This is a genomic window from Nitrospirales bacterium (genome assembly GCA_031315865.1).
Taxonomy (GTDB): domain Bacteria; phylum Nitrospirota; class Nitrospiria; order Nitrospirales; family UBA8639; genus JAGQKC01.
On sequence record JALDRJ010000002.1, the window covers coordinates 403,701 to 634,386 of the forward strand.

General features: G+C 49.9%; 228 protein-coding genes, 9 tRNA genes, 1 other RNA gene and 2 pseudogenes (2 of these 240 only partly in view). 81 read left to right on the forward strand and 159 right to left on the reverse strand.

The genetic code is table 11. The features are described from left to right. The 9 genes from MRJ96_01825 to MRJ96_01865 form a co-directional block, all read right to left on the reverse strand. Window positions 1-1,051: the 5' portion of a Na(+)-translocating NADH-quinone reductase subunit A gene (locus tag MRJ96_01825; protein MDR4500182.1), read on the reverse strand. It extends 296 nt beyond the left edge of the window; 1,051 of the gene's 1,347 nt are visible here — the first part of the coding sequence; its start codon is at window positions 1,049-1,051; the stop codon falls past the left edge of the window. A 219-nt stretch (window positions 1,052-1,270) separates the two neighbouring features. Next, window positions 1,271-2,518 (reverse strand): bifunctional phosphopantothenoylcysteine decarboxylase/phosphopantothenate--cysteine ligase CoaBC, encoded by a 1,248-nt coding sequence (gene coaBC / locus MRJ96_01830; protein MDR4500183.1) that lies wholly within the window; start codon window positions 2,516-2,518, stop codon window positions 1,271-1,273. Between the two features lie 11 nt (window positions 2,519-2,529). Next, on the reverse strand, window positions 2,530-2,910 hold the full coding sequence (gene rpoZ, locus MRJ96_01835; protein ID MDR4500184.1) for a DNA-directed RNA polymerase subunit omega: 381 nt from the start codon (window positions 2,908-2,910) through the stop codon (window positions 2,530-2,532). A gap of 27 nt (window positions 2,911-2,937) precedes the next feature. Beyond that, window positions 2,938-3,573 (reverse strand): guanylate kinase, encoded by a 636-nt coding sequence (gene gmk, locus MRJ96_01840; protein ID MDR4500185.1) that lies wholly within the window; start codon window positions 3,571-3,573, stop codon window positions 2,938-2,940. Window positions 3,574-3,616: 43 nt separating this feature from the next. After that, window positions 3,617-4,492, reverse strand: a complete 876-nt coding sequence (locus MRJ96_01845; GenBank protein MDR4500186.1) for a YicC family protein — start codon at window positions 4,490-4,492, stop codon at window positions 3,617-3,619. Next, window positions 4,489-5,199: an endonuclease III gene (gene nth / locus MRJ96_01850; protein MDR4500187.1), complete on the reverse strand. Its 711-nt coding sequence runs from the start codon at window positions 5,197-5,199 to the stop codon at window positions 4,489-4,491. Before nth ends, MRJ96_01845 begins: the two co-directional genes overlap by 4 nt. After that, complete coding sequence (hflX, locus tag MRJ96_01855; protein ID MDR4500188.1) at window positions 5,196-6,893, reverse strand: GTPase HflX; 1,698 nt, start codon at window positions 6,891-6,893, stop codon at window positions 5,196-5,198. Before hflX ends, nth begins: the two co-directional genes overlap by 4 nt. A 26-nt stretch (window positions 6,894-6,919) precedes the next feature. Then, on the reverse strand, window positions 6,920-7,996 hold the full coding sequence (tsaD, locus tag MRJ96_01860; GenBank protein MDR4500189.1) for a tRNA (adenosine(37)-N6)-threonylcarbamoyltransferase complex transferase subunit TsaD: 1,077 nt from the start codon (window positions 7,994-7,996) through the stop codon (window positions 6,920-6,922). A 152-nt stretch (window positions 7,997-8,148) separates the two neighbouring features. After that, complete coding sequence (locus tag MRJ96_01865; GenBank protein MDR4500190.1) at window positions 8,149-10,578, reverse strand: ATP-dependent Clp protease ATP-binding subunit; 2,430 nt, start codon at window positions 10,576-10,578, stop codon at window positions 8,149-8,151. A gap of 418 nt (window positions 10,579-10,996) precedes the next feature. On the opposite strand from MRJ96_01865, the gene MRJ96_01870 reads away from it, so the two are divergent. Further along, window positions 10,997-11,851 carry an NAD(+)/NADH kinase gene (locus tag MRJ96_01870; protein MDR4500191.1) on the forward strand — a complete coding sequence of 285 codons (855 nt, stop codon included), beginning with the start codon at window positions 10,997-10,999 and terminating at the stop codon, window positions 11,849-11,851. A 12-nt stretch (window positions 11,852-11,863) separates the two neighbouring features. Here MRJ96_01870 and MRJ96_01875 read toward each other — a convergent pair whose 3' ends face one another. Further along, window positions 11,864-12,232, reverse strand: coding sequence for a hypothetical protein (locus tag MRJ96_01875; GenBank protein ID MDR4500192.1), 369 nt, complete (start codon window positions 12,230-12,232; stop codon window positions 11,864-11,866). 159 nt (window positions 12,233-12,391) lie between these two features. Between MRJ96_01875 and MRJ96_01880 the strand changes: the two genes are divergently transcribed. Continuing rightward, window positions 12,392-12,745, forward strand: a complete 354-nt coding sequence (locus MRJ96_01880; protein ID MDR4500193.1) for an arsenate reductase — start codon at window positions 12,392-12,394, stop codon at window positions 12,743-12,745. Here the strand turns inward: MRJ96_01880 and MRJ96_01885 are convergent, their stop codons facing one another. Beyond that, on the reverse strand, window positions 12,746-13,405 hold the full coding sequence (locus MRJ96_01885; GenBank protein MDR4500194.1) for a J domain-containing protein: 660 nt from the start codon (window positions 13,403-13,405) through the stop codon (window positions 12,746-12,748). It abuts the gene before it with no gap. A 165-nt stretch (window positions 13,406-13,570) separates the two neighbouring features. On the opposite strand from MRJ96_01885, the gene MRJ96_01890 reads away from it, so the two are divergent. The 3 genes from MRJ96_01890 to MRJ96_01900 all read left to right on the forward strand — a co-directional run bounded on the left by MRJ96_01890 (window position 13,571) and on the right by MRJ96_01900 (window position 18,161). Continuing rightward, a complete protein-coding gene (locus tag MRJ96_01890; GenBank protein ID MDR4500195.1) occupies window positions 13,571-14,068 on the forward strand; it encodes a c-type cytochrome in 498 nt (165 codons plus the stop codon). 29 nt (window positions 14,069-14,097) lie between these two features. After that, window positions 14,098-17,799: a DUF255 domain-containing protein gene (locus tag MRJ96_01895; GenBank protein MDR4500196.1), complete on the forward strand. Its 3,702-nt coding sequence runs from the start codon at window positions 14,098-14,100 to the stop codon at window positions 17,797-17,799. Between the two features lie 71 nt (window positions 17,800-17,870). Beyond that, entirely contained in the window at window positions 17,871-18,161 is a 291-nt protein-coding gene (locus tag MRJ96_01900) for a hypothetical protein (protein MDR4500197.1), read from the forward strand. An 11-nt stretch (window positions 18,162-18,172) separates the two neighbouring features. Here MRJ96_01900 and MRJ96_01905 read toward each other — a convergent pair whose 3' ends face one another. The 13 genes from MRJ96_01905 to MRJ96_01965 all read right to left on the reverse strand — a co-directional run bounded on the left by MRJ96_01905 (window position 18,173) and on the right by MRJ96_01965 (window position 34,326). Beyond that, window positions 18,173-20,743: a DNA internalization-related competence protein ComEC/Rec2 gene (locus MRJ96_01905; protein ID MDR4500198.1), complete on the reverse strand. Its 2,571-nt coding sequence runs from the start codon at window positions 20,741-20,743 to the stop codon at window positions 18,173-18,175. A gap of 19 nt (window positions 20,744-20,762) precedes the next feature. Further along, window positions 20,763-22,112, reverse strand: a complete 1,350-nt coding sequence (gene glmM / locus MRJ96_01910) for a phosphoglucosamine mutase (protein MDR4500199.1) — start codon at window positions 22,110-22,112, stop codon at window positions 20,763-20,765. Next, on the reverse strand, window positions 22,109-22,927 hold the full coding sequence (gene folP / locus MRJ96_01915; GenBank protein MDR4500200.1) for a dihydropteroate synthase: 819 nt from the start codon (window positions 22,925-22,927) through the stop codon (window positions 22,109-22,111). Before folP ends, glmM begins: the two co-directional genes overlap by 4 nt. Window positions 22,928-23,141: 214 nt before the next feature. Next, window positions 23,142-24,956, reverse strand: coding sequence for an ATP-dependent zinc metalloprotease FtsH (gene ftsH, locus MRJ96_01920; GenBank protein ID MDR4500201.1), 1,815 nt, complete (start codon window positions 24,954-24,956; stop codon window positions 23,142-23,144). A gap of 110 nt (window positions 24,957-25,066) precedes the next feature. Next, window positions 25,067-25,609, reverse strand: coding sequence for a hypoxanthine phosphoribosyltransferase (gene hpt, locus MRJ96_01925; GenBank protein MDR4500202.1), 543 nt, complete (start codon window positions 25,607-25,609; stop codon window positions 25,067-25,069). After that, window positions 25,606-27,033, reverse strand: a complete 1,428-nt coding sequence (tilS, locus tag MRJ96_01930) for a tRNA lysidine(34) synthetase TilS (GenBank protein ID MDR4500203.1) — start codon at window positions 27,031-27,033, stop codon at window positions 25,606-25,608. Before tilS ends, hpt begins: the two co-directional genes overlap by 4 nt. A gap of 18 nt (window positions 27,034-27,051) precedes the next feature. Continuing rightward, the gene (locus MRJ96_01935) at window positions 27,052-28,032 is read right to left on the reverse strand and encodes a bifunctional riboflavin kinase/FAD synthetase (protein ID MDR4500204.1); all 981 of its coding nucleotides are present in this window, start codon (window positions 28,030-28,032) and stop codon (window positions 27,052-27,054) included. Next, on the reverse strand, window positions 28,029-29,012 hold the full coding sequence (hemB, locus tag MRJ96_01940) for a porphobilinogen synthase (protein MDR4500205.1): 984 nt from the start codon (window positions 29,010-29,012) through the stop codon (window positions 28,029-28,031). The genes MRJ96_01935 and hemB overlap by 4 nt, the downstream gene beginning before the upstream one ends. Before the next feature lie 96 nt (window positions 29,013-29,108). After that, window positions 29,109-29,501: a CBS domain-containing protein gene (locus tag MRJ96_01945; protein MDR4500206.1), complete on the reverse strand. Its 393-nt coding sequence runs from the start codon at window positions 29,499-29,501 to the stop codon at window positions 29,109-29,111. A 91-nt stretch (window positions 29,502-29,592) separates the two neighbouring features. Continuing rightward, entirely contained in the window at window positions 29,593-31,161 is a 1,569-nt protein-coding gene (cobA, locus tag MRJ96_01950) for a uroporphyrinogen-III C-methyltransferase (protein MDR4500207.1), read from the reverse strand. Then, window positions 31,158-32,105 carry a hydroxymethylbilane synthase gene (hemC, locus tag MRJ96_01955; protein MDR4500208.1) on the reverse strand — a complete coding sequence of 316 codons (948 nt, stop codon included), beginning with the start codon at window positions 32,103-32,105 and terminating at the stop codon, window positions 31,158-31,160. Before hemC ends, cobA begins: the two co-directional genes overlap by 4 nt. Window positions 32,106-32,158: 53 nt before the next feature. After that, the gene (hemA, locus tag MRJ96_01960) at window positions 32,159-33,520 is read right to left on the reverse strand and encodes a glutamyl-tRNA reductase (protein ID MDR4500209.1); all 1,362 of its coding nucleotides are present in this window, start codon (window positions 33,518-33,520) and stop codon (window positions 32,159-32,161) included. Then, complete coding sequence (locus MRJ96_01965) at window positions 33,520-34,326, reverse strand: cytochrome c biogenesis protein (protein ID MDR4500210.1); 807 nt, start codon at window positions 34,324-34,326, stop codon at window positions 33,520-33,522. Before MRJ96_01965 ends, hemA begins: the two co-directional genes overlap by 1 nt. Before the next feature lie 286 nt (window positions 34,327-34,612). Between MRJ96_01965 and rsmI the strand changes: the two genes are divergently transcribed. Continuing rightward, complete coding sequence (rsmI, locus tag MRJ96_01970; protein MDR4500211.1) at window positions 34,613-35,311, forward strand: 16S rRNA (cytidine(1402)-2'-O)-methyltransferase; 699 nt, start codon at window positions 34,613-34,615, stop codon at window positions 35,309-35,311. A gap of 6 nt (window positions 35,312-35,317) precedes the next feature. Here the strand turns inward: rsmI and MRJ96_01975 are convergent, their stop codons facing one another. The 4 genes from MRJ96_01975 to recG all read right to left on the reverse strand — a co-directional run bounded on the left by MRJ96_01975 (window position 35,318) and on the right by recG (window position 39,464). Then, window positions 35,318-35,566 carry a sulfurtransferase TusA family protein gene (locus MRJ96_01975; protein ID MDR4500212.1) on the reverse strand — a complete coding sequence of 83 codons (249 nt, stop codon included), beginning with the start codon at window positions 35,564-35,566 and terminating at the stop codon, window positions 35,318-35,320. A gap of 88 nt (window positions 35,567-35,654) precedes the next feature. After that, on the reverse strand, window positions 35,655-36,407 hold the full coding sequence (locus tag MRJ96_01980) for a hypothetical protein (protein ID MDR4500213.1): 753 nt from the start codon (window positions 36,405-36,407) through the stop codon (window positions 35,655-35,657). 222 nt (window positions 36,408-36,629) lie between these two features. Beyond that, window positions 36,630-36,716: transfer RNA gene (locus MRJ96_01985), tRNA-Leu, on the reverse strand. A 123-nt stretch (window positions 36,717-36,839) separates the two neighbouring features. Further along, complete coding sequence (gene recG, locus MRJ96_01990; protein MDR4500214.1) at window positions 36,840-39,464, reverse strand: ATP-dependent DNA helicase RecG; 2,625 nt, start codon at window positions 39,462-39,464, stop codon at window positions 36,840-36,842. Between the two features lie 134 nt (window positions 39,465-39,598). On the opposite strand from recG, the gene rpmB reads away from it, so the two are divergent. From rpmB to MRJ96_02025, 7 genes are all read left to right on the forward strand, one after another. After that, window positions 39,599-39,790, forward strand: coding sequence for a 50S ribosomal protein L28 (rpmB, locus tag MRJ96_01995; GenBank protein ID MDR4500215.1), 192 nt, complete (start codon window positions 39,599-39,601; stop codon window positions 39,788-39,790). A 532-nt stretch (window positions 39,791-40,322) separates the two neighbouring features. Then, on the forward strand, window positions 40,323-41,000 hold the full coding sequence (locus MRJ96_02000; protein MDR4500216.1) for a PEP-CTERM sorting domain-containing protein: 678 nt from the start codon (window positions 40,323-40,325) through the stop codon (window positions 40,998-41,000). Between the two features lie 197 nt (window positions 41,001-41,197). Beyond that, window positions 41,198-42,766 carry an apolipoprotein N-acyltransferase gene (gene lnt / locus MRJ96_02005; protein MDR4500217.1) on the forward strand — a complete coding sequence of 523 codons (1,569 nt, stop codon included), beginning with the start codon at window positions 41,198-41,200 and terminating at the stop codon, window positions 42,764-42,766. A gap of 43 nt (window positions 42,767-42,809) precedes the next feature. Beyond that, window positions 42,810-43,917 (forward strand): peptide chain release factor 2 gene (gene prfB / locus MRJ96_02010; protein MDR4500218.1). Its coding sequence is split into 2 segments (ribosomal slippage): window positions 42,810-42,869 and window positions 42,871-43,917, totalling 1,107 coding nucleotides; the frame shifts between segments, so codons are not numbered across the junction. Window positions 43,918-44,069: 152 nt separating this feature from the next. Beyond that, entirely contained in the window at window positions 44,070-45,557 is a 1,488-nt protein-coding gene (gene lysS, locus MRJ96_02015) for a lysine--tRNA ligase (GenBank protein ID MDR4500219.1), read from the forward strand. Window positions 45,558-45,559: 2 nt separating this feature from the next. Further along, a complete protein-coding gene (locus tag MRJ96_02020) occupies window positions 45,560-46,828 on the forward strand; it encodes a lipoprotein-releasing ABC transporter permease subunit (protein MDR4500220.1) in 1,269 nt (422 codons plus the stop codon). Further along, the gene (locus MRJ96_02025) at window positions 46,821-47,546 is read left to right on the forward strand and encodes an ABC transporter ATP-binding protein (GenBank protein ID MDR4500221.1); all 726 of its coding nucleotides are present in this window, start codon (window positions 46,821-46,823) and stop codon (window positions 47,544-47,546) included. Before MRJ96_02020 ends, MRJ96_02025 begins: the two co-directional genes overlap by 8 nt. Window positions 47,547-47,555: 9 nt before the next feature. On the opposite strand, the gene MRJ96_02030 is transcribed toward MRJ96_02025, so the two are convergent. The 7 genes from MRJ96_02030 to MRJ96_02060 all read right to left on the reverse strand — a co-directional run bounded on the left by MRJ96_02030 (window position 47,556) and on the right by MRJ96_02060 (window position 53,113). Further along, window positions 47,556-48,287: a helix-hairpin-helix domain-containing protein gene (locus MRJ96_02030; protein MDR4500222.1), complete on the reverse strand. Its 732-nt coding sequence runs from the start codon at window positions 48,285-48,287 to the stop codon at window positions 47,556-47,558. Window positions 48,288-48,529: 242 nt separating this feature from the next. Further along, on the reverse strand, window positions 48,530-49,318 hold the full coding sequence (locus tag MRJ96_02035) for an acyltransferase (GenBank protein ID MDR4500223.1): 789 nt from the start codon (window positions 49,316-49,318) through the stop codon (window positions 48,530-48,532). A gap of 16 nt (window positions 49,319-49,334) precedes the next feature. Continuing rightward, window positions 49,335-49,484, reverse strand: a complete 150-nt coding sequence (locus MRJ96_02040) for a hypothetical protein (GenBank protein MDR4500224.1) — start codon at window positions 49,482-49,484, stop codon at window positions 49,335-49,337. Between the two features lie 80 nt (window positions 49,485-49,564). After that, window positions 49,565-49,921 carry a metal-binding protein SmbP gene (locus MRJ96_02045; protein MDR4500225.1) on the reverse strand — a complete coding sequence of 119 codons (357 nt, stop codon included), beginning with the start codon at window positions 49,919-49,921 and terminating at the stop codon, window positions 49,565-49,567. Window positions 49,922-50,002: 81 nt separating this feature from the next. Next, window positions 50,003-50,872, reverse strand: coding sequence for a sulfurtransferase (locus MRJ96_02050; GenBank protein ID MDR4500226.1), 870 nt, complete (start codon window positions 50,870-50,872; stop codon window positions 50,003-50,005). Between the two features lie 10 nt (window positions 50,873-50,882). After that, complete coding sequence (locus MRJ96_02055; protein ID MDR4500227.1) at window positions 50,883-52,175, reverse strand: cytochrome c family protein; 1,293 nt, start codon at window positions 52,173-52,175, stop codon at window positions 50,883-50,885. Then, entirely contained in the window at window positions 52,172-53,113 is a 942-nt protein-coding gene (locus MRJ96_02060; protein ID MDR4500228.1) for a histone deacetylase, read from the reverse strand. The genes MRJ96_02055 and MRJ96_02060 overlap by 4 nt, the downstream gene beginning before the upstream one ends. A gap of 342 nt (window positions 53,114-53,455) precedes the next feature. On the opposite strand from MRJ96_02060, the gene MRJ96_02065 reads away from it, so the two are divergent. Further along, on the forward strand, window positions 53,456-53,770 hold the full coding sequence (locus MRJ96_02065; protein ID MDR4500229.1) for a tetratricopeptide repeat protein: 315 nt from the start codon (window positions 53,456-53,458) through the stop codon (window positions 53,768-53,770). Between the two features lie 24 nt (window positions 53,771-53,794). On the opposite strand, the gene MRJ96_02070 is transcribed toward MRJ96_02065, so the two are convergent. From MRJ96_02070 to MRJ96_02085, 4 genes are all read right to left on the reverse strand, one after another. After that, window positions 53,795-54,646 carry a hypothetical protein gene (locus tag MRJ96_02070; GenBank protein MDR4500230.1) on the reverse strand — a complete coding sequence of 284 codons (852 nt, stop codon included), beginning with the start codon at window positions 54,644-54,646 and terminating at the stop codon, window positions 53,795-53,797. Window positions 54,647-54,739: 93 nt separating this feature from the next. After that, window positions 54,740-55,420, reverse strand: a complete 681-nt coding sequence (locus MRJ96_02075; protein ID MDR4500231.1) for a hypothetical protein — start codon at window positions 55,418-55,420, stop codon at window positions 54,740-54,742. Between the two features lie 17 nt (window positions 55,421-55,437). Continuing rightward, window positions 55,438-56,091 (reverse strand): flavodoxin family protein, encoded by a 654-nt coding sequence (locus MRJ96_02080; protein MDR4500232.1) that lies wholly within the window; start codon window positions 56,089-56,091, stop codon window positions 55,438-55,440. A 116-nt stretch (window positions 56,092-56,207) separates the two neighbouring features. Then, entirely contained in the window at window positions 56,208-56,393 is a 186-nt protein-coding gene (locus tag MRJ96_02085) for a hypothetical protein (GenBank protein ID MDR4500233.1), read from the reverse strand. 266 nt (window positions 56,394-56,659) lie between these two features. Between MRJ96_02085 and MRJ96_02090 the strand changes: the two genes are divergently transcribed. Next, window positions 56,660-57,607 carry a hypothetical protein gene (locus tag MRJ96_02090; GenBank protein ID MDR4500234.1) on the forward strand — a complete coding sequence of 316 codons (948 nt, stop codon included), beginning with the start codon at window positions 56,660-56,662 and terminating at the stop codon, window positions 57,605-57,607. Window positions 57,608-58,035: 428 nt separating this feature from the next. Here MRJ96_02090 and xerD read toward each other — a convergent pair whose 3' ends face one another. Beyond that, window positions 58,036-58,926: a site-specific tyrosine recombinase XerD gene (gene xerD / locus MRJ96_02095; GenBank protein MDR4500235.1), complete on the reverse strand. Its 891-nt coding sequence runs from the start codon at window positions 58,924-58,926 to the stop codon at window positions 58,036-58,038. A gap of 217 nt (window positions 58,927-59,143) precedes the next feature. On the opposite strand from xerD, the gene MRJ96_02100 reads away from it, so the two are divergent. The 7 genes from MRJ96_02100 (at window position 59,144) to secG (ending at window position 66,484) form a co-directional block, all read left to right on the forward strand. After that, window positions 59,144-61,075 carry a penicillin-binding protein activator gene (locus tag MRJ96_02100; protein ID MDR4500236.1) on the forward strand — a complete coding sequence of 644 codons (1,932 nt, stop codon included), beginning with the start codon at window positions 59,144-59,146 and terminating at the stop codon, window positions 61,073-61,075. 2 nt (window positions 61,076-61,077) lie between these two features. Beyond that, window positions 61,078-61,788: a site-2 protease family protein gene (locus MRJ96_02105; GenBank protein MDR4500237.1), complete on the forward strand. Its 711-nt coding sequence runs from the start codon at window positions 61,078-61,080 to the stop codon at window positions 61,786-61,788. A gap of 21 nt (window positions 61,789-61,809) precedes the next feature. Continuing rightward, window positions 61,810-62,790 (forward strand): tryptophan--tRNA ligase, encoded by a 981-nt coding sequence (gene trpS / locus MRJ96_02110; GenBank protein ID MDR4500238.1) that lies wholly within the window; start codon window positions 61,810-61,812, stop codon window positions 62,788-62,790. A 153-nt stretch (window positions 62,791-62,943) separates the two neighbouring features. Beyond that, window positions 62,944-63,948, forward strand: coding sequence for a type I glyceraldehyde-3-phosphate dehydrogenase (gap, locus tag MRJ96_02115; GenBank protein MDR4500239.1), 1,005 nt, complete (start codon window positions 62,944-62,946; stop codon window positions 63,946-63,948). Between the two features lie 76 nt (window positions 63,949-64,024). Continuing rightward, complete coding sequence (locus MRJ96_02120) at window positions 64,025-65,215, forward strand: phosphoglycerate kinase (GenBank protein ID MDR4500240.1); 1,191 nt, start codon at window positions 64,025-64,027, stop codon at window positions 65,213-65,215. A gap of 69 nt (window positions 65,216-65,284) precedes the next feature. Next, entirely contained in the window at window positions 65,285-66,046 is a 762-nt protein-coding gene (tpiA, locus tag MRJ96_02125; GenBank protein MDR4500241.1) for a triose-phosphate isomerase, read from the forward strand. Window positions 66,047-66,079: 33 nt separating this feature from the next. Beyond that, window positions 66,080-66,484: a preprotein translocase subunit SecG gene (gene secG, locus MRJ96_02130; GenBank protein ID MDR4500242.1), complete on the forward strand. Its 405-nt coding sequence runs from the start codon at window positions 66,080-66,082 to the stop codon at window positions 66,482-66,484. Between the two features lie 62 nt (window positions 66,485-66,546). On the opposite strand, the gene MRJ96_02135 is transcribed toward secG, so the two are convergent. Next, window positions 66,547-67,464 carry a branched-chain amino acid transaminase gene (locus MRJ96_02135; protein ID MDR4500243.1) on the reverse strand — a complete coding sequence of 306 codons (918 nt, stop codon included), beginning with the start codon at window positions 67,462-67,464 and terminating at the stop codon, window positions 66,547-66,549. A gap of 164 nt (window positions 67,465-67,628) precedes the next feature. On the opposite strand from MRJ96_02135, the gene rplU reads away from it, so the two are divergent. From rplU to bioB, 7 genes are all read left to right on the forward strand, one after another. Next, on the forward strand, window positions 67,629-67,943 hold the full coding sequence (gene rplU, locus MRJ96_02140; protein ID MDR4500244.1) for a 50S ribosomal protein L21: 315 nt from the start codon (window positions 67,629-67,631) through the stop codon (window positions 67,941-67,943). A gap of 31 nt (window positions 67,944-67,974) precedes the next feature. Next, complete coding sequence (gene rpmA / locus MRJ96_02145) at window positions 67,975-68,229, forward strand: 50S ribosomal protein L27 (protein MDR4500245.1); 255 nt, start codon at window positions 67,975-67,977, stop codon at window positions 68,227-68,229. 88 nt (window positions 68,230-68,317) lie between these two features. Next, the gene (gene obgE, locus MRJ96_02150) at window positions 68,318-69,340 is read left to right on the forward strand and encodes a GTPase ObgE (GenBank protein ID MDR4500246.1); all 1,023 of its coding nucleotides are present in this window, start codon (window positions 68,318-68,320) and stop codon (window positions 69,338-69,340) included. Next, a complete protein-coding gene (proB, locus tag MRJ96_02155; GenBank protein ID MDR4500247.1) occupies window positions 69,322-70,443 on the forward strand; it encodes a glutamate 5-kinase in 1,122 nt (373 codons plus the stop codon). The genes obgE and proB overlap by 19 nt, the downstream gene beginning before the upstream one ends. 83 nt (window positions 70,444-70,526) lie before the next feature. Further along, window positions 70,527-71,222, forward strand: a complete 696-nt coding sequence (gene nadD, locus MRJ96_02160) for a nicotinate-nucleotide adenylyltransferase (GenBank protein MDR4500248.1) — start codon at window positions 70,527-70,529, stop codon at window positions 71,220-71,222. A gap of 3 nt (window positions 71,223-71,225) precedes the next feature. Next, window positions 71,226-71,672, forward strand: a complete 447-nt coding sequence (gene rsfS, locus MRJ96_02165; GenBank protein ID MDR4500249.1) for a ribosome silencing factor — start codon at window positions 71,226-71,228, stop codon at window positions 71,670-71,672. A 59-nt stretch (window positions 71,673-71,731) separates the two neighbouring features. Further along, the gene (bioB, locus tag MRJ96_02170; GenBank protein MDR4500250.1) at window positions 71,732-72,742 is read left to right on the forward strand and encodes a biotin synthase BioB; all 1,011 of its coding nucleotides are present in this window, start codon (window positions 71,732-71,734) and stop codon (window positions 72,740-72,742) included. A gap of 134 nt (window positions 72,743-72,876) precedes the next feature. On the opposite strand, the gene MRJ96_02175 is transcribed toward bioB, so the two are convergent. Beyond that, window positions 72,877-74,160 carry a porin gene (locus MRJ96_02175; protein MDR4500251.1) on the reverse strand — a complete coding sequence of 428 codons (1,284 nt, stop codon included), beginning with the start codon at window positions 74,158-74,160 and terminating at the stop codon, window positions 72,877-72,879. A 230-nt stretch (window positions 74,161-74,390) separates the two neighbouring features. Continuing rightward, window positions 74,391-76,970, reverse strand: a complete 2,580-nt coding sequence (locus MRJ96_02180; GenBank protein MDR4500252.1) for an FtsX-like permease family protein — start codon at window positions 76,968-76,970, stop codon at window positions 74,391-74,393. Window positions 76,971-77,034: 64 nt separating this feature from the next. Between MRJ96_02180 and MRJ96_02185 the strand changes: the two genes are divergently transcribed. Further along, window positions 77,035-77,319 carry a LuxR C-terminal-related transcriptional regulator gene (locus tag MRJ96_02185; protein ID MDR4500253.1) on the forward strand — a complete coding sequence of 95 codons (285 nt, stop codon included), beginning with the start codon at window positions 77,035-77,037 and terminating at the stop codon, window positions 77,317-77,319. A 26-nt stretch (window positions 77,320-77,345) separates the two neighbouring features. Here MRJ96_02185 and MRJ96_02190 read toward each other — a convergent pair whose 3' ends face one another. Together MRJ96_02190 and MRJ96_02195 are read right to left on the reverse strand one after the other, a co-directional pair. Further along, window positions 77,346-78,272, reverse strand: a complete 927-nt coding sequence (locus MRJ96_02190; protein MDR4500254.1) for a dihydroorotate oxidase — start codon at window positions 78,270-78,272, stop codon at window positions 77,346-77,348. Between the two features lie 4 nt (window positions 78,273-78,276). Continuing rightward, window positions 78,277-78,963, reverse strand: coding sequence for an ABC transporter ATP-binding protein (locus tag MRJ96_02195; GenBank protein MDR4500255.1), 687 nt, complete (start codon window positions 78,961-78,963; stop codon window positions 78,277-78,279). 385 nt (window positions 78,964-79,348) lie between these two features. Here MRJ96_02195 and MRJ96_02200 point away from each other — a divergent pair, with 385 nt between their 5' ends. The 3 genes from MRJ96_02200 (at window position 79,349) to MRJ96_02210 (ending at window position 81,136) form a co-directional block, all read left to right on the forward strand. Further along, complete coding sequence (locus tag MRJ96_02200; protein ID MDR4500256.1) at window positions 79,349-79,855, forward strand: ComF family protein; 507 nt, start codon at window positions 79,349-79,351, stop codon at window positions 79,853-79,855. 156 nt (window positions 79,856-80,011) lie between these two features. After that, entirely contained in the window at window positions 80,012-80,452 is a 441-nt protein-coding gene (locus MRJ96_02205; GenBank protein MDR4500257.1) for a hypothetical protein, read from the forward strand. 210 nt (window positions 80,453-80,662) lie between these two features. Continuing rightward, window positions 80,663-81,136 carry a RusA family crossover junction endodeoxyribonuclease gene (locus tag MRJ96_02210; GenBank protein ID MDR4500258.1) on the forward strand — a complete coding sequence of 158 codons (474 nt, stop codon included), beginning with the start codon at window positions 80,663-80,665 and terminating at the stop codon, window positions 81,134-81,136. A 93-nt stretch (window positions 81,137-81,229) separates the two neighbouring features. On the opposite strand, the gene MRJ96_02215 is transcribed toward MRJ96_02210, so the two are convergent. Both MRJ96_02215 and MRJ96_02220 read right to left on the reverse strand, forming a co-directional pair. Continuing rightward, window positions 81,230-81,664, reverse strand: a complete 435-nt coding sequence (locus MRJ96_02215) for a PilZ domain-containing protein (protein MDR4500259.1) — start codon at window positions 81,662-81,664, stop codon at window positions 81,230-81,232. Next, the gene (locus MRJ96_02220; protein ID MDR4500260.1) at window positions 81,665-82,015 is read right to left on the reverse strand and encodes an STAS domain-containing protein; all 351 of its coding nucleotides are present in this window, start codon (window positions 82,013-82,015) and stop codon (window positions 81,665-81,667) included. Between the two features lie 425 nt (window positions 82,016-82,440). On the opposite strand from MRJ96_02220, the gene MRJ96_02225 reads away from it, so the two are divergent. Further along, a complete protein-coding gene (locus tag MRJ96_02225; protein ID MDR4500261.1) occupies window positions 82,441-83,514 on the forward strand; it encodes a HEAT repeat domain-containing protein in 1,074 nt (357 codons plus the stop codon). A gap of 61 nt (window positions 83,515-83,575) precedes the next feature. Beyond that, complete coding sequence (locus MRJ96_02230; protein ID MDR4500262.1) at window positions 83,576-85,285, forward strand: tetratricopeptide repeat protein; 1,710 nt, start codon at window positions 83,576-83,578, stop codon at window positions 85,283-85,285. A gap of 63 nt (window positions 85,286-85,348) precedes the next feature. Here the strand turns inward: MRJ96_02230 and MRJ96_02235 are convergent, their stop codons facing one another. After that, a complete protein-coding gene (locus tag MRJ96_02235) occupies window positions 85,349-85,819 on the reverse strand; it encodes a hypothetical protein (protein ID MDR4500263.1) in 471 nt (156 codons plus the stop codon). A gap of 259 nt (window positions 85,820-86,078) precedes the next feature. Between MRJ96_02235 and MRJ96_02240 the strand changes: the two genes are divergently transcribed. Beyond that, a complete protein-coding gene (locus MRJ96_02240; GenBank protein MDR4500264.1) occupies window positions 86,079-86,360 on the forward strand; it encodes a hypothetical protein in 282 nt (93 codons plus the stop codon). A gap of 143 nt (window positions 86,361-86,503) precedes the next feature. Here MRJ96_02240 and MRJ96_02245 read toward each other — a convergent pair. Then, window positions 86,504-86,579: transfer RNA gene (locus MRJ96_02245), tRNA-Arg, on the reverse strand. A gap of 612 nt (window positions 86,580-87,191) precedes the next feature. Between MRJ96_02245 and MRJ96_02250 the strand changes: the two genes are divergently transcribed. Together MRJ96_02250 and MRJ96_02255 are read left to right on the forward strand one after the other, a co-directional pair. Further along, entirely contained in the window at window positions 87,192-88,004 is an 813-nt protein-coding gene (locus MRJ96_02250; GenBank protein MDR4500265.1) for a hypothetical protein, read from the forward strand. 311 nt (window positions 88,005-88,315) lie between these two features. Beyond that, window positions 88,316-88,615: a hypothetical protein gene (locus MRJ96_02255; GenBank protein MDR4500266.1), complete on the forward strand. Its 300-nt coding sequence runs from the start codon at window positions 88,316-88,318 to the stop codon at window positions 88,613-88,615. Window positions 88,616-88,626: 11 nt separating this feature from the next. On the opposite strand, the gene MRJ96_02260 is transcribed toward MRJ96_02255, so the two are convergent. The 4 genes from MRJ96_02260 to mtaB all read right to left on the reverse strand — a co-directional run bounded on the left by MRJ96_02260 (window position 88,627) and on the right by mtaB (window position 94,969). Further along, window positions 88,627-90,780: an SUMF1/EgtB/PvdO family nonheme iron enzyme gene (locus MRJ96_02260; protein MDR4500267.1), complete on the reverse strand. Its 2,154-nt coding sequence runs from the start codon at window positions 90,778-90,780 to the stop codon at window positions 88,627-88,629. Between the two features lie 171 nt (window positions 90,781-90,951). Beyond that, a complete protein-coding gene (locus MRJ96_02265) occupies window positions 90,952-91,881 on the reverse strand; it encodes an HDOD domain-containing protein (protein ID MDR4500268.1) in 930 nt (309 codons plus the stop codon). A gap of 304 nt (window positions 91,882-92,185) precedes the next feature. Then, window positions 92,186-93,568, reverse strand: a complete 1,383-nt coding sequence (miaB, locus tag MRJ96_02270; protein MDR4500269.1) for a tRNA (N6-isopentenyl adenosine(37)-C2)-methylthiotransferase MiaB — start codon at window positions 93,566-93,568, stop codon at window positions 92,186-92,188. 18 nt (window positions 93,569-93,586) lie between these two features. Next, on the reverse strand, window positions 93,587-94,969 hold the full coding sequence (gene mtaB, locus MRJ96_02275; protein ID MDR4500270.1) for a tRNA (N(6)-L-threonylcarbamoyladenosine(37)-C(2))-methylthiotransferase MtaB: 1,383 nt from the start codon (window positions 94,967-94,969) through the stop codon (window positions 93,587-93,589). Window positions 94,970-95,085: 116 nt separating this feature from the next. On the opposite strand from mtaB, the gene MRJ96_02280 reads away from it, so the two are divergent. Both MRJ96_02280 and MRJ96_02285 read left to right on the forward strand, forming a co-directional pair. Further along, window positions 95,086-95,493 (forward strand): hypothetical protein, encoded by a 408-nt coding sequence (locus MRJ96_02280; GenBank protein ID MDR4500271.1) that lies wholly within the window; start codon window positions 95,086-95,088, stop codon window positions 95,491-95,493. Between the two features lie 253 nt (window positions 95,494-95,746). Continuing rightward, entirely contained in the window at window positions 95,747-97,141 is a 1,395-nt protein-coding gene (locus tag MRJ96_02285; protein ID MDR4500272.1) for a TrkH family potassium uptake protein, read from the forward strand. A 17-nt stretch (window positions 97,142-97,158) separates the two neighbouring features. On the opposite strand, the gene MRJ96_02290 is transcribed toward MRJ96_02285, so the two are convergent. Next, window positions 97,159-97,449, reverse strand: a complete 291-nt coding sequence (locus tag MRJ96_02290) for a hypothetical protein (GenBank protein MDR4500273.1) — start codon at window positions 97,447-97,449, stop codon at window positions 97,159-97,161. A gap of 665 nt (window positions 97,450-98,114) precedes the next feature. Between MRJ96_02290 and MRJ96_02295 the strand changes: the two genes are divergently transcribed. Together MRJ96_02295 and MRJ96_02300 are read left to right on the forward strand one after the other, a co-directional pair. Next, window positions 98,115-101,666: a vitamin B12-dependent ribonucleotide reductase gene (locus MRJ96_02295; GenBank protein MDR4500274.1), complete on the forward strand. Its 3,552-nt coding sequence runs from the start codon at window positions 98,115-98,117 to the stop codon at window positions 101,664-101,666. A gap of 612 nt (window positions 101,667-102,278) precedes the next feature. Further along, window positions 102,279-102,587, forward strand: a complete 309-nt coding sequence (locus MRJ96_02300) for a cupin domain-containing protein (protein MDR4500275.1) — start codon at window positions 102,279-102,281, stop codon at window positions 102,585-102,587. A 21-nt stretch (window positions 102,588-102,608) separates the two neighbouring features. Here the strand turns inward: MRJ96_02300 and MRJ96_02305 are convergent, their stop codons facing one another. The 20 genes from MRJ96_02305 to rho all read right to left on the reverse strand — a co-directional run bounded on the left by MRJ96_02305 (window position 102,609) and on the right by rho (window position 119,475). Beyond that, window positions 102,609-103,505, reverse strand: coding sequence for a formylglycine-generating enzyme family protein (locus tag MRJ96_02305; protein ID MDR4500276.1), 897 nt, complete (start codon window positions 103,503-103,505; stop codon window positions 102,609-102,611). Between the two features lie 178 nt (window positions 103,506-103,683). After that, window positions 103,684-103,761: transfer RNA gene (locus MRJ96_02310), tRNA-Glu, on the reverse strand. Between the two features lie 232 nt (window positions 103,762-103,993). Continuing rightward, window positions 103,994-104,436, reverse strand: an RNA gene (gene rnpB / locus MRJ96_02315) — RNase P RNA component class A. 156 nt (window positions 104,437-104,592) lie between these two features. Further along, window positions 104,593-105,345 carry a C4-type zinc ribbon domain-containing protein gene (locus MRJ96_02320; protein ID MDR4500277.1) on the reverse strand — a complete coding sequence of 251 codons (753 nt, stop codon included), beginning with the start codon at window positions 105,343-105,345 and terminating at the stop codon, window positions 104,593-104,595. A 104-nt stretch (window positions 105,346-105,449) separates the two neighbouring features. Next, window positions 105,450-105,526, reverse strand: a tRNA-Ile gene (locus MRJ96_02325). A 165-nt stretch (window positions 105,527-105,691) separates the two neighbouring features. Continuing rightward, window positions 105,692-107,533: a DNA primase gene (gene dnaG, locus MRJ96_02330; GenBank protein MDR4500278.1), complete on the reverse strand. Its 1,842-nt coding sequence runs from the start codon at window positions 107,531-107,533 to the stop codon at window positions 105,692-105,694. A gap of 114 nt (window positions 107,534-107,647) precedes the next feature. After that, a complete protein-coding gene (locus MRJ96_02335) occupies window positions 107,648-107,992 on the reverse strand; it encodes a histidine triad nucleotide-binding protein (GenBank protein ID MDR4500279.1) in 345 nt (114 codons plus the stop codon). Then, the gene (gene hisIE / locus MRJ96_02340) at window positions 107,989-108,678 is read right to left on the reverse strand and encodes a bifunctional phosphoribosyl-AMP cyclohydrolase/phosphoribosyl-ATP diphosphatase HisIE (GenBank protein ID MDR4500280.1); all 690 of its coding nucleotides are present in this window, start codon (window positions 108,676-108,678) and stop codon (window positions 107,989-107,991) included. The genes MRJ96_02335 and hisIE overlap by 4 nt, the downstream gene beginning before the upstream one ends. After that, window positions 108,675-109,481, reverse strand: coding sequence for an imidazole glycerol phosphate synthase subunit HisF (gene hisF / locus MRJ96_02345; GenBank protein ID MDR4500281.1), 807 nt, complete (start codon window positions 109,479-109,481; stop codon window positions 108,675-108,677). The genes hisIE and hisF overlap by 4 nt, the downstream gene beginning before the upstream one ends. After that, the gene (hisA, locus tag MRJ96_02350) at window positions 109,475-110,221 is read right to left on the reverse strand and encodes a 1-(5-phosphoribosyl)-5-[(5-phosphoribosylamino)methylideneamino]imidazole-4-carboxamide isomerase (GenBank protein ID MDR4500282.1); all 747 of its coding nucleotides are present in this window, start codon (window positions 110,219-110,221) and stop codon (window positions 109,475-109,477) included. Before hisA ends, hisF begins: the two co-directional genes overlap by 7 nt. Window positions 110,222-110,246: 25 nt before the next feature. Further along, window positions 110,247-111,032: a hypothetical protein gene (locus MRJ96_02355; protein MDR4500283.1), complete on the reverse strand. Its 786-nt coding sequence runs from the start codon at window positions 111,030-111,032 to the stop codon at window positions 110,247-110,249. Next, window positions 111,032-111,643, reverse strand: a complete 612-nt coding sequence (gene hisH, locus MRJ96_02360) for an imidazole glycerol phosphate synthase subunit HisH (GenBank protein MDR4500284.1) — start codon at window positions 111,641-111,643, stop codon at window positions 111,032-111,034. Before hisH ends, MRJ96_02355 begins: the two co-directional genes overlap by 1 nt. A gap of 60 nt (window positions 111,644-111,703) precedes the next feature. Continuing rightward, window positions 111,704-112,306, reverse strand: a complete 603-nt coding sequence (gene hisB, locus MRJ96_02365) for an imidazoleglycerol-phosphate dehydratase HisB (GenBank protein MDR4500285.1) — start codon at window positions 112,304-112,306, stop codon at window positions 111,704-111,706. Beyond that, the gene (gene hisD / locus MRJ96_02370) at window positions 112,306-113,586 is read right to left on the reverse strand and encodes a histidinol dehydrogenase (protein ID MDR4500286.1); all 1,281 of its coding nucleotides are present in this window, start codon (window positions 113,584-113,586) and stop codon (window positions 112,306-112,308) included. The genes hisB and hisD overlap by 1 nt, the downstream gene beginning before the upstream one ends. A gap of 52 nt (window positions 113,587-113,638) precedes the next feature. Further along, entirely contained in the window at window positions 113,639-114,352 is a 714-nt protein-coding gene (gene hisG / locus MRJ96_02375) for an ATP phosphoribosyltransferase (protein MDR4500287.1), read from the reverse strand. After that, window positions 114,349-115,608: a UDP-N-acetylglucosamine 1-carboxyvinyltransferase gene (murA, locus tag MRJ96_02380; GenBank protein ID MDR4500288.1), complete on the reverse strand. Its 1,260-nt coding sequence runs from the start codon at window positions 115,606-115,608 to the stop codon at window positions 114,349-114,351. The genes hisG and murA overlap by 4 nt, the downstream gene beginning before the upstream one ends. Before the next feature lie 5 nt (window positions 115,609-115,613). Then, window positions 115,614-116,504, reverse strand: a complete 891-nt coding sequence (gene prmC, locus MRJ96_02385) for a peptide chain release factor N(5)-glutamine methyltransferase (protein ID MDR4500289.1) — start codon at window positions 116,502-116,504, stop codon at window positions 115,614-115,616. A 66-nt stretch (window positions 116,505-116,570) separates the two neighbouring features. Beyond that, on the reverse strand, window positions 116,571-117,650 hold the full coding sequence (gene prfA / locus MRJ96_02390) for a peptide chain release factor 1 (GenBank protein MDR4500290.1): 1,080 nt from the start codon (window positions 117,648-117,650) through the stop codon (window positions 116,571-116,573). A 70-nt stretch (window positions 117,651-117,720) separates the two neighbouring features. Further along, window positions 117,721-117,948, reverse strand: a complete 228-nt coding sequence (gene rpmE, locus MRJ96_02395) for a 50S ribosomal protein L31 (protein MDR4500291.1) — start codon at window positions 117,946-117,948, stop codon at window positions 117,721-117,723. Window positions 117,949-118,224: 276 nt separating this feature from the next. Beyond that, complete coding sequence (gene rho, locus MRJ96_02400) at window positions 118,225-119,475, reverse strand: transcription termination factor Rho (GenBank protein MDR4500292.1); 1,251 nt, start codon at window positions 119,473-119,475, stop codon at window positions 118,225-118,227. 583 nt (window positions 119,476-120,058) lie between these two features. Here rho and MRJ96_02405 point away from each other — a divergent pair. Next, window positions 120,059-120,478, forward strand: a complete 420-nt coding sequence (locus tag MRJ96_02405; GenBank protein ID MDR4500293.1) for a DUF2203 domain-containing protein — start codon at window positions 120,059-120,061, stop codon at window positions 120,476-120,478. A 102-nt stretch (window positions 120,479-120,580) separates the two neighbouring features. Next, window positions 120,581-120,868, forward strand: coding sequence for a YciI family protein (locus MRJ96_02410; protein ID MDR4500294.1), 288 nt, complete (start codon window positions 120,581-120,583; stop codon window positions 120,866-120,868). A gap of 57 nt (window positions 120,869-120,925) precedes the next feature. Here the strand turns inward: MRJ96_02410 and MRJ96_02415 are convergent, their stop codons facing one another. Continuing rightward, complete coding sequence (locus MRJ96_02415; GenBank protein MDR4500295.1) at window positions 120,926-121,393, reverse strand: EVE domain-containing protein; 468 nt, start codon at window positions 121,391-121,393, stop codon at window positions 120,926-120,928. Between the two features lie 141 nt (window positions 121,394-121,534). Between MRJ96_02415 and MRJ96_02420 the strand changes: the two genes are divergently transcribed. The 3 genes from MRJ96_02420 to MRJ96_02430 all read left to right on the forward strand — a co-directional run bounded on the left by MRJ96_02420 (window position 121,535) and on the right by MRJ96_02430 (window position 124,662). Beyond that, a complete protein-coding gene (locus MRJ96_02420) occupies window positions 121,535-121,960 on the forward strand; it encodes a hypothetical protein (GenBank protein ID MDR4500296.1) in 426 nt (141 codons plus the stop codon). A gap of 85 nt (window positions 121,961-122,045) precedes the next feature. Next, window positions 122,046-123,995 carry a carbon starvation protein A gene (locus MRJ96_02425; protein ID MDR4500297.1) on the forward strand — a complete coding sequence of 650 codons (1,950 nt, stop codon included), beginning with the start codon at window positions 122,046-122,048 and terminating at the stop codon, window positions 123,993-123,995. A gap of 169 nt (window positions 123,996-124,164) precedes the next feature. Then, window positions 124,165-124,662 carry a YajQ family cyclic di-GMP-binding protein gene (locus MRJ96_02430; GenBank protein MDR4500298.1) on the forward strand — a complete coding sequence of 166 codons (498 nt, stop codon included), beginning with the start codon at window positions 124,165-124,167 and terminating at the stop codon, window positions 124,660-124,662. A gap of 222 nt (window positions 124,663-124,884) precedes the next feature. Here MRJ96_02430 and MRJ96_02435 read toward each other — a convergent pair whose 3' ends face one another. Beyond that, window positions 124,885-125,514: a hypothetical protein gene (locus MRJ96_02435; GenBank protein ID MDR4500299.1), complete on the reverse strand. Its 630-nt coding sequence runs from the start codon at window positions 125,512-125,514 to the stop codon at window positions 124,885-124,887. A 68-nt stretch (window positions 125,515-125,582) separates the two neighbouring features. Continuing rightward, window positions 125,583-126,347 carry a hypothetical protein gene (locus MRJ96_02440; protein ID MDR4500300.1) on the reverse strand — a complete coding sequence of 255 codons (765 nt, stop codon included), beginning with the start codon at window positions 126,345-126,347 and terminating at the stop codon, window positions 125,583-125,585. 144 nt (window positions 126,348-126,491) lie between these two features. Between MRJ96_02440 and MRJ96_02445 the strand changes: the two genes are divergently transcribed. The 7 genes from MRJ96_02445 to MRJ96_02475 all read left to right on the forward strand — a co-directional run bounded on the left by MRJ96_02445 (window position 126,492) and on the right by MRJ96_02475 (window position 133,063). Further along, window positions 126,492-128,336, forward strand: a complete 1,845-nt coding sequence (locus MRJ96_02445; GenBank protein ID MDR4500301.1) for a hypothetical protein — start codon at window positions 126,492-126,494, stop codon at window positions 128,334-128,336. A gap of 449 nt (window positions 128,337-128,785) precedes the next feature. Further along, window positions 128,786-129,667 (forward strand): hypothetical protein, encoded by an 882-nt coding sequence (locus MRJ96_02450; GenBank protein MDR4500302.1) that lies wholly within the window; start codon window positions 128,786-128,788, stop codon window positions 129,665-129,667. 99 nt (window positions 129,668-129,766) lie between these two features. Then, window positions 129,767-130,717, forward strand: a complete 951-nt coding sequence (locus tag MRJ96_02455; GenBank protein MDR4500303.1) for a hypothetical protein — start codon at window positions 129,767-129,769, stop codon at window positions 130,715-130,717. A gap of 26 nt (window positions 130,718-130,743) precedes the next feature. Beyond that, window positions 130,744-131,136, forward strand: coding sequence for a hypothetical protein (locus MRJ96_02460; protein ID MDR4500304.1), 393 nt, complete (start codon window positions 130,744-130,746; stop codon window positions 131,134-131,136). A gap of 6 nt (window positions 131,137-131,142) precedes the next feature. Then, window positions 131,143-131,595 (forward strand): curli production assembly/transport protein CsgE, encoded by a 453-nt coding sequence (locus MRJ96_02465; protein MDR4500305.1) that lies wholly within the window; start codon window positions 131,143-131,145, stop codon window positions 131,593-131,595. A gap of 73 nt (window positions 131,596-131,668) precedes the next feature. Continuing rightward, window positions 131,669-132,091, forward strand: a complete 423-nt coding sequence (locus MRJ96_02470; protein ID MDR4500306.1) for a curli assembly protein CsgF — start codon at window positions 131,669-131,671, stop codon at window positions 132,089-132,091. A 21-nt stretch (window positions 132,092-132,112) separates the two neighbouring features. Then, window positions 132,113-133,063, forward strand: a complete 951-nt coding sequence (locus tag MRJ96_02475) for a hypothetical protein (GenBank protein ID MDR4500307.1) — start codon at window positions 132,113-132,115, stop codon at window positions 133,061-133,063. A gap of 312 nt (window positions 133,064-133,375) precedes the next feature. Here the strand turns inward: MRJ96_02475 and MRJ96_02480 are convergent, their stop codons facing one another. The 4 genes and pseudogenes from MRJ96_02480 to MRJ96_02495 all read right to left on the reverse strand — a co-directional run bounded on the left by MRJ96_02480 (window position 133,376) and on the right by MRJ96_02495 (window position 137,607). Then, window positions 133,376-134,863: an alginate export family protein gene (locus tag MRJ96_02480; GenBank protein MDR4500308.1), complete on the reverse strand. Its 1,488-nt coding sequence runs from the start codon at window positions 134,861-134,863 to the stop codon at window positions 133,376-133,378. Window positions 134,864-135,510: 647 nt separating this feature from the next. Then, a pseudogene (tatA, locus tag MRJ96_02485) lies at window positions 135,511-135,645 on the reverse strand (twin-arginine translocase TatA/TatE family subunit). A gap of 89 nt (window positions 135,646-135,734) precedes the next feature. After that, on the reverse strand, window positions 135,735-136,043 hold the full coding sequence (gene tatA / locus MRJ96_02490) for a twin-arginine translocase TatA/TatE family subunit (GenBank protein ID MDR4500309.1): 309 nt from the start codon (window positions 136,041-136,043) through the stop codon (window positions 135,735-135,737). A gap of 115 nt (window positions 136,044-136,158) precedes the next feature. Beyond that, a complete protein-coding gene (locus tag MRJ96_02495; protein ID MDR4500310.1) occupies window positions 136,159-137,607 on the reverse strand; it encodes a class I SAM-dependent methyltransferase in 1,449 nt (482 codons plus the stop codon). 181 nt (window positions 137,608-137,788) lie between these two features. Here MRJ96_02495 and MRJ96_02500 point away from each other — a divergent pair, with 181 nt between their 5' ends. Together MRJ96_02500 and MRJ96_02505 are read left to right on the forward strand one after the other, a co-directional pair. Then, window positions 137,789-138,484 carry a hypothetical protein gene (locus tag MRJ96_02500; protein MDR4500311.1) on the forward strand — a complete coding sequence of 232 codons (696 nt, stop codon included), beginning with the start codon at window positions 137,789-137,791 and terminating at the stop codon, window positions 138,482-138,484. Between the two features lie 270 nt (window positions 138,485-138,754). Continuing rightward, on the forward strand, window positions 138,755-139,015 hold the full coding sequence (locus tag MRJ96_02505; GenBank protein MDR4500312.1) for a DUF4321 domain-containing protein: 261 nt from the start codon (window positions 138,755-138,757) through the stop codon (window positions 139,013-139,015). 91 nt (window positions 139,016-139,106) lie between these two features. Here MRJ96_02505 and uvrB read toward each other — a convergent pair whose 3' ends face one another. Further along, entirely contained in the window at window positions 139,107-141,113 is a 2,007-nt protein-coding gene (gene uvrB, locus MRJ96_02510) for an excinuclease ABC subunit UvrB (protein MDR4500313.1), read from the reverse strand. Between the two features lie 830 nt (window positions 141,114-141,943). After that, window positions 141,944-143,614: a formate--tetrahydrofolate ligase gene (locus MRJ96_02515; GenBank protein MDR4500314.1), complete on the reverse strand. Its 1,671-nt coding sequence runs from the start codon at window positions 143,612-143,614 to the stop codon at window positions 141,944-141,946. Between the two features lie 339 nt (window positions 143,615-143,953). Here MRJ96_02515 and MRJ96_02520 point away from each other — a divergent pair, with 339 nt between their 5' ends. Continuing rightward, window positions 143,954-145,300 carry an endonuclease/exonuclease/phosphatase family protein gene (locus MRJ96_02520; GenBank protein MDR4500315.1) on the forward strand — a complete coding sequence of 449 codons (1,347 nt, stop codon included), beginning with the start codon at window positions 143,954-143,956 and terminating at the stop codon, window positions 145,298-145,300. Window positions 145,301-145,339: 39 nt separating this feature from the next. Here MRJ96_02520 and MRJ96_02525 read toward each other — a convergent pair whose 3' ends face one another. Continuing rightward, window positions 145,340-146,290, reverse strand: a complete 951-nt coding sequence (locus MRJ96_02525; protein ID MDR4500316.1) for a cation diffusion facilitator family transporter — start codon at window positions 146,288-146,290, stop codon at window positions 145,340-145,342. A 149-nt stretch (window positions 146,291-146,439) separates the two neighbouring features. On the opposite strand from MRJ96_02525, the gene MRJ96_02530 reads away from it, so the two are divergent. Together MRJ96_02530 and MRJ96_02535 are read left to right on the forward strand one after the other, a co-directional pair. After that, a complete protein-coding gene (locus MRJ96_02530) occupies window positions 146,440-147,000 on the forward strand; it encodes a DNA-3-methyladenine glycosylase I (GenBank protein MDR4500317.1) in 561 nt (186 codons plus the stop codon). Window positions 147,001-147,216: 216 nt separating this feature from the next. Further along, window positions 147,217-147,465 (forward strand): hypothetical protein, encoded by a 249-nt coding sequence (locus MRJ96_02535; protein MDR4500318.1) that lies wholly within the window; start codon window positions 147,217-147,219, stop codon window positions 147,463-147,465. Between the two features lie 240 nt (window positions 147,466-147,705). Here the strand turns inward: MRJ96_02535 and MRJ96_02540 are convergent, their stop codons facing one another. Next, window positions 147,706-148,242 (reverse strand): metal-dependent hydrolase, encoded by a 537-nt coding sequence (locus tag MRJ96_02540; protein MDR4500319.1) that lies wholly within the window; start codon window positions 148,240-148,242, stop codon window positions 147,706-147,708. Between the two features lie 9 nt (window positions 148,243-148,251). After that, window positions 148,252-148,974 (reverse strand): HAD-IA family hydrolase, encoded by a 723-nt coding sequence (locus tag MRJ96_02545; GenBank protein ID MDR4500320.1) that lies wholly within the window; start codon window positions 148,972-148,974, stop codon window positions 148,252-148,254. A 216-nt stretch (window positions 148,975-149,190) separates the two neighbouring features. Between MRJ96_02545 and MRJ96_02550 the strand changes: the two genes are divergently transcribed. After that, a complete protein-coding gene (locus MRJ96_02550) occupies window positions 149,191-151,029 on the forward strand; it encodes a CocE/NonD family hydrolase (protein ID MDR4500321.1) in 1,839 nt (612 codons plus the stop codon). 241 nt (window positions 151,030-151,270) lie between these two features. On the opposite strand, the gene MRJ96_02555 is transcribed toward MRJ96_02550, so the two are convergent. Together MRJ96_02555 and MRJ96_02560 are read right to left on the reverse strand one after the other, a co-directional pair. Next, entirely contained in the window at window positions 151,271-151,954 is a 684-nt protein-coding gene (locus tag MRJ96_02555) for a hypothetical protein (protein MDR4500322.1), read from the reverse strand. Between the two features lie 2 nt (window positions 151,955-151,956). After that, window positions 151,957-152,616, reverse strand: a complete 660-nt coding sequence (locus tag MRJ96_02560; GenBank protein MDR4500323.1) for a class I SAM-dependent methyltransferase — start codon at window positions 152,614-152,616, stop codon at window positions 151,957-151,959. A gap of 160 nt (window positions 152,617-152,776) precedes the next feature. Here MRJ96_02560 and MRJ96_02565 point away from each other — a divergent pair, with 160 nt between their 5' ends. Then, window positions 152,777-154,306: a carboxypeptidase M32 gene (locus tag MRJ96_02565; GenBank protein MDR4500324.1), complete on the forward strand. Its 1,530-nt coding sequence runs from the start codon at window positions 152,777-152,779 to the stop codon at window positions 154,304-154,306. Between the two features lie 270 nt (window positions 154,307-154,576). Continuing rightward, window positions 154,577-154,882: a helix-hairpin-helix domain-containing protein gene (locus MRJ96_02570; GenBank protein ID MDR4500325.1), complete on the forward strand. Its 306-nt coding sequence runs from the start codon at window positions 154,577-154,579 to the stop codon at window positions 154,880-154,882. Window positions 154,883-154,955: 73 nt separating this feature from the next. Here MRJ96_02570 and MRJ96_02575 read toward each other — a convergent pair whose 3' ends face one another. After that, complete coding sequence (locus MRJ96_02575) at window positions 154,956-155,516, reverse strand: hypothetical protein (GenBank protein ID MDR4500326.1); 561 nt, start codon at window positions 155,514-155,516, stop codon at window positions 154,956-154,958. 211 nt (window positions 155,517-155,727) lie between these two features. On the opposite strand from MRJ96_02575, the gene MRJ96_02580 reads away from it, so the two are divergent. The 5 genes from MRJ96_02580 to MRJ96_02600 all read left to right on the forward strand — a co-directional run bounded on the left by MRJ96_02580 (window position 155,728) and on the right by MRJ96_02600 (window position 160,808). Beyond that, a complete protein-coding gene (locus MRJ96_02580; GenBank protein ID MDR4500327.1) occupies window positions 155,728-156,231 on the forward strand; it encodes a transcriptional repressor in 504 nt (167 codons plus the stop codon). A gap of 80 nt (window positions 156,232-156,311) precedes the next feature. After that, window positions 156,312-157,292, forward strand: a complete 981-nt coding sequence (locus MRJ96_02585) for an extracellular solute-binding protein (GenBank protein MDR4500328.1) — start codon at window positions 156,312-156,314, stop codon at window positions 157,290-157,292. A gap of 10 nt (window positions 157,293-157,302) precedes the next feature. Next, window positions 157,303-158,892, forward strand: coding sequence for an iron ABC transporter permease (locus tag MRJ96_02590; GenBank protein MDR4500329.1), 1,590 nt, complete (start codon window positions 157,303-157,305; stop codon window positions 158,890-158,892). Between the two features lie 111 nt (window positions 158,893-159,003). After that, window positions 159,004-160,092 (forward strand): ABC transporter ATP-binding protein, encoded by a 1,089-nt coding sequence (locus MRJ96_02595; protein MDR4500330.1) that lies wholly within the window; start codon window positions 159,004-159,006, stop codon window positions 160,090-160,092. Between the two features lie 14 nt (window positions 160,093-160,106). Continuing rightward, the gene (locus MRJ96_02600; GenBank protein ID MDR4500331.1) at window positions 160,107-160,808 is read left to right on the forward strand and encodes a Spy/CpxP family protein refolding chaperone; all 702 of its coding nucleotides are present in this window, start codon (window positions 160,107-160,109) and stop codon (window positions 160,806-160,808) included. Window positions 160,809-160,900: 92 nt separating this feature from the next. Here the strand turns inward: MRJ96_02600 and MRJ96_02605 are convergent, their stop codons facing one another. Then, window positions 160,901-161,923 (reverse strand): FAD:protein FMN transferase, encoded by a 1,023-nt coding sequence (locus tag MRJ96_02605; protein MDR4500332.1) that lies wholly within the window; start codon window positions 161,921-161,923, stop codon window positions 160,901-160,903. An 88-nt stretch (window positions 161,924-162,011) separates the two neighbouring features. Then, the gene (locus MRJ96_02610) at window positions 162,012-162,632 is read right to left on the reverse strand and encodes a hypothetical protein (protein MDR4500333.1); all 621 of its coding nucleotides are present in this window, start codon (window positions 162,630-162,632) and stop codon (window positions 162,012-162,014) included. A 553-nt stretch (window positions 162,633-163,185) separates the two neighbouring features. On the opposite strand from MRJ96_02610, the gene MRJ96_02615 reads away from it, so the two are divergent. From MRJ96_02615 to MRJ96_02660, 10 genes are all read left to right on the forward strand, one after another. Next, window positions 163,186-164,625, forward strand: a complete 1,440-nt coding sequence (locus MRJ96_02615; GenBank protein ID MDR4500334.1) for an OprO/OprP family phosphate-selective porin — start codon at window positions 163,186-163,188, stop codon at window positions 164,623-164,625. 293 nt (window positions 164,626-164,918) lie between these two features. Then, complete coding sequence (locus MRJ96_02620) at window positions 164,919-165,296, forward strand: hypothetical protein (GenBank protein MDR4500335.1); 378 nt, start codon at window positions 164,919-164,921, stop codon at window positions 165,294-165,296. Next, complete coding sequence (locus tag MRJ96_02625; GenBank protein ID MDR4500336.1) at window positions 165,293-165,979, forward strand: FMN-binding protein; 687 nt, start codon at window positions 165,293-165,295, stop codon at window positions 165,977-165,979. The genes MRJ96_02620 and MRJ96_02625 overlap by 4 nt, the downstream gene beginning before the upstream one ends. Before the next feature lie 17 nt (window positions 165,980-165,996). Continuing rightward, window positions 165,997-166,524, forward strand: a complete 528-nt coding sequence (locus tag MRJ96_02630) for a hypothetical protein (protein ID MDR4500337.1) — start codon at window positions 165,997-165,999, stop codon at window positions 166,522-166,524. Window positions 166,525-166,844: 320 nt separating this feature from the next. Then, a complete protein-coding gene (locus MRJ96_02635) occupies window positions 166,845-168,626 on the forward strand; it encodes a hypothetical protein (protein ID MDR4500338.1) in 1,782 nt (593 codons plus the stop codon). Window positions 168,627-168,778: 152 nt separating this feature from the next. Beyond that, window positions 168,779-169,372, forward strand: a complete 594-nt coding sequence (locus MRJ96_02640; protein MDR4500339.1) for an AraC family transcriptional regulator — start codon at window positions 168,779-168,781, stop codon at window positions 169,370-169,372. A 361-nt stretch (window positions 169,373-169,733) separates the two neighbouring features. Continuing rightward, window positions 169,734-170,045, forward strand: coding sequence for a hypothetical protein (locus MRJ96_02645; protein ID MDR4500340.1), 312 nt, complete (start codon window positions 169,734-169,736; stop codon window positions 170,043-170,045). A 241-nt stretch (window positions 170,046-170,286) separates the two neighbouring features. Then, window positions 170,287-170,706, forward strand: a complete 420-nt coding sequence (locus MRJ96_02650; protein ID MDR4500341.1) for a hypothetical protein — start codon at window positions 170,287-170,289, stop codon at window positions 170,704-170,706. Continuing rightward, window positions 170,703-171,824 carry a hypothetical protein gene (locus tag MRJ96_02655; GenBank protein ID MDR4500342.1) on the forward strand — a complete coding sequence of 374 codons (1,122 nt, stop codon included), beginning with the start codon at window positions 170,703-170,705 and terminating at the stop codon, window positions 171,822-171,824. The genes MRJ96_02650 and MRJ96_02655 overlap by 4 nt, the downstream gene beginning before the upstream one ends. 78 nt (window positions 171,825-171,902) lie before the next feature. Next, a complete protein-coding gene (locus MRJ96_02660; protein ID MDR4500343.1) occupies window positions 171,903-172,064 on the forward strand; it encodes a hypothetical protein in 162 nt (53 codons plus the stop codon). 76 nt (window positions 172,065-172,140) lie between these two features. Here MRJ96_02660 and bfr (MRJ96_02665) read toward each other — a convergent pair whose 3' ends face one another. Together bfr (MRJ96_02665) and bfr (MRJ96_02670) are read right to left on the reverse strand one after the other, a co-directional pair. Beyond that, window positions 172,141-172,617: a bacterioferritin gene (gene bfr / locus MRJ96_02665; protein MDR4500344.1), complete on the reverse strand. Its 477-nt coding sequence runs from the start codon at window positions 172,615-172,617 to the stop codon at window positions 172,141-172,143. 15 nt (window positions 172,618-172,632) lie between these two features. Beyond that, window positions 172,633-173,109, reverse strand: a complete 477-nt coding sequence (gene bfr / locus MRJ96_02670; GenBank protein MDR4500345.1) for a bacterioferritin — start codon at window positions 173,107-173,109, stop codon at window positions 172,633-172,635. A 593-nt stretch (window positions 173,110-173,702) separates the two neighbouring features. Here bfr (MRJ96_02670) and MRJ96_02675 point away from each other — a divergent pair. Then, entirely contained in the window at window positions 173,703-174,197 is a 495-nt protein-coding gene (locus tag MRJ96_02675) for a hypothetical protein (protein MDR4500346.1), read from the forward strand. A 49-nt stretch (window positions 174,198-174,246) separates the two neighbouring features. Here MRJ96_02675 and glnD read toward each other — a convergent pair whose 3' ends face one another. From glnD to MRJ96_02990, 63 genes and pseudogenes are all read right to left on the reverse strand, one after another. Then, window positions 174,247-176,952: a [protein-PII] uridylyltransferase gene (gene glnD / locus MRJ96_02680; GenBank protein ID MDR4500347.1), complete on the reverse strand. Its 2,706-nt coding sequence runs from the start codon at window positions 176,950-176,952 to the stop codon at window positions 174,247-174,249. 33 nt (window positions 176,953-176,985) lie between these two features. Further along, window positions 176,986-178,773, reverse strand: a complete 1,788-nt coding sequence (locus tag MRJ96_02685) for an NAD+ synthase (protein MDR4500348.1) — start codon at window positions 178,771-178,773, stop codon at window positions 176,986-176,988. A 179-nt stretch (window positions 178,774-178,952) separates the two neighbouring features. Then, window positions 178,953-180,209 (reverse strand): GAF domain-containing protein, encoded by a 1,257-nt coding sequence (locus MRJ96_02690; protein MDR4500349.1) that lies wholly within the window; start codon window positions 180,207-180,209, stop codon window positions 178,953-178,955. Between the two features lie 18 nt (window positions 180,210-180,227). Then, window positions 180,228-181,346 carry a 3-dehydroquinate synthase gene (gene aroB, locus MRJ96_02695; GenBank protein ID MDR4500350.1) on the reverse strand — a complete coding sequence of 373 codons (1,119 nt, stop codon included), beginning with the start codon at window positions 181,344-181,346 and terminating at the stop codon, window positions 180,228-180,230. A 123-nt stretch (window positions 181,347-181,469) separates the two neighbouring features. Then, window positions 181,470-182,630, reverse strand: a complete 1,161-nt coding sequence (gene aroC, locus MRJ96_02700; protein ID MDR4500351.1) for a chorismate synthase — start codon at window positions 182,628-182,630, stop codon at window positions 181,470-181,472. Window positions 182,631-182,674: 44 nt separating this feature from the next. After that, entirely contained in the window at window positions 182,675-182,995 is a 321-nt protein-coding gene (locus MRJ96_02705) for an AMIN domain-containing protein (GenBank protein MDR4500352.1), read from the reverse strand. 100 nt (window positions 182,996-183,095) lie between these two features. Then, complete coding sequence (locus MRJ96_02710) at window positions 183,096-183,524, reverse strand: hypothetical protein (GenBank protein MDR4500353.1); 429 nt, start codon at window positions 183,522-183,524, stop codon at window positions 183,096-183,098. 139 nt (window positions 183,525-183,663) lie between these two features. Next, window positions 183,664-184,251 carry a hypothetical protein gene (locus MRJ96_02715; GenBank protein ID MDR4500354.1) on the reverse strand — a complete coding sequence of 196 codons (588 nt, stop codon included), beginning with the start codon at window positions 184,249-184,251 and terminating at the stop codon, window positions 183,664-183,666. After that, window positions 184,248-184,802 (reverse strand): PilN domain-containing protein, encoded by a 555-nt coding sequence (locus MRJ96_02720; GenBank protein ID MDR4500355.1) that lies wholly within the window; start codon window positions 184,800-184,802, stop codon window positions 184,248-184,250. Before MRJ96_02720 ends, MRJ96_02715 begins: the two co-directional genes overlap by 4 nt. Beyond that, window positions 184,795-185,940 (reverse strand): type IV pilus assembly protein PilM, encoded by a 1,146-nt coding sequence (pilM, locus tag MRJ96_02725; protein ID MDR4500356.1) that lies wholly within the window; start codon window positions 185,938-185,940, stop codon window positions 184,795-184,797. Before pilM ends, MRJ96_02720 begins: the two co-directional genes overlap by 8 nt. Before the next feature lie 296 nt (window positions 185,941-186,236). Next, window positions 186,237-187,163: an RNase adapter RapZ gene (rapZ, locus tag MRJ96_02730; protein ID MDR4500357.1), complete on the reverse strand. Its 927-nt coding sequence runs from the start codon at window positions 187,161-187,163 to the stop codon at window positions 186,237-186,239. A 39-nt stretch (window positions 187,164-187,202) separates the two neighbouring features. Next, window positions 187,203-188,717, reverse strand: coding sequence for an RNA polymerase factor sigma-54 (gene rpoN / locus MRJ96_02735; protein MDR4500358.1), 1,515 nt, complete (start codon window positions 188,715-188,717; stop codon window positions 187,203-187,205). 35 nt (window positions 188,718-188,752) lie between these two features. Beyond that, window positions 188,753-189,499, reverse strand: a complete 747-nt coding sequence (gene lptB / locus MRJ96_02740) for an LPS export ABC transporter ATP-binding protein (GenBank protein ID MDR4500359.1) — start codon at window positions 189,497-189,499, stop codon at window positions 188,753-188,755. Window positions 189,500-189,528: 29 nt separating this feature from the next. Further along, complete coding sequence (locus MRJ96_02745; GenBank protein ID MDR4500360.1) at window positions 189,529-190,110, reverse strand: hypothetical protein; 582 nt, start codon at window positions 190,108-190,110, stop codon at window positions 189,529-189,531. A 131-nt stretch (window positions 190,111-190,241) separates the two neighbouring features. After that, complete coding sequence (lptC, locus tag MRJ96_02750) at window positions 190,242-190,814, reverse strand: LPS export ABC transporter periplasmic protein LptC (protein ID MDR4500361.1); 573 nt, start codon at window positions 190,812-190,814, stop codon at window positions 190,242-190,244. Between the two features lie 426 nt (window positions 190,815-191,240). Continuing rightward, the gene (rplQ, locus tag MRJ96_02755; GenBank protein MDR4500362.1) at window positions 191,241-191,651 is read right to left on the reverse strand and encodes a 50S ribosomal protein L17; all 411 of its coding nucleotides are present in this window, start codon (window positions 191,649-191,651) and stop codon (window positions 191,241-191,243) included. A 46-nt stretch (window positions 191,652-191,697) separates the two neighbouring features. Then, on the reverse strand, window positions 191,698-192,681 hold the full coding sequence (locus tag MRJ96_02760; GenBank protein ID MDR4500363.1) for a DNA-directed RNA polymerase subunit alpha: 984 nt from the start codon (window positions 192,679-192,681) through the stop codon (window positions 191,698-191,700). An 86-nt stretch (window positions 192,682-192,767) separates the two neighbouring features. After that, window positions 192,768-193,397 (reverse strand): 30S ribosomal protein S4, encoded by a 630-nt coding sequence (gene rpsD / locus MRJ96_02765; protein ID MDR4500364.1) that lies wholly within the window; start codon window positions 193,395-193,397, stop codon window positions 192,768-192,770. 77 nt (window positions 193,398-193,474) lie between these two features. Continuing rightward, on the reverse strand, window positions 193,475-193,858 hold the full coding sequence (gene rpsK, locus MRJ96_02770; GenBank protein ID MDR4500365.1) for a 30S ribosomal protein S11: 384 nt from the start codon (window positions 193,856-193,858) through the stop codon (window positions 193,475-193,477). Between the two features lie 53 nt (window positions 193,859-193,911). Further along, window positions 193,912-194,283: a 30S ribosomal protein S13 gene (rpsM, locus tag MRJ96_02775; GenBank protein MDR4500366.1), complete on the reverse strand. Its 372-nt coding sequence runs from the start codon at window positions 194,281-194,283 to the stop codon at window positions 193,912-193,914. A gap of 108 nt (window positions 194,284-194,391) precedes the next feature. Then, window positions 194,392-194,505: a 50S ribosomal protein L36 gene (gene rpmJ, locus MRJ96_02780; protein ID MDR4500367.1), complete on the reverse strand. Its 114-nt coding sequence runs from the start codon at window positions 194,503-194,505 to the stop codon at window positions 194,392-194,394. An 11-nt stretch (window positions 194,506-194,516) separates the two neighbouring features. Beyond that, window positions 194,517-194,735 carry a translation initiation factor IF-1 gene (infA, locus tag MRJ96_02785; GenBank protein ID MDR4500368.1) on the reverse strand — a complete coding sequence of 73 codons (219 nt, stop codon included), beginning with the start codon at window positions 194,733-194,735 and terminating at the stop codon, window positions 194,517-194,519. Window positions 194,736-194,861: 126 nt separating this feature from the next. Continuing rightward, window positions 194,862-195,581, reverse strand: coding sequence for a type I methionyl aminopeptidase (gene map, locus MRJ96_02790; protein MDR4500369.1), 720 nt, complete (start codon window positions 195,579-195,581; stop codon window positions 194,862-194,864). 37 nt (window positions 195,582-195,618) lie between these two features. Then, window positions 195,619-196,266, reverse strand: a complete 648-nt coding sequence (locus tag MRJ96_02795) for an adenylate kinase (GenBank protein ID MDR4500370.1) — start codon at window positions 196,264-196,266, stop codon at window positions 195,619-195,621. Between the two features lie 6 nt (window positions 196,267-196,272). Next, window positions 196,273-197,586 (reverse strand): preprotein translocase subunit SecY, encoded by a 1,314-nt coding sequence (gene secY, locus MRJ96_02800; protein MDR4500371.1) that lies wholly within the window; start codon window positions 197,584-197,586, stop codon window positions 196,273-196,275. Then, window positions 197,579-198,028, reverse strand: a complete 450-nt coding sequence (rplO, locus tag MRJ96_02805) for a 50S ribosomal protein L15 (GenBank protein ID MDR4500372.1) — start codon at window positions 198,026-198,028, stop codon at window positions 197,579-197,581. Before rplO ends, secY begins: the two co-directional genes overlap by 8 nt. Window positions 198,029-198,233: 205 nt before the next feature. Beyond that, window positions 198,234-198,746 (reverse strand): 30S ribosomal protein S5, encoded by a 513-nt coding sequence (gene rpsE, locus MRJ96_02810; GenBank protein MDR4500373.1) that lies wholly within the window; start codon window positions 198,744-198,746, stop codon window positions 198,234-198,236. Window positions 198,747-198,774: 28 nt separating this feature from the next. Further along, entirely contained in the window at window positions 198,775-199,143 is a 369-nt protein-coding gene (gene rplR / locus MRJ96_02815; GenBank protein MDR4500374.1) for a 50S ribosomal protein L18, read from the reverse strand. A 5-nt stretch (window positions 199,144-199,148) separates the two neighbouring features. Beyond that, complete coding sequence (gene rplF, locus MRJ96_02820) at window positions 199,149-199,688, reverse strand: 50S ribosomal protein L6 (GenBank protein MDR4500375.1); 540 nt, start codon at window positions 199,686-199,688, stop codon at window positions 199,149-199,151. A gap of 67 nt (window positions 199,689-199,755) precedes the next feature. Next, window positions 199,756-200,160: a 30S ribosomal protein S8 gene (gene rpsH, locus MRJ96_02825; protein MDR4500376.1), complete on the reverse strand. Its 405-nt coding sequence runs from the start codon at window positions 200,158-200,160 to the stop codon at window positions 199,756-199,758. 72 nt (window positions 200,161-200,232) lie between these two features. Further along, the gene (locus MRJ96_02830; GenBank protein ID MDR4500377.1) at window positions 200,233-200,418 is read right to left on the reverse strand and encodes a type Z 30S ribosomal protein S14; all 186 of its coding nucleotides are present in this window, start codon (window positions 200,416-200,418) and stop codon (window positions 200,233-200,235) included. A 24-nt stretch (window positions 200,419-200,442) separates the two neighbouring features. After that, on the reverse strand, window positions 200,443-200,940 hold the full coding sequence (gene rplE / locus MRJ96_02835; protein MDR4500378.1) for a 50S ribosomal protein L5: 498 nt from the start codon (window positions 200,938-200,940) through the stop codon (window positions 200,443-200,445). A 107-nt stretch (window positions 200,941-201,047) separates the two neighbouring features. Further along, on the reverse strand, window positions 201,048-201,389 hold the full coding sequence (gene rplX / locus MRJ96_02840) for a 50S ribosomal protein L24 (GenBank protein MDR4500379.1): 342 nt from the start codon (window positions 201,387-201,389) through the stop codon (window positions 201,048-201,050). A 19-nt stretch (window positions 201,390-201,408) separates the two neighbouring features. Further along, window positions 201,409-201,777, reverse strand: coding sequence for a 50S ribosomal protein L14 (gene rplN / locus MRJ96_02845; GenBank protein ID MDR4500380.1), 369 nt, complete (start codon window positions 201,775-201,777; stop codon window positions 201,409-201,411). Window positions 201,778-201,810: 33 nt separating this feature from the next. Further along, window positions 201,811-202,080 (reverse strand): 30S ribosomal protein S17, encoded by a 270-nt coding sequence (gene rpsQ, locus MRJ96_02850; protein ID MDR4500381.1) that lies wholly within the window; start codon window positions 202,078-202,080, stop codon window positions 201,811-201,813. Between the two features lie 29 nt (window positions 202,081-202,109). Continuing rightward, window positions 202,110-202,316 (reverse strand): 50S ribosomal protein L29, encoded by a 207-nt coding sequence (gene rpmC, locus MRJ96_02855; GenBank protein MDR4500382.1) that lies wholly within the window; start codon window positions 202,314-202,316, stop codon window positions 202,110-202,112. 22 nt (window positions 202,317-202,338) lie between these two features. Further along, window positions 202,339-202,758, reverse strand: a complete 420-nt coding sequence (rplP, locus tag MRJ96_02860; protein MDR4500383.1) for a 50S ribosomal protein L16 — start codon at window positions 202,756-202,758, stop codon at window positions 202,339-202,341. Between the two features lie 51 nt (window positions 202,759-202,809). Then, window positions 202,810-203,475, reverse strand: coding sequence for a 30S ribosomal protein S3 (rpsC, locus tag MRJ96_02865; protein MDR4500384.1), 666 nt, complete (start codon window positions 203,473-203,475; stop codon window positions 202,810-202,812). Window positions 203,476-203,527: 52 nt separating this feature from the next. Then, window positions 203,528-203,866: a 50S ribosomal protein L22 gene (rplV, locus tag MRJ96_02870; GenBank protein ID MDR4500385.1), complete on the reverse strand. Its 339-nt coding sequence runs from the start codon at window positions 203,864-203,866 to the stop codon at window positions 203,528-203,530. Window positions 203,867-203,925: 59 nt separating this feature from the next. Beyond that, window positions 203,926-204,213, reverse strand: a complete 288-nt coding sequence (gene rpsS, locus MRJ96_02875; GenBank protein MDR4500386.1) for a 30S ribosomal protein S19 — start codon at window positions 204,211-204,213, stop codon at window positions 203,926-203,928. An 8-nt stretch (window positions 204,214-204,221) separates the two neighbouring features. Further along, window positions 204,222-205,064, reverse strand: a complete 843-nt coding sequence (gene rplB, locus MRJ96_02880) for a 50S ribosomal protein L2 (GenBank protein ID MDR4500387.1) — start codon at window positions 205,062-205,064, stop codon at window positions 204,222-204,224. Between the two features lie 47 nt (window positions 205,065-205,111). Further along, window positions 205,112-205,405, reverse strand: coding sequence for a 50S ribosomal protein L23 (locus MRJ96_02885; protein ID MDR4500388.1), 294 nt, complete (start codon window positions 205,403-205,405; stop codon window positions 205,112-205,114). Further along, a complete protein-coding gene (gene rplD / locus MRJ96_02890; protein ID MDR4500389.1) occupies window positions 205,402-206,025 on the reverse strand; it encodes a 50S ribosomal protein L4 in 624 nt (207 codons plus the stop codon). Before rplD ends, MRJ96_02885 begins: the two co-directional genes overlap by 4 nt. Before the next feature lie 7 nt (window positions 206,026-206,032). After that, window positions 206,033-206,647 (reverse strand): 50S ribosomal protein L3, encoded by a 615-nt coding sequence (gene rplC / locus MRJ96_02895; GenBank protein MDR4500390.1) that lies wholly within the window; start codon window positions 206,645-206,647, stop codon window positions 206,033-206,035. Window positions 206,648-206,724: 77 nt separating this feature from the next. Further along, window positions 206,725-207,036: a 30S ribosomal protein S10 gene (gene rpsJ, locus MRJ96_02900; GenBank protein ID MDR4500391.1), complete on the reverse strand. Its 312-nt coding sequence runs from the start codon at window positions 207,034-207,036 to the stop codon at window positions 206,725-206,727. Window positions 207,037-207,065: 29 nt separating this feature from the next. Beyond that, window positions 207,066-208,271, reverse strand: coding sequence for an elongation factor Tu (tuf, locus tag MRJ96_02905; protein ID MDR4500392.1), 1,206 nt, complete (start codon window positions 208,269-208,271; stop codon window positions 207,066-207,068). Between the two features lie 91 nt (window positions 208,272-208,362). Beyond that, window positions 208,363-210,444: an elongation factor G gene (fusA, locus tag MRJ96_02910; GenBank protein ID MDR4500393.1), complete on the reverse strand. Its 2,082-nt coding sequence runs from the start codon at window positions 210,442-210,444 to the stop codon at window positions 208,363-208,365. A gap of 112 nt (window positions 210,445-210,556) precedes the next feature. After that, window positions 210,557-211,027, reverse strand: a complete 471-nt coding sequence (gene rpsG, locus MRJ96_02915; GenBank protein MDR4500394.1) for a 30S ribosomal protein S7 — start codon at window positions 211,025-211,027, stop codon at window positions 210,557-210,559. Between the two features lie 60 nt (window positions 211,028-211,087). After that, window positions 211,088-211,459 carry a 30S ribosomal protein S12 gene (gene rpsL, locus MRJ96_02920; GenBank protein ID MDR4500395.1) on the reverse strand — a complete coding sequence of 124 codons (372 nt, stop codon included), beginning with the start codon at window positions 211,457-211,459 and terminating at the stop codon, window positions 211,088-211,090. A gap of 127 nt (window positions 211,460-211,586) precedes the next feature. Further along, window positions 211,587-215,741 carry a DNA-directed RNA polymerase subunit beta' gene (gene rpoC / locus MRJ96_02925; GenBank protein MDR4500396.1) on the reverse strand — a complete coding sequence of 1,385 codons (4,155 nt, stop codon included), beginning with the start codon at window positions 215,739-215,741 and terminating at the stop codon, window positions 211,587-211,589. Window positions 215,742-215,791: 50 nt separating this feature from the next. Beyond that, entirely contained in the window at window positions 215,792-219,757 is a 3,966-nt protein-coding gene (rpoB, locus tag MRJ96_02930; GenBank protein ID MDR4500397.1) for a DNA-directed RNA polymerase subunit beta, read from the reverse strand. Between the two features lie 58 nt (window positions 219,758-219,815). After that, window positions 219,816-220,217: a 50S ribosomal protein L7/L12 gene (rplL, locus tag MRJ96_02935; GenBank protein MDR4500398.1), complete on the reverse strand. Its 402-nt coding sequence runs from the start codon at window positions 220,215-220,217 to the stop codon at window positions 219,816-219,818. An 81-nt stretch (window positions 220,218-220,298) separates the two neighbouring features. Further along, window positions 220,299-220,721 (reverse strand): annotated as a pseudogene (rplJ, locus tag MRJ96_02940) (50S ribosomal protein L10). A gap of 74 nt (window positions 220,722-220,795) precedes the next feature. Continuing rightward, window positions 220,796-221,488 carry a 50S ribosomal protein L1 gene (gene rplA, locus MRJ96_02945; GenBank protein ID MDR4500399.1) on the reverse strand — a complete coding sequence of 231 codons (693 nt, stop codon included), beginning with the start codon at window positions 221,486-221,488 and terminating at the stop codon, window positions 220,796-220,798. 51 nt (window positions 221,489-221,539) lie between these two features. Continuing rightward, window positions 221,540-221,965, reverse strand: a complete 426-nt coding sequence (gene rplK, locus MRJ96_02950) for a 50S ribosomal protein L11 (GenBank protein ID MDR4500400.1) — start codon at window positions 221,963-221,965, stop codon at window positions 221,540-221,542. A 52-nt stretch (window positions 221,966-222,017) separates the two neighbouring features. Next, a complete protein-coding gene (gene nusG / locus MRJ96_02955; protein MDR4500401.1) occupies window positions 222,018-222,554 on the reverse strand; it encodes a transcription termination/antitermination protein NusG in 537 nt (178 codons plus the stop codon). 16 nt (window positions 222,555-222,570) lie between these two features. Then, window positions 222,571-222,765: a preprotein translocase subunit SecE gene (gene secE / locus MRJ96_02960; protein ID MDR4500402.1), complete on the reverse strand. Its 195-nt coding sequence runs from the start codon at window positions 222,763-222,765 to the stop codon at window positions 222,571-222,573. Window positions 222,766-222,798: 33 nt separating this feature from the next. Continuing rightward, a tRNA-Trp gene (locus MRJ96_02965) sits at window positions 222,799-222,874 on the reverse strand. 74 nt (window positions 222,875-222,948) lie between these two features. Further along, the gene (gene rpmG / locus MRJ96_02970) at window positions 222,949-223,098 is read right to left on the reverse strand and encodes a 50S ribosomal protein L33 (GenBank protein MDR4500403.1); all 150 of its coding nucleotides are present in this window, start codon (window positions 223,096-223,098) and stop codon (window positions 222,949-222,951) included. Window positions 223,099-223,137: 39 nt separating this feature from the next. Further along, a complete protein-coding gene (tuf, locus tag MRJ96_02975) occupies window positions 223,138-224,343 on the reverse strand; it encodes an elongation factor Tu (protein ID MDR4500404.1) in 1,206 nt (401 codons plus the stop codon). Between the two features lie 100 nt (window positions 224,344-224,443). Then, window positions 224,444-224,519 (reverse strand) — tRNA-Thr (locus tag MRJ96_02980). Between the two features lie 84 nt (window positions 224,520-224,603). Continuing rightward, a tRNA-Gly gene (locus tag MRJ96_02985) sits at window positions 224,604-224,678 on the reverse strand. Window positions 224,679-224,744: 66 nt separating this feature from the next. Then, window positions 224,745-224,829 (reverse strand) — tRNA-Tyr (locus tag MRJ96_02990). 463 nt (window positions 224,830-225,292) lie between these two features. Between MRJ96_02990 and MRJ96_02995 the strand changes: the two genes are divergently transcribed. Beyond that, window positions 225,293-225,808: a DUF192 domain-containing protein gene (locus MRJ96_02995; protein MDR4500405.1), complete on the forward strand. Its 516-nt coding sequence runs from the start codon at window positions 225,293-225,295 to the stop codon at window positions 225,806-225,808. A gap of 18 nt (window positions 225,809-225,826) precedes the next feature. Here the strand turns inward: MRJ96_02995 and MRJ96_03000 are convergent, their stop codons facing one another. The 3 genes from MRJ96_03000 to MRJ96_03010 form a co-directional block, all read right to left on the reverse strand. Then, window positions 225,827-227,998 (reverse strand): bifunctional (p)ppGpp synthetase/guanosine-3',5'-bis(diphosphate) 3'-pyrophosphohydrolase, encoded by a 2,172-nt coding sequence (locus MRJ96_03000; GenBank protein MDR4500406.1) that lies wholly within the window; start codon window positions 227,996-227,998, stop codon window positions 225,827-225,829. Next, complete coding sequence (gene recJ / locus MRJ96_03005; GenBank protein MDR4500407.1) at window positions 227,992-229,713, reverse strand: single-stranded-DNA-specific exonuclease RecJ; 1,722 nt, start codon at window positions 229,711-229,713, stop codon at window positions 227,992-227,994. The genes MRJ96_03000 and recJ overlap by 7 nt, the downstream gene beginning before the upstream one ends. A 204-nt stretch (window positions 229,714-229,917) precedes the next feature. Continuing rightward, window positions 229,918-230,121 (reverse strand): ubiquitin-like protein Pup, encoded by a 204-nt coding sequence (locus MRJ96_03010; protein MDR4500408.1) that lies wholly within the window; start codon window positions 230,119-230,121, stop codon window positions 229,918-229,920. 155 nt (window positions 230,122-230,276) lie between these two features. On the opposite strand from MRJ96_03010, the gene MRJ96_03015 reads away from it, so the two are divergent. Then, window positions 230,277-230,351 (forward strand) — tRNA-Val (locus tag MRJ96_03015). Window positions 230,352-230,552: 201 nt separating this feature from the next. Beyond that, window positions 230,553-230,686 carry the start of a tetratricopeptide repeat protein gene (locus tag MRJ96_03020; protein ID MDR4500409.1) on the forward strand. Its footprint extends 808 nt past the window's final position, so the window shows 134 of its 942 coding nt (coding positions 1-134); the start codon lies at window positions 230,553-230,555; the stop codon falls past the right edge of the window.

A 230,686-nucleotide genomic window follows, 5' to 3' on the forward strand; every position in this document is an offset into this window, starting at 1 on the left:
TCAAGGCTGAAAATTTTTCAGAGCCGGGCGAGAGCCAGCCCAGAAATGTCCGGTCGCCGCCTTCTGGAATGACCGTAATTTGGGTATGATAGCGACCCAAGAACGTGGCCCATCCGATCGCCCAATGCCCTGAGAGCAACGGGCCTGAAATAACGCGGCAACGAACGGGATCGAGTTGTCCTTCGACAAGGTCCTCTGTTCTGGCTCCCAGTCGAGTCCGAAGCAGCCGTGGCTCTGAAACAACAGGGCCTGCGAGGGAGATGATCCGTTCCGTCCAAAGACGGCCAGTCAGGAAGAGTTTTCCGATGGCGATCACATCTTGGTACTGAATGTGCCACACCGTTTTCTTCGGTCCCACCGGATCAAGAAAATGTATGTGCGTGCCCACCAGCCCCGCTGGATGAGGACCAGCAAATTCTGCCACTGTGATGTGTTGATCTGATATTGTGGGAATATCATCCCCAAGCGTTTTACAAAGAAATACGTTCCCCTTCGTGAGATGCGTGATGAGCGTCAAGCCCTGAATGAAGTCATCTTTGAACTCCCTGACGACGCATGAGGGCTTGGGAGCCAAGGGATTCGAATCCGTGGCCGTCACGAATATCGAATGCGGAATCGACTCAATGGGCGGCACCTTGCTATAGGGCCTCGTTCGAAACGCCGTCCACAGCCCGGACACCACAAGATTCGCCCTGACTTGTTCCCGTGTGATATGTCTGAGCTCGTCATGACGGAATGAGTCGAATGTTTCTTCATCATGTCCTTCGAGTTGAATCACCACAGACTGCAGAACACGTTTGGCACCTCGATTAATGGCAGAAACCATACCGCTTCCCGGCGAGGTATAGACCACTCCAGGGTTGGTCTTATCTGAAAACAACGGCTGTCCGAGTTTGACCCGACTGCCCACTTCCACGTGCATGCTCGGCTTGATACCGACATAGTCCTGCCCCAACAGGGCCACTGAACTCACGGGGCGTCCCTCGTCAATCGACTGATCCGGCTCGCCAGCGATAGGAATTTTCAGCCCTTTTTTAATGGAGAAATGCATACACAGGGGTATCAGTACCGTATAAGCTGTCTATTCAAGATATGCCTCTTCTGTCTTATTCGGTCATCCTGGGTACATTCTTTAGAGAATATTCGTGATTAGAGGAAAATGGCGTTGATTGATGAACACGGCTAGGCAGGAGACCGCCGTAGACCTCACGGAAGGGAGATCGTCTCAGTAACTTTCGATTACGAGAATACTACGAACGTGAATTGACGATTAGGAATGAGGGATTGATGCGATAGGCCTGGAAGGAGTGGAGGACGTGGCAAGCAGTGGTTGCAGTTCATATAATATTCGTTCCGCTACCAGGCGTTTGGACATTCGTGAAAGAGGCATGTGAGTTCCCTGACGTGTCAGAAGACAGACCTCATTCGTTTCGTTGTTAAAAGCCGATTCGGGGCCGCCAACTTGATTGACGACGACCATATCCAAATGTTTCTTACGTAATTTCTCAGCGCCGTTTTCCAGAAGGTTGTCGGTCTCCGCGGCAAACCCCACGAGAATTTGATGGGTCCGCTGAGCCGAAAGAGCAGAAAGAATATCGGTTGTTGGTTCAAGCTCCAACGGCTCTCCTTGCCACGTGTGTTTTTTAAATTTTGCTTCACTGGCGTATTTAGGCCGAAAATCTCCCACAGCCGCCGCCATAATCAAAATATCGCATGAGGTAAATCGTGCGAGGAGGGCCCGGTACATTTCTTCTGCGGTGTTCACAGGGACCAGCTCAATTCCCTTCGGCGCTTCTTGACTCGTCGGCCCACTGACAAGCATGACTTCTGCGCCTTGGGCGCGGGCAGCGCGAGCTAAGGCATAGCCCATCTTCCCTGAGGATCCATTCGAGATAAACCGCACGGCATCGAGAGGTTCTCGCGTCGGTCCCGCAGATATCAGGAGACGGCGTCCAAACAGATTCTTCGATCCCTGCAATGCCTGCACGACAGCGCTGATGATCGTTTCTTCATCAGGAAGTCTTCCCCGTCCGACCTTGCCCGAAGCCAAATCTCCTATTTCAGGATCCAAGACGACTACGCCGCGACTTCTCAGCGTTTGCACATGTCCTTGGGTTGCCGGATGGTCCCACATCTCTCCATCCATCGCTGGGGCCATGACGATAGAACGCTGAGTGGTGAGCAACAGGGTGCTCAGCAGATCATCAGCCAATCCAAGTGCAGCCTTTGCGATCGTATTCGCCGTGCAGGGAGCGAGCACGATGATATCGGCCGACTCCGGTAATGTGAGGTGTTGCATTTCTTGATGATTGGCGAAAAGGTCCGTGCTGACGGGATGCTTAGATAAGGCTTCGAAGGTCAGTGGAGCAACAAACCGAGTAGCGGACTCGGTCATCACGACAGAGACATCGGCTCCTTGGCTCAAGAAGGTTCTCAGTAAACTCACAGCCTTATAGGCTGCGATGCTTCCTGAAACTCCCAAGAGAAGACGTATCCCTTGTAGACGGGATGGACTCATGTTCAGAATCTCTAGGACTCTTCCTCGGCTTCTGGCTCAGCCTCTGGCTCAGGGGACTTCGGACTATCGTCAATATACACGCTGAGTTCTTTTTGGATCTCTTGAGCATTTTCATCCGTTTGAGCAAGGAGAGCGGGGTCAAACTCACGTTCACCGGTCCCCTTGACCTGTCTAATGGCTTCTCGTGCATCCTGCCCCATCAAGAAACTCACATCTCCACGCAAGACTTCTTCCAATGCAGCGGATGTCTCCTTAATAAACTTGTGAGACCCTTGAGTCTGAGCACCGCGCATAATTTGTTTCGCCCGTTGTGCAGCGATCAACACAATGCGAAACCGAGAGTCAAACTGTGTTTGATGATGTTCGGGAAGCAGCGATAACGCATCAATCATGGCATTTCCTTTCTTGACTTCATGAAGTTAGGACACACGCTGTTGCTCGTGCCTTTTAAAAACATGATCATAAACCCACGCTTCATTCAGACGTTTAGTGCGGACACGTTCAGCTAAAATAATTGACTCAAATTCTTTGATAGACTGGTCAAGACTTTCGTTCTTGATCGTATAGTCATAGTGAACATGCTGTTCCATCTCTGACCGAGCCTTTTGAAATCTTTGCTCAACGACCTCTGGGGGATCTGTCCCCCTGGCCTCTAACCTGACCTTGAGCACTTCAAGAGACGGGGGCATTAGAAAGACAGATACGCAATCACTCGCCTTTTGCATGACATTCTTCGCGCCTTGGACATCGATATCCAAGATAATATCAATGCCCCGCTCTTGGGCTTTCAGAAGTTCTTGACGCGGCGTTCCATACAGATTTCCATAGACTTCAGCCCATTCAAGGAAGGCGTCCTGAGTAATCAGCTGACGAAACTCCGGTTCATTCACGAACCAATACTCCCGTCCATTCGTCTCGCCGGCACGAATCGGACGAGTGGTATAGGAGACGGAAAGCTGCACACTCGGCATGGAGCGGATGATTCGCTCACAAAGCGTCGACTTTCCTACACCAGAAGACCCTGAAAGAATAAACAATATTCCTTCACGCGACACGAGGCACCACTTTGTATAGGACAACCTTCACGATTCTTACCGTTTATTCCACATTCTGAATCTGTTCACGAATTTTTTCAAGCTCGCTTTTGACGTCAACCACATGCAGCGCGATATCGGCATCATTCGCCTTCGAACCGATCGTATTGATTTCCCGTCCCATCTCCTGAAGAAGGAAATCGAGTCGCCGTCCTATCGCGCCTTTGGATTTACTGGATTTTTGAAATTGTGTGATATGGCTCTCCAGCCTCGTTAATTCTTCCGTAATGTCACATCGATCGGCATAGCTGGCCAACTCTTGAGTGAGGCGATCTGGAAAAACCGGCGCGTCGTTGAGGAGCTTGACCACTCGAGCCTGCATGCGATCAAAATGTTCTTGAACGCTATCAGGCGCCCGTTTCGCGATGGCCTTTAAGGCAACTCGTATCTTCTGAAGGCGCTTCATCGTATCATCGTACAAAACTTGCCCTTCTTGCAATCGCATCTTGTCCAACTCAGCGAGGGCTTCTTTCGTCAGACGGACAAGTGCCGGCCTTGCGTCTTTTTCTTGTATCGGCTGGTCGATCACCGTGAACACATCACGCATTCCCGCGATCAGCCCGATATCGATAGAACCTTTGATCCCAAGATCACGTTGAAGTTCCGTTAACTGGGAGTAGTACGTCCGCGCGGCTGATCGATCGAGCACGAGTGATTTTTCCCGTTGATTCTTTATATTGATCGAAACTGCGAGCTCTATCCGTCCTCGCTCGCAACGTCGATGTACGATTTGCTTGAGGTCTTCTTCCAGACCTGTCAAACCACGAGGAATCCTCGGGACAACCTCGCAAAACCGGTGGTTGACGGATCGAAGCTCAACACTCAATACCATACCTTTCCATTCCGTTTCCTTCTTGCCAAACCCCGTCATGCTTTTCATACGTCAGACAACTTTCCACTCCAATGGCACAGTTCATAGATTGGGCAGATACCGCACTTTGGTAGTCTGGCTTGGCATACATACCGCCCATGCAAGAGTAATCGCTGAGCTCCAACGGTCCACTGCGATGGAGGCAAAAGCTTTTGAAGATCATATTCTATCATCGTTGGATCATGATGTTGGGTCAAATTCAGACGATTAGATACACGTTTCACATGCGTATCCACGACAATGGCCGGTTTTTTAAAATAACTTCCGAGCAGCACGTTGGCCGTTTTTCTACCGACACCAGGCAAGCTGGTCAGTTCTTCCATGGAATCAGGCACGACGCCATCATAACGAGTCGCCACCGCCTCGCCACAAGCCATAATATTCTTGGCCTTGCTTTTATAGAACCCCGTTGAACGAATCAGTGCCTCCAATTCCTGAGGGTCAGCCTGAGCAAACGCCTCGGCAGAGCGAAAGCGGGAAAAAAGCGCAGGCGTCACCCGATTGACTCGCTCATCAGTGCATTGCGCCGAAAGGATAGTGGCAATCAGCAGCTCTAACGGGTTAGACGACGAAAGCTCTACCTCAGGGATGGGAATCGCTTCTTCTAAAGCTTTCAGAATTTGCTGCGCCCGAACTTTCAATGACCTTGTACGTGAACGACTCCCGGCTTTCTCCTGGTAAGATGGCCGGCGACCAAGGGATCGAGACGCCGTCATGAGGCCGACACGATAGGTAAATTCGCCGCTTGAGATAGACACATTGGATGAAACATCTTCCGTACTTTACCCTCCTGCTCAAGGCGATTCAACATATAGGAGAGTGCTTCTCGCACCAACCCAAGTGTCTGTCCTTGTGTCGCCGAAATCCCGATTGCTCGATAGCGATGACACAATCGCTCAACATGATCGATTGATAGCGTATCGCATTTATTCAGTACCATAAGACGAGGAATATGCTCAAATTTCAATTGCCGTAAAATATTCTCGACCGCCTGTATCTGACCATCAAGATCCTGCGTCGCCGCATCAACCACATGGAGTAAGATATCTGCATATTCTAATTCTTGAAGTGTCGTCTGAAAGGCAGTGACAAGATCTTCCGGGAGTTCTCGTATAAATCCCACGGTATCCATCATGATGACTTCCCCACGATCTGGGATATACAAGCGACGACTCACCGGATCGAGCGTTTCGAATACGCGATCTCTTGCAGCCTTCCTGCTCCCGGTTAATGCATTTAACAACGTCGTTTTCCCAACGTTGGTATACCCAATTACCGAAACCACGGGAATGTTCTGACGGTTCCGCATGCTCCTCTGTTGCTGACGACTGCGTGACACTATTTCTAATTCTTTTTCAAGACGTCTAATTCGATCACGTGCGCGTCGACGATCCGTCTCCAATTTCGTTTCACCAGGTCCACGGGCACCTATGCCGCCAGCTAAGCGAGAAAACGCGGTACTGGATTGGGCAAGACGAGGAAGTCGGTATCGAAGCTGAGCTAACTCCACTTGCACTTTACCGATTCGGGAATGTGCGCGTTGGGCGAAAATATCGAGAATGACTTGTGTCCGGTCCAGGACTCGCAATTCAGTCACTTGAGAGATGCCATGTACTTGAGCCGGTGTCAAATCGCGATCGAAAATGAGCCAGTCCGCTCCAGTTTGTAGGGCTTGAATAATCACTTCCTTCAACTTTCCAATGCCCAGAACATACTTGGGATGGAGCATCTGTGGCCGTTGTATCACGACATCGACGACCTGAATATGACTGGCCCTGACAAGTTCTCTCAGTTCATCGAGACGTTCTTGGCGACATGACGCTCGTTCAGTCGATACACTCACTAATATTGCGCGTGAGATGCTTTGCCCCTGTCGCAATCCGATATGAGCTTGGGTACACGCACTCTCCAAGGATTGAATAAAGTCTTGACAATCGAGTTCAAACCGTGGCCAAGGACAGGGATCCCACGTTTGATAGGACCTGCCCTTGATCATCTGCGGAAGAAGATGCGCCAAGTAAATATTCTTGAGATCGCCTCCCTGACCGATACCAAGGGCAACCATTAAATCTAAACGCAATAACGCCAAATCGGTTAAATCATCCCGGGAAAGCGGCTGATCGTTCAGGTGGGTGTGAACAAGTCGAACGCCACGCAATAATCGAAGCCCCGAACGGCTACGAGCCATACTCGGGATCATCAGCTCATGATCATTCCCGATGATGACTGATTGAATATGCCCTCTTCGATCGATCAACAAACCAATTTGCCGGCGCATTTCAAAGGAAAGTTCCGCACAAACTTTGGCTAGTTCATTCGTTACCACTTGATGACTAGGGACTTTCCGACGATAAAGGCGTTCCAGGCGGCTGATTTGGTTCGCCTTTAATCCATGCAGATTTCCAAACACAACAGGAATGATCAGGTCTCCACTGTTCAGGATTCTCTAGAATTCGCGCTGTCGTGGATTTGAAGGACTGAAGAAAAACTCATCTCCATTGATGGCTTCACATCTGTATCAAGATCCCATGAGGCGAACTGCCCGACTCGATACTGTTCCCAGCCAGCAGCGGCAATCATGACCGCATTATCTGTACACAAAGACAGACCTGGTAGCGCGAGAGGAATGCCAGCCTGTTGAGCTCGCTCGCTGAGGCACGCCCGGAGCCGACTATTAGCCGCTACTCCGCCAACCACTGCCAGGCCTCTTGCACGATACTTCCTCACGGCTCGAAAGGCCTTTTCAACTAGTACATCTACGATCGCTTCCTGATAGCTAGCGGCCAGATCTTCGAGAGATGGCATTTCCGATCGAGATAGTCGTTGATCGCGTAAGTAATACAATAAAGCGGTTTTCAGCCCACTAAAACTAAAATCAAAGCTCCCGCGATTCATGTACGGTCGCGGAAATTTAACTGCATCTATCTGCCCAGCTCGAGCAAGACGATCTATGATTGGTCCACCTGGATAGTCGAGTCCCAACATTTTCGCCCCTTTATCAAAAGCTTCTCCAGCGGCATCATCAATGGTTTGACCGATTAATTGGTAGTGACCAGGCCCCTCTGTAAAAAACATGTGCGTATGCCCTCCTGAAACCACCAGCATGACTGACGATTTCGGGAAGCGTGGATGTTCAATCCAGATTGACGCCAAATGTCCTTTTAGGTGATTGACGCCCAGCAGCGGCACTTGTAAGGCATATGATAATGCCTTGCCGAAATTTACACCAACGAGAAGAGCGCCAGCTAGTCCTGGCCCGTACGTCACAGCAATACCTTGAATTTCAGGAAAAGTCATGTTTGCCTCGGTCATGGCCTGTTGAACAGTAGACTCAATGGTTTCGACATGACGACGTGAGGCAAGCTCGGGTACCACACCACCATATGCCTTATGCACATCAACTTGGGAATCTAAGACATTCGAGAGAATTTTCCCCTGTTCCGTGACTACAGCTGCAGCTGTTTCATCACAGGATGTCTCTATTCCAAGAAGAGGGCCGTATTGACTCATCATAGAGAATGCTCACTTAGAAGCAAGGCTCTCTTCATAATATCGAATACACATGAACACATCAGGTTAAAAACAATCCCCGTAAACACAACGACCCTCAGGATCAATGATCCTGAGGGTCGTGTATGTTATCGACTCTCTTCAGATTCGTATTTTTATACACCGGCCATGGCTTCTTCTTCAACAAAAGCTGGCTCTTGCTCATTCAAAACCACTTTGATTTTCCGAGCATCCTTGAAGCGACCTTTGATCAATTCTTCGGAAAGCGGATCCCCCAAGCGCTTTTGGATGGTTCGCCTCATCGGCCTTGCTCCATATTGAGGATCATACCCCTCCTTAATGAGCCACTGTTTGACTTCTTCGCTTACCTCGAGCTCTATTCCTCGTTCAGCCAATCGGGTATTGAGTTCATTGATTAGAATATCAACGATGGTCACAAGGTGTGTTTTATTGAGTTGATGGAAGACCACAAAATCATCGATACGATTTAAGAACTCAGGGCTGAAATTTCTCTTGAGCTCACTCATGACTTCACCTTGAAGCCTGTTGGTTTGAGCCTCTTCTTCCTCTTTTTGGAAACCAAGAGATACGCCCTTTTGAATTAGCTTTGTCCCCAAGTTCGAAGTCATAACTAATATGGTATTCTTAAAGTCGACTTTTCTACCAAGACTATCGGTCAACACCCCATCGTCTAGCACTTGAAGTAGCACATTAAAGATATCAGGGTGAGCCTTTTCGATTTCATCAAATAACACGACGGAATAGGGCCTACGCCGAACCTTTTCCGTGAGCTGACCCCCTTCTTCATATCCCACATAACCTGGAGGCGCCCCAAACAACCGAGAACTGGTAAACTTTTCTTGATATTCGGACATATCGATACGAACGAGCGAATCTTCTGTGTTGAAGAGAAATTCCGCAAGCGCTCGAGCAAGCTCTGTTTTTCCGACTCCAGTAGGTCCTAAGAAAATAAACGAGCCAATAGGCTTTTTGGCTTCTTTCAGACCGGCTCGCGAACGGCGAATGGCCCGGGATATTGCCGAAATAGCCTCCTCCTGACCGACAATCCGCTTGTGGAGAAATTCTTCCATATGTAACAGTTTCTCCGACTCTTCCTCTTCCAGCTTGAACAACGGAATCCCGGTAATCTTGGAGACTACAAATCCGACATCATCTCCAGTGATGATTGGTTTATTCTGCTCTTGATTCTTTTTCCAATCCCGCTTTGCATCTTCAAGCAATTTCCTCAGCCGTTCTTCTTCTTCCCGAAACTTCACGGCATCTTCAAAATTTTGTACGCCGATGGCCACTTCTTTTTCACGAGCCACTCGCTTCAGTTCCTGCTCTAGAGACTTAAGCTCAGGAGGCAAGGCATAGGATTGAAGCTTAGCCCGTGAACCTGTTTCATCGATAAGATCAATAGCTTTGTCTGGCAAAAACCTATCCGTAATGTAGCGATCTGTCAGCTTCACGGCTTCTGTCACGGCTTCATCAGTAATTTCAACACCATGATGTTCTTCGTACCGGTCACGAAGACCTTGAATGATCCGAATAGTTTCCTCGACAGAAGGCGGCTGAACATAAATGGGTTGGAACCGCCTCTTTAACGCTCCATCCTTTTCAATATGTTTCCGATATTCATCTAATGTTGTGGCACCAATGCACTGAATTTCCCCACGCGAGAGCGCTGGCTTGAGCATGTTGGCTGCATCAATCGACCCTTCCGCTGCTCCGGCACCCACCAATGTATGTAACTCATCGATGAATAGAATGATATTGCCAGCTTGGGCAATCTCCTTCATCACCACCTTGAGACGTTCTTCAAATTGCCCCCGGTATTTGGTCCCAGCGACGAGTGAACCCAAGTCTAAGGCGATCACACGACGGTTCAATAAATTATCGGGAACATCCATCGAAACGATTCGTTGAGCCAAACCTTCGACAATAGCGGTTTTCCCGACGCCGGATTCTCCAATCAATGCCGGATTGTTCTTGGTGCGACGACTCAAAATCTGGAGTACCCGTTCTATTTCATCTTGCCGGCCGATAACAGGATCCAGTGAAGCTTCTTGTGCTAATTGCGTTAGGTCTCGGCCGAACTCGTCAAGCGCAGGTGTACTGCTTTTCTTATCACGTTCGCGCGATCCTGACTTGCGCAAGAAGGTGACCGTGAGCTGACGAGCCGTGAGAAGGTTTGCGCCAAGGCTACGAAGGACCTTTCCACCAATTCCTTCCTCTTCCCGAAGAAGCCCTAAAAGAAGGTGTTCACTCCCAATATGATTGTGCCCAAGAAGTCGAGCCTCCTCGACACCGTATTCTATAACTTTCTTAACACGCGGACTAAATGGAATTTCCCCAAATGTAACGGTTGTACCACCACCTGGAAGATTTCGCTCAATCTCTAAACGAATCTGCTCCGGCGAGAGCCCCATCTTCTTAATGATCATCAAGGCAATGCCATCAGACTCACGAAGTATCGCCAAGACTAAATGTTCCGTACCCAAATAATCATTCTGATGCCTCTCCGCCTCTTCCCTGGCAAGAATGATAATCTTTCGACCTCGATCCGTGAATCTTTCGAACATTGTTCCTCCCTTCTCTTACGTCACCAAAAAACTTTGACGCATTGGAAGAGCCCAGTTAACTCACGACACAATATCGCAGAACCACTTATTAAAATCAGTCTATCCACGGAATAGCAAAACTGTCAAGATGAAAGTACCGAGCTATCAATGCTTCAGCAGGTACATTCAAAAAAGCTCTTGACAAAAGACATTTCTTAGCATCTTGCCTGCAATATTGATTCATAAGGTTTTCCCGGTTTTGACATCACCGTGGAGCAGTCCTTCACTATGGGAAATAACTCTTTGGCTTCGGAAATCGTCGTGTTTGCATAATATAGTCACTTAACTTTTTGTGCTTGCCTTCTTTGAATACAATTACTACCATCGCGCCACAAGCCCTGACCTCTTCTCTCCTCATGAAATGGAGGCAAGAACACGTGTGATCAAGATTGGTATTCTTACAAAACCTCAATCGGAAAATATTCAACCAGTCTTAACGAGCCTTGTTGACTGGCTTACCGACAGAGGGAAAATCGTCATCCTTGATACGCCCACCATAGAAGAACTTCGAAAAAATACGAGAACGGACCGCCGAGATCAAATTGCCCAACAAGCCGACCTTCTCATCGTACTCGGGGGAGACGGAACCATGCTGCATGGTGCGCGATTGGTTGAAACCCGGTCAGTGCCCATCCTGGGCGTCAACATGGGAGGGCTGGGGTTCTTAACGGAAACGACCGTGGATCACATGCATGATTCGCTTACCCGGATCTTCGACGGTGATTATCTGATCGAACAACGTCTAATGTTGCGGGCCAACCTCGAACGTGACAAATATATTATCGGAGAGGGGACCGCGTTAAATGATGTCGTCATAAACAAGGGGCACTTAGCACGAATGATTGATACGAAAGTCAGCATTAACGACTCATTCGTCACCAATCTCCGGGGAGATGGACTGATTATTTCAACTCCAACGGGGTCAACGGGCTATTCACTCTCAGCCAATGGACCGATTCTTGATCCATCGCTCAATGTCTTTACGCTCAACCCTATTTGTCCGCATACACTCTCCCATCGGCCCTTTATCGCCCCTAGCCATGTGTCTATCTCCGTCACGCTGACCAGCCATGAAGAGGCCATGGCGACACTTGATGGGCAAGTGGGGTTCACCATGTTGGAGCATGACACCGTGCGTATCTGGGCCTCCAACCATCAAGCGCACCTGATTCGTTTCCCTGGTCGTAGTTACTATGAAGTTTTGCGGAACAAATTGAAATGGGGAGATGGATAGAAAGAATAGGAGTCAGAGCGAACAATCAGGACAGGTCGTTGGCTCTTCATCTGCCCAAAATTCTTGTGCCGTGAGCGGAAATGTCTGATCACATTGATCGCAATATCGAATTTCAAAGTACGCTTCACCATTTTCGTGAATTTCGCACGGCAGCAGGAGATCCATCGGATCGAAGCCAACCGTCTTCCCATTGGGAAACTTGACGACGGCCAACCTGACGTTAAATGCCTCAAAGACACCTTCTTGCCCTTTAAACTGTTCATCATGACCCAGTACATACACGGGCTGGCCTTTACGTTTGACACGCAAGTCTTTTAAGGTACGTTGGCTCTCCGTCGTACAACCATATTCATTTTGCGGGACTTCACTTACCGTCGTCATGTGTTCACCACTACCCGGTTCATTATTTTGAAATCAGAATAAAAAATGACTCGAATGTCATTGATTTTGCTTGTAGCACGAGTTCCGAAATATGGTCAAGATCATATTCGGGGGGCAAGACACAGGAATTAAATGGCAGAACAAATTGAAGGAGAAACGATGGAAAAACTTATCATCTATCAGAAGCCCACATGTTCAACCTGTCGCCAAGTCGTCAAACTGGCCGAAGCCAGCGGCCAACCCTACGAGGCCATTAATTACTACGAAACACCGTTGACCAAAACACGGCTGACAGAGTTACTGAAAAAAGGCGGGCTCACAGCGAAGGCTCTCTTGAGGACGAAGGAGGATATCTACAAATCCAAGAAAGACCAGATCTCGGCCATGGGAGAAGATGACATCATAGGACTCATGATCGAACATCCAGACCTCATGCAACGGCCATTGGTCGAAAGGGGAAAGAAAGTCATTTTAGCGAGACCTCCAGAAACCCTGCATGAAATCTTGTCCTAATCATTGGCCTCCTGAAGCCGAAGGCTCGGGAGGAAAAGCGGCGTAATCGTCTTTTAAAAACTGATAGGCTTCGATAATCCGACGGAGTTCAGGCTCTGAACTTCGATCCCCTTTACGAACGTCAGGGTGAATTTTCTTAATCTGTTGCCGAAAGGCACGGGTGATCACAGACATCGGACTGCCAAATTCGACACCTAACGCCGAATAGGCCTCTCCAGCCGAATTGATTTCCCCCTTTGAGCCTATCGGATCGCCTCCCCCACCTCCAGCGGCCTTGAAGAAATTAAAGAGATTGATCTTCTTTCGACGTCGACGGGGACGCTGCCGTATTTCACTGTCAAATTCATCAAACCGATCCTCGATAAACTCCAGGCGAGATTCCAACCGTTCGGCCGCATGCAGTTCCCGAATATGCTCAATATCGCCTTCAATGAGATGTAACATCCGATCGACTTCAGCGAGCCCTTCCTCCAATCGAAGAAAGGCGTCAATCCGTTCTTGAAACATCGTATCGATGGCAAAATCCAAGCTTTCTTCGGTCTTCACACGAAGCTCCGCAATCCGACGCCTCATGCCGGCCACAAACTTCTGGCGATTTCTTTCATTCAAAGCCATAATTAAAGAGTTGACGGATTCGCTATGAACCCGTACCGGAAGCATCCTATCACATTTGTTCATGAGCATTCTGCGAAGCATGCTGACGAGCCCGCCTATGTCACATCTTCAATTGCCCACCGTCTAGTGTCATGTTATCCTTCCCGGTCATTATGGCTGGGCAACCATGTCAGGAATTGCCGTTATTTTTTCATCACGTGAGGAGGTAACATGAAGACCGTCATGCTGTTTCTAGGGCTTTCAATGATGGCGACATTGTTCACTGCCGGCTTTGCATTGGCCGTCAACCCCACAGGCTATGGGCAAGCGGGAGGTGAGTTTGACATTCGCGTGAAGCGAGTCCCGCAAAGAGAACTGGCGGCCGCGAAAAAAATGAAGCCCCCATTCACGGCCACGCCCGAAATCTTAGCCGAAGGCAAAAAAATATTCCTGGGAACCGGTGGCTGCATAAGTTGCCATGGACCCGAAGGAAAAGGTGACGGTGGAGCCGCCAGCAACCTGCCCATTCAACCTAGAAATTTCACGAACAAGAAATTCAAAAAGTATCGAACACTCGGTGAACTCATGTGGGTGCTCAAAAATGGAAGCATGGGACAATCCGGGAAAGTTCCCGGAACAGGCATGCTTCCCGTCGTCCAGCCCAAAGGCTTTATTTCCGAAACCGATGGCTGGAAAGTGTTATTATACGAGCGAAGTTTAGGAGAATAGCCCCTTTCATCGACAATCGTCACGATATCATGAATACCTCACCTCCCGAACACAGACCGAATCAACTCATCCATGAGACCAGTCCGTATTTGCTCCAACATGCCTATAATCCCGTCGACTGGCACCCCTGGAATTCTCATGCGTTGAACCGGTCCAAAAAAGAGAATAAACCTATCCTTCTCTCAATCGGATATTCGGCCTGTCATTGGTGTCACGTGATGGAGCACGAGTCGTTTGAAAACGAAAACATCGCATCATTGATGAACGCCCATTTCATCAACATTAAAGTCGACCGCGAGGAACGTCCTGATCTTGACGAAATTTACATGCAAGCCACAGTCACGATGAATCAGGGCCATGGAGGGTGGCCCATGACCGTGTTCCTCACCCCGGATCAAGAACCTATTTTTGCCGGCACCTATTTTCCTCCGACTGATAAATGGGGGCGACCAGGTTTTGCCACGGTACTGAAAAACATTGCCGCGGCATGGGAGCAGGATCGAGAAAGTATCATCAAACAAGCGACTCGATTCACCGATCAACTCCGGGCATCCATCAGTGTCCTGTCTCCCATGACCGTCGGACAGACAGAAATCGAAACGGCTGTCGAACAATACGCGACCGACTTTGACCCGCAAGACGGGGGATTTGGGAAAGCCCCAAAATTTCCAGCCGCGACCGGGCTGTCTTTTCTGCTTCGCCAATACCACAAGACGAACAGCGAACAGACGCTCCACATCATTCAGAAAACAATGGACTCGATGGCGGCCGGAGGAATTTACGACCATATTGGAGGAGGCTTCGCACGGTACTCAACCGACGATCGGTGGCTCGTCCCGCATTTCGAAAAAATGCTCTATGACAATGCGCTCCTGGCCCGTACCTATGTCGAGGCCTATCAAGTCACTCGCGAGGAACGCTACCGACGCATCGCCACTGAAACCCTCGACTACATCCTGCGGGAAATGACCTCCCCGGAAGGCGGGTTCTACTCCGCAACAGATGCCGACTCTGAAGGGGTTGAGGGAAAATTCTTTGTCTGGACTCCACAACAAATTCGCGCCGTCATCTCCAATCAAGAAGACGCTCAGCGGTTCTGCGCGTATTACGACATCACCGACGGAGGAAACTGGGAAGGAAAAAGCATTCCGAATACACCCAAGACATTAGAGCAAGTCGCAACAGCCTTGAGCTGTTCCCCTGATGACTTATGGGCCACGATTGAACGGGCGCGTCCACTCGTCTATCAAGCTCGGCTTGAGCGTGTTCCACCTGGATTGGACGATAAGGTCATTACGGCGTGGAATGGCATGATGATTGGGGCTATGGCAGAGGCCGCCAGAGTACTCGACAATCAACGATATCTTGATGCAGCCAGACGGGCAGCCGACTTCTTGTTGACGACATTGTCTCAGCCAGGCAATCGCCTCCTGCGAACCTATCGTGACGGAAAAGCCCATCTCAACGCCTGTTTGGAAGACTATGCGTATCTCGCTGAAGCCATGATCGATCTCTATGAAGCGGGAGCTCCTGAACGATACCTCCATGAAGCCGTTGGCCTGGCTGAGCGCATGGTGAAAGATTTCTCGGACCCCGATCAGGGAGGATTTTTTACCACCGCTATCGACCACGAATCACTCATCCTCCGCAGCCGCGAAGGTCCCGATGGAGCAACACCAAGCGGCAACGCCGTCGCCGCAGCCGCGTTGGCCCGGTTGTCTTTCCATTTTAACCGTGAAGACTTTCGTGAATCGGCGACACACGCCATCCGGGCGTATGGACATCAGATCGCGCAAATTCCCCGCGGCTACGCTAAAAGCTTGATGGTCGTGGACTTTCTTCTGAATGCGCCGGTTGAAATAGCACTCGTGGGACAGCCAGGCGAAGCCAACTACGATCATCTACGAGCCGAAGTCGATCACCGTTTTATCCCGAATCGCATCATGGCCCATCAGAGCGACGAGGATGCAGAAGCGACCCACCCGCTACTCGAAGGAAAAACCCGCGTTGATGGCAAGGCGGCTTTGTACATTTGCCAAAACTTTGCCTGTCAGGCTCCGATCACCGAACCGCAGGAGGTCGCCTCTAGCCTCCAGGAACAAACATTGAAACCCGGCAGAGAACGTCACGAAACCGAATCCCTACAGGTGCTCAAGTCGCGTGGCATACCCGGACAAGCCACACCGGGCGGAACGGCCGTCTACGTCGCGAAAGTCTTAGCCGGCCCCACAGAAAGAAAGCCAAGCGGCCAAGGGTACACAACTTTGGGTTCGACAGGCCTGACGACCTCTCGACTGGGGTTTGGGGGATACCGGATCGATATCAGCTCCGAGGAACACCGTGAAGCATTAGTCAAAGCCATACGAGAAGGCTGTAACCTTATCGATACATCGACAAATTATGCCGATGGAGGGAGCGAACGACTGATAGGCCGTGCCCTCGGGGATTTAGTGAAAACTAACGAACTGACACGTGAAGAAATCATCGTCGTCTCAAAAATCGGCTATATCCAAGGGCAAAACCTGAAACGTGCCGAAGCGCGAGAAAAGGCTGGCAACCCGTTTCCTGAGATGGTGAAGTATGGAGAAGGTATCTGGCACTGTCTTCATCCTGAATTCCTCGAAGAACAACTCACGCTCTCGCTTGATCGCCTAGGGCTAACTACGCTTGATGTCTGCCTGCTCCACAACCCGGAGTACTTTCTCTCTGATGCCAAAAACCGAAAATTGACGGTCGACTCAGCGGCCCTTGAGGAACTGCGTGCGATCTTTTACCATCGGTTACAGCAAGCGTTTCTATACTTTGAGAAACAAGTCGCGGCAGGCCGTCTCCAGTATTATGGGGTATCGTCCAACACCTGCACAGCCAAGCCAGACGATCCGGAAGCGACTTCGGTGTCACGTATGCTTGATGCGGCACAGGCGGCTGCCGAGGAACTCGGCCAGACGCTGCATCATTTTCGAGTCCTGCAACTCCCCATGAATCTCTTTGAGTCCGGCGCGTTGGTGGCACCCAATACGGGGACGGAAGAGATGCAGACCGTCTTAGAACTGGCTCAGCGAGAGAACATCGCCGTTCTGGTGAATCGCCCGCTCAACGCGATTCCGACGAAACATGGGGGAATGATTCGGCTCGCCGACCCTCGAGCCGAACGGCCGGCAACCACGTTCGAATCACAACTTCCTAAGGTCCGTGCGCTAGAAGAAGAGTACGTCAAGAACATCGCCCCGCTCGTTCCGCATTCAGACAAAGGCATCGCGGCGAATGAATACTTCAAATGGGCCGAGGAACTGTCTCGCCTCAGACCGGCCCTTCAGAACCTCGAACATTGGGACCAAATCGAACAGCAGATGATCGCTCCGCATGCCAATCAGATTTTTCAAGTCCTTACGCGGCATTTAAGAGAAGACAAGGAAGCGCTCTGGGATAACTGGCGCAAACGCTATGTCCCGGAATTTCTGGAACTGTTACGGGTCATGAGAATGGAAGCCGCACAAAAAAGCGCTAAAAAGATTCAGGAAATACGAGACGTCATCGACCCTCTGCTCCCAGCATCGCATCGCGGAGAACCCTTTTCCCGAAAAGCCCTCTGGACATTGGCCAGCACCCCTGGCGTGACGACTGTCCTCAACGGCATGCGGACACAGGAATATGTGGAGGATTCTATGACGATCATGCAGTGGGAACCGCTTGCCGATTCCCGAAAAATCTTTCAAGCCCTGTCAAACTAGAAACACCAATTTCCTACAGATTCCCCAAAAAGAAGTCGCCCCTTTCTACTGCTGGATATTTTTCTCTTTTCATGAGCAAAGCATTGAAACTGAATAACGACGAGCTCGAGATCCTGCGAGACTTTGAACGTGGGGAACTTGAAAGCATCAAGAATTTCAGAGACGAAAAACGAAAATTAGAAGCGTCTGCCCGGCGTACGTTGCAGAAGGACAAGCGGATCAATATCCGGCTTTCCTCTAGCGATTTAGCACGTCTTCAAAGGAAAGCTGCGAAGGAAGGTATTCCGTACCAAACCCTCATTTCTAGTACACTCCATAAGTTTGTGACGGGCAAACTGAAAAGTGTGGGGGAATCCGCGTAAGAGCATTTCCTTTAGAATTCTCCGATCCATTTAGTCCATGCCCGTTCCACGTTTTCCCATTCATTCATAAGAATGTTTTCATTGAGCTGAATTGGCTGCAATGTTGTGTTTCGAGCCGTATGAATCGCCATGGCCGAGGAATCGAGATCGACGGTCATCCACACGGCCCCATCGCGGTCCGTTCGATACAACAGAATACCTCGATCTTCATAGGCCGCAATAACCGAGGGATACGGATGTCCGTAACGGTTATGTTGGCCAACTGACACCACGGCGACATCAGCCTCGAGGTTTTCAATCCACCCCTTATGGAACGAACTTTTGGCGCCATGGTGCGGGACCTTCACGACCTGAGCGGTTCGTCTCTCCGGCAATTGATTGAGACGACGCAGAGCGTCTTTCTCGATATCGGCCGTGAACAAAAAAGAATGTAGGCCACACTGCAAAAGGGTCACGAGAGATCGATTGTTGAGCGCCGAACCACTTTCCATCGCACGAGAAGTTTCGGATGGGGTCATGGTGCGCAACATCGGGTTGGTTACACTCAGAACACATGAATCGGACCTGAGAATAATCTGTCCATCCTCTGCATGAGACTCTTGCATATTGATCTCACGCAAGCTTTGCTCAAGGCGTCGATAAAACTGGCGTTCTCGTGCCGCCCCATTACTCCAATACCGTCCGACCTCGAATGTTTCAAGCACCCACGGCATCCCGCCGACATGATCCCATTGCGGATGTGTGGCAATCACATGATCGAGACGGCGTATGCCCCGATCCCACAAATAGGGTCCGATCACCGCCTGCCCCATATCAAGACGCCGATACCGTGGTCCGGCATCAATGAGGATCGTTTGACCGTCAGGCAATTCGATCACGGTCGCATCACCCTGCCCCACGTCTAAAAACGTCACGCGCAGTGTATTTTCTTCCTGACCATATCTTGGTGACCACGCCCACCACCCGATCATCAAGACGACTCCGAAGACACAGCCCCAACGCAACCCTTGCCTGTCTCGCCACAGTAATGCGCAGAGGAGAAGACCATAAAAAACCACGATCGCGAATACACTCGGAGAAGCGACATGCCATTCAGCTCCCGGCAGATAGGATAAGCCCGTCACGATCTCCACTAACGTATCTGATACGACTTGATTGATCGAAGCGAACGGCAACGTGTCTGAATCGAAAAGCAGCACCCATACCGCTGAAAAAAGACCAAGCGGAATCACGAGAACACCAACGAACGGAACGACGATCAGGTTGGCCACGACTCCCAACCAGCCCATTTGATTAAAATGGTACGCCACGATGGGAATTGTCGCGATGGTAACGGCCAACGTGACCACTGAGACTTGCTTGATCCATTGCCAGGTCGAATTAAAAAAGCCTTGACGTTCATTGGGCCATGGATCGGGTTCCAAAGCATCTTCCGACTCTTCAGGACTTCTTCTTAAGACTAACGCAATCGCTAAAACAGCCCCGTAAGAAAGCTGAAATGATATGTCATAGATCGCTTGCGGATTTTGCGCAACGATAAACAATGCCGCAATGCCGAGCGCGGTCAACAGATGCTTGTCCCGTCCCAACCAAACGGCAACAAGAAACAAGGTAATCATGATCCAAGAACGAACGGTCGCCACCTCTCCCCCAGCTAGCAAGGTATAAAAGGTCACACAGGGAAACGTGACGAGAACCGCTAACCGCGTGGCAGTCACACGGAGCGACAACCATTCAAGCCATGCTTGAGGAAGACGCAGCACGATCCCTTTGACAGCAAAAAACACGAGAAACGCGATCAGGCCAAGATGAGAACCGGAGATAGAAATAATATGAACAGTTCCGGTATCCATGAAGACTTTTCGTGTGCTCGGAGCCAGATAACTTTGTTCACCGATGATCATACCCAAAAACAGACCTAAGGCGGGATCGGACAACGTAGCTTCGGCCGCTCGATGAATATAAGCGCGCCATTGATCAACCCCAGCCAACAAATTTCTTGTTTCATTCCTAACATCTGATGAACCCACGGCAACTTGGCCCGGACCTGAGACCGTTGCGACAGCATGAATGCCTTTTCGTTTCAAGTATCTCCCGTAGTCAAATCCGCCTGGGTTCCTCGTTCCATACGGTTCCCGCAATCGAGTCGTCACCTCGATTGGATCGCCTTGATAAATTTCCCGATCGGCATTGTGCCACGTTAATCGAAGAATCCCAGAAGCAGCATGTCGCCGTGTTCCTTGCTGAACATCAGCCACATCTATAGTCATGATCAATCGATCCGGAGCGCGCTTGACAGGCTCGATGACGACCCCGCGCAGTTGGAGAGGTTGGCTATCCATCCAGGGTGATAGCGTATGATGTTCCAGCAACGCCACAATAACCACCCACCAGGCCATTCCCACGAGAAAACTCGTCAAGAGCACCATGACCCTGGCGCGGGTTATCGAAGTACAACGCTGAAGCCAGAAAAGGCCAAGACTAGACGAGACGAGCAGCAGGACGATCGAACAGGGGAAAAACCAAAAATAGGAACCAACGACAAGACCAACGAGAAACGCGAGGATTGGAGGAAGGATCACAAACCGGTGAACATGACGCTCATGTAATACAGGACTTGACGACGCCGATTAGTTCTTCTGCGACTTCTTGAATCATCGAGTCACTTTCCCCTTCAACCATGACACGGACAAGCGGTTCCGTGCCGGAATATCGAACAAGGATCCGCCCCTTGCCATTCAACCGTTTTTGATTAACCGCAATCGCTTCTTGCAGCATGGGTAAAGACTCCAACGCGGGTTTGTGAGGAACTTCGACACCCAATAAAACTTGCGGCACCGCCTTCATACATTGCGTGAGTTCCGACAGCGGTTTTCCGGATCTTTTCATGAGTTTGAGCATTTGCAGCCCTGAAATCAATCCATCCCCACTTGAATGATAATCCAGAAAAATCATATGCCCGGACTGTTCCCCGCCAAGATTGAATTCATCCTTTAACATCCGTTCGAGGATATAACGATCACCAACGGGCGTTCGTTCCAAGGTAATGCCGGCTTGGCTCATGGCAAATTCAAACCCCAAATTACTCATGACGGTTCCCACAACCGTATTGTTTTTTAATCTCCCGCGTTCTTTGAGGTCTAAGGCAAAAGCGGCAAGGGCGTGATCGCCATCGATGACATTCCCGCCTTCACAAACGAACACACATCGATCAGCATCGCCATCGAGAGCAATCCCGACATCCGCTCGATGATGACGAACGGCTTCTTGAAGCTTCTTAGGAGCCACCGCTCCACACTCATGATTGATATTCATCCCATCAGGTTGATCGCCAATGACCCACACTTTTGCGCCAAGTTCTCGCACCACCTTGGGAAATACATGATAAGCGGCACCATTGGCGCAATCCAAAACGACCCGAAGCCCCTGAAAATCTAACTGTCGAGGCAAAGATCGCTTCACAAACTCGATGTAACGTCCTTCGGCATCATCAATACGGAACGCTTTCCCTATCTCTCCGGCCGTTGGACGAATATGTTCGATCTCATTCGTAAGGATCAACTCTTCAATGCGCAATTCCATTTCATCGGGCAATTTAAGCGCTTCGTTAGAAAAAAACTTAATGCCATTGTCTTGATACGGATTGTGGGACGCGGAAATCATGACACCGGCATCCGCTCTGAGGCTTCTCGTCAAAAACGCGATGGCCGGCGTGGGCAGAGGACCAACCAATTGCACATCGACACCCATCGAACAAATCCCCGAGAGTAAGGCCGATTCAAGCATATAACCCGAAAGCCGTGTATCTTTCCCGATCACGATTTGATGACGTCCTCGTCGTCTTTTAAAGACATGCGCCACGGCTCGCCCGAGCTTCATCGCCGTTTCACTCGTCATGGGTTCAAGGTTGGCCGTTCCTCGAACACCATCCGTGCCAAATAATTTTTTCATAAGAACTCCCCATCTGATGTCTTGGCACAGGCGATCGCAGAATCTCTCAGTGCCATCGCCATCTTGCAAACATCGCGCATCATGCCCACATCATGCACCCGAAGAATATTCGCTCCTTGAAAAACACCAATCGCCACAGCTGCAGCCGTACCGGCCATACGCTGCGAAACAGGCCTATCAGTGATCTTACCAATAAATGACTTATTTGACACCCCCAGTACGATGGGTCTGCCTAAGTCCGACAATTGATGGCACTGATGCAGCAACGCCAAATTGTGTTCTCGAGTTTTTCCGAACCCAACACCGGGATCCAACAGAATAGAATCCCTGGCGACGCCTTCCTGAATCGCGAAATGCAATCGCTCCGCCAGAAAATCCTTGACATCCCGGACGACATTTTCGTAGACCGGTACATCTTGCATGGTTTCTGGAACACCCTGCATGTGCATCAAAATCAGACCGGCGCAAGCGTCAGACACGACAGATGCCATTCGTGAATCATAACGGAGCGCGCTCACATCATTCACGATGACAGCTCCCAAGTCTAACGCCATTTGAGCCACGGACGCCTTGCGTGTATCGATTGAAATCGGCACCGTGCTTCGATGGCCAATGGCTTCTAATACCGGTTTGACTCTGTGCAGTTCTTCTTGGTCATCCACGGGGCGAGCCCCTGGTCTCGTTGACTCTCCTCCTATATCGATGAAATCAGCGCCTTCTTCGATCATACAAGACACCCGATCTACCGCTTTCTGAGGATCAAGGTAATTCCCTCCATCCGAAAAAGAATCGGGCGTCACGTTTAAAATACCCATGAGTAAGACTCTTGATCCGAGATCAATCGAATATTCACAAGCTCGAAAAATATTCTGCCCTGGTTTTAACATTTTCTACAAGAAAGCCCTTACAAAAAATTGGGCCAATATTCCGTGCATTATCTGGGGAAGAGGGTATTGATCTGGCATCCGAACCGGATGCCCAGAATAGCGAGTGGAAAGGCTTATATTTTGAGGCGTGGCTCAGGATGAATTAGACAGCAGCTGGTTGTACGGCAGATGTTTGTTGAACGATTTCTTCAACTTCCATCGCATCAAGGACTTCCTTTTCTAATAGAGCTTCAGCAAGCGCCCTCAGCGTATGAATATTTTCCGTCAACATTCGTTTCGTTCGCTCGTAGGATTCAATGATCAGACGCTTCACTTCACGATCAATCTCCAGGGCAACTTGATCACTAAAGTCCCGCCTCGTGGAGATTTCACGACCGAGGAAAATTTCCTCATCTTTTTTCCCGAACGTCAAAGGCCCCAGCGTATCACTCATCCCCCATTCACAAACCATTTTCCGAGCTAATTCCGTCGCGCGCTCAATATCATTGCCAGCGCCAGTCGTGACGTTCTTAAAAATCAATTCTTCAGCGACACGGCCGCCGAACAAAATCGCAAGGGTGTTGTATAAAAACTCTTTGGAATAACTGTGACGATCGTCTATTGGCAGCTGCATGGTCATACCCAAAGCACGCCCGCGTGGAATGATCGTGACTTTATGGACAGGGTCTGTACCTGGCAGCAACTTGGCCATTAACGCATGGCCTGCTTCATGATAGGCAGTGGTCCGCTTCTCTTCATCGCTCAGCACCATGCTCTTTCGCTCAGCGCCCATCATGACCTTATCTTTTGCATTCTCAAAATCTATGAGTTCGACAGACTTTTTATCAAGCCGGGCCGCCCATAGAGCCGCTTCATTAACCAGATTTTCAAGGTCCGCTCCGGAAAATCCTGGAGTTCCCCGCGCGATTTGCTCAAGATCGACATCTTCGTTCACGGGAACTTTTTTCGTATGGACTTTGAGAATTTCAACGCGGCCACGGACATCAGGGCGATTCACGATCACCTGCCGGTCAAAACGACCGGGACGAAGCAGGGCAGGATCAAGGACATCAGGCCTGTTGGTGGCCGCAATCAGGATCACGCCCTCGGTTGTATCGAACCCATCCATTTCGACCAGGAGCTGATTCAGCGTTTGCTCGCGTTCATCATGTCCTCCACCTAATCCAGCGCCTCGCAATCTTCCCACTGCATCGATTTCGTCGATGAAAATGATACAGGGCGCATGCTTTTTCCCCTGCTCGAACAGATCCCTGACCCTCGAGGCCCCGACTCCGACGAACATTTCCACGAAATCAGACCCACTAATGCTGAAGAACGGGACGCCTGCTTCTCCTGCTATGGCCTTGGCCAAGAGCGTCTTCCCGGTTCCGGGAGGACCGACAACCAGCACCCCCTTGGGAATTCTGCCTCCCAATTTTTGAAATTTCTGAGGGTCTTTCAAAAACTCAATGATTTCAACGACATCTTCCTTTGCTTCATCTACTCCTGCCACATCAGCAAATGTGACTTTCTTTTTGTCCTCGGTTAATAGGCGAGCTCGACTTTTCCCAAAGGACAACGCTCGATTCCCTCCGATTTGCATTTGACGCATTAAGAAGAACCAAAGCCCTAAAAAGAGGATAAATGGCCCCCACGTGACGAGAAACGTAATGTACCAAGGGTTTTCATCAGGTGGTTTGGCTTCTATCTGAACCGATCGCTCTCGAAGCACTTTCACCAAATCCGGGTATTCGACCGAGTAAGTCTTAACCCTGGTCCCATCTTTGAGAATGGCGCTAATATTATTATGTTTAATCACGACTTTTTCGATTTCATTGCGATCCAAATGCGCCATAAAGTCGCTAAATATAATATTTTCTTCAGGTGGATTTGTTGGTACGGTGAAGAGGTTAAAGAGCAAAATCATAAACAAACACACGACAACCCAAAACATCAAATTCTTGACCCGAGAGTTCATGCAATGGCCTCCTAGCCCTACCGCAAACCTTTATTGTACTCTTTTGATAAAAGAGTAGAGCTTATAGATTTTATCATGTGAATAAAGAAACTGACAATAAGGAGCGAGATTTAAACACCACTGGCATTCTTAGGGTCAAGCACGGCTAAATACGGAAGATTACGGTACTGTTGCTGATGATCCAGGCCATATCCAACAATATAATGATCAGCGACCTCAAAACCGATATACCGCACCGATACCTCAACCTGTCGCCGGCTTGTCTTACTGAGCAATGTGCAAACCTCAAGACTCCTGGGTTTGTGTTTGGCAAGTCGTTTTCGTAAAAACTGGACTGTGAATCCCGAATCCACGATATCCTCCACGAGCACCACATCACGATCTGCTATCTCTTCGGTTAGTTCCGTAAGAATTTTGACCTTCCCTGATGCTTCCTGTTGCTTTCTTCGGCTTTGGACGATAAGAAAATCCACTGTGAGCGGCAACCGTATCGCTCGAACCAAGTCGGCATAGAAAGCAAAGGCTCCCTTTAATACACCGATCAACACAAGATCTTTGTGTTCATAATCCCTGGAGATTTCTCTTCCGAGATCTTGGATTCGAGTTCGCATCGACTCTTGTGTGATGAGTGGCTTTCCGAATAACTGACTCATACGAACGAAGGCTCCTGGCTCAAGTTGGCGACAAGGACATTTCTAGTGTCCTCCGTGATTCGAAAACGATGATCCATTCTATATCCGCCAACCCAGACAATTCCCTCAGGAGCCACCAAGAGAGGGATCTGCGAACGTTGAGAACGCGGAACTTTGTTATCCGAAAAAAAGTCTTGAAGCTTTTTACTCTTACCTCCCATTCCCAGGGGGAAAAAGCGGTCTCCCGGTCTCCAGCTTCTCAGGGTTAATGAAGGAGTGAATGTGTCCATATCGCACTGCGCCTGCTTGGACGCCGGCTCTTGAAAAACGGTGAGGTTCCTGCCAGCCTTCGCTGAAATCTCTAGGGCTTGTCCGGTCAGCGGCCAAACTGTCTTAGACGGAATATTGATGTCCTGGATGAATGGCTCATTCTCATTCTCATTCCGGGGCTGGCGGTCCTGCTGGTCAACCAGAATATGAATCTGATCATACTCTCGCATCAACACCATCCCAGAGACCAGCATCTCTGAGCCAGATCGTCCTTCCTCTATAAATTTCAGGATCGTTTCAACAGTTTCAAATCCTGGAAGCATCCAGGATCCCCCGACAAGCAGAAGTAGACGACGAATGACCCGTCGCCTTAATGCCAAGGGTAGTTCAAGGAAACCCGCCTGATTCATGCTGGTACCTTTCGAGCGTTGATTACGCTGAATCTTACCCAAGGCCTCGGTGACAAGTTGTTCAAGGAAACTGTCTTCTTCTTGCACGATTTCGACTTGGCGAGTGAGTGTCCGGACAATATTCGCATTATGACTACGAAGCAGCGGCAACACGTTCCGACGGATACGATTCCGCACGTATACAGACTTGGTATTGCTTGAATCCATTCGATAAGACAATCCTCGATTCCCTAGATAGGACATAAGCTCACTACGGGTCGTCTGTAACAGGGGCCGGATGATATTTGGTTCCCGAATGGTGGGAATTCCCCTCAACCCGCGGGTTCCTGTTCCCCGAACCATCCACATCACCACGGTTTCCGCTTGATCATCTGCCGTATGTCCAGTGGCAATCCTCTGAGCACCAATCTCCTGGGCGATTGAAGATAAGGCCCTATACCGTCTATCCCGGGCAGCCGCTTGGAGACTCGACTTGCCAGAACAATACTCCGTGTTGACCGGCAACGTTTTTACCACACACTCTACCTGAAGTTCACGGCATAGCCTCAACACAAAATCTGCATCTTCGTCTGATTCCCGACCTCGTAAGCCGTGATTGACATGGACCACAGACAATGTGAAGGCCCAGGTTGCTCTGAGCTGATCAAGCACTGCGAGCAAGGCAACGGAATCAGGGCCACCGGAGACCGACACGACAACCTTGTCCCCACGCCGGAGCATCTGCTTACGGGAAATAAACTCTTCAATCTGTTCAATGAGGGGCATGGATGAAGAAATTCGTGATTAACAAATGGGGAAAGGGATTGACTGCAAGGAAGAAGACTGTGATAAGCGGTGATCCCAGCCTTGCAATAATCGACGGGCCTGGGCCCCATCGCGCTCCATCTGCTGCAGGAGACGTTCGACGTCGGAAAATTGTTGGTCTCCTCGAATAAATTCAATAAAGTTCACCTGCACGTGCTGACCATATAAGGATCGTGTTTGATCAAAGAGATGCACTTCAAGCATCCGTTCTCCACCTGAAAAAGTTGGACGGCTCCCGATGTACGCAATAGAAGGCCACCACTCACCTGCCACGTACGCCATCGTCGCATAAATTCCGTCAGCGGGCACGACGCGTTGTTGAGCCATTCGTAAGTTCGCCGTGGGCCATCCTAATTTGCCTCCTCGCTGCTCGCCATGAATCACCGGTCCAGCGAGCGAATAGGGCCGCCCAAGACATTGAGCGGCCATCTTCACATGACCTGCTTGAAGCAGCTTGCGAATCCGTGTCGAACTCACGATTTCTCCCTCGATTTGAACTGGGGGAACCGAATGAACTTGAAAATTGGCTTCACTTCCTAATCGTTCCAAATCGTGGATGTCTCCACTTCGTTTTGTCCCGAACACAAAGTTTTGTCCGACCAATACCTCACGAATCCCCAACCCATCGCGTAAGATGGTCTTGACAAATTCTTCGGGAGTCAGACTGGCCAACTGCCTGGTAAATTCTAAGATCACGAGTTCCTTGATGCCAAGTCTTTCAAAAAAATCGAATTTTTCTGCATTGAGCGTCAAATACTGGAGTGAAACGCCCGGACACAACACCGAGGCCGGGTGTGGATCGAACGTCAGCACCATCGACGTACCGTTGTGCTGCCTGGCCATAGTGACAACACGTGACAGTAAAGCCTGATGACCAACATGTTGCCCGTCAAAGTTTCCGATCGTGAGGACAGGATGACTCGCATGGGATGACGTCGGGAGGGTTCGAATGACCTTCATGACAGCCTGTGTTGAAGCAGTCTGGCGGCATCTTTGGCAAAGTATGTCAGGATCATGTCGGCTCCGGCTCGTTTGATGGACAAGAGTGACTCGAGCATGACCTTTTCTTCATCAATCCAGCCTAACTGGGCGGCCGCCTTAATCATGCTGTACTCTCCACTGACTTGATACGCCGCGACAGGAACGGTCACGGCGTCACGAACACTTCGAACGATATCCAAAAACCATGCCGCAGGTTTCACCATCACAATATCGGCTCCCTCATCCACGTCCAGTTCCACTTCACGAATCGCCTCTCGCGCGTTTGCCGCATCCATTTGGTACGACCGCCGATCACCAAAGGCCGGAGTCGAATCGGCGGCATCTCGAAACGGGGCATAGAGATTTGAGGCATACTTCGCCGAGTAGGCCATGATCGGAAGATCCTGGAAGCCTAGCTGATCCAGTTCGTCACGAATTGCACCGACTCTTCCATCCATCATATCGGAAGGAGCGACAACGTCAACGCCAGCCTCCGCATGAGACCTGGCCATCAGACGAAGGCAACTCAACGTTTCGTCGTTCAGGACTTGACCATCCCGTACGATCCCACAATGTCCATGGGAGGTATACTCATCTATGCAGACATCAGTCATCACCAACAAATCGGGCACATTAGCTTTCAAAGACCGAACAGCCTGTTGAACCACTCCCTCCTTTTCATAGGCGCTCGTCCCTTGATCATCTTTCCGTTCAGGAATCCCAAAGAGAATGACGGCTGGAATCCCAAGTTCTTTAGCCTCACGAGCTTCTTGTACCAACAAATCAACGGACCAGCGATACTGACCTGGCATCGAGACGATCGGATCGCGTCGATCTTTTCCAAAGGTCACAAATAAAGGATACACGAAGTCCTTGGGAGACAGGTCCGTCTCTCGCACCATTTCTCGCAATACGTGATGTTGCCGTAGCCGTCGAAGCCGTTGCCGAGGAAAACCCATCGTCACACCTACTCATCCACCTGCATACACAAACTTCGCGTTCTTAACGAAAAACCAATACCTCAAATCTCTTAGGAATCAGATGATACAGACAGGCTATTTTCTTGGAAGATTCGTTAAAAAGACAACCAAATCTCGAACCGAGATCATCCCGACCAGTTCGCCATTTTTCGTCACGCCCAAATGTCGAATATGCTTTTCAGCCATCAAATCATTGGCATCAAGCAGGGTTTTGTCTCCATCAATCATGAGAAGCGGAGCAGACATGACTTTTTCAACCTCGGTATTTTCAGGATCTAGCCCCGCCGCCACGATTCGTCGTACGAGATCAGTGTCGGTCAATATCCCAATGATATTATCCTCTCTGGTCACGAATACGCTACCGATTTCGTTCTCCCGCATCAGTTCCGCAGCTTGACGGACGTTCACATCTCGATCGACTGTCACAAATTTTTCAATCGGCACCATGAATGATTTAACTGGAACCATAGATCAACCCTCCGTCCTAAAAACTCGTCGACTGTCATCAGTAAAAAGAAAAAACAATCACACTATGCAGACCTTACCGCCTGAACGCAACTTACACCGAACATATATCATGCACCTGATTCGTTTGTTGAGCATGTTCGACGATGGCCTCGGCTAACGCAGGAATCGTATTGGACTTTGCGACAACTCCGACGGATAAGCCGCACTCACGGGCCGTTTCTGCAGTGATCGGCCCGATACACGCGATCGTCGCGCCTTCCACGAGACGGATTAACGTTTCTTGGTTTTCGAATAGTCCGCAAAAATTTCGCACCGTCGAAGAACTCGCGAAAGTCAGGTAATGAATGCTCCTTGAGGCCAAGCGATTCTTCAACGTCTCTAGCTGAACAGTGGGTAGAACCGCACGATACGTCGTGACGAGATCGACGGAGGCTCCCATTTCTCTTAAGCGTCGCGGAAGGATCTCACGGGCCACTTCTGCTCGTGGGATTAAGATCCGCTGACCGACGACTCCGGCCTTTTCCATCGAATCAATCACTCCTTCAGCCTGATATTCGTCAGGAACGACATCAGCGAGAATCCCGTAGCGAGCGGCTTCTTCAGCCGTTCGAGGCCCGATACAACACAAGCGGAGCCCAGCCAGACTGCGGATATCCCGCCCATGATGTTTCAGACGCTCCATAAACGCTCGAACGCCATTGACGCTCGTCAATATGAGCCATTGATACGTGGACAGGTTCGCTATGGCGTGATCGACAGGGCTCCAACTTTCAGGTGGCACGATCTCCAACGTCGGACATTCTACGGCTTCCGCACCAAAGGCCTCGAGGAGCCGGGAAAATTGAGGCGCTTGATGCTTCGGCCTCGTGACCAAAAGACGTTTTCCAAAAAGTGGACGCCGCTCAAACCAATTCAATCGATCTCGCAACTCAACGACCCGGCCAATGACGATGGTCGTTGGGGGTTGCACATTCACCGTGTTCGATTTTTCAACGATGTCGGCAAGTGTTCCCGTCAGGGACTGTTGGCTGAGGTACGTTCCCCAACGAATCAATGCTACAGGCGTCTGAGGATCTTTTCCTTCCGCCAAGAGCTTCTCGACAATCGTGGGAAGATTCTTCACACCCATTAAAAACACCAGTGTCCCATCAACCGTCGCTAATCGTGGCCATTCAATGACACTTTCTGGTTTAGAAGGATCCTCATGCCCCGTCACAAACGTGACGGTTGACGCCAAGGTGCGATGCGTCACGGGAATACCCGCATAGGCGGGAACCGCGACTGCGGACGTGATGCCTGGAACAACTTCATATGGAATTCCCGCATCGGCCACCACTTCGGCTTCTTCTCCTCCTCGTCCAAAAACGAAGGGATCCCCACCTTTCAGGCGAACGACGCATTTCCCTTCCCCCGCTTTCGTCACCAGGAGTTGATTAATCTCATCCTGACTTCTATAGGCCCCTCTTCCCCGTCGTCCCACATAAATCCGCTCAGCTTCGATTTGCGCATACTCCAACAGGACCGGATTCGCTAGGTAGTCAAACAACACGACATCCGCCTGTTCCAAGCACGCTTTCCCTTTAAGCGTGAGCAACGCCGGGTCGCCAGGACCAGCCCCGACAATATACACTTTCCCCATTCGTTTTGGCGTTGATGTCATGCTGTTCCGTAAATCTCTTGAAGCACCGGCCTACCACCCGAATCCAACAAACGTTCAGCCAGTTCCGCCCCAAGTGTCTCTGCTTCATCGAGAGCTCCTCGAATCGTCTCACGAAAGTATCGCTTGCCATCCGTGCTCGCGATTAACCCCTCCAACAAGATCTGTCCCTCATGAATGACCGCATGACCGGCGATTGGGACTTGGCAACCACCTTCCAACCGAGTAAGGAAGGCACGCTCGGCGTTGACAGTAACCCTTGTTGCATGGTCTTCCATCTGACGGATCATATCTTTAAGAAAGTGGTCATCTGAACGGCCCTCAAGCCCCAATGCTCCCTGGCCAATGGCTGGAAGGCTGACCTCCGTCGAAAGATATTCAGAAATTTCCTGACTCCACCCCAATCGTCGAAGGCCCGCAGCCGCCAGCACAATCGCATCATACTGACCCTGTTTGAGTTTTGTCAGTCGTGTATCGAGGTTGCCACGGAGCATGTGGATTGCCAGGTCTTCCCGACGATGCAGAAGTTGAGCTTGCCGCCTCAAACTGCTCGTCCCAACGGTAGCGCCTTTCGGCAAGGTTTCTAACGACAGACCATCACGACCGATCCACGCATCCCGCGGATCTTCCCGTTTGGGCACACAAACGATTTCCAACCCATCGGGTAAGATCGAAGGGACATCTTTCATGCTATGAACCGCCAAGTCAATCTCCCCATTGATCAGCGCTTCTTCGATTTCCTTCACGAACAAACCCTTTCCACCAATCTTGGCTAAGGGCACATCAAGGATTTTATCTCCGCTGGTTTGAATGCGTTGAAGTTTGATGGATATGTCGGGAGCGATCTGTTGGAGTTGTTCCTTGACCCACTCTGCCTGCCACAACGCTAATCGACTCCCTCGAGTTCCGATGACGAAGGATGACCGAGACTTATTTGTACTCTTCACGACAATTCCTGACGAACGACAACAACGACTCCATCACATTCCTTGACTCATGATTACTCATGAGTGTCCAACGAATCATTACTTTGGCAGGTTTTGGGCTCACGATTTACAGAATGATCCACCCCTGTCGAGCTGTGAGGGACATCGGCTTCTGTTAAATCGAAAAACCGACGCGCCGCCTCGATGAACGCAAAGCCGTTTTTTGATTGGGCTTCAGATTTCAGAGTGACGAGCGAACCATGCAACAATTTATTCACGATAGCTGAGGCTAACCCCTCGATGGCATGTTGATCTTTCTGCGTTATATGATCTAATCGACTCAGGACTTTTTCTACTTCGGCACGCTTGATCTCGTCTGCGCGTTTTCTCAGCGCCACGATCGTCGGCGTTGCCTCAAGACCTCGCAACCATGACAACATGACATCGACTTCTTCCTTGACTAATCCTTCGGCTTTATCTGCTTCTTTTCGCCGCTCCTCTTGATTTTGCCCGACATGGGCCTTGAGATCATCGATATCGAAGACAAATGCGTTGTCGATATCTTTACCAGCTGGATCAATGTTTCGTGGAACCGAAATATCGATTAAAAACATAGGACGATTCATCCGCTGACGGACCGCCCACTGGATATCTTCTGATGAAATGACATAATAGGGCGCTCCGGTCGCGCAGATCACAATATCGGCTTTCGGTAAAGCTGTGCGAAACTCCTCAAAGGCAACGACGGTCCCATTAAATTGGCCAGCAAGGTTCATCGCCCGATGAGCGTTTCGGGTCGTAACCATAATATGCTTCACGCCAGAATTGACGAGGTGACGCGCGGCCAACTTCCCCATCTCTCCTGCCCCAATGAGCAACACGGTTTGATCCTTTAAACTGGAGAAGATTTTCTTAGCCAGTTCAACACCAGCGTAGCTGACAGAAACAGCATACTCCGCAATCTTGGTTTGATTGCGAACGCCTTTTCCGACCGAAATAGCCTTTTTTACGAACTTGTTGAGGATGACGCCACTCGTTCGATGAGCCAGTGTCAGTTCGAACGCATCTTTAACCTGTCCGAGAATTTGAGGTTCCCCAATGACCATCGAGTCAAGACTTGAAGCGACTCGAAAGAGGTGCCTAATGGTCAACTCATCAGCGTGACGGTAGAGACACGGAAACAGTTCTTCCGACGATAGCGAAAAATGCGTGGAAACCAAAAAGTCTTGAACGTCTGCAAAACCCGCCTCTCTATCCTTAACCACCGCATAGACTTCCACACGGTTACAAGTCGACAAAAACATGCCTTCTTTAATGTTGGGATAGGCCAGCAACCTGGACAACGCTTCGCCCATCCGACTTTCAGGAATGGCTAACCGTTCACGAAGTTCCACTGGAGCCGTTTTATGACTCAGACCGACAACGATAATATTCATCACGTCCCCAACGGCCCCTGGTTCTTTAACACGACGCCAACGAATGTCAGGATTACACCAGCAAAGCCGACGATGGTAAGGTAAGCCGCCTTTTTGGCGCGCCAGCCAACCGTGACTCGGCCAAGCAGGACTGCAAAATAAAAAATCCACGTTATCAGTGCCCAGACTTGCTCAGGATTCCAGCTCATGTAGGAACCCAAAGAGAGATGCGCGGACAGTGAACCGGTCAAAATGCCAAGAGTCAAAAGAGGGAAACCGAATAAAATCGAGCGCTGATTTAAAGCATCTAAGAAATCAAGAGGAGGAAGCTTGATATACACAGCATTAAACTGCTTGGATTTGAGCATACGATCTTGCATGATATACATGATGCCGGCAACGAACGCCACAGCAAACCCCACCGTCCCCAACATACTCAACGTCACGTGTACCCATACTGTTTCAAATACAGGATGAAACCCCGGAGAACCGGCAGGCGCAATACTCGCCGAAACCAACGAAAGAAACGATAACGGTAAGATAAACGCCCCGAGTACATGCAATCCCCGCTTCAGGACAACTCCCAAAAAAACAAGGACTAACGTCCAGGCAAAAAAGGACATGGCCTCTTGGAAGGTCATAAGAGGAAGGTGGCCAAGGCCTACTGTTTTGACTAAGAGGGCCAGAGTATGTGATAGAAACCCAAGGCCGGCTAAAGCCAACGCTCCTTTGGACAAAAATTCTGAGCGCCGTAATAAATAGATAAGAAACACGACGGTGCCGACAAAGTACAAAACCATCGTGACTCCGATAAGAGACTCAGCCATAATGCCTTCGTTGACAGAGAAATGCTGTGGGCCTTTTGACCCGATTTTTGAGTATAGACTTGAGCCAAAGGGAGGTCAAGGAAAAGAGAAGAGGTAAGAATGGAGGCGATAGGCGCGATCACATGGTCTCTCTAAGCACCTCAACACCACTGTGTACCTTCGCTATTCTAGACGGACAGATGACAGGCCATTGTTATGAACAAATACAGGACAAACAAACAGGCTCTGCATCAATTCGGGTCATAACCTACTCCTTAACAAAACCTCTTCCTTTCTCTTCTTAATCATGACTGGAACACTCTTTATCGTCAGCACACCGATCGGAAATCTAGAAGACATCACGTTCCGGGCCGTGCGAACATTGAATGAGGTTGGAATCATCGCCGCTGAAGACACGAGAAGAACTCAAAAACTCTGCACGCATTACAATATTCATACACCATTAACCAGTTATCATGATTTTAATAAGGAAGATAAAACCCCTATCCTCATCGCGCGCCTCGAGCAAGGAGAGAATATCGCGATCGTTTCGGACGCAGGAACGCCGTTAGTTTCAGATCCTGGGTACTTTCTCGTGCGTGCGACCATCAAGCAAGAAATACCCGTCGTCCCAATTCCAGGGGCTTCATCTATACTTGCAGCCTTAACAGCGTCGGGACTGCCACCTGACGCATTTGTCTTTCAAGGATTTTTGCCAAGAAAGTCTGGTCAAAGAACACAATTTCTTACCCGCTTAGCGAATGAACCACGAACCATCATCCTTTTTGAAACCCCGTACCGCATTCGTTTGACCTTGGAAGCGATTCAGGAAATCTTCGGGTCTAGACAGATCGTGATTGCACGAGAATTAACCAAACTCAATGAATCATTCATCCGAGGAACTGCTGAAGCATTACTCAAGAACGGGCTTCCCTCTCGAGTCAAAGGAGAGATCACCGTATTAATCGAGGGTTTTCGAGAAAAGCATCGTGTAGGGCGTGAATAAAGTCTTTTATGTTGCGTCGTCCTTCTTTTTAATCAATACTCGAATGGCTTGCTCGCAAGCTTCTTGTTTAAGCACTGAATGTCCTTCATTGATAACACTCTGGGGAACATTCTTGATGGGATCGCCATTATCCAATAATACCGCCAAGACAGCCCCAGGTGACATTGATTCAAGCTTCAACTTCGTTTTAACAAAATTGTACGGGCAAATTACACCTCGTAAATCAAGTTCCTCTTCAGGTTTTATCTGATCCACATCATATATTCCATAAAAATAATAAAAGGGCGTACTGGATTATCCAGCACGCCCTTTTTATACTGAAACCCTCAAGTATCTGCTTATTTTATTGAACGGTACCCTTGTTAAAATTCTTACGATCAGAACCATAGTCAGTAGCAATGGTATTGCTGGTCGGACCATTGACTGTTTCTGGCTGAGGGGCACATTGCCAGCAAGGTGCAGCACCGGTCATTTTCCCGACTGAGGTTGAGACTCCGGTATTAATAGCCCCCATTTGAATCCCACCCTCTGGAACGCCAGTATAGCTCCCACCAGTTGCGGGTAGCGCTGCTGAATTCACTGGATCTGGTCGTTGTCCTAACCCACCACCGAAATTAGGATTGTCTTGACCTCCAAGCAATTGACTTCCTTCAAGAACATACACTTCTCTAACCATTTTTCTGCCCGTGCTGAACTTGTGATTCGCATCGGTTTCTTGAATGGCTGAAATGGCGACAATATCACCTTTGCCGACCATTTTAATGCTCTCCATATTGGTGCCATTGTCGAAATACAAGGTCTGAAGGTTGAGAGAACCCCGTAATTGCCGTTCGTCATTTGAACTTCCACCCATGTCGAGGAAGAGCTTACCTCCAGCGTAGTCTACGCCTACGATTTCTCCTTGAACCGTTTCTGGCGCGGACAAATACCGCAACATGTCATCCTCGTCCATAACACGAGATCTCGTCCCAGAACCTTGAGATTCACCGACGCCATTACCAAAACCCGAATGCTGTGGCACACGCTCTTGTGCCACTGCCACGCTCACCGAGCCTGCAAGAATGATTGCTGCTCCAAAGTACCCTAACTTCCGCATGTGGCTCCTCCTTGGAAGTGTAAGTGAATAATCGGTAAAAATAATGGATTGCAACGAACTTGGTCTCTTTTTTCCGTTTTCAAGGGAACCAACTATAGTCAACTGCCAAAGCCCTGTCAAGTGTCTCGAAGTTGAGAAGTCAGACTATTTTTACGATAATCGTAGATTTCTTGAGTATAACATACGTTAAGAAGAAGCGTGGAATGAGCGACGTGCCTTTTTTGGTGCCCGGAGGGAGGGTCGAACTCCCACTCTCTTGCGAGAACTGGATTTTGAGTCCAGCGCGTCTGCCAGTTCCGCCATCCGGGCAGAGTTTACACGCCGTTGTAGCATGAACACTTCACCAGGTCAAACCTGGACTTCATCTAAAAAACGTCGATAATTCAGAAATTTGCGAAGGATCAAGAAGTTTTCGAGATTGATAAAACTTTCTCAGCCGACCGAACTGAGGTCCAATGTTTTTCCCCATTTTCGAAGCATGGCTCTTTTTAATTCCTGAAGCTCCGGCGCACGCAGATAGGGATCGTTAGCCAGTATGTGACTGACCATTTCCTTGGCCACACTCAATAACCGATAGTCACGATGGAGTTGGGCGACACGAAAGTCCATGATGCCCCATTGTTGCTCACCAAGTACATTCCCTGGGCCTCGAATCTTTAAATCTTCTTCAGCCAGCGTAAACCCATCTTGGCATCGTGCGAATATTTTGAGGCGCCGGCTTTCTTGAGCCATCTGAGGTTCGGCTGCAAGAGGCATGTCCACTGACATCGTAGTATCGGATGAGTGAGGTGGAAACGGCAGCCGGGACTCCGCCGAATTCGTTTTTTCTCGATATGCGGGCTTGATATTCGATTGTACCAGAATACACAGAGCTTGATCCTGGCCCCTCCCGACGCGACCGCGCAACTGATGCAATTGCGCCAGCCCAAAACGTTCTGCATGCTCAATCACGATCACTGTGGCATTCGAGACATCCACGCCAACCTCTATCACCGTGGTTGTCACAAGGATGTCGATCTTCCCGTTTTTAAAGTCCGACATGGTCGTCTGCTTGTCTTTGGATTTCATGCGACCATGAAGCAAGCCAATCGTGTACTCTGGAAAGTGATCTTCCTTGAGTACGCGGGCAGCTTCGACAGCGGCTTGGAGATCGACTTTCTCCGATGGTTCAACCAGTGGATACACCACATAGACCTGTCGCCCGGCCTCAACTTCCTGCCTGAGACGTGTATAGGCACGCTCCCGATCCTGCGCTTGAAAGACCAGGGTCTGTACCGGCTTTCGGCCAGGAGGAAGCGTGTCAATCAGGGAAACATCCAAATCACCATACACCGTCATGGCTAATGTCCTCGGAATAGGTGTGGCCGTCATGACCAAGACATCCGGATGATGCAGACTTTTTTCCCGCAGGACCGCGCGTTGAATGACGCCAAACTTATGCTGTTCATCAACCACGACAAGGCCGAGATTCTGAAACACCACCTCTTTTTGCAACAAAGCATGTGTGCCAACGGCTACATGCGCTTTTCCCAGCTCTAGCTGCTTCAATACCTTGGCACGCTCTTGAGCCGGCTGCCCGCCTTTCACGAGTACCGCTGTCAGGCCAAGTGCACGGAAATACGGCTGTACGGTCAGAAAATGTTGCTCACTAAGGACTTCCGTCGGAGCCATTAACACGGCTTGATAGCCGGAGCCACAAGCCAAAATCATGGCATGAAGCGCCACCATGGTTTTCCCTGATCCGACGTCCCCTTGTAAAAGTCGATTCATGGATGTCGGTCCCACCATATCAGCTTGAATTTCTTGAATGACTCGCTGCTGGGACTCCGTGAGTTTGAAAGGCATGAGATCTTGAAAGCGTTCCATCAAAACATCATGAGTAGTAAACCTGATCGCCTTCGTCCCCTGCTTGACCTCACGCCGACGGACTGCGAGAGCCAATTGAAGCAGCAGTAATTCCTCGAACGCCATGCGCTGATGCGCACGACTGATGCCTTGATTGAGAGATTCCACGCTGTCCGTCTTTTCCGGGAAATGTAAGGCTTTGACTGCAGATTGAAGAGTCATCAGGCCCAAATCACTTCGAAGCCTTTCGGGGAGAATTTCTTGAATAGACTCCGCATAGCGTTCATGGAGACCGTGAAAAATTCGTCGAAACTGACGGGACGTCATTCCCTTAGTTTCATGATAGACAGGGACAAGCCGACGCAACCCCTCACTCCCATTTCCTTCCCTGATGAGCTCATATTGCGGTGCCCGCATGTGAACAGGCTCCAAGCGGCTATGCCCCGCACAGACTTCTCCACGTAGCATGACAGCAACGCCGGGCACAAAGATTTGCTCTAAGAAGGGCTGATTAAAAAACACCGCATCAAGATGTCCGGTCCCATCGTCGAGAGACACCGACACGATCACCATGCCCTTTCTTGAAGATCGTCTGGACCGGCAAGCCGTCACACATCCCACAATTATGGCCGTTCTATCGGGAATCAGCCGCTCAATCGGTATTATCTCCGTCCAATCCTCGTAGCGCCATGGAAGAAACCACAAGGCGTCTTCGACCGTGATAATACCGAGCCGCTTCAATACTTCCGCACGATTCGGTCCTATCCCCTTACCGAAACGAACTGGGATGTTCCAGAGGCCGTTCAGATCTACCTTATCGGGAATGTCTGAACCCCTCTCCGGTGCAACCATTACAGTATCTTGGATGCGTTCGCGTGATTGTTGGGTCATTATTCGAGCTTGATCCTGTAACCGTTTTAAAATTTTTTGAGCCTGTGTGAGGCGAGCCTCTCTCTCTCGATGGGCTCGAATCTCTTCAAAATCCAAGAAGACTTGCCTTAACGTGATGAGGTCCGCCTCAAGCTTTGGCGAGAACGTCCGTTGTCCTAATAGCTCAAAGATTTGGTCTGCGATGTTACGGCTGATTGGTCCAGGGGGCAGGGAAGAATGCACGTGCACTGAGAAACTGCCTTGAAGTGGTTGCAACAGTATCATACGTGACCGTTGCCAATGTTTATACACATCTGAAAGGACTGCAGATTCTTGCCTCACGTGCACATTTCCTGGAAAATGAATAAGTGGGCTCAAGAAATACCAGATCCGAAGGGACTTGTCTTCAGTGAACAGCCTATGGTAACAAGGGGTGTTATGGCCTACAACTTTTAGAGGAGAGAGGAGCGTATCCCATGGCCTTTGCATGTGAAATTTGTGGTAAGAATAGGCAGGTTGGAAATAATGTCAGTCACGCAAACAATCGGACCAAACGCGTATTTCGGCCGAATCTGCAAACTGTCAAGGCTCTCTTGAATGGTGCGGCTCGTCGAATCCGGGTCTGTACTCGCTGTCTGAGATCAGGCCTTGTTCAAAAAGCTGTATAACGGGCGGTTTCACCACCTCAATCCCTACCCTTTCATCATCAACATCTTGTATTTAACAGCGATATACCAGCCACTTTTCTAAGACAACATAACAGTCTTTCTTTAATTCATGATCAGATTTGTATTCCTGGTCATTCCAACTCACCACGTTGTCTGCCGCTAATCCGCTAACCGATGAAATGTTCTGTTCGTTCACTCACTTGACCTCAGCTAGGTTCCAGCAGACACGATCATCACTCACACGCTCACCCCACTGAGACTGATGAGAGCTGCCGCCGGCCAACAGACATGGATCGTCCAATGCGTGGCTGATCCCGGGTATGGTTGTCATCTCATGCCTCTGCGGATTAGTAGCCACCTTGTAGCATACGACCAACTTATCATGTTATTTCTTTTGTACTCATAACCGACACAGCATACATCTTCATCATGATTCTTTTTTCATCGCTCTGCATCATATATTCAACGTACATTCTTTTTATATCCAAAACGTCTTTATATTCTTTCTACCTCATCAAAAAGGCCTGTCATCATGAGCATCATCATTTTCCGTATGTTGTCACTCCTCGTTGTATGTTTAGTCGTAGTCTCACCGACATGGGCAACCTTGTTGGACTTTGAAAGTGGTTGCGGGACAAGGCCGGCTCCTACAGGGTGCATCGCGATTGTCTCGTCTCCGGGGTTTTCTGCGGATGTTCAGTTCGCACCATCATCGCAGGGAACGAACATTGTCTCGCAACTCGGCGCTCCCGCCCCTCCCTTCAGCCCACCGCGATCTGCACAATGGGATCCGACGCAACCACTTCCTGACGATCCGTTTCGGGCAGACTTTCTTATACCAAACGTCCATACCGTTTCCGTCGTGCTCGGTGACAACGGGATTGACTTTGATCAATTGTTTTTAAAAGCATTTAATCGTGGCGGAACACTCCTCGACCATGACACTCAAGCATTGCCGGCAAATGTTCGAGGAGGATTTATGTTATCGGTCACCGCCCAAGACATCTCCCACGTTGAATTTGGCCGCGTCATCGAACAGCCCGGTGACGGAAACAGTGTTCTTTTTGATAATTTCTTGTTTACCACAAAACCTCCCCCTGCAAATGCCCCATTGCCTGAACCCTCGACTCTTCTGCTAATCGGGACAGGCATGCTTGGCTTATTCATCTGGAAAGGCAGAAAGCTTAGCCCTGCTAGGAAGAACGACTAAAAATCAGCTTTTCGATAATGGGATGTGGAGGGGAAGTTTTACTCTTAGATTTCCGAGCGTTGTCTTTCGGGCCACGCTAAGATCTGTCGTGAGTTCCCTGGTTGAGAGCATAGGTTTTCATCCAGAATCTTCTCTTTCTCGATAGGCTCTACTTGCAACTCCAGATAGATTCAACTATACCGTAGCCGGGTATTCACGTGAATCTTCCTGCCACGCCACGTCTGCTCGCCGTATTCCTTACTGGAATATTGTACCCACTGTGCTTCCCCAATTTAAATTTCGGGTGGCTCGCGTGGTTCCTGCTCATTCCCCTGCATTTGGCCATCGAAGGCCTCTCCCCCAGACAAGCCTTTTGGTGGGGTTGGTTCGCTGGAACACTCGGATTTACCGGAACGGTCAGTTGGGTAATCACGGCCATGCATTCATACGGTCAGGTCCCACTCATCATCTCCATCTTTTTACTGGTCCTCCTTGCGAGTTACCTTGGTCTCTATATTGGAGTGTATACATGGGGCATCACCTGGTTTGGACGGACGGACGGCCTAGGACTCTACCTGTTCGCTCCATCCCTTTGGGTCTCACTCGAACTACTCAGGACCTACCTGTTCAGTGGATTCCCATGGGCACTCCTGGGCTATTCGCAGCACCAGTGGCTTTCCGTCATTCAGGTTGTCGATATAACCGGCGTGTACGGTATCTCATTCCTTCTTGTGCTGACGAATGTGACACTTGCACGCCTCGTGAGCTGGGTTCTGCAGAGCAAACGTCTCACACCGGCACCATGGGCCGCCGTCAGCATGTTGAGTGCCATCTTGACCATTACTCTCATGTATGGATTTTGGCAACTTCAAAAGATGGATGACTTACAGGCCTCTGGCGGCACCATCACAGTTGGTGTCATTCAAGGCAACATTGATCAGGCTAGAAAATGGGACGAATCGTACCGTCAAGAAACCGTCAACCGCTATAACATGCTCAGTCGACAGGCGGCAAAGAACACCGACTTGCTTATCTGGCCTGAATCAGCGACGCCCTTTTTTTTCGAACGGGAGCCCGACTACCAGTACCAGGTCGCACAGATTGTTCATGACACTCACACCCCCCTGCTCTTTGGTAGCCCCACGCTTCGACGGCATGCGGATGGCCGTCCTTACTTGTTCAATAGCGCTTACCTTTTGAATGCTCAGGGAACGATCGCCGGTCGGTATGATAAACGCCACTTGGTTCCGTTCGGAGAGTATATTCCACTCAAGTCCATCCTCTTCTTCCTCGAAAAAATGGTCGTCGGAATTGGAGACTTTGAAGTCGGCACGGGAGACTTGACCTTAACGTTACCCGCGCGGGATGGCCGGCCCGCAATACATTTTGGCGTGGCTATTTGCTTTGAAGTGATCTTTCCCGATCTGGTCAGACACATGGCCAAGGAAGGTGCTGATTTCCTCGTGACAATCACGAATGATGCATGGTTTGGCGACTCCGTGGCCCCGTATCAACATTTTGGAATGGTCGTATTCCGAGCCGTGGAAAATCGGTTAGCTTTCGCCAGATCTGCCAACACAGGCATCTCAGGATTCATCGCGCCCACTGGCCGCGTTCTTGCCACTACATCGATTTTTACCCAGGACGCGCTGACTGAACAGATTCCCCTGCGAACCACGACTTCATTTTATTCGCAATTTGGAGATGTGTTCGCCTGGGCTTGTGTTATAATGACGGCGGCAGTTGGCTGGACAAGACGTCGCCAGACCCGCCCCGGCACAAATTAAAGTTAAACCGATAACAAACTGTACCCCAGAAAAGGAGCACGACATGCTTGAGGATATCCGAACCCGTATGAACGCCATCGCCAGCCATATCACCGATCTACGGAGGTCTCTTTGACCTCCCTCGCCTAAAAACAGAACTCGACGAGCTCGAACAGGAAACAGCTCAACCTGATTTCTGGAAAGACGCCGATAAGGCTGCCAAGGTCGGCCGTCGCCAAGCGATGATTGAGCGCGACATTCAACGAGTCACGGATTTTGATCGGCAATATAGCGATTTAGAAGCTCTCATCGAGCTTACGGGAGAAGAAGAAGACGCTGAACTCCAAGAAGAACTCTCGAAAGGGTTGAAACAGACCGAGGAAGCTCTCGAAGCCTGGCAACTTGAGCGACTGCTTTCCGGCCCACACGATAATCGACCGGCCATCTTGAGCCTTTTCCCAGGAGCTGGGGGAACTGAATCTCAAGACTGGTGCCAGATGCTCATGCGTATGTACGTGCGCTGGGCAGAAGATAGAAGGTTTAAGGTCGAAACCATCGACCTGCAACCCGGTGATGAGGCAGGGATCAAGAGTGTCACGCTGGGTATTTCCGGTCCTCACGCATATGGCTATTTAAAAGCCGAGGCAGGCGTTCATCGATTAGTCAGAATTTCGCCGTTTGACGCGAACAAACGACGCCACACCTCGTTCGTCGCCGTGGGGGTATACCCGGAACTCGATGACGATGTAGAAATCACGATTGACGACAAAGACCTCAAAATCGATACATTTCGAGCCGGTGGAGCCGGAGGACAGAATGTCAATAAGGTCGAAACCGCCATTCGTATGACCCATATCCCCACAGGCATTGTTGTCCAATGTCAAAACGAGCGATCGCAATTACAAAATCGGATGGGGGCCATGCGAGTCTTGAAAGGCAAATTATTCGAACTGGAACAACAGAAAAAAGAAGCCGAGTTTCAGAATATCGTGGGTGAAAAAAAAGACATTGCCTGGGGAAGTCAAATTCGATCCTATGTCTTTCAACCCTATCAGATGGTCAAAGATCATCGTACGAACCATGAATCCGGCAATGTTCAAGCCGTGATGGATGGCGCCTTAGATCCGTTTATTGAGGCCTATCTTCGAAAGGCCATCACGCAAGAATCGTGAATCTGATCTCCCGAAAAAAGTACTGAGAGATGACGAGGCTTGCGTGACGAACGCCACACAATCCCCTGCAAGCGATCGGGCAAATGTGAACAGAGACAGGCATTTTCTTGATAAGACACGAACGACTGATTGAATGATTGACGAGAGAAAACATGGATGAGTTAAACGATCAACAACGCCAAAGGCTGGAAAAACTCGACTCCTTAAAAAGTCTAGGCGTCGCTCCCTATGGGACGCGGTACCAAGTGACTCACACGGTGTCGGACATCCTCACAAAGTATCAGACACAGCTAAAAGAAGAGTTGGAAGCTCATCATATTGATTGCCAAATCGCGGGTCGCATCGTCGCGCTTCGCCGTTTTGGCAAGGCGGCCTTTGTCACCGTGCAGGATGGTGGAGAACGGCTTCAATCCTACTTCAAACAGGACATTGTCGGACAGGATGCCTATGCTCTCTCGAAGGAATTCGACCTTGGGGATTGGATTGGCGTGTCGGGGAGATTATTTCGGACCAAAACTGACGAGCTCACCGTCGAAGTCCATACCTTTACGTTTCTCGCCAAGGGACTCCGCCCGCTCCCGGAGAAATGGCATGGACTCACCGACATCGAAACTCGCTACCGGCAGCGCTACGTCGACCTCATCGCCAATCCTGACGTGCATCGGACCTTTCGAGCGCGCAGCCAGATCATTTCCTACATTCGCGCCTTCCTGACAGATCGCGGATTTCTGGAAGTTGAAACTCCCATGATGCAACCCATTCCTGGCGGAGCGGCAGCCCGTCCGTTTGTGACGCATCATAATACGCTCAATATCGATTTATACTTACGCATCGCGCCGGAGCTCTACTTAAAACGCCTGATCGTCGGTGGATTGCGCCGGGTCTTCGAAATTAACCGAAATTTCCGGAATGAAGGGATTTCAACGATCCACAACCCGGAATTTACGATGCTGGAGTTTTATCAAGCATATGCGGATTATCACGATCTCATGACTCTCACGGAAGAGCTGTTTGTGGGTCTGGCCAATACCATCTGCAAGACCACAAACATTGAGTACCAGGAGCACACGATCAATCTCACTCCACCGTGGCGTCGGCTGCCTTACCTTGAGGCCATCGTCGAAGTGAATAAGGCAGATCCCGCGATTTTGAGTGACCTAGGAAAGGCGGTCGAACTGGCAAAATCTCTCCAGATACATGTTGAACCCGACAAAGGACTCATGACCATTCTCACGACCCTGTTTGAGGAAACGGTCGAACCCACGCTGACGCAACCGACGTTTGTCACCGATTTTCCACTTCAGATTTCGCCCCTCGCAAAGCGAAAGACCGAAAACCCCGAGTTGACCGATCGCTTCGAATTATTCATCGGCGGCAGAGAATTGGCCAATGGGTTTTCCGAATTGAATGATCCGATCGATCAACGACAACGGTTTGAAGCCCAGGTGGCACAACGTGATGCCGGCGACGAGGAGGCCCATCACCTGGACGAAGACTTTTTACGCGCACTGGAGTATGGCATGCCACCCACGGCTGGCGAAGGTATCGGCATTGACCGACTTGTGATGCTGCTCACCAATCAGGCCTCGATTCGGGATGTCATTTTGTTTCCACAACTACGCCCGGAAACGTCTCAGTGAGTATGCCATATGAAATATTCGTCGGACTGCGATACTTGCGAGCCAAACGACGGCAACGGACGATTTCGCTCAACACCTTCATTTCTATCGCCGGCATTACGCTTGGTGTCGCGGCACTCATCGGCACATTAGGCATCATGACCGGGTTTAAAGAAGACCTGCAATCCAAGATTCTTGGAACGACCGCGCATATCATCGTCCAGGAGCGAGGCATGCCAAACATGAGCCATTACGAAGGCCTGCTCAAAAAAATTGAACAGATCCCACATGTTCTTGCCGCCGCGCCGTTCATCTACAAACAGGTGCTCTTGTCATCAAAGACCGGAGTCCAGGGCATCATCCTGCGCGGAATACATCCAGAAAAGGAAACTCAAGTCACAGAGTTATCCGCCAACCTCAAGTATGGAGCATTCTCAGACCTTGAAAACCCGCCAGCATCCGATTCGCCTCACACCGACTCATCGTCCAAGTCCTCCCAACAGGCTAAACCAGGAATTTTTCTCGGCAAAGAATTAGCCGCACGACTTGGACTCTTCCTTGGCGATCCGGTGAACGTAGTCTCTCCGGTCGGTCCGATTAATGCGCTCTCCATGACGCCAAAAATCCGGCCGTTTGTGGTCGCAGGAATATTTGAATCCGGCATGTACGAATACGATTCATCCCTGGCCTATATTTCGCTCAAACAAGCGCAATCCTTTTTTAACCTGAATGACACAGTGACGGGAATACAGGTTAAAGTCGATGACGTGTTTCAGGCCCAGTCCATCGCCCGAGACATTGAAGTCACTCTCGGCCCCTCCATCACCGCTCGTGATTGGATGCACCTCAATCGAAACCTGTTTTCCGCGCTCAAACTCGAAAAAACGATGATGTTTCTTTTACTCGTGCTGATCACACTCGTCGCCTCCTTCAATATCGTGGGAACATTGACGATGATCGTGAACGAAAAACAACGGGAGATCGCCATTCTCAAGGCCATGGGATCCACGCCAACATCCATCATGTTGATATTCATGCTCAATGGTCTCGTGATCGGCCTAACGGGAACATCGATCGGGATACCGCTCGGCTACACATTCCTCTGGCTAATCCAAAATTATTGGACCTTTGACGCCTCCGTGTATTACATTTCGCGCATCCCGGTCCATATCATCGGCCTAGATGTCGCACTTGTGGCGATTTCCGCCATCCTGATCAGTTTTGCCGCAACCCTCTATCCTTCTTGGCAAGCCGCGAAACTCAATCCCGTGAACGCCCTTCGCTATGAGTGACCCTATCGTCCCCCAAGCCCCGCTCAGGACTCCCTTGGTCGAAATCCTCAACCTTCATAAGTCCTACAAACTCGGGACACAGCAGATCGACATTCTGAAAGGCATTTCATTGACAGTCCATCGCCAAGAGATGATCTCCATCGTTGGGGCATCCGGGGCGGGCAAAAGCACCCTGCTTCACATCGTGGGGACTTTAGACCAACCGACCCAAGGCACGATCAGGTATGACAACCAACAACTCACCAGTATGTCAGAATCAGCCTTGGCAGATTTTCGAAACCGGCGGCTCGGGTTCGTGTTCCAGTTTCACCATTTGCTCCCTGAATTTACCGCCTTGGAGAACACATACCTGCCGGCACTGATTCAGCGACAGCCCAAAGAGAAGGCCCGTGAAGACGCAAAAGCCCTCTTAAGCGAAGTCGGGCTCGCTCATCGGATGAATCACAAACCAGGCGAACTGTCCGGGGGAGAACAACAGCGGGTGGCCGTGGCGCGGGCACTCATTCGGCACCCGGATCTTGTGCTGGCTGATGAACCAACGGGAAATTTAGATAGTCATACCGGGGAAACGTTGTTTGAAATTCTGCGAAATTTAAACCAACGACTCGGGACAGCATTCGTGATCGTCACCCATAACGAAAAACTATCGGCACAATCCGATAGACTGGTTCACTTGGAGGATGGGGTGATTACCGAAGACCGGATGTTACACGTGTAAGCATACGGGTCAGCGAGCTGCGGTAATACGATCTTTGATCGCATCAAAGGTGGCCTTAGGAACGACCTGCTTCGCTACAAGCTCTCCGCGCAAACGATAGGGACGGTTGGCCACGACCTCATGCGCCACCTCTTTCGAGAGTCCCAAGTGCAAAATCAGATCGGTAGCCGTCGCGTGATTAATATTAATCAATTGTATTTGCTTCTTCGGCGCCGAGGCCATGTGATCCTTGGGAGGCACCGGCGTTTTCATGTCTAGCATGGAGGTTGATTCAATCGGCTCTTTTTTCGGAGATGGCAAGGCCACTTTCGCCATCTTCTTTTCTCTGTTTGCTTTGAGCTCCTTTTGATAGCGGACCACGGTCTCTTTCAGCGCGGCATTCTGACTTTTGAGCTTTTTATATTCGTTGACGAGTCTGGCATTCATGACCTGCAGTTCCTTCTGCTGGCTCTCAAGCTCTTTTTTCTTGTTCTGGAGGAGCGCCTGTTCCCCCTTTTGTCCTTCTGTGAGCCGCTGGACTTCGGCTGTCGACAATTCCAAGTCCGTTGACAATTCCTCCTTCTCCCCCTTCAGGGATTTCATCTGTTGTTCCAGCGCATCGCGATGCATCCGCATCTTTTCGAGCTCGGCTTTAGCTGATTCCATATCCGAAACCGCAGCCTCATATTTGGTCTTCGAGACCATACATCCCGGTAACACCAGAACGAGGACGATGGCGCTCAATTTCATCCACATGCCCATGAACTGCCTCCCTTTCTTAGCAAGAAATGCCAGAACAATTTACGATTGAGAATCTCCAACAACCTCATTTCAAACAATCCCTGTCCTCATGACAGAAGTCCTCTACCCTACATACCGAACTTACCAGTTAGGATAGCCGGAACATGGCTATTTGGCAAAACCAGAGCTCACGACATCCCTTTTATTCCAGGAATTGCAGAGAGAGAATTTCTCCAGAGAAAAGACCAAAGGCGACTGATCAATCAGACATAAAAATGTGGTCGTCGGTCTCGTAAGAGGTCATTATAGGGGTTTAAGGCTTTGTCCCGAGCTTCGACAGGATCGACATCCAACACCAAAAGCTCCTCTGTGTCTCGTGGAGAGCGATGAAGGATCTTCCCTTTTGGAGACACGATCTCGCTACTGCCAATAAATCGCAAGGACGGTTTTCCTCCCCGCGCTTCTTCCCCGATACGATTGGCCGTAATGCTAAACACGCCGTTTTCCAAGCTGCGCGTGACCATGGCATCCGGACAATGTGGAAGGACCAGATTTGAAGGGTGACACAGGATATCCGCGCCTTTAAGCGCTAACGATCTTGCGACTTCGGGATAAAACCAATCAAAACAAATGAGCAACCCGATACGAGCCTGACCGATATCCCATACCTCAAAAGCCAAGTCGCCCGGCGAGAAAAACAAGGTTTCTTCGAAGAAAAGGTGAACTTTTCGATAGACACCGAGAAACCCCGTGGGTCCCACCAACACAGCAGAGTTAAAAAACTTTCCTGCTTGCTCCTCTGGTAAACCGGCCACGATATGACAATTTCGCTTCTTGGCCAATTCTGATAATCGGCGTGTCGTGACTCCGTTGGGGACGGATTCGGCCAGATGAGCCACTTCTTCTCCAGAGCAGAATTGATACCCTGACATCGCTAATTCCGGCAACACCAGCAAATCACACTCAACCGATTCCAAGCGAGCCGTGACAGCATCGAGATTGTCGTTGACCTGCCCAAATTGAGGGCAATATTGATAGTACCCGATTTTCATCAATGACATCTTATTGTTATTGCGACTCTCCCGTTATCAAGTCCCCGAGGACTTTCTCTGCCACTTCGGCGACGAAGCAATTCGTATTCTTTTTCGCCAACACGAGACTCACCGGCAATATCGCTCCACTGAGTGGGAAAGCCCCTGGGACTCTTCTGTATCTCATATCATATACACTTTCGTAAAAAAATCGGGTAGGGGGTCATACGCCCCCTACCCGATTATTCGCGTTCCCGAGCTCTCTAATCAATGAACCTCTTTCATATGCATCACCGCGCTGTTGGCATGCTTGGTTCCGACTTCTGCATGACCTTCCTTACCGTGAGCGATCGCTTCTTTCAACTCATTCACGCCTTCATCAAGATGTGGATTCTTGACATCTTTTTGAGCAGCCATCGCATGAGATAAGGCTTCTTCCGCATGAGACACCAAGGCATCAGCATGCCCCATACCCCCATGTTTGGCAGCACCTTGTGCATGGGCAATCGCCTCGGCAACATGAGGATTCCCACCCGCCATCGCCAATGAAGAAAACGCCGTTAAGGAAAGGATCGCGAACAAACCCGCGATCATCATGCCTTTAGTCACAATAGTTCTACTCATCTGCAACCTCCTTGATGGTGAGTAAGTATATGATAAATTCTGTCTCAACTCATTCTATAGTCGCATGCCGGTCCCATAAGATCAAGACGGTTTAACTCCTTCCGGATTGTTGACTTTGTGTAACAACTTCACGTCTTTTTCGGCCGGGGCGGCAAAATCGCGGCTCCATTCCCACCAGGACCCCGGGTAACATTTGACCTGTTCAAAGTCGATCAAGCGTAGGATGAAATACAACCAGGCTGCGCGGACCCCGCCCAGGCAATAGGTAATCGTCTCTTTCTGACGATCAATACCACGATCTTCAAAAATCTTTCTGATGGCATCCAGGTCTCTGACTGTGGCATTGGCGTTGAGAAATCCGCTCCAAGGAATGTTGAGTGCTGATGGAATATGTCCAGCTCTCGGTAACCCATCAACCTCTTTCCCTGCATATTCTTCCACACTTCGTGCGTCGAGAATTTGAGTCTCAGGATGAGGGCGTTTTACCAATTTCTTGAGTTGATCCTTCGAAATAATGAGCTCTGGATTCACCGTAGCCTTGAAGTCACCAGGAGGAAGTTTGACCCGGTCATGGGCATACGGCCGTTGCTCGGCAACCCATTTGACCCACCCCCCGTCGAGCACACGAACGCTCTGATGCCCCAAATAGTGAAGCATCCAGTACATACGTCCCTCGTCTCCCCAATTGTCAAACGGGTTCGAGTAGATCACCACATCGCTATCCTGATGAATCCCTAAAGATTGGAGCCGCTGTTCAATGAATGAGACATCCGGGTTCAGCAAGCCTTTCGCGACAGCTTGCGGATCACTGTATTCATGCCACGTGCTGTGAACCGCTCCAGGAATATGGGATGAATACGCGGCAGCGCCGCGTACATCAATAATCACTAAACCTTCACGGCCAAGATTTTGAGACAATGTTTCCGTGTCAATTAAAAAATCCTCAAGCATATGATCTCCTTTAACCTACCGGGCCTGTTTGCATTGGTTTGGCACAGCCTACTCTCGGGTCTGGGGACTCGGCGTCTAACGCAGCGGCCAATGTCTCATTCAATGGATACTCCCGTTCATAGACCGTAAATACATAGGGGTCATCCTCAGTCAATCCATACCGTTCACGCAACATTTCATGTTGACCATCGGTCAAAATATGATAACGAATCCTCATCTGCACCTTCCAATCGGTGGCCTCTTCCGGCAGATGGTAGCTGAACCGATAGTCACGGCTGGCCAGGGGTAAGAGGCGATTATCATACACTTCCCAAATCACCGGTTGCCAGAGTATCCATCGGCCCATGGTTTCGACCTGCTCGGTGATCACCTTTCCCTGACCATCGCGAACGTAGAATTCCACTGAAAAATGCCGATCCGGATCCCCAGTCGGAATTTTATGACCAGCCCCGGCATTAATGAGTGTCAACGAAAAATCCACCCGTTCGCCTAAGACCGGTTGCGGTGGATCGGCCGCGACCTGAACAGCGATCGCCCGCTTGATCATGTCAGCATCATGTCCTCCCCGCCACAAGTGGCGTCGCCCATGGCGAATAGGCCCGCCTTTGGCCACGGGTCTCGTGACTTCCGGCATGTGACAGCTCTGACAGATTAAGCCTTTTTCTTTCATGAAGAACTCGCCCTCATATTCAGCATAGGTGCCGCAGGGCCCGCCGTTATAAAATTGAAAAGGCCCTGACACCACGCTATGACATCGATGGCAGATTTCGGTGCTACGAAACGCCGGGTCAAACTTCGTGGGATGTGGCGCGGCAGAATCACCGAATGGCCCATGGATCACGCCATCACGAACATGACACACCGCACAGGTTACACCCTCACGCTCAAACGCCTTGTCATACCGATAATTGGGAATTTGGATAGCACGTTCGACCCGATTATCGGGAATATCTTGAATTAACATGGGCTGTTGATTTTCAAGAGGCGCATGGCAATTCAAACAGACAAACACATGCTGATCTTTTTTCCAATAGGCTTGAAAAAACGGATCGTCAAAGGCATGAGCATGGATACTGGTCTTCCACTCTTCATAGATTTCTTGATGACACGTCCCACAATCCTTCGCCTTTAAACTACTCAATCCCACAGGAATTTTCTGAAACGGAATCGCTCGCGCATAGTCCTCCCGAAGCCCGAATATGACCGTCGGCCGAAACTCCGTATAAAAGACGTAGACTCCCACCGCCAGCAAGAGCGTGATAAAAATATACAGAGGGCCACGAGCCAATCGTTGTCGCTTCACCGCTCCCCCTCTATCATGGTCGCCAAATGCCGCTCAACCGACGCAGACAACCCCTCCAGATGATATCCCCCTTCTAAACAGGAAATGACTCGACCGGACGCATGACGCAAAGCAATATCAAGCACGATTTGCGTGAGTGCGCCATACCCGTCTTCGGTCAAACACATACTGGCTAACGGATCATGTCGATGCGCATCGAATCCTGCTGAAATGAGCACACAATCCGGCCTAAATCGATCTGCGGCAGGCACTAACACGTCTTGAAAAACCTGGCGATACTCTTCATCTCCCTGCCCGCCTGACATCGGGACGTTAATCGTCAACCCGTTTCCTTTCCCTTGACCGGTTTCAGTCGACCGTCCTGTGCCAGGATAATGAGGAAACTGGTGAGTACTGAAAAACAAGACCGTTGGATCATCATAGAACGAATGTTGCGTCCCATTTCCATGATGAACGTCCCAATCAACGATTAAAATACGTTCCAAGCCATATTGCCCCTGCAAATACTTGGCGACGATCGCGACATTATTAAACAGACAGAATCCCATCGCACGATCGGCTTCGGCGTGATGTCCCGGCGGACGTACCGCACAGAATGCCTGATCGACTTCTTGAGCCATGATGGCGTCCGCTGCGGCTAACGCCCCTCCCGCCGCAAGGTAGGCCGCCAAAAGAGAACCTGGACAAAGCGTGGTGTCTGCATCCAAAGATGCATACCCGGCTTTTGGCGATTTGGCTTCGAGTTTTTCTACGTAGGAGTGAACGTGGATTTTTTCAATCCAGTTTCTGTCTGCTGGCTTTGGAGAAATTGGGACGAGCCGGTCCCATATTCCCGTCGAAGCCAAGCGTGCACGAATGGCTCGTAGCCGTCCAGGCGATTCCGGATGCCCAGGACCCATTTCATGTTCCAAATAGGCAGGATCAGAGACTATCCCCACACGTCCCAAGAGTTATCTCCCAGAAATCACAATCTCAGAAATGATACCCATGCCGGGTCAGCACAGGCCGAAAGAAATCCTCCGATAGACACATCGCCACCCTACCACCAGGCCTCTGGCTGATTCAATGCGCTTTCCATTGCACGACGTATCGCCCATACTTGCTGACCGCACGACGGTCACCCTGCTCTCATGAGGATTCTCGCAGGCGTTAGACAACGAGAAGCGCCTCATGATAGCCTGATTCACGACTGATTTTGACAGCGATGAGTAATGATAAAAGAGTGAGAGCTCTCGAACCTCTGTTCACACTCTCATCATGCATGAAGTTTCTCTTGCCTTATGGCCAACCCCAAAATAGAACAATTTAAAAAAGTTTTAGAGCTCGACCCGCATGATGAAACCCTGTGGTTTGGCCTAGGAAAGGCCTACATGGGCGATGAAAACTGGGAAGAAGCCATTCCTGCGCTCGAACGGTGCATAGAGGTCAAACCCGCGTACTCAGCCGCATACCTCGCTCTTGCCCAGGCCTTGAAAAACAACGAAAATATTCAACGCTGTCTTGAGGTTTGCACGAAGGGGGTGACCGTTGCGACTGAAAACGGTGACCTCATGGTCATCAAAAACCTCGAAGAACTCAAGGCCTCTCTGCTTTAGCTCCTTGAATCTTCATGCGCTGGCCTACAACGCCGCTCTTAGCGCATGTACCTCTTGTTCCTCTAGACCATAGGCCGCTGAAGGATTCATCACCAACAGTCGGATTCGAGGAAAGGCTGACCCTCCTTTCGATCGGGTCACCCAATAGGCATTGTGTAATCGGATGTTGGAACGGGCCGGCATCGGAGTGAGATTCCAACAGGTCAAGAGAACAGCCGTGAGTTGGGGAAACTCGTGTAGAGCCGTGCTGAGCAGCCCGGCCAACCGGTGAAGATCAACCTGGTCTGGTTCACGGGCTTCTTCTTCCTGCCGCTCAATCGTCGGGATGGTGATCGCCAGGAGGATGGGAGCGCAATACCGATTCAGCTGTCTGGCTTTTTCAGCCATTCGAGCCATGAGACGTCGAGCAAGCGCATCCTGGTGGGCGTCCCCTTCTTTCAACCGTTGGGGACCGTTATGGCCCAAAGCCATGTCTCCTTCTGGCCGAACTTGATTTCGAAGAATCGCGGTCGCTTCCACGAATAAGCGATGTTCGCCCAGATAACACTCCAGGTCGGCAGTCCGGATTGCTGTTTCCTCTAAAAAGGCCACCGTGAAGCCAGCCAGCAGCATGAACGAGGCCACCTCAGTTTCAACTTGCGCAGGCTCCGAGACACCTAGTTGCCGCCGTTCATACTGTTCGCGTAATCCTACCAACCGCACATGGCTGCCAGGGTCGGAACATTGGTCATACAGTTGTTGCCATTGCGCGTGAAAAATATCACGTTGCCGAATGTCCCGTTTCGCCCGGACGTGCGTGGCTTGCCAATTTCTATGAGCATGATCGCGCTTGGCCTCATCTGAGGTGCGGCCCTTTCCTCGGAAACGCTTTTTCATCGCCAGAAGACCTAGGCATACACAGACTGACCAACATGCTTACGGCTCACCAAGCAGCGTAACACATCTCAGGAACATCGACGAGCGTAGCATTTAATCGTCAGAACGCTGTAACTCTTCTAGAGTGACATGCTTCGGCAGGAGGACAGGAAACACAATCCCGATGGGATCTCCGCGCAGAATTGTCGTCGGCTTTTCGAGTTGAAGGAGAAAGTTGGTCACGAATGCGTCATAGTCGGGGAGGAAATCATACAAATTGGGCGTACGCTTGTATTCTTGCGACTTAATCCCCTCCCAAATCGAATAGGTTCGCTTCGGAAGATGGTAAAAATGATTGGGAATATCCTTCATCATCATGCCAAGTTGCTTCGGATAGTAAAAGCGAATTCCGCAGCAGAGTTTGGGGTACCCGCTATTCAGGATGGAATCGACATACATGCCGGAAAAGGACTTATAGCCAAGCAACCGCTCTTCCGCCAAAATCTCCGGAGATTGCCATTCAAACCCCGTCGCCGACCGTCGAATGCGACAGTCAGCCGGGCTGCGGATGACCCAACCGTACTGTCCCACCGTTCGCACCGGCCCACAGTCATCAGGGATGACTGTGTACCCACTGGCCGCAAGTTCTCGTTGTTCTGGCAGGGACATGTTGGTCATCAAGGGACGGTGCGGATGAAAGTCTAATTTCAGACGTTCCGGGGCAAACGCGGTCGAGTATTCGCGTTCCCAGTAAATAGTCCATTTGTGTTCAGCGAGATCCTGTTGGTCACTCACAAATCACGGCGCCTCAGTCATTCCAGTACGTTGTTAACATTTTGACCCCGCTTCACCATCTTCGCCACTTCGGCAACGCGTTGGCCGAGAGCCTTGGCGCTGGCGAATTCCTCTTCGTCAATCCCAGGACTCGCTCCCTCGGTTGAGGCTGAAGCGCCGAAGGCGCCTCCTTCACTGACTACGATCATCTTATTACCCAACATCGCGGCCAAAATCGTCAGCATGGTCACTTCTTTGCCGCTCGAGACTTGCCCTCCTGTCGCGAAGGCCGCCCCAACCTTATTCTTCATCTTGAACTCTGGGAATACTCCAAACTTGAATTGCCAGTCGTCAAAGAATGATTTGATAGCGCCAGCCATATTGGACCAATACACCGGAGATCCGACAATCACCGCATCACTGCTAAATAATAAATCTGCCGTCACGTCCCCTACACGTTTCATGATCACGACGGACCCGGGGACTGCCTGAGCGCCCTCCACCACTCCTCTCGCCATGTTTTCCGTGTTCCCGGTCAACGAATGGTAGGCGACGAGAATCTTGACTATGTCTCGATCGCTTTGTGGAGATCCGACTTGCGCGTGGCCTACCGTAACCCACACGGTACCCAAAAGGCTTATGCATAGGCAGGCACGAATGAGCAAAGCCTTATTGCAGAAACGGGTAGTCATATCTGGTGAATCACGGTTGAACCTCAGCCGGGGGCAATGCCAAACAATGAAGAATCAAACCCGGAAAGATGTAGAAATTGTGATGATAGAATCTGCACTGATTTTTGCGGCAACATTCAGCGACGTTCAATTTCTTCATCCATATGCTCTTCGACTGAAACATGCGTTAACGTGCCTCGATAGTCACATTTATGGCACCGCACCCGCCACTCTTCAAGCCACTTCTCTTGAACGAAGGTCTGATGGCACTTCGGACATGTAAACACACCTTTTACGTAGTGAACCTGCTTTCTGTATTTCATATACCAATGCTCCTCCTCGCATAAAAAGTTTGAAAGAAAGGTAAAGCCTGCCACAAGCCTTTTTCTGATTGCAACTCAAGGCCGTTTGCTTGAAAGAGCTGAATCGGCTGTCTACAGCCAGACCCGTAGTCGGATTGGGAACAAAGGGGGGCAGGGTTAAAACGAGATAGGGAAATTTCTTGATTGAGGCATTCATAAAGGCATACCATACTGCCTGATCACCTTGCTCGCTTTTTCTCCTTCTCACAAACTCACAAAGGACAATCATGAAAATCCACATACGTGTTTTACTCGTGGCCTTGCTTATTCTTGTCTCCGGATCCGGGTGCAGTGTATTTTTTGAAAAACCACCTCCACCTCTCGAGGCCCCAATCCCGACATTTTCAGACCTGTGCCAACGACCGACCACGATATTTTGTCAAGACTTCGATCAGCTTCCCCCAGAAGATAGCCAAGGCGCGGAAGGCATATTTCACAATGCAGGCAGTTGCGAAAAAGTCAAACATAACCCCAGCCAAGCATGTCCTGAAATTAACGAGGGAACCTTGAAATTTACCGTCCCGTCTAAAAGTGGCGGCGGAGCATCCGGCCAATACTTTATCCGTTTTGCTGACTTCAATGATGGGAAATCTATCGGGCCTGGCGAAGAAGTGTTTATTCAGTGGAAGCAGCGATTTTCAGCAAGTTTTTTGGATACCCGGTATAAGGGCGGAAGCGGATGGAAACACGGCATGGTCGGAGCAGCCGATGAAGGCTCATGCTCCAGCAATGAAATTGTCCTGCAAAACACACTGCAACGAGGATTTCCGCAAATGTATCACGCATGCGGGAAATTTTATTTATTCGAACAGGGATCGGACCGCTTCGGTAAAGACTATCAACCGGGAGGCCCCGGAGGAATGTGCTCCTATTCTCGAGGCCTCATGTCTTCCGGCTGCACGCAATACTATCCGGACGAATGGCTGACCTATCAAATCGGCATTACCCATGGCCTGCCAGGCGAACCAAGCCGCATTCGTTTATGGGTTTCACGAGAAGGCCACCAGAGTAAATTGGCTATCGACTATCAGAAAGGCCTGCGCAATAACAAAGGGTATGGCAAAATGTGGCTCTTGCCCTATCACACCAACAAGAACAAAAATCAAGAACACCCCACTGGATATATTTGGTACGATCAACTCATCATCAGCCGCACCCAGTTGCCGGACCGATAAGCTCAAGAACTAAGCACGAAAGAATGTTCTTAAAGTAATGAAATGACTCCTTTTGACAATCCACATCCCCAAGCAGACTTTGCATTCTTTGAGATACGGTCTACTTTGACCGATGCATAGGCCATACATCATATCCATGTATCAAAGTTAGCAAGTCGTACACACCACCCTGGCCCCTGAAGAGAAACTCGTTTCAGAACTCCTGAGAGTCGTCGAGCCCCAAACAAGGCTATTCACTTGGCTATGACGGATCTGATTCGCCACAAAAAGCATGAAAGATTTGGATAAGTAGGAAGTTAAGTATTTCCTATCTCAAAATCAATAAAAAGAAGGGCTTAAGCGAAGCCGAAAGGTAATGCAAATGGAAGAGCCACCATGCCCTTTCAACTCATCGCAAATATTATTTTCGAATATAACTTTTGGGGCCATCAATGGCTTCTACGTTGTTTCCGCGGAAAGAGCTCTGAATGAATACGTTTAAGTCGGGCTTGTTCGACATGCGTATAGATTTGTGTGGTGGTGATGCTGGCATGGCCGAGCATGATCTGGACGGAGCGCAGGTCAGCTCCATGCTCTAACAGATGCGTGGCAAAGGAATGCCGGAGCATGTGGGGTGAAATCGACTTTGCAATGCCGGCTCGAAAAGCCCGCTCCCGTAACATTTTCCAAAATCCCTGTCTCGTAAACGGTTGACCAAGCCGGGTCAGAAACAAGGCCTGCGACACACGTGCTTTGAGGATCTTGGGCCTGGCTTGGTTGATATAATCGGCAAGCAACGAATTGGCATGGTCCCCAAGCGGGACGACACGTTGTTTATCTCGTTTCCCTGTAGCTAGCACATACCCCACCTCTCTATTCACATGAGACACTTCAAGATGAATTAATTCTGATACGCGCAACCCGGTAGCATACAGCACCTCCACCATCGTCGCATCTCGAAGATCTTCCGGATTTCGTCGTAGGGGTAGTTCTAGAAGGCTCGTCACTTCAACTTCACTCAAGACTTTGGGAAGGCGCGACCATCGCTTAGGCGCCCCGGCAAGCGGAGCCAACATGCCAGGATTTTTCTGGTTCGACCCGAGAAACCGGTACAGACCTCGAATGGCAGCTAAGCAACGAGCGACGGACGAAGCGGCAAGCTGTTGCTCCCTGAGTTCGTGGAGAAACTCTTGAAGCAGTTCTTTTGACACATCGACAAAGTTACCCACCTGTTTCGCTTCGAGAAAATTTCGCAGTTTTAACAAGTCCCGCCGGTACGCCATCAATGTATTCGCAGCCAATCCGCCTTCTATTCTCAATGAAGTCAGGTATTCCTCCATCACGATGTCTTTGTCATTTACCATGATTATCTGGGAGTGAGGTTCTCTATTCCCACCCTCATGTTAGCGCTAATCACGTTCATTTGGTACACTGATGAATGAACGGCTGTTGAAAAAATGCTCACTCTCATGCACCAAAAACTCCTGTAATTCTGACATGACTATTCGTTAAAAGGTAGAATTCAGAGAACACATCCACACATCGTCTCGCCTTTTCATGTACCTCATTTTTTTTCTCCTGGTCAGTGTCTGGTTCCTAGGTGGCCACTGGCAGGCATGGCCTGCTCACGCCGAACCTGATGAATCTCCTTCCCCTCTCCTTGTAGAACAACAACAGGACTCGGGGAACCAAGCACTCCTCGATAAAGCGAAGACCAGTTTTGAAATCCAGGAGTTTGATGAGGCCCTCGCCACCCTTGAATCCCTGATCGAGCGGGAACCATCCGCGCCTCTTCTGGAGGAGGCCTACTTCCTCCAGGCCGCCATTTTACGGACGACTAACCAAGAGCGTGGGGCCGCCTCCATCATGGAACAATTGCTCGATGAATTCCCGATGTCACCCTTGGCCAATGAAACACGCCTCCTGCTGGGACAGCTCTACCTAAACCTCGAAAAACCCGAACGTGCCATCAAGGTCCTACAACAAGTGTTCGACTTTTCTACCGACCCGGCGTTACGGCAAGAAGCCTTGGAACAAATTCGAGAGGCCTATGTCTCGCATGAACAATTCGTCGAGGCGATTCAAACCACGATGGATGAGATCGCCCTGGTAGATTTGGGGCAGCAGGCTGAACTCAAGACCATTATCCAGGACCTGATCCTGCAAAAGATGGATCAAACTTCGTTACAGGACCTGATCGAGGCCTATCCCAACCGCTATCCAGGAGACCTGGCCACGATCCGATTGATTGAACTCCATACCGCTCACGGAGATGAAGTGTTGGCTGAACGCGACATTCGGACCTTCCTTCAACATTTTCCCACGCACCCTTATGCACAAACGGCCATGGCTTTGCTTCAATCGTTCATGCATAAGATTAAGATCAATGCCCATGTCATTGCCGCCTTCCTGCCGTTTTCTGGGCCGATAAAATCTTTTGGAACCGACTCGCTCAACGGCATTCGGCTTGCTCTAGAGGATGGCAAAGAACAATTCGGCCTATCTTCCATCGGCCTAGTCGTCAAAGATACGGCCTCAACGACGGGATCATTGCGTTATGAACTGGCGCAAGTCCTGAATGACTTCACGCCAATCGCCGCCATCGGCCCTCTGCTCTCCCGTGAAATCCAAAGCGTGTCTCACCTTGCCGACGATTATGAAATTCCGATTTTAACGCCATCCGCGACGCTGCTCGACGTTCGCCGCTTTGGCTCATACTGGTTCAGCACAGCCTTGACCGCGACATTACAAGTTCGACAACTCGTGGATTACGCCATGACCCAACTTGGGTACACTCGATTTTGCATCATCGCGCCACAAACGGCTTACGGTCGTGAAATGAGTCAACTCTTTACGCAAGCGGTCGAATACTTCGGAGGGAAACTGATCGCGGTCGAATCCTATTCTGAGCAAGAAACAGACATCGCAGAGCAGATCGTTCGGTTAAAAGATACCGATCTTGCCAATGATGGAGAGATGACCGAAGAAAAAATTTCTCAGAAGAAAATACGTAAAATCTATACGCCGGGGTTTGATGCCGTCTTCGTCCCGGGAAAACCCATCAACCTCGCGTTGATTGCCTCTCAACTCGCCTTCTATGACATTAATGTTCCACTGTTAGGAGCCAACAGTTGGCACGATCCAGACATTTTTCGCTGGGCCCGGCATGGCATTGAAACCGGTGTATTTACAGACGGGTTTTTCCTCAATAGTCCCGATCCCTCAATCCAAGCCTTCACGCAACGATACAGAGCCCGCTTTGGGACTGACCCTTCACTATTCTCAGTTCAAGCCTACGATGCCACGTGGCTTATTCTTGATGCGATACGTAAAGGCGCGGTCTCGGGAAAAGATGTCCGAGAGCAATTTCTTCGACGGCACGACCTTCCAATCCTCAATAGTTTCGCCTCATTTGGTTCAACTGGCGTCCTCAATCGAAAAATTTATATACTGCAAGTGCGAAAAGGACAATTCGTCCAGATTAATTAACGATGGATGCACTCGCTCCAATAATTAACGCCATTTCTTATGGCGTCTTACCGCTTATCTTTGCCATGGTGCTTCATGAATATGCCCATGGCTGGGTTGCCAACCACTACGGTGATCCAACCGCCCGTCTCGCCGGACGATTAACCATGAACCCGCTGGCCCACATCGACCGCGTGGGAACCATCATCGTTCCCCTTCTGTGTTTTATCATGCAGACAGGATTCTTATTCGGATGGGCCAAACCGGTCCCGATCAACATGCGGCAGTTACGGAATCCTCGACGGGACATGGCTTTGGTCGCTGCCGCAGGCCCTGCGATGAACCTGGCCTTGGCGATCCTCAGCACGCTCGTGTTAAGCGTGATTGTCTCTGCGGATTCGTTCCATACCGCGACAGGCGGCATGGGAGGAGAGAAGGATCTCGTTGACATGATCCTGGTTCCCCTTACGGCCATGTGTGTCGTTTCCATCTCGATTAACATCGTGTTGATGGTCTTTAACTTAATCCCAGTTCCGCCTCTTGATGGAGGACGCATTCTTACCAGTCTCCTGCCTCCGGCATCCGCATTGACGTTGAGTCGCGTGGAGCCGTATGGCATGTTTGTGATCCTTGGCATTCTCATGATAGAACCACAGGTTGGTGTTATTTCAACAATCATCGGGTCTGTTCGCCATTTTCTGCTGGCCACAGTCCTTCCCGAGCAAATTTTCTAACGAAGACGAAAGAGACGAGCTGTGGCGAATCGAGTCTTAAGCGGCATGCAACCCAGCGGGCGCCTTCACTTGGGCAATCTGTTAGGCGCTCTCGATAATTGGAAACAGCTTCAAGATGATCACGAGTGTTATTTTTTCGTCGCCGATTGGCATGCGCTTTCGACGAATTACGCCGATACGAGTCGAATCAAGGAATTCTCGCAAGGCCTGCTGATCGATTGGCTCGCAGCAGGCATTGACCCGAACCGCTCGACGGTTTTCGTCCAATCCTCGGTTCCCGAACATGCGATTCTCCATCTTCTCCTCTCAATGATTATCCCGGTGCCCTGGCTGGAGCGCAATCCGACCTACAAGGAGAAACAAGAAGAAATCAAGGAAAAAGACCTCTCCACGTACGGGTTTCTAGGGTATCCGGTCCTCCAGGCTGCGGACATTCTCTTGTACAAACCCGACATTGTTCCAGTGGGAAAGGATCAACTGCCGCACCTTGAACTCACACGAGAAGTGGCAAGACGATTTAACAACCTGTACCGGCCGGTCTTTCCAGAGCCCAAAGAATATTTAACGCAATTTCCAAAAGTCACCGGTACAGATGGCCGAAAAATGAGTAAGAGTTATCATAATACGATCAATTTATCTGACTCCGAGCAAGAGGTGCGAAAGAAACTCAAAACAATGGTCACCGACCCCGCCAGAGTTCGCCGGACCGACAAAGGCAATCCCGAAGTCTGCCCGGTCTATGACTTTCACAAAATCCTTTCTACCCAAGAAGTCCAGAAGCAGGTCGATCAAGACTGCCGGACCGCGGCCATCGGCTGCATCGACTGCAAAAAACTCGTCGCGGATGCGATGGTGAGTCGCCTGGCCCCTTCATGGGAAACTCAAGCCGCCTTATCAACCAAACCCGACTATCTTCAGGACATCATTCTTGACGGCCAACGCAAAGCGTCTCAAGTAGCGAAAACGACGATGCAGGATGTTCAGGAAGCCATGAAAATATAAATATAACAGCCTAGTAAATACAATCTAAATCCATAGGAAGAATCTCAAAATTCCCTCAGCATACTTCTTGACTTAGGTTAACGCTGTCAGTACCATCCAATCACATTGCGACTTATTAATGATGCAATAAAAACGTAAGGATATCAATCGATTATGTCAATTCGCGTTGCAATAAACGGGTTTGGCCGGATCGGTCGGAATTTTTTTCGGGCCAGTCAGGACCACCCCGACATTCAAATCGTGGCCATCAATGACCTGACAGATTCCACCACGCTTGCGCATCTCCTGAAATACGATTCAGTTCATGGACGTTTTCATGGTCAAGTGGAAGCTCAACCTGAACGTCTCATCGTCAATAACCAGTCGATTGAAATATTCGCAAAACGCGACCCGAAAGAACTCCCCTGGAATCAACACAACATTGACGTTGTGGTCGAATCAACCGGGCGGTTTACCGACCGTGAAAAAGCCAGCGCACATCTCTCGGCCGGAGCCAAGCGCGTGGTTATCTCCGCTCCGGCGAAGGATGCGGACTTGACGATCGTTCTCGGGGTCAATGAATCTCAGTACAACCCCAATGAGCACAGCGTTATTTCGAATGCCTCCTGCACGACGAACTGTCTGGCTCCGGTTTCGAAAGTGCTCTTAGAAAACTTTGGCATTCGCCATGGCTTCATGACCACGATTCATTCGTATACGAATGATCAACAGCTTTTGGATCTCCCCCATAAAGACTTGCGACGAGCCCGTGCCGCCGGCCTCTCGATGATTCCCACATCGACCGGAGCGGCAAAAGCCCTTCATCTCGTGCTGCCTGAATTAAAAGGCAAGATGGATGGGGTCGCGATTCGCGTCCCGACACCTAATGTTTCGCTGATTGACTTGTCGGTGGAAGTCGAACGGGATTGTGACGTCTCGGCTGTCAACCAAGCCTTTGAACGCATGGCTCAGGGTCCGCTTCAGAATATCTTGGATTTTTCAGCGTCTCCGATCGTTTCAACCGACCTCAATGGAAGCCCGTATTCCGCCACGCTCGACTCCCCCCTGACGACCGTCATGGATAAACGGATGGTAAAAGTCTTTGCCTGGTACGATAACGAGTGGGGATATTCTTGTCGTTTGCGGGACCTTGTAAAGTTTTTAGCCCAGCAGTCCTGACCGGGAACCGCTCTCTTGGGTTCTGCCTTGCGCATCGATGGTCTCTTTCGCATGAGATAAAGGAGGTCTCATGAATCTGACGAAACAAACGATCGACGACATCGAACTTGGCAACAAACGCGTCATTATCCGTGTTGACTTCAACGTTCCTCTGGACGACGCCTGCCAGATCACTGACGACTCCCGGATACGCGCCGCCCTTCCGACGATCAATCATATCGTGGATGAAGGCGCCAGCGTGATCCTATGCTCCCATTTAGGACGCCCGCAAGGCACACCAAATCCCAAGTTTAGCCTGGCCCCCGTCGCCAAACGTCTTCAACGCCTTCTCGATAAACCTGTCGTCTTTGCCCACGATTGCATAGGACCGGAAGTGGAATCTTTAGTAAGCCAGATGAAGCCCGGAGACGTGTTACTCCTCGAAAACCTTCGTTTTCATGAAGAAGAAGAGCAGAACGATGACAAATTTGCGGCCCAATTGGCTTCACTCGGAGAAGTGTACGTAAACGAAGCATTTGGGACCGCCCATCGCTCTCATGCCTCAACCGTGGGAATCACGAAATTCATGAAAGTGGCCGCCGCCGGCTACCTCATGAAACGGGAAGTTGAAGCGCTTGAAGGTGTCGTAGAAAACCCGATACGCCCCTTCGTCGCCATCCTGGGCGGCGCCAAAGTGTCAGGAAAAATTGGCGTCATAGAAAATCTCGGTAAGCGCGTCGACAAGGTCATCATCGGGGGAGGTATGGCATTCACGTTTATCAAAGCAATGGGCCATGAAATCGGGAATTCCTTAGTCGAGAAGGACATGTTAGATTTCGCCAAAGGCATTCAGGAGCATGCCTTGAGTCGCGGAGTGAAGTTTTACTTGCCTGTCGATTGCGTCGTTGCGGCCAGTCAAGACGTGGGAGCTGAGACCAAAATCGTTCCTATCCAGGAAATCCCGGAAGGCTGGTATGGCATGGATATTGGCCCCGCCTCGGTAAAACTGTTCAGCGAAGCGGTAGAAAACGCGAAGACCATATTATGGAACGGTCCAATGGGAGTCTTTGAGCGCGATGCGTTTTCACGAGGCACCTTGTCGATGGCCCATGCCGTCGCCAATGCCTATGCCAAAACTGTCGTCGGTGGCGGCGATACTGCCCTGGCCGTCCATCGAGCTGGGGAATCCGACAGTATGGCGTTTATCTCAACCGGAGGTGGCGCGGCCCTTCAGCTCCTCGAAGGCAAGCACATGCCCGGGCTAGCGGCTTTGCCGAACCGTGTATAAGACGATCTAGATAGACTCCATGATGTTCCCACCTTTGTCATTCTGAGCCTGAATTTTCACGTGCACCCTATGCTCATCGTCGGCAATTGGAAAATGCACAAGACGGCCTCGGAAGGCATGCGTTTGACTCAAGACTTCCTGAAGCTGTACCGCCATTCGTCCAACAGTGAAGTCGTATTGGCTCCACCGTTTACGGCCCTTCATGCCGTCCATGAGATCGTTCGATCAACGCCGGTCAAACTTGCCGCACAGAACGTCTACTACCAACAGGAAGGCGCGTACACGGGCGAGATCTCCCCTCCGATGCTGAAGGACCTCGGTTGTCACTATGTGATCCTCGGACACTCCGAACGTCGTCAATATTTTGCCGAAACGAACGATCTTATCAATCAGAAAGTGCGTGCCGCCTTGGCTCATGGCTTGTCACCCATCCTGTGTGTTGGAGAATCATTGGAAGAACGAGAAACGGGGAAAACCCACTCGTTGATCCAACAACAACTGCTCGAAGGATTACAGGACGTCACGGCCGATGAAATGCAACAGGTCACGATTGCCTATGAACCCGTGTGGGCGATCGGAACCGGAAAAGCCGCGACGGTGGAACAAGCCACGGAGGTTCATACGGCAATCAGTCACAGTATTGAAGAAAAATGGGGAATGGACCGAAACACGAATCGTGTCATCTATGGCGGAAGCGTTAAACCTGACAATGCAGAGCAACTTTTTGCATCACCGAAAATTCATGGGGCACTGGTAGGAGGCGCTTGTCTGGATCCTGAATCATTTGCTAAAATCGTTTCCTTCGCCCAACGCATAGCCAATTTCAATTAACAATTAACGTCGAAACGTTAAAGGGACCTCCTGATGTATACGCTGACCGTCATCATTCATCTCATCGTGTGCTTCCTGATGATTGCCGCAATCTTACTTCAAGCCGGCAAGGGTGCTGAGATCGGTGCGGCGTTTGGCGGATCGAGTCAGACGGTGTTTGGAAGTCGTGGCCCAGGTACATTCCTCAGCAAGGTTACGGTAGGAGCCGCGATTATCTTCATGTTGACGTCACTGAGTTTAGCCATGCTCTCCAAGAAAGAAAGTGCAGCTTCCGCCATCATTGATTTTTCGACTCCAGCTCAAACAGATTCGACTCCAAAGAAAACCGAGACGCCGGCAACCGCACCTGCTGAAAGCCCCGCTGAGCCAACCCAGTCCTCATCGGAATCCACGGAGACCTCGCCAGAGCCAGCCCCCGCATCAGCCGGAAAAGAATAACACATGTACAGATTGTGTGGCGGATTATCTCGCAAGACAGCCTGACGGCCGTCAAGAGCGATTTAGACCACTGGTGTCAACCAGTGAGAATAGGCAGGATCTTTTCCTTCGACAATATCAAAAAACGACCGTTGCAAGGCTGACGTAATGGGACCGCGCCGTCCCTCACCGATGGCCCGGTCATCAAGTTCACGGACAGGTGTTACCTCTGCGGCTGTGCCTGTCAGAAAGATTTCGTCCGCTACATACATCGCATCTCGCGTGAACCGTTCCTCCAGGACAGGAATATTTTTGGCTTTGGCCAGTTCTAGGATGAAATTTCTCGTAATGCCTTCAAGAATGGAAGTAAGCGGAGTCGTCTTGAGAATACCCTTATTCACAATAAAGACATTTTCGCCAGTGCCTTCGGCCACGTACCCATCAGGATCAAGAAGAATACATTCTGCGTATCCAGACTTTTTGGCCTCCCATTTGGCCAATATGGAATTGACGTAGTAGCCTGAGATCTTGGCCCGGGTCATCGATACATTCACATGGTGACGGGTAAACGAGGAAATTTTAGCCCTGATTCCGTTCGACAATGCGTCTTCACCGAGATACGTTCCCCAGGGCCAAGCCGCAATGGCGAGTTGAATGGGATTGTTCCCAGGATAGAGTCCCATTTCCCCGTAGCCGATGTAGAGAATTGGCCTGATGTAACATGATTTAAGCTCATTGACCCGGACCGTCTCGACAATCGCCTCACTGACTTCCTTTTTTGAGAAAGGCACGGGCATCATCGTGATGTGAGCGGACTCGAAAAGGCGGTCGACATGCTCCTTAAGTCGAAAAATTGCCGACCCATGTTCACCTTGATAACAACGAATGCCTTCGAATGCCGATAAGCCATAATGAAGCGAGTGGGTGAGAATGTGGACAGACGCGTCATTCCAATCGACAAATTCACCATCCATCCATATTTTCTGGCTCGGGACAAGCATCAACACACTCCAAACAGGTGATGTACATCTAGACTAAACAGCTATATAACAGCGGGTTAGGAGACTGTCAACGAATGTATCGGCAGGCATTGCATTCGGCTAAAATCTTGACACCTTTTCGAATACCATGGTAGAAGCGAAGACAATAAAAGGGGAGAATATGTATGTATGCTATTGTTGAAACAGGTGGAAAGCAATATCGCGCAGAACCAGGGGGCATTCTTCAGGTAGAATCGCTGGAGGGTGACGTTGGGACTGTGGTCGAGCTCTCAGATGTTCGTTGCATCCATGGTCAAGATGGGCCGGTGTGGGGTCGTCCAAAAATTGAGAGCGCTTCGGTCAAAGCAGAAATTCTTCGTCAAGGCCGCACCAGAACTATTCGAGTGTTCAAGAAAAAACGCCGGAAGAATTACCGCCGGACAAAAGGGCATCGGCAAGGATTCACTCAAATTCGCATCGCTGAAATTATCACAGCCTAATACGCATTCAACTGTAACGGAGAGTTAACACATGGCACATAAAAAAGGTGGAGGTTCCTCGCGAAACGGACGCGACAGTAACCCGCAATATCTTGGAGTAAAAGCATATGCAGGCGAGGCCGTCAGTGCCGGCAGCATTATTGTCCGGCAGCGAGGGACAAAGTTTTATCCGGGCCTCAATGTTGGCCTCGGAAAGGATTACACCCTGTTTGCAAAAGTCGACGGTACCGTCAAATTTGAAGGCAGTAAGGCCCGACGGAAGGTGAGCATCTATCCACTCGCCTAACTCTGGCTAGCATTTTCCTCCTTCCTGGTATTCCTCTTGTCCCTTCGTTGATTTCGGCCTATCATTCCACAGCACAAGAGACCGCCGCATGTTCATCGATCAAGCTCGTATCTTAGTGAAGGCTGGCTCAGGCGGCCACGGCGCATGTAGCTTTCGCCGGGAGAAGTATGTGCCGCGCGGCGGTCCTGATGGCGGCGATGGCGGCGATGGCGGAAATGTCCTCCTCAAAGCTTCAACTCGCGTGGCGACGTTACTGGACTTTCGGTATCAGCGGCATTACGAAGCCCCTTCAGGATTACCTGGTCAAGGCTCAAATAAGTTTGGCAGCACGGGCGAAGACATTATCATTCCCGTTCCGGTCGGCACGATCGTGAAAGATGGTCACACTGAAGAGATCTTGGCGGATTTAGTCGAAGATCAACAAACCATCGTGATTGCCCATGGAGGAAAAGGGGGACGGGGCAATTCACATTTTGCGACCTCCACTAATCGTGCTCCACGTCAATTTGAAACCGGAACGCCCGGAGAGGAGAGGGCTCTCATCCTCGAGCTGAAACTCCTGGCCGACGTCGGACTCGTCGGATTTCCGAATGCCGGTAAATCGACGTTCATTTCTTCTATTTCTTCTGCCCATCCTGAAATCGCCAGCTATCCATTCACAACGCTCCGCCCACATCTTGGCGTCGTTAGAGTGACGGAAGATCACAGCTTCGTGGTCGCGGATATCCCTGGCCTTATTGAAGGGGCACATGAAGGAAAAGGACTTGGCTTTCAATTTCTTCGTCATATTCAACGAACAGCCTTCTTACTGTTCCTCATCGATATTTCCGAATGGTCAGCCGACAGCCCCGTCACGACACTCGAAACTCTCAGGAAAGAACTCGAGGCCTATGATGCCGATCTCGCCAAACGCCCATTTGCCGTCGTGGCAACAAAAATCGACAGCCAGGGGACGGGAGAACTTCGAGAGCAGCTTTCCACCCACTGTAAAGCCCGAAACATCGCTTTCTTTCCGATTTCCGCCGTGACACAAGAAGGGCTTCAGCCACTTCTGTCCTTTTTAGACAAACATGTGTCACAGATGAGAAACCCATGCGAGACCAACTCTTAGCAAAGGCCAAGCGCCTGGTCATCAAGATCGGAAGCAGTCTGGTCGCTTCACGTGATGGAGGTCTCCGCACTTCACACATCATGTCAATCACCAAAGTCCTGGCCAAGCTACAAGCCGATAACCGGCAAATCGTCATCGTGTCTTCCGGGGCGATTGTGGCGGGTATTCAGCATCTCCAGCTCAAGAACTATCCCCGTTCTATCCCGATGAAGCAAGCCGCGGCAGCCGTAGGGCAAAGCCGACTCATTCGGGCCTATGAAAAATCTTTCGAAAAAACAGGAGACAAAGTCGCTCAAATTCTTCTCACGCACGAGGATCTGGCTGACCGAAAGCGATTTCTGAACGCGCGTCATACGCTAACATCACTCCTGCGCCATCGTGTCATCCCTATCATCAATGAAAATGATTCGGTGTCGGTAGATGAAATCCGATTCGGCGACAATGACAACTTGGCCGGCCAGGTCGCCCATGTAGTGGACGCCGATCTACTCGTCATCTTCTCAGACGTGGATGGTCTCTTTACGGCAGACCCCCGTCAAGACTCCTCGGCCACCTTAATTCCAACAGTGACCAAATTCACGAAATCCTTAGAACAATCAGCGGGAAAATCTCGAAGCGAGGAGAGCCGGGGCGGGATGATCACCAAAATTCAAGCGGCGAAACATGTGGCGAGATTTGGCGTTTCAACACTTTTGCTGAATGGTGAGACGCCGGAAATACTCCACGAGGTATTACAAGGCGCTCCTGGCGGAACATTGTTCTTCCCTCACCAAAGCCCATTGACCAGCCGCAAGCAGTGGATTGCCTACACACTGCGCCCCAAAGGCCAACTGCTATTGGATCAAGGAGCCGTTGATGCCTTGCGCCAGCATGGGAAAAGTCTTCTTCCATCAGGAATACTCGAGGTGAAGGGACAATTCAACGCAGGCGATGCCATTCTCTGTCTCGATAAACAGGGGGAAGAATTTGCGAAGGGACTCGTCAACTACTCCGCCCAAAATCTTCAACAAATCAAAGGGCATAATACGCAGGATATTCAAAAATTGTTTGGTTCACGAGAATACGAAGAAGTCATCCACCGGGACAATCTGGTCATCCTGTAATACAAGAGTTTCTAACTGACAGTTCACGAGTTCACAGTCAAGAGTCCATACGTGACGTTCAAGACTTTACGCGAGAAACATTCTTGCCCTCTCGTCTAACCTTGCCCATGCATATTGGGGTGCTTGGTGGGACGTTTAACCCGATTCATCGTTGCCACCTTCACGTCGCCAAGTTCGTTCGACGAACTTGCAAGCTCAGCCACATCCTCTTCATTCCAACCGGAGATCCCCCTCATAAGGCCGCTAATTCATTGGCTCCTTCATCTCACCGACTCAAAATGGTTCAATTAGCCCTCAAGACTCAGCCACACTGTAAAGTCTCAGATATTGAAATTCAGCACCAGGGAGTGTCTTACACGGTGGAAACCATCTCCACGTTGCAAGATGAGTATCCCGATACCACACAATGGTCATTCATCATCGGGCTTGATGCATTTTTAGAGTTCCATACCTGGAAAGCAGCCCCCCGGCTTTTAACACTCTGTCATTTTATCGTCTGTTCAAGGCCGGGAGCAGAATTTTCGGCCCTCAGGTCGGTCGATGGCCTGCCGCCTCTGCCGGCTCAACGACTGCAAGATATCGACCAGGGACGTACCAGCCGTGTCGATATTCCTCTGCCGTCCTCCACGAAGCAGCTCACCCTGCTCTCCATGCCTCCATGTGACGTGTCTGCTTCGTTAATTCGCACACGGCTGCGAGAGGGCCGTCCGGTCTCACATTGGTTGCCGCCCTCTATCGAATCTTATATAATTCAACATGGATTGTATCAGGATCATTAACTCGTGAATTCAGTCATTTCACCAGTTCAACAGCAAGCACTCTCCATTGGCCAAGCGGCCTTAAGCAAAAAAGCTTTGGATCTCGTGATTCTCGATGTCAGGGAGTTGACGTCCATCGCCGATTTTTTTATCGTGGCTTCCGGAGAGTCTGAACGCCAGGTGAAGGCGATCGCCAACCATATCGTAAAAGACATATCCTCTGAATATCACGAGACGCCACAAATCGAAGGTGCCGGGACGTCTACATGGATTTTGCTCGACTATGGCAACATCATCGTCCATGTATTCAAGACTGAAATTCGCGAGTTTTATAGCCTCGAAAAAATGTGGGCGGACGCGCCGCGCGTGCCGTTACCTGAACTTGAACAAGAACGCTTGATAGGCCCACGACCTGGTCTTCGCTATCAACCCAACCACCATTCAACACCTCTCGCCACTCGGGTCCGGTAGCCATACAGCGAGAGTGAGACAAACGCCAATTTTCATCCACCGGGAAAAAGGAATATCTGATGACGGATTTGATGGAGCTTACTGACCGCGTCTTAACCGAGCAGGCTCCCAGCCGGAGAGAATGCCTGGATGTCCTCAGTACACCAGACGATGAATTGCTCGAACTGATTCAGGCCGCCTATCGTATTCGAAAAAGACATTTTGGCCAGACTGTCCGGCTCCAAATGTTGTTAAACGCAAAAAGCGGGGCATGCCAAGAAGATTGTCACTATTGCTCTCAGTCCTCGATCTCTACCGCCAACATCGATCGATACGCCCTCGTTTCTTCTCAAGACATGCTGCAAGGCGCACGACGTGCGGCAGACGCCAAGGCTCAACGCTTTTGCGTGGTAATCAGCGGACGCGCTCCACTTGACCGGGAAATTTCGCACATCTCAACAGCCGTCAGACAGATTAAAGAAGAAGTCCCCATTCAAGTTTGCTGCTCGTTGGGGCTCCTGAATGAACAGCAAGCGAAGGAATTAAAGGCTGCAGGAGTCGATCGCATCAATCACAATCTCAACACGAGCGAGGCGTATCACTCGTCGATCTGTACGACTCATACCTTTGCCGATCGAATTAACACATTGAAACATGCGCGAGCGGCCGGCCTCGAACTGTGTTCCGGCGGGATTATCGGCATGGGCGAGTCTGATGAAGACCTTGTCGACCTGGCCTTTGCGCTCGTAGACCTCGATCCTGATTCGATTCCATTAAATATGCTACACCCTGTCCCAGGAACACCCTTTGAAGGGAGACACCAACTCACTCCCCGCCGCTGTCTTAAGATTATGTGCATGTTTCGAATGGTTCATCCGCGGAGAGAAATTCGCGCGGCAGGAGGACGCGAGTGGAATCTTCGATCGTTACAACCGCTGGCCCTTTACGTCGCCGATTCACTCTTCGTGGACGGCTATTTGACCACGCCTGGCCAACCTGCTTCGGAAGTCCAACAAATGATCGAAGACCTTGGGTTTACGGTTGAAGTGAACTATCAACCCCACGTGACCACGACCCACTTCACGGTCTAAGGCCTTCTCAATCTCACGTTGAGAAATTCCCTTAGCTCATGCCGTAGATTGTCATGTGCGTTCCGCGGCACGCAAACTTTTCCTGCCCCTAGCCCCTGAACGGTCTTTATCTCTTCAGACCGCTGGACAGTCAATTAAAATTGTATCAGGCCATTGATCGCCAATAGCGTTTGGTTTTTCTCTTGGCCATCGTCAAAAGGACGTTGATTACCAGTGAACCAATCATGGCGCACTTCCGGGCGTAGAAGGACATTGGGATGCGGAGCATAGTTCACGCCGAAAGAAAGGGAATAAAAGTTTCCTTTGAACGACCCGACATTGACGTTACCGCGAAAAGGAGATCCTGAAACACGCGTCCCGTCATCATCACGAAGCCATTCGAAACGAACGCCCCCTTTGACGCGTTCCGTCACCTGATAGAACAGATACTGATCAATCCCATACCATTGGGCCGTGCGCCCGGAAGCCTGTCCATTCTTCTGGAACGCGTAATGATGATGAAGCACGTACTCTATCGGGCGGACGGGACGAAGCTTAAAGATCACGCTATATCGAGTCCGGTTACCCACCGATCTCGGATTCGCGCTGGGTTCGCTTCCAGTCGTAAGCGCCGCCCCAAGGCTCCACAGATCAGACACTGGAGTATAGTCCACTCCAAACAGCCCTCCGGGACGGTTTTTTCGGTTTCGCTTCAACGTATCCCACCCATTGTGCACGCCGGCCTTAAAACTCCATTCAGAACTCGGGCGCCAATCCATCAGACCGCCCCAATGCGTAAAGGGGCCGGCGAATTGATATGAATACGATTTGGAATAAAAGAAATTCGACAATGCCGGAACGCCTTCATAGCCGATAATCGTGTAAAAATGGCCTAATTTGAGCGAGACATCGCGAAAACCCACCTCAGCGTACATTTGGGGCAAAACCACGCCATATTGCCCTTGGTTCCAGCCCGGCGTGCCATTCTCATCTCGCTCAAATCCTTTGCTCTCAGCCAGGTAATAGTCATAACCCCAGAGAAAATCGACACGTCCTCCCAGGCTCCACTCTCCCGACACCCGCCGTAACGGACTTTCAAGGATAAAATACAGCTGATTCAGTTGGGCAATATCCCGATCGATGGCGTTGTATGGGCCATTAAACGCGCTGCTCGGCGAGTCAGTATTATAGGTGTATCCTCCGTCAATCCACCCTCGAATCCGAAACAACGAGTCCTGAGGCCAGACATGGACCACCCCATTTGCGTCCGGCTGAAACCATTCTTGACCGTTCAACCATCGCTCTCCGGAGTCAACGGAGTCTGCCGAAGAGCTTTGCTCACCCGAAAACACCTCTTCCGCGAATGACAACTGCGCCGTCATCATACTGACACAACAGATGAAACCCATCACATACTTGAACGCAGGACGAATCACCATAAGACTTTCCTCCCTTACGAATTATGAACAATGACTGAAAGACAGAACGAAGAAGTCATGGGAAGCTTCGCTCGAGGGGGAAAGTCAAAGCAATTGAAACTTTTTCAGTACTGTTGAAAATTCTGCACTTGAAAGAGTGCGTTACGATTTTTGCGGAAAAAGAGAGGGTAAAACTGAGTATAAAATACCCAAACACCTATGGCAATTTTGCGAAGCAAATCTAACAGGGACTATTCATAGCGTAGCCCTTCGGCGATGCGTTGACTCGCAGCCCACCGAGCGGGAAGGTACCCCGCCAACAAGCCTGCCACGGCGGCAACAACAACAGCCTCAAGGATTGTCATGGAGGGTATCTGTAACTGAATCGTCCAGCCGAATGATTGTTTATTAATCACCTTGACGAGCAACACGGATAGAGCCAGTCCGCCAAGCACGCCGAGTATCGTGCCCAGTGAAGCCAGGTACCCCGACTCCCAAAACACGATTTGTTGAATTTGTCGGCCGCTGGCCCCTAACGACCGTAAGGTCGCAAATTCGCGTTGCCGTTCCAGAATGGCCGTGATCAACGTATTCACGATCCCAAGGACTGCGACACAGAGCGCAATCAACTCCAGCACGTACGTGACCCGAAAGGTCCGGTCAAAAATTTCTAGGATTTCGGCTCTCAGTTCTCCGTTACTGATCGTGGTGATTGTGTCTCCTCCAAGCTTTTCCAAGATATCTGCACGGACCGATTCAAGCCTGACTCCGGGGCTCAGGTACACAGCGAACACACTCGCTTTCCGGTCAGTCCAGTATTCCTGGTATACCTGTTGGTCCATGACGATTTTACCGCCATCGGTCGCGTAGTCGTAAAATATTCCCAGGAGAGGAAATGTTTTCAAGCCGTGAGGAGTCGCGATCGTCAGGGTGCTCCCAGGTTGAACGTTCAAACGTTCAGCCAGCACTTCCGAAACGATGACACCTCGCTGTTCAAGCATGTGTCGTAAAATATGTTTCGAATCACCCATCGTGAATAGATAGTCGCTCTGGGTGGCATGCAGTTGAATATCGCGAGACACGAGAACAACCTGCATACCTTCGGCGACAGCTTGCCTCTCACGATAGGGATCAACGGCCATGACCCCTGGAAGAGCCCGAACGACCTCGAACGCCTCAAAAGGCAGGCCTGAAATCTCTTTGTCTTGATCATTTCCCTCCCACCAGACAGTCGGAGCCACGATGAGGTCAGCCATCATCGTCTGATCAATCCACAGTTCCACAGTGTGCCGAAAACTCTGAATCATCGCTCCCACTCCGACCATAATCGCCAATCCAATCACCAGCGCGGAGAGCGTCACGCTACTTCGACCGGGATTTCGCAATAGTTGTCCGACCGCTAACGAACTGGCAATATCCCAATCTGTGGCAGCTCCATCATGGCTGAATAGCCGTAAACTGCGGATGAACAAAGGGCCCAACAGGATGCATCCCAGCAACACCAAAAACACCGCGGCATACCCGAAGAACGGAATGCCATGAATGGGGTCAAGCGTACCGAGAAAACCTGCCGCCACAAACAGCCCGCCGGCGACCCAAACCCAATGCCCGCTTTTTTGACTGATAGCTTCTTCGTAATCTCCTGGAGCGAGCGCTCGCGTTGGAACCGTTCCACTGGCCTCCAAAGACGGCTTCAATGCTCCCATCAGTGCTACACCAATCCCCAATCCCACCCCCTCGAACACCATCTCCCAAGATATCAAGAGCTGACCCACCGAAGCCGCTCCGTATAATTCCGTCGCGCTTTGACTGACGAGAGTGGTCAAAGATTGGGCCATGAGAAACCCCAACCCGCACCCGAGCAAGCCACCCAGGAAACCGACCGTTAGCGCTTCAGAAAGAAAGACGAGACACACTTGAGCACGAGACATGCCGATGGCGCGTAAGATCCCGATTTCCTGCCGGTGCAGAACGACCGAAAACGCAATGGCGTTATACACCAGAAAAAGCCCCACCAGCAGGCCAATCGTACTCAACATCGTCAAGTTGAATTGAAAGACCCTTACCATCGCATCGACTTGACGAGTCCGCTGACTCGTGCGGCTCACGGATATCGTTCCAGGAAGCATCGACTTCAAATTTTCGAGAACCTCTGAAACAGCAAATCGCTTCTCCAACACCAGATTAATGTGATCAATTCGTCCCAGATAGCCAAATAGAGCTTGGGCCGCGGCAATATCCATGATGGCCATCTTATCCAGCCGCCTCAGATTCGGGCTGGAGGCCGACACGACCCCTTGAATGCGAACATTGAAGACTTGTTCTCCGAAATGCATCCGTAACGTGTCCCCCTCCCCCAACTTAAGCCTTTCCGCCAATTGATGCCCGAGGAAGACCGCGTCGTTGTCCAATAGGAAGTCAAAACCTCCCTGTTTTTCCAGAGATGCCCCCATATTCAGACCATCTCTATTCGAGAGCTCCAGGAGATCCAATCCAAGCACGGGAAAGAATTGCTCTTGTTGAGGACCGGGCAAACTGGCTTGAATCGTTACAATGGGATGCGCCTCACGAATCGCTGGATGTTCGCGAATCGTGAGCAAGATCTGCTCGTTCATCCCATCCGCGCCTCCAGAAACTTGAAGAGACGCCTCACCAACAACGGTCTCGACCGAGGTCTCAAAAGATCGAAACACTTCGGTATTCGCCAGCCGGATGGACAGCCAGGCTGAAACGCCAATCGCCACCCCGAGAATGGTCAAACTGGTGCGGAGAGGGCGTTGCCGGAGATGCTCGTAGACGAGCAAGAATAACCCTTTAAACACTGCGTACATAGCGTGTTGTCTCAGGATATCAGCTTATGGTAAATTATCTAGACAAAGATGCGTGAGTTCATAGGTGAAAATTGACCAAAACGATGTTCCCGGGTGGGATTTAGGTGTGAATGATTCGATCAACCACAATGATGCGCAATCATTAACCAGTAGACAAAAAGAAATCCTTCGACTCGTGGCGCAGGGCTATACAAATCGAGAAATCGGCGAGCGTCTCGACATCAGCGTCCGCACGGTAGAAGTCCATCGCTTCAACCTCATGCGCCGTCTTCGCGTACGAAACGTCGCCCAACTCTTGAGGCAGGCGCTCGCACTTCGACTAATCCCCAAAAACACAGTCGCCAAATAGTCGGAATCTCCTTAAAAATTCGGTTCCTACAACTCCTTGAGCTTTCCCCGGCAATCGGCGACCGTCTGATATCCTTTTTGCTCGAAACATTCCGCCAACTCCCGTTCGAGACGTTCAAAAACTCCACATTGCTCCTCCACCAGGACGGTTCCGATTTGCACAGCCGAAGCTCCACATAAGAGGTGCTCGAAAATATCCCGTCCGGTTTCGATTCCACCGGTTCCGATAATTTGCACCTTATTCCCCAAGAGTTTCCAAAAGGCTCGAACATTGGCCAATGCCACAGGCTTGATGATTCGCCCCCCGAGCCCCCCGAATCCGCCCTTGGGTTTTATCACGACGGATTCCGTGTCAGGGTCCACGACCAGCCCATTGCCGACAGAATTAATGAGCGTGACAAAGGAGACGCCAACACGACTCAGAACCTCCGCCATGGCCTGCTGATGAACAGGATCGAAATACGGCGGCAATTTCACCCCGATTGGCGGAATCGCAAGATCACGAACTTTCAGTAACAATTCTTCAGAGGCTTGAAAGTCGTATCCGATCTGGGGCTTACCAGGGATATTGGGGCAAGACAAGTTAATTTCCATCAAATCCGGCCGAGCCTCGTTTATGGCTTGCACGGCTTCCAGAAAGTCCCCAGGCTGGAGCCCGGCGATACTCGCCACGATCGGTTTCTCATACCGTCGAAGTTCGGGAATCAGTTTCGCATAGACAGGATACCCCAGATTTGGTAACCCCATGGAATTAATGGAACCACCATCAAATGACACATAGCGAGGCTCCTGGTTTCCGCGACGTTCCAACGGCGTCATCGACTTGGTGACGATAGCCCCTGAACGGGATTGTCCCAACTTCTGAAGCTCTTCTTGAGTGACACAAAGCGCCCCCGAGGCATTCATCACACATCTCGGAAGCCGCACACCCGCAATAGTCGTCGAAAGGTCCATGAGGTTACGTCAGACGTCCGTCACACAATGTGAGTTCAGAGTCTGCCACCGCTGCGGCAACTTGAGAATGTGTGACCATGATCACGGTTTGACCGAATTCTTGAGAGCAGCGTTTTAGAAGCGAGACGATTTCCATGCCATTTTGTGAGTCTAAGTTTCCCGTCGGTTCATCAGCCAGGATAAGTTGCGGTTGATGAATAAAAGCCCGGGCAATAGCTACCCGCTGTTGTTCTCCGCCTGAAAGTTCTCCGGAACGATGTAGAGCACGGCTCCTCAGCCCTACGATTTCTAGCATATTTTCAACAGATTCGCGAATCACCCGTAAAGGTTTGTCCTGCAACCGAAGGGGGAGCGCGATATTGTCTTCCGCGGTGAGGCCCGGGATGAGATGAAAGGCCTGAAAAACTATTCCAATCCATTTTCTCCTCGCCATCGTCCATTCACGATCGCCAAAGTTCCGCGTCGAACGGCCATGCAACAGAAGATGACCAGACGTTGGGTGATCCAACCCCGCGATCAAGTTCAAAAACGTGCTCTTACCACTTCCACTCGGTCCAGTGATCGCAAAAAATTGACCATCTGGAATATCGACACAGATATCAGACAAGGCCGTGATCGTCGAAGTTCCCCGTACGTAGTCCTTCCCCACATGTTGAAAACTGACCATTCGCGTGGCTTCCTTTCCGCTCACATCGCCATCTTCCTCGGGTTTCTTGGGAACGTCCGATGGCTCGCGGTATCATGCTTCATATATCATAGGTTTGACTTTCCCTCCAACGATTCAGGATCTACGAGTGATGCCTGGCCAAACCACAGACGTGAAACGCTCGGTACTGCAACGTCTCACACGACACTCACCCAAAGCTCTGGCCCGAACATGCTCACATGCCCTACTACCGGTAGAATGCGCAAGTTGTGGAAAATCCCTCTGGGGCGATATGACTCCGTTTTTGTGCGATCAGTGCTGGGGTTCAATCACATGTCTCTCTGGGCCCCATTGCCCGCGTTGCTATCGCCCATTTCACTCACGCATCAGTTTACGATACAGCCCCCATCACCGTTGCGCCGCATGTCGAATGCACCCGCCAGCATTTTCTGGAGCATGGACATTATATCCCTATGAATCCTCCCTCAAGAAAGCGATCGGCCTGCTGAAATACCGGGGGAAGGTCTCTCTGGCAAAACCGATGGCTCACCTGCTCGCCACCGGCCTTCCTTCTCTGCCAACAATTGACCTCGTCATGGCTGTGCCTTTGCACTCGGCTCGTCTTCGTGAACGAGAATACAACCAATCACTACTTCTTGCCTATAATTTAAGCAAAATCATTCAACTTCCTCTTGACCATACAACCTTGATCCGCACAAGACAGAGCACACCCCAAACCCTTCTTTCACGCAAAGAACGCTTGAAAAATCTTCGCCGAACGTTTGCGGTTAAAACCTCACGGGACATCACCGGGAAATCTATTTTATTGGTTGATGATGTGTACACGACAGGCACGACCGTCAATGAATGCGCCAAGGCACTTCGAAAAGCCGGGTCGGGAGATGTCTATGTCGTGACACTGGCCAGAATGTTGTAATTGAATTGCCGATGGAAATTTTCAGCATTGCCCAACTTTTGTGCAATTGACCAATTTCACCATCCCAGACAACTTGACAATTTCGATTCTTGAGGTATGCTACGATCGAGGTTTTAATGAGCAATAAACGTTCATGGGATACGTAGGGTAAAGAGCATGTTTGCCGGCCAATACACCTGCAAGTTGGATGAGAAGGGACGCTTTCTGGTCCCGAGTCCAATTCGTGAGCAGCTAGAAGCTCAAGGACAGGGCGTGGTCTTTTTGAAGGGACAGGATCTTCCTCTTTCAGCCTATTCACCCGATGAATGGCAAAAGGTCTTAGAACGTGCGCGAGAAGCTTGCGATGAGGACCAGAGCCGTCTGTTCATGCATTATCTTGTGTCCGAGGCGACCCCATCGGACCTGGATAAAACCGGGCGAATCCTCATCCCCGGAAAACTTCGAAAAACCATTCCTCTCGAAGATGACCTGGAAATCGTCATCGTCGGAATGTACCACCGACTTGAGATTTGGAATCCTTCAGATTGGCGACGCTTTGTCATGAAGAATGAAGAAAAGTTCGAAGAAATCCACAGCAAACTATTGAGCCTTCTGTGATGGGCTGAATTCTTCGTCACTGATAATCGCTCAGGATTCTCGACCGATTCATTTCCGTTTATCCTCGTGGCCCGTCTAATTCGAATAAAAAACTTTCTGAATCTATCAGGCCAGCCTATCCCTTCTCTCAACAGGGCTTCTCGTCCTCGATCGTCTCACCTAATTGGCTGTTCACGTCTCGAAGTACACCACGAAAACTTTCCATCCAGAGTGTCTGCACAAGAGCTCTTTCTGACGTTACCCATTCCTCCGAGTATCAATCATCAATATGCCACCGTGAACGGAAGACGCATTCTATCATCCAAAGGCCGTCACTATAAGACCACCGTCGCTCAACTCATCATGTCCACGCTCACATCGTCTTCGCTCCGCTCGGTTCTCCTGGAAAACCTACATACCCATACCCTGACATTATCCGTCTGGTTTTACTTTACCTCTGCATTAAGGCGAGACATCGATGGAGGACTCAAAATTGCTCAGGATGCCATTTGTAACGCCATGGAAATCAATGATAACCGCATCACCACACTCCATCTGTATAAAGCCATCGACAAAGACTCTCCTCGAATGGAATGCGCCCTTTCAATCGTACAATCTTCTCCTCTTTCTCGCCAAAAGAGAAAAACCGCTCAACGTCAATCCAGTCAGCCTTCCCATTTTCCCTTCCATCGGACACGCCAATAATAAATCCCTCAGCCTGCATAGAGGCCAAGACCATTACAGTTCTTCACGAATCGATTTTTCCAGGAGGAGGGTTGAGCAGGTAAAAGGAGGGTATTATTGGGCTTTCTGCCGAAGCCAGCCTCGCTCGACGGCTCGTAAAATTCGAGAGATGATCTGGGCAGTAGAGTGAGTACTACGGTGCATAAACTCAGGGAAATAGATTCCGACACGATTTCCGCGTTGGTGCCGCACGACTCCAGGAACCCAGACGATATCCTCATGACAACAAAGTTTAACCGACACTTTGTCATCCACGATCACCGAAGGAACACTGCCTTTCGGAAATTCCAGTAGAACACCCTGTTGACTAAGGTTCAAGGCCTTGCTTGGCCAAACCTTGTTTTTCGAACAACGTAATTCCGATTCAAGATTTAAACCGTGAACCACACGGGCCCGAAATCCGTCTCGTCGATCCTTGCCCTGGAACACGGCTTCGCTTTTCGTGTTCCCTCCCTTGATCGTCTTTGGCTTAACCTGAGTCGTTTCCATTCAAGCAGATACCCTGTGTAGCGAGGACAGTGCGTCTTCTTCTGTACGGAAGACCGGAATCCATTCTGAAATTTCCGTCAAATCCAGGATATCGTGGACAAATCCTTGCTGTGTTACGATACAGAGTTTCCCGCCGATTCGTTGAATCCGGCGTTGTGTCAGCACTAACCATCCCAAGGCAGCGCTATCGATGAATGACACTTCGGTCATATTCAGGATGATATAGCGAAGACCGTCATTAACAGCCACGTCGATTCTCCATTTAAAATCCTGACGAGCGTTTTGATCAAAACACCCGACAAACTTTTCGACGATGACCTGATCATTGACCCTGTTTTCAGAAATAACCATGTAGACCTCAGCCGTCTATAGATTCATAGTTCCTTGCCCTTAGTGTCTGTGTCGGTGAATCTAGATTACGACTTGAGATCCACCTCCCTACCGGGATGCTGTATCCATCTACTAATCCGCTGAGCCATTCGATGACAGCCATACCCTGATTCAGCCACGCATCCGACGATCCGTGTCTGCTGGAACCTGGCTGAGGTCATATAAGTGAACGAACAAACCTGGCATTGGTTAACGGATGAGTGGTTCATGAAGTCACAGTTTTCACTTAGGTATTTTCACCTCTTCCATGACTCCAAACGTTGCGCTCGTGGGAAGGGAGTTGGTATAGAAAATTCATGTGTCACACATGGCATCGAACGCACTATCCAACCCTGGCAAGACCATCCCACCTCATCAATGTGTCGTAAAAGCAAGGAGTAAGTAATATGTGGTTAAGAAGCCTCTTCATTTCACTGGTACTTTTTACCCTCACCATTCAAGCTGGCTTTCCCAGAGATCGCACCCTATCGCCTGAGGAACGAGATCAGTTGAAACAGGCCAAAACCGTGCTCATAAAGACTGTGGCGCTGACCGAATTAGGCAATGCCAATACCGATAAGATTCAACAGGTCGTGAGTCAACGCTTGAGGGCCTTGGGATTCATCACACATCAAAACTCCAAGACCCAACACGATGTCCTCGTGAAAGTGAAATGTGAAGAGCGAAAGACTCGAAGAGGGCCTTCGACTTACGGAGGGGATGCCGATTCACTTCATGCGCCGTTACGAAACTGGACAGGCCCAGCCTGTCTCATCACCTATGGGTTGCATGGACATGACATCGCTTGGCAAACAGAAGTTCGAACGACCTTCGACGATGCGCGACGATCGGCTCAAAAAGCTCGCGTCAAGAATTCCGGCGACTATGCTTTATCAGAACTCGCAAAACTCCTGGAACATGATGATTTCCCCTATCTTCTCGTCACAGAATGGGGACAAACGCAACGACTCAGCCGAATGATACAGCACGAAACCACGCCTCAAGCACTCAAGCTCAAGCTCATTTCTTTACTTGGAGAAATTCCGGACCCGGAAACCTTGCCAATCCTTGAACAAGCACTCCAGAACCCTCATCTCGCCACATCTGCGGCCATCGCCATGGGACGGCAAGGCGAACAAGCCACCAAGACCTTGCTCAAGGTCCTCCAAACCACCACAAACTCACAACTGAAAATCGCTGCGGTCCAAGGGCTTGGGGAAATCGCCACCCATAATTCCCAGACTCCAGTTTTCTCTCCGTTTTTATCGACCCTTGAAGAACCGACGACTGAACTACCCGTTCAAACAGAAATCGTACTTGCCCTGGGAAAGCTGGCAGATAATCGTGCCATCGAACCCTTGTCAGCCCTGAATCAAAAGGTTTGGACCGATCCGTCTCGAGACCCAGAAATGCAAAAACTCCGTGAAGCCCTCTCCTGGAGCTTGTGGCAACTCAATCCCAGTGCCCACACTGGAGAATAGACTCCCATCATTGCTACGATTGAGCCGATTATCCGAATGACCACTTTTTCTTCAAACGCTCATGAACCGAACCGCACGGCGACGCCAAGAGAAACTCCGAACACAGATTGGATCGGGAAGTCTTCCGCCCAAGCTTCATTCCGTGTTCGTTCAGGCTGTCGCTCAACATAAAGCCCTGCAATTTGCCGAAGCCGACTCGTTGTACCGTCAGGTGCTGGGCCAATGTCCCTCCCACCCGGACTCTCTGCATCTGCTCGGATTAACCCACTTTCAGCGGGGAAACTTACAGCAGGCTGCAGAATTCATCACCAGCGCCATTGCCTCGGATCAGTCAAATCCCCTCTACCATTTCAACCTGGGGCTCGTCCACGAACGAAGCGGCCAACTCTCTATGGCAGCCTCTGCTTACCAACGGGCCATCCACCTCAACCCTTCGTACATCGAAGCGCAAAGTAACCTGGGAAATGTTTTTCGCTTACAAGGCAGACTGGATGATGCCGTGCGATCATTCCAAGAAGTGTTGCGACTAAACCCTCAATCAGCGGAAGCGCAGAATAATCTGGGCGTAACCCTGAAAGAGCAAGGCAAAACGGCTGAAGCCATCACCGCCTACCGGGCGGCCATCGAGATCAATCCGTCGCATGCCGAAGCCTGGAATAACTTGGGGGTCGCGCTCAAAGGAGATGGGCATGTTTCGGAGGCGAAGTCGGCGTTTCAGGAAGCCGTCAAGGCAAAGCCGAATTACGCGAACGCGCATTATCATCTTGGCTTGACGCTGTTATGGCAACAGCGAACTCAAGATGCTTTGGCTTGTTTTCACCGCTCTGCGGAACTCACGCACAACCATGGAAACCCCATACAGCGAAATGTCACGACACCATCACGTATTAAGCATGACCTTGAACAACTTCGCTATCTCCATCGACAAGGCATTTCCGTTGAGGTCCCACAGCCGTATCTTGAAACGTTAGAACGGCTCAGTCCCGTTCCGATTTCCCAAGCTTCAGGGGCGAGGATTGTCACGCTCTCACAGGATGATCAAAGACACCTTGCGCCGTCGTTCAGCCGAATTCTGCATCACGGCATAGCTCACGGCTTGTCGGGTGGGACCCTAAACCCCGATCTTGATGTCACATCCATCGAAGCCCGGTATCATGAGAAAAAGCCTGAAATCACCTACCTCGACCACCTTCTGAACGAGGAAGCATTGAACAGGCTCCGCCGGTTTTGCCTTGAGGCCACTGTTTGGAAAAAAGACTATCACAATGGCTATCTCGGAGCCTTTTTAGCCGAGGGGTTCGCAAGTCCTCTATTGTTACAGATTGCCGAAGAGCTGCGGCTTAGGTTGCCAAACATCTTTCAGGACCACCAGCTCGCTCAGGCCTGGGCCTTTAAATATGACAGTACCCTGCAAGGCCTCAACCTTCATGCGGATGCGGCAGCCGTAAATGTCAATTTTTGGATCACCCCAAATGAGGCCAATCTTGACGAAACAAGCGGGGGCCTCGTCGTGTGGGATCAGGAAGCCCCAGATGACTGGGATTTCAAGACTTATAACAGCGATCAGAACAAGGAAAAGATCCGCGAATTTCTACACCGCACTCACGCGCAACCTGTCACAGTGCCTCACCGACAAAATCGCGCACTCATCTTCAACTCAAACCTCTTCCATGAAACCGACACCTTGTCGTTCAGAGATGACTATGAAAGCCGGCGCATCAACGTCACGTTACTCTACGGCTACCGCCAACAGGCGCATAGGACTCATTGATCTTGCAATATTTCAGGCTTCATGAAGGCCAAAAAATACATAAAAAGGATTTATTAAGAGAGGTTATTGGGAGAGGTACTGAATGGACATGATTTGGGCATCAACATATAATTCAAGACTGGCGCCTTCTTCTAGGTGATCAAACCCTTCATTAATTTTTCCACCTATGGCCGTAAGATAAAAAGTTTTGCCCCAGTTACTGACCTGGCTGGGAATCGTCACGGACTGCATGACACTCATTAGCGTATCATCTTTCCCATCCTCGCCCATCCTCGATCCGCCAGAATCACTATCAAAGAATGTAAAGAGGATATTCACCTTCACGTCCACGCTCGCGTCATTGTCCCACTGCGTCCATACCTCGAACGTGCGTAAATAATTATTATGAAACGGACCCATTTCGTGAAGGGCCAGAGAAATGGGAAACGCCTGTCGGTTGAGAAACGTCGGACCAGCCCAGAGTTGTGTCGTGGAAGCAAGAAGAACCACCAGGCATGCACTGCACACCAACGAAGCATACACTCGAAACGACATCGGACGACCTCGTGATACTACCCTAATATCAGTCGTTTGTCGGCCATTCTAAGCGAGAAAATTAAAGGAACGGAAGAACGGCACAGAACCCATCACTATTCGCTTGAATGATCAAAAAATAGCGAAAAGATCTAAGATACGTTTGACACAGATGAAAAGTTAAGAGGCTCTTGGGAATGGGCAAGAAATGAGTGAGGGCCTGAAGCGGATACGTCTGCACGTCTTTTGTACAGGAAAGCGAATGAGGATTTGAATCAGCATGGAAGCGGGGAGTACAATAAAAATACCCTACTCAGGAGCACTCCTCCTCCAAGGGTGCAACTTTCGAAGAGTCGGGTCTTCGGAGTTGCGGTTGCTCGGCGATCCACTCACCCTACGATTCATCGCTGAGCAACCAGGCTTTATCTCAATCGGGCAGGGTCAGTTACGAGAGAGAGTCTATCGCCGTTCTTTCGTCTATCGAGCCCTGCCCTTCTCACTCTTCGTGAGTCCTTCCACTCCATCTTGCCAATATCGAAACGTTGCTCGCGGCACAGACTGAATGTTCCCTGGGAAGGGCAAGCAATCTTGGAGGACCAGAGCAAACTCAAATAACTTTCAGCTGATGCAATGCAACTACCCACGCACAATAGCGAATCTCAGACGTATGGAATTTATTTGAAACGGCTCTAGTGGCTGAAGAAGTGGCGTGCCCGGAGGGAGTCGAACCCCCAACCTCCTGATCCGTAGTCAGGTGCTCTATCCATTGAGCTACGGGCACTAGATGTGATGTATCAATTTTTTCTTGAAATGTTTGAGGCAGGACCTTATGAGATCGACAAAGAATTCTCTCTACGGCCCGTGAGTATACCTGTTTTCGACCCTGAATGTCTTTATATTTCAGCACCGTTTGGCAGAATTACACAGAACTGATTCGGATGCATCTATGCCCTCCAACATACCTAGGCAAACACAACTAAATTAAAACTTAAAACTTTGTTATTGATGTTTCAGACAGCAGGCAGTATAATTTATTTTCATTAAATTCGAATCCGTTTATAGGTTTTATTTCTATGCTGTTATTAAGACTCAAATCCGAAGAGGAGACAACATAGAGAAGGGAATATAGAGAAGGAATTAATGAGAGAATACAACGTGGCGAGGCTCATAAGATTAAATTTATAATGCCCTCATCGTTTCTAACGACTTACTCGCTGCACCACACAATCCGTTAATTCAGTTGACCCGTCAGTCAGCACATCCCCTCCTCTCACAAGCAATTTCCATTTGATTTTTCTTGTTATTCATTTTTTCAAGAAAATGAAATTTTTCTGTTTTTAGCACCCACAGGCAGTACATTTAATTCATCACATGGTTCGGAAGGAGGAAGTATATGAAACACATCGCAGCAACCGTAGCAGTGATACTCGCCATGACGAGTCCTGTTTTGGCTGCACCGTTTGAGCTTAATTTCATGCCAGGGTCTGCATTAGAATTTATTCAAAATGGCCCAGCCACAGATCCTGATGGACATGGCAACAAGGACGTCGATCGGCTAATAGTAAATGTCGGCCCAGGTGCCCCAAGCACCACAACGGCCACAACCTCAGCTTGGTCGGCGAAAGACGATTCCTCATCGGCCAAGTGGTCAGCCTCCCAGCTATATGGTTGGAACGGTGGCCTTGGCATTTGCAATCAAGGTGAAGGACTAATTATCCCAAGCCCTTATAATGACTCGTGCAGTAGCAGCAGTTCAAATGTTGAACATCCAGGCGATAATAGTGGTCGTAAAGATTTTTACTTGATTGAATTTTCTAAGCCAGTCGTAATCACTTCAGCGATGCTAACTGTCTGGGATCCAACTAATTATTACGATTATGATCTTTCCTACTGGCAAGGGACTGGTCCCGCACCTGATTTCGCATCAAACACAGGTTATGGGTTCTTAGGCACAGAGCAAACTTTTTTTCAGAACGCAAAAAACAGTTCGGGTTCTCTTCACACAGCCAACCTATCCGGAATCCCAGGCGGAGGCGGGGCGGACTGGCTTCTCATTGGTACCAAATATGACCATAGTAATGACGCTATTAAACTCAAGAAACTGTCATTTGCCACAGTCCCGGTTCCACCCGTTGCCATTCTCTTTGGCACTGGGTTAGCAGGCCTCATCGGTCTCGCGCGACGCAAAGGCCTACTCAACAAATAATCGCCGACGCGACAATATTCGTTTCTCACATAAAAGGCAGAAGGTGAATAAATCACCTTCTGCCTTTTCCTTTTCCACCAATGGAGTCAAGTCTAAAGTTTAATAGTTTTAGCTGTTTTGACAGTTTCAAAATTTTTATTGAAATCAGATCTATGTATAAAAAATTCTCGTTTTGACTCGAATTTTTCAGGCTTCACCCAAAGGCCCAAGAGTCACCTAGGCCTTTTGGGGAATAGTGAATGGATTCCCGTCTCATGTGTACTGAAAGCTCATCCATTCATCTTGCTCATTCATCCCTCAGGGAGGTCTCCATGACTATCACAGAACATATTCACCAAGACCGGTTAGAGGTGCGATTCAAAGGAATTCTCGATCATACGGTGGGACCGGCCTGTGAACGCGCCATTCGGCATGCCCATGCACTGGGCCACAAACGGCTTCAACTCAACCTCGCGGATGTCACGGCTGTAGAGAAGGTCAGCTTAGGCACGCTCTGCTTTGCGCTTCATACTGTCCGACAACTTGGAATCGAAGGCACCGTCTTGAACGCTCCAGATGACATCAAAACCATTCTGTCTGAACTGGACAGTACCGCGATTGGCCGGTGTTAAATATCTGGCCGTTACTTTACGCTTTTCGCACATCGAAACCCTGTTTGATCATCGGAATTTTCGGGAGGTTGTGAAGCACGGGTTTTGATCGAGTGATAGGTATACCAAGATCCACCCCGTTTAACTTTTTCAGTCCCTGTTGCCGGACCTTGAGGATTCTGGGAAGGACTTGCATGATAATAGCGAAGTTCATACCAATCCGCCGTCCATTCCCACACGTTGCCGGTCATATCATGGAGTCCCCAGGGATTGGGGTCATAGGAGCCAACCAGCGCCGTGCGCTCATACCCGTCATCATAGCCAGGGAAACTCGGTTCAACTTGAAAAACAGTGTTTGCGTATGCATCAGCCATGTTGCCTACCCGGCGCGTGCCTGGAGCGTCACTCCCCCACCAATGTTCTGACTCTGTTCCCGCGCGCGCAGCATATTCCCACTCCGCTTCCGTGGGAAGCCGCTTTCCTGTCCATCGGCAATAAGCCTCAGCATCATACCAGGACACTTGGACGACCGGATGTAAGTCCAACCTCACGTCCGACTGACTGTTTGAACCCGAAGGTCGCTTCCATGTAGCCTTTGGAACTTCTTCTATCTCCCATGTCGTGCCGGAAAAAAAGCCCGTTGATTTGACCAGCGCCGAGGCGGTGCCTTTCTGACCGACGGTGCTCTGATAATTTTCTCCATCGACAAACTTTTGAAAATCCCGGTTCGTCACTTCATGCCGATCCAAATAATAGGCCGGCAGGGTGACTCGATGCCGTGGAGCATAATCGGCATTGCGGACTGGCAGACAAAACTCGACTTTAAAAATGGAGTCCCACTCACACACCTCTTCCGGCGCAGAGCCCATCCAGAATTCGCCTTGTTCGATGAGCACCATGCCCTCCGGCGCTTTTCCAATCACAGTGGTTATATCAGCGGGCAAGGCAGGTCGCTGTGGACGCACACGAACTTCCCGCACTGGTGCAGACGGATCGTTCTGGACCTGATCAAGGTGCACGTCAGCCTCCCTTAACCCTTCGAAAGCCTGCAAAGCATCTGGCCGATGAGGATTTTCATCGGGGAAATCTTGCAAAAACTTCGAGAGTGCTGAACGACGTTCATGCTCTGGGATCACGGTCTGCCTAACATAGGCTTCGACGGACTGCCAGGCCTGCTCCAGATTGGCAAAATACTCCGATCGCTTCTCGAGATTTCGATACGTCTCGAGGTTAACCGGAGCTATCGCATCAGCTTGCTGCGCACGACCCAAATCACCAACCGCATGTGCCAATGGCAAACGATTATCATACCGCCCCTCGATCGACGGATGTTGGCTGCTCTTCGTACTGGCCTTGACCAGCCGATACGTGTGATCGAAGAGTTCTCGTAATTCGACGATCCCATTGCGGTTTGTATCGGCCGATCCTTCCAGTCCGGTCAATAAGGCACAGGTAAACGCCCCATGTCCACCACAGAATTGCCGGCCCTCTTGGGAAAACTCTGCGGCGGTCGAAGATGACATTACAGCCACACCATCCTGAGCTTGTCCCATGGCCTCGAGCAAGCGATTAATATCGGCAGCTCCAGCCGACCGTCTGGTCAACATCGTCTGTGAAGCGGCAAAGGCTCCAGTATGACAGGCGTCGAGCAACAACACGATTTTCCTCGCCTTGCTGCGCTCTATTTGTCGAATCAAATCATGTCGGCTAATCCCTTGCGCCTCCGGCAGGTTCGGATCAGCCTCATGCGTGAGAAAATAGAGGTCTTGCCCACTCGAGTCCAAAAGCCCATGCATTGCCAAAAAGAGTACGACCAAATCTTCCGGTTCCGCACGGCGTAACACTTCCCTTACCGTCTGCAAAAAACCCCCACGCGTCACTTGTTCATTTACCAAGACCTGAAAGTGATCCGATGGAATGTGACTCGTAAAATGCCTAACGTAGAACTGGTGCAAGGCAGTGGCATCATCGTCGGCATATTCAAGCGTCAAACCAGCATGCCGGTAGATCGAGACTCCCACAAACACGCCCCACACTGAACCAATCTCTTCGCCAGTGCTCGGTGAGGCCAGAATGCCTCGCTCATCGGCATAGAGCGGTGTTGTCCCGAGCACGATCGCGCAAAAGAACGCAAGGCAGATGCCACAATCAGACTTGCCGCTCCATCGTTGAAAAGAGACTTCCATTGGACAACGCCCTTAAAAACGACCGAGAATTTTCCGGAAACCCGGAAGAGATGGTGCGTGCGTATTGTGACGCACTCATGAAACATCGTCAATCATCTCAAAAGTTGGAAACCCTAAGATTGACTCTATGTCGCGCGACTGGGGAGACAGCAAGAAAAGGAGCGAGAAAATCTAAGAGGGAACGGCATTCAAGAACGAGTGTTCAGCCATGTCGACGACATGCCGAATGTCTTCATCATTCCCGAGATTCATCTGAAAAAATGACGCGTATTCAGGAATAGCTTCGGCGATGTTCGAGAGGATCGTCACGAGATCCTGCGGAGTCAGGGCAAAATACTGTTGACCGAGAATCAGCAACTCATGAAGTCGCTGCTCATCCGTGGGATCACACCACAAGTCGGCTAACCGGCCAGAGATCATCACACATACGACAATCATTTGATGTTCGTCGGACGCTTCAGCCAACACGACATCATGGCTCCCACGAACAGCAACACGCATCACATCTGGCAATTCCCACATTTCGGCAAGCCAACTTCCGACTTCGCTATGATCGCTGCCGAAACGTTCCCGTTCATATTGTTGAAGCAATTGGTGATTGGAGCCCGCATGGCTGTAAATTTCCCCGTACTCGCCGCCAAACACTTCACTGAGGACCAACATACCCAAATCCTGCAACAGCGCAGCGAGGAATATTTCTTCGTAGTGGGGCACTTGCGCCCACCTGCCGAGGATCCGCGCGGCCACACTGGACAAAATGGAACGATGCCAATATCGAGTCTGGTCGAATGACACGCCCTGCTTCTTCTTTAGATCGCGATACAAGGAAAAACAAAAGGCCAACGTGGCAATGGAGTTCATGCCTAATAATGTCACGGCTTGCGTCACAGTCGTGACTTTATGTCGCGCCCCGCCGTAAAAGCTCGAATTGGCGACATTCAGGAGCTTCGCGACAAAAGATGGATCTTTACTGACCGTATCTGCCATTTTTTGACAGTCGACCGATTCGTCTCGACACATCTGCAGGACTTGTAGCGGAAGACTGGGAATGGCCGGCAATGTCTTGCAATTCTTGATGCGCTGCAGCAGTTGCTGATCCATAGGGAAGTTTCTCTGTAACTACTTTTGCAGAGAGGAGGCTGAGTCACCCTCCTGTTGACTCACAATTGGTACTCCTATTCATCGGTCATTGTGAATCCAACTTGAGCTATGTTTTTCCATTTCATCGTCCTTGTTTTTCATTGTTTTGATTCCCGTAGACTCCCCGGACCTCGTTCTCATTCGAGGACACTCTTACCTCACCTCGACGCTTCGCGGACCATGCCAGTCCACGGCATGCGTGTGATCTGGAGCTCCTCTTGTGTATGAACGTTTAAAGGGTTAGAAAATGTGTGAAAACGAAAAACTAAAGAGGGGCATCGATGGGGCGCCCGAATAACGTGGAGGCCGAGGCATCTTTCACTATGATCGAGAGAAGTTCTCCCGGCCCACAGATATGAAGCGATTTATCCCACACAACCGTGGTGTTGTGTTCCGTATGCCCCACCCATTGTGAAGAGGATTTTTTCGCATCGCCTTCAATCAATACTTCAACCGTCCGTCCGATCCACTCGCGGTTTTTCCGAAGAGAAAACTGTTTTTGGAAGTCTATCAGTTCCGCAACCCGCTCGATCTTGACTGATTCAGGGATATCATCGGAAAATTTTCTGGCCGCAATCGTATTTTTTCGTTCAGAATATTTAAAGACATACGATGAGAGATATCCGACCTCCTCCATGAGACGATAAGTGTCTCGAAATTCTGTGTCCGTTTCCCCGCTGAACCCACAGATGATATCGGTCGTAATGGGAATGTCTCCCCGTCGACGAATCTCTTCGACGAGATGAAGGTATTCCGCCCGAGTGTAACACCGGCCCATCGCTTCCAACACACGGTCATTCCCTGATTGAACCGGCAGATGAATATGACTACAGACCTTTGGATGCTGTGCCACGGCATCTAGCAAGGCGGGAGGAAAGTCTTTCGGATGCGGAGACATAAACCTCACTCGTTCTATACCTGAAAGATCAGCGATGGCGACAACCAACCGGGCAAAGTCCCAATCCTCAAATCGATAAGAATTGACGTTTTGCCCGAGGAGCGTGATCTGTTTGTACCCCTTTTCGACAAGGTGTTGCGCTTCATGCAGAATGCCCCGTGGGTCGCGCGAACGCTCCCGCCCTCGAGTGTACGGCACGACGCAAAACGTACAAAAATTGTCACACCCGCGCATCACCGCGATCCAGGCATTTACCCCTTCGGTACGCTCAGGGATGATGCGCTCATAGGTTTCATACTCCGAGAGATCGACGGAAAGTCCCTGCGTTTGAGTCTCGATGGCCTTGGTCAACAACTGAGGCAATTGGCGATAGCCATCAGGGCCAACCAGCACATCGATAAAGGGCTGTGTTTCCAGCAATTCTTGCTTGAGATTTTGCGCCATACATCCCAGGACTCCGATCACCAGGCCTCGTTCCTTCTTCAGATTCTTGAGGTTCCCTAGATGACCGTATACGCGGTTGTGTGCGTTTTCACGAATTGCACAGGTGTTCAATAAGACGACATCCGCATGGTCGCAATGATCGGTGAAGGCAAAACCCTGTCGTTTGAGGAGCGACCGCACCAACTCCGTATCATACTCGTTCATTTGGCAGCCGAACGTCTCGATATACACATGACGCGTATCCTGAGAAGACTCTGGCGCCGGAACGTCGGTCTCGAACGGATGAATGAGTTCTTGATGGATCATGGCAAGACTGCGCGCGAATCAACTAGGCAAGAGCGACAAAGGAGAGACAGAAATCCGTTCAGCGGTCGAATCATTCGACGGGTCATCGGTCAATTGACCAAGAGCTAAGCCGTCAATCAGCCCGGAAATCCTAACCGGTCGGATCGTATTCGCGAGATCTTCCTCCGAACGCACGCCAACCTTCACATAGTGGTCGGTCAGGCCGGTCCAAAGGCCTGAAGCCTTTTGCGTTTCAAATAACACGGAGACATCCTGAAACATCATACGCCGGTAAAATTGAAGACGCTTCTCTCGTGAGACCGCCGCGAGCGCCTGACTTCGTCGCCTGATGATCGCCGGTGAGACCGGGTTGGAGTGTTTGGCTGCGGCTGTACCAGGCCGACTTGAAAAACTGAACACATGCAAATAGGCAAAAGGAAGGTCGTTGATCAACGATTGCGTGTTGGCAAATTCCTGCTTACCCTCACCCGGAAATCCAACCATGATGTCCGTGCCGACGCAAAGATCAGGGATCACGCGAACGGCTTTTTCGATGAATAGGGAATACTCACGAGCAGAATACCGGCGATTCATCGCCTTCAGGATTCGGTCATCACCACTTTGCAGCGGGATATGCAGGTATCGACATAGCTTCTCCGAACTCCCCATATACTCCAACAATCCATCCGGCACCGTCGTGGGTTCTATCGAGGAAATACGAATACGGTCAATTTCAGGAAGGTCTTCAAGTCGCTGGATCAAGCGAAGCAAATCGGCATCGGCATCCCGATATTGGCCGATATTCACACCGGTCAAAACTAGCTCGCGATGGCCACGTTGAGCCAAGATTTCCGCCTCTCGAATCGCATCGTCAATATAACGGCTTCGTTCGCGACCCCTGGCAAAGGGAATCAGGCAGAACGAGCACATAAATTGACACCCGTCTTGAATCTTGAGATTGGCCCGAGTCGTGACATACTCCCCAGAGCCTTCCAAAGAAAAATTCTCATAATCAATTTTTTTGGTGTGCAATAATTCGGCCTTGGCATTTTTTTCATGCGTCGGAAGTGACGCCACATATTCGGGCAACTGCATCTTGTACTGTGTCCCCAACACCAGATCGATTCCGTCAATCGCTTGGAGTTGTTTTGCACTGGTTTGCGCGTAACACCCCGTCACCGCCACAAAAGCTCGAGGAGACGTCCTCAACATCCGCCGAACGACTCGCCGACAATCGGCTTCTGCTTCGTCCGTAACCGAACACGTGTTCACGACGAGCACATCCGCTGGCTCTCCAAACTCCACCTGGGTAAAGCCAAAGCGGCCAAAGCGATCGGCTAGAAGCGCCGTTTCCGCCTGATTGAGCCGACACCCGACCGTATAGAACGCGATGCGTCGCGACGAAGAATCATTGGCTTGCATGACTGCGATTATAGTCTAGGCATTTCCCCACAACAAGAAGTTTGAACGGTACATTTGTCGCGTGATAAGATAAAGATTGACGTGCCATCTGACCCTTTCCCACTAGGAGGAACTCGATGAATGCTTTTGTCTCCATCGTCCTCACCCTCGTTTTTTGGCTCTCCCTTTTCTCCACAGCAGGCGCCGTGAAAGAACAGACGCTTCCCGTGGAGCCTGACGAAGAAAGCCGACTGGAGGAGATCTATGATCACGAATCCCGCATGGTGATGTTTCTCTATTCGCTGAAAGGAAACGGCGAAGTGGATTACGTGACAGGGAGAAAAGTCCAGCATCATCAACGGAGTGAATTCGGCAATCCCGTGTATTACTTGGAGTCTTTTCCCCTCTTTTATTGGTGGAATCACAACATGTGGAATGACCCTGAACAGGATGGGGTAAACGGCAATGAACGCTTGTACGCCGAGAATACTGAATTTGACGCCAGTCGCTATAAGCCGTGTCTGTTCAATGGTCAAGCCTGTTGATGAGTCTCATGCCTGTCCGTTCCTTGCGTTAGTCCATTGAGTGGAGTATCGTCGGACGTTAAGCCTGTCACGGATTCTTCTTTTCTTCTTAATGTCTTGACTCCTTCACGTATGAGGGCTGTATTCTGTCACTCTCGTCTCGTCTCCCCGTGTGTCGCCATTTTTCCTTCCGGTGATAGATGGACACCACTTTTCCAGTTCGCTTCATCGTGGTCATTACACGAAACAGGAACCAAGGCCTAACGGAATCACCATGACCGCCATCGAACGAAGCGTACAGCTAGGGCGCTCACTCCTCGGACGTTTCACCGCTTACAGTCTCCTCCCAGGCCAAACCGTCGCACTCGCCGCCATGGCCTTGATTCTGGTCGGCACTCTGTTACTGCTGCTTCCTTTTGCCACGAGCCCCGGCGTAGAGCTGGGATTCATTGACGCCATGTTTACCGCAACCTCCGCCGTCTGTGTGACAGGCTTAATCGTCATGGATACCCCTCATGATTTTTCGACATTCGGCCAGCTCGTCATTCTCCTCCTTATCCAAATTGGCGGCTTAGGGTATGCGTTGATGGCGACCCTTATTCTCTTGATCCTAGGCCACCGGATTGGTTTGCGGGATCGGATGATGCTGACGGAAACACTAAGTACGATCAATATGGAGGGGTCCATACGATACGTCAAGATGGTCGCAGTCATTACGTTTGGCCTTGAAGGTCTTGGCACCCTGTTCCTCGCGGCCCACTTTGCGCAGGATATGAATTGGGGGTCTGCACTGTACTCGGGACTCTTTCATGCGGTTTCCGCCTTTAATAATGCTGGGTTTACGCTCTATTCCAACAGCCTTGGAGACTTCGAAACCCATGTTTCTTTTAATTTGGTCATCACAACACTCGTGATTCTAGGAAGTGTTGGGTTTCTCGTCTTCGAGGATATCATTGATAATCTCAAAGGACGACGGGTTCGTATTCTCACGCATACCAAACTTGTCTTGATCACGACTGGGATTTTGCTTGTCAGCGGCACGCTTGGGATTCTCATCTTAGAATGGTCCAACGCCCCCACCTTTCAATCCCTCAATGGGGGAGAGCGGGTGATGACCGCTTATTTCCACACGGTTTCACGAACTGCCGGATTTAGCACGCTGGAACTGAGTGAGATGCGAGATGCCACCCTATACTTCCTCCTGCTCTTAATGGCTATTGGGGGTTCGCCGAGCAGCATGGCCGGGGGGATCAAAACGACGACGATTGCGATCGTCTGCCTGACGATCTGGACCGTCTTACGGCGAAAAAACGATGTCGAGGTGTTTCACCGGCGTATTCCTCGCGATTTAACGATTCGAGCACTCTGCCTCACGATCATCGCCTTTGCGATGATTACCACGATCACCCTTATTTTGGACTCCACCGAGAAACAACGGTTTTTGCCGTTGATGTTTGAAGTGACCTCGGCCTTAGGCATCGTCGGCCTGTCGCTCGGAGATGGAGCCAACCACAGCCTCTCGGCCTCGCTGACCGATTTCGGGAAAGTCATGATCATGATCTCGATGCTTCTGGGACGGTTTGGGCCACTGATGATCGGGCTCTTTGCCGTCAAAACCGCCGTGCAAACTCGCTATCGCTTCCCAGAATCTCGCATCGTCATCGGATAACGAGGATGGTTCGGCCGTTACTTGATCCTTCTTTGCAGAAACAAAATGAACGCCACCAATGTCGGCAGCGGCGCGATGAGAAACGGAACATACCATCCCCATACATTTTTCCCGCGCACCCGCGTCTGGTCAAACATCCAGACCATGAGCCAGACCATAACTAATACATAATTGAGGATGATCCATTGTGTCGTTCGCGTCAACAGTTGACTGCTCTCGCCTCCACTGGCGGTTAACCAAAAGACGAGCTCCAACACACAAAATGCAACCACCAACCCAATGACGAGACGCTTACTCCAAACAAACATGTTCGATCCCTTCTGTTAGTGCTGAGGGTGTTTATTAGCTATGGGAGTAAATATATTTCAACAAGCCACTCATTCGGATCATAGAAGAAGAGCAGACTGGCAGATTTCTTCTTTTTTCACAAATTTTTCGTTCCATATTTTTTCAAGGCCTCATGGGCCCCTGTGCATGAATCATGGATTTACGTATTTTCTCCATGTTGATAGACAATACAAGGGCACTTGAAACTCGCTATAAAAAAAGACTTTTCCGGTACTCACAACATATTCAGAGTTATCCCCATATCAAAAATCAGAAAACACAATATTTAGTGTTGACATTTCACTCGAACCGCTATAAATTGGGTTTCTTGAAGATATTACTCGATGATATTTAATAATTCTCTGATGGTCATACGATCTATTCCTAACACGGTGCTCCAGGGTTCTTCTAGATCGATTCATACCAGCTGCCTGTCACGATCATCCTGCTTTTATACAGAGTCTTAACATCCAGCTCAAAAACAGTCTTAGTGGTTGGAAATATCTCTGAGCCTCTGTATCACAGCACCCTCTCTGTTTTCGAGTTATGAGGACCAAAGAGAATAACGAATGGCTCCGCTTCTTCTTACATGTTCAGCTAAAGGCTGGTCAGTTCACACCCACGTGAATTGGAAAGGAGATGTCTCGTGAAAATTGCTCGCCGCTTCACTCGCGCTGGGGAAAGCCCCTACCAGACTATCCCGTTTTCCACACGCTCCTCAGAAATTCGTAACCCTGATGGCTCCGTTGTCTTTCAACAAAATGACATTCAGGCCCCTGGTCATTGGTCGCAACTGGCCGTCGATATACTCGCTCAAAAATATTTTAGAAAAGCGGGCGTCCCTCAGTACGATCAGGAGACTGGCCAGCCCCTCACGGATGAATCAGGACAACCCAGGCTAGGGGGTGAACGTGATGCGCGACAGGTCTTTCATCGTCTGGCAGGCTGTTGGACGCATTGGGGGGAAACGCACCAGTACTTCGATACAGCCGAAGACGCGAAGACCTTTTACGATGAACTGTGCTTCATGCTGGCCCAACAAATGGCCGCACCCAATTCACCTCAATGGTTCAACACCGGCCTCCATTTCGCGTACGGCCTCTCTGGTCCCGCGCAAGGACATTATTATGTTGACCCCAAAACGCAACGGGTCAAACAAGCCAAGGACGCCTACGAACGCCCGCAGGTCCATGCCTGCTTCATCCAATCCATCTCCGATGATTTGGTCAACGACGGCGGAATCATGGATCTGTGGGTTCGGGAAGCACGCCTCTTTAAGTATGGATCGGGCACGGGCACCAATTTTTCACGATTACGCGGGGATGGGGAACCCCTTTCAGGAGGTGGCCGATCCTCTGGATTGATGTCGTTCCTGAAAATTGGCGACCGAGCGGCTGGGGCGATCAAATCAGGCGGCACGACTCGTCGGGCGGCCAAAATGGTCTGCCTCGACCTGGATCACCCGGATATCGAGGAATTTATCGATTGGAAGGTCATTGAGGAACAAAAAGTCGCCGCCATGGTCACCGGCTCAAAAGTCTGTGCTCAACGACTGAACGCCGTGCTTTCAGCTTGTCACCTGACCAAATCCGACGGGTCTTCCCTGGTTGAAACCGACGTCCACATGAACCCGGCATTGAAAGATGCGGTGCAATCCGCGCGCGAAGCGACAGTGCCTGAAGCCTATATCCAACGCATGTTCTCCTATGCCAAGGAAGGCTATACCCATTTCCTGTTCCATGAATACGACACGAATTGGGACAGCAAAGCCTACCAAACCGTATCCGGACAAAACTCGAACAACAGCATTCGGGTTCCAAACGGGTTTTTTGAAGCCATGACCGAAGACGGCGATTGGACGCTCACCCGACGGACTGACGGCTCAGCGAGTAAAACCATCAAAGCACGCGATCTCTGGAATCGTATCGCCTGGGCTGCATGGACTTGCGCGGATCCTGGCATTCAATACGACACGACCATTAACGAATGGCATACATGCCCGCAGGATGGTCGAATCAATGCCTCGAACCCCTGTAGCGAATACATGTTTTTAGATGACACCGCCTGCAACCTGGCCTCGCTCAACCTTGGGAAGTTTGTGTCGGCAACCGGAGAATTTGATTTGGACGGCTATCGTCATGCCGTAAGAATTTGGACGATCGTCCTCGAGATCAGCGTCTTGATGGCCGGTTTTCCGAGTCGGGCGATCGCCGAAAAGAGCTTTGTCTATCGCACCCTTGGGTTAGGGTACGCCAACCTCGGCTCCATCTTGATGAAGTTGGGGATCCCCTATGACTCACCAAAGGCCTTGGCTATTTGTGGGGCTCTCACAGCGATCATGACCGGCGAGTCTTACGCCACCTCTAGTGAGATGGCCGCTGAACTCGGGCCATTTAAAGCCTATCCCCGCAATCGGGAGTCGATGCTCAGAGTCATCAGAAATCACCGGCGAGCCGCCTACAATGTGCCCAAGGATGATTATGAAGAACTCTCGATTCATCCCCATGGCATCAACACCGAATATTGCCCGACTGACTTGCTCCAAGCGGCTCGCGACGCATGGGATCGCGCCCTCGTGCTCGGAGAAAAGCATGGATTTCGCAATGCCCAGGCTACCGTCATCGCGCCGACAGGAACGATTGGGCTGGTCATGGACTGTGACACGACGGGCATTGAGCCTGACTTTGCCATCGTCAAATTTAAAAAGCTCGCCGGCGGTGGATATTTTAAGATCATCAACCAGAGCCTTCCCCCGGCATTAAGCACTCTCGGATATGGCCAATCGGAGATTCAAGACATTATCAGCTATGTCTCTGGAGCTCGAACACTCGAGGGCTCCCCCTTTATCAATCATGAAAGTCTGCAGGCCAAAGGATTCGATCGCCCAGCGCTAGATCGTATCGAAGCAGCGCTTGACGGAGCGTTCGACATTCAGTTTGCTTTCAATAAATGGACCCTTGGCGAAGAATTTTGTCGAGAGACGCTCGGACTCACCGAGACGCAACTTGGGGACTCGCAATTCAATCTCCTAAAAACTCTCGGGTTTACGCAAGAAGAAATCTTGGCGGCCACGGACTATTGTTGTGGCACGATGACGGTTGAAGGCGCCCCACACCTGAAAGAGGAACATCTTGCGATCTTTGATTGTGCCAATCGTTGTGGACGAATCGGACGACGATATATTGCCACACAAGCTCATATTCGCATGATGGCCAGTTCACAACCGTTTATCAGCGGCGCCATCAGCAAAACAATCAACATGCCTGCCGACTCTTCGGTCGAAAGCGTCAAAGACGCCTACTTTACGGGGTGGCAATCCATGCTGAAAGCCGTCGCGCTCTACCGCGACGGGTCCAAGCTCAGCCAGCCACTGAGTTCCTCGATTGATGCCGGAGAATCGATCGGACACAAGAGTCAAGTCATGACCGCAGCTCAACAAGCGGCGTCAAAAGTTCTGGTGCGGTACCTGGCCAAACGACGGCCGCTCCCCACCCGACGAGGAGGGTACACGCAAAAGGCCGTCGTCGGCGGCCATAAAATCTACCTCAGAACGGGTGAGTACAAAGATGGGACACTTGGTGAAATTTTCTTAGACATGCACAAGGAAGGTGCCGCGTTTCGGAGTCTCATGAATTGCTTCGCCATCGCCATTTCCCTGGGCTTGCAACATGGGGTCCCACTCGAGGAATTCGTGGAAGCGTTCCTGTTCACACGCTTCGAACCCAACGGCCCCGTCAAACTCAATGATCACATCAAAATGTCAACCTCGATCATTGATTATATCTTCCGAGAATTAGCCATCACCTACTTGGGCCGCCATGATCTCGAACAAGTGGCCCCAGAAGACTTACGGGCCGACTCCATGCGGCATGACCCGGACGACGATGATGAGGACGATGATGAAGAACAGGAATTTGCCGATCCCAAAACGTTAGCCTCGACATCAATCAATCCAGGACTATTCCCTGCTAGACGTCAACAACGAAATGGTAATAGCCGGAATGGAGAAGGAAATGGTGGAAGGCTCGCGCACAAGGTCGAAGTGAGGCGGGCAACCATGACCTACACGGAAGTCCAAGTGGCTCGACTGAAAGGCTATGAAGGTGACCCTTGCCAAGAATGCAAGCAGTTCAAGATGGTACGAAACGGCATGTGCCTGAAGTGTGATAACTGTGGTGCCACTAGCGGATGTTCATGATTCGGAAAGCCAGAACAGACATGAGGTATTGACGATATCAGTGTCATGGTGCTTTCTGCTGTCTTGACTCGCAGCGTAGACTTAGCAAAGTGTTCGATTCGATTTCTCGATAGACCAACATTCCATTGTTCAGGCCATAGCTGACCGAAAGTAGACCAGCCAAAATTTCTCATCAGGCCTTTGATCAAACCCAAGGCCTGATGATGATACCTCTTGATACAACGGAATTTCCCAGTATCGCCTAGGTAAAAACAACCACAAACTGCATCCAAAGATCGTTCTCCTCAAAAAAATATTTTTCCCTATCCCCAGCCGTTTTCGTCAAAAACTCCAACAAACAAACGGCCGTCTCATGCTCACCCCCATAGTTGTCCCCTTTATTTCACATGTTTTCCACAAATTGATGGCATTGACATGTCTTGAACAACCCAATATAAGTAGTTCTTTCTTCAAATCCTTACTGGCGACGGAGTAAGTCTTCATGTTCGAACTCAATGATCCGAGAAACAATGAAGCGTCTTTCTTGTCTCACCGTACGTTATCAAAGCCACACCATAAAGACCCCCTGTCGGTGAACTCGCCCTTCATCATCACACCGCAGTGGTGCGACCCGTGAAAGCCACTCGCGTTATTGAACGTTCAGAAGTCGCGAAAGATTGGCACGCTCGAGGATATTCGTGCGGCCTGTGGATCGATCATGCGGGTCGCACATGGAAAGGGACCACGCATGACACTGAAGAGTTATTCATGATGCTTTCCGGACGGCTCGAATTCGAGATGCAAGGAAGTCGTTTTGAGCCGGAAGTCGGTCAGGAAGTGTTGATTCCTGCCGGTGTGCAACACACCATTCGGAACATCGGAGGAAAAACGGCTCGCTGGTTTTATGGGCAGAAACTCCACAATCAACTACCCAAGCACTAGGCAACCTTTCTAGGGAATTCTTCACTTTTCAGGCTTCGACTCTGTACCTTTCGCATCTTTGGCGCATCGAAATCCAATCGTCAGATCACTAAACGTTGGTTCAGCCTTCGCACGGGTAGTCACACGAATCTGTCGTGGCTCATCTTCCCATGAACCTCCACGTAAGACCTTTCGATCTCCAGTTTCTGGTCCTTTGGGATTTTTCTCAGGGCTATCCTCATAGTAATACCGGTCATACCAGTCTGCGACCCATTCAGCCGCATTTCCAGACATATGGTACAAGCCATAAGGGCTCTTTCCTCCGGTCTTCAGCCCATGCCGAATACTCATTCCGACGACGCCGCTTGTGACGGGAGCCAGCGTGATCGGATAGCTCACCCACCCCGTAATACCATGATTGTATCGAGCGATATCAACAAACGGCTGCATATGTCCCCAGGGATATCGCCGGCCATCCGTCCCACGCGCGGCTTTCTCCCACTCAGCTTCCGTCGGCAATCGTTTGTCCACCCATTGACAATACAGATTCGCAGACTCCCATGTGACACCGACGGCAGGACGATCCGCCGCCTCACCAAACGCCATGCCATCATCCCAAAGAGGCGGAGGCTCAATCTTAAGATTCTCGTCCAAAAACTTTTGAAACTCCGACATTGTCACTTCATAGCGATCGATATAATAGGCATCCAGAAACACCTCATGCTCCGGTCGTTCATTCCGTTGACCGTCGTGATCTCCCATGAGAAATTTGCCTTCTGGAATCAGGATCATTGAACCGATGGGCGGAGAACCTTCTGATTGACCGCCTTTGTCACCCACATCCCAAACGTCATCACTCATGGCAGGGCCAATCAACGGATAGCCAAAACTTACGAGTCCCACGACACAATAGATTGTGAAACGACAAACTGGATTCATAAGACTTCCTCTATAAGATGATGAATATGATAGGGGTTTGAATCATGAAGATTATCGCATCGTTTTTCCACACATGAGAACTCTATAGCCGCTTCAAATCATTTCCGCTTTTCAAGAAACCTTCTTAACTTCAGGATAACACAAAGCCGCTGAAGCAGACCTTCAGCGGCTTGGATCTTGGCGTCCCCAACGGGATTTGAACCCGTGTTACCAGCGTGAAAGGCTGGTGTCCTAGGCCAGGCTAGACGATGGGGACTTGGAAAATTGATATTGAGAATGTTGAGTTCTTTACGGTAACGGCAAAACTGTTTCGGCCTCTACGAAAAGTCCCCCGTGTTCTACCAGAAAATCCTGGCTATTTTTCGTCAGAAAGTTTTTTGTCTTTTATAAAAGTGACACAATTTCATATTGTAACAATGAGGGAAATACTGGTCAAATCGTGATGGTCCATCTCGTATTTTCTTGAATCAAAAACCAAACATTAATGGCATGAGAGTGGGCCTGTAAGCCGGATTCTGTTCCGATCGACGCATAGCCAATCGGTGGTGATCATTTCTCTAGGACTTAGATTACTCTAAGCCTCTAGCAACCTACCCGGGAACAAAGATCGGGCCAATCTTTCTCAATCCTTCATCTTCGAAATCCTAATCCAGGTCCGAGAATGAAAGATGGAATCGTTCCCCTATTTGGTCTTGCTCCAAGTGACGCTTGCCTTGCCACCTATGTCACCATAGGCGCGGTAGGCTCTTACCCTGCCATTTCACCCTTACCTGTCATAAGGTCATGAAAGTCACGACCTTATCCATCGGCGGTTTGTTTTCTGTGGCGCCGGTGTCGGATCACTCCGCCTGGGTATTACCCAGCACCTTGCCCTCTGGAGTCCGGACTTTCCTCTGACTCGCATGCGGTCAGCGATCACCCGTCCCACTCTCTCAGCCACGCTTATCATAGGTGCCGGATAGCACGAATGCAAGAAATGTATATCCAATACGTATCGTTGATAAAATCAGAAGAGCACAGGCAATTGAAGAACGAATCTGTCAGGATCGTTCAGCTGGGCAGGCTTTCTCAATCGTAATGTGCCAATTTACACGCTCGGCGCAACAGGCGGTTGCGTTTCGACTGTCGCGTCGGCCGAGGGCTCCCAATACAAAATGCGATGGCAATATGAACAGTTCAAGAGTTCATCTGCTCGTTTCACTTCAGCGACTAACTGAGGAGGCAACTGTAATCGACAGCCGGAACAGGTTCCATCTTTCACTTTGGCGATCGCAAATCCCTTGCGAAGAGTCTTCAACTTCATGTATCGCGACAAAAGACCTCGGTCCACCTGCTCAGTCAATGACTTGTGCTCGCGCTCCAGCGTTGACAATTCTTGATCTAACGAAGTCAGTGTCGAGTCTAGCGTTTGTTTGGCCTGCCCGAATGCTTGCTCAACTTCTCTGGCCTGTGTTTCTACTTCTTTTTGTTCATTATCATTCTGCTCAGCTTGCTCAAGTACTCCAAGCAGAATCTCTTCAAGGGAATCTTTTTTCTTTCTCGCTAATTCAATTTCGAATAAATGAGCCTGATATTCTTTGTTGGTCTTGAGGTCATTAAGGCGTCCACGAAGCTTTTGAAGATGTTCTTCTTGTAGGGATAATTCATGCTCGCCATCCCGGCGTTGCTTGCTTAACACTTCACCAGTCTCTTTAAGGCTTTTGAGCCGTTGATGGACTTCGAGTAAGGGACGTTCAGCGGCCTTAATGCGATCGGGATGTTTCTTCTTTTGGTCAAGGATTTCAAAAATTCGTAAATCGTATTGTTGAAGTTCGATAAGAAATTGTAGCTGAGAATTCAAGGGGACCTCTACCTCTATCTAATAGATAAAACTGTCAATAAACATGGGCGTGGGTGTGTATTCACAATATCCCTGAAAGTCTTTGTTTCCCTAAAATTATAACATGGTGGGCCCACTAGGACTTGAACCTAGGACCAACTGATTATGAGTCAGCCGCTCTAACCACCTGAGCTATGGGCCCTGTAGGGAAAATTGTTAGCCCTTCACTTTAAACGACAGACATGGACCTCAGCAACTTTTTTCTTATTTTCAGACTTTCATGTAAGCAAATATCTGTAATTTCAAAACCTGAGTACTTGCGAGCAAATTCCTTTTTCTGTTTGGCGATCACGTTGATCGCAACCCGCTAGCGGGTAGCGATCAACGTGGCTTTCTGGCCACGCAGTTCATTGATTTCAATGACCAACCGTTGAATATCTTCTGATTTTTGTTCTTGCTCCGCAATCCGCAATTCCGCGATGCGTTCATTCAAGGCATGCTGAATATATTTCCGTTCTAATGTCACGACGCACTCTTGGAAGTACACAGTCGGATCGTCAAAATGCATATCAGCTAACATTAGATGTGTGATGATGGATCCACATTCGGAATCTTGCAGCGCTTCTGCCTGCAAGGACTCGACGTCGAGATGACCATCGGCATCAACGTGAGCCAACACGCATTGCACGATGCGTCTATATTGAGGAACGGTAAACATCTCTGCTTTGACTTGCTTGAGCTGTTCCGTATTCAGGCTGTCCTGCAGAGCTAGGATGAGAACATCGCGTTCTTCAGGACTCCCTTTTGGCAAGAGAAGCTGACTCGAAGACCTTACATCGCGTTGAGGCTGTCGTTCGGAGGAGCGATTCGGCTTGGACTGCAACATGGGATACCGCGCGAGCAATGTCTCCTCACGTATACCCAGACGTTCGGAAACCAGTTGAATGCGCTCTTCTCGCTCGATCGGATTGTTCGTTTTCTGTAAGAGTCGAAGGATGTCATCGACACATTGCACACGCTCCTCGATCGACGCGGACTCCTGCCCTTTCAGAGAATGATGAATGGCAAAATCGAGCAACGAACAGGCATGTGTTTCAAGGTCTTGAAACGCCTCAACCCCCTGAGTCCGGATATACGTATCCGGATCATCTCCCTGAGGCAGGACGATCACCTTCACAGTCAGCCCCGTGTTCATGAATAGGTCTAGCGTTCGAAGCGCCGCTCGAATACCGGCTGCATCGCCGTCGAAAAATAAGAGCACGCTTTTGACTAGACGCCGTATGGCCTGAATATGATCCGAGGTGACGGCTGTCCCTAGCGGAGCGGCCACATGCTGGATCCCCGCTTGGTAGAGCGCCAAGACATCAAAATACCCCTCGACCAATATAAGACGGCCTATCCGACTTGCCGCTTCGCGAGTTTTGTCAAATCCAAACAACGTTCGACTTTTTGAAAACCAGGGAGTCTCGGGCGAATTGAGATATTTTGGCATCTGCTCATCGTTGACAGTCCGTCCGCCAAAGGCGATCACGTGCCCCCGCGTGTCAGTGATGGGAAACATGATACGGTCCCGAAATCGATCGTACCCTTGAGGACGGGCTGTAGTCGGTCGAGATCCCTGATCTTTTTTGATAATGAGACCTGACTGAAACAACTCCTCATGCTTGATACCCGCTTTCTCGAGGTGAAACAAAAGTCCATTCCAGGATGACGGCGCGTAACCGACCCCGAACTTCTCGATGATCTCATGAGACATGCCTCGGCTTTCGAGGTACTGTCGGGCATGCTGTCCAACCTCAACATTCCTCAAGTTCTGTTGAAACCATTCCGCGGCAATGGCATGGATGTGATGGTAACGTTCCCTCCCTGAACTGGCCTTGTCGACGCTTCGGTCCCTTGCATGAGATTCCAGACGCACTCCGGCCAGCTTGGCCATTTCCTCAACGGATTCGGTAAATCCCAACCCTTCACGCTTCATCAAAAACGTGAAGACATCTCCGCCAACGCCGCACCCAAAGCAGTGGAACATCTGACGACCGGGGCTCACGGAAAACGATGGGCTTTTTTCAGAATGGAATGGGCATAAGCCCTTGAAGTTTTGACCTGTTTTGGTCAGGGTGACGTAGCGGGAGATCACATCGACGATATCAGCGTGATCACGGATTTGCTGGAGCGTTTCTGGAGGAATGCCCTTCCTTGAACCTGACAAGTCGTTCCTCTCAGTTTCAGGAAAATCCTCTTAGCCAACGAAAAGCTTGAACGTCAACTTGCACACTCTCATGTTGACAACGACGCACAGTAAGCTGGATATGGACAAAGCTGTTTAACCTGGAGGCCACTGAAACCTTCGTCCCCCCAAGACATGAACGTGAAGATGAAAGACCGTCTGCCCGGCTTCTCGCCCGATATTGGTCACGACTCGGTATCCGTTCGTCTCCAGTCCCTTGTCCTTGGCGACACGTACACATGCCAACATTAACTTCCCCAGCAGGGCTTGATCCGTTTCTTCCGCGTCTGACAATGCCACCAGATGCTTCTTGGGAATCACAAGCGCATGAACCGGAGCTTGGGGGTTGAGATCCTCAAACGCGAGACAATCATCGTCTTCGTACAACTTGGCCGATGAGATACTTCCGTCGACGATCTTACAGAAAATACAGTCGTTCATGATGAATTTCCCCGTTCAGTCCGCAACCCTGATTTGCCAAACCGTTTCCCCAGTTCTTGAAAAACATCGCCCGGCGGTACGTCAACATGCCCCAACGCCACGATGGTATGAAACCAGAGGTCAGCGACTTCGTATATGATTTCCGAGCGGTCTTGATTCTTGACTGCCAACGCAACCTCACCGGACTCCTCAATCACTTTCTTAAGAATCCGGTCTGTGCCTCCTTGCAACAACCTAGATACATAGGAACCCTCTTGAGGGTTTAGCTTGCGTTCGGCGACCATCTGATAGAGCCGTTCCAGTATTCCTCCCCACGCCTGGTTGACCGGTTCGTGTATGGCCTCATCCTGCTCGTCAAGACTGACCTCTGCGAAAAAACAGGTCCGGTTTCCCGTATGACACGTCGGACCAATGGGCTCGGCTACCACAAGCACCGTATCACGATCACAATCGATAAAGAGATTTTTGACGAGTAGTTCATGCCCTGAAGTCTCGCCTTTTTTCCAAAGCGTTTGACGGGATCGGCTCCAAAAATGCACTCGCTTGGTTTCCCGGGTCGCCTGCAAGGCTTCCTGGTTCATAAACCCAACCATCAAGACTGTCCCGTCAAGCCAATCCTGGACAACAACCGGCAACAAGCCATTCTCAGAAAACCGTACATGCTGAACCAACGAGGTATGATTCATCGCCAAACTGTGGAATTCTCCTCTACCATTCGTACTGACACGCCCTGTTGGAGCAAATAGGTTTTAGCTTGAGCGATCGAATACGTCTTATAGTGAAAAATTGAAGCGGCCAGTACCGCATCGGCATGTCCAACCGCCAATGCCTCGTACAGATGGTGAAGCGACCCTGCACCTCCTGACGCAATAACCGGCACCGACACCGCCTGAGAGACGGCCGCCGTAAGCGGTAGGTCATAGCCGTCTTTCTGCCCATCTTGGTCCATGCTCGTGAGGAGAATTTCTCCGGCTCCGAATTCCGTCATCTGTTTGGCCCAAGACACCACGTCAAGACCGGTAGGACGACGGCCTCCATGCGTAAAGACTTCCCAACCTGCCCCATTCGAGGACGGGTCATTTCCCGTTTTCTGTTTGGCGTCAATAGCCACGACGATACATTGTGAACCAAAACGTTTGGCGCCCGCTTTGACAAAGTCCGGATCCTTGACCGCGGCCGTATTGATGCTCACTTTGTCCGCTCCCGATTCCAGGAGACGACGAATATCCTCAAGAGTCCGTATGCCTCCGCCAACGGTGAGAGGCATAAACACATGATCAGCCGTGCGGGCGACTACATCCAGTATCGTATCCCGTTGTTCATGAGAAGCCGTGATATCTAAAAAGCAGAGTTCATCAGCACCTGCTTTATCGTACTCTTTTGCCACCTCAACCGGATCTCCGGCATCACGAAGATCGACGAACGACACGCCTTTCACTACTCGCCCATCCTTCACGTCTAGACAGGGAATAATCCGTTTGGCTAGCACGAGGCCTCTTGACTGCTTGGTCCAGAGGCGGCTGAAAGAGCTGAGGCGAACTGAATCGCCCCTTCATAGAGAGCCTTGCCAATAATTACGCCGGAAACTTCTGGGTAAATGTTTCGAATCGCGGCGATATCGGAAATTTTCGTGACTCCGCCTGACGCAATGAGGGGCAGTTTCGTGAGCGTTGTCATGTGTTTGAGTGCCGGAATATTCGGGCCATCCAACATGCCATCGCGGGAAATATCCGTGAACACGATTCCCGCGAGTGGGTAGTCTGAAAATATTGGGAGAATATCTTCTGGTGTTTTTCCCGACTCGTTCATCCATCCATGTGAAGCAATTTCCCCGTTCTTCACATCGATGCCGACCACGATTTTATGGGGAAACTCCTCGCAACTGTCAGCAACCAATTGCGGCTGCTCCAAAGCGACCGTGCCGAGCACGACCCGCGCCACCCCCATCGACATGTATTCCCGTATCGTCTCAATCGAACGAATCCCGCCTCCCACTTGGACCGGAATCGAGAGATTCTTCACGATAGACGCCACATGTTCGAAGTTCTGAGGCCGTCCTTGGACGGCACCATCTAAATCAACGACATGCAGCCATTCAGCGCCAAGAGACTGCCAATGCTTTGCCATCGCAGGAGGATCATCGGAATACCGGGTTTCTTTTCCCATATCCCCCTGTCGTAACCGGACGCATCGTCCTTGCTTGAGATCAATCGCAGGATAAATCGTCATGGGATTGCTATTCGCCTCACTACCATTACCTCTCGTTTGACGACCCGTCACCGCCCACAGGAAATTGTTTCATCATTTTCTGTATGCCATACTTCGCCAGTTCTTTCGCCGTGACAAATGCCCCTCCCCGCTCGACAAAACCCATAAAATCTTCATTCATCGGTCGTTGTTCCTCGTAGTACTCTCCGGTCCAATAAATCCTCTTTGCCGCCACATCAACCAAGTGAACCTCTATGCCCACGGCGGCTGGCGTTGCTCCAAGTTTGCTCCCCACACGTTCTCGATACGTCCGAATCAGACCGATGAGGACTGCGTCGACGTCAAGCTGTATGCCAACGCGGCCAACCCGTTCGTTCCAAGATAAGGCTTCCTCGACTGCAGTCAGTATGATGAACGCGTTTTCGACTTCCTGCGCCGAAACGAGTTGAAGGCCTGGACGATGCTCCAGAGCTTCATACACCATCCTGGTAACCTGCTGTGCGGCGATCGCCGGGATCTTCATCCGTTCGCCATAAGCCAGACGGCCCCCCTCTGATTGAGAGGTGGGAAGTTGAAACTGGGAACGAATCTCCGGGGAGACGATATTTTGTTGAGAGAAGGCCGGGACACGTTGTTGCGGCGTAGACAGGATTTGAAACGGGAGAATGGCAATTCGGTGAATCGTGCTTGGTTGAAATTCCGGAGAAGACACCACCGTTACCTTTGGGGGCACACAGGCCGCGAGCATCATGAGAAAACTCACGGACACGACGGCGCGTCCTAGATCGAAGCGTCCCCGTGCACGAGCCACATATGACCGATGGATTGGCATCAATTCCAATTTCCAAAGTTTTGAAACAGTTGTAACCCGACTTTTTGACTTTTTTCCGGATGAAACTGTGACGCAAACACATTGTCCCTCCACACGCTCGATACGAATGGCACCCCATACGTGGTCGTCGTGCAAATCATCGACTCATCTTCAGGCACGACAAAATACGAATGGACAAAATAGACATAACTATCGAACGAAATATCGTGCAAAAGCGGCGATGCTTGCTGAACAGTCACGGTGTTCCAACCCATATGAGGAATTTTCAAGCCCTTTTCAAAGTCAGGAAATCGTTTGACGGTTCCTGGGAAAATCCCTAGCCCTACATGCTTCCCAAACTCCTCACTTTCCGTAAACAGTAACTGTAACCCCAGACAAATTCCCAAAAACGGCTTCCCGCTAGCGATCGATCGACGAATTGGCTCGATCAGCTCGTACCGCCGGAGGTTCTCCATACAATCTCCGAATGCTCCGACTCCGGGTAGGACCACATGACTGGCATCAGCTATCTTCGAGACGTCTCGTGTCACGCAAGCCTGATGTCCTACAGTTTCAAAGGCTTTGGCGACACTGCGAAGATTTCCCATCCCATAGTCGACAATCGCGATCATACGGAATCATCCTCCAACAGATCTTTCGACATGTAAAACGTATCTCCTCGTTATGTGAGACTACAGAGAACCTTTCGTCGACAAGACCCCGATCACTCGTTCATCGCGACTGACCGCCTGCGCCAACGCCTTCGCCAAGGCTTTAAAAATCGCCTCCATTTTGTGATGCGGGTTTCTCCCGTACATGAGATTGATATGAAGATTGAGCCCCCCCTGACTCACGAACGCTTGAAAAAAATCTTCAAACAACCCCAAATCGAGGCTTTTGACCATATGCGACGGAAGATCCACGTTGTACACCAAATATGGCCGCCCGCTTAGGTCAACCGTCACCTGAGCCAGCGTCTCGTCCAGCGGGACACTCGCCCACCCAAATCGCACGATCCCGGCTTTGTCCCCGAGCGCTTGGCGCAATAAACCTCCCAACACGATTCCGATGTCTTCAATCGTATGGTGATCATCAATATCCGTATCACCTTTTGCCTCCACGGTGAGGTCAAAAAAGCCATGCTTCGCTAAGAGCGTGAGCATATGATCTAAAAAGGGAATCGTGGTGTGAACCTCACTCCGGCCCGTTCCATCCAACGTCCATGACGCCTTGATGGACGTTTCGGAAGTCGTTCGCTCATCTGATGCTCTCCTCGGTTCATGGGACTTTTTCATCACAAGCGACTCTCCATGGATTGACCATGTGCATCAAGCCCTTCCATCGTGGCCAGACACACGACCTGCTTGCTGACGGCAGCAAGCTCTTCTTGCGAATACTGAATCAGGTTGCTTTTTTTCACGTAATCATCGAGCGACAAACTCGAAAAAAACCGGGCGCTCCCGCCTGTCGGTAACACATGATTGGGCCCCGCCACGTAGTCCGCGACGGCCGGTGGCGTATACCGTCCGAGAAAAACCGCGCCGGCATGTCGAATGGACTGGAGATAGTCCCCCGCGCGATTCAGGTTCACGGATAAATGCTCCGGAGCGATTTGATTCGAGAGCTCAAACGCTTTCTTTAAACTGGGAACCACGAATGCCATCGCATAATTTCCGATAGATTTCTTGACGATATCCTGACGAGACAATGTTTTCAATCGTCGCGCCACCTTCTCAACGACTTTTTTCGCCAAAGCCTTCGATGTCGTGACCAGATAGACCCGAGCCTCCTCATCGTGCTCCGCTTCACACAAGAGATCGGCGGCCACATGGTCAGGATTGCTCGCGCTATCGGCGATCACCAACAATTCACTCGGACCCGCGACCATATCAATATCCACTTGACCATAGACAAGTCGCTTTGCTGTGGCGACATAGAGATTACCCGGTCCGACGATTTTATCCACCGGCCGAATCGTCTTCGTACCAAACGCCATGGCGCCGATCGCTTGTACGCCACCCACCCGGTAGATCTCATTCACTCCAGAAATATCCGCGGCCACGAGCAAGTAGGGATGAATCTCACCGGTTCCCGTGGGCGTGCACATCACGATACGCGGCACCCCAGCCACATGAGCGGGGATCGCATTCATCATGACCGAGGAGGGATAGAGAGCCTTTCCACCAGGAACATAGAGGCCTACGGCGTCGAGAGGGGCGATCAACTGTCCCAGCTGGACGCCTCCATGACTATAGGTCCACGAGGATTGCTGTTGCCTCTTATGAAACCGGCGGATTCTTTCCGCCGCAAACTGCAGAGACTCTTTTTCCGGCTTTCCGATCTGTGAATAGGCCGCTTGGATTTCTTGGTCGGTCACCCTGAATTGCTTGGGGTGAAGCCTGAGCCGATCAAACCGGCTCACGTAACGGACCACTGCCGCATCACCGCTTCGTTTCACGGCTTGCAGGATGCTATGCACCGATTTCTCGACCTGTCGATTCTGTTGATCCGACCGGTTGATCACGGACTGAACCATCCGCGAAAAATGTCGATCTTGCTGTGAATAGATCTTCATGTCTAGGGTGCCTAGCCTGAGAGGCTTTGCTAAGACGTTTGTCCTCAAAATTTTATGAACGTTTCACGTACCGCCCTGAAGCATTCGCCCGCGTCTGTTCGCTGCCGCATGCCGCTTCGGCTCGCGAATCGTCACGGACGGCTTTCTTCAGACGTTCTATCAGATCTGTAATGATCGCATGTTTTATCTTCAAACTGGCGCGATTCACGATCACACGGGCCGAGGACCAGGCAATCACTTCCCTTTCGACCAGGTTATGGGCTTTGAGCGTTCGCCCCGTCGAGACCAGATCGACGATTCGTTCAGTAAGACCAACCAACGGCGCCAGTTCTATGGAGCCGTAGAGTTTGATGATTTCGACGGGAATGCCAAGCTGATTGAAATGCTTTTCCGTGATGTTCGGGTATTTCGTCGCCACTCGTAACTTTGCGGATAACCGATTTGATGACATTTTGCCCTTTGGTTCGGCCACCACAAGTTTACACGTCCCCATCTGAAGATCCAATGGTTCGTAGACATCTGGCTTTTGTTCAAGTAAGACGTCTTTTCCGACGATGCCAACATCCGCGGCGCCGTATTCCACGTACGTCGGCACATCTGTCGGACGCACGATCAATAACGTGTGGCCATCTTCCGGACAGTCCCAGACTAATCGACGATCATCAATGCGACGATCATGTCCTTTATACCCGGCGCGACGAAACACGTCTAACGTCGGAGTCAGCAACGTACCCTTGGAAAGCGCAATGGTAATGGACTCACTCATAAGGCACCAGGAACACGCTGAATCTCCGCCCCAATCCCTTGAAGTTTTTCTTCCAATCGTTCATATCCCCGATCCAAATGATACACACGCGAGACATTGGTGTTCCCTTCAGCCGCCAAACCTGCCAGAATTAACCCTGCACTGGCTCGAAGGTCCGAGGCCATGACCGGCGCCCCGGTCAATGAGGCACTTCCTTGTATTACGGCATGATGCCCATCCACTTCTATCTTGGCCCCCATTCTATGCAATTCCGGCACGTGAAGAAACCGTCCTTCAAACACGGTTTCCGACACGACGCTCGTCCCATCCGCCAAACACATCAAGGCCATCACTTGAGCCTGCAAATCGGTAGGAAAGCCAGGATAGACTAAGGTTTTAATCTCCAAAGGACTTAACCGTCTAGGCGCTTTCAGCCAGACTCCATACTTTTCTTCACGAATTTCGCAACCGGCTTCTTGGAGCTTGCTCAACACCGCACTAAGATGCCCAGGAAAGCATTGGTCGACGTATACCTCGCCTTGGGTCACCGCCCCGGCCATTAAATAGGTTCCTGCCTCGACTCGATCGGGAACGACGGTATATTCAGCACCATGAATGCTTGTGACTCCCTCCACCGTAATGGTGTCTGTACCAGCTCCAAATATTTTGGCCCCGCGTTTGACCAGAAATTCAGCTAAATCTACGATCTCTGGCTCTTTGGCGGCATTATGAATAACGGTCGTTCCAGTCGCGAGACAGGCGGCCATAAGAAGGTTTTCGGTCCCCGTGACCGTCGGAAAATCTAGTTCAATCCTGCCTCCCTTAAGCTTTGACGCCTTGGCGCGGATATAGCCATGCTCGACATGAACCTCAGCCCCTAACGTGATCAATCCCTTAAGATGAAGATTGACAGGCCGTGTGCCAATCGCACAACCGCCTGGGAGCGACACGGTCGCTTCGCCGAACCTGGCCAGCAAAGGCCCCAAGACCAGCACAGAAGCCCGCATGGTCTTGACCAGATCATAAGGGGCTTCAGTGGCGTGAATTGACTTGGCGTCGAGTGTCGCGCAGGCCCCCTCGGATTTCCCGGTAACCCCGAGAAGAGAAAGCAGTTTGACCATCGTCGCCACATCTCTGACCTGGGGCAGATTCGCGACGACGCATTCCCCACTTCCTAAGATCGTCGATGCAAGAATCGGGAGGGCGGCATTCTTGGCGCCACCGATCGTGACTCGTCCCTTTAAACTCCGCTTTCCTGAGATAACGACTTGATCCAAAGATGTTACGACAGAGTCGTTCCTGTTCGCTCCAGACAGACAACACGTTGAATGTCGAGTGAATCATGTAGCACGTGATGAATGCGGTACCCGCACAGCACTGCCTCTTCGCATAGCCGCGATGCCTGTCCCTGCCCCACTTCAACCATCACATATCCGGAAGGCGAAACGATGTGGTGAGCCTCTCGAAGCAGACGACGGTACAAAGTCAGTCCGTCTGCCCCGCCATCTAAGGCCAGTTTGGGCTCAAAATCTCGAACTTCAGGGGCAAGCGTGAAAAATTCAGCTTCCCCGATGTAGGGAAGGTTGGCCACAACCGCCGTCACTTTACCTGCTAAACGAGGTGATAACAAGGGGGCCAAAAGATCACCGACGCAGAAGGCTATTCGATGGTGCACGTCATGGCGCCTGGCATTTCTGACGGCGAGACGAATAGCCTTTGGACAACGATCGAGCGCCACGATCCTGGCCTGAGGAAGCTCCACTCCCATCGCCACAGCCAGACAGCCAGACCCCGTCCCCACATCCACAAGCAACGGACTCACATGCTCCTGCATTCGAGAGACAACCGACTGCACGAGCAGCTCCGTATCATAGCGAGGAATGAGCACATCGTGGGTCACGAAAAAATCAAGCCCCCAAAACTCTTGGCTACCCAACACATATTGGAGAGGCTCCCCCAATGCCCGCCGCTCGACAGACTCCCAGGCACACCGCCACGCCTCAGGGCTGACCTCCTGTTCAGGGGCCGTTTGAATCATTAAGCGGGTCAGGCCAATGGTTTCTTCAAGAATCCAGGCCGTCTCATGACGGGCATTGGTGATGGCACTCGCTTCAAGTTTGGCTACGGCTTGTTGGTACAACTGGGAACGGGACAGCATGACTACCCTTTCCATCACGAGCACGTCGTAATTCGAGAGAAGACCGAATGATTCCGGGGAAAAAGCGTTTAGAATTCTGAGCTATTGAATGCTTAAGGCTTCAATGAGTTCATCAAGCTCGCCTTCGAGCACTCGCTCAAGTTTGTGGAGAGAGAGTCCAATCCGATGATCAGTCACTCGATTTTGAGGAAAGTTGTAAGTCCGTATTTTTTCACTTCGATCGCCAGTTCCCACTTGGGAACGCCGATGTTCCGCGATGGACATTTCTTGTTTCTCTCGTTCCGCCTCGACAATTCTCGTGCGTAACGTCCGCATGGCCTTATTGCGATTCTTAAGTTGTGAACGTTCATCCTGACATGTCACCACCACACCCGTCGGCAGATGGGTGATACGAATCGCCGAGTAGGTCGTATTGACACTTTGTCCACCAGCGCCAGATGAGCAGTACGTATCGATGCGAAGATCTTTGGGATCGATATGGACATCGACCTCTTCAACTTCCGGCATGACCGCAACCGTCGCCGTCGAGGTATGGATGCGGCCGCTGGCTTCCGTTTCAGGAACTCGTTGCACACGATGCACCCCACTTTCGTGCTTAAAAAACCCATAAGCACCTTTGCCTTCGATGAGGAGCGAGGCATCTTTATACCCACCGATGCCGGTCTCGTGGGCTTCGACTAACTCTGCATGCAATCCTTTTTCTTCAGCGAACCGTGTGTACATTCGAAGAAGTTCCCCTGCCCATAATGCCGCTTCGCTTCCTCCGGCTCCCGCTCGAATTTCGATGAACGTGTTACGATCGGCTCCGGCATCTCGGGGGCGCAATAACTCTTGCGCTTGCATCTCGAGCTCATCACGGCGGCGGTGAAGCATCTGCAGTTCCTCTTGAGCGAGCTCTCGCAGTTCACGATCGAGGCTCGTCTCTTCGAGCATATGCTGCGTATTCGTGATTTCGTCGAGAAGGACTTGATAGGCTTGATAGAGACGGGCGGGCTCTTCGATTTCAGCCCGTTCTTTATTGAGTGAGACAAGGAGTGGCGGTTGAGCGAGAATGGACGGGTCGGCAAATTGATGATTTAAAGTGTCATATCGATTGGCAACAGCCTCCCATTTGGTCAAGAAAGCCCGATCAGCGTTGTCGACTTTTTCTTGTTCTGCCATTGCAGGGTAACGTCATACACTCCGAACTACTCAGGGCTCTAACCGAGTCTTCACATGGCATTCCGACCAGTCACGCCTTTTTAGCTTTAGTGACCTTGGGAGTTTTCGCATACTTTTTCTTAAAGCGCTCCACACGACCCTCCGCATCAACAATTTTCTGGGTCCCCGTGAAGAAAGGATGACAGCTTGAGCAAATATCGACTTTTAAATCTCCGACAGTTGTCCTGGTCTCAAACTTCATACCGCAAGCGCAACTGACCGTAGCCATTTCATACGTGGGATGAATATTTTTTTTCATGGGATCCTCCGCTTCGTTTTGGGGTACGGCTATTTCCGTCTTTTTATCCAGCTTCAATCAATGAGCATTAGTCTAATAAATTATCATGGATCAGTGACAATTGGCGAGACCACGACACGAGAATTTCCAGTCCTGCATGACTCTTCTCGCCCTCGCCAACCGTGGGGATCTACTCCTACATATCAATGTGAGTCAAAGTATTCTAGTACGCAAGAAACGTGGCTTTGATCCAATCTTGAAGGAAAACCAGAGGGTGCAGGATCCCCAGTCGCTGTCTCATCGATTCATCGACTGCAGAAACTCTTGATTATTCTTCGTTCCACCAATCTTGTCCATGAGAAATTCCATGGCCTCCATAGTTCCAAGAGGACTAAGCACTTTCCGCAGAATCCACATTTTATTGAGGCGATCTCGGTCAACCAGCAACTCTTCTTTTCGAGTCCCCGATTGATTAATGTCGATAGCTGGGAACAACCGTTTATCTGCCAGGCGACGGTCGAGATGGACTTCCATGTTGCCCGTCCCCTTGAATTCTTCAAAAATGACGTCATCCATCCGGCTACCTGTATCCACCAACGATGTAGCTAAAATCGTCAAACTCCCGCCATGTTCGATATTTCGCGCAGCGCCAAAAAACCGTTTAGGTCTTTGGAGGGCATTGGAATCCAGACCACCGGATAAGACCTTGCCGCTTGGTGGCGCGATCGTGTTGTAGGCCCGTGCGAGGCGTGTGATACTATCCAGCAGAATCACCACATCCCGTTTATGTTCGACGAGTCGTTTGGCTTTTTCCATGACAATCTCGGCAACTTGGGCATGACGCTGTGCCGGCTCATCAAACGTCGAACTGATCACTTCCGCAGACTTGACTTGTCGCTGCCAATCCGTCACTTCTTCGGGACGTTCATCTATCAACAACACAATTAACGTAATCTCGGAATGGTTACTGAGAATTGCCCTGGCCATGGCTTGCAAGAGCATCGTCTTTCCGGTCCTCGGAGCGGCCACGATGAGACCGCGCTGTCCTTTGCCGATTGGAGTCGTGAGCTCCATGACTCGTGTGCAATATTCTTCCGGATCAAATTCCAGGTTAATACGTTCCTCCGGGTAGAGCGGGGTTAAATTATCAAAGAGAATTTTATCCCGTTGCACCTCAGGGTCGTCGTAGTTGATCTTTTCGACCTTCAGCAGCGCAAAATACCGTTCGCCTTCTTTGGGGGGCCGGATTTGCCCCGAGACAATATCCCCGGTACGGAGATTAAAACGTCGGATTTGTGAGGGCGAGATGTAGATATCGTCGGGACCTGGTAAATAGTTTGAATCCGGAGCCCTGAGAAAACCAAAACCATCCGATAACGTTTCAAGCACACCTTCGCCAAAAATCACCCCATTTTTCTCTGTCTGCCCTTGAAGAATGGAGAAGATGAGCTCTTGCTTGCGAAGATTAGGAGCCCCATCAATTTTGAGTTCTCGGGCGAGCTCATTGAGTTCACCGATCGTTTTCTGCTTGAGTTCAGCAAGATGCATAATATTCTCCATTCATGCCTAATCTAACCTTTCGAAAATTTCCCTAGAGTCTAAAACTCGCCACCCGACACCTGACCTCCGTGAAAAGTTTGAAAACCTTGTGGCGGCAACACAACGGACGGCAAGCAAATCACGGATATCGATGATTCTTGTTGTTCAGCCTAGGTCGTGTGGAAAACACTCAGAGAAAGTGAGAGGCCACAAATTGAATTCTGACAACGCGCCGGCTTTTTAATCTAAGATAATAAGATAAACGTTGGTAGATCTGGGAGCCACGCAGGCAGAATTGATTTTTAATGACTTGGGAAGGTCTGTATATTTTTTTGTATCTTACAGATGCTTGCAATGTCAATAGGCTTTTTCGGCAAATTCCGACGTGAACTTAAGCGAAATTCATACGCCGGATAAAAACATCACAGTTACAACCAGTTACAAATTGAATTTTTACGGTGTGCCATTGTCGTCTGACGATTTTTCCAAAAAAACATCTTACCCATGATTGCGCCGTCGAATGCGTTATGATAAATCATGAACACACATTCTTTCTTTGCTCATGCCAAAACTTCCCGCGTCGTGACTACGCATGCATAACCCAGAAGACCCTCAGGAAAACGAAAGAATATTTACTCTCGAAGAAGCCAATAGCCTCATCCCCCAACTTGAACAATTATGGGGCCGCATAAAAGAAGGCAAAATCATTCTCGTCGAGACCCGTGAGGAAATTCAAAAGGCTAGTGCCCACGCTCACTTAGGTGGCGGAAGTCTTGTCGGTCCCCAGTACATTCAGGCACTCAAGGACATCAATGAAAGCCTGCACACCATTCACGAATTGGGTGTGATCGTGAAAGATGTCGATATTGGACTTTGTGATTTTCCCTATTTGCTCGACGGAAAAATCGTGTACCTCTGCTGGAAAATCGGCGAAGAGAAAATTTCCTGGTGGCATGAAACGACGAGCGGCTATGCCGGTCGACAGGTTTTACCTGAAAACAGTAGCTCCTAAGAAGATCTTAGCACTGCTTACGGATAATTCAATACCCAGCCATCCACCGATATTCGTTTGAGGCTCCTCTTCATCAACTAGCTGACGACCACCACCGCACTCATGAAATTTGCGATAATCGGGTACGACGGCCCTGATGGGTCGACAAAAAGACCAGAACACCGGCCTGCCCACCTTGAGAGACTTGAGGCATTGGCCAAACAGGGACGCCTTGTGCTTGCGGGACCTTTTTCGGATGCCACGGGGAGCCTTGTCGTAATCGAAGCCGATTCGCTAGAAGAGGCCGAAGCTTTCGCCCAGGAAGATCCCTACACGATCCACGGAATTTTCCACCAGGTTGAAGTGCATCCGTTCAAACAAGTCCTTCCCGAAGAACCAACCGGTCGATAGCATGTGCGGAATACCCATTCCTTAATGCATAACCATGCCGTCATCATCTTCTTGTCGTCACGAATGCTGGGCAAGTTGAAGGATACACTTCCACTCCTGGGGACGCACTGGCTGGACGGACAGCCGGGAGCCTTTTCGAAGGAGTTCCATGTTTCGTAACCCTGGTACCGTTCGAAGTCGAGAGAGCGACAGGTCAACCGTGAATTTCTTGACGAACTTCACATCTACCATGAACCATCGGGGCGATTCCTGAGTGCTCTTTGAGTCATAGTACTGATTCGTCGCGTCAAAGGCATGGTAATCTGGGTAGGCTTCATTGACAATCTTTACGGTACCAACAATGCCCGGAGGTTCGGCATTACTGTGGTAGAAGAAGGCTTGATCTCCTTGCTTCATCGCATGTAAAAAATTTCTGGCCTGGTAATTTCTTACACCTTCCCAGCAGGTTGTTTGATCAGGAGAAGCTGCCAGATCGTCGATGGAAAATGTCTTGGGTTCTGATTTCAACAACCAGTACTGAGGCATAGCATATACTCATTTCTCGAGGTTTCTCTGCCGAGAAGAACACGGAGACGATTATAAAATGCTCGCAAGACCGAAGACAATCTCCTGCATGTATCAAGAGACAGCCAACGAATTTGTCATCTCTCTATCTCGATAAAATCCATGATCGACCAATTTATCCAATTCATCGAATCATGGGTTTCTTCTGAAGTCTGGATCGGACTCATCGTATTTTCCGTCGTAGCCTTTGTCGGAACCCTACTGGCCATCCCGGCCATTCTCGTCCGCCTGCCTCCTGATTATTTTCAGAACCACCACCACAAACCTTGGTTTCCCAACCAGCCTCCCGCCGTGCGCCTGTTGGGACTGACGTTAAAAAACATCGTGGGGATTATTTTTCTTCTCGCTGGAATCGCCATGTTGGTCTTACCTGGTCAAGGGCTCTTGACGATGCTGCTGGGCATTCTGTTTCTTGACTTTCCCGGAAAGCAACGTTTGGAAAAGAAGTTGATTCAACACCCGAAGATTTTTCAGGCCATCAATGCCCTCAGAGGGAAGGCCGGCAAACCACCCTTTACCTTCGACTAAAAGAAAACCCCTTTCCCTTTCGTCGCCCATCCACGGGGCATAACAGGATTTACTCCACGGAAATCCATTGATAGGATACCTTCCGATGACACCCCTGCAGACCGTAGGATGGATTGGACTCGCGATACTCTGTGCTGTGGCTTTCGGACACGTGGTCGGAATCATCAATCCAACGGAAAAAGTCAATGGACTCTGGCTAATCGTCGCGGCTTCCTGCTTCTACGTCTTGGCTTACCGTTTTTACGGCAGATTCCTGGCCAGGAAAGTGATGAATCTTGACGATCGAAGACGAACGCCTGCCCACCGTTTGGAAGATGGAACGAACTTTTATCCCGCGAATAAATACATTCTCTTCGGACACCATTTTGCGGCGATCGCCGGCGCTGGTCCGCTGCTGGGCCCCATCTTGGCGGCGCAATTTGGCTATGTGCCTGGCTTTCTTTGGATTGTGATCGGTGCGGTCCTGGCTGGCGCGGTTCAAGACTTCGTCATCCTCGTCGCATCCATGCGACGGAATGGCCGGTCACTGCCCGAGATTGCCCATGCCGAGATCGGCCCTGTGACCGGATTGGCCACAGCTATTGCCGTCTTGTTCATCGTCATCGTGGCCCTGGCAGGCTTGGGACTTGCCGTGGTGAATGCCCTTCATCAAAACGCATGGGGAGTCTTTACGATCGCCATGACCATTCCCATCGCCTTTCTGATGGGAATTTATCTCCAGAAACTTCGCCCTGGCCGAATCGGCGAGATGTCCCTGCTCGGAGTCTCGCTTCTGACTATCGCCATTATTGCGGGAAGAACCGTGGCGCAATCGGAGTGGGCGGAATGGTTTCTGCTTGACCGGAGAACCCTGGTCTGGGGATTGGCGATCTATGGTTTTTTCGCGTCCGTGCTTCCCGTCTGGATGCTGCTCGTGCCCAGGGACTATCTTTCCACGTTTATGAAACTCGGAGTCGTGCTGTTACTGGGCATTGGCGTCATCGTATTAGCCCCGGTGATCGAAATGCCGCGCACCACTGAATTTATCCATGGCCAAGGCCCAATTATCCCCGGCGCCTTATTCCCGTTTCTATTCATCACGATCGCCTGCGGCGCTATTTCAGGGTTTCACTCTCTGGTTTCATCAGGTACCACACCCAAACTCATCGGACAAGAATCACAAGCGATGGTCGGCTATGGCGCCATGCTGCTAGAAAGTTTTGTTGGCGTGATCGCACTGGTAGCGGCCTGTCTACTCGTTCCTGGAGACTACTTTGCCATTAATACAAGGCTCCCGTTCGATGTGCTGTCCTCCATGGGATTCCCGGTATCGCAGATACATGAACTGTCTCACATGGTCGAGGTTGATGTATCGGGAAGGCCGGGCGGAGCGGTTTCCCTCGCCGTGGGGATGGCGTCCATATTCTCGGCGCTCCCGGGGATGTCTGGGCTCATGGCCTATTGGTATCAGTTTGCGCTTTTATTCGAAGCGCTGTTTATCCTGACGACGATCGATGCGGGCACCCGGGTGGCCAGGTATCTCGTCCAGGAACTCGGAAGCCACGCCTACGAACCGCTCAAACACATCAATTGGTGGCCGGGAGTCATCGGATGTAGTGCGTTGGTCGTGAGTGCATGGGGATACCTCATTGGAACAGGATCAATCGCTACAATCTGGCCCATGTTTGGCGCGGCGAATCAGTTGCTGGGCATGCTGGCCTTATGTATCGCCACGACGATTTTGATCAAGATGAACAAAGCGCAATACCTTTGGGTGACCTTCGTCCCGATGATGGTTGTTGGCATGATTACGCTGGCCGGTTGTTACGAATTGTTTCACCTTTTCTTACATCGAGCCTTAACCGGGGGAAGCGAACAGGCCCTGACGATGTGGATCAATACGGTCTTGGTCGGAGTTGTGGCGATTTTAGCCGTGGTCGTGCTCATTGACAGCTTCATGAAATGGTATGGGTATCTCATCATGAAACGGCCGTACACCAGTAGCGAAGTGATTGAAGGAGAAGGTATTCAACTGCCCGCAGGCCCCTGCTGTTGAACCATTCAGGACACGGCCTCATCAGTCTGATTCACCGCTCGCGGAATCCTGAGAGTCTGCAGCTACAAACTTGTCCTACATCAGGAGTCCAAAGCTCACACGACATTTCAAGGAAACGATCCGAATCACTTTTTGCCATCATCCCATCATCCAACGAGAAAGGAGCTCTATGGCTAGTCAATATTCGTTCGATGTCGTCTCAAAAATCGACATGCAAGAAATGAAGAATGCGGTCGACCAAACAACCAAAGAAATCAGTCAGCGATTTGATTTTAAGGGGTCGAAAACTGAGCTCACGCTGAAGGAAAAGGAACGAGAGCTTGAGATTGTGTCAGACGACGAGTACAAGCTCAACGCGGTGGTGGACATCCTGAAAGGCAAATGTATCAAACGTCACATTTCCTTAAAAGGGCTGAATTTTGGGAAAGTGGAAGACGCCCTGGGCAGCACGGTCCGTCAAAAAATCGGAATTCAAAGCGGCATACCGGACGATAAGGCGAAAGCCATCACCAAAGCGATCAAGGAAAAAAAGATCAAGGCTCAGGCGCAAATTCAAGGAGACCAGATACGCGTACAGAGTAAAAGTAAGGATGATCTCCAGACGGTCATCACCTTTTTAAAACAAGAAGACTTTGGTATTGACCTCACGTTCGAAAATTACCGGTAGGGGCTGTTGAAAAAATCCGCCAGCAGCGTTCTCGGCATTTTGCCGTGCTCACGTAATGCCAGTACGCTCCGCGCGTCAAAATGCCTGTGGCCTTGCTGAACAGACTTTTTTGAACCGCCCTGAAGCGGCTGAGGTGCAACATCATTTCTGGCAGAATATGGGCCTTGCTAACCTCATCATTCAACACTCCCAGGTAACGTCCCTGGATATCGCCAAATGCCCTCATGCGGATCGACAACCGTCGGTCAGTGTGGACAAGGCTTTATCAAGAGCCTGCTGCCCGGCATTCGCTCGAAGAATATCCAAGGCCTCATCAAGCGTGGGCTGCTTCTCGCCAAGAGGAACCTGTAAGCGATCCATGCTTTCCCTCGCCACCGCAGAGGCCTCTTGTACGATCATGCCTTGCGCCACATCAACTAACGCAAGCTCTACCAATGCATGATTGTCAGTCGTCGTCCCAGGCATTTGAGTCATCATACGGGATTCACCAAACGTCGCAGAGCGGTTCACTTCCGTGCTGGAGAACAGGACAAGGAGGAAGAACTCAAGTCCGGAATGTTTGGCTTGCTGAATAAGCGTTGACCCGGTGTGAGGTTCCGTTCCCGAGACAGACATGATCCGCACATTCGGCACAGAACACTGCTCTTCGAGATTGACTTTGGCCCGTTGGGTGAGACGCGACAGAAATGCGGGGGAAATGACAGGAGCCGCATGAGGTCCTGTCGCGTCGGACAATGTCGCCACCCCTAGAGTCTGAATCTTTGCCCAGTGATCAGGCTGCCGGGAAGCATTTGTAGGCACTGCGGCTGGCAGTTCGAGTACAGCCGACAGACGCGGGACTGGACTTGTCACACATCCGCTCAACCCCAGAACAAACAGGAAAACGCCAGCACTTACCCTTGGTAGTCTGCATTGAAGATTCATGATGAAGATGGTTGCCTCCAAGCTTTTCGTAGATGCATCAACGCCTGTTTCATGGCATCATCAGCGGAAACCACACGAAGCGTTTCATAAGCTGTCTCATCAGAAGGATAAATCGGAGGCTGGGTAAGGTCACGACGTACGACCGGGTAAACGTTCGATTCGATGGGCACGTTCAGACGTTCCAGCACAGACCAAGCCGATCCATTGGCATGAACGACCGGATTCCCGGTTTTACCATTTATTAAAGCTAATTCAACGAGTGCATAGTTTTCGACACGAAATCCAAGGAGTCTGCCCAGTCCTCCACCGAGCCCGGCCTGCCCCCCTTGGAAAGACAATTGAGTCGGCACTTCGTTTTCGACGCTCGACACGAGGCCGAGCAAGAAAAAATCCACGTTTTCAGCCTCGGCCAGCTGCACAAACTGGCGGGAAGACTGCCCAGGGCGTAACTCGGACGAGCGTATGACCTTCTCGATCGTAATAGGCAACTGTTCGTTCAGCTCTGCCCGTAAACGGTGCGTCAATCTTTCCAGGCTCTCCGGCGTGAAAGCCGGAGCGGCTGACGGAGCGGTCGTATCGTTAATCACCACCAGACCGATCTTCTCTTGCCCGGAGATCCCTTCTTCTGGTATCGAATTGATAAGAGCTTTGTTTTCCGCCCCAACATACAGCGGAAGCCGTTCGGGAACAGTTTGCAGCGAACACCCGCTGAGAGCCAGAAGCACGACGCCAAGAGTCAGAAACCGTAGTATGCCTTGCATCGTTCACCTCCTTACGCATCAGTAGATTGAAAAATGCCGAGGAACTTGCGTACATTGTCACTCGTTCTTACAAGGCCGTCAAGGTCAATCTGATGCGCCATTGAGCCGGTTGCATCTCCCCCAATCATCGGGTAGGTTAGGAATATGTCGAAACTTCTGAACAGACGGCTGCGCATACTTATTCCTCTGCTGTTACTCGCCTCCCTCGCGGCCTGTGATAAGATTTCTATTCCCCGCCTGTCGTTCGATGAGAAACCCGAGAAGAAGGTCCCCGTTTCCGTTATCTATCGCTTTGACCCGACGCTTTCTCAACACACACAGGAGGTCAACGCCTGTGGGCTTCCGTATACGATCAAAACCGGAGAAATCGTCGCTCAAACTTTTCTTGAAGTCGGACAAGAACGATTTGCATCGGTCACCACACTGCCTTCAGAGACGACGGAAGCGCCAGTCAACACCTCAGGCACGCTCACGATCGATCTGAAATTCATCCAGGCAAGCTTAGAGCCGGTCGGACGTTCTGGAGACGAAGACCGGTTTCGTGCCAATGTGGAACTCCAACTCCAAGCGGTGTACGAAGACTCGCAGGGCAACCCCCTGGCTCAAACCCCTCTGTCCTATGCCGAAACCATTTCCATGTGGACTCCCACATTGAGTGGACAGTCCCAATCATGCGTCACAGGACAATTTGATTCCGCGATGGAAAATGCTGCCGAAGCATTGGCCATGGATATGATCAGTGTTATCCCACGTCTCTACGGCCAGGCTGCGCCCACGCCCGCGGGAAATAACGAGTTCGCAACTCCGCTGTCCACGCAGTCGATCCCCGTTCAAAAACCGTCATTGACATTTCGAACGAGACTCCAGGACGCCAATGACAACCTCATCCTGGAGGGAGGAGAGGGCTTGATTCTTCAGGTGGAGACGACGAATACCAGTTCGATCATCCTTCCTTCGGCTTACGTCGAATTACGCGGAAGCCAGACCATCGTCGATGCCTTCTCGTTCGTGACCACGCTACCAATAGCAATCGGTCCTCTTCAGCCAGGCGAGACAAAAACCACTGAAGTGCACGGACGCATGCCGGAAACGGTGGACACGGAAAAAGGCGAACTCATCATCTCCATTTCGTTATCGCAGGGCATTCCTCCTGGCGCGCACAAGGTTCTTGCCGCGATTCAACCCCATATGCTGCCCTCCCCACAATCTCCATTAACGGCTCCAAAACCCCAACCATTACCTCAAGAGGGGAAACAACCAGCTTCTACAGATACGCCTTTCTTTGCCCTCGTAATCGCACTGGACGAATATCGAGATCCTTGGTCCGAAGCCTATCAATTTCCTGATGCACAAATCAGAACGCTCCTTTCTACCCTGTATTCGACAAACACTTTCACTCGCGATCACGTACGACTCTTGCGAGGAAAGCATGCAACGCGTTTAGACATCGAAGAAGCGCTGTTCACGTTAGCCAAAAATCATCTCACACCAGAGGCGACGCTCTTCGTGTATTTCGGAGGCCATGGGCTTATTGATCCGGAATCAGGAGAAGTTTATCTCACTCCTTACGAAGGATCGGTATCTGGTTCCAAAAAACGCCTGATCTCTCTTCGGAGCCTCCATCGAGTTCTTCAAAAACTCAATGTCAAACTGACATGTCTGTTTTTAAATATCCCTAAAATTCAGTACTTGGGACAACCAGATCTGACTGTCGGCATCGACAGCTCTCCATCACCCAATTGGAGTGGTGATCTTCTTTCGGCAAACGGAGAATCTGATAATCCGCATCTCGTCCAAGTTCGACGCCTGGTCGAAATAGACACGCCCAATTCGGAACTCTTACTCGCAGGACTGAGTGGATCTGCCGATGAGGATCATGATGGAGCCGTCACGCTTCGCGAACTGCTCGACCATATCAAGGGCATAGCCGAAATCCTCCCCCCTGATACCTATCAGCTCCAAGACTTCGACATCCTGTTAACTCAATAAGACGTACCCTGTTTCTCATCACCGACAAGTTGCGTCCGGCAATTTCCCAACTTATTACCGGAAAAGACCCGCCACTCTGCTGATGTGACCATACGGGATCTGAAACTGTATCCAGCTCAGTTTTCGTTCAACTCGCCAGAACCCATTTCAAAAGCTTTTCATGTTTCAACCTTTCAGATTTCTGGAGCGTGAACAGCATGGCCTGAGAGATATCCTCCAAAAAGAAGATCTCGAGTCCGTTATCCAAATCGATACAACATGTATGAATTTCAGGTGGGTAGGCCTACATTTTCATCGTGGTGGCTTATCCATTTAAATCATTTCAGAACGAAAAGACACGAAGTTTCTCGGGAGTTTTTCTATTTTCACTTCTGCGGTGTGAGCCTTGGCATTAATTCTGCTTTATCGAAATATATCCTATGCACATTCATTCAGAGAGGAGTTCATTTATGACATATCATTCATTATTCAGACAACGTGCATGCCATCAACGAATTGAGACAGACGGTCGTTATCGAACGGTATCCAGTAAAAATATGCTTACCTCTTTTTCGTGCACGCTATCGAATCATATCGAGAAAATCGTGTTGCCCTTGTGTTTGACGTGTTCTCTTCTACCAAACGCCGGAGCATTGAGTGCAGACAATACGGCTCTGATCACCCAATCAGGTGACAATCAAAGAGGGACGATCATTCACGAGGGCAACCAACTTCAGGCGTCTCTTGCACAACAGGGCCTCGACCATGACATCAGCATCGAACAGGTTGGCGATAATCACATCGTTTCATCTCAGCAGGAAGGAGCGAATCACATCACGCACATCACGCAAATAGGACAGGGACATGACGCCACGCTTTCGCAACAGGGAGACGACAATCAGATCTTGCTGAGTCAAGATGGCGAATTCCACGAAGCCGACATCCATCAAGGCCCCTTATCCGAATCGAGTCTCGTCACACTCGATCAGTCTGGAACAGCCCAGTCTTCATCCGTTACGCAAGATGGGATTTTCAACACGATCGCGCAATACCAGCAGGGAGAGATCAACAGGCTTATCGCCACTCAAGTAGGAGACGAGAATGCAATCAGCCAGGTCCAAGATGGAACAGGAAACCTGGCCTCCGCCACACAATATGGCACGGGGAATACCATCTCTCAAACACAAATCGGGAATGGCAATACGGCCGAAGCCCGACAGTACGGTCAAGATAACGCCATCACACATACACAAATCGGCGATGGGCTGGAATACGCCATTACACAAGACGGACAGGGACTTGCGATTACCATCACGCAAGATATGACCGGCACGATCGCGGTCAGCCCTTAGCACTCCAGGGAAAGGGTGCGGCTCGTCCCGGCGCGCAGGGCGAGAAATTACATTCCCATGTGAGTTCACACATTCATCCAATTTATCAAGGAGGGTCTTATGTCAAACAGACTAAACAGGTACAGACCGTTTACCGGACTTGGCACCGCAATTTTCTTTGCGTTACTGACCTCAAATGCCTGGGCATCAGTGCCGAACAATCAGGCCGACATGAATCAGAGCGGAGACGACAACGTGGCCACGATTGTCCAAGCACCTGACCCAGACGGCATCCGCTTGCAAGCGTATATCACTCAAGTAGGCGATCAAAACGCTGCCGAGATTATTCAGGAGAACTCATCAGAAGAGAACGTAGCAAGAATTACGCAGGACGGTAATGGGAATTTTCTAGCCTCCATTTTACAGACGAATAATTCCACTCAAAACGAGGCCACGGTCAATCAAGGCGGGGATGGGAACTTCGCGCTGATTCATCAGTGGTTCGATTCTGAAAGCAATCTCGCAACGATTGAGCAAGGCGGAGACAATAATCAAGCAGAAGTACATCAAGAAGACGGGTCAGTGCAAAACGAAGCCTGGATTACTCAAGGTGGAGACGGAAACTACGCACTAGTTTTTCAAGATGATAATTCAGAACTGAACTATGCCGAAGTCGATCAAGGCGGGGATGGAAATACCGCAGAGGTATATCAGGGATTTAACTCAGAACTTAATCAGGCCAGCATTAATCAGGCTGGTGACGGCAACACGGCAGAAATTGATCAAGAGGCCAGCCAGGAGAATGTCGCCGATATTGATCAATCGGGGAATAACAATGTTCAAGCGACCATCTTGCAAATAGATGGGGCTGAACATAACCTGGCCAGCATTCATCAGAGCGGCAATGGAAATGACGCCTTCATCGATCAAAGCCAGGGTATGGATAACGTGGCGAACGTCGATCAATCAGGCGACGGCAACTTGGCCTTTGTCAACATGGTCGGACATGAATATGATGTGGTAACCGTCATGCAATCCGGCAACGGCAACGTCGTCCAATACAACCCGTAAGACTCCAGAAGGCCCAGGGGCTAGAGATGTTTCATCGTCATACAAACCGAACATGGAGCGCCGACCACACGTGGTGGGCGCTCCTCCTGGGGTCTTTGATATGGATTGGCCCCGGATTCGCGGAAAGTCATCATCCATCCTTCAGTACAACACCGAAAGTTCACGACATGAATTCCAATCGTCAAATTATCATTCAACAGGGTTCCGAGAATCGAAAAAGGATCAAACAGACCGGAAACGGTCTGGACGTATGGCTCAAACAGGAAGGAGATCGCAACGATGCCGACATTGCTCAGAAGGGAGAACAGAATGTCGCGACGTCTGTTCAGGAGGGTAATAAGAACTCAAACCGAATTCGGCAACAAGGCTCCGGCAATCGCGCGACAACCATCCAACGTGGCACAAGACAAAGGAAGTAATCTTCAATGACGGTGTTTCCTGGGAACCCTCATCGGCTCAAGTCTCTCTTCTTTGCCCGATGTTCACTGCTCATGGTTTGTGGTGTCGTTTGTCTGCTTTTGCCTCTGTCTCTTGAATCTGTTCTAGCCTTGGATGAGGAGTCCGAGGAAAGGTTTCTGGGGATTTCAGGGTTGGTGGTGGATGAAACGCGTACAGTCGTCGGACGACACTTTTATGAAGCCTTTACCAAAAAATGGTCCGGTCTATCGTCAACCACTCAAAATATTGTCATTGGAGAGTTAGCCGATCCTCGGTTTGGCAGTATCGTATCAGTGACCATTGGAGAAACGATTGTCTTTCGACGCCTTTTGCCCCCTCGTCTGGGAGACCTCGAGGAAGCCGTCAGCACAGCCATCACCAATCTTCGACAGACCTTGACCAATCAGGAACGTGTTCAACAACAGTTAGATATGTACTGATACATGATCGAACGTTTCGTATACGTTGAATGGGCCAAATAGACAACAAGGGTCAAACCAGGAGATAAGAACAATGCTTAGAACAACTCTCCACTTAATAATGCTCTTATTCGTGTTCACCGTCACTTCAGCAGCATCACCGTTGCTTGCCTCGGAACTCCGTCATCAATTTATCAACCCGAACTTCGGCGGGAATCCCTTTAATGCTCAACCGTTGCTCAATTCAGCCGTCCTGCAAAATAGCTTCGAAGAAGCTGAAACAAGTGACACGACGGTCTTAGGAGATTTTCAATCACGGCTGGACCGAGCCATTCTCAACCGGCTTTCGCGTGAAGTGGTCGCAGAAGTGTTCGGGGAAGAAAGTGATTTGCAAGCCGGAACATTTAACACCGGAAATTTTGAAGTCGAAATTTCAGAAGACGTGGATGGAGTCACGATTGGAATCGTCGATACGCTTACGGGCGATACCACGCAGATTCAAGTCCCGTTCTTTTAAGGATAAAGGAGAACTGTTCTTATGAGACGCTATCGTCACCCAGGAATCCTATTGCTTCTTCTCTCAGTTGTGAGTCTTGTCTCACATGGCTGCTCGACGTTCATTCAACCACTATCCAGTGGAAAAGCGGAGGTGGGCTATGAATCACAAGTCTTTCAGCAACTCGTTTCCCTTCCACCTCCCACAGAACCCATCGTCGTCGTGGTGTATAAATTTCGTGACCAATCCGGACAATACAAATCCAGTGACACCGTCTTGCAATACTCGACAGCGGTGACACAAGGCGCGACATCATTATTGATCAAGGCTCTAATGGATGCCGGAAACGGAAAGTGGTTTACGGTCCTGGAACGAGAAGGACTATCCAATCTGCTCAACGAGCGAAAAATCATTCGCCAAACACGCAAGCAGTATACAAACGGAGACCAACAACTCCCACCTCTTCCACCGCTCCTTTACGCACCGATTCTCCTTGATGGCGGTATTGTCGCATATGAATCGAATCTCTTGAGTGGCGGTATGGGAGCTCGGTACTTTGGCGCTGGTGGCTTTACGGAGTTTCGTCGGGACACGGTAACGGTAGACCTCCGAGCCGTTTCAGTCAAGCGGGGCACCATTCTTAATACGCTCCAAACCCGTAAAACCATCCTTTCCGCCAAACTGGAAGGTGGACTCTTCCGTTTTGTCGACCCCTTGCGATTATTGGAGATTGAAGTAGGCCTTGCCAGCAATGAGGCCCCACAGATGGCTGTGCGGGAAGCCATTGAACTCGCTGTCTATGGTCTAATTCTTGAGGGCGTCAAAGATAACACGTGGGCATTTAAAGATCCGAAGGCAGGAACCCATATTTTGGCTTCGTACTTTGAAGAAAAACGTGAAAAGCTACAACCTCCTAAGAAACTCGCACAGGCCGCTGATACGCCTGAGTCGGATTCGCTGTTTGGAGGTAACACAGAAGATAAGGACTGGTGAAAATCTTCAGATGTGCCTTATAACCGTTTCAGTGACTCCGAAACGATACAGCGCTCCGGTGTACGACTTTGCTCTTCAAGACGTGATAGAAACATCAATGTTTGTCAGAGTATCCAAGCGGGTGTCACCTTCCGCATGATTCATCGTCGTAACGTGCGGAGTTTGTCATCTTTGCCGATTCGAGCGTATCTGGATTCGCTATAATCTTTTAATTAGGATAAAGACAAATCCCCGCCGGGTACTGGGGCCCGGCGGGGATTCATTCGTCAGGATAACGGGGAGGTTGTTGTCCCCTATGTCAGTAATGAACGTTTAGAAGTTGATCCAGAGTTGGGTGTAGCCCCAGTTCTGATCAGCCGTTCCAAACCCATTCTTTTTGTTGTAGTCACCGGTGAAGAAGTGACCATAACCCAATTGCCATCCCACCTTATTATCTTGGAAAAACAGGGTATAGACGACATCGATTTCGCCACCCAATGACTTTTCATTGTTACCGGCAGGAGTTTGCTTGAAGATACTTTGATTCGCTCCATACCAGTTATCGTCTTCATTCGCTAACCGCATGTAATGTCCAGCGATTTCAAAGTGGCTGTTCTTGGTGGGCCGTAATTGCAAATTACCACCGAACGTCATCATGTTCTGCCAAGACATCAAGTCCATGTAACCAAAGTGAATGTGGTTTGTGGGGAAGAGCTGACTGAATGTTTCTTGCTTTCCATCCGTAGGATCATCATCACCAGAACCATAGTTGAATTCGGCGCCGATTCGTGGTTGCATCGGAACCGGCAAGGTGACACCCGCATCCGCATGAACGGCGTAGGCTCTGATATCTCTATTGGTAGCACCACCGACCGCACCGACTTTTCCAACCTGATAATACCCTTCAACTGTGGCATCAACGATACCTTGCTTTGTAGCAATACGAGCACCGAGTGTGTGCCGTTCTTGATTCGACTGTTGTCCACCGCCTAACGGCTGGAGATTCGCGCCATTCCCGCCGGGACCGGCACCAATCCCGCCATCTTCGTAAATCCAGGCCGGTTCAATCGCGGTACCGGCAATATTCATTGGCAAACGAACAAAGAGGATGTTGGCATCACCACCATATGCGTTACCACCGTTCGGGTTTAAACCGCAAGCTCCAGCGTTTTGGGTACAATTGCCTTCTCCAACCTGCAACCACCCCAATTCTACAGGAACGACGCCGTGGTTATAACGAAGCGTGACCCCGTCGAAGGTGAAACCGACGTTGTTCCAATCAAAGTGCCCGAAGATCCGGTGATTTCCCCATACGACGAGCTGACGTCCCGCTTTGAGTGTCAGGTTCTTCGTTAAGAAGTTTCTGATCAACATATACCCTTGGCGCAAAAACAGATTATTGCCTGAACTATTTGGGTTACCAGTCCCAAAGTTGTTGGAAACCTGGGCCTGGACGAAGAAGACAACGTCCGGAGAAACATCGTAATTGAATCCCAATCGAATGAGTTGTTGCGTGAAATATTGATTGTTCTTTTGTGCTGCTCCGACCGCATTTGTACCGAAACCCGCATTGGTTCTGAATTCCGGACGAACCCGCATGTCTCCAGAAATCGTGAGATTCTTGAAGTCAAAGGCCTTACTTTGTGGTGGATCAAAATTCTGATACGGAAGTAAATCTGGAATGGCGCGAGGAACTGCAGGAACATTCGTGTTCTGGTCTGTCGCCGGCGTCGTCTTTTGTGCAAAGACTGGCACAGCGGACATCGTCACGATCAGACATGCAGCCGTGAACCACTTCGAAAAACGATGAAAATCTCTCATTGCACTCCTCCTGTTAATTGAGCCCCTCATCTTACTTCAGGGGACAGTGACAAACAGTTGTTCTCACTAAGGACCCATCACCTTAATGAGAACAAAGCATTACTCGCGTCTTTCTTTCCTCCCTTAATCCAATTTTCTGACTAGCACTATATTTAATAGTGCATCTGATCAATTGATTCTTCGTCGCCACAAACACCACGAAACCAACGTTCACGATTTTGCTAAAACCATACCACTTTCAAAAAAATCGTTTAACCTACTGATATTGCTCACAAAATTATACTCTCTCGAGTTTGTGATGACTCTTGAGAGTATTTCAAGAATGAGACGTTTCGTTGCAAAAACACAACAGAAGGAGGTAGCTAAACCATCGAATTCCTCTGTATTTCCAGGTGATTTAGCTTTGAAGTGGAGATCACTTGAAGAACGTAGGTTGCAATTAAAAAGTCAAATGAGGCCAAGGAACCCGTGGATCTCCCCTCTTCCAACTGCTAAACGAGTCTGTCACCTCCTTGCGGTTCATTGACAGAGTCTGTCGCCCCTTTGATATGTTCTTCCGCTTCCTTTACGGATGCTTCCAAGTCCTGCTCAACAGCTTTGAATTCTTGCTGAATCATATTGATCTCTGGCTCTACCGACTGTCGGAGGTCTTCCGTGGTTTCCTTGAAGCCCTTGACTGCCTTGCCGACTTGCTTGCCGATCTCTGGTAATTCTTTAGGGCCAAACAGGAGAAAGGCGATCACGAGAATGATCAATATCTCCATGGCTCCGAGACCAAACATCGTAAATTTTCGTTAAACGTGAGATGGAAGACGAAAATACATGGGTGAGTCTATTCTTCTCAGGCTTCACGCCTTTCGCCTCACGAATATTATCCTTGTCTAGCTTGTTCTGGTTGGGGAGATTGAACGGTCTCATGTTGAGGTGGCGGCGGCGTATTCACCTGAGCCGTTTGTTGCGCTTGAACCTGTTCTGGCTGCTGCGGGATTTCTTGGCTGGCCATTGGCTGATCAGGATTGGGAGTCACATCCAGCGCATCAGCCTCATGGACTGACTTTTTGAAGCCTTTGATCGCTTTTCCCAACCCTTCTCCAAGCTGTGGAATCTTTCCTGCGCCAAAGATAATCAGCACGATAATCAAAATCAGGAGTAATTCCATCCAGCCAAAAGACCCGATCATAAACAAACCTTTCGTTGCACCAGTAGATTTATATCCCTTGACATCCTTCTATTTGGGTGCGGCTAGTATACGTGAGCAAGGCGGAAAAATCTATAGGAATTTACACTAATGCAGCTTAAGAGGAAGAGAGGAAAAAGTGCGTATAGTCCACTAAATTCGGTGGCATCTGAAGGATCATACGGATCCCCTCTCCATCATAGCCTAATTCTTCAAGGCTTGATTGCACCTTCCGTATTTCTGATTCCGTGATGTAGGCGATCGTGTCAGGCAGACCATTCGGGTTCAATCCACCAAGTATCGCGGAAAGTTTGGCACGTTCGTCAGCTGGAGTAGATTCGCGTATCGGAAAATCGATTGTTTGCCGGTAAGGACTCGCGTACCCGGAATTGATGACTTCAAGCGTGCGAACAACGAGCGCGTCGAATTCCCAAGAGTCCGACTCAGGAAGACGAGGATGGGCAGCCAAGAGATCCATGAGCGTTAACACATTCTCGCCCAACCCGTTTCCCACGAATTCCCGTTGGGCTTCGATGACGAGATTCTTGGCTCCAAGATGACGGCCGATGTCTTCAAGCAAGGCAAAATTAACCATGAAACTGAATTGCCCGCCGTGCACGGAATAGCACGGCTTATCCGGATCATTCAGGACTTGGCTGTCAGCCGTGCCGGCATCAAAGGCGCTCATTCCGATGGCGTCAGGCGATAACAGGCGCATCGCCTCCTTGATCGAAGCCGACGCACCCGTATTGATAGGAACCAAGACTTCCTCATCGATATGCTTCATGAACTCACTGATGGTCCGACGAAATGATAACGACTTGGCTTCCACCTCGTGGTATTCGCGTTCCCAAACCAGATCTTCCAAAAAGCTCGGAAATTCCCGCAGCACTTGAATGTCTTTCTGGTCAAATGCCTGAACGAACCCGGACCAGTCTTGAATTTCTGCAAGTTTTGATTCGCTCACATTGGGACGAATCTGTTCTTCACGCAACTCGCTGGCTTTCCGCAAAATCAATTTTGTTGGAAGTTCGCTCCACAGTTCATTACAAATGATTCGATCAACCGTTCCATCCTGAAATTCCTGAAGGTCTTCGACACGCCCATTCGTGAATGTCACCTTCGCTTGATGCCGCGCAAAGGCAGGGTTGTTCCGGGCTTCTTCGAGCACCACGGCGTTCTTATCGATTAACTGATACTGCAGGCGTGGATAATACCGGCCCGAAACATCTAATTCTTTGAAACGATCCAAAAAACACGCGGCTAAATTTCCATTTCCACATCCCCACTCCATCACGATCAATGCCGATTCAGCATCTTGTTGAGCGTTGTCTCCTCCGGAATCATGCCGTTGGTCCCGTTGACCGAGACGTCGGTAGTAATCTCCCGCCAAGGCATAGGCTAAACGATAATCCGCGGATGCGAATGTTTGATAAAACTCCCGAAGCCTGTTGCCCCGAAGTCCGTAGAACACATCATTAATATGGATTTGCCATTGATCGACCGGTCGAAAATCTCCGATAATTTGGGGAAGGGCATCCGGATCCAACGAAGATTGCGCTGACATAATAATTACACTCCAAATATATTCGCAAGCTATTGAATTTATTAAATAAAGCTTGACATTGTAGCAGGCCATTTATCAGCCTGCAAGACAATGTCAGGCATTCTTGACAGATCACAGTTGATCCACCTACGTTCCACGCATGTCTATGGCACAAGCTAAAACGCAGTACAACTGATGCATCATGCGAATGTCTATAGCCGCTAAGAACAATACTTTTCCCACGCAACATCTCACAATCTTCTGGCTTACGATCAGCTGTCTCTTGCTGACTCTTTCTAGTGCATTGAGCAAGGAAGCTGTCGAATCTCCCCCTCCACCGGTGTTTCAACCTCACGAGACTCAGCATGGTTTTTCAGAATTCGATTCATTGCCAGAAATCCCTTCCTCAATCCCAAACTCGTCGACAGACCACCCATCTTCCTTGGATGACAGCTCCAAGAATGACCTCGATCAACCACCAGAAGGCCTCTTTTTTCATCTAGACTTTGCCAAAAGCTATGAGGCCGATGAAGGTATTCGGCGAGGCCACTTCGTCGTTCCCGTCAGTCCAAACACGGTCTTTCCTCCAGATGACAAACCCATCTTTCTGGTGTTTCGCGTGCATCAACACTATGGCGTATACCAAGTCTTCGGTCGGCTTTACCCGGAACAGGTCGACACTCTTGACCCTCTCACATTGCTCGATGAAGACACCATGCATTTAGCGACAGAAGATGACAGCGGATATCTCCAATTCGACCCGCCGAATAAGCAATGGCTACCTGGTTCCTATCGCGTAGAAATCTTTGTAGGATTTGAAGCCACGATGCTCAATAAAATGGGAACCATGCGATTTTCCGTGCACGCGCCCACGCCTCCCGCTCATCGCAAGCCATAGTCCCTGTCTGGCCAGATCAGCCAAGAACGACCCTTCATACATGCTTGACAGGTCCTAGACCTTCTAGTACTGTGTGAGCAGTTTACCTTAGGCAGTAATTGCCGCTTCACTTGATGCGCGATTGCTTGGGTTTCGCCCATCGCTTAAGTCGGACGGACTCTTTTTGATTGGACGTTTTTGAAACACGCTATCGGCTTCCCCTTCTCCATCGATTCTTCTTTTGCGAGATGCAGGTTCTATGCATCGCCTCATCATGAGGAATATGCGTAAATGAGAAAAACAGGCTGGACGCTCCTCATGTTCGTCCTTATTGGCGGACTGTTTGGGGGAGTCTTAGGTGAGATTTTTCGGGTCGTCACGCCACCAGGAACGATTCAAAATATCTTTGCCAGATCGTTGGCTCCGGGTCTCGACCCGCCCGTCACCCTGGACTTGGTCTTAATCAAAGTGACGTTCGGATTTCTTCTCAAAATGAATTTCTTTACCTTCGTCGGCGCAATCCTTGGATTCTACCTCTATAAAAATTTGTGACTCCAACATTCTAGAAACGTTCGCCACGGTTCAACGAAAGGATTTCTCCACCAGTCAGGCTCTATTGTGAGATAACCGTCAGGTTCTCTCTCTATCCCCCTATCTGCAGTTCTTTTTGCCGCAGACGTTTGATCGCATCGCGCAATTTAGCCGCCTTTTCAAATTCCAGAGCTTTGGCCGCCGCCTTCATCTCCTTCTCTAAACTTTGAATGGCTTTGTCCACCCCGCCTTCAACCCTATAGACTTCTTCTTCCTCAGCCGCGACATTGAGTTCCATGTAGTCTGCCTCGGCAATGTCATACGCCAAATCATGGATCCGCTTCACGATGGTTTCTGGAGTAATGCCATGGGCCACATTATAGGCCTGTTGGATGTGTCGGCGCCGGCCTGTCTCATCCAACGCCACACGCATCGATTCGGTGATCACATCCCCGTACAAGATCACCTTGCCCGTACTGTTTCGCGCCGCGCGCCCGGCCGTTTGAATGAGCGCGCGCTGCCCACGAAGAAACCCTTCCTTGTCCGCATCGAGCACCCCCACCAGACTGACTTCGGGAAGATCAAGTCCTTCGCGCAGCAGATTAATCCCCACCAGGACATCAAAGACTCCACGTCGAAGATCTCGAATAATCTCGGCACGCTCGAGTGTTTTGATATCTGAATGCAGGTAGCGCACCTTTAAGCCCACATCGTGGTAATACTCCGTCAAGTCTTCCGCCATCCGTTTCGTGAGCGTTGTCACGAGGACACGATACCCCTTCGCGATCGTGTTGCGGATTTCATGAAGAAGGTCTTCCACTTGACCCTTTGCCGGCCTGACTTCCATCACCGGATCAATCAATCCGGTTGGACGAATAATCTGCTCGACCACGGCCCCGCCCGCATGCCTCAGTTCATACGGACCAGGCGTGGCGGATACGTACACGACTTGATGCATGCACTGCTCGAACTCCGGAAACTTCAAGGGACGGTTATCCAACGCCGACGGCAAACGAAACCCGTAATTCACGAGATTCTGCTTCCGCGAATGATCGCCCTCATACATTCCACCAAACTGAGGGATCGTGACATGCGACTCATCGACCATCAGGAGAAAATCCTTTGGGAAATAGTCTAGTAAGGTCGGGGGCGGCTCTCCAGGAGACCGGCCGCTGAGGTGTCGAGAATAATTCTCGATGCCATGACAGTACCCCATCACGCGAATCATTTCGAGATCAAACTTCGTCCGTTGTTCGATCCGTTGCGCCTCCAACAATTGGCCATGACGTTGAAAATAGGCGATGCGTTCCTCCAGCTCTTCTTCGATACCGTGAATCGCCCGTTCATGACGATCTGGCGCGATCACATAATGACTCTTGGGATAGATGGGAATCTTGGGGATCCGCCGCAAGGATTGCCCAGTTAATGGATCGATCTCATACATGGCCTCGATTTCATCGCCGAACATTTCCACACGTATGGTATTTGAATCGGAAGCGGCCGGGAAGATTTCGATGACGTCTCCCCGGGCACGAAACATCCCACGCTGTAATTCCAGATCATTTCGCGAGTATTGAATTTCGACGAGTTTGGCGAGCATCGCCTCGCGTCGAATCTCCATACCCTCTTCCAGGTAGAGCAACATGCCGTGGTACACCTCAGGAGAACCCAGGCCGTAAATACAGGACACCGACGCTACGATAATGATGTCGTTTCGTTCCAGTAGAGCCGTCGTCGCGGCATGACGCATCTGGTCGATAGTGTCGTTGATCGAAGCATCTTTCGCGATGTAGGTATCGGTCGTGGGAATATAGGCTTCGGGCTGATAATAGTCGTAGTAACTCACGAAATACTCGACGGCATTGTCGGGGAAAAACCCCTTGAATTCCTGGTAGAGCTGAGCGGCTAACGTCTTGTTATGGACGACCACCAAGGTTGGCCTCTGGACATTCGCGATCACATTGGCCATCGTGAAGGTCTTACCTGAACCGGTCACCCCGAGGAGAACTTGATGAGGCTTTCCCTTCACAATGCCATCAGAAAGCGAAGCAATCGCCTTCCCCTGATCCCCTTTGGGGGAATAATCCGACTGTAGTGAAAATGTCTGGTCAGTCACCATACTCTCAATCTACCACGAGTCCGGTACATTCGACATCGATACCTATGCCGATACCTGGCTTCAAGAGGATGACAGGAAAATTTCGTAACTCAGAATCAGTGAGGTGATCGTGTCTGCTGGAACCTGGCTGCGGTCATGTGGGTGAACGAACAGCCCTGTCATTGGTTTGCGGATTAGTAGAACAGCCCAATAGTGCGTCCGTCATCGACTCCTATGACATTGGCCGCCGGCACACGGGGGAGTCCCGGCATGGTCAGAATTTCGCCCGCGTTGATACATATTACATATAGATATATGACTTGCTCTTGAAAATACCTCATTGACGTACCGAAAACCACCGTCACGAAATTGCAGGCCTTAGCAAAACGGCAAAATACGTCCCGTGCCGAGCTCATTCGTCAGGCCGTAGAGCGCAATCTGGAAGCCCATCAGAAACCTATTGATGATTCCGCAGTACTTGGGATTTGGAAATCTCAAACGCGTGATGCGATCGTGATCGAAAACCAACTCCGATCAGAGTGGGGAATTCATGAACGCCGTCCTCGACGCAAATATCCTGATTGACTATCTGCAGGGACATCGTGCTGCAAAGCATGAACTGAATCGATACTCACCACCTTCGTCTCCCGTCTCCCTGACACGATCATCTAGACCTCGGCACCAACTATACTGGGGCACCTCTAAAAACGAGGATTTTTCTGTGAGGGCAAGGAAACCGCAGTATATGTGGAAATACGAGGATTTGAGCACACAGTTGATGCCGTCATCAAGGAAAAGGACAGTGTTTAGAGGCGCCGATTTGATAATGAAAGAAAGGTCACCCACTTGGGTTAGAAGAGCCCAACAATCTCCCCTTGCGCAGTCATCCCGATGGCATTGGCCGCCGGCACACGGGGGAGACCAGGCATGGTCAGAATATCACCGGTCAGGACCACGACAAATTCAGCCCCCGACGATAGTCGAATGTCTCTCACGGGAATCGTAAACCCGCTCGGAGCCCCTTTCTTGTTCGGATCGGTCGAAAAACTATACTGCGTCTTCGCCATGCATACGGGCATATGTCCATAACCAGCCTGTTCGAGTTCAGTCAAACGATTGAGGATACTTTTCGGAAATTCCACATCGTCCGCCCGATAAATTTCTCGCGCGATGGTCCGCACCTTTTCAGCCAGTGGCTGCTCATCTCCATAGAGCACTTCGAAATTTGCCTTCCCCTGCTCGATCACATGGATGACTTCCTCTGCTAACGCCGTCGCGCCATCGCCACCCTTAGCCCAATGTTCCGCAAGCACAACATTCACGCCTAAGTCGGCACATGCCTGTTTAACGAGATTGATTTCCGCCGTCGTATCCGACGTAAAGTGATTGATGGCCACCAGGGTTGGGACGCCAAATTTTTGAACATTCTCCAAATGTCGCAACAGATTAGGAAGACCGAGCCTTACGGCTTTCAAATCCTCCTGATCAAGCTGCTTGGCATTCGCCCCGCCATGAAGTTTCAGCGCCTTCACGGTCGCCACCATGACCGCGCAATCAGGCTTGAGCCCCGCACGCCGGCATTTAATATTAAAAAACTTTTCGGCCCCCAGATCCGCGCCGAATCCCGCTTCAGTCACGACATAATCCGCCAATTTCAACGCCGCGCATGTGGCCACCACAGAATTACACCCATGCGCAATGTTCCCAAATGGGCCTCCGTGGACGAATGCGGGGTTATGCTCCAGCGTTTGCACAAGATTTGGATGAATGGCGTCTTTTAACAAGGCCGTCATCGCGCCTGCGGCATGGAGGTCCTTGGCGAACACCATCGCCTTCTCCACCGTTCGTCCCACCTTAATATTTCCTAATCGTCGCTGAAGGTCCTTCAGATCCGAGGCTAATCCCAATATGGCCATGACTTCAGAGGCAGCGGTAATATCGAATAGCGCTTCACGCGGAAATCCGTTGGCTGCACCACCGAGCCCGGTGACGATGTTGCGTAACGACCGATCATTCATATCCATCGTTCGCCGCCAGCTCATGCGACGTACATCAAGCTTCGGCTCATGGCCCCAATAGAGATGATTATCCGCCATGGCCGCGAGGAGGTTATGTGCGGACGTAATGGCATGAAAATCACCCGTAAAATGGAGATTGATATCCGCCATCGGGACGACTTGCGCATACCCGCCCCCACAGGCTCCCCCCTTCATCCCGAAACATGGCCCCAGACTGGGTTCACGTATGGCGACGATGGTCCGCTTCCCGATCTTATTGAGCCCGTCAGCCAGACCGACCGACGTGGTCGTCTTTCCTTCGCCGGCGATGGTAGGGGTCATGGCCGTGACGAGGATCAGCTTGCCGTCAGGGCGATCTCGACATTGCTCGAGCGTTGAGAGCGGAATCTTCGCCTTATATCGCCCATAGAGTTCAATCTGATCTGGAGACAGGCCTAAACGCGTTTGGGCAATTTCCTGAATCGGCTGAAGAATCGCCTGGGTCGCAATTTCAATGTTTGTCATAGCGTTTGGACTTCCCTCCGCGTGAAGTTGGATCCACGAATCATATCAATGAGAGCTTGATCAAAACCATCGCAAGTCAAGGCTTTTTCTCGTGCCCCATCTGCCCTTCATCAGCCCTAGACAATACGGAAGAAGACGACTTTCGGACTGGACTTTACTCCTTGCCCCGCTTAGGATGATCATCAATACAGGTTGTACGTCTGTTTATCCTGGGATATGACTTTCACTATTCACCCCACCTCCCCGTGTCATTGGCCCGTGTCATTGGCCCGTGTAATTGGCCCGTGCCATTGGAACGATGTGTTCTTGCTATCCTTGTTCAAACGGTTGAAAAGAGCGATGGCCCGCCTCACTGTCATGCTTATCTGGATGTTGGCAACTCACGCTGGCTGGGGGCTGTCTGTATGGGCGCAAGAATTTGAGGTAGGCAACCCGATTATTCTGCGCGCCACCAAACCGGTCGGCGTGCCCATTCATCGAAAAAATCCGCCAAATTTCTGGAAGCATGTCCCGACTGGAACGCGAGTGATCCTTGAGGATATCGCCTCTGATGGACAGTGGCTCATGATACGTCTTCCGTCCGGAGAACCGGCTTGGGTGAGCATCAAGTACATCCGTGCGAGTACACCGAGGGACATCTCAGAGGACCCTGAGCCAAACACGGCCATTCACACGCAATCGACCTCAACACTAACTTCGTCAATAGAACAAGAAACCAAAGTCTGGCAATCACGAGAAGGATGTGAGCGAGTGGTCAGGGAGGGGGGACGCATGGCTGTCGCCTCCTCCGCGACGTTACGTGTCGCGACATGGAATCTTCGATGGTTTCCGGTCGGGCAACCTCAAGATCAACACGACTCCCAGGCCAAACCCACGGATATCGATTGGCTGGTCTGCACGCTCATCTGGATGCAGCTTGACCTCTTGACTGTTCAAGAATCCCTCGGGACATCAACGGCATCTCATGCTTGGGACACGATAACGAGAATCCTTTCTCAAAAGACGGGGAAGAAATGGAAATGGTATCGCCAGCCCTGCGGGCGCCCTGACGATCATCATATCGGATTGTTATGGAACGACTCCCAGGTTGAACTCTCACAATTCGAAAGTCTCTGGCAATTTAACTCGAAAGCCAAATCGCCGCAGAAAGCCTGTACGTTCGGGCTCCGTCCCGGCCAATACGTCCGTGTCAAGTCACGGCAAAGCAACGGAGCAGATTTTCACCTTATCAGTCTGCACCTCAAATCAGGGCCGACTGTCTTCGCGGTTGAAGAAAGGCAAAAAGCCTTGAATCGCATCGATCGAACCATCGCGCCTTTTCTGAAGCAGGATCAGGACGTGGTGATCCTCGGAGACTTTAATACCATGGGCGCAGGAGACCGCCATTCACAGATCTCGGAATTGAAATACATTCGCCGCATGGTCTCGAAGGAAAGCCCGGGGTTTGACGACCTGAAGTTAACTCCACAGTGCTCACAGTATTTTCGAGGGGAAGGAGGGTGGCTGGATCACATCCTGGTGACCAAAGGCATGGAAGAAGTAGCGGTCAAAAAAGCTCAAGTCACCGGCTATTGTGGCGTCGCTCAGTGCCAGGCCATCAAGGGGACCTATCCGGCAGCGTACCAGCGATTATCAGATCACTGTCCAGTCGTGATGGAAATCACGAATCAGGATCGCGATGACTAACAAAGCGCTGCTGCCTTCCTGAGTTTCCTGATCCAGTGCTCAAGACTTCTTTTCGGCAAGCGCGGCTCGTTTTTCTTGAACCTGCCTCCGTCGTTTTTCCGCTTCAATAAACACGCGCTTCACCCGGGGATGTACATGTTTAATCTGATGATCAATCGAAGCAATCGTGGATTCCACCTGCTCTGAAGTCAGGCCATCGCGAAAATCCACACTCACATTCACGAGAATAAAGTCCGGTCCCATATGCATCGTCAGGACTTCATTGACATGTTTTATTTCAGCGCACTGTTCCGCCAGCGCTCGAATATCTTGGACAACCTCTCGATTCGCACTTTCTCCGATTAACAGTCCCTTCGTCTCATATGCCAGCCAGACGGCCGTCGCTCCCAGAATCAATCCGATAATCACCGTGGCGACACCATCGAGATAGGGAATACCCGTAACCTGTCCCAACCAAATCCCCACGAAAGCAACGATCAGACCCAATACCGCCGCAGAATCTTCGAATAACACCAGAAACATCGTTGGATCTTTTCCACGTTGTACCGCCTGGAAATACGACCATCGACCTTTTACCTCAGAGAATTCTTTGAACGCAAAATACCAGGCGCCCCCCTCGAAGATCAGAGCGAGCCCTAACACCACGTAATTGACCATGGGGTTTTCAATAGGCTCAGGATGCAGGATATGCAAAACGCCTTCATACAGTGAGATTCCCGCCCCCAAGGCAAAGATGAGAATGGCCACGACAAAACTCCAAAAATAAACTTCTTTCCCATGGCCAAACGGAAACTGTTCATCCGGTGGTTTTTTGGCTTTATGCAGGCCATACAGCAACAGCCCCTGATTACCCGTATCCACCAAGGAATGTATGCCTTCGGCGAGCATTGCCGAACTCCCGGTAAACGCCGAGGCGGCAAATTTTGTCACGGCAATCAGCGCATTGCCGATCAGGGCCGCATAGATAACCTTCTTGGAGCCGGAAGCCATACGTTCTCAACCCGTTGTTTGATGAGTGATAGAATGCTGTATGATGACTGCACTCATGACGAAAACTCGTTAAAGAGGCTGTCGATTTTTCCGCTGAAAGTCAATGAGATTTCCATACGGTTTCCAGTGAACCCTGAAGATTCTTTGAGATGACGAGATGCTCATGGGCAACCAATGATGTATTGATCCGCTATCATGACGAAGAGTGGGGCGTGCCACTTCATGAGGATCAGCGACTCTTTGAATTTTTGATTCTCGAAGGCATGCAAGCTGGCCTAAGCTGGCACACCATCTTAAAAAAACGCCCGGCCTTACGACGCGCCTTCGACGACTTCCAGGCCCACAAGATCGCAGCCTATCCACCGCGAAAGGTTCAACAGCTCCTGAACGATCCCTGCATTATCCGAAACCGGCTCAAGATTTTGTCTTCGATTCAAAATGCCAAGGCATACCTGAAAGTCAAAAATGAATTTCAGAGTTTTGATGAGTACATTTGGCGATTTGTCGAAGGAAAACCGCTCAACAACCGTTGGCCACAACATCAACAGATTCCCTGCCAGACACCGGAGTCCAGCGCGATGAGTAAAGATTTAAAACGCCGTGGGTTTTCTTTCGTCGGTTCCACGATTTGCTACGCGTTCATGCAAGCCACGGGAATGGTCAACGATCACACCATCGACTGCTTTCGACATGGTCAAATCCCATCCTAGCTAGCGATCCATTCTCCGCTCAAATAAAATCCTTAAAATACTTTACTTAATGCACTAAATACGGTAGGCTAGCATCTATCATACCCATACTAATTGCGATTCCCCTTCATATCGTCGGCATTATACAAAAGATTCTCGCCCACATTCTTTGAACACCGCATCGTAAGACCGTGCGTCACGATGCGGGCAACTTTCTGATGCAGGAGGGAGAACATCATGCCGACACAAACCGACGTAGCACAAAAATCCACCATCTTTAAAAAGAGCCGGAAAAAAGGCTTTGAGCAATGGTTTGTCCGGGTCACCTGCAACGTCTTAGGCTCGCGCATCTATGGCCCATTTCCCGCAGAACTTGAGGCTGAACGGTTTCGAGAAGGCGCTGAATTCGAGCTCCGAAAATTGTTGGATTTTGAACTGCCAATCCTGTCAGGAAGTGCGTATTCAACCGTCCACGCAAAACGATAGAGTCGTCACTTTTGCTCACCCTGCTGTTCTTTGGGTTCTGCATGAAGCTTTTCCGTTTGATTTCCCGACGGCAAGTATAAGCTTTTCCCTTAATCGCTCGTGCCTTTCCGGGTGATAGCGAATCAAACGGGTTTCAGCGGACACCAAGCCGCGCATTCCACGTGTAGCACCTCTCATCGTGAGAAAGTTTTTTTGCAATGACTCTAGCCGTTTGCATGGCTAATGAAGTGGATGGCTGTTTCAATCTTTCCGCCTGACCAACCGGATCGCTGCCAGCCAGAGTCCAACAGGAATTCCAATCCATACCCCTTCGCTCTCCAAGACTCGCAAGCCCGAGTCGCTAAAAAAATTGGCGATACCTATCGGCGAGACCTGCACCGGAGTCCACGGGAAAAAATAGCGGGTCGTGTCAAATGGGGCAAAGAATGCCACGCCACGCCCTCCATTGGTGAAGGCGTCCAATATTCCATGCGAAGCAGTTACGATCGAAAAATGGGCGACGAGTTTCCACCCGGCAGCCGAATTCAAAGGCACGTTGGGAAACCCGAACCGAACGAGACTCACCCCGAGAAGAAAAGCAAAAAAGAACGAATGGGTCAGACCCCGGTGTCCTAGCACATGTCCGTATGGAATCCCCACGGCAAAAGCCAATACATCAACATCAGGAAGAATAGAACACCCGATGGTGAGGATCCAGAAGCGCTGAGGGGATACTGTCCACTGGTGGGAACGGCCGATGGCATACGCAACAAGCGCGTGAGAAAAGGCGGAAGCCATGGATACAACTCAACACGAGGAGCGAATGAAGAGCTGTTCAATCGAAGGATCAGCCAGGCTTTCGGCCACTAAATGCACGCCTGAAAAATCATGGTTTCGACTATGCTCGCCAGGCACAGCCACTGTGTAGGCGCCCGCAGCCAAGGCAGCCCGACACCCGATTTCACTGTCTTCCAACACCATGAGTCGCTCCGGCTCCACATGAAATTGCTTGGCCGCCTTTTGATAAATCTCCGGATCTGGCTTGCCCCTCTCGATCACCTCAGCTGTTAAGAAAAACTGAAAATGATCCCGAATATCGAGCAACTCCAGAACACGATCCACGAAACAGCGTCGACTACTCGTCGTCACGGCTTTAGGGATCGCATGGAGGGCAAGCTTGTCCAATAATGACAATAAGCCAGGCATCGGGGCTAATCGTTCCTCGAGCAAACTGCTAAAAATTTCATCTGTTTCGTTCTGCAACTGTTCAACCGTGTCATCTAAGCGATGCCAATCGATCATGACCTGTAACGCCACGTGACTTTGTCGCCCCATCATGTGATCCAGCAACTCTCGGGTGATTCTCTTCCCACGTCTCTCCAACATGACGCCACCGACTTCCGTGTACAGCTCTTCGGTGTTGACCATCAGGCCGTCTAGATCGAACGCCACAGCTTCAACGATTGGCAGTTTCTGAGAAGGACGCATTTCGCAAGACTCTGTCGAGAACTCTCCTTGATAGCCGGCCATCTAGCTCACAAGACCCATTATTTGTATGATTGAGACAATGATGATACAGCCCACTCGATTCAAGCAACCCGTGCGTTGCTCACCATCCAAGACGATAGCACATCCTGTTCCTCATTCAACCCTGGCATCTTGATGACAATCATACGATACGTTCATAAAGCCCATCAGCCACTTCTTCATTTTCGTCGATGGCTATGGCCACTGACGTGTTGGCTCATGAGCGCGGTGGTTTGCGGTCACGCGCTGGCGGCAACGGATGCGGCACAGAACAGTCCACGACCGTATGAAGGCAAGCCCTTATCCGAGGAGTGCGACTACACACGTCATTCGCTGTACCTGGAAATGAGTGACGGCGTGCAGCTTGCTATCACCGTGTATCTCCCGGATCGCGCGGACAATTCACACTACCCTGCCATTCTTCACCAAACCCGGTACTGGCGAGCGATCGAATATCGCTGGCCGGTGTCCATGTTTCAAGATGACCTACCAAGGGGGTTGATGGGAACCTATGCCAAACGGTTCTTACAGAATGGCTATGCATGGATCGATGTCGACGTACGTGGGTCAGGAGCCTCGTTTGGGTCTCGTCCTTACGCCTATTCACCACGAGAAATTCTGGACGGGAAAGAAATCGTGGATTGGATCGTGAGGCAACCATGGTCCAGTGAACGCGTCGGAGCCCTGGGAATCTCGTACGCCGGGGCAACGGCGGAAATGCTCCTCGTGAATCAACATCCAGCCGTCAAAGCCGTCGCACCGCTATTTTCCGGGTTCGACCTGTACCCGGAAATCGTCTTTCCCGGCGGCATTCACCTCACGTGGTTTACCAACACATGGACGTACATTGGCCATCAGCTCGACCACAACCAATTACCCTTTCGCGGATGGTTCACCAAAGCGTTTGTGCATGGCGTCATGCCTGTCGATACAGACCACGATCGATCACTGCTCACGCAAGCGCTTTCACAACATGCACAAAACTGGAGTCCCCATGAACAAGCGCTCAGCGTCACATTCCGAGATGACACACCATCCTCGAAAGCCGTCCCTGACATCGACAGCCTCAGCACAAGACACTATGCCAAGGACATTGCGAACTCCAAGGCTGCGATCTATAGCTACAGCGGTTGGCTTGACGGTGGCTATCAATTAGCCGCGATCAACCGTCACCTTCGACATAGTCAAAAACACAACAAATTGATCATTGGACCGTGGGATCACGGCGGACGACGCAACATCAGTCCGTTTCATCTCAGCGAATCCGAATTCGATCATCAGGGAGAACTCTTGAAATTTTTCGACTATCACCTGCGGGGACTTGAGACAGGAATCAAAGATGAAGCCTCTGTGCACTACTTTACGATGGGCGAAGAACGATGGAAAGCGCACAATATCTGGCCGCCGGAAGCCGAACCCGTCCGGTATTTTTTATCGAATGATTCCCATCTTTCAACGCTCCGGCCTAGCGAGAATGAGGCCTATGATCGATACTTAGTGAACCCTTCCGTCGGAACGGGACATCAGACACGATGGGATACCTTGATAGGCCAACCGTTACCCACACCGTATGCAGACCGTGCGTACGACCCCAGTCTATGGTTGTCCTATACGACACAACCATTGGAACAAGACACCGAAGTCACAGGACACCCGCATGTGACAATGTATCTCAGCTCCACGACGGATGATGCGACGGTGTTCGCATACTTAGAAGATGTAGATCCAACGAAGCAGGTCACCTACGTCACGGAAGGTCAGTTACGCGCACTCCATCGACAAGAGGTTGATCCCCCGGAGTATTTCCCGAAAGGCCTTCCTTATCGGACATTTACTCGTCACAATGCTCGACCACTCGTACCTGGCCAGACTGTCCGACTGTCTTTCGCTCTCCTCCCGACGTCTTATCTATTTAAAAGAGGCCATACAATCCGGTTAACTATCACTGGGACGGACAAAGATCATTTCGCACTTTTGCCTGGTGCCCTCCCCACCTTCACCATCCATCGCTCAAACGACAAGGCCTCCTACCTTGAGCTTCCGATCATCCTTAAATAGGAGGCCTAAACCCGGGTCTTTAAGACAGCCACACCGCGCATTTCAGGCAAGTATCCCCAAAATATGGGGAAAAGGATGTGCATAACCCTTGAATTAATCCTCACCCGACCGATACGTAATACCATTCACCAGACTGCTCACCAGATTACTCAATTGATAAGCATTGTGGGAGGCATGACAACAAAAATCTGTTATAGCCAACGATTATCGCAGCAGGTACTGGAAATGGGAAAAAGGAAGGCTATCCGAGGAACGACCAGGTAAAGTAACCGCCAAACCCAATCGCTAGAAGCGCAGTACTCATTTTCATATGATGTTGCCATGCCCCAGGAACATACACGAATGGAAGGCTGATCACCGTACTCATCAACAACATCCCGCTGATCGACCCAAGCCCGAAGATTGCGATATAGCTCAATCCCGCTTCCATCGATGGCATGGTTGTCATCACGGCTACACTCAGCGCGGCGCTCCCGGCAACTCCATGAATACAACCAATCGTGAGAGCTTTGACTCTGGAAACCGCGACATGATGCTTGTGAATATGTTGATTTTCCCGGTGAAGATGAACATGGGAATGGGTGGTGCCATCATGATGATGCTCATGCGCATGCACCGTCAAAGGTCGCCAGCAACGCCAAAGAAGCTGAACGCCAAGGAGCAGGATCATACATCCAACCACGGCTTCCATGCTTTTGGCGAGACCTACTGGAATCGTCCATTTCAAGCTCAGGACGACGACACCGATCAATCCTAGAGTCATGGCGTGTCCGATTCCCCAGATCACCCCCAACAAGGCCGAACGCCGCAAATTTTTCGACTCTGCCGCCAACGTCCCTACCGCGATAAGATGATCAGGGTCGAGGGCATGGACTATGCCTAAAAGCAGTCCCAGCAATAATGAGGAAATCAGAGCATGATCCATCGCTAGCACGCTTCGTTCTTTCGAGCTGGTGTGATGACCAACACTCCGTCTCGAATGGTTACAAGGACGGCCGTCACACGAGAGTCGGCATGGACGACTTGGTTTAATTCCCGGATCGCGACCGTGGAATCATCAACGGGTGAAGATTCCAATACATCACCATTCCATAACACATTATCGATTAAGATTACGCCTCGTTCAGCCACTAGATCCAGGGCCCGCCGATAGTAATGGACATAGTTGACCTTATCCGCATCGATAAAGATCACGTCATAAGAGGATTGGAGATTTTCGAGCGTTTCTAGTGCGGGGCCGAGCTTGACGTCGATTTTTGAACCATGCCGACTTTCAGCAAAATATTTTTTAGCCAATGCCGTCGAGTCACGATCAATGTCACAGGTCGTGACTGTCCCGTCGGCCGGTAAGACTTCCGCAAAACAGAGCGCACTGTACCCCGTAAACGTTCCAATCTCGAGAACATGTTTGGCACCTACGAGGATGGCCATCATTTTCAAGAATGCCCCTTCCAACGGTCCCACGACCATCTGCGGCAAGTCCATCGTCTCATAAGTTTCTTCTCGCAAACGTCGGCAGACATCGGACTCGGGGATGGAATGGGCTTCGGCATAAGCCTCAATTCCCGGTAGAACAAGTGATTTCATAAAGACCTCTCTTGAAATGAATATCTCTCACAATCTCGACTGAAGACTCACGGCTACAAAAGCAGGAACAGACACATTCCGGTTTGCCAAGACCCGATTCGCTTCCGTACAGTGGGGCCAACGCATTTGGACGAACTTCACCCCGGCAGGAGACATCATCATGATCGCAGACCCGTCATTCACCAAGCTTACCGAGAAACTGACGACCATTCATCACATCAAAGACGCGTGCGCGGTGCTATCCTGGGATCAAGAAACCTACATGCCAACCGGGAGCGGACAAGCGCGAGCTGAGCAGATTGCCACGTTGCAAACGCTGGCCCATGAGTCGTTTGTGTCATCGGAAATGGAACAGTTGCTCGGCAAATGGATAGATATAGACACGGGAGAACCGACATTCGAATTGGACGATGAATCTCGCGCGCTGCTTCATGAAACCTGGCGAGACTTTCACCGGGCTAAGAAACTTCCATCAAAATTCGTCAACACCTTAGAACGCGAATGCTCCCTAGCTCAACAAGTTTGGGCTGAAGCGAGAAAAAAGAATGATTTCGCGTCGTTCTTGCCAAATCTTCGTCGCGTCATCGCGTTAAAGCTCGAGGAAACGGAATACCTGGGCTATGCGAATACTCCGTATGACGCCCTACTCGATGAATATGAACCAGGCTCAACTGTTCACAAACTCCAACCGCTTTTCTCGACGTTGCGGCCTCGCCTGATCTCCTTACTGCAACGTGTACTTAATTCTTCGGTGAAGCCGAATAATTCTCTTCTGACACAAACATTTGACCAGGCCAAACAGCTCGCCTTCGGGGAAAACGTCCTCAAACGCATGGGCTATGAGTTCAATCGCGGACGGTTGGATCAGTCAGCCCATCCGTTTACCACAGCCTTTCATCCTCACGACGTCCGCGTCACGACCCGCGTGTTCGAACAAGACTTTCAATCCTGCCTCTTTAGCTGTATCCATGAAGGGGGGCACGGTCTGTACGAGCAGGGGCTTCGCCCCGAACATTACGGCACCGTATTGGGAGAAGCGGTTTCGCTGGGCATTCATGAAAGTCAGTCCCGGCTCTGGGAAAATTGCGTCGGTCGTTCCCTGCCGTTCTGGCAGCACTTTTTCCCCGAGGCGCAAAAAATTTTTCCTGACCAGCTTGGACATGCGTCACTCGATGAATTCTACGTGGCTGTCAATCAAGCCAAGCCGTCTTTGATACGTGTCGAGGCTGACGAACTGACATATAATTTACATATCATGGTGCGATTTGAGATTGAGCTGGCTCTCATCGAAAGGCAAATCCAGGCAGAAGACCTTCCCGCAATTTGGAATGAAAAAATGCAAGAATACCTGGGGATTACCCCGAACAGTGATGCACAGGGCGTTCTGCAAGACGTGCATTGGTCATTCGGCGCATTCGGATATTTCCCGACCTATACCTTGGGGAATCTGTATGCGTCCATGTTTTATGCGCAGGTCAAGGAAGAACTACCCACCCTGGAAGCAGGCATTGCGGCCGGCCACATGCTCCCTCTCAAGGATTGGCTGAACCAAAAGATTCATCGTTGGGGACGCCAATTTCCGCCTGATGTGCTCGTGTCCCGAGTAACCGGACACGCTCCGTCACCCGAACCCTTTTTGACCTATCTCGAACAAAAATTCAGCCAACTCTATAACTTTTCGTTGGAGTGAAAACCATCGGACAGCAATACGCGAATGTAACGCGTCGTACATACGCTCGCGAGGAGAGGGAGCCAGCATTTCCTCATCTATCAAGGTTATAGCGAAACCAAAGACAGATCTCACGTTCCCATGCCGTAACCTCCGCGACAGTTTCCAACAGTCCTCACGAATACCCCAGAAGAGGAATTGTGATTTTCTATTGGGGTACCTAGGCTTACCTCCAGTATTCCAATCAAAGCTACCTCGTTAGCTCTATTAATTCCAACCGGGAGGTTTTACATGAAAGTTCTTTCCACACTATCGCGGGCATTGGCGGTGTCTATTTTTTGCACGTCACTCCTTTTCGGAGCAACCTTGGGGTTCGCGGCAGATAACAAGCTGAACATCAACACGGCGACGATGGCCCAACTCGAAGGCCTGAAAGGCATCGGGCCTGAACTCGCCGAGCGTATCTTGGATTACAAGAAGAAAAATGGGGACTTTAAGAATATCCAAGACTTGACGAAAATCAAAGGTATTGGCGAGAAAAAACTGGCGATGCTCAAAGATTCAATCATGATAAAGCAATCTTCAAAACGGTATTAACGGCAACCCGCCCCTCTCAACTTCTCTATAAGAGAGGGGCGGTCAGCTTCCCTTCGGCCGAAGGCCTTCATCTTCAAATTCCAAGCACCGCATTAAATCGCGCAATCTGAGACGACGTCAAAGTAAATTCTCCAGTACATTCAATACGAGAAGGCACGAGCATCACCGTGTGAAAAGAGATATCGCGTATCGCAATTTTTTGTTGCAACGAATCCGCTGCACCGATTTCAACGGCTTCGACTGATTCCATGACTTGACCATTGTCCTGCGGTCCATAGGTAGCCACCACTTCCTGTAAGATTTCCATGATTTGTTCATGGACTTCAGAGTCCTTGACCGTCTGGTCGACCAAATCAATGATTGGCTCGGCCTGACGGCTTAAACTAAAATTTTCCAACCGCTCTTTCCGCCTCAAGATTAGCAGATCGTTATCCACATCCTTGCTAAATGCCCCGTAGGCAAACCGCATAAACTCAAAGTGGAAGCCTTTCAGGCCTTTCCCCAACATTTGCAATTCACTGAGAAAAAGAAGTTGTTGGAATTTCACATCGCTCATAAACCCATGTGGCTCCGCCAAATGAAGCAAATAGAGTAACAAGGCCCGATCGACGGTAATCTCTGAAGGTTTTCGCATAGGTGTGGGGTATCCTTCTATCTTTGATGCTTGGCCGGGTATAATGGAAAGCGTTAGTGTATCCAGCACTTTGACGGAGGGTCAAGAATCATGAGCGGCATCAACGAGTCAAAGGAATTCGGGTAGTTTTCAGGTCCAAAATCCAGGAACCAGCTTGACCATGCAGGGATTTTGAGTTTTAATAGGCTTCCGTTTGCAAAGGTCTCCTCGCATGGCAAAAAACGCTAAAGAACTGCAACTGCTCAAGGATCATCTAACCAAGAACAACCTGAAGCTCACGCGACAACGCGAGAACATCCTGAATCATTTCCTGAAAATGGAACATGTGACGGCGGAGCAAATGTACCGGCTTCTATCCAAAAAAGATCCGCATATCGGCTTGGCCACGGTCTATCGAACACTCAAGCTCTTTTGCGACATGGGCATTGCCCAAGAACAACATTTTGGCTCCCAAACCCAGTTCGACAATGTCGCCCACAAAGGGCATCACGACCACTTGATTTGTACAACGTGCGAGAAAATCGTCGAGTTTGAGAATTGCCAGATCGAAGAACTTCAGGAAGAAGTCGCCGCGAAGAATGGGTTTTCGATCAAAACGCATCGATTGGAACTGTATTGCGACCCGATACGTCTGTCTGATGGAAACTGTAAGAACTGCCATCGCCAATTAACCGCTCAAGCGCCCTACCAATTAAATGTAAATGTAGCAACTTAAGATTAACCACCCTCAACATTAAAGATACACACATGCACATTCTTTTTCCTTTCATCTCTTTTCGTCTCTGTGTTTGCTTCATGCTCATACTTACTTTGGCTCCGTCTTCTCTTCTCGCAGCCGAACCGCTGGTTGTCTATTCGGGGCGAGCCGAACGGTTGATTAAACCCGTGCTGGATGTCTTCACGAAAGAGACGAATATTCCAGTGCAATTGTTGACTGGCAGTAGCACACAACTCGTCAATCGATTGGAGGCTGAAGGTCCCCATACCCCTGCTGATGTATATCTCACGAACGATGCCGGGACGCTTGAACGCGCGCATGAGCTTCGGCTATTGAAACCGCTTCAGATCGAAGGCATTGAACAGATGGTTCCCCAAGCTTTTCGGGCAGCCGATAATAGCTGGATCGGTTTATCCGGGAGGGTCTGGATCATCGTGTACAATACCTCGATGATCAACCCGGAACAAATCACCTCGATCCTCGACCTTGCCAACCCTAAATGGAAAGGAAAATTGGCGATCCCCAATGCCGGGAGCGAATACCTGCAAGCAGGCGTTTCCGTCATCAGCGCCGTACAGGGAGAAACCATTACCGAGGCATTTTTGAAAGGCATTCGAGACAATGCGGAAAATTCCGTGTACGGGCAAAGCAGTCAGATCGTCGATGCCGTCGCGAAAGGAAAAGTCGGATTGGGGTTAGTCAATCATTACTACATTTACCGGTACCTTGCCGATCACCCCAAAGCGCCGATCGCGCCTCTATTGACCGACCAAAAGAAAGGCGAAATGGGCCTGATCATGAATGCGACAGGCATTGGGGTTCTCACCCACACCAAGCGTCTCAAGGAAGCCAAATCCCTTGTTCAATTCCTCATTTCTCGAACCGGACAGCAAATGTTTTCGGAACGCAATAAAGAATACCCCATTCGTCCGACCGTCAAAGCCGATCCGGCGCTTCCTCCTCGCAAGAGTTTTCGCGTCGCTCAAGTTCCCCTGGCCAGATTGGCCGAACTCCGGGAGCCAACGATGTTATTGATCGAGCGATCAGGCCTCCGCTAATCCCATTGTCATGACAGCGCGTTCTTGGAGACAGGGTTTTTTTTCTCCCCTGTCTTTATTCGCGCTGACTATCGCCTGCACGTTGGCGTTCCCCCTGTTTTACGTGGGCTATTCGGCATTCTCTGCCAAGGGGGCCGTGTGGCAACGCCTCTGGTCCACCCGCATCCCGGAATTACTGTTCAATACGGTCACCCTGGCGATTGGCGTCGGGGCCACCACACTGATTATCGGTGTGGCCCTTGCGTGGTTCGTCACGCGATATGATTTTTGGGGACGGAGGGTATGGGAATGGGCAATCGTCCTTCCGCTCGCGATTCCCTCCTACGTCTTAGCCTATATCTATACCTATTTATTAGAAACCGGAGGATTTATCGAACAGGGCTGGCAGTGGATGATGGGGGCAGAGGCGCGCATTTTCTCCCCGTATAGTTTTGGAGGGGCCTGGCTCGTCATGACCTTAAATACATTTCCATATATTTACCTGCTCGCGCGAGCTGCGCTACAAAATGTCAATCTTTCGTTCGAAGAAGCCGCACAGGCCTTGGGAGCCACCAGATGGCAAACGTTGACTCGGGTCTCACTCCCCCTCATTCGTCCATCGTTAGTCGCCGGCCTTTTTCTCGTCACCCTCTACGTCGTCTCTGATTTTGGCGCAGTCTCTCTTTTGCGTTTCCAAACTTTCACCTATGCCATTTATCAGCAAATGACGAGTCGCTATGATTATGCCGCGGCATCCATCCTGAGCCTCCTGCTTGTGGTCTTTGCTTTTCTCTTTCTCATTGCTGAACGCTGGTTTCGACAACGAAGTCGATTCTTCCAAACAGGGGGACATATTCGCATGAAATCGCCGAAGCCCTGCGGAATGCTCCCCACCCTGTTACTCACGGCATTCATGCTCATGGTGTTTGGAGCGGCGTTCGGTATTCCGGTGTTCTTGCTCATTCATTGGACCTGGGCCGCTTGGAATGTTGGTGAGATGGGAAGCGGCTTCCTGTCGTACATCTGGAACAGCGCCATGCTTTCAGGTACCGCCGCCAGCATCGCCATCGTAGTTGGAACACCACTGGCTTTCCTGGCAAGTCGCTACCCGACGCGATTCAATCTCCTGTACCTTCAAGGAGCCTATACAGGTTATGTCTTGCCTGGACCGGTCGCGGCCTTAGCGTTACTCACACTCTTCACGCAAAACCTGCCGTTTTTATACGGAACGGCGTTAGTCTTAATCCTCGCGTATCTCATCCATTTTCTCCCTGCTGGCCTACAAGCGATGGAATCGGCTATTCAGCAAGTCAACCCCAACATCGAAGAAGCCGCAAGGAGCCTCGGCCGACATGCGTTGAGTTCGTTCTGGCAGGTCACGTTTCCACTGGTCCGTGGAGGTTTTATCGTCGCCTGGATACTCATGTTTCTCCAAGCCATGAAAGAACTCCCGGCCACGCTGCTCCTGAGACCTGTGGGATTCGATACGCTCTCGGTGAGAATCTGGCTTGAAGCGAGCGAAGAGTTGTATCAGCTCGCGGCGCCACCGGCTCTTTTAATTATTCTGATCACCCTTCCCGTCGTCTTACTCCTCACGAAGAAGAATTGGCAGACGACGTAACGGCTCTTGAACATCGAAAGATCTGAATCGTTATAATGTGCCATGTAGTCAAATCAGGTATCAGCTTACGCAAGCGCTACAACATAACATGATGCTATTTCCCATTTTTTCATGACGACATCCCAGAAACCACCACTCAACAAACACACAAACATCCTCGACATCCGGCATGTGACGTGTCAATATCTGGCTGACCAACCAGCCGTTCAAGACATTTCTCTGGCTGCTCAGGAAGGTGAAATCATCTGCATCTTGGGCCCATCGGGATGCGGGAAAACCACCACCTTACGGGCCATCGCGGGATTTGAAAAAGTCACAGGTGGTGAGATTTATTTAGACGGGCATCTTGTTTCTTCTGCAACGACGCATGTTCCCACAGAACGGCGGCGAGTCGGCATGGTCTTTCAAGACTATGCGCTGTTCCCTCATTTGACGGTCAAAGATAATGTGGCCTTTGGATTACAGCGGTTATCAGGTGCAGAGCGACATAACTGCACCACGACGATGTTGCAGCTCGTCGGACTGATCGGATTCGAAAGTCGGTATCCACATGAACTCTCGGGAGGGCAACAACAGCGGGTCGCTCTTGCCAGAGCCCTGGCCCCCAATCCCGTCATCTTGCTCCTGGATGAACCGTTCAGCAATTTGGACCCGGACATGACCATCAAGATGCGGAATGAACTGCATCGCGTGCTGAGACAAACCAATACCACCGCCGTGCTGGTCACCCACGATCACCAAGAAGCCTTTGCCATGGCCGATCGGGTCGCCGTGCTTCAAGACGGGCTTCTCGTCCAGTATGAGACTCCCGAAACAATTTACCATTTACCCGCTTGTCGATTTGTCGCGGAATTCGTCGGCAAAGCGGATTTTATTCCCGGGTTTATTCAAAACGGGATCGTGAAGACTGAAATTGGCCAATTTCCAAATCACAGTCACTACCAAGGTGTCCCGAACGTCTTGGTCATGGTTCGCCCTGACGACATTAAGATCGCCCGCATCTCATCAGGCACTGCTCGTATCGTGAGCCGCCAATTCCGTGGTTCCCAACACCTCTACAGCATCGAGCTGGCGTCTGGACATATCGTCCATTGTGTGGAACCATCAGATCATGCCTATACGATCGACTCCAAAGTGACATTGGAAGTTATCGCCACGCATACGGTATTATTTGAAGATACGACTGCATCAACATGCTAAAGGAGGACAACCCGATGCAATACCTGACCATGAAACGCGCAATGCTCTTATCCCTGATCTGGCCTAGTTGTTTGACGCTCATCCTGCTTGCCATCCCACTCCTCGCCGGCGCAGAAGGCTATGGAAGTAGTTATCACAAGATGGGTATGGGAGGGCATGACTCGCCGCACCACAAGATGAACTACTCCGGACATGGAGGAAGTCATCATGGGACGATGGGAGGAGCCCACCATGGCAGCGGTTATGAGAAAGGTCATGGCAGCAGTCTCAATTACGGAACACACATGGGGCCCCACCAAAGCGCGAGCGAATTTATTGAACATGTCTTGAAATTCAAAGATGGCATGGCCATCACCGATGAGCAAGCCGCGAAGCTTCGAAGCGTGGAAACCGAATTTAAAAAAGAGAAAATCAAGATGAAGGCTGAGGTGGAACTCGCAAATCTTGATCTACACGAGCTACTCAAGAATGAGGAATCCAGCCTGTCTGACATTGAAGCCAAACTTAAAAACGTGCACAACTTAGAAGCCGATTTGCTTATGGCGTCCATTAAAGCAAAACGTGAAGCCAGGGCCGTGTTGACCGATGAACAACGAAGCCGTATGAAGGCCGTCCATGACCGAATCAAGGCCTACTCTTCAGGCGGAATGTCAGCAAAGGGCCATCCTGGTGGGTATAAACACCATGGCAAAGATCAAAAGAAGGGCGACTATTGAACCACGTTGTAGCGTAAAGATGCTTCATAAAAAGGGCCTCAAATGAGGCCCTTTTTACTACCTTCCGTTTCTTCCAAATCCTTGGGCCTTGTTCAGTTCAAAACATGATCCTGAAAATGCAACCGGCCTTTCAGCCCGGATGAAACAGACACGTTCCCTTCTGCATCCACGATCACTCCTTCGACATCAGGAAGCCGCTCGATCAAGGCCATGCCCCTTTGCGGGCCCATGACAAAGATTCCGGTATCGAGCCCATCAGCCATGACACCCTGTGACGCGATGACCGTCACGCTTTGAGTCAACCGCGCAGGATGCAGCGTCTTGGGATCAAGGATATGATGATACCGGATGCCGTCTTTCTCGAAGTAGCGTTGATAGTCTCCGGCTGTGGACACCGCTTCATCTTCCAACTCGATCGTCGCCAAAACATGACCTTGCTCTTTGCGGGGATGTTGAATTCCAAAGACAAATTGCTGTCCGTCAGGCATACGGCCGAACGTCTTGATGTCACCTGAAATCGCCACGACTCCGGCCGTTGCGCCGGCTGCCTTCATCACTTTTTCCGCCAGATCAGCCGCATAGCCTTTACCGATTCCTCCCACGTCGATTTGCATCCCTGGACGAACGAGGTACGCCGTTCCTGATCGAGCATTCAATGTCAGATGAGACATCTGCACAAGCGGCCGCACCGCTTGGAGTTCTTGTTGTGTCGGAATTCTGCCTTGTTCACTCACATTCCAAAGTGCTACTGCAGGACCGATGGCAATAGTGAACCCACCTTCGGTGAGTACATCCATCGTAAACGAATGCTGAAGAAGCTCCATGGATTCGTGACTGATGGCTATAGCATGTTCACCCGCAGCCGCGTTGACGTTCGACAGTTCACTGTCTGGAATCCAGGTGCTCCACAGCTCCTCCAGACGATGAATCTCTTTCAATCCCGCATCCACAGCCCGCCGGGCGATGACGTTATCCGGTGCGACTCCGGTCACGAACACGATTGTCCCCATCAAATATTGACTGCGTTTAACCAGCGCCGGGAACGCAAGACCAACATCCAATAGCGACACAAAAAAACACGCGAGTAAACACTGACAGAGTTTCGTTTTACACATAAGATTGATTAGGGTAAGTCAGGGTTGAGAATACTTGCCCATGGGATACTGACGAACGGTTGAGACTCTTGTTGTCGTCAGCCTATCATCATCGTCGTTTAAAATACCTCACGTTTGGATAGGGATTCACGGAAAATAGCCTGGACTGTTCGCTGACAGGCTGAGGCAAGGCAATCTTCAGAGGAAGCCCGCGAAGCTCGGGGATTTTTTCCTGAAACGTTTCCCAGTCTGGCTGATCGGACTCTATGTTCAACTTCACCATTCTCTGCGTCCGAGGTGAATCGATCGCAAAATTCCACGTCCCGAGGTAATTCACACTCTCCGCATGCACGGTGAAGGTCGCATCAAGATACGATTCAGCTCTATACGGACCATCGCTGACTTGAATCCTCACAAGCCTGTAAGTGCCTGGGAGCAATCGCAAGACAAACGCGTCCTCACTCGCATCGACATACTCACGAATTTCATGATCAGTTTGAACATTCACGAAATCCAAAAACCGCACATGGGTCCAGTCCCACCGAAAATAGGGACCCGCTTGCTCGACCTTGATCACACCAAATGCCAACACCTTCCCGTCTGTGCCAGGCAGCACGTCTTCAGTTTGCGTGAATGCACAAGCCATAGAGAGGATGGCCATCGTCACGACAAGACAACCCTGAATGATGGCGGTCCATCTGATCGTCATTCGATTCAAGTCAAGAGGCATACGGTGTACTTCTCCTTCATATCAAGCATTTAGCTCCACTTTCCTCAGATCTCACAGGCCTATGGATATTGTATAGCAAGAAATTCTGTAGAGAGAAAAACAGATACGTGCCAAAAGCTTGACAAAGTTCGGCTCAATTGCTTATTAATAATGGTTATCAATATCATTATATATATTACTTAAAACTATTCTCAAATTCATCAATCACGCGTTCCTTTATCGGGTAGAAAGCGAGTCAAATGCAATCATATGAGGACAAGTCCAATGAGGATTTATCTGAAGCCCGGTGTCAGTGCGGGCAATTAGTGGCGAAATTTTGTTCGAATGGAGTTGAGCTTAAGTGCAAACGGTGTAAACGTCTAGTCTTAATTCCTTTCTCTTCCCTTGCCCACTCTGAAATCAGCGTCCAGCTCTGCTCTACCCCACGCACGCTCGGGCCTTCTTCAAAGGGAACACGCCAGAAACTGATACCAACAACCTGAGGGCCGTCGAGTCCCTTTATTTATCTGCTGAGGACCATAGAGTCCCCTTTGCCATTAGAGAGGTGCGCTTTATGAAACAGTGGGTAACACGGGGAACTCTCGTGCCATCAGCAATCCTAATGTTCTGCTCAATTACTGCAGGCGGATTAGGAGCGGAAGAACTCACCACCAGTCAACAGGAAGCTGTCCGAAAAGAGGTCCAACGCATCCTTCAGGAGCAAGGATATTCAGACCCCTCTGGACCGCCCCCGACGGGAGCTCCAGCTTCCAAAGACAAAGTGAGGCACTTGGATGACTTGTACAAACAATCCAGGACCGGGGACTCGGACTCAGGGTCAACGAAGGAAGGGTCTGGTGCCCTCATTTACGCCAGGCCGTTTGTGGCGTCGCCCAAGGCCATCCTCGGTGGATATATGGACTTTGAATACATCAACCGGAAGGGCTCTTCTCCAAATTTCGACCAACATCGTTTAGTGCCCTTTATCTACGGCGATGTCAGCGACAACGTGAAATTCGCCGCGGAGATTGAGTTTGAACATGGCGGAGTCGGAGACGAACTGAAGATAGAATTTGCGGTGATCGACTACCTCGTGAATGAACCCTTCAACCTTCGAGCCGGAATCATTCTTCTCCCCGTCGGGAAATTCAATCTGTTGCATGATTCTCCACTACGCGACCTGACCGATCGTCCGTTGGTCGACCAACGAATTATTCCCACCACCCTTCACCAACCGGGAGCGGGAATCTATGGCACCTTTTATCCAACCAGCCTCTCACAGATCAACTATGAAATTTATGTCACCTCCGGCTTTACTGGCGCATTCGGCGGAGACGGCAACCCCAACTATGCCGCTGGAGGTTCAGGGACATCTACCATTACACAAACGGCGGGACTGCGAGGTGCGAGAGACAACCTGACCGAATTTGACAGTAACGCCGGAAAGGCCGTGGTCGGTCGAATCGCGATCAGCCCATTCCTCGGAGCCGAAGTCGGCCTGTCGGGTTACTATGAAATGTATGACCCTCAAAGCGACCGGGAACTCATCATCGGCGCCGTGGACTGGACGTTTCAGAGAGGGCCGTTTGAATTCATTGGAGAAAGCGCTTGGACTTATATCCAGGACAATGACAGAAACGTCATCACCAACGTCAAGATTCCTACGGGAACGGACATTACCAGCACCCTCTTTCCCACCAGAATGCAGGGCTATTATTTACAGCTCAACTATCACTTCCTTCCTTCCTTTTTAGTAAGACTGGCACCGAGGCATTTCCGGGAGGAAGTGTCCACATTTACCGCTGTCGCTCGATGGGAGGAAATCAATCTCGCGTCCAATTTATCCGGAACAGAGGCGGCGGCTAGAGGCAAAGCACAACGCGTGACGTTTGGCTTAAACTTTCGACCAACAGAAGACACCGTCTTCAAATTCGACCTTCAATACGACCCGGAAGTATTGGGGACTAGGAAACATGGCAAAGCGTTCCTAGCCTCGGCGGCTACGTATTTCTAAAGGCTCAGAAAAGAATGACACGAAGGGTGGATTGTCCGTCCTTCGTGTTGTTCAGCATCTCCTTACAAGAAGATTCTTTCACAGCCTCTCATAATTCCATTGACTCTCTGAGTCGAATGTTTGTATGATCGCAAATCATAATGAGAATCAACATCATTTAGAATATATTTAATTATCATTTTCATTTCATGCCTCACTTTCTCTATTCCCCCTTTTGTGCTTTCATTTTAGGCCTGACATTCCTCGCCGGATGCTCTACCTTGGAAGGCCCTTCCTTGAAGACTGAGCGATATATGGCCTGCCCTCAAGACTCGGTATGGAAGGGAGCTCTCCAGGCCCTGGAACATTACCCCATCACGCTCAAAGATAGACCTCAAGGCATCATCAAGACTGACTGGCGCGTCCAACCGGTTCAAGGTCGTGCCTTTGGCCTGTTTGGTCGTGAAAACATGGGGGATAAGGAACGTGCACGGCTTACCTTTTCCATGAAGTCCCTTCAGGCTGGAGTCGTGGCTATCACGTTGACCGAACGTCGTCAACATTGGGGGTTTGTTGGCGGCGCACGGCTCTACAAATGGTACCCGGTTGAACCGTCTCAACAAGAAATTCAGGAATTTATGAAACGATTGACTGCCGTACTTGACAAGGAGGATTGCATCATCGAATCATGAAAAATCTCTCACCTGCACTATTGCTCGTAGCCTTAACCGTCACGATTGCTGGATGGTCTTTTCCCGCTTTCGCCGAACGCGTATGGGACCAAGAATTAAACAGATACCTCACGCCGGAAGAATTAGGTCAAGAGGATGTCTATCTTACTCCCGATGAGGCAGCAGCCCTCATGTTCCCAGACTCCACCACTATTCGAAAAGAATTGCTGACGCTCACGCCGGAACAAAAACGCCAGATTGAAGACATTATTGGTTGGAAATTCCCTGAATCTTCGTTTGAGTGCTATGTCGGCGAAACCGACGGCGACATCGACGGATGGGCGCTTATCCAAAACACCGTCGGCAAACACAAACCCATGACCTACATGGTCGGGGTCAATCCTGATGGGGAAGCGACGAATGTTGAAGTCCTGGTGTACCGCGAATCCCGGGGAAGCGAAGTACGAACCAAACGGTTTAATTATCAATACGAGGGAAAAGACGTCTTTGATCCAATCCGCATCAATCGGGATATCATTAATATTTCCGGCGCAACCATGTCCGTACGTTCCATGAGTGCTGGGGTCAAACGAGCCCTCGTGTTGGTGAATGAATTTTACCTGAAACCTCAAGGACTCGGGACCGAAACCCTCGTCGCGGGGAATAAGGAAAAAGGGTTTTTTGAATCACTCTTGGGATTTTGAATGACGTGTGGCGCTGAATGCGGAATTTTAATACACGGTTTCGCCTTCGCGACACCGACCGGCAGATTCGACTGGTCTACACCTGGTTTCTTCTTCTCATGTTAACCGGCTTCATCTTTACTTTTGTCTGGGCACACAGCATGACCGATCTTACCCCTAAAGGCATTGCCCAACATTACCGCGGATCCGATGCCAACTTTGGCGAACCCATGTCCTTCGGACAGTTGGCGGAGACCACGCATTTTCATCTTTTTACCATGCCCGTTGTGTTCTTAATCATGGTGCATGTCCTGTACCTCACCATGGCCAGTCCTTTCCTGAAAGTCGCAACGACATGGCTGTCGTTTCTTGGCGTCACCTTGGACCTGCTTTCACCCTGGTTGATCACGTACGTGTCTCCTGTCTACGTTCTTACGTTATTGGCTGGAGACATCATGATGACCCTGGCATTTTTAGTGATGTTTATCATTCCAATGAGGGAAATGTGGTTTAACAAACAACCGTTGGTGTACATAAAATCCGACGACTATCGCGAATCCAAATAAGTTCCAATTAATAAATACGATAAACCCCGCGCGGTACGACGTTGAACCATACGGAAGTTATTTGAAACGGCTATAGTCATCCATTCAAAGGCAACCAAATAAAGTAGGCCAGAGACTGTAAGTCCAGAGCCCATGAGAATCAGGAATGATCTCATGGGCTCTTTTTTTTTGGAGATTGAGGGGCGAATCCCATCATTCGCTTCATCAAGCGGGGGACTTCCTCCTGGGTCCCCCGCCCCTCTACCTTGTCGATTGATGAGATAACTCATCACTTTTATATTTTTTCTATCCCGATTCTAGAATCTTGGAGATCGACTCACATGAGCATCATCGAACAATTCCGCTCCTCACGATCACGAATAATCGTCACATGGGTCCTCGCATTAGGACTATGCGTGCCCCTTGTTGTATCCCACGCACAGGCACAAGAAATTGAAGAAGAAACCGATCCTCCAGAAATCGCCAATGGAGAGCGCCTGTTCCTGGAGACTCGCTTCGCGCAATTCTTTAAAACCTTCCTCGACAACGGTGGCGATACCAACGCACTGCTGCCTTCGGGCGATCCCTCGCTCGATAAAACCGTGAATTGGCAGAATCTCCCCGAGCAGTTTGTCGACGGCCCGTTCGCAGGTCTCTCCATGAACTGTCGAAGCTGTCATCTTGTTGATGAGATCGGTGTGGAAGCGGACGGCACCATAAACTATGGCATGCGCACCTATACGGACTTCGCCCGACGAAGCCCGATTCCTCAACGTGAAGATGGAAAAACCGTGACGGCTCGAAACTCCCCGCCTCTGGTCAACGCCGCACTCCCCAGAAGCAATTTCTTTCTTCACTTCGATGCGGAATTTCCCACGATGGTCGACCTGGTTAAGGGAACGCTGACCGGGCGCAACTATGGTTGGGTGCCGGGCGAACTCGCCGAAGCCATCGCCCACGTCGCCCGTATCATTCGGGAGGACGATGGAAAGGGCGAGCTGGCAGGGGAATTTGGATACCTCTCCTACACAACCCTTCTTACAGGCACCGATCCGAATATTCCAGGAGACTTTGTCCTGCCTGAAGAATTCCGGGTGGACGTCGTGAATGCGTCAGATCAAGAACTTTTTCAAGCCGTCGCACGACTCATCGCAGCGTATACGGAAGATCTCGTCTTCTCTCAGGATGATGACGGCAATTTCAATCTTTCACCTTATGACGCCTTCTTACAGACGAACGGACTCCCCCAACAACCCCGGAAATGGGAATCCGACATTGCCTACAGCAAACGACTGCTTCGAAAGATTGAAAAACTGGAATATCGAGGACACCTACAGTTTATCTCGCAAAACCCGAATACCGAGGACGGGGCATTCGAATTTCACCCGACTCAAGCCTTTGTATTCGGCGAGCAAGAATTACGAGGGCTGAAAATCTTTTTCACCAGCAAGTCCCATCGCCTGCAGCCGGGCAAGTTAGCGCAAGGCGGGATCGGCAACTGCATTGCCTGTCATGCCGCCCCGAATTTTACTGACTTTAAGTTTCATAACACGGGAATCGCACAGGCGGAATATGATGGCATTCATGGCGACGGGGCCTTCGTCCGACTTGATATCCCCAGGCTCATTCGACGGAACAGCCATCCGAACGAGTACTTACCGGCCACCGAACAGCACCCACACTCCCGAGAACCCTACAGGGCGATCCCCACACCCGAAAATCCACAATTGACGGACTTGGGGGTCTGGAATATTTTCTTGAATCCCGATTATCCAAAATCTCAGGGGCGAATCTGGCGCACGCTGTGCGAAGAAGTATTGCGAGACCACTTCCGTCCATTTAGCTTCATTCGATTCTGCCGGCCGAATCAACTTCTTTCGACCGCCATCGCCCGATTTAAAACCCCTGGCCTTCGCGACTTGGAGCATTCAGCGCCTTATACCCATACGGGCCAGATCGACACGCTTGAAGACATGATTCGGAGCTACATCAAGAATGCGAGTCTGACTAGAAGCGGCGACCTCAGGAATGGCGATTCGAGATTGTCACGAATCGGGTTAACCGATGAAGACATTACGCCCCTGGTTTTGTTCCTCAAATCGTTGAATGAAGACTACAGCTAAGATAGATGAGCGAATACCATGGCTCCGGCTCTCTGGAGTCTCTACGATACCGACTGAACGATTGAGCATCGCTCACCCATACAACTGGCAGGAATGATCATTGTGAGTCATACGCGCGGCAATCGGGGATGAAAACGATTAGGAGGACTGTTATGACTGGTTCTCGGCTCACCATCACTCGCCCAACGATTGAGAAGCCTGGAGAAAAAGACCTGATACAAGAGCTCCAGGAATACACGGAAAATTGGGTAAACCGCATGAGACTTTTGCGGCCCACGCATGAACCACAAACCATCGCCCAAGCCATCTTCGATGAATTGTATCGGCATATCATTCACTCTGCACCTCCCACGCCACCCATCCCACAGCAGATCCACGAGTTCATCATGTCACATCTTCGGCAAGGTATCACCCTCAAAGGTCTCTCGAAATTCCTTGGCTATTCGGAAAAATATTGCTCGGAACTCTTTCAAACACAAATGGGTGAGTCCTTCACTCTCTATCTCCGTCGGGTGAGGATTGAAAAGGCCAAACACCTCTTAGAAGATGACAGCATCGGACACACGTACATCGCGGAGACACTGGGCTTTGGAGACCAATTTGCGTTCAGCCACTTTTTCAAAAAGGCGACAGGACGATCGCCCAGACATTATCGTGCACACATCCGAAACACACGCAAAGAACACACGCCCATCGATCCACTTGAAGATAGCCTCAGCGGGCGACACTCAGCTACGCCACAGTGAATAAGAATTCACCTGACGGCCTTCTGACGTTCCTCATCCTGATAACGAAATATCCCAAGCCCGTTCGATATAATGCGTTCCCGCGATCCTGATTTTCGACATGCCTGGACGGTAAATTACCATCCGATCACAAATCTCCGTATTTTCTGGTTTTTCCGCATCGAATCCGGAATTTGAACATCTTTTTCCGTTCAACCAACATGGTCTATCATCGTGCATTCACCTATATTGAAAATGATAATCATAATTCATATCAATTAAGGAGGAAGGCTTTCTCCTTTCACTCAGGAGGCGATTTCAGCACATGCTTTTTCACATTCTCGCAAACGCTACCCTATTCCTTGCTCTGGGAACCACGAACATGACCTGGGCTTTCCCACCAATAGACCCGGATGAAACCCTGCTGATTCATGAAGATGTGAACATCATAGCCGGTCTGTATTTTCGAGAGTATTCACTCAAAGGCAACGGCCTCATCGACTACAAGACGGCGCGGCAAATTATTATTTCTGAGCACAGCGCCTATGGCAATACCGTCGTGTATACCAAGGAACATCCCTTGTTTTACTGGCATGACCGAAACGGCGATGGCCGGATGGAAATGTGGGTTGATCAAAAAGTTGAAGGATGCGCCTGCGATATCGTGCCGTATGAGACCACATATCCTGAATAACTCATGTCTATGCCCACGAATCTTACGCGCCGCCGATGGCCACGACGTCTCTCAACCACCATTACTGAGAAAGTGAGATACTCATGCGAAGCTTCATAGTGCAAGAACTACCCATGCCTGGCAGGAAAGATGAATGCCTGTACATCAGCATTCATTTTGCCTGTGACCTGCCACACTGTGGCAGACGCATAGCAATCCGACATCGATGCCGGCACAATGGCACGACCCAAAGGAGGTCCCCATGATTTCTGAACGCCTCGAGAACACCACGATTACGATCAATATCCACGGAGCGTTTCACGCTGAGTCAGCCATGGAGTTTTCGACCACAGTGCAACGAGCCTACCAGATGGGGTTTCGAGAATTCTCGATCAGCCTCAAAGCGGTCAGTATGATAGACGCATCTGGACTGGAACTTCTTTCTCAGATCATGCACGAGCTAGAGCAGAAAAACTGCCTCTGCACGATCCTCCATTCGTCCGCAACAGGACAGCCGGACCGACGTTCGTTTCCGTGCCCCATCACACATCGAGTAACCCGGAATGGATCATTCAAGGCCCCTTCAAACCCCAAGGACCTGCATATGACACGCAGAAACCTTCCTACGATCAACCATCACATTCCAGAAACCACTCCTCGCTCAAAAAGGCACAAAACATGAACGAAACCCTTACCTCAAACATTTCCCATAGCCGCCAATCGGTACTGGCGACGCCCGGAAAGACCAATGGGACGACCTCTGTTTCCATGTCGCTACTCAAGTCCGGACAGGCGGACAGAACCGCAAAAAATCCAACAGGCGGACATGAACTGATTTTTCCTCTCGTCTGCCTCACTATCGGGACGGGATTCAGTCTCTTCACATGGGATTGGCATTGGCAGGCCGGAGTATGGGGTGGCGCCATCGGCCTTGCCGTAGGCTCTTGCACCACGTGGGTCGTGCGAATGCTTCAGCGACGTTCCGCGTTCGTTTCTAACCAGGCCTTACAAAGATGGACTCTCGCGGTGATCATGGTATTGGCCTTCTCGTGCACGCTCTCTCTTATCTTCCCCGGTTCCGAGCGCTTGGTCCCGGCTCTCTGCTTAACGAGCATGCTCATCTTTCCCTATCTGTTCCACTCGCTCAGCACCCCAAAAGGACGCATTGACACCCCGACGCCATCCGTCCCGTCATCTGAAACAGTTCCACATGGCCTTAAAATCCTCGACACCAGCACGATCATCGATGGACGTGTGTATGATCTATGCGAAACCGAGTTTTTCGAAGGACCATTACTCGTTCCCACCTTTGTCTTGGGAGAGCTGCAACATATTGCCGACTCATCGCAAGCCTGGAAACGAGCCCGCGGCAAAAGGGGACTGGAGGTGTTAGCCAAACTGCAACAACTACCCCACCTTCACGTCTCTATCGGGGAAGAAGACTTTCCGGAGATCTCAATGGTAGATGAAAAACTGATCAGACTCGCCAAGATCAAGCATGCAAAAATTGTCACCAATGATTGGAATTTGGCGAAAGTCGCCTCGTTTCAACACATTCAAACCTTGAACGTCAATCAATTGTCCTACCAACTGAAGCCTCCGGTCTTACCGGGAGAAGTGATTCGCGTGTACATCAATAAAGAAGGAGATCTCGCGGGGCAGGGCGTCGCACATCTGGATGATGGAACCATGGTTGTCGTCGACCAGGCCCGTGAGCACGTGAAAGAAACCATCGACGTCATGATTCAGAAATTCATGCAGACGCAATCGGGACGAATTTTATTTGGTTCTCGCGTGTAAATGGTACACGACATCTATGCCTCTCATAATCAGAAAGACATTTTCACGCATTCTCACGCAAACGAAAGGAGTTCTATCATGAAAATCCAACTCTGTCCTCAGTGCGGAAAAGAAAGCCTGGCCTCGACAGGCGCGTTTTGGGTCTGCAACGCCTGTCGAGTCGCCATCACGTCGCAAGCCTTAATACAAGACCGCACACCCCAATCCTTTTCACATCGTTTCCGGAAAAGCATGGCATAAAAAAACCGAGGGAGGCCTCAAAGACCTCCCTCGGCTACGTTCGGTTAAATCTCTCAAGTAGTCCTGGCCAATAGACTCAACTCTTGTCCTTGATCTGTTCACTGAGATAGTTCTCGAGACCGACTTGCTTCACGGTTTCCTGTTGGGTCTCGATCCAATCGATGTGCTCCTCCTCACTTTTAGCGATGACTTCCAATTTTTGTCGGGTCGTATAATCACCCACTGACGCACAGTGGGTAATGGCATCTCGCAGAAGGGAAAGATTTTCTATTTCCAGCTTCAAATCGACTTTCAATTGTTCCGGCACTGTCTCGCCAATACTAATCTTCCCTAATCGCTGCATATTGGGAACACCTTCAAGATACAAGATGTGTTCAATCATTTCCTCTGCATGCTTCATTTCGTCAATCGCATGTCCTTTGATGGCGTGATGAAGACGTTCATACCCCCAGTTTTCACACATTTCGCCATGAACAAAATACTGATTAATCGCCGTCAGCTCATTGGTGAGCACTTTGTTCAAATAATCAATAACGCCTTTTTTGGCTTTCATGATTCGCCCTCCCAGTTAGCCTTCCTTCTTAATTTGCTCGCTCAAATAGTTTTCGAGACCAATTTGCTTAATAGTCTCTTGTTGAGTCTCGATCCAATCGATATGCTCCTCTTCGTCCGTCACCATCTCTTCGAGCATATGACGCGTGGTGTAATCCCCGACCTTGACGCAATGCTCAATGCCTTCGGTCATGAGCTTTACCATTTCTTTTTCCTTGATAAGATCGAGTTTCAACTGTTCTGGTACCGTTTCGCCAATCGTGACCCTCCCCAATTTTTGTACATTGGGAAAACCTTCCAGGTACAGGATGTGCCGAATGACCCGATCAGCGTCCTTCATCTCACCAAAGCTTCGCTCCCTTACCTTTTCTTCGAGTCGCTCAAACCCCCAGTTTTCACACATCCGTGCGTGTAAAAAATACTGATTAATGACCGTGAGTTCTTCCGTCAAAATCTTGTTCAATAAATCGACGACTCCCTTTTTCCCCTTCATAACCGGCCTCCTTTCCCGAAGCGCATAAACATAGACCTCATGAATTTAACCAAATTTCTTGTGATTTTCACCTCAAAAACTACCCTTCCATCATTATCAGGGAAACGCACAAGAAAGTCAATACAAAATACTAGGTATTAATAACTAACATTGATACTCAATTTCAACTTTATTGAAATAACTTATCATAATCATTTCAACAACTTTTATCCAGAAACTCAGTTGATCATCATTTCACATCAAGTCTTGTCACTGAAACGCTATTGACAAGTTAAATATCCTATATTATGATAATGATAATTGATATCATATTCATAATACGAAAGGTATATAAAAGCGCCCATTTCTCCCTGATCTTCCTCTTCTGGGGACAGGAAAAATCTTTTCCTTGGCCAGGTGGCTCCTCTTCATCCCCCGCCTCTCCATGCCTCCTGGCCATCCCCGCATTGTGAAGATTCTCCTAGAAAAAACCCCAGGAAAACGTGACAGGCTTTCACTGTCCGCAACCTGACAAAGGACCTCAATGATCGCTTTCTTGAACGAAGCATTATCAGTCCACATAACCCCTTGTTGATAGCAGGAGGATGTTTATCATGAAAATCGGAACACACATTCCACTCTGGCGCGTGCCAATCTTGCAGGACGGTACATTGTCCTTTTCCTCTCTCACGAGTTTCGAAGGCGAATATTTCGTTCTTTGTTGCATTCAGTCGCTCACAGTTACTCAAACCAGGTTACTCAAGTCGCAGAGCGACGATTTTCTCAACACCCACGCTCGCCTGATTGCACTCTTGAACCACGATAGGAATCACGAATTCCCATGGCCTCCCCCTGAATTCAGCCTTCGCCTCCCTTTGCTCACCGATCCATTACAACGACTAAGTCGCCCCCTTGGCCTTTCTCAGCATCTTTCCATCGAGCGATGTGAAACACTCATTTTCAATCAAGACAGTCGGCTTGAATTTCGCCTGATTCATGACTTCAACCAAAGTGGATTCACCAGAGTGCTCGAAATGACAAAGCAACTCATCGAGCAAAATCATCACACAAACTTGCTTCAAGATGCACTCGTGGGGAGCGGAACCTAAAAACTTCTCACAAAGAAGAGAGAGAGAGATTGATGGAGGCAGTCGCCTATCACCCTTGTTGGTCAAGAAATAGGTCAACCTCTTTCAGGATTGCTTGTTGAATCTTGGTGCAAGCATCAGGGTCTTGAATCTTTTCACTTTCGGCCGTGACGTAAAAGATATCGGCAACCTGATCAAGCCGCGTGCTAATCCGCGCGGAATGAATAGATAAGCCCAAACCCGCCAACGTTCGAGCAATCACAAAGAGCAATCCTTGCTTGTCGTCGGCGAACACTTCAATGATGGTATGTCGATCAGAGCTGTCATTATCCAGCTTCACCTCAGTTTTGTTTCGACCTGTTGGATATTGACGACCAAACGTGACCCGCTTCCCACGTTCGAATATTTGATCGACTGTCGCGTCACCTTTCAACACAGCGATGATCGCTTGACTGACTCGCTCCAGTCTTCTTGGGGGTGGCGGTCCCTCGTAATCAGGATCTTTCACCGAAAACGAATCCACGACCACACCATCTTTTCTCGTGACAATTTGTGCATCGAGCACTTCCAGGCCCAGCGCCGCCAGCACACCTGTCATATTCATGAAAATTCCAGGTTTATTGCCCCCGTGAGCGATGAGCGTATATTCCGTGATATTTAATTCTTGGTGAAAAGTGGTTTCAACGAGAGGAACATCGCTCGACAATCGTTTAATCGCAGCAAGATGTACCGCCATTCGGTCTGTAGATGTGCTCGAGCGATATCGAGTCGGAAAGAGAGACAATTGCTCTCGCACCCACGTATCTTCAATAGTTTTGTGAGGATTCCCCTCAAGATTTTCTTGGCCTCGCTCCCTCATCAGCCTGGTAATTTCGTGATAAGGCAGTTCTTCCTGGCTGTCATGAGAAGGCTCCCCTTCTTGGCAAAGCATGGTATGAGTGTGAGAAAACAGGTCCACTAAAAGGGTTTCTTTCCATTTATTCATCACATCGGGTCCGACGGCTGCGATATCTGCCACCGTCAAGATCAAAAATTGACGTAAGACTTCCGGAGTCTTAACTTCCCGGGCAAACCGTTTGATGACTTTTTCGTCATGGATATCTCGCCGAAACGCCGTATGAGCCATCAAGAGATGTTTGTGAACGAGAAACTCGAGGAGTAGACGTTCGTCTTGCTTCAATCCAAGACGGTCTGACGTCTTCTGTGCGATGACCTTTCCGACTTCGCTGTGATCCTCTGGCTTTCCTTTTCCTAAGTCATGAAGTAAAAGCGCCAGATGCAGAAGATCTTTTTGTTGAATTTGGCCATAGACTTCCCCTAACGTCCCTTCGTTACCGTCTAACAACTCAGCCTCTCGTACGGCAATCAAACTATGTTCATCAACGGTGTATTTATGATACTGATTGAATTGCATCAGTCCTCGAACGCGAGCAAACGCCGGCACGAGCTTCTCGAGAAGTTTGGCGCGATGCATGGCCGTCAAGGTATCGGCCACTCGCCCCGTATTCGCAAGAATTTCACGAAATATTTTACTGACGACCGGTGTGTGAAAGGCTTCATTGGGGATGTCTTCTAAATATTCATGGAGTTCGTCGATCGTCTGACTATGAATGGGCATTCTTCGCTCTTGGCTAAGGAGAAACAGACGAATGAGGAGCTCCGGACTTCCCAAAACTTCTGTCAATTTCTCGGGAACGACCGTTAAACGGCCTTCAAATTCACGAAAATATCCCTCGATCAATGGGCCGGGAAACACGTTGTTCAATCGTTTCCACCAAGAAATCTTTCTCGTCCTGTCCACGAATCGCAGACATCGCTCATGAAGACCGATTGTATGACGATAGTACTGCTGCATAAACTGCTCGACCGCGAGCAAATGCGTTTGATCGCTCATGCCAAAACTCGCGGCTAAACGTTCTTGATCCTCAAAGGACAAAATATCCTGTGCACGTCCAGCCTCAAAATGCATCAGACATCGAATACGCCACAACAGTTCTCGAGCCTCATGTAGCGCCACCATATCTTTTCTAGCCAAGACACCATGATTCGTCAAATCTTGAATCGTTCCCATCTGGTACCTGGCCAGGCCGACCCATTGAAGGAGATGAAGATCTCGAAGCCCGCCTTTGCTTTTTTTGATATTCGGTTCGAGTAAAAAGACGGTTTCTCCAAACTTCGCGTAATCACGCTCTCGCTCTTCCACTTTGTGCTGTATGAACTGGTGCACATTTTTCCCTAAATTTCGACGTATGAAACGGTGCTGAAAGTCTTGAAACACCCTTGCACTCCCTGCCAGGAAGCGTGACTCCATCAAGGATGTTTTAGCCGATAGATCCGTGTCAGCCAAAGCCAAGGCTTCACCGGAAGACCGAACACTATGCCCGACTTGAAAGCCAAGATCCCATAAATGGTGAAATAAACCTTTCGATAATTCGTCCAAGACTTCAAGCCCGCTGACCTCTGACAAGATCATGACATCGATATCTGAATATGGCGCCAACTCTCCTCGTCCATAACCACCAACCGCCACAAGGCAACAACGCTGCAACTCCGCTCCCCTGTCCGCATTCGCTCGCTGAACGATGTGTCGGTATCGACCGATTAACTGATCGTCAACAAAATCCGTAAAGCGCTGAACAACTTCAGCACCTGAAGCGCCCCCCATGAGTAGAGAGCGTAAGATGTCGCGTTGATCTTGAATCAGGATTTGGCCAGACGATAGTTTCCCACCGGAAACGGAGGTAGCAAGATTCTTGGCGTCAATTCGATCATCCATCGGCTAGCCTATACCGTTTCTTCATCAGGGCTTTTAAGAATGGGGGTACTGGTTCGTGATGGGCATCCGCCGGTCTTTTCCCAGAGCACGTGGCGTAATTTTAATCCCGACAGGCGCTTGACGTCGCTTGTATTCACTTCGATCGACCATGGCGATGACGTGTTTCACTGTCGATAGGGGAAATCCCCGTTCGGAAATTTCTGCTGGAGCGCAGTCATCTTCAATGTACGCTTTCAGAATTTCGTCTAAGACCGGATAAGGCGGTAACGTATCCTGGTCAAGTTGGTTATCCTTAAGTTCGGCCGATGGAGGCCGATCTTGAATACGTTGGGGAATCGTGAGTGTCTCAAACCGGCTGCCTTGATACTGACTCCTCCACCGCGCCAAGTCAAAGACCACGGTCTTAGGAACATCTTTGATCACGGCGAACCCCCCCGCCATATCCCCATACAAGGTGGCATACCCCACGCTCATTTCACTTTTGTTGCCGGTCGTCAAGACCAGGTGACCGAATTTATTTGAAAGGGCCATGAGCAGGTTCCCACGAATCCTTGCTTGAAGATTTTCTTCTGTCGTATCAGAGGGTCGATCATGAAAAGTCTTTTTCAGTGCTCGAAGGTATGCTCGAAAGAGTTGCCCAATGGGCATGGTGTGAAGTTGAATGGCCAGTTCTTTGGCTAAAGCCCGCGCATCTTCCTTACTGGCGCGTGATGTATAAGGTGAAGGCATCATGACACCGATCACATTCTCAGCCCCAAGAGCATCTCGCGCGATCACCGCCGTCAAGGCCGAATCAATCCCGCCACTGACTCCGATCAGCACCTTCGTAAACCGGTTCTTCCTCACATAGTCTCCCACGCCGAGTACCAGCGCTCGATAGATTTCTTCCAGCGTATTCAATTCTTCCGCTGATTCATACGCCAACGGTTTCTTCGATCGAGTTCGAGAGACTGTCGACACCACAACCCGCTGAAGATACTTTCCAAACTTTCGGCTTGCTCGATCTTTCGCTTTCACGGATATTTGACGAGGCTTTGTCTGACCAAACGAAAGATCGGAGACCAGAAAATCCTCTTCAAACGCCTTTCCACGCTTGATCACTTCTCCTTTTTCGTTTACCAACATACTATCCCCGTCGAACACCAGCTCATCTTGCCCACCCACCATATTGGTGTAGCTCAACCACACCCCATTCTGACGAGCGCGGGCCGACAACATTCTCTCTCGATCTTGTCTTTTTCCCGACTGAAAGGGCGAAGCATTAATGTTGAAAATCAGCTCCGCTCCTCCCACGAGAGTTTGCGCCCGGGTGGGACCATCGGGGTACCAAATATCCTCACAGATATTGACGCCAACCTTGACACCTCCGATCACGAATACCGGGATTTTATGACCAGCATGAAAATATCGGCGCTCATCAAACACTCCATAATTCGGCAAATAGCGTTTGGCATACGTGCCAAAGACTTGCTGTTCTGAGATCACCGCTGCCGCGTTATAAAGATGGTTCAGCGCCGACGGCATCGTACGCGTCGATAAGAGATCCTTTCTAAAATGGCCCGCGAGACAGCCGACCACAACACAGAGATCCGCACTCTGCCGAACGATACGTTCGACCATCCGATGCGCATCGTACAAAAATCGTGGTTTCAGCAACAGATCTTCCGGGGGATACCCGGTGATCGCCAGTTCGGGAAACACGACGACATCAGCTTTAACTCGACGAGCCTCTTTCATCCACCCGCAGATCTTCTGAGTATTGCCGTCCAGGTCCCCTAGTGTGGGATTCATCTGAACCATCGCGATACGTAATGTCTTCATAAAAAAACGCCCTCTACTCCACTGGAGTGAGGACGCCATTGTCCTACGATGACATGCGTGCGTACTGACAAGTACGCCATTGTCTCACACACAATCAAGATAAACGATAGCACAATCCATCTTTTCACGCATCACAAACCCCGATGATTGAAACAAAAAATCTTCGACCTCCTCGTTTTTTAAGACCGTGTGGCCGATTGCAATTCCTCTGAAAGGATAATGGCCTCAGCCACCTCACGCATCGACTTCCGAAGATTCATGCTTTGTCGTTGAATGAGTTGAAAGGCCTCCGGCTCGGATAATTTTCTTGAATTCATGATATAGCCTTTGGCGCGTTCGACAAGTTTACGAACCTCTAACGCTTCCTGCATTTCGAATGACTTTTCCACAACGTTGGTGTGCGCGATCGCCACTGCCGCTTGATGGGCGATGGCCTGCAAGGCCTTGATATCCTCGGAAGTAAACTCGTACGTTGACGACGTATAACTATTGATCACACCGATGGCCTTGTCCTTCATCATCATCGGGACGGAGACCAGCGAACACAATCCTTCCTGCCTTGCGAGATCTTTGTAAAAATATCCCCCCTCGGTTCGGACATCTGGCACATACACAGGTTGTTTTTCCTTGATGGCCCGTCCGCTGATGCTCTGTCCGATTTTCAGCGCGGGTTTTCGCCGGTACCGTTCACTCAGGCTTTGCGTGGCCTCGATCCGCAATTCGCCTTTCTGTTCATCCAAGAGCATGATGGAGCAAATTTTGGAATTCGTCATATGCGCTGTCGACGTCACGATCAATTGCAGGACTTCATCGATCAGCCGGTTCGACACGACCGTCTCGGATACATGGGAAATCGTATCGAGTTGTAGAGCCCGAGCACGCATTTCTTCGTACAGCCTCGCATTGTCGATCGCCCCACCCACTTGATTGGCGATGGTTGATAACAACGCGAGCGTTTCTTCGCTGTAGCGTTTTGCACGCTTGTGCTGAACGTTAATAACCCCAACCACGACCCCTTTATTCACGATTGGCACAGATACGAATGCCTGATACCGATCTTCAGGCAAACGATTAAACAATTTAAACCGTGGATCTTCACTCGCGTTCTTAGGAATCACCACACGAGTGTTTTCTCGTGCGACCCATCCTGTTATACCTTCTCCGATTCCGATTGACACACGCCCAATGAGTTTCGGATGAGGGTTCTTTGAAGCTCGTAAAATCAGTTCGTCTCGTCGATCTGAGAACAGATACAGTAGGCAAGCATCGGATTTCGTCACCTCGACGACCACTTCCACGATTTGCTTTAAGACGGCTTCCAATTCAAGCGTGCTACTGATCGATTCGCTGATACGATGAAGGACTTCAACTTCTCGCGTACGTTCGCGCAAGGCCTGCTTCAAGGAGTCGATTGTTTGAGGACGTTTATGCGGCATAAGCAGTTTACTCGTTGATCATGTCCGTGCTCGTTCACGAACAAACCATCGTTTGACTTCCTGACGATCCAATTGCCTCACGTCGACTCGCCCAATCGCCCTCGGCAAGACGCAATGAATGTTCCCTTTCACCACTTTCTTGTCATATTGCATGGCTGTCCATAAATCAGAAAACCGCACATCTGGAAGCCGATCGGACAATCCCACTCTCCGCACGAGGTCTCGTTGCCGTCGCACAACTGTGGATGAACAGAGCCCCAGACTATTGGACAATTCCGCCTCTTGCACCATCCCAATCCCTACAGCTTCCCCATGGATCAACTGTCGATAGCCGCCTAACGATTCAAGTGCATGCCCGATCGTATGGCCATAATTCAAGATACGACGCAAACCTGACTCTCGTTCATCCTTCGCCACCACTTCGGCCTTGATTTCACAGCAGCGTCTGATCATGTATTGAACGGAACACGTGTCCAACCGAAGCACCTCCTCGAGATGGTCCTCCAGGTACTGAAAAAATTCACGATCATAGATGATCCCATACTTCACCACTTCGGCTAATCCAGCGATCCACTCTCGTTTGGGCAAGGTACGCAGCGTGTCGGTATCCATCAACACTAACTTCGGCTGGTAAAATGCTCCAATCAAATTTTTACCCAAGCGATGGTTGACCCCGGTCTTTCCTCCAACACTCGAGTCCACTTGCGCGACCAAAGTCGTTGCGACTTGCACGAACGACATACCACGTAAATACATCGAGGCAGCGAAGCCCGCGATATCTCCGATCACCCCACCGCCCAAGGCCAATAGAACATCGGATCGCTCAAAACGTTGGGTGACCAGTTGGTCCATGATCTTTGAGGCCCAGCTCAAGGTTTTGGCACGCTCACCATCAGGGATTTCGATGACCAACGGACGATATCCCGCCCGTTTGAGTGATCGTTCTACGCGGCTCCCATACAGGCGGCGAACGGTAGCGTTCGTGACGACTGCGACTCGTCCCGACAGATCGGCCTCTCGTAAACGCAAGCCAATATCTTGGAGCAAGGCTTCTTGGATATAGATAGGATAGCTCCGACTCCCCAATTCCACATGAACGGTCGAGAGAGCATGATGCTGACGTGATCGCGCTTTCATGAAAGATGACTGGTTATGGTTGTCTGAAGTCCCCATTGGACATTCGTACATATTGACGAATCATTAAATACTGAACCATGGATAAGGGTTCGGCAATCCGCAAGAGGAGTGGACTAGACAGCATTAAAATGATTGGACATATTCCTGGTACGCATCAAAATTTCGCTTCATCTCGTCAAGGCTGTCGCCACCGAACTTTTCAACCATCACATTCGCCATCTCAAAAGCAATCACAGCCTCGCCGACCACTCCAGCAGCCGGTACAGTACAAATATCTGAACGCTCGACGGTCGCCTCAAAAGGCTTCTTGGTTTCAATATCGACACTGTTCTTTGGGCTATAAAGAGTCGCGATGGGCTTCATGGCAACTCGGAGCACGATTGGTTGACCATTCGTAATACCGCCTTCCAGCCCTCCGGCGTTATTGGTTTTACGCAGAAATGTTTGACCGTCTTCGCCAGGATAGATATCATCATGAACTTCTGACCCAAAACTTCTGGCGGCTTGAAACCCCATCCCAATCTCCACTCCCTTCATGGCCTGAATACTCATCGCCGCCATGGCTAACCGGGCTGTCAGCCTGCGATCCCATTGGGCATAGGTGCCTAGACCGATAGGTGGATTCGTCACCACTACCTCAAACACGCCCCCCAAAGAATCCCCCTTGTGTTTGGCCGACCGAATCAGTTCAATCATTTTCTCACCGGATTGGGAGTCATGACAACGTACCTGCGATTGTTCGGCCTGCTCATAGGCCATCAAGGGATCCGTCGCCTCAGGTGCCCGCACACTCCCAATTTCCGTGGTATAGCTGACGACTCTCATCCCAAATTGCGCCAACAAGGCTTTTGCGACTCCCCCGATCGCCACTCGAATGGCTGTTTCACGGGCACTAGCCTTTTCCAGGACATTACGAATATCTCGATGGCCATATTTAATGGCTCCGACCAAATCGGCATGCCCCGGTCGTGGACGAGTCACGACTCGTTCGGTCACGGGCGGACCTGGCTCCGCCGCCATGATATCTTTCCAATTTTCCCAATCTTTATTTCGAATGGTCAGACCCAACGGATTTCCCAGAGTTTTCCCTTTGCGAACACCACAGGAAAACTCAATACGATCTTTCTCGATACGCATACGCCCGCCGCGCCCGTATCCGCCCTGCCTCCGCACAAGGTCTGCATCAATTTCTTCCGCCGTTAACGGCAACCCGGCAGGAACCCCCTCCAGGACAGCCATTAAACATTTCCCATGAGATTCACCTGCATTTAAATACCGCAACATAGTCGCCACCTTGCTACATTACATAAAATATTCGTAACGGCTCTTCAGGCTGCAAAACGGACCGCCAGGAAGGTTTCCGTCGTTTTGATCGCATATCGTACACGTGCTGTCAAGGAAAAAGCGAGGCGAAGTTTTTGAGGATATTGTTCAATCCGAACTTCCTCGAGTAACCGATGGCCAACCTGTAGGGTTTGAAAACTTAAGGATGATGATCCATTCGGGAAGTCTACGGCCAAGAGCTGTGGACTGACGACATGTGGGTGAAATCGAATGTTTCCACGACCTCGTATGAAGACGGTAATATGATTCGTTCGACGCTGTACAGTCACCGCTGTCAGGATCAGTCCAGAGGCTCTGGTGTTCACGAATAGCTGCCGGGTGTCAAGAGAAAATAATTCGTTCGGACTTGAGCGAATCCTACACGATTTTTCTCGTATTCAAGATAAATCTCTGATAAAGGGGTGTTCATCGCTGAACAGACGGTGTGAACGTCAGTTCAAGAGATGGTGAATTCAAACCGCCATCAACACGATGATGCGTCGCTAGAGGCGCTAGCTTGACCCTCGATGAGGTTATGCGTGCAACACGCATGTTTTTTGAAAACAGCTCATCCCCGGTCGATACGATATACCGCCGTCCCTCTGCAGATTGAATCATCGCGTGAAATCCCTTCGATCCTGCCATAATTCCGAGAAGAGTCCAACCAGCCTCACTTAATTTGGCCGTGCTGTCTTCGACGATTGAACTCGTCTTGTCTGTTGCCAGATTCGAATGCGTGACGACGTGAAATGGGTCCCGCCGATCTGATGAAGTGTACTGATAATCGTGAATCGTGTCACCTGCTTTCAAGAGATCGCTGGCCTCAGCTTGGAACAGGGAAAATAGCAGAAGCATGATGACAATCATCCCTGTTCTTAGCGTTCGCGCTCTTAGAGCATGATCTTGCGTCAAGGCTTCTCTACTCCGGGTTAGCGAACGAAATTTTTTCATCATCACACTATGTGCCATCATTCGACGGTTGGAGCCGTCTGATTTAATACGTTAGAGTCTTTTGAAGGCTCTCCGGAGGAGTTGACACGAGCCCCACCAACTGAAAATCAGTTGACAAAATTCCCCTGTCATTCGTGATGGAGAGACGTAATTGATCAACTTCGAGCACCCATGGCATCTTGAGAATGGCCTCGAAACCCTTCGCGATCTCATGATAATGCCCCTCTATTCGGCCTTGTACCCGTACCGTGTGATTCATGGAATTCGAGAGGTCTGTGAACGTTGGCTGCCACATAGCCAACAACAGACCATGTTGTCGCAAAATCGTCTGCACTTCTCTTCTGAGAAGACCGGGGTCAAGACCAGTGACAGCCATAGCCTCCTGAACAGTCGGAGACGGAATACGCTCATGTGGGGCCTTTTCCTCAAAGGAGACAAGGTCAGCGCGACGCTCTTTCTGACGTTCGATCTCTTGGGCTAGATAGGCGTTGCTCACCAGCAGCGCTTCCATTTCTTGTGACGTCGGGTCCCACACCATGGCATAAAAGCCTGAAAAAATCAGCCCGATCATGACAAGAAGCAATGTGATCCGTTGACGAAGCGGAATCGTCGTGAGCCATTGCGTGATCATATGATGACGTCGTGAGCCTGAAAGTGAAAAATAAATTGATGCATATTCTCAGCATCGGCGCTCGGCAGAGGCTGAATCTGCATTTTGATCAATGATTCAAAAACACTCGACTGCTCAAGATTGTCTACGAATGTATCAATGCCCTCTCTTGAAAACGCTTTCCCTTCGATGACCACTTCTTTTTGATCGACAGAAAGTGCCGTTAACCAGATATCTAATGAGTCGATACCTCGGCTAACCTCGTCCAATGCAATCACGGGAAACAGTTTCTGTTGCCACTTCTCGCTCAGGAAACTGGCACGAGCCGGATGGCGATTCAAGCTGTTTCCTATCTCTTCCCTTTTGGCCATCATCGTGGCCAACGTCTGCTCTTGTGATTTTTTTATTTGGCGCAAATGGTCACGTTCACTCATTAAGGTATCGCGCCAAGCCCAACACAGAATCAAGGTTAATAATATGACTCCTATTCCCCAAACAAGCTGAACATGAATGTTCTCCGGCATCGGCGACTCAAGAGAACTTCGGCGTGGCGACAAATTGATTCTAATCATAGCCTTCACCATCTCGGAGGCCTAGTCCCACAGCCACGCCAACGAGGGTAGAGAGGGAAGCAACATCCTTCGTCTCCATACTCGAGAAACCTGTCAATTGCTGACAGGGATCAGCGATTTGTACGGGCAAAGCTAATTGCTCCGACAACCTTTCCACTAAACCTGGAACCGTCGCATGCCCCCCACATAGCCAGATTCGTCGGACAGCCTGATCATGTTCGTACCCTTGATAGTCATCGATGACTCGTCGAATGTCATGAGCAATATCTCGGAAAACTTCTTCAACGGGAACTGAGAAGGATATTTCATCCATCGAGTCCGGGCTCATAAATTTCTGATGATCATGTCCTGCCTGAAATGCCTGGTTGAGGATCTCGTAAGACCATTCTCCCAAAAGGTCGATGTCTCTCATCACCGTATAGCCAGAGCCTCCAACCGTAATCATGTTTAGGCCACTAGCCCCCACATTCACGAGGAGAGCCGTCTCCTGGTCTGCCTCAGGATAATTCATCTCAAACATATTGGCTAAAGCTAGACCATCCACATCAACGACGACTGGCCGCAGCCCACATTGCTTAACCAAGGCAACCCGTTGATCTACCACGGGTTTTTTCGCCGCCACCAGGTTCACAAACATGGATGAAGCCTCATTCAGCTTAGATCGGTGAGAAACATGATAATCCCAGTAGATATCATTTCGCTCATACGGGAGGTATCGCTCAACCTCTAATCTTAGATGACCCTGCAGTTCTTCGTCAGACATCCATGGCATTTCGATTGATTTCAGTATGACGGAAGGACCTGAGATGGATACTGCGACGTTGCAACCTTCAAGATGTGCTTCCTTCACAAGACGCATCAAAGCCGTCACGATCTCCTGTTCTCGAATCGAGTCCTCACGATCCGACATTCGGGTTTCCACTTCTAGGGTTCGGAGATCATCCAGATACCATTCTTTTGATTCAACTTGAGTCAATTTGACCATCTTGATCAAACGAGAGCCGATATCCAACCCTACAGGCAGGGCCCTTCCTTTCGAACGACCGAATCGTATTCCAAGCGGTGAATATATTTTTTGTAAGGCTTTAAACATCCTGGAATCTCTGACACGACAGAGAGCCATCGTGTGCTCAAACACGACGGCTCACTTCTAGCACATTCTTTCTATTTCTGATGATTTTCTGCTGGCTCATGTCTGATCTCCCAATACCACATCCAGAGAGTACGAGATCCTTGTCGACTCCTCTCCGATGAATTCAGTGATAGCCAGAAATGCGTCTGGGAGTCAAGCTAAAGAGAAAGGCCTATGGCTCGAATCCGGTAGAACAGAAGGGAGGATGTTCTGAAAAAAGAATTTGAAGTTACCACGCTGATCGAACAATCAGCCAGAACGGGTAAGAAATTCTCAATATATACACCGTCAACGACGGTGCGTCATATTCTTGCTGGGCTGTCCTCTGCCCCAACAATCTCTCGGTGACGCAAAAGAGCCGTGTAGCCAAGTTTTTCCAGCATCACTTGCAACTGACCTGCAATCACAACTGAACGATGTCTCCCACCAGTACAGCCAATGGCAATCGTCAAATAACTTCGTTGCTCTCGTTCATAGAGGGGGAGCAGAAACGTCATCAACCCCTGGAGATGCTGGAGAAACAATTGAGCTTCTTTCGTCTCTAAGACATACGCTTTGACTTCTTCATCTTCACCTGTGAGCGCTTGAAGGCTCGGAACAAAATAGGGATTTTTTAAGAATCGCACGTCAAATACCATGTCAACATCATACGGCACTCCATGCTTGTACCCGAATGTCTGTATGATCACTTTCATGTGCTCGGCAGATTGACGTTCTTGGTACTGACGACTTATCCATTGTTTCAAATCATGAATTGTCAATTCTGAGGTGTCGACGATCCGGTCTGCCTGTTGGCGAAGCGCTTCCAATCGTTCGCGCTCGAGAAGAATGCCTTCGATGACGGGTTGTTGAGGGAGAAGGGGATGGGGCCTTCGGGACTCGGAAAAACGACGAACAAGAATTTCGTCTTGAGCCTCCAAGAATAGCAGTTCTATCTGATAGCCTTGAGCTTTCAAATGGTGAAGATTACTCGAGAAGTCTGAAAAAAACCCTCGTTCACGAATATCAATGCCCAATCCGATGTTCTTGACCTCTCCTCTTCGCTCGGAACACAATTCGATAAATTTTTGAAATAATGCAGGAGGAAGGTTGTCAACACAGAAAAAGCCGATGTCTTCTAGACACTTCAACGCTTGGGTCTTCCCAGATCCAGACGACCCCGTCACGATGACTAGACGAAGGGCGCCAAGACCTTGGGACTCGAGTGAGTGTGGACTGTCGATCTTCATGGCCGCAACATCACGGTTCCTACAAGAACGAATCGACACCTATAGAGGGATGCGCTTTCGTTGACTGGCTGAGGCAATATGCAATTCGGCTCGATACTTCGCCACCGTCCTTCGTGCGATCACGATATCTTTTGTCCGTAACCGCGCGACGATTTCCTGATCTTTGAGAGGACGAGAGGCATCCTCTTGACCAACCATTTCACGGATCATTTCTCGAACCGTCACCGAGGACATTTCTTCTCCATGCGCATCTGTACGTTGAATACCGGCGTTGAAGAAAAATTTCAGTTCGAGGATACCTTGCGGGCAATGCATGTATTTATTCGTCGTCACGCGACTGATTGTCGATTCGTGCATCCCCACATCTTCAGCGACTTGTTTCAAGACGAGGGGACGCAGATGCTGAATCCCTTTCTCTAAAAAGTCCTCTTGAAACTTCACCAGACTTGTCACGACTTTCACGATGGTTTTATTGCGTTGGTCAATACTTCGAATGATCCATTGCGCGCCCCGTAATTTTTCTTCCAGGTAGGTTTTGGTGGATTCTTGTCCTTCCGATTGATTCGTCATCAATCGACGATAGTATGGACTGACGCGCAAACGAGGAAGGCCGTCTTCATTGAGCAGGACCACCCATTCTCCCTCATGTTTCATCACATACACATCGGGAATAATCGTAGAATTACTATCTGAAGAATACGGACGTCCCGGTTTGGGTTCTAAACATTCGATGACTCGAACGGCTTCATAAATCTCCTCAATTGACACACCTAAGGATTTGGAAATCTGGGCATATCGCTTCTTCTGTAGATCGGGTAAATGTTCGGAGACAACTGCGGCCACCAAGTCTGCCTTACTGTGAGAATGCAAATACCCACCAATGCCGATTGGATCACAGGATAGATACCCTAACTGCGTCAGTAGACATTCCCGAAGATCGCGTGCGGCAACCCCGGGAGGATCGAATGCCTGTACCTGACGAAGAACTGTTTCCACCTCCTCAGTCGTTGCCTGAGTATCCTCCTCGATTTCTTCGAGGGATACACTCAAATATCCATTTTCATCGAGATTGCCAATGATCGTTCTTCCGATAAATCGATCTTTTCCTTCAAGTGACGAAAGCCGGAGCTGCCATTCCAAATGTTCTTCTAGTGAAGTCGGTTTTGTCAGTGTCTGTTCATAGGAGGGAAAATCGTCATCTGAAGAGGAAGATTGCTCCATCGGCCCTGCCCGCCAATCACCGTCCAGTACACTGTCCCATTCTTCAGGGGTCAATGGTTCGGCGTCTTTTTCCGGCTCAGCCTCACTTCCCGTCGAGCTGTCGGCTTCCTGGTTGGTGGCATCTTTCGCTTCGAGGTTTCCTTCCTCACCCTGTGATAATTCTTCGTCTTGAATGTCATTCGTTAGATCTTCAAGTAATGGATTCTCCACCAGATGCTGGGATAACGTTTGCTGCAATTCCAATCGAGAAAGCTGAAGAAGTTTGATCGCCTGTTGAAGCTGGGGTGTCATCACCAGCTTTTGGCTTAATCGAAGATCTAACCGAAGGTCCATGAAGATAGTCCTAGTGGATTAACTCACCTGTTCTATCACAATCGAAACCGTTCTCCAAGATAGACAGCTCTCGCCCTCTCGCTCGAAACGATCGTTTCGGGAGGCCCAGCTTCCAGGATACTCCCTTCGTTTATGATATAAGCCCGATCGGTAATAGACAATGTTTCTTGTACATTATGATCAGTAATCAATATCCCGATATTCTTGGTCTTGAGCGAGGTAATAATATCCTGAATATCCCCGACGGCAATAGGATCAATGCCTGCAAACGGCTCATCCAAGAGTAAGAACCGAGGTTGGAGGGCCAATGCACGAGTAATTTCCAGACGTCGCCTCTCTCCTCCTGAAAGGGCATAAGCTCCACTTTTCCTCAAGGGAGTCAGTGAGAGTTCGTTGAGCAGTTCTTCTAACCGCCGGAAACGTTCGGGTTTTGTCAGGTTTAATGTCTCTAAGACCGCGAGAATATTTTCTTCAACTGACAAACGCCGAAAAATCGAAGCTTCTTGTGGAAGATAGCCAATCCCACGTCGAGCCCGCTGGTACATCGGCAGATGGGTGATCACATGTTGGTTAAGGAGAATTTTTCCCTTGTCTGGCTGGCATAACCCGACAACCATGTCAAAAATGGTTGTCTTTCCCGCTCCATTCGGCCCCAATAATCCAACGATTTCCCCCGCCTCCAACTCGAGAGTGACCCCTTGCACCACCTCTCGACCTTTAAAGCTTTTTCGGAGCCCATCCGCCAGAATTCGATGTGGCCGTTTTCCTCCTCCATTGCCCATTAGGGCCAACCATCATTTCTCGTGTTCACTCAGGAACCTGCCTCATCTTGAATGATCACGCGAGTCTCTCCTTCAACTTCAGTTCGATCTTCTTTGAGATACATCGTCATTTTGTCTCCACTGACTCGAGTGCCATCTTGCCACGCAACCGGCGATCCGGTTAACACGATTTTTTCTCTATCCTTGTAGTATACAGCCTGACGGCTCGTCGCTTTCCCAGATGGTTTGGTAATCACGACTTTCCCCTTCGCGACCATTTTCTCGATTTTATTCCCGCCTTGACCCTCTTGAGAACTGCCAGACTGCGTAGAGGGCTCAGGCTTTGGCTTCCACCACACAATCATGACATCTGAATGAACGGTCAAATCCCCTTGCGTCAAGACCACAGAGCCCTTAAAGATTGCCCGCCGTTCCTTGCTCTGAGCCGTCATCGTGTTGGATTCAATATGAGTCTCCTCTTTCTCCTGTCCAAATGAGAGCCCTGGAATCAACAGGCCGGCACAGATCAAAACCCGTACACACCCACAGCCTTTTCGTAAGGCATGCTTCCACCAATCACTATCACCTCCACCAACCCAGCGCATCACTATTGCCTCAGATGTGTTTGTCACACATTGCGACATTCGCTGTTGTGTGGCTTCACTATACGAATTATCGTGATGGGTATTCCCTTCACCGGAACCTATGAAAGTGTATCACTAATACTGTCCTCAATGATCCTACTCATGCCATGTCAACATCATTATGATGAGAGTTCCACTTGGACATCTTGCAGGACTTGAAATTCTTCATTATCAATCGTCCCTATCAAGCCTTTCCCGGTAATGGTCAGGCCATGGCCTCGAATCACCACAGGCCTTTGAGTCGTAATTTTTCGAGAGGCCTCTGTCCATGTCAAATGGGTTGAGAAAATGGTATACCCGCTCGCCAATTTTACCGCCATCATGTCTTTTTCATTGTCGAGGTCAAAATTATTCGTAGCCGTATCAATCGTCCCTTTTTCCGCTTGCACAGTCATCTCTGTCGTCCCGGTCTTTTCGCCCAACAGTTGGACTTCGACATCCTCCAAATTGGCTCGATGTTGCGACTCAAACACCTGCGCGCGCTCAGCGATCACTTTCCATTTGGTCTTGCCTGCCTGGGTCTGTCTATAGGTAAACCCGTTAATCCATGCGTCAGCCGGTTTCTCATCGGAAGATTCGATGGATGCCTGGCTCGCACGGTCTTCCATGTGGAGAACGACGCGATAAATGATAAACACACTCATCGCTACTACCACACTCGTCAGAACCCATCGCCCCCAAGAACGTTTCATCGGGCACTATCGTTGATGATTTGATCTATCTCTGCGAAAATCAGAAAGGAACCGCATTTGAATGATTCAACTTGCTCGACCTGGTAGACACAGGCATTTTTCATCTAAATCAAAAACGAAAAAAGCCTTTAAAAATAATATCATAGGCCCCATAGCAAGTAAATAAACTCATCGACTTTCCGCACACCTCTTCGAATTCAGTCTTCAACACCCCGATCACGTATCTACATTCTGACAACATCACGATTACCGTTGAGGAATCAAACTCGTTCCAAGGCAGAGTTTTTGAGATTCTGGCCTCAACATAAACGAACATGGCCCATGTCACTATTGCCTGATGATCAGAAAATTGAAAGGAAGGACGACTAAGGCAGGCGAATTACAGTAATACCATGAACCACCCATTTAAGAAAATGGGTGGTTGGCTTACTTGTCATTGTCAGCGGAAGAAGATGAGGCAGAAGCTGAAGCTGTATTACGTTGCTTTTCAACGAGCTCTATCGCGACAAGCCCCGCGGCATCACCGGGTCTTCTCCTTGTACGAATGATACGTGTGTACCCGCCTGACCTGTCCTGGAATCTTCCTGCCACATCACCAAACAACTTTTCAACGGCTTCTTTCGTTCTGAGAACCTGAAGCGCCCGGCGCCGATCATGCAACGTTCCGCGCTTTCCCAAGGTTATCATCCTATCAGTAATGCCACGCAATTCCTTAGCCTTGGCTTCAGTGGTCTCGATTCGTTCATGTTCCAGTAACGATGTAACCAAATTCCGGTACAACGCTCTGCGATGTTTGGTATTTCGCCCTAATTGCCTGCCTTTTTTTCTGTGACGCACGCGAGTTCCTCTTCTTGACTTTCTTGAATGAGTAAACCGGGAATACCTATTGAGAATCGACTCCCGCTCCAGCCATGTCATTCACTTTGATACCGAGTTCTAATCCCATGTCTGCCAAGACTTCTTTAATCTCATTGAGAGACTTTTTCCCAAAATTCTTGGTCTTGAGCATCTCATTTTCTGTTTTTTGAACGAGGTCTGCGATCGTCTTAATATTGGCATTTTTTAAGCAATTCGCAGCCCTCACTGACAATTCGAGCTCATTGACACTTCTGAAAAGATTCATATTGACTTCATCACTACTTTCATCTGATGCGACTTCCCGTTTCGCATCTAACCCCTCTTCATTGGGAATACAAATATCAAGGTGCTCCCGTAAGATTAACGCCGCCGAGGCCACGCTATCCTGTGGAGTGACACTACCATCTGTCCAGACCTCAAGGTTGAGCTTATCATAATCGGTAACACGCCCGACTCTCGCACTTTCCACGTGAAAATTGACACGCTTAATCGGTGAGAAAATTGAATCAACAGGGATCACGCCAATCGGAAGTCCTTCTTCCTTATTTCGATCGGCCGGAACATACCCTCGGCCTGGCTTCACGATCATTTCCATATCCAAGATGCCATCTTTGTCAAGGGTGGCAATGTGTAGATCAGGGTTGAGAATCGTCACATCAGGATCTTCGGTGATATCAGAAGCCTTAACTTCACCTGGGCCCTCTTTCTTTAATCGAATAGCTTTCGCCCGGTCAGAATGTAGGTTGACACGCAGGGCCTTGACATTCAGAATGATGATCGTCACGTCTTCCGTTACACCTGGAATTGTTGAAAATTCATGGAACACGCCTTCGATTTTCACCGAGGTGACGGCCGAACCTGGCAGCGACGAGAGTAAGACCCGACGCAGTGAATTACCTACCGTCGTTCCAAATCCTCTTTCAAATGGCTCGGCAGTAAACCGGCCATACGTGGGAGAGGCGGTTTCTTTTTCCAGTTCAAGCCTCATTGGCAACTGGAAATCTTTCATCCCTTTGATCATACCTTCCCCTTCCGTTGCTCTCGTTTAATTAAATGATTAGGATTACAGGAGTGCAGGGCGATGGCCATATATTCCTACCGAGAATAGAGCTCAACCACAACTTGCTCATTGACAAGAACATCAATATCTTGTTTTGATGGCAGGGCCCGAATACTACCCTTGAACACTTCACTCTCAAGATCCAGCCAGTTCGGGACTCCACGTCCTTCAACTGCCTCTAAGGCTGCTTGAATCGTTGGAATTTTACGGCTCTTTTCTCGAACCTCGATGACGTCGTCCATTTTTACGCGAAAAGATGCGATGGTTGTTTTGCGTCCATTGACCAAGATATGCCCATGATTCACTAATTGCCTAGCCTGGCTTCGTGATGTCGCAAACCCTAGTCGATATACAACATTGTCGAGTCGACGTTCAAGAAGACTGAGGAGTTGTTCACCAGTAATGCCCTCTTGACGTTCGGCTGAACGAAAGGTTCCAAGAAATTGCCGTTCCTGCATACCATAGACACGCCGGAGCTTCTGTTTTTCCCTTAACTGCAGACCGTACTCTGTCACCCGTGCACGTCGTGATTGTCCGTGTTGACCTGGCGCATAACTGCGACGTTCGATAGCGCATTTCTCGGTCATGCACCTCGTGCCCTTCAAGAATAACTTCACACCTTCACGTCGACATAAGCGGCAAACTGGCCCTGAATACTTTGCCACACGCTACCTCCCTTCAATAACTGCTACAACCTGAACATTGTTCATTCTCAGGAATCATACTCGTTTCACGATATGGATCAAACTCGTCTGCGCTTGGGAGGCCGGCAACCATTGTGAGGAATAGGCGTCACATCACGTATTAAGGTGACTCGTAACCCAGCTGATTGCAAGGCGCGAACAGCCGACTCACGCCCAGAACCTGGGCCATTCACATAGACATCGACTTGCCTCATACCATGTTCCATAGCTTTTCTTGCTGCGGCTTCTCCTGCCCGCGTCGCCGCAAAGGGCGTGCTTTTCCTTGACCCCTTAAATCCTTGACTCCCTGAACTCGCCCAAGAGACAGCTCCACCAGTCATGTCAGTAATCGTCACGATTGTATTATTAAATGATGCCTGAATATGAACGATCCCTGCCTGGACGACTTTCTTCTCTTTTTTTCTTCCCTTTTTGACGCTCATAAACTATCCCCTTATTTCCATCTGTCAATCGATCAATGACCGGCATGTATTTTCTATTTACGACCCTTCCCTCCAATGGCTGCACGCTTTCCCTTACGGGTCCTCGCGTTGGTCTTACTTCGTTGCCCTCGCACAGGAAGTCCCCTCCTGTGCCGTAACCCTCGGTATGCCCCTGCATCCATGAGTCGCTTGATACTCATGGTGATCTCTTTTCGAAGGTCCCCCTCGACGTTATAGTCTTGATCGATCACTTCACGAAGTTTGACAATATCCTCTTCTTGCAGATCTTTCACACGAGTCTCGCCTGAAACTCCAGTTTTCCTTAATATATCTCGTGCACGGACAGGACCAATGCCATAGATATAGCGCAACCCTATATCAATTCGTTTCCCAACCGGAAGATCTACTCCTGCGATTCTTGCCATACGAACTCCTTTGGTTAGCTCTCCAAGTACTGATGAGCTAACAACACATGTTCATCTTTCCCAACCAACATATATTCCACTGAAACCATCTTCACTAATGCTCAGTTATCATCCCTGACGCTGCTTATGACGAGGATTCGAACACAGAACACGGACTATGCCCTTTCGTCGAATAACCTGACATTTAACACAGATGGGTTTCACTGATGACTTAACTTTCACAGTACCATTCCTTATTTAAATCGATAGGTAATACGGCCCCTCGTAAGATCATAGGGCGAGAGCTCAACCGTTACTTTATCTCCTGGCAAAATACGAATAAAATGCATTCGCATTTTCCCTGAAATATGGGCAAGTATGACATGGCCATTGTCCAATTTAACACGAAACATGGCATTGGGTAAGGTCTCCTGAACTGCCCCTTGAACCTCTATGACATCTTCTTTCGCCACTCGCGTACCTCTGATTCCATCCAGTTATGTTACGGACTTAATGCCAAGACACAGACTCAATTAGCCATGATCCCCTCGGCAAACGTACGAGAGGATACCTTTGTATCATATTCTTAACAGCCATCGTCACTCTATTGTCGTCAAAACTTTGGCTGGACCATCTGGCTGAATGGCAATCGTATGCTCAAAGTGCGCTGAAAGCGACCCGTCTGCCGTCACGGCAGTCCATCCATCATCTAGGACGCGAACAGCCGCTTTACCCATATTCACCATCGGTTCGATAGCTAACACCATCCCCGATTTTAGTCGTGGCCCTTGACCAGGTCGTCCATAGTTCGGGACCTGTGGCTCCTCATGTAACTGGCGGCCAATACCATGCCCGACAAAGTCACGCACGACTGAAAAGCCATGCGCTTCCACGTAAGACTGCACTGCGTGGGAAATATCAGATAGACGATTGCCCACAACAGCTTTTTCAATTCCTCGCTTCAAAGACTCATTGGTCACGGTTAAGAGTTTCTCTATTTCCTCAGGGATGTTCCCCACTGCGATAGTAATAGCACCATCACCATAAAAACCTTCAACGATCGCCCCGAGATCAAGACCTACTATATCACCATCATGCAGTTCTCTATTTCCTGGTATGCCATGGACAACCTGATCGTTCACTGCGACACAGAGTGTTTTAGGGTAACCTCGGTATCCTTTAAAAGCCGGCGTGGCTCCATACCCTCGTATACAATCCTCCGCTATTCGATCCAGCTCAATGGTCGTTATCCCAGGTTTCAGTTCCTGAAGAAGCGTACGCTGTGATTTTGCGACCACGGCCGACGCTGAAGCAATCAATGCAACTTCCTCAGGCGTTTTTAAGACAATCATTCGTTCAGGAATCAGATAATGCCGCCAATAACCGTTCCTGCACCTCGAGCACTGTTCCTGAACCGTCTAACTCATAGAGTTTCTTTTTGTTTCGATAATATTCGATCAGTGGGGCCGTTTGCTCATCATATACCGAAAGCCTCGATTGAATCGTTTCTGGTTTATCATCATTTCGTTGAACCAAACCCGAAGAACAAAAGTCACAAATGTCAGGGGTTTGCGGAGGAATGGACTCCACATGAAAGACTGCCTGACAATTGGGACAACTTCGACGTCCACTCAATCGACGAACGATTTCTTCTCTCTGGAGAACAAAGTACACGACTTTATCGATGGATTGGGTCTTGGCGTCGAGAATTTCTGTCAGCTTATTCGCTTGGGCAACGGTCCGAGGAAACCCATCCAATAAGAATCCCTTCGCGCTTTCAGGCGCCCCAATCTTTTCCTCGATGAGATTAATCACGACTTCATCGGGCACTAAGGCCCCCCGATCCATGTACTGCTTAGCTTGCAGTCCTAATTGCGTTCCGTTCGCGACTCCCTCACGCAAGAGATCTCCGGTCGAAACTTTAGCGAGCCCAAATCGAGTGGCGATTGAATCTGCTTGTGTGCCCTTTCCAACTCCAGGCGGACCGAGAAAAATGACACGCATAAAAGATCAGGTATTTCTTCCTCTCAATGGCCCTTTTGATAAAAAGCCATCATAATTTCTCATTAACATGTGCGACTCTATCTGTTGAGCAGTATCCAACCCCACACCGATGACGATTAAGAGTGATGTCCCACCAAAATAAAACGGCATATTCAATTTATAGATCAAGAGTTCTGGAATGACACAGACAATGGCCAGGTAGATGGCCCCGGCAAACGTGATCCTCGTTAGAACCTTGTAAATGTAATCCGCTGTGCGTTGGCCTGGTCGAATACCTGGAATAAAGCCACCATGTTTTTTCATGTTATCGGCCATATCTACAGGGTTGAGAACGACAGCCGTATAAAAGAAACAAAAGAATAAAATTAACCCCACGTACAACAATGTGTAGAGCAGTGAACCTGGCGCCAACTGAGCACCGATGGATTGCACCCATGGCACTTGAATAAACCCTGCAATCGTAGCAGGGAATGCAATAATTGATGATGCAAAAATAGGAGGAATCACGCCTGCTGTGTTAATTTTTAACGGGATATGCGTACTCTGCCCGCCGTAGATCTTTCGTCCTACCACACGTTTTGCGTATTGAACCGCAATCTTTCTTCTCCCACTTTCCAAAAATACGATGGCCGCCACAACCCCAAGCATCACGACTACAAGCAAGAGTAACAGCGGTAGACTTATCTGACCGATCTGATATAAATCAAAAGTTTGCACGACAGCACTCGGAAGACGTGCAACAATGCCTGCGAAAATAATGAGAGAAATGCCGTTTCCTACACCTCTCTCTGTAATTTGTTCCCCTAGCCACATCAAAAAAGCCGTGCCAGCGGTTAGGGTAATGACGGTCATAAAACGGAACGACCACCCAGGCTCCAAAACGAAGGCCCCTTGATTCATCCCTTCAAGACCAAGCGAAATGCCGAATCCTTGAATCAGGGCAATGCCAATCGTGCCATATCTCGTATATTGAATGATCGCTTTTCGTCCTCGTTCACCTTCCTTTGCAAGTTTGGAGAGATGCGGAACAACAACTGTCAGAAGCTGTAAGATAATCGATGCGCTGATATAGGGCATAATGCCCAGCGCAAAGATAGTTAACCTCGATAGGGCTCCTCCTGAAAAGATATCGAGAAAGCCCATAAGGGCTCCCCCTCTATCTTGCAAGAAATTAAACAGCTCCTCATTATTAATTCCAGGGGTGGGAATATGAGCCCCCATTCTGTAAACTGCCAGCATAGCTAGCGTAAACAGAACTCGGCTTCGCAGCTCTGGAATTTTAAAAATGTTTTGGAGGCTCGTGATGAGCCGTTCAAGCACGGCCGATCACCTTTACTTGCCCACCGGCATTCTCGATTTTTTGTCTAGCCGATTCACTAAATTTATGGGCCTCAACGATCAACGGATGCTCTACCTCACCGTTACCGAGTACTTTAATCAAAGATACTCGACCTTTGAGTAAACCCGCTTTCCGCATCGACTCAGGGGATACTGTCGACCCCTTTTCAAAACCCGCCAGACTCTTGAGGTTCACAATCATGTAGGGAACTCGAAAGATATTCGTGAATCCACGCTTGGGAAGACGACGAGCGAGAGGAGTCTGTCCACCTTCAAATCCCGATTGGTTTTTCAACCCTGACCTTGCGAGCAATCCCTTATGACCTTTTCCTGAAGTTTTGCCTAGGCCTGAACCTGGACCTCGACCTAATCGCTTTCGTTTCTTTTTGGCTCCCGGTTTTGGTGCCAGTTCGTGAAGCTTCATGGGTGAGTCACCTCAACAAGATGCTTCACTTTATCGACCAATCCCTGCACCTGCTTGGTATCGGGTCTTTGAACAACTTGTTGCATTCGACGTAACCCCAAACCTTTCAATATGAGACGAATATTCTTGTTTGAGCCTATCGGGCTTCGCTTTAACTTGATTACAAGACAAGAGACTTCATTTTTTTTGGCACTACTCATTTCTCTCAACCAGCCTTTATAAGTGCTTCTTCTTGTTCATGTGATTGTTGGCGTATTTGCCTGACCTGCTGTGGGTCACGTAATTGCATAAGACCCTCCAGCGCCGCGCGAACTGCGTTGAACGGATTACCTCTCCCCAACGTTTTTGCGACGATATTGTGAGTTCCAGCTACTTCAAGTAACGCACGGACGGCTCCACCGGCAATGATTCCAGTCCCCTTCTTGGCCGGCTTGAGCAAGACATGTTCAGCACCAAAACGTCCATGCACTTCATGAGTGATCGTCTCATTTTTTAGGGGAATGCGAATTAAATGCTTTTTGGCATGTTCAACAGCTTTAGCGATCGCAGAAGGCACCTCGGTTGCTTTTCCCTTACCAACCCCAACCCAACCTTCTCCGTCACCAACTACGACCAAGGCGGAAAAGGAAAACCTTTTTCCACCCTTTACAACCTTGGCTACTCGATTGATCACCACCGGCTTATCACGAAGGTTTAATTCTTCGACATTGACACGCACTCGTTGAACTCCTCTCACCAAAAAGCGATTAAAATTCTAGACCACCCGAGCGGACGGCATCTGCTAAAGCTTTCACTCGTCCGTGGTACAACCTTCCAGCACGGTCGAAGACGACTTTCTGTATCGGAATGGCTTTTGCTCGATCGACCAATAAATTCCCTACCATTTGGGCTGCTTGAACATTACCGCCCGACTGAAGATCTTTACGTAATTTGGGATCGCAACTTGAAGCCGACACTAAGGTTTTTCCAGATTCATCATCAATAATCTGAGCGTAAATGTGATTATTGCTCCGATAAACGCTCAAACGTGGCCGGGATGGCGAACCTGTAACTCGTTGACGGACTCTAGCCTTTCGCCTGGCTAGTCCTCGTTGTTTAACCAATGGATTCATCATTTCCCCTACTTTTTCCCAGCCTTTCCGGCTTTCTTTCTCAATACTTCCCCGGCATACTTGATACCTTTTTGTTTATAGACATCAGGCGATTTCACTCGACGAATTTCTGCCGCCACCTGTGTCACCAAGCGCTTATCGATACCCTTCAGTGAAACAACCGTCTGCTTGTCGACCGTAGCCCTTATTCCCTCCGGCAAGTTTAAGAGAACAGGGTGCGAATATCCCACGTTAAACGTTAGCGCCTGCCCTTGGATTTGCGCACGATATCCGACACCTGTAAGCTCGAGCGTCCGCTCATACCCATTCACGACACCTTCAATTTGATTGGAAATTTCAGCTCGAGTCAATCCATGCAGTGCGCGAAGTTGCGCCCCTCCCCCGACACGGGAAACATGCACATGACCATCTTCAACCTTTGCCTGCACCCCATGGGGCAACCCCCAGATCAATCGGCCCAACGGCCCTTTGACCGCGACTTCTTTTTGAGAAACCTGTACTTCGACTTGTGAAGGTATCGGAATGGGCTTTCGACCTACCCTAGACATGATTTCACACCTTTTCAGATACGTCAGTATACGTTTTCTTTAATAAACAACGCCATCAAGGAATATTTCACCAAACATGACAAAGAACCTCACCACCCACACCTTGACGTCGTGACTCTTCGTCGCTGAGCACGCCTTTAGGCGTAGTAAGAATAGCAACTCCCAGCCCATTCATGACTCGAGGAATTTCATGCTTTCCGACGTAGATTCGTCGACCTGGCTTACTGATTCGTTTAATGCCTGTAATAAAAGATTTCTTTTGCCGAGTGGGGAAATACCTGAGTTCAACCTCTAATGCAGGATGTCCATTCTCTTCAGTTGACTGAAATTGCTTAATGAACCCCTCAGCTTGAAAAATTTTAAGGATTTCAGCTTTGAGCCTCGATGCGGGCAGACGAACTCTCTCATGCCCGCGAGCCCCGGCATTCAAAAGACGGACAAAAAGATCTGAAATTGGATCAGTCATCGACATGAGAAACTCCAAAAACCGTTAGTGACGATTATTCTAAACGTATTAATCAAAACACTATCAGAAACGCTCCCATTACCAACTCGACTTGGTGACCCCTGGAATGTCTCCTCGCAGACTTAAAAGACGGAAACATATGCGACACATTCGAAACCGACGAAGAAATCCACGAACGCGTCCACACAAGGGGCAACGATTATAACATCTAACGGGAAATTTCGGTGTTTTTACTGCCTTATTTTTAAGTGCAAGTCGCGACATGAACAGTAATCCTTATTTCAGCAATCAAGTAGTCCGAAATGGCATCCCCAGATGCGCTAACAATGACTTGGCTTCGTCATTACGTGTGGCCGTGGTCACGATCGTAATATCCATTCCATGTATTGATGCAACATCATCGTATTTAATTTCTGGGAATGTGAGCTGCTCTTTCAATCCTAACGTATAGTTCCCATTCCCATCGAATGCCTTGGACGATACACCTTTAAAGTCTCGAATTCTTGGCAGAGCGATATTCATTAATCGATCCAAAAACTCATGCATGCGAGCCCCACGCAGAGTGACCTTCGCCCCAATAGGCATCCCCTCTCGAAGCTTAAAACCCGCGATAGCTTTTTTCGCTCTGGTCATAACTGGCTGCTGACCGGTGATCTGCTTGAGTTCCACCATAGCCGCCTCAAGAAGCTTGACATTCTGAACTGCCGCTCCCATTCCAACATTTAAGACCACGCGATCCAAACGGGGAACCTGCATGGTGTTCTTATAGGAGTAATCTTTCAGCATCGCTGGAACGACGCGCTCATGATAAACGGTTTTCAGTCGAGGAATGTAACCCTTCCCCGAAGCACCAGAACTCACCTCTCTCGCCTGATTAGATTGACTTTTCATCATCATTTATCCAAAGGCTCATCAGGAGCTTTCTGATAAACCCGAACCTTTCGACCATCTTCGAATAACTTTATTTTCATCCGAGATGGCTTTTGAATTGCCTCGCAATACGGCATGACGTTAGAGATGGCCAACGGAGATTCTTTTTCAAGGATACCGCCCTGCTTATTTTTTTGCGTCGGCTTCGTATGCCGTTTAACGATATTGACCTTTTCAACCCGGACTCGACCAGTACGAGAATGAACTGACAGAATTTTTCCCGTCTTTCCTCTGTCCTTACCGGCAACAACCATGACCATATCGCCTTTTTTTAGTCGACACTTTCCTTGAACCGCACTTCTCACAACATATCCTCCAATAACCCTAGATCACTTCCGGAGCTAAAGAAATAATTTTCATATATTTTTTGGTCCTAAGCTCCCGTGCAACTGGACCAAAGATACGCGTTCCAATAGGATCACCTTGGGCATTGACTAATACACATGCATTACGATCAAACTTGATATGAGAACCGTCTACCCTACGACGGCCCTTTTTTGTTCTCACGATCACGGCCTTAACGACATCACCCTTTTTTACCGAGGCCTTAGGGATAGCCTCTCTCACAGACACAACGATTAAATCTCCCAATGACCCGTACCGACGCTTTGTACCACCAAGCACATGAAAACACCTGACGCTTTTAGCCCCAGAATTATCGGCAACATCTAGATACGTATAGTTTTGAATCATAAGTAAATCCCAATAGGCAAACTACAGTATTGCTTAAGCTTCTCCAGCCTTTTGAAGAATCTCCTCCACTCTCCAATGCTTATCCTTACTTAACGGCCTAGAGGGAGTTAATCGAACGCGATCTCCGACTTGACAGCGGTTCTGCTCATCATGTGCCATGAGCTTGGTCACTCGCCTAACAATCTTGCCGTAAAGAGGGTGAGCCACCTGCCTCGTAACAGCGACGACGACGGTCTTGGCCATCTTGTTACTGACTACTTTTCCGTAAAAATATCTGGGCTTCTTTCTTATCGCAGTTGTCATAATAATTTTAGCCTACCTTAGACATACCCTTAAGATTCATTCGGGCGTTGCCCATCCAGAGCACGCTGACGCAAGACTGTCTTAACTCGAGCTACATCATGCCTGGTCTGCCTGATACGCATAGGATTTTCAATTCTTCCCATCGCCAACTGGCAACGAAAGTGGAACAGCTCTTCCTTCAAACGCTTGACATGTTCGAGCAATTCCGATTCTTCTAAATCCTTTAATTCCGTCATATTCACGAGAGGGCACTCCCATTTATAAATTGATTTCCCCACGCACAACAAATTTGGTTGCAATTGGAAGCTTATGCCCGGCCAACCGCAGCGCTTCCTCCGCGACAGGCCTATCCACATCATCCATCTCATAGAGGATACGTCCAGGCTTCACTACGGCCACCCAGAACTCCGGGTTGCCCTTACCTTTTCCCATCCTGACTTCGGCAGGTTTTTTTGTAATTGGCTTGTCAGGAAAGACTCGTGTCCAAATACGACCACCCCTCTTTACATGACGCGTCATGGCGATTCGAGCAGCTTCGAGTTGCCTGGCTGTGATACGACCAGGCTCCAACGCCTTTAAGCCAAATTGCCCCAGGGTGATATTGCCTCCCTTATAGGCCTTGCCACGCATTCGACCCTTTTGAACCTTGCGAAACTTAATTCGTTTCGGTGCTAACATTCCCTAGTTCCTTATACCCGCATCCAGTGTTCGACATATTGCTCACACGGCTTAAAGAAAGCCAAGAGTGGCATCAGATTTTTCAACTGATGGGATAGAGGCGTCTCCTTTGAATATCCAAGCCTTCACCCCTATTTGCCCCATAGCCGTCTTAGCTTCTGCAAAACCATATTCCACATCGGCTCTGAGTGTATGAAGTGGAACACGCCCCTCTCGATACCATTCCGTTCTCGCAATTTCGTTCCCACCTAATCGTCCAGCGCAATACACACGCACCCCTAATGCTCCAAGCCGCAATGCCGAAGCCACGCTACGTTTCAATGCGCGACGGAACGAAACTCTCTTTTCAAGTTGCGTGGCGATATTCTCGGCAACCAGCTGAGCATCTAGCTCTGGCTTCTTAATCTCTTTAACAGTGACGTAGACTTCGTTTCCATACTGTTGTTCGAGAGAAGCTTTGAGCTTGTCAACCTCCGCACCTTTTCGACCGATAATAATGCCAGGCCGAGCCGTATGAATAATCACTTTAACTTGATTGCCAGATCGTTCAATTTCTACACGTGATATCCCGGCATGATACAAACGCTTTTTCACAAGACTACGAATCGCTAAATCCTGATGCAAAAGCTTTGTGAAATCCTTCTTCGCATACCAACGAGAATTCCACGTCCGCGTATACCCGAGTCGAAATCCAAATGGGTGGGTTTTTTGACCCATCTTTACCTCTCAACCTCTATTTCCAACATGAACATGAATATAAATCCAGATATTATGATACGGGACCTACAACCACTGTGATATGGCTGGTTCGTTTCACGATAGGGTTGGCCCTCCCCATGGAACGAGCCCGAAACCGCTTGAACACGGGACCACCATCAACATAGGCCCGAATGATCTTCAAAGTATCTGGATCACCTAATTCTTTTTGACCGGCATTCGCAACCGCCGACTGCAACACCTGCTCAACGACCCGCGCCGCTGACCTGGGTGTATACCTCAATAACGTCAGAGCTTCTTGAGCTTGACGACCACGCACCATGTCGACAACTTCCCTTGCCTTCCTTGGAGTAATTCTCACATGACGCAATAACGCACGAGCTTCAGCCATAACTCCAACCCCAAATGATCAATTCAATAAATATTAAACAGGGAACACCAATACCTTGACTATTTTAAGGCCATGCCCTTTTCCGTCTTTGCTGCACCATGTCCTTTAAAAAATCTCGTAGGGGAAAATTCACCCAATTTATGCCCAACCATATTCTCAGTAACGTACACCGGAATAAACTTTTTACCATTGTGGACACCAAAGGTATGTCCGATCATTTCCGGCACGATGGTCGAGCGACGAGACCACGTCTTAATAAGTTTGGTCTCTCTTGAATCATTCATTCTCTCAACCTTCTCCATGAGATGCGCGTCCACAAATGGACCTTTCCGGACAGATCTTGGCATTTAATTCCTCACGAACCTTTTTTAGACTTTCTGCGAGAGATGATAAACTTAGATGATGGGTTCTTTCGTTTTCGAGTTTTATAGCCCTTCGTTGGGGTACCCCAAGGGGAGACTGGATGAGGATTACCCTGACCCGCCTTCCCTTCCCCACCACCATGAGGATGGTCAACCGGATTCATCACCACACCTCGAACATGTGGACGCTTCCCCTTCCACCGAGAACGCCCAGCTTTTCCTATCGTAATATTTCCATGATCACTATTCCCAACTTGACCAACTGTCGCCATGCACGCCCCTAATATCCTACGCATTTCCCCTGATACTAATCGGACCTGAACATAGGCACCATCACGACCCATAACCTGAGCGAAGGTCCCAGCACTTCTGACCAATTGAGCACCCTTGCCCGGACGCATTTCTATGTTGTGAACGATGGAGCCTAGCGGCATGGACCTCAAAGGCAGGGCGTTTCCAACTCTCACATCAGAATCGACTCCAGCTCTAACACGAGCACCAACGACAAGTCCATCAGGGGCCAAAATGTACCGCTTTTCACCATCCTGATAATGCAACAGTGCTATCCTTGCTGATCGATTTGGATCATACTCTATAGCGGCAACCGTCGCCTCAATCCCGACCTTATCCCTCTTAAAATCTACCTTTCGGTACAAACGTTTATGTCCACCGCCTCGGAATCGAGAAGTCACTCGTCCGCGATTATTCCGACCACCGGACTTCGACAGCTTTTCAGTGAGCTTTTTGTCAGGCCGCTTCGCGCTTAGCCCCTCACTCGTCAGGGACGACATACCACGGCGGCCAGGTGATGTTGGCTTATATTCTTTTATTGACATGATAATGACTCAAGACTAATCCAGGAACCGTAATATTAACCTTAGCGCTAAGCACTCTCGTACAATTCGACTTTTTCACCATCTTTTAACGTAACGATAGCCTTTTTCCAATCAGGTCGTTTCCCTACAAATCGTCCTTGCCGTTTCGGTTTACCCTTCACATTCATGACATTAACAGACTCAACTTTGACTTTTAAGACAGACTGAACGGCATTTCCTATATCAATCCTGGAAGCCCGACGATCAACAATAAATGAAACACAATTTTTCTGATCCCGAATATTGGTGATCTTCTCTGTCAGAAGAGGGCGGATTAAAATATCATGATGATTCAATTTCACGACCAATACTCCTGAATATTTTCAAGCTCAGCCTGGAGAATGACCAACGTCTGACAACGAAGAATATCGTAGACATTCAAATGCTCGACTCTCGCCAATTTAACATTGGGAATATTTCGAGCAACTCGCTCGAGACCGTCAAATCCATCACCTGCCACGACTAGCAAGTTACCTGAAAAACCAAAATCTGATAAAAGCTTCGCGAAATGACGCGTCTTTTGCTCAGGCATCGAGAGATCCTCAATAAGGACCACATCACCCGAATGCGCCTTTGCACTTAATGCCGACCTGAGAGCCGAACGATACATTTTTTTCGGTAAGCGAAACTCATAACTTCTTGGCTTTGGACCAAACACAATACCACCATGACGCCAGATAGGTGAGCGAACGGATCCCGCTCGTGCTCGCCCGGTATGCTTTTGCTTCCAAGGCTTTCTCCCAGAGCCCTTCACCTCACCACGACCAAGAGTAGAAGATGTCCCCTGTCGTCGAGAAGCTCGCTGCATCACCACCGCGCTATGAAGAAGAGAACGATCGACTTCAACTCCAAAGACCTTCTCGCTCAAATCGACATTTCCCCTCGGATTTCCTGAAATATCTCTAATTTGCGCTGTTGGCATGATCCTACTATGCGTCCTTTTTCGACTTGGTGATCTCTAGCAACGATCCTATACTGCCCGGAACTGAACCTGAAACAAACAGCAAGTTTTCCTCAGGCCTCACTTCAATAACCTTCAACCCCTGAATCGTTATGTTCTTGTTACCCATTTGACCTGGCAAAGCCTTATTTTTCCACACTCGCGAGGGAAATGAACTATTACCAATAGACCCAGGAGCTCGATGAAACATTGAACCATGCGATGCGGGACCACCCGCATAATTGTGGCGCTTGATGACTCCCTGAAAACCCTTTCCCTTGGACACACCTCGAACCACGACTCCATCTCCCAAAGAAAACATCTCAACAGTCAACATGTCACCAACTTTACATGATCCCTCAGACGAAAATTCACGTAAATATCGCCAAAAACGTGAACCCTTCGAACGAAAATGACCCGCAAGAGGCTTGGAAATTTTCTTTTCGGCAATTTCCTCAAAACCAACTTGAACAGCATCATACCCGTCTCGATCACGCGTTTTAACCTGAGCCACACCACACGGACCAGCCTCAATGACCGTGACCGGAATTAAACGGCGATGCGAATCATACACTTGAATCATTCCTAATTTTTTGCCCAGCATTCCCGAACTCATAGAATGTCCAAATCTCTTCTACAGATGATTAACCCGATCACACAAGAAAAAACGAACAGCCACAATCACAACTTTATCTCGACATCCACCCCAGCAGCTAGATTCAGCTTCATCAACGCATCCATCGTCTCAGGCGTTGGCTCCATAATATCCAAGAGACGCTTGTGCGTTCTTACCTCAAATTGCTCACGAGATTTTTTATCACAATGAGTAGAGCGCTGAATGGTGAATTTTTCAATGCGTGTCGGCAAAGGGACAGGACCGGCTATTCTAGCACCACTTCGCATGACCGTGTCCACAATTTCACGAACAGATTGATCCAAAATGCGGTAATCAAAACCCTTTAACCGTATCCGTATCCTTCGATCCCCATTCACCGTATACACTCTCCTATTTCTTCCTAACTTTACGCCAAAATTTCCGTGACTACGCCAGCCCCCACCGTACGGCCCCCTTCTCGCACCGCAAACCGTAAGCCCTGCTCCATCGCGATCGGCGCGATCAATTCCCCCGTAAACGAGACATTATCCCCCGGCATCACCATCTCCACCCCGGGCTCCAACTCCACAATCCCCGTCACATCCGTCGTCCGGAAATAAAACTGCGGCCGATACCCCTTGAAAAACGGCGTATGCCGCCCCCCTTCTTCCTTCGTCAACACATACACTTCGGCCTTGAACTTCGTATGCGGTGTGATACTCTTGGGCTTCGCCAACACCATCCCCCGCTCCACCTCTTCCTTCTTCGTCCCCCGCAGCAAGGCCCCGATGTTATCCCCCGCCTGCCCTTCGTCCAACACCTTCCGGAACATCTCCACACCCGTCACCACCGTCGTCTGCGTCGGCTTTAACCCCACAATCTCAATCTCATCGCCCACCTTCACTTGCCCACGCTCCACGCGCCCCGTCACCACCGTCCCGCGCCCACTGATCGTAAACACATCTTCTATCGGCATCAAAAACGGCTTATCAATCGCCCGCTCCGGCGTCGGCACATAACTATCGATCGCCTCCAGCAACTTCATGATCGACGGCACCCCAATCTCACTTTGATCCCCCTCGATTGCCTTAATCGCCGAGCCCGTCACAATCGGCACGTCATCCCCGGGAAATCCATACTTACTCAACAACTCCCGCACTTCCAGCTCCACCAACTCCAACAACTCTTTATCCTCAACCTTATCCGCTTTATTCAAAAACACCACAATATACGGAACCCCTACCTGCCGCGCCAGTAGAATATGCTCCCGCGTTTGCGGCATCGGCCCATCCGCCGCCGATACGACCAAGATGGCTCCATCCATCTGCGCCGCCCCCGTGATCATGTTCTTGACATAGTCCGCATGCCCCGGACAGTCCACGTGCGCATAATGACGGTTCGGCGACTCATACTCCACATGCGAAATGGCAATCGTCAAAATCTTCGTCGGATCGCGCCGCCCCTGCGACTCACTCGCCTTCGCCACATCGTCATAGGCGACATACTGCGCCATCCCCTGATCCCCCATCACCTTCGTCAACGCCGAGGTCAGCGTCGTCTTCCCATGGTCCACGTGCCCCACGGTTCCCACATTCAAATGCGGCTTCTTCCGCTCAAATTTCGCCTTCCCCATGCCCCGCCTCCTTCATCAGTTCTTAGACATCAAGCCATTATTCACAAATCAAATAGGCCATCATGCCAGACGCCAAAAATCGGATAGAACCTTATTCGCCTCGCTGCTTCTTTATGATCTGTTGCGCCAACTGCTTTGGCACAGCTTCATACTCTTCAAATTCCATACTGTACGTTGCACGCCCTTGAGTTTTTGACCTCAAGTCCGTCGCATACCCAAACATCTCACTAAGAGGAACCGCCGCGTCAACGGCTTGCGACGAAGCGCGCGCCTTTATACCATGAACCTTCCCTCGACGACTATTCAAATCTCCGATCACATCCCCCATAAAGTCCTGAGGAACCAAAACCTCAACCTTCATGATCGGCTCCAAAAGAGTCGGATCTGCCTTCTGACAAGCACTTTCAAATGCCATAGAAGCCGCGATCTTAAATGCCATTTCGTTAGAATCTACATCATGATAAGATCCATCAAAAAGCGTGACCCTTAAATCCCTCATCGGATATCCCGCCAAAACCCCAGTCTCCAAACGCTCCTTCACACCCTTTTCAACCGCCGGAATATACTCCCTGGGTATAACCCCACCCACTATCTTATTGACAAACTCAAGCCCAACACCCGCCTCACCAGGCTCAACTCTCAAAAAAACATGTCCATACTGCCCTCGCCCGCCAGTCTGCTTGACATATTTCCCTTCAGCTTCAGCAATTCCCCTGATCGTCTCACGGTAGGCAACCTCCGGCTTTCCAACATTTGCCTGAACCTTGAATTCCCTGAGAAGACGATCCACGATAATCTCCAAATGAAGCTCTCCCATACCAGAGATGAGCGTTTGCCCCGTCTCTTCATCTGTCTTCACATGGAACGAAGGATCTTCCTGAGCGAGCTTCCCAAGGGAAAACCCAAGCCTTTCCAAGTCCTGCTTTGTCTTTGGCTCCACAGCCAAAGAGATAACAGGCTCAGGGAATTTGATCACCTCCAACAATATCTGATGTTTTTCATCACATAAGGTATCACCAGTCCGTGACTCCTTTAGCCCCACTGCCGCAGCGATATCACCGGCATACACATCGTCAATATCCTCGCGTTTATTGGCATGCATTTTCAAAAGCCGACCAACCCGCTCCTTCTTGCCCTGAGTCACGTTATAAATATACGAACCAGTCGACAACTTCCCCGAGTACACCCGGAAATAGGTCAGCTGCCCAGCGAACGGATCACTCATAATTTTGAAAGCTAGAGCCGAGAATGGCTCAGCAATATCAGCACGCCTTGTGATTTCATGACCATCACCAGGATCCACCCCAACCACGGGGGGCAAATCCACCGGAGAAGGAAGAAAATCCACGACTGCATCAAGAAGAGGCTGAACCCCCTTATTTTTGAACGCAGAACCACAGAATACCGGAGTCAGTTTTAGGCTTAGCGTGCCGGCCCTTATCGCACGCTTTATCTCTTCACTCGTCAACTCCTCTCCGTTCAAATACCGCTCCATAACAGAGTCGTCATACTCCGCAACAGCATCAATCATTTTCTCACGATACTCTTGGGCTATACCCAATGAATCAGATGGAATATCCTCTACCGTATAAGCAGCCCCAAGACTCTCGTCATCATAGACGTACGCCTTCATTTCTATTAAGTCGAAGACCCCTCGCAAGGCCTCTTCCTTGCCATACGGAAGCTGAATCGGAATAGGATTCGCGCCAAGACGGTCCACCATGGAACGAATGCCCGCAAAGTAGTCAGCCCCCACACGATCCATCTTATTCATAAACGCAATTCTTGGAACTCGATACTTATCAGCTTGACGCCAAACAGTCTCCGACTGAGGCTCAACACCCTGAACCGAATCAAACACCGCCACCGCGCCATCCAACACCCGAAGAGAGCGCTCCACCTCAATCGTAAAATCAACATGACCCGGAGTATCAATGATATTAATCCGATAATCTCCCCAAAAACAGGTCGTCGCCGCCGATGTAATCGTAATACCCCGCTCACGCTCCTGCTCCATCCAATCCATCTGAGCAGCACCCTCATGAACCTCACCAATTCGATGAGACACGCCGGTATAGAACAGCACTCGCTCAGTCGTCGTCGTTTTTCCAGCATCAATATGAGCCATGATGCCAATATTTCTCGTCCGACTTAATGGGAGATCAGCACTCACATATCCCTCACAACAATACAAAGCCGCAGGACTATAAACGCCTACCAACCTAAGCAGCCAAACACCAAGGACCCGCCCACTCAGGACAGGCACACCTGCAGCACATCAACACTCACCAACGATAGTGAGCAAAGGCTCGATTCGCCTCAGCCATACGGTGAACTTCGTCGCGCTTCTTCACAGAAGCCCCAGCATTATTCGCAGCATCCAACAATTCACCCGCCAATTTCTCCTGCATACTCCGACCAGCGCGCGCCTTCGCACTTTGAGAAATCCAACGCAACGCCAAAGCAATTTGTCGAACCGAGCGAATCTCAACCGGAACCTGATAGGAAGCCCCACCAACCCTGCGAGACTTAACCTCCACAACGGGCTTCACATTACCAAGTGCCGCATGAAATACTTTCAGCGGATCATTTCCCGTCTTCTCTTGAACCAAATCAAAGGCGCCATAACACACCCGCTCTACGGTGCTCCGCTTCCCATCCTTCATTAAAATGCTTAAAAACTTTCCCACCACCGGGTCGTTAAACCGAGGGTCATATGAAACTTTTTTACGAAGAACAATCGGCCGTCTTGGCATAACTACAACACTTTCAGGTTGAAAGAAGAAAAAGTAAATGAGAACAGGACTACATCAGCCCTACTTTGGCTTCTTAGCCCCGTACTTGGAACGCCCCTGCCTTCGGTTGGCAACCCCTACGGCATCTAAGGCTCCGCGAACCATATGATAACGTACGCCAGGCAAGTCCTTGACACGTCCACCACGGATCAACACGATCGAGTGCTCCTGGAGATTGTGCCCCATACCTGGAATGTAGGTCGTCACCTCTACACCGGTAGTCAGTCGCACCCTTGCGACCTTACGCAAGGCAGAGTTTGGCTTTTTAGGCGTTGTCGTATACACCCTCAGACACACACCGCGTCTTTGGGGACAACGATTTAAGGCAGGACTTTTACTCTTGACTTGAGCGCTTTTTCGACCAACACGGACTAATTGGTTAACGGTAGGCATTTATGGGCCCCTACATCATTCCTATTGATTGACATTGATAAATTTCGCGCAAAACCAGCGGATTATATAGACCAACTTCTATGCTGTCAAGCTACGAAATCAACTTTTTCTTATTGCTTCAATTAAATTAGTTTGACGACACAACCTCAACAGAATTCGAGCTCCCTTCCCCGTTTTCTAGCAATTCTGGTTCAGACTTTGGCCCAGGGACATAGGTTTCCCGATACTCGGTGTACCCTGTTCCAGCTGGGATAAGGCGTCCCACGATCACATTTTCCTTAAGACCCCTCAAATCATCGACACGCCCATTTATCGCGGCTTCCGTCAGAACTCTTGTGGTTTCCTGGAATGAAGCCCCGGATATAAAGCTGTCCGTGCTCAATGAGGCCTTGGTAATACCGAGCAGAACCGGCTTTCCAATGGCTGGCGACCCACCTTCCGCCAACACACGCTCATTTTCATCCTCAAAGTCAAAGCGATTCACCTGCGTCCCTGGTAAAAACGTCGTATCGCCAGCTTCCTCGATACGAATCTTTCTCAACATCTGGCGGGTAATGACCTCTATGTGCTTGTCATTAATCACCACCCCCTGCAGTCGATACACTTCTTGCACTTCATTGACCAGGAATTTTTGTAACTCTCTGGGACCTAACACCGCCAAGATATCATGAGGATTCGCAGAGCCATCCATAAGAGGCTCGCCGGCACGAACCCAGTCTCCTTCATGGACGTTGACGTGCCGCCCACGTGGGATCGAATACTCCTTGATATCGCCGATTTTATTATCGACGGTGACCTTTCTCATTCCTTTCACGAATCCACCAAACGACACCTCTCCGTCAATCTCACTCACCACGGCTTGCTCTTTTGGCTTTCTCGCTTCGAACAATTCCGCGACTCTTGGCAATCCGCCCGTAATATCCTTTGTCTTCGTCGTCTCTCTTGGGATCTTCGCCAATACATCTCCAGGGTGAACAATGCTACCCTTTTCAACAAAAATATGCGCGCCGACGGGCATCAAATACCGAGCTTGCGCGCCCGAGCTTAACTTGGCTGTTTTTCCGCTATCATCTTTAATCGAGAGCCTCGGACGAAGGTTTGTCCCTGCCTGCTCAATGACAACTTTTCTTGAAAGCCCGGTCACTTCGTCAACTTCCTCTTTCATCGTGACGCCTTCAGAGATATCCCCAAAAGCGATTTTCCCCCCAACTTCGGTCAAAATCGTGAGAGAGTAAGGATCCCACTCCACGATTTTCTCACCGACTTCAACCTTCCCTCCATCTTTCACTTTTATTTTCGCGCCGTAGACGACTGGGTACTTTTCCCGCTCACGCCCACTCTCGTCATACACTGCAACTTTTGCGTTTCGACTCATAACCACCCAATCACCCCGTTGAGTCTTCACAGCCATTGCTGGATTGTGAAAGTCAGCGTTCTTTTTGGCATCAAAACTCAGATACTTAATTTCTCCGCCGTGCTTCACATCCAAGACGGTCTGCTCGACAACCTTACTGGCTGTACCACCGATATGGAAGGTTCTCATCGTTAACTGCGTCCCAGGCTCTCCGATTGATTGCGCAGCAATCACTCCGACAGGCTCTCCCTTTTCGACAAGTCGCCCTTTGGCCAGGTCACGTCCATAACACATGGCACAGACCCCCCATCGCGCCTGACAAGTCAACACGGACCGAATCCGAACCTGATCGATTCCTGCCTCCACCACCGCGCGTACCCGAACCTCATCGAGCTCTTCATTGGCGTTCACGATCACTTCTTGCGTGACAGGATCATGGACATCTTCTGCAACAAGCCGACCCAAAATACGTTCCTCAAGAGGTTGAATCACCTCCCCACCCTCAACTAGCGCCGTCACAATGATACCGTCGTTGGTCATGCAATCAATTCCGCTGACGATCACGTCTTGAGCAATATCAACCAGTCGACGCGTGAGATACCCTGAGTTAGCTGTCTTTAACGCCGTATCGGCCAACCCCTTCCGCGCACCGTGTGTTGAGATGAAATACTGAAGAACGGTCAATCCCTCCCTAAAGTTTGCGGTGATAGGCGTTTCAATGATTTCGCCGGATGGCTTTGCCATTAAGCCCCGCATTCCACCAAGCTGCCTGATCTGCTGAGAACTCCCACGAGCTCCGGAGTCTGCCATCATATAGATGGGATTCAACGAACCCGTCTCCCCTTTTCCACCATCAGCACTAATCTCATTCATCATCTCATTGGCCACTTGCTCACTCACATGCGCCCAAATATCGATGACCTTATTGTAACGTTCACCATTCGTGATCAGTCCTTCGCTATACTGTTGCTGCACATCATGCACTTCGACCTCGGCCTTTTTGATGAGCGCTTCTTTCTTGGTCGGGATATGCATGTTGTCGATGCAAATGGAAACCCCGGCCTTGGTCGCATACGAAAAACCGACATCTTTGAGCCTATCGAGCATCACAACAACTTCATGAAGACCGGCCTGTCGATAGACAGCATCGATAAGTTTGGTCATTTCCTTCTTGGTCATGAGCTGATTAACATTCGAGAATGGAATATTAGAAGGAAGAATTTCAGACAGCAGTACACGCCCGACTGTTGTCTCTATCAATTCACCCCCTATCCGAACCTTAATGCTCGCCTGCTCTTCAACTTCTCCCGCATCATAGGCAATTCGCACTTCTTCTGTAGATGAAAAAATGCCCCCCTCCCCTTTCGACCCCTTTGATTCCTTGGTCAACCAATAGCAGCCCAACACCATGTCCTGAGAGGGAATGGCCAGAGGCCTGCCGTTTGCCGGAGAGAGAACATTATTGATGGACATCATCAACACTCGCGCCTCAATTTGCGCCTCGATGGAAAGCGGCACATGTACAGCCATTTGATCACCGTCAAAGTCAGCATTAAATGCCGCACAAACGAGTGGATGGAGCCGTATCGCTTTCCCTTCAACCAGCACGGGATCAAACGCCTGAATGCCCAAGCGATGGAGGGTAGGCGCGCGATTGAGCATGACAGGATGCTCACGAATCACTTCATCCAATACGTCCCAGACTTCCGGGCGCTCCTTTTCCACCAGCCGCTTCGCGCTTTTGATCGTGGTCGCAGCGCCGCGCTCTTCGAGTTTGTGAAAGATGAATGGCTTAAAAAGTTCCAGGGCCATTTTTTTGGGGATTCCACATTGATTTAAGCGAAGCTCAGGCCCAACCACGATCACCGAACGGCCTGAATAGTCCACCCGTTTTCCCAAAAGATTTTGCCGAAACCGTCCCTGCTTACCCTTTAACATATCGCTCAACGACTTTAACGGTCGCTTATTGGCGCCTCGAATCACTCGCCCCCGCCGGCCATTGTCAAACAGCGCATCTACAGCCTCTTGCAACATTCGCATTTCATTCCGAATGATCACGCCGGGAGCCTTCAGCTCCACCAATCGCTTGAGACGGTTATTTCGATTAATAACCCGTCGGTACAGATCATTCAGATCCGACGTGGCGAATCGTCCCCCATCCAAGGGAACCAAGGGGCGAAGCTCTGGCGGCAACACTGGAATAGCATCCATGATCATCCACTCTGGATTATTGCCAGATTTATAGAAGGCTTCGATCACCTTGAGTCGTTTCGTTAACTTTTTATTGACAGCTGAAGACACCGACCCCTTCATTTTGGTATCGCGCTCATTCCACAGCGCTTCAACGTCAACTTTGCGCAACAATTCTCGGATGGCTTCGGCACCAATACCAACCTTGAATGACTGATGCCCATACTCATCAAGGCACTCGCGGTATTTCTCTTCCGTCAAGAGCTCGTTCTCCTTGAGAGGCGTATTGCCGGGATCAAGCACCACATAAGCCTCAAAGTAGAGAATTTTCTCCAATTGTTTGAGACTCATATCCAACAAAATACCGATTCGACTTGGCACACCTTTGAGAAACCAAATATGGGCTACCGGCGCGGCCAATTCGATATGCCCCATCCGTTCTCGACGAACCTTGGATTGAATGACTTCGACGCCACACTTATCGCACACAATACCCCGATGCTTCATCCTCTTATATTTTCCGCAATTGCACTCCCAGTCTTTCGTGGGACCGAATATTTTCGCGCAGAACAGACCGTCACGTTCTGGCTTGAAAGAACGGTAGTTGATGGTTTCCGGTTTTTTCACCTCACCATAGGACCAGGACCGGATTTTTTCCGGCGACGCAATTCGGATTCGCATCGCGTCAAAAGACACGGCGTCACGCGGTTTTTCAAATAGGGAATAGATGCTTTCCAAGGAATTTCCCTCCGGTTAAAAGGATAACAGCTGATAGCATTGGACCCGAATCAATCGGCCGACTTGATGAGCTCAACATCAAGCCCTAAACTTTGAAGTTCTTTTACTAAAACGTTGAACGATTCGGGAAGACCAGGCTCCAGGAAATTTTCACCTTTGACGATCGCTTCATACATGCGAGACCGACCAGGCACATCATCAGACTTTACGGTTAAAAATTCCTGAAGAGTTGAGGCCGCACCATAGGCCTGAAGGGCCCACACTTCCATTTCACCGAGTCGCTGACCTCCAAATTGAGCCTTTCCTCCCAAGGGTTGTTGCGTCACCAAAGAATAGGGACCAATCGATCGAGCATGAATTTTATCGTCAACTAAATGATGCAGCTTCAGCATATAGACGTACCCTACTGTCACAGGGCTTTTAAACGGCTCACCAAACCGCCCATCGTAGACGACGGATTGACCGCTTTCAGGGAGATTCGCCTTACGAAGAACCTCTTTAATTTCGTTCTCCGAGGCACCGTCAAATACCGGGCTCTCCATGTGCATCCCTAACGCCTTGGCTGCCCACCCGAGATGAGTTTCGAGAATCTGACCGACGTTCATACGGGAAGGAACACCGAGAGGGTTCAAGACGATTTCAATCGGAGTACCATCCGGCAGATAGGGCATGTCTTCCTCTGGAAGAATTCTCGAGACGACACCTTTATTCCCATGACGTCCAGCCATTTTATCGCCAACGGCAATTTTTCGTTTGATGGCGAGATATACCTTGACCAACTTGATGACCCCGGGCGGGAGCTCATCTCCCCTTCTCAATCTTCCCACTTTCTCATCATACATGGTCTGAAGAATTTCAATCTGATCTTTTGCCGCACGCTCGATTTCTTCAAGCTTCTTCTGTTCCTCTCCATCTCCCAGAATGACTCGACGCGCGTCATCATTTGAGAGTTTCCTTAAGACTTCTGACGTAATTCGCCCTTTTTTCTTGAGGATAACCTCTCCACTATCAGGATCCATAAGATCCCGGCCAACAAACTGCCCAAGAAGAAGTTTTCGGATTTTTTTGTTCCGCTCTTCTTCAATAATGCGCAGTTCGTCTTGGTAGTTTCTTTCGATCTTGACCCGATCGTCCGACTCAATGGTCTTAGACCGATCGTCCTTATCGACACCTTTACGCGAGAAGATTTTGACATCCACGACGATCCCCTCGATGCCTGGCGGCACCTGAAGAGATGTGTCCTTGACATCCCCAGCCTTTTCGCCAAAAATCGCGCGTAGCAATTTTTCTTCAGGGGTCAACTGCGTTTCGCCTTTCGGCGTGACCTTTCCTACCAGAATGTCTCCGGCCTTGACCTCAGCCCCAATGCGAACAATCCCGCTCTCATCAAGATTCTTGAGCGCCTCTTCTCCTAAATTGGGAATATCCCTCGTAATCTCTTCTTTGCCCAGCTTTGTATCGCGAGCTTCCACTTCGAACTCTTCGATATGGATGGACGTAAAGGTGTCATCCTTGACGAGCTTCTCGCTCAATAAAATGGCGTCCTCAAAGTTGTATCCTCCCCACGGCATAAATGCCACCAAGACATTCTTACCTAGAGCCAATTCCCCTCGATCCATCGCAGGCCCGTCAACAAGCACCTGCCCCTTTTTCACAGGCTGACCAACGCGAACGATCGGAGTTTGAGTGATACAGGTATTCTGGTTCGTTCTCTGAAATTTAATGAGGTCAAACGTTTCCAACATTCGGCTGTTGGCCTTTTTCCCGTCCTCCTTCTTTTTCAGATCAGACCTCACGACGATTCGCCTGGCATCAACACTTTCGACAACACCATCGCTACCTGCACGTTCCAGATAGCCAGAATCCCGAGCCACAATGGCTTCCATCCCGGTCCCAACTAACGGAGCTTCACACTGAATGAGCGGAACGGCTTGTCGTTGCATGTTTGAACCCATGAGGGCACGATTGGCGTCATCATGCTCCAAAAATGGAACAAGCGCGGTAGCGACACTCACGACCTGCTTAGGGGATACATCAAGGTAGTCAACCTCTTCGGGTGTCGTAATGACAAATTCTCCACCTGCACGCGCGGTGATCGTATCGGACACAAAATTTCCGGACTCATCGACCTGCGTGTTGGCCTGAGCAATGACGAATTTTTCGCCCTCGAGCGGGGACAGGAATTCAACTTCCTCGACTAAACGCCCTTTACGCACCTTCCGAAACGGCGCTTCTATGAACCCAAATTGATTAATTCTCGCATAGGTGGCTAGCGATGTAATCAAGCCGATGTTTGGCCCTTCAGGCGTTTCAATAGGACAAATTCGACTATAATGCGAAGGGTGCACGTCGCGAACCTCGAATCCAGCGCGTTCACGAGTCAATCCCCCTGGCCCCAATGCCGACAGTCGGCGCTTGTGCGTGATTTCGGCCAGCGGATTTGTCTGATCCATGAATTGAGAGAGTTGGCTTCCGGCGAAAAACTCTTTAATCGCCGCGACAATGGGCTTGGCATTGATTAAATCGTGAGGCAGCACCGTCTCCATATCCAAAAGGTTCATCCGCTCCTTGATGCTCCGCTCCATTCGCGCAAGTCCTAAACGAATCTGGTTCTCCAAGAGCTCCCCAACCGAACGAACCCGCCGATTACCTAAATGGTCGATGTCATCGACCTCTCCCTTCCCGGACTTTAGCTCGACCAAGCACCGAACGACCTCGACAAGATCCTGAGAAGTTAAGGTCCGTTGATCCAGTGATAAATCTAGTCCAAACCGTTTATTCATCTTCAAACGGCCGACCGGAGACAAGTCGTACCGCTTAGGGTTAGAAAAAAGGTTTTCAAAGAGCAATTTTGCCGACTCAACAGATGGCATTTCCCCGGGACGAAGCCTCTTATAAATCTCTACCCACGCTTCCTCCCGCGAATTGGTACGCTCTGCTTCCAAGGTGTCCAAAATCACAGGGCTGGCGAGACCACCCAAATAAATGACTTTAAAAGACAGAGAGTCGTTTTCAATAATTTTCTCAAGAATTTGGACCGTTAAGCGTTGATTCTTCTCAAGGATTACTTCTTCGGAAGCAGGATCTACAATTTCAGTCAAGACCGCACGCCCCACAAGATCATCCGGCTTAACGGGGATTTCTTTGACTCCTGCCGTTCGCATGCGGGCCAGAATGGCCTTCGTCAGCCGCATCCCTTCTTTCACGATCGGTTCTTTTCCGCCTGATTCGAATATATCGATCGGAGCCCGTAGCCCAGCATGCAATTCAGGATCAAGCTTTCTGACCAATCCCCCTTCACTGACTCGAATCTCCTCGACTGGGTAATACATTTTCAAGAGGTCGTCCGCCGAATAGCCAAACGCCTTCAACAAAATCGTCGCAGGCATCTTTCGTCGACGGTCAATCCGTACGTATAAAATGTCACGAGCATCAAACTCAAAATCCAACCATGAGCCTCGATAGGGAATAATTCTTCCAGAGTAGAGCACCTTGCCACTGGCATGCGTTCGCCCCTTGTCATGACTAAAGGAAGCGCCAGGCGATCGATGAAGCTGACTAACGGCAACCCGCTCGGTCCCATTGACGATGAATGTCCCTCGGTCAGTCATCAACGGTAATTCTCCGACATAGACTTCCTGTTCCCTTACATCCAATACACGATTCTTGACGGCTTTATCCTGACTATCAAAGACCACCAAACGCACTCGTAACTTGAGCGGCGCAGCCAAAGTCATGCCCTGTTCGAGACATTCCCGAACGTCGTATTTTGGCGTCCCTAAGGCATAATTAGAAAATTCCAAAAGAGCAGAATTATTATAGTCCCCGATAGGGAAAACACTCTTAAGAGCGGCATGCAGACCTTTATCTTCACGCTTTTCAGGAGGCGTGCCGGCTTGCAAAAATTCATCGTACGACCGCCTTTGAACTTCCACGAGATCTGGAATTTCAATGGTTAAGGGTATCTTTGAAAAACTTTTCCGCTCAATAATCCCTTGATTAACGGATTGGGCCATTCGGTGCTCCTTTAATGAATAAACATGTCAACGCCACCCAAAGCAAAGCCCCTTGCACCTACTTGACTTCGACAGTCGCACCAACCTCTTGGAGCTTCTTTTGAAATCCTTCCGCTTCTTCCTTTGAAACGCCTTCCTTCACCGGCTTAGGAGCAGCCTCGACAAGATCCTTAGCTTCTTTCAGCCCAAGTCCCGTGATTTCACGAACCACCTTAATAACTTGAATCTTCTTGTCAGCTGGCGCACTACCAAGGACAACATCAAAGGAGGTCTTCTCCTCAGCCGGAGCCGCCGCCGCTCCAGCGGCCGCAGGAGCGGCCATAACACCAACCGGCGCTGCCGCCGTGACGCCAAACTTTTCTTCAAGCGCCTTAACCAACTCTGATAGCTCCAAGACACTCATGCTGGAGACTCCGTTAATGATATCTTCCTTGGACAACTTTGCTTCTGTAGCAGACATTTCATCCTCCCCTTTTTGACTTTTGTTTTCTTGTATTGCAGCCACGACGGCAACAAATCCACGAACTATTTGATTAAGCGCGACAACAAACCCACGAACAGGGCCCTGAACGGCAGATAAGAACATCGCCAATAAATCATTTCTTGATGGTAAATCCGCAACGGCATTTAGACGACTCGCATCAAGGGCCTCACCATCTAACACTCCCCCCTTAATCGTAAGTTTGTCTTCACATTTTTCATTCTTAATAAAATCCCTGACAATTTTAGCCGGCAATACGGGGTCATCGTACCCAATCACTAAGGCTGACTGCCCTGTCAACAAATCACGTATCGGCAATAATGGCGTATCTTCAGCGGCTCGACCGGCCAGAGTATTCTTCACCACATGCATGCGAGCTTGAGCGTCGCGCAATTGCCTGCGAAGTTGGACAACCTGATTCACCGGCATTCCTGAGCATTCGGTGACGATCGCCAACCTTGCCTGAGAGAACAGATCATGCATTTCCGTCACGACTGCAGCTTTCTCTGTTTTTTTCATCGAATTATCTCACTTCCTTCTTCTAGTAGGTCGAGCCGTTACCCGAATTGACGCGCAAGACCTATACTATCTAGCGGCACTCCAGGGCCCATCGTGCTAGACAAGGTGGCCGTCTTCAGGTATCGCCCTTTACTCGAGGCCGGTTTAGCCTTCATGATCGAATCAAACACGGCTACGACATTATCTTTAATCTGCGAACTTTCGAAAGAAACTTTTCCGACTGGTACATGCACGATTCCAGCTTTATCAACCTTAAATTCAACACGCCCCCTTCGAATTTCTTCGACAGCTTTGCCGACTTCAAACGTGACCGTTCCAGTTTTGGGGTTTGGCATCAATCCACGAGGCCCCAACACTTTTCCCAACTTCCCGACAGCTCCCATTAAATCCGGAGTCGCTATGGCCGAATCAAAATCCAGCCAGCCATCTTTTACCTTTTCCAGCAAATCCTCGGCGCCAACATAGTCAGCTCCAGCAGCTTTCGCCTCTTGCTCTTTTTCACCCTTCGCGAATACTACGATACGTACCTTTTTCCCCGTTCCATGAGGCAATACTGTCGTCCCTCGAACCAATTGATCAGCCCGTTTGGGGTCAACTCCCAACCGTATGGCCAGCTCTACCGTTTCATCAAATTTTGCAAAAGCAATCTGCTTTACCAGCGCGCTCGCCTCCTGAAGGTCATAAAGTTTTTCTTCAACCTTGGCGATTGCAGCCTTGAATTTTTTACTCACTGCTCACCATCCTTCCTGCCATAAATAATCACAGAAACGAGATACGTCGACCTAACCTTCAACCGTAATCCCCATGCTCCGGGCAGTACCCTCTATAATTTTTGCAGCCCCCGCGACATCAATCGCATTCAGATCAACAACTTTCTGTTTGGCGATTTCCTCCAGTTGAGACCGTGTGATATTCCCGACCTTTTGCTTATGCGGCACTCCCGACCCCTTAATGAGACCGGCAGCCTTTTTCAGCAAATCCGAGGCTGGAGGAGTTTTTGTGATAAAGGAAAAACTTCGATCTTTGTATACTGAAATGACAACGGGAATGATAGACCCTTCTTCCTTCTGAGTTTTAGCATTAAACTGCTTACAAAAATCCATAATATTGACCCCATGCTGACCAAGCGAAGGACCAACCGGGGGAGCTGGATTCGCTTTACCCGCCGGAATCTGCAACTTAATCTGAGTCATTACTTCTTTAGCCATGATAAGTTCCTAAGCAAATATTAAAGGATTTAAACAGATAGGGCAGAGGTCATCATCCACGCTCTACCTGGGAAAACGCTAACTCAACTGGCGTTGACCGACCAAAAATACTCACAAACACCTTCACCCGCGAATGATCGGAATCGACCTCATCGACCAATCCATTAAAGCCCAAGAATGGCCCATCGATTATTCGTATACTGTCGCCCTTTTCAAAATCGACCGTCTCCTTCGGTGCAGTCATTCCTGATTCCAGCTGGCCTAAAAGAGCTTCAGCCTCCTCGGGATCCAACGGAATGGGTCTGACCCCCCCGCCGACAAACCCCGTGACCTTAGGGGTTTCCTTGATCATCACAACGGCTTCGTCGCTTAAAACCCCCTCAGACTCCAGCAGCACATAGCCCGGGAAAAACTTACGCTTTGAAGCCCGTCGCTTACCATCTTTAAACTCTACCACTTCCTCGGTCGGGACCAAGACTTGACCAACAACATCACCCATTCCCATCTGATTCGCCCGCTCAACAATGCTCGTCTTTACTCGACCTTCATACCCCGCGTACGTATGAATAACATACCAGTTTTTAGGCATGATACTTATGACTCCACTAAAGAATTTTACTGATGATCCAAACCAATATCGAATCGGCGACGGAAAGGTAAATGGACATGATGACACAAAAGAGCAGGACGACCGTCGTCGAACCGATCGTTTCAGTCTTTGTTGGGTATGAGACCTTTTTGAGCTCACTCTTCACATCAGAGAGAAACTCGACGATCGTTGTCCAGAACTTTTTAAACACGACTCACACCTTCCCCATGGTTATTTTTCACTGTGGCAGGGGCACCAGGATTCGAACCCGGACTTTCGGTTTTGGAGACCGACGTGCTAGCCATTAACACTATGCCCCTTCAAAAACGACAAATACGGGATATCCGTCAGAACATTGTTGAAGCACGAATCCATCACCCTGCATCACCACCGGTTACTTGACTTCTTTATGAGGCACATGCTTTCGACAAAAGCGACAGAATTTTTTTCGCTCAAGCCGGTCAGGATCATTTTTTTTATTTTTCATGGTGGAATAATTGCGCCGCTTACACTCCCCACAGGCTAAAGCAATGATGACTCTCATGGGTTCTTACCTCAACTTAATAATTTTGTATATGCACGATCACGCCAAAATTTCCGTGACTACGCCAGCCCCCACCGTACGGCCCCCTTCTCGCACCGCAAACCGTAAGCCCTGCTCCATCGCGATCGGCGCGATCAATTCCCCCGTAAACGAGACATTATCCCCCGGCATCACCATCTCCACCCCGGGCTCCAACTCCACAATCCCCGTCACATCCGTCGTCCGGAAATAAAACTGCGGCCGATACCCCTTGAAAAACGGCGTATGCCGCCCCCCTTCTTCCTTCGTCAACACATACACTTCGGCCTTGAACTTCGTATGCGGTGTGATACTCTTGGGCTTCGCCAACACCATCCCCCGCTCCACCTCTTCCTTCTTCGTCCCCCGCAGCAAGGCCCCGATGTTATCCCCCGCCTGCCCTTCGTCCAACACCTTCCGGAACATCTCCACACCCGTCACCACCGTCGTCTGCGTCGGCTTTAACCCCACAATCTCAATCTCATCGCCCACCTTCACTTGCCCACGCTCCACGCGCCCCGTCACCACCGTCCCGCGCCCACTGATCGTAAACACATCTTCTATCGGCATCAAAAACGGCTTATCAATCGCCCGCTCCGGCGTCGGCACATAACTATCGATCGCCTCCAGCAACTTCATGATCGACGGCACCCCAATCTCACTTTGATCCCCCTCGATTGCCTTAATCGCCGAGCCCGTCACAATCGGCACGTCATCCCCGGGAAATCCATACTTACTCAACAACTCCCGCACTTCCAGCTCCACCAACTCCAACAACTCTTTATCCTCAACCTTATCCGCTTTATTCAAAAACACCACAATATACGGAACCCCTACCTGCCGCGCCAGTAGAATATGCTCCCGCGTTTGCGGCATCGGCCCATCCGCCGCCGATACGACCAAGATGGCTCCATCCATCTGCGCCGCCCCCGTGATCATGTTCTTGACATAGTCCGCATGCCCCGGACAGTCCACGTGCGCATAATGACGGTTCGGCGACTCATACTCCACATGCGAAATGGCAATCGTCAAAATCTTCGTCGGATCGCGCCGCCCCTGCGACTCACTCGCCTTCGCCACATCGTCATAGGCGACATACTGCGCCATCCCCTGATCCCCCATCACCTTCGTCAACGCCGAGGTCAGCGTCGTCTTCCCATGGTCCACGTGCCCCACGGTTCCCACATTCAAATGCGGCTTCTTCCGCTCAAATTTCGCCTTCCCCATGCCCCGCCTCCAGAATAACTAAATCATGAACGATAGATAACTGATCAATTGCATAGATAACAAATCGCCGCACCGAAACACGACCAGGATAAAAATCGTATGGAGCCCACGACGCGGATTGAACGCGTGACCTCGTCCTTACCAAGGACGTGCTCTACCAACTGAGCTACGTGGGCCCTAGATCGTAAAGACGGCGACGTCAAAACGTAAAAAGTGGTCATTCATACGTTTTACGCTCGCATTCACCCTCTACACAGATTTGGAGCGGGCGATGGGATTTGAACCCACGACAGCCAGCTTGGAAGGCTGGAACTCTACCACTGAGCTACGCCCGCATAAGTTTCATGAATCTCTAATTTCCTACCCTTATGATTATGATATAGATCAGCTCTCATATTCTATGGTGGGCAGGCAAGGATTCGAACCTTGGAAGCCGATGGCAGCAGATTTACAGTCTGCCCCCGTTGTCCACTTGGGTACCTGCCCGTTATAATTTCTTAACTACTCAATAACTTGCAACAGGGAAAGACAGAAATGGAGGTGGGATTGTTGGCCACTTGCCCACGGAAAAAGATCCTGCCAGTTAAAGTGTTCAGATGAAAAACATTACGACAGGAGTTCCGAGCCTCCGCCAGAATTGGCCCACAATTGCCACAAGGCAAAGCAATAGCCAAGTTCGTAAAAGATTTATTATACGTAGACGCTTACTATCAGTCAAGAAAAGACTTTATTGATTACCAATGCCAAGAAACCTGGCTTTTTCATCTACTGCCTGACAATATTTATTTACTAAAAGAAAAAATAAATTGACAACACCTGTAAGAATACCTAGGATCGCCAACCCAAGTCTCTGTGCGACAAAAGTACCAAAAAATTTTCGAAATCTCAGAACTATCTTATGCTCCTGCCAGATGATACAAATCGGAGAGTACAAGGAGACAGGTTTGATATGCCAAAGATAACCAGAACAGGCACACGGGGAATTGTCCTTCTCCTTATGCTTTTCGTTACAGTTTCTTCTTTATCGGCTTCAGAGATTGAACAACAACCTACTAATAATAGAGATTTTGCAGAAATCATCTCCCCCAATCAATCTGTATTAACCGTCGAAATCGCCGACACCCCTGCTAAACGATCACAAGGCCTGATGTTTCGTACAAACATGCCACCTGACCATGGAATGCTATTTGTGTTTCGTGAGTTAGATCACTGGACTTTCTGGATGAAAAACACTAAAATTCCTTTAGACATCATATGGTTGGATCAAAATGGACACGTCGTCCACATTGAATCGAATGTCCCAGTCTGTACCAGGATGGATGAGGGTTGCCCCCGGTATCATACTCTCAAGGAAGCACTCTATGTCTTAGAGCTCAATGCAGGCATGGCAAAACACTATGGCATTTCAATTGCCAGTCAATTGACGATCAAGCTGCCCCCGACTATACGCAATACTCCCTTCTAACTTTAATTGCCCCACTCATTACCACCCTCGAACACGTCTGGCATTTATCACCCCTTCAACCTGTTCGATCCCGTTGATCATCCGTTCAAGATGCAGGGTATTGGTAATTTCAATGACGAAATCGAGAACAGCTTTTCGATCTTCGCGCGTTGAAATCTCGGCGCGAGTAATATTCGCTTGACAACTGGAAATAGCCGCAGAAATATCCGCCAACACTCCCGTACGATCGATCGTGAGAACAGAAACTTTCACAGAATGTGTCCCGTGAATGCCTGCATCCCACTCCGCTTCAACCAATCGGTTATGATCCCAATCCAAGGCTCGAAGGTTGGGACAACCGATAGCATGGATACTTAACCCACGCCCCCTGGTGATATACCCCATGATTGAATCACCCGGAACAGGGTTACAACATTTTGAAAGCTGCATCAGCACATCCGTCCCTCCTTTGACCTTCACGGACTTTTCCGGATGCTTGAGAAGCTTCGTATCGGTTCCTTCAATGATTTCGGATGCCCTATCATCAGCATCCTCCTGACCGGACGGCTGCAATTGATTCAAAACTTGGCTAGCCGAGAGTCTTCCATACCCAACCAAACGAATCAGTTCGTCCACGGCATCAAGACCACGGTCCTTGGCCACAGCGATCAAACGTTCAGATTTGAACGTCTGAGCTGTCGGCAAACCATAACGCCGGAACTCGCGCTCCAATAAACGACGGCCGATTTCCAAGGCACGCTTATGTTCTTCGACCTTAAACCAATGTCGAATCTTGGCTTTCGCTCGTGACGTTTGGACAAATTTCAACCATCCTTTGTGTGGAACTTGAGAGGGCGATGTCAAAATTTCGAGCATGTCTCCACTGTTCAAACGATGGCGCAATGGAACCAATTTGCCGTTTATCTTGGCACCGACACAATGATCCCCAATTTCGGTATGAATGGCATAGGCAAAGTCAACGGGCGTTGACCCAACCGGCATTTCTTTGACCTCCCCGAGGGGCGTGAAAACGAACACGACATCGTGAAAAAGATCGAGCTTGACAGAATCCATAAATTGACGATTATCAGACAAATCTTTGTGCCATTCGACAAACTGCCGCAACCAACTGAAAATCTTTTCATCCTTGCCTGTTACCGCACCCGGCTCTTTGTACCGCCAATGTGAGGCCACCCCGTACTCATTAATACGATGCATTTCTTCCGTACGGATTTGAAACTCCACGTACTCTCCTTGCGGGCCAACAACCGTCGTATGAAGCGATTGATATAAATTGGCTCGAGGCGTCGCGACATAATCTTTGAATCGTCCAGGCACAGGCGGCCATAAAGAATGGATTAGCCCCAGAATGGCATAACAATTCATCTTTGAATCCGTAATAATCCTGACCGCGGTCAGATCATACACTTCTTCAAACGTGATCGATTGCCGTTCCATTTTTTGATAAATACTGTAGAGATGCTTGGGACGGCCTTGAATATCGCCCGGTAGCCGAGCGTCAGCCAAGGCTTCTTTAGCGAGATCAATCAACCCTTGAAGAAATTCCTGCCGATCTTCATCACGCTTGGCCACCCGCAACTTGAGCATGGCATAGACATCAGGCTTTAAGTATTGCAGACAGAGATCTTCGAGCGATTGCTTCATGGAGCTCATACCCAATCGATTCGCGAGTGGCGCGTAAATTTCGAGGGTCTCTTGCGCAATCTGTCGCTGCTTACTTTCGGATAAATGCTCCAAGGTCTCCATATTGTGTAAACGGTCAGCCAGTTTGATAAAGACCACACGAATATCGTTCGCCATCGAAAGCACCATCTTGCGGAAATTCTCCGCTTGCTTCTCTTCGTGTGACTGAAACGGTATTTGACCGATCTTGGTGACGCCATCGACCAATCGAGCCACATCTTCTCCGAATTGTTTTTCCAGTTCATCGTGCGTGGCCACCGTATCTTCAACCGTATCATGTAAGAGGCCAGCCACGATCGCCGGAACATCCAGCTTCAGACAAGCCAAGATGTTTGCCACCGCGAGAGGATGCTGCAAATAGGGCTCACCCGATTGCCTCATTTGTCCGTCATGGGCGTGAGCAGAAAATTCATACGCACGACGAATCATCTGTACATCAGCCTCCGGATGATAGGCTTGTACACGGTTAATCAATTCGTCAATTTCTTTAATCGATGTCATCAACATGCGAGATGCCGTCCTTGTCCTCTCACTTTTATATCGCGAATTCGTAGTTGAATACGATCCAGCCCCTTCCAACGATTGATCTCGGGCACAAACACCATATCAATCATTCGGCGCTCAAGCCGTCGCAATGGTTCGATGGCTCCCATCCGAAACCCTAAACACTCAAACGGAACAGAACGACCTTGGCGAACGATCAACTTGAGATGATCCTTACCGAGCACACGTTGCTCCAATACCGTGACCTGTTGGCCTAAAAACACCGGCTCAGGGTTACCCACGCCAAAGGGCTGAAGTTGCTCAAACTCCCGAAGAAGTCTGGGTTGTATCTGTTGAAGGGCGACAGGAGCATCAACGTCTAACGAAGGGGTAAAGCCTCCATCTTCCAGGGAAACTTTTGTGATTTGAGAGAACCGATCCTGAAATGCTTCGAACTGGGTCTCTTGGATTTGGATTCCGGCAGCGGCCGGATGTCCTCCAAATCCTGCCAAGAGATCTGAACATCGCGTCAAGAGCTGACACACATCCAACCCAGGAACACTGCGGACCGAACCTCGCCCAAATCCCTGTGCGTTAAACGCCACGACAATAGCTGGCCGGGCAAATCGTTCCACCAGCCTGGACGCGACGATTCCCACCACTCCCACATGCCATCGACGACTCCCGACGACGAGAGCGCTAGGTGTCACGGATTCATCGATCATCTCAATGGCTTCTTCGACGCTCTCTTGCTCCAACTCTCGGCGTTGATTATTCAGGTTCGCTAATTGCTGCGCCACGGCAAGAGCCTCTTGTGGCGACTCGCTCGTGAGCAGATCCACACCTAATCGAGCATGAGCCAAACGGCCAGCCGCATTGATCATTGGCGCTAATCGAAACGCCACCATACCTTCCGACACCGAGCCGGAAATTCCAGCAGACTTTTTTAACGCGTCTACTCCTGTTCGCGCATTGTCGCCCATTTGATTCAGCCCATGACGAACAAGCACACGATTTTCATCCTGTAATGGAACCATGTCCGCCAACGTGGCTAACGCTGCCAAATCGGACAACGCGGCGACATCGACGTCAGCGTCAACATACCGTGAACAGTACGACGAAGCCACTTTGAACGCGAGCCCGCCAGAACACAAGCCCTTGAATGGATACCGACAGTCGGCACGCTGAGGGTTCAAAAAGGCAAAGGCTTCAGGATGGGGGCCTAAAATTTGATGATGATCGGTAATAATGACATCCAGCCCAAGCTCCTGAGCCAGGCGCACTTCCTTGTGGCAACTCGTCCCACAATCAACCGTGACCAGGACCTTAACCCCTTCTTTAGCCAACCGACAGACGGCTTCTTCATTCAGCCCATAGCCTTCACGCTGTCGGTCTGGGATGTAATATCCAACGACGGCCCCCAGTGGACGCAAAAACGACAAATACAGACTGGTCGCCGATATCCCATCAACATCATAATCACCGTAACAACAAATCTTTTCTTGTCTTTCAATGGCATGGTGGAGGCGATCCACAGCTCTTCCCATATCAGCCATCAGAAAAGGGTCATGCAGAGAAATACGGTCCTGCGTCAACCATTGACGAGCCAACTCGACTTCTGAAAACCCTCGATGAAATAGAACAGTCGCGGTGAGTGTCGAAAGACCCAGATCTTCGGCCAATCGCGTGACGTGCGATGGGCTACTTTTGCGCACATTCCACTTTTTGGTCACCAACATCGTGTCTCCAACTTGCCTGGCAGGTCTTGAACATTCATCTCGTGAATCAACACGTTCACCCAAAAACCGGAAGACGATCGACTGATTGCATTGTACCGTAAAGAAAAGGTCTGGAGAAACGTCGGGGAAGCGAAACGGTAGGAGAATCTGACTGATGAGGTCAAGACATCGTCATTTCAAAACAACGGTTGCTCTGATAAACGATTACTGACCTCCTTTTTGCACATAATTTTTCACGAATTCTGCGGCATTTTCTTCGAGCACTTGGTCAATCTCGTCAACCAATTCATCGATTTCTTCTTTGAGCTTTTCCCCAGTCTCAACGACCTTGGGATTCGCCTGAATATCGTCGGCTTCCTTGGCAGAATCTGACTGTCTGTTATCGTGCTGACGTTCTTGCTTTTCCATAACGCCACCTCCAGCCGCAAAGAGTGAAAAGCCTTACTCATGACATGAGCGAAAAACACTATGTCCAGACTACTCCTCACAGAATCACCCGTCAAGTTGTCGATTGAGAGAATTCATTGATCCCCCTCTACCGGTATGATAAGATTTTCCTCCACGGGCGATTAGCTCAGGGGGAGAGCGCTACCTTCACACGGTAGAGGTCACTGGTTCGATACCAGTATCGCCCACCATGCCTATTCATAGCTGAGCTTCATCTTTCAGTCATGACTCCCCAACATTCCTACAGACTGTTATTCCCCTTCCTGCTGATGCTCTTAGTAGGGTGCGGTGGAGGACCTCCTGAAGCACCTTCACCATTACCTCCATCGGCCAGTGACCTGGATCTCCTCGGTCTTATACGCTTGTGTAATACGGCGGAGATGGTACGAAATTTGGAAGATCAAATAAATTATCAGCAAAGACCATGGGGAAGCGGAGAAGAATGGTCCACCGAAACTCACATTCGACACAAGAAGAAACAGTGGCTGTTTTTTAACAAGGATAAGGTCTTGGTCGCCCTGGTTAC

Coding starts and splice junctions, on each gene's coding strand:
- coaBC (MDR4500183.1), bottom strand. CDS start 2,518: ATGAGTCCATCCCGTCTACAAGGGATACGTCTTCTCTTGGGAGTTTCA.
- rpoZ (MDR4500184.1), bottom strand. CDS start 2,910: ATGATTGATGCGTTATCGCTGCTTCCCGAACATCATCAAACACAGTTT.
- MRJ96_01845 (MDR4500186.1), bottom strand. CDS start 4,492: ATGAAAAGCATGACGGGGTTTGGCAAGAAGGAAACGGAATGGAAAGGT.
- nth (MDR4500187.1), bottom strand. CDS start 5,199: ATGACGGCGTCTCGATCCCTTGGTCGCCGGCCATCTTACCAGGAGAAA.
- tsaD (MDR4500189.1), bottom strand. CDS start 7,996: ATGATGAGTCAATACGGCCCTCTTCTTGGAATAGAGACATCCTGTGAT.
- MRJ96_01865 (MDR4500190.1), bottom strand. CDS start 10,578: ATGTTCGAAAGATTCACGGATCGAGGTCGAAAGATTATCATTCTTGCC.
- MRJ96_01875 (MDR4500192.1), bottom strand. CDS start 12,232: ATGACGACGGTAAGTGAAGTCCCGCAAAATGAATATGGTTGTACGACG.
- MRJ96_01880 (MDR4500193.1), top strand. CDS start 12,392: ATGGAAAAACTTATCATCTATCAGAAGCCCACATGTTCAACCTGTCGC.
- MRJ96_01885 (MDR4500194.1), bottom strand. CDS start 13,405: ATGCTTCCGGTACGGGTTCATAGCGAATCCGTCAACTCTTTAATTATG.
- MRJ96_01890 (MDR4500195.1), top strand. CDS start 13,571: ATGAAGACCGTCATGCTGTTTCTAGGGCTTTCAATGATGGCGACATTG.
- MRJ96_01895 (MDR4500196.1), top strand. CDS start 14,098: ATGAATACCTCACCTCCCGAACACAGACCGAATCAACTCATCCATGAG.
- MRJ96_01900 (MDR4500197.1), top strand. CDS start 17,871: ATGAGCAAAGCATTGAAACTGAATAACGACGAGCTCGAGATCCTGCGA.
- glmM (MDR4500199.1), bottom strand. CDS start 22,112: ATGAAAAAATTATTTGGCACGGATGGTGTTCGAGGAACGGCCAACCTT.
- folP (MDR4500200.1), bottom strand. CDS start 22,927: ATGGGTATTTTAAACGTGACGCCCGATTCTTTTTCGGATGGAGGGAAT.
- ftsH (MDR4500201.1), bottom strand. CDS start 24,956: ATGAACTCTCGGGTCAAGAATTTGATGTTTTGGGTTGTCGTGTGTTTG.
- hpt (MDR4500202.1), bottom strand. CDS start 25,609: ATGAGTCAGTTATTCGGAAAGCCACTCATCACACAAGAGTCGATGCGA.
- tilS (MDR4500203.1), bottom strand. CDS start 27,033: ATGCCCCTCATTGAACAGATTGAAGAGTTTATTTCCCGTAAGCAGATG.
- MRJ96_01935 (MDR4500204.1), bottom strand. CDS start 28,032: ATGAAGGTCATTCGAACCCTCCCGACGTCATCCCATGCGAGTCATCCT.
- hemB (MDR4500205.1), bottom strand. CDS start 29,012: ATGGGTTTTCCTCGGCAACGGCTTCGACGGCTACGGCAACATCACGTA.
- MRJ96_01945 (MDR4500206.1), bottom strand. CDS start 29,501: ATGGTTCCAGTTAAATCATTCATGGTGCCGATTGAAAAATTTGTGACA.
- cobA (MDR4500207.1), bottom strand. CDS start 31,161: ATGACATCAACGCCAAAACGAATGGGGAAAGTGTATATTGTCGGGGCT.
- hemA (MDR4500209.1), bottom strand. CDS start 33,520: ATGAATATTATCGTTGTCGGTCTGAGTCATAAAACGGCTCCAGTGGAA.
- MRJ96_01965 (MDR4500210.1), bottom strand. CDS start 34,326: ATGGCTGAGTCTCTTATCGGAGTCACGATGGTTTTGTACTTTGTCGGC.
- rsmI (MDR4500211.1), top strand. CDS start 34,613: ATGACTGGAACACTCTTTATCGTCAGCACACCGATCGGAAATCTAGAA.
- MRJ96_01980 (MDR4500213.1), bottom strand. CDS start 36,407: ATGCGGAAGTTAGGGTACTTTGGAGCAGCAATCATTCTTGCAGGCTCG.
- rpmB (MDR4500215.1), top strand. CDS start 39,599: ATGGCCTTTGCATGTGAAATTTGTGGTAAGAATAGGCAGGTTGGAAAT.
- MRJ96_02000 (MDR4500216.1), top strand. CDS start 40,323: ATGAGCATCATCATTTTCCGTATGTTGTCACTCCTCGTTGTATGTTTA.
- lysS (MDR4500219.1), top strand. CDS start 44,070: ATGGATGAGTTAAACGATCAACAACGCCAAAGGCTGGAAAAACTCGAC.
- MRJ96_02020 (MDR4500220.1), top strand. CDS start 45,560: ATGCCATATGAAATATTCGTCGGACTGCGATACTTGCGAGCCAAACGA.
- MRJ96_02025 (MDR4500221.1), top strand. CDS start 46,821: ATGAGTGACCCTATCGTCCCCCAAGCCCCGCTCAGGACTCCCTTGGTC.
- MRJ96_02030 (MDR4500222.1), bottom strand. CDS start 48,287: ATGGGCATGTGGATGAAATTGAGCGCCATCGTCCTCGTTCTGGTGTTA.
- MRJ96_02035 (MDR4500223.1), bottom strand. CDS start 49,318: ATGAAAATCGGGTACTATCAATATTGCCCTCAATTTGGGCAGGTCAAC.
- MRJ96_02040 (MDR4500224.1), bottom strand. CDS start 49,484: ATGAGATACAGAAGAGTCCCAGGGGCTTTCCCACTCAGTGGAGCGATA.
- MRJ96_02045 (MDR4500225.1), bottom strand. CDS start 49,921: ATGAGTAGAACTATTGTGACTAAAGGCATGATGATCGCGGGTTTGTTC.
- MRJ96_02050 (MDR4500226.1), bottom strand. CDS start 50,872: ATGCTTGAGGATTTTTTAATTGACACGGAAACATTGTCTCAAAATCTT.
- MRJ96_02065 (MDR4500229.1), top strand. CDS start 53,456: ATGGCCAACCCCAAAATAGAACAATTTAAAAAAGTTTTAGAGCTCGAC.
- MRJ96_02070 (MDR4500230.1), bottom strand. CDS start 54,646: ATGAAAAAGCGTTTCCGAGGAAAGGGCCGCACCTCAGATGAGGCCAAG.
- MRJ96_02080 (MDR4500232.1), bottom strand. CDS start 56,091: ATGACTACCCGTTTCTGCAATAAGGCTTTGCTCATTCGTGCCTGCCTA.
- MRJ96_02085 (MDR4500233.1), bottom strand. CDS start 56,393: ATGAAATACAGAAAGCAGGTTCACTACGTAAAAGGTGTGTTTACATGT.
- MRJ96_02090 (MDR4500234.1), top strand. CDS start 56,660: ATGAAAATCCACATACGTGTTTTACTCGTGGCCTTGCTTATTCTTGTC.
- xerD (MDR4500235.1), bottom strand. CDS start 58,926: ATGGAGGAATACCTGACTTCATTGAGAATAGAAGGCGGATTGGCTGCG.
- MRJ96_02100 (MDR4500236.1), top strand. CDS start 59,144: ATGTACCTCATTTTTTTTCTCCTGGTCAGTGTCTGGTTCCTAGGTGGC.
- MRJ96_02105 (MDR4500237.1), top strand. CDS start 61,078: ATGGATGCACTCGCTCCAATAATTAACGCCATTTCTTATGGCGTCTTA.
- gap (MDR4500239.1), top strand. CDS start 62,944: ATGTCAATTCGCGTTGCAATAAACGGGTTTGGCCGGATCGGTCGGAAT.
- tpiA (MDR4500241.1), top strand. CDS start 65,285: ATGCTCATCGTCGGCAATTGGAAAATGCACAAGACGGCCTCGGAAGGC.
- secG (MDR4500242.1), top strand. CDS start 66,080: ATGTATACGCTGACCGTCATCATTCATCTCATCGTGTGCTTCCTGATG.
- MRJ96_02135 (MDR4500243.1), bottom strand. CDS start 67,464: ATGCTTGTCCCGAGCCAGAAAATATGGATGGATGGTGAATTTGTCGAT.
- rplU (MDR4500244.1), top strand. CDS start 67,629: ATGTATGCTATTGTTGAAACAGGTGGAAAGCAATATCGCGCAGAACCA.
- rpmA (MDR4500245.1), top strand. CDS start 67,975: ATGGCACATAAAAAAGGTGGAGGTTCCTCGCGAAACGGACGCGACAGT.
- obgE (MDR4500246.1), top strand. CDS start 68,318: ATGTTCATCGATCAAGCTCGTATCTTAGTGAAGGCTGGCTCAGGCGGC.
- proB (MDR4500247.1), top strand. CDS start 69,322: ATGCGAGACCAACTCTTAGCAAAGGCCAAGCGCCTGGTCATCAAGATC.
- bioB (MDR4500250.1), top strand. CDS start 71,732: ATGACGGATTTGATGGAGCTTACTGACCGCGTCTTAACCGAGCAGGCT.
- MRJ96_02175 (MDR4500251.1), bottom strand. CDS start 74,160: ATGGTGATTCGTCCTGCGTTCAAGTATGTGATGGGTTTCATCTGTTGT.
- MRJ96_02180 (MDR4500252.1), bottom strand. CDS start 76,970: ATGTACGCAGTGTTTAAAGGGTTATTCTTGCTCGTCTACGAGCATCTC.
- MRJ96_02190 (MDR4500254.1), bottom strand. CDS start 78,272: ATGGACCTTTCGACGACTATTGCGGGTGTGCGGCTTCCGAGATGTGTG.
- MRJ96_02200 (MDR4500256.1), top strand. CDS start 79,349: ATGCACCCGCCAGCATTTTCTGGAGCATGGACATTATATCCCTATGAA.
- MRJ96_02205 (MDR4500257.1), top strand. CDS start 80,012: ATGTTTGCCGGCCAATACACCTGCAAGTTGGATGAGAAGGGACGCTTT.
- MRJ96_02215 (MDR4500259.1), bottom strand. CDS start 81,664: ATGGAAACGACTCAGGTTAAGCCAAAGACGATCAAGGGAGGGAACACG.
- MRJ96_02220 (MDR4500260.1), bottom strand. CDS start 82,015: ATGGTTATTTCTGAAAACAGGGTCAATGATCAGGTCATCGTCGAAAAG.
- MRJ96_02225 (MDR4500261.1), top strand. CDS start 82,441: ATGTGGTTAAGAAGCCTCTTCATTTCACTGGTACTTTTTACCCTCACC.
- MRJ96_02230 (MDR4500262.1), top strand. CDS start 83,576: ATGAACCGAACCGCACGGCGACGCCAAGAGAAACTCCGAACACAGATT.
- MRJ96_02235 (MDR4500263.1), bottom strand. CDS start 85,819: ATGTCGTTTCGAGTGTATGCTTCGTTGGTGTGCAGTGCATGCCTGGTG.
- MRJ96_02240 (MDR4500264.1), top strand. CDS start 86,079: ATGGAAGCGGGGAGTACAATAAAAATACCCTACTCAGGAGCACTCCTC.
- MRJ96_02250 (MDR4500265.1), top strand. CDS start 87,192: ATGAAACACATCGCAGCAACCGTAGCAGTGATACTCGCCATGACGAGT.
- MRJ96_02255 (MDR4500266.1), top strand. CDS start 88,316: ATGACTATCACAGAACATATTCACCAAGACCGGTTAGAGGTGCGATTC.
- MRJ96_02260 (MDR4500267.1), bottom strand. CDS start 90,780: ATGGAAGTCTCTTTTCAACGATGGAGCGGCAAGTCTGATTGTGGCATC.
- MRJ96_02265 (MDR4500268.1), bottom strand. CDS start 91,881: ATGGATCAGCAACTGCTGCAGCGCATCAAGAATTGCAAGACATTGCCG.
- miaB (MDR4500269.1), bottom strand. CDS start 93,568: ATGATCCATCAAGAACTCATTCATCCGTTCGAGACCGACGTTCCGGCG.
- mtaB (MDR4500270.1), bottom strand. CDS start 94,969: ATGCAAGCCAATGATTCTTCGTCGCGACGCATCGCGTTCTATACGGTC.
- MRJ96_02280 (MDR4500271.1), top strand. CDS start 95,086: ATGAATGCTTTTGTCTCCATCGTCCTCACCCTCGTTTTTTGGCTCTCC.
- MRJ96_02285 (MDR4500272.1), top strand. CDS start 95,747: ATGACCGCCATCGAACGAAGCGTACAGCTAGGGCGCTCACTCCTCGGA.
- MRJ96_02290 (MDR4500273.1), bottom strand. CDS start 97,449: ATGTTTGTTTGGAGTAAGCGTCTCGTCATTGGGTTGGTGGTTGCATTT.
- MRJ96_02305 (MDR4500276.1), bottom strand. CDS start 103,505: ATGAATCCAGTTTGTCGTTTCACAATCTATTGTGTCGTGGGACTCGTA.
- MRJ96_02335 (MDR4500279.1), bottom strand. CDS start 107,992: ATGAACGACTGTATTTTCTGTAAGATCGTCGACGGAAGTATCTCATCG.
- hisIE (MDR4500280.1), bottom strand. CDS start 108,678: ATGAATCATACCTCGTTGGTTCAGCATGTACGGTTTTCTGAGAATGGC.
- hisA (MDR4500282.1), bottom strand. CDS start 110,221: ATGACGATTTATCCTGCGATTGATCTCAAGCAAGGACGATGCGTCCGG.
- MRJ96_02355 (MDR4500283.1), bottom strand. CDS start 111,032: ATGCCAATCCATCGGTCATATGTGGCTCGTGCACGGGGACGCTTCGAT.
- hisH (MDR4500284.1), bottom strand. CDS start 111,643: ATGATCGCGATTGTCGACTATGGGATGGGAAATCTTCGCAGTGTCGCC.
- hisB (MDR4500285.1), bottom strand. CDS start 112,306: ATGAAAAAGTCCCATGAACCGAGGAGAGCATCAGATGAGCGAACGACT.
- hisD (MDR4500286.1), bottom strand. CDS start 113,586: ATGAAGATCTATTCACAGCAAGATCGACATTTTTCGCGGATGGTTCAG.
- hisG (MDR4500287.1), bottom strand. CDS start 114,352: ATGAGTGAGTCCATTACCATTGCGCTTTCCAAGGGTACGTTGCTGACT.
- prmC (MDR4500289.1), bottom strand. CDS start 116,504: ATGGAAAGGGTAGTCATGCTGTCCCGTTCCCAGTTGTACCAACAAGCC.
- prfA (MDR4500290.1), bottom strand. CDS start 117,650: ATGGCAGAACAAGAAAAAGTCGACAACGCTGATCGGGCTTTCTTGACC.
- rpmE (MDR4500291.1), bottom strand. CDS start 117,948: ATGAAAAAAAATATTCATCCCACGTATGAAATGGCTACGGTCAGTTGC.
- rho (MDR4500292.1), bottom strand. CDS start 119,475: ATGCATCTTGCTGAACTCAAGCAGAAAACGATCGGTGAACTCAATGAG.
- MRJ96_02405 (MDR4500293.1), top strand. CDS start 120,059: ATGCATAACCCAGAAGACCCTCAGGAAAACGAAAGAATATTTACTCTC.
- MRJ96_02410 (MDR4500294.1), top strand. CDS start 120,581: ATGAAATTTGCGATAATCGGGTACGACGGCCCTGATGGGTCGACAAAA.
- MRJ96_02415 (MDR4500295.1), bottom strand. CDS start 121,393: ATGCCTCAGTACTGGTTGTTGAAATCAGAACCCAAGACATTTTCCATC.
- MRJ96_02420 (MDR4500296.1), top strand. CDS start 121,535: ATGATCGACCAATTTATCCAATTCATCGAATCATGGGTTTCTTCTGAA.
- MRJ96_02425 (MDR4500297.1), top strand. CDS start 122,046: ATGACACCCCTGCAGACCGTAGGATGGATTGGACTCGCGATACTCTGT.
- MRJ96_02430 (MDR4500298.1), top strand. CDS start 124,165: ATGGCTAGTCAATATTCGTTCGATGTCGTCTCAAAAATCGACATGCAA.
- MRJ96_02440 (MDR4500300.1), bottom strand. CDS start 126,347: ATGCAAGGCATACTACGGTTTCTGACTCTTGGCGTCGTGCTTCTGGCT.
- MRJ96_02445 (MDR4500301.1), top strand. CDS start 126,492: ATGTCGAAACTTCTGAACAGACGGCTGCGCATACTTATTCCTCTGCTG.
- MRJ96_02450 (MDR4500302.1), top strand. CDS start 128,786: ATGACATATCATTCATTATTCAGACAACGTGCATGCCATCAACGAATT.
- MRJ96_02455 (MDR4500303.1), top strand. CDS start 129,767: ATGTCAAACAGACTAAACAGGTACAGACCGTTTACCGGACTTGGCACC.
- MRJ96_02460 (MDR4500304.1), top strand. CDS start 130,744: ATGTTTCATCGTCATACAAACCGAACATGGAGCGCCGACCACACGTGG.
- MRJ96_02465 (MDR4500305.1), top strand. CDS start 131,143: ATGACGGTGTTTCCTGGGAACCCTCATCGGCTCAAGTCTCTCTTCTTT.
- MRJ96_02470 (MDR4500306.1), top strand. CDS start 131,669: ATGCTTAGAACAACTCTCCACTTAATAATGCTCTTATTCGTGTTCACC.
- MRJ96_02475 (MDR4500307.1), top strand. CDS start 132,113: ATGAGACGCTATCGTCACCCAGGAATCCTATTGCTTCTTCTCTCAGTT.
- MRJ96_02480 (MDR4500308.1), bottom strand. CDS start 134,863: ATGAGAGATTTTCATCGTTTTTCGAAGTGGTTCACGGCTGCATGTCTG.
- tatA (MDR4500309.1), bottom strand. CDS start 136,043: ATGATCGGGTCTTTTGGCTGGATGGAATTACTCCTGATTTTGATTATC.
- MRJ96_02495 (MDR4500310.1), bottom strand. CDS start 137,607: ATGTCAGCGCAATCTTCGTTGGATCCGGATGCCCTTCCCCAAATTATC.
- MRJ96_02500 (MDR4500311.1), top strand. CDS start 137,789: ATGCGAATGTCTATAGCCGCTAAGAACAATACTTTTCCCACGCAACAT.
- MRJ96_02505 (MDR4500312.1), top strand. CDS start 138,755: ATGAGAAAAACAGGCTGGACGCTCCTCATGTTCGTCCTTATTGGCGGA.
- uvrB (MDR4500313.1), bottom strand. CDS start 141,113: ATGGTGACTGACCAGACATTTTCACTACAGTCGGATTATTCCCCCAAA.
- MRJ96_02515 (MDR4500314.1), bottom strand. CDS start 143,614: ATGACAAACATTGAAATTGCGACCCAGGCGATTCTTCAGCCGATTCAG.
- MRJ96_02520 (MDR4500315.1), top strand. CDS start 143,954: ATGGCCCGCCTCACTGTCATGCTTATCTGGATGTTGGCAACTCACGCT.
- MRJ96_02525 (MDR4500316.1), bottom strand. CDS start 146,290: ATGGCTTCCGGCTCCAAGAAGGTTATCTATGCGGCCCTGATCGGCAAT.
- MRJ96_02530 (MDR4500317.1), top strand. CDS start 146,440: ATGACGAGATGCTCATGGGCAACCAATGATGTATTGATCCGCTATCAT.
- MRJ96_02535 (MDR4500318.1), top strand. CDS start 147,217: ATGCCGACACAAACCGACGTAGCACAAAAATCCACCATCTTTAAAAAG.
- MRJ96_02540 (MDR4500319.1), bottom strand. CDS start 148,242: ATGGCTTCCGCCTTTTCTCACGCGCTTGTTGCGTATGCCATCGGCCGT.
- MRJ96_02545 (MDR4500320.1), bottom strand. CDS start 148,974: ATGGCCGGCTATCAAGGAGAGTTCTCGACAGAGTCTTGCGAAATGCGT.
- MRJ96_02550 (MDR4500321.1), top strand. CDS start 149,191: ATGAGCGCGGTGGTTTGCGGTCACGCGCTGGCGGCAACGGATGCGGCA.
- MRJ96_02555 (MDR4500322.1), bottom strand. CDS start 151,954: ATGGATCATGCTCTGATTTCCTCATTATTGCTGGGACTGCTTTTAGGC.
- MRJ96_02560 (MDR4500323.1), bottom strand. CDS start 152,616: ATGAAATCACTTGTTCTACCGGGAATTGAGGCTTATGCCGAAGCCCAT.
- MRJ96_02565 (MDR4500324.1), top strand. CDS start 152,777: ATGATCGCAGACCCGTCATTCACCAAGCTTACCGAGAAACTGACGACC.
- MRJ96_02570 (MDR4500325.1), top strand. CDS start 154,577: ATGAAAGTTCTTTCCACACTATCGCGGGCATTGGCGGTGTCTATTTTT.
- MRJ96_02575 (MDR4500326.1), bottom strand. CDS start 155,516: ATGCGAAAACCTTCAGAGATTACCGTCGATCGGGCCTTGTTACTCTAT.
- MRJ96_02580 (MDR4500327.1), top strand. CDS start 155,728: ATGGCAAAAAACGCTAAAGAACTGCAACTGCTCAAGGATCATCTAACC.
- MRJ96_02585 (MDR4500328.1), top strand. CDS start 156,312: ATGCTCATACTTACTTTGGCTCCGTCTTCTCTTCTCGCAGCCGAACCG.
- MRJ96_02590 (MDR4500329.1), top strand. CDS start 157,303: ATGACAGCGCGTTCTTGGAGACAGGGTTTTTTTTCTCCCCTGTCTTTA.
- MRJ96_02595 (MDR4500330.1), top strand. CDS start 159,004: ATGACGACATCCCAGAAACCACCACTCAACAAACACACAAACATCCTC.
- MRJ96_02600 (MDR4500331.1), top strand. CDS start 160,107: ATGCAATACCTGACCATGAAACGCGCAATGCTCTTATCCCTGATCTGG.
- MRJ96_02605 (MDR4500332.1), bottom strand. CDS start 161,923: ATGTGTAAAACGAAACTCTGTCAGTGTTTACTCGCGTGTTTTTTTGTG.
- MRJ96_02610 (MDR4500333.1), bottom strand. CDS start 162,632: ATGCCTCTTGACTTGAATCGAATGACGATCAGATGGACCGCCATCATT.
- MRJ96_02615 (MDR4500334.1), top strand. CDS start 163,186: ATGAAACAGTGGGTAACACGGGGAACTCTCGTGCCATCAGCAATCCTA.
- MRJ96_02620 (MDR4500335.1), top strand. CDS start 164,919: ATGGCCTGCCCTCAAGACTCGGTATGGAAGGGAGCTCTCCAGGCCCTG.
- MRJ96_02625 (MDR4500336.1), top strand. CDS start 165,293: ATGAAAAATCTCTCACCTGCACTATTGCTCGTAGCCTTAACCGTCACG.
- MRJ96_02630 (MDR4500337.1), top strand. CDS start 165,997: ATGCGGAATTTTAATACACGGTTTCGCCTTCGCGACACCGACCGGCAG.
- MRJ96_02635 (MDR4500338.1), top strand. CDS start 166,845: ATGAGCATCATCGAACAATTCCGCTCCTCACGATCACGAATAATCGTC.
- MRJ96_02640 (MDR4500339.1), top strand. CDS start 168,779: ATGACTGGTTCTCGGCTCACCATCACTCGCCCAACGATTGAGAAGCCT.
- MRJ96_02645 (MDR4500340.1), top strand. CDS start 169,734: ATGACCTGGGCTTTCCCACCAATAGACCCGGATGAAACCCTGCTGATT.
- MRJ96_02650 (MDR4500341.1), top strand. CDS start 170,287: ATGATTTCTGAACGCCTCGAGAACACCACGATTACGATCAATATCCAC.
- MRJ96_02655 (MDR4500342.1), top strand. CDS start 170,703: ATGAACGAAACCCTTACCTCAAACATTTCCCATAGCCGCCAATCGGTA.
- MRJ96_02660 (MDR4500343.1), top strand. CDS start 171,903: ATGAAAATCCAACTCTGTCCTCAGTGCGGAAAAGAAAGCCTGGCCTCG.
- bfr (MDR4500344.1), bottom strand. CDS start 172,617: ATGAAAGCCAAAAAAGGCGTTATTGATTATTTGAACAAAGTGCTCACC.
- bfr (MDR4500345.1), bottom strand. CDS start 173,109: ATGAAGGGGAAAAAGGGAGTCGTCGATTTATTGAACAAGATTTTGACG.
- MRJ96_02675 (MDR4500346.1), top strand. CDS start 173,703: ATGAAAATCGGAACACACATTCCACTCTGGCGCGTGCCAATCTTGCAG.
- glnD (MDR4500347.1), bottom strand. CDS start 176,952: ATGGATGATCGAATTGACGCCAAGAATCTTGCTACCTCCGTTTCCGGT.
- MRJ96_02685 (MDR4500348.1), bottom strand. CDS start 178,773: ATGAAGACATTACGTATCGCGATGGTTCAGATGAATCCCACACTAGGG.
- MRJ96_02690 (MDR4500349.1), bottom strand. CDS start 180,209: ATGCCGCATAAACGTCCTCAAACAATCGACTCCTTGAAGCAGGCCTTG.
- aroB (MDR4500350.1), bottom strand. CDS start 181,346: ATGAAAGCGCGATCACGTCAGCATCATGCTCTCTCGACCGTTCATGTG.
- aroC (MDR4500351.1), bottom strand. CDS start 182,630: ATGTTGCGGTATTTAAATGCAGGTGAATCTCATGGGAAATGTTTAATG.
- MRJ96_02710 (MDR4500353.1), bottom strand. CDS start 183,524: ATGCTTCTGCTATTTTCCCTGTTCCAAGCTGAGGCCAGCGATCTCTTG.
- MRJ96_02715 (MDR4500354.1), bottom strand. CDS start 184,251: ATGATCACGCAATGGCTCACGACGATTCCGCTTCGTCAACGGATCACA.
- MRJ96_02720 (MDR4500355.1), bottom strand. CDS start 184,802: ATGATTAGAATCAATTTGTCGCCACGCCGAAGTTCTCTTGAGTCGCCG.
- rapZ (MDR4500357.1), bottom strand. CDS start 187,163: ATGAAGATCGACAGTCCACACTCACTCGAGTCCCAAGGTCTTGGCGCC.
- rpoN (MDR4500358.1), bottom strand. CDS start 188,717: ATGGACCTTCGGTTAGATCTTCGATTAAGCCAAAAGCTGGTGATGACA.
- lptB (MDR4500359.1), bottom strand. CDS start 189,499: ATGGGCAATGGAGGAGGAAAACGGCCACATCGAATTCTGGCGGATGGG.
- lptC (MDR4500361.1), bottom strand. CDS start 190,814: ATGAAACGTTCTTGGGGGCGATGGGTTCTGACGAGTGTGGTAGTAGCG.
- MRJ96_02760 (MDR4500363.1), bottom strand. CDS start 192,681: ATGAAAGATTTCCAGTTGCCAATGAGGCTTGAACTGGAAAAAGAAACC.
- rpsK (MDR4500365.1), bottom strand. CDS start 193,858: ATGAGCGTCAAAAAGGGAAGAAAAAAAGAGAAGAAAGTCGTCCAGGCA.
- rpsM (MDR4500366.1), bottom strand. CDS start 194,283: ATGGCAAGAATCGCAGGAGTAGATCTTCCGGTTGGGAAACGAATTGAT.
- MRJ96_02795 (MDR4500370.1), bottom strand. CDS start 196,266: ATGCGTGTCATTTTTCTCGGTCCGCCTGGAGTTGGAAAGGGCACACAA.
- rplO (MDR4500372.1), bottom strand. CDS start 198,028: ATGAAGCTTCACGAACTGGCACCAAAACCGGGAGCCAAAAAGAAACGA.
- rplR (MDR4500374.1), bottom strand. CDS start 199,143: ATGATGAATCCATTGGTTAAACAACGAGGACTAGCCAGGCGAAAGGCT.
- rplF (MDR4500375.1), bottom strand. CDS start 199,688: ATGTCTAGGGTAGGTCGAAAGCCCATTCCGATACCTTCACAAGTCGAA.
- rpsH (MDR4500376.1), bottom strand. CDS start 200,160: ATGTCGATGACTGATCCAATTTCAGATCTTTTTGTCCGTCTTTTGAAT.
- MRJ96_02830 (MDR4500377.1), bottom strand. CDS start 200,418: ATGTCGCGACTTGCACTTAAAAATAAGGCAGTAAAAACACCGAAATTT.
- rplE (MDR4500378.1), bottom strand. CDS start 200,940: ATGCTGAAAGATTACTCCTATAAGAACACCATGCAGGTTCCCCGTTTG.
- rplN (MDR4500380.1), bottom strand. CDS start 201,777: ATGATTCAAAACTATACGTATCTAGATGTTGCCGATAATTCTGGGGCT.
- rpsQ (MDR4500381.1), bottom strand. CDS start 202,080: ATGACAACTGCGATAAGAAAGAAGCCCAGATATTTTTACGGAAAAGTA.
- rpmC (MDR4500382.1), bottom strand. CDS start 202,316: ATGACGGAATTAAAGGATTTAGAAGAATCGGAATTGCTCGAACATGTC.
- rplP (MDR4500383.1), bottom strand. CDS start 202,758: ATGTTAGCACCGAAACGAATTAAGTTTCGCAAGGTTCAAAAGGGTCGA.
- rpsC (MDR4500384.1), bottom strand. CDS start 203,475: ATGGGTCAAAAAACCCACCCATTTGGATTTCGACTCGGGTATACGCGG.
- rplV (MDR4500385.1), bottom strand. CDS start 203,866: ATGGCTGAAGCTCGTGCGTTATTGCGTCATGTGAGAATTACTCCAAGG.
- rpsS (MDR4500386.1), bottom strand. CDS start 204,213: ATGCCAAGATCTGTCCGGAAAGGTCCATTTGTGGACGCGCATCTCATG.
- rplB (MDR4500387.1), bottom strand. CDS start 205,064: ATGTCAATAAAAGAATATAAGCCAACATCACCTGGCCGCCGTGGTATG.
- rplD (MDR4500389.1), bottom strand. CDS start 206,025: ATGCCAACAGCGCAAATTAGAGATATTTCAGGAAATCCGAGGGGAAAT.
- rplC (MDR4500390.1), bottom strand. CDS start 206,647: ATGCTGGGCAAAAAATTAGGAATGATTCAAGTGTATGATTCGCATCGC.
- tuf (MDR4500392.1), bottom strand. CDS start 208,271: ATGGGGAAGGCGAAATTTGAGCGGAAGAAGCCGCATTTGAATGTGGGA.
- rpsG (MDR4500394.1), bottom strand. CDS start 211,027: ATGCCAAGACGGCCGATTGTTCTTCGTAAAAAAGTTTCATATGACCCT.
- rpsL (MDR4500395.1), bottom strand. CDS start 211,459: ATGCCTACCGTTAACCAATTAGTCCGTGTTGGTCGAAAAAGCGCTCAA.
- rpoB (MDR4500397.1), bottom strand. CDS start 219,757: ATGGCCCAATCCGTTAATCAAGGGATTATTGAGCGGAAAAGTTTTTCA.
- rplL (MDR4500398.1), bottom strand. CDS start 220,217: ATGTCTGCTACAGAAGCAAAGTTGTCCAAGGAAGATATCATTAACGGA.
- rplK (MDR4500400.1), bottom strand. CDS start 221,965: ATGGCTAAAGAAGTAATGACTCAGATTAAGTTGCAGATTCCGGCGGGT.
- nusG (MDR4500401.1), bottom strand. CDS start 222,554: ATGCCTAAAAACTGGTATGTTATTCATACGTACGCGGGGTATGAAGGT.
- rpmG (MDR4500403.1), bottom strand. CDS start 223,098: ATGAGAGTCATCATTGCTTTAGCCTGTGGGGAGTGTAAGCGGCGCAAT.
- tuf (MDR4500404.1), bottom strand. CDS start 224,343: ATGGGGAAGGCGAAATTTGAGCGGAAGAAGCCGCATTTGAATGTGGGA.
- MRJ96_02995 (MDR4500405.1), top strand. CDS start 225,293: ATGCCAAAGATAACCAGAACAGGCACACGGGGAATTGTCCTTCTCCTT.
- MRJ96_03000 (MDR4500406.1), bottom strand. CDS start 227,998: ATGTTGATGACATCGATTAAAGAAATTGACGAATTGATTAACCGTGTA.
- recJ (MDR4500407.1), bottom strand. CDS start 229,713: ATGTTGGTGACCAAAAAGTGGAATGTGCGCAAAAGTAGCCCATCGCAC.
- MRJ96_03010 (MDR4500408.1), bottom strand. CDS start 230,121: ATGGAAAAGCAAGAACGTCAGCACGATAACAGACAGTCAGATTCTGCC.